This window comes from Neobacillus sp. PS3-12, from assembly GCF_030915385.1.
GTDB lineage: Bacteria > Bacillota > Bacilli > Bacillales > Cytobacillaceae > JAEVLT01.
Window position 1 is genome coordinate 4831516 of the sequence record NZ_CP133268.1, and the last position, 230686, is coordinate 5062201.

Genomic DNA, 230686 nt, shown 5'->3' on the forward strand with positions numbered 1-230686 from the left:
ATTAACAAATTAGTGGGTATCATTTCTGGATGGAAGGTAGTAATTGCAATATAAAAAGAAGGTAAAAATAGGGACGCTAATAAAAAGATATACCGAATACAGCGGATCCAAGTCGCTGAAATATAACGTTGATAATAATCTTCTGCCGATTGAAGAAACATATAAAAATTCCCAGGAATGAGAAGTGGGATTGGTGTTCCGTCTACAAAAACAACGACACGTCCTTCTAGCAAGGAAGCAGAAACAACATCAGGACGCTCTGTTTTTTCCATTTGTGGAAAGGGAGAATATGGATAGTCGTCCATATATTCTTCCAAATAACTACTGCCTATTACACCGTCCATTTGAATTTCACTAAGGCGATTTCGAACTTCTTCAACTAGTTCTGGTTTACAAATCCCTTCTAAATAGCCAATGACTACTCTCGTTTTTGTAATTTTTCCTATCTCTTTTTGCTCCATTTTTAAAGAAGAAGACTTTATTCTTCTTCGGATTAATGTAATATTTGTAGAGATGTCTTCGACAAATGATTCCTTTGGTCCTCTGATTACATTCTCGGTCGTAGGTTCATTAATAGAACGTTTGTCAAATTTTGTGAAGGGAAAAGCAAGCATTCTGTTTTCACCTTCTATTACCAACAAAACCTCTCCTTCAAGAACACTTTCTGCGGCCACATGCATATCGGTAATAAGCTTACTCGACATTGCACTAATTTGTTTTAAGTCAAGTAATTTGTGAAAAAAATCGCTTTTTGGAATTGTAAAATCAGTTGATAAAATAGGTTTTAGGACGTTTTCATCGAATAATGATTGATCGACCATTCCTTGTAGATAAACAACTGCACATTGAGTTTCGTTAACAATAAAAGTGTGAAAAATGACATCTGAGCTTTGATGAAAGCAATTTTTCAACCATTTCTCTCTATCTTCAAAACCTTTCCCCAAATAAATAGGTTCTGTGCTATTTTTTTTTTCTTTAGATGGCTGCTCTTTTTTAGTACTTGAAAAAATTGACATTGGATTAACTCCATTAATTTTTTATTATTTTGTTCAACAAATTCAAAAAAATGATACTAAATATTGAGTGCCTGGAATTTTTTCTCCTACTTGTTTTTTGCGTCAACAAGTTCTATTAATGATTTCTTTTGTTTTACTTAAATAGTAAGAGTAGAATAAGAACAGAGTAAAACTCAGGTTTGAGGTGATATTTGTGGAGATAAAGATGTTTTATCGTACACAAAGGGAGATGGCTGCCGCAATCAATCAACTTGTTGATGCTTATTGGCAGGATGAAATTAAGGAGCAAGGGCTGATCCAGGGTGTTAAAAATATTTATAAAAATAATCAGGATAAGCTTATAAAAAATAATCAATTTACAAAAGTCGTTCAGCAGCAATGCGGAAAAAGAAGATTGGCTATAATCGAACGGGTTCTAGAAATAGAATAGAAGTTTTTCACGATGAGAGGTAGGATTGGATGGTAAAGGATTTAGAGTATTCTTCAAGTTTGAATGGGGCATCATTCTTGTTATTTGAGCTGAAACAAGTGGTTAAACTCAAGCAATTGGGCTTGTCAAACCAAGAAATAAGAAGAAAAGTCATCGAAGAAAATATTTTTCAATTTGCCAATAAAGGAAGAATTAATCGAGCGTTACCATCAATTATGAAAAGAGTGGATGTTATTGATGATACACTAGCTCAACTGATGACAAAAGGTTCTTTAGAGATGACCAAAGTGATTAATTTATATTCCATAATGAAAACGGACCTTTTGTTTTTTGAATTTATGAGAGAGTTAATTAGCGAGAAGCTCCAGAATAATGATTTTACAATCGAAAAAAAGGATCTTAATGTTTTTTTTGCTTCTAAATCAGAACAAAGTGAAAAGATCGCTAGTTGGAGCGATATAAATGCTGAAAAGTTAAAACGTGCTTTTATGCAAGTACTTTTTGAAAGCGGGATGCTGCGGAATCGACGTGGCAATGAACTAAACCGACTAATGATCGATGAACAGATAAAACATCATCTCACATTCATTGGTGATACAAAATATCTTCGAGCAATGGGTGAGTGAAAGGAATAGTAGGATGGCTAATATAAATCGTAGATTGGATAAGATTATTCCAAAAATCAAAGAGGATAAGTTTATTCAAGGTCGTGGCTTGGGAAATGAGATTAGTTTTTATATTTTTGACTACAATCCACAGGAAGAATTAATCGTTCGTGATTATGTAAAACATATAAAAAAAGAGTTTAATTATGAAGGTTCTGATCGGAAGATTATTGAATTTGACCTTTATAAAATGCTGCTTGAAATTGCAAAGGAGAAACGAATTTTTGACCGGGTTTTTCAAGTAGAAGAAAAACAGGGTAAAGAGGCCTTGTTTAAAGCCTTGATTACCTTTGCGAAGCCTGAAGTTTTTTTGAGAAAAATAAAAGAACAATTAGCCGATCATAATGTAGTGTTTATTTCGGGGGTAGGTAAGGTATACCCTTTTGTTCGCTCACACACCATTTTAAATAATCTTCAAGAAGTGATTGATAAAATACCAGTCATTATGTTTTTCCCGGGAAGATATGATGGTCAGTCACTTCAATTATTCAATCAATTTAAGGATGATAACTATTACCGAGCATTTCCATTAGTGGATTGAAGAAAAGGGGATACACGATGATCATTAAAGACATGTTTCAGAAAGATATCGAACGTGATATAAGAGGCGTTATTAAGGTTGCCCAGACAGATGAAGATAATATTTATCAAGAACTTGATGAATATGTTGTCACAAGAGAGTTAAATAAACACCTATCAAAATTCTATGAAAATTATCAAAAAAGTATAGACGGTTTAACGGACAAAATGGGTGTTTGGATATCGGGCTTCTTTGGAAGTGGTAAATCACACTTCTTAAAAATTCTTGCTTACTTGCTTGAAAATAAGAAGGTGAAAAATAAAAAGGCAGTAGAATTTTTCCAAAATAAAATTCAAGATCCTTTAATTCTGGCCAATATGAATCGTACGGCTGATGTCGAAACAGAAGTCATTCTTTTTAATATTGATTCTAAAGCATCTTTAGATAGTAAATCGAAAGAAGATGCTATTTTACGTGTGTTTATGAAGGTTTTCTATGAGCATCGAGGTTATTTCGGGGATATACCTGGTGTCGCCGAAATGGAAAAATACTTGGATCAAAAAGGGGTCTACGAACAATTTAAAGCTGAGTTTAAATCCCTTTCAGACGAAGAGTGGGTTGACCGTCGCAACACCTTCTACTTTGATGCTGACTATGTGATTGGTGCATTAACGAAAGTTACCGACATGAGTGAAGAGTCAGCCCGTAATTGGTTTGAAAATGGTGTCAATAATTTTGAAATCAGTATTGAGAAGTTCGCCAAAGATGTGAAGGAATATATCGATCAGAAGGGCAAAAACTTTCATCTTGTCTTTTTAGTGGATGAAATTGGACAGTTCATTGGTGATAGCCGTAGTCTTATGCTTAACCTTCAAACGGTTGCCGAGGACTTAGGAACATACTGTCAAGGGAAGGTATGGATTATGGTGACTTCCCAAGAGAGCATCGATAGTATCGTTAAGGTAAAGGGAGATGACTTCTCACGGATTCAAGGCCGCTTTGACACAAGGCTGTCGCTATCTTCTATTTCTGTTGATGAAGTCATCAAAAAACGGATCCTTCTAAAGAAAGATTTTGCTAATGATAAACTCAAATTGATTTTTCCAGAGAAAAGTGCGATCTTGAAAAACTTGATTAGCTTCAAGGAAAGTACCTCAGATTTAAGAGGATATGATCATGAACAGGATTTTGCAGATGTTTACCCGTTTATTCCTTATCAATTTAAACTTTTGCAAAATGTTTTTGAACAAGTTAGACGGCATGGTTCATCTGGTAAACATTTATCAGAAGGTGAACGTTCCATGCTTTCTGCATTTAAAGAGGCGGGATCGCGTTATAAAGATGCTGAGGAAGGAATTTTAATCCCATTCTATGCGTTTTACGATACGATCAAGGAATTTCTAAACCCTTCGATTTCAAGGGTTATTGAGGGTGCATACGAAAACCCTGCCCTTAAAGATGATGAATTTAATGTGAACCTTTTAAAAGTGCTGTTCATGATTAAATACATTAAAGAGCTTCCTGCCAATATTGAAAATGTCGCTACGCTCATGGTTTCAAGTATTGATGAAGATAAATTAGAGCTGAAAGAAAAAATCAAAGTGTCTTTAAGAAAGCTCATTTCACAAACGCTTGTCCAAAAAAATGGAGATTATTTTATCTTTCTTACCGATGACGAGCAGGATGTCAACCGGGAAATAAAAGCGATACATATTGATGAAGATTTAACAAAAAGGGAACTTGCAAATTATATCTTCCAAGACCTGTATGATGAAAAGAAATATCGTTATACCAATGTATATACATTCTCCTATAATCAGAAAATGGATGAGAAAAACTATGGAAATCAAACGGCAAGTATTGGAATCAATATTCTTTCCCCATTATCTGATCACTACGGTAGATCTGAACAAGAATTAATGATGATGTCCTCTGGCAGTGGAGAACTTATCATTAAACTCGGTGGGAATGAATCCTATATCGAGGAAATGGAAGAAGTCCTTAAAATCGAAGAGTACCGTAAGAAAAAGAATATTACCCAGCTTCCAGAAAGTATTCAAAATATCCTAAATAATAAGCAAGCAGAAGTACGTGAAAGAAGAAGAAGAGTCCGGGAATTGTTAGAGGATGCGATTAAAAGCGGGAAGTTCTTCATAAATGGAGACGATGCAAATATTAAAGGCTCCACTGTTAAAGAGAAAATCAATACAGCCTTGCATTCGTTGGTTGATAATGTCTATACGAAGTTGGGCTATGTAAAGGAATTCTTAGATAGTGAGAGAGAGCTTCTTTCTGTTTTGAGTATAAAAGACGAACAATTGACTTTAAGCCCTGAAATTAAACATGACCCTAATGAATCAGCTACGAAAGAGATGTTTGACTTTATTACCATGCAAGATTCCATTCAGAAGCAAATTCGGGTGAAAATCCTCTTAGATCGCTATAGTGATAAACCTTATGGATGGAGATTGCTTGATATTCAGCGTTTAATTGCGGAATTATTAAGGGAACAAAGGATTCGCCTCCGTTACAATTCCGAGTATTTGGAGCCAGAGGAAAGTGCGAGTAAGATTGTAACGGTTTTAACGAAAACGTCCGAAGCCGATAAAGGGATCATTTTAAAAAGAGTTAAAGTAGATGAAGCCTTAATTAAAACGGCTAAAAAGCTTTGTAAGGATGTCTTCAATACAACAGATTTACCAGATGATGAAGATGGCTTAGTGAAGGAAATTCGCACTCTTATGGAGAAACAAGTTGGCGAAATAAATGCATTTAAAGCACGCTACGAGGGTAGGAAATATCCTGGCATGAGCTTACTTGATAAAGGATTGGAGTATTTTGGCGAGTTCCATAAGGGATTAGACAATGCTTCATTTTTTGCCAAAATGAAAGAGTTACAAAAGGATCTTAGTTATTGGGAAGAGGACATGACTTATGTCAAGGGCTTCTTTGGTTCCGATCAGAAAGATATTTTTGACAAAGGTCTTTCGGCAATCAGCAAATATGAAGAAAATAAGGCCTATCTCATGGGTGAAGAAGCTGCTCAATTTGCCAAACAACTAATGGGTATTTTAAATGATCCGCTTCCATATCGAAAAATCAAAATGATTCCAGAAATCATTAAGAAGATGGATGATCAAATTCAAAATGTCCTAACAGAGAAAAGGAACAATGCTAAGGAAAAAATTAAGGTCGACTATGATTACCTTTCCCTTAAAGCAAAACAATATGGTGTTTCCAATGAAACGAAAGAACGCATTGAGCAATACTACAGCGAGTTAATGGAGCAAGTTGAAGTATTTGCTGATATTTATAAGGTAGATGCGACCATTTCTCAAAGTGCAAGTTTCAAGGAGAATTATGAACGGAAAATCAATCAAGAAATTGAGGAATGGCAGAGAAGAAATACAGAAAAACCTCCTGTCATTGTAGATGGAGGGGTTGATGGAAGTACTGGCGGACAGGTTGTAACGGTGCAAAAACAAAAAATAAAAGCCTCGGAACTGATCGTAGTGAAAGAATTACGATCAGAAGATGATGTGGACAAGTATATTAACACCCTCTCGAATAAATTAAAGCAAATCATTAAATCGAATAAAGAAATTGAGTTTATTGATTAAAGCGGGAGATGTTGGAATGAACAAAACAGCCTTGAAAACTTTTGCGACAAGTGCAAGAAAAGAACTTTTGAAAAAAGTGGAAGCAAGGGCAATGAAAATTGGAATTACGGAAGACAACATCAAAAAAGCAGATATTGAAAGCTCGGATGCCATCTTTATAGATGGCAGACAGCTTTCAAAAGAAGAAAAAGGTCAAAGAGACAAACTAATTGACCGTATTAACCAACTAGGCCTTAAACAGGTATTGGAGGAAGTCTCCTATACTTGGTTTAATCGTTTTACAGCCTTACGATATATGGAAGTAAACGACTATCTCCCCTCAGGAGTTAGGGTATTATCCTCTTCAAATCCAAATAGTGCCGATCCAGATATGTTAAATGAAGCATTAGAGTTAGATTTCGAGATTGAAATGGCTAAAGAATATATATACGAATTGAAATTGAACAATAAAACGGAAGAGTTGTTTAAGTATTTAATTATTAAGCATTGTAACGATTTGAATCGGTTCTTACCATTTATATTTGAAACCATTGATGATTATACTGAAATTCTCTTTCCAGAAGGATTGTTAGCAAAAGACTCCTTTATTCGGCAAATGACCGATCCGAGTTTTATTCCAGAGGAAGATTGGACGAAGGTTGAAATTATTGGTTGGCTCTATCAATATTACATAGCAGAAGAAAAAGATTGGGTCATAAAAGCAAAGAAAAAATATAAAACAGAGGAAATCCCTTTTGCTACACAGCTTTTTACGCCCGACTGGATCGTACGTTATATGGTGCAAAACTCATTAGGCCGTTATTGGGTAGAATCACATTCAGAACATCGAGATTTATTAGAAAACTGGGAGTTTTATCTTGAAAATCCGAATCCAGAAACAGATTTTGAAGAAAGATTAGCTCCATATATCAATAAAGAACTAAAAGTTGAGGATATTAAGTGTTTCGATCCTGCAATGGGCAGTGGGCATATTCTTGTCTATATGTTTGATGTGCTGTATGAAATCTATATCAAGTGCGGATATATGGATAGAGAAATCCCAAGGTTAATTATAGAAAATAATCTTTATGGATTAGATATAGATGATCGGGCCTACCAGCTTGCTTGTTTCTCAGTTGTAATGAAAGCATTGGAGTACAACAGCCGTTTCTTTCGAAGTATTGAAAGAGAGGGGCTGACATTAAATTTAGCCTCTATCCAAGAAACTTCTTTTTGGGGCGAAGAAGAAATTAGTTATATTTCAGGTGAACTTGAAGGTACACAATATAAAGGAGTCAAACAATTTGTAGAGAATTTCAAGAATGCCAAAACGTTAGGTTCCTTAATTAAAGTGATGGATTATGATAAGGAGTTTTTGGAGCAAAGATTCTTGTCCATTCAAAATAATCCGGCTAAAGATCTTTTTAATGAAGAAGTAAGAAGTCGTGTATTAGCGTTGTTATCAGATTTGTTAAAACAAGCAGAGATCATGCATAGGCAATATGATATTTTAGTGACAAATCCCCCGTATATGAGTTCTGCAACAATGAGTACTGTACTGTATGATTTCCTCAAAAAGAATTATCCGGATTCGAAACAAGATTTATTTGCTTGTTTTATGGAAATAAGTCATTATCAAAAAGATAATGGGTATTTTGCTTGTATAAATCAGCATTCCTGGATGTTTTTATCTAGTTTTGAAGAGTTAAGAGAAAAGATCATCGATACCAAAACCATTTGCACAATGCTGCATTTAGGCCCACATGCATTTGAGGAATTTGGGGGAGAAGTTGTTCAAACAACAGCTTTTGTTCTAAGGAATATAAAAATCGCGGGTAGCAGCGGATTATATCTCAGATTGGTAGATGAAAAAAACTCAAACGATAAAAAACAAATGACCTTACATTTAATATCAGATATCGATACCAAATTACAGTTTTGCTATTCCTTTAGACAAGAATTCTTCAAGGAGATTCCAGGGCATCCAATAGCCTATTGGGTAAGTAACAAAGAAATAGAGTTATTCAAAAATGAGGCTAAAATTGGAGATTATTATGATGCTAAAGGTGGAATGACAAGCGGGAACAATAATTTGTTTTTGAGATATTGGTATGAAGTTGATTACAGAAAAATAGGAAGAAATTTATCGAAACAAGAGGCATTAGAAAGTGACTTTGTCTGGTTTCCATATAACAAGGGAGGAATCTTCCGAAAGTGGTATGGAAACATGGAGTATGTGATTAATTGGTATAAGGATGGAAAATACATTAAAGAATATAAGCTAAAACAAAGGGAAAAAGACCCTAATTATAATATAGCGATTGCGGCCTTACCGAGTATGTTTAAACCTCAAGTATCATGGTCAAGAACTGCAAGTACATTGAGCATTAGATATTATCCAACGGGGTTCTTATTTGATGTTGCAGGTTCTTCGATCATTCTTGAAAATAATGAGGGTGGGCATTATTTATTAGGTTTATTAAATACGGTTATTACCAAAAGGCATTTGGAAATTCTAAATCCTACCATCAACCGCCAACCAGGAAATATAAAAGATCTCATTTTTATAAAAAATGAAAATGAAAGAATAGATCAGATTGTCGAAAAAAACGTAACGATATCACGTACAGATTGGGACTCCTTTGAAACTTCTTGGGATTTTAAAGTTCATCCTCTATTGAAATATGAAAGTGTAGCAAAAACAGGTAAGATTGAGAAGGCTTTTGAAGAAAGAGTTCTTTTTACAAAAGAGCAATTTAGAAAAATAAAAAGTAACGAAGAGGAACTCAATCAGATTTTCCTTGAAATTTACGGTCTACAAGAGGAAATGTCTCCAGAATTATCAGATGAGGAAATATCGATATACATTGCAGATCAAACGATTGAAATGAAATCTTTCATTTCTTATGCTATTGGTTGCATATTTGGTCGTTACTCTCTTGAAGAAGAGGGAATTGTTTATGCAGGTGGAAATTTTAATCCAGATACTTATAAGTCCTTAAAAGTTGACGAAGATAATATCCTTCCGATTCTTTCAGGATCTTATATTGAAAATGATATTGTTTCAAGATTTATCGAGTTTGTTCAGATTGTATTTGGAAAAGAAACATTATCCGAAAACCTTGAATTTCTTGCTATTTCTCTTGGGAAGAAAAAGAGTGAAACAGCAAAAGAAACCATTAGAAGATATTTCTTAAATAATTTCTTCAAGGATCATCTACAAACATATAAAAAGAGACCGATTTACTGGTTGTTTACTTCTGGAAAACAAAAGGCATTTAACTGTTTGATCTATATTCATCGTTATGATAAGACCACTTTATCTCGTATCCGCACTGATTATTTACACGAATATCAAATCCGCCTTGATGCTGAGAAGAAGGACTTATGGGGTATTATCGAGGGCGATTACACAGCGAAAGAAATCAGTAATGCCAAGAAGGAATTAAAGATATTGGACAAGAAGATTGAAGAGCTAAAAGAGTACGACGAATTGTTGCACCATATGGCGGATAGGCAGATTGAAATTGATTTAGATGATGGTGTTGCAGTTAATTATGAAAAATTTAAAGGACTTGTAGCAAATATATAAGCAGTCATGAGGATATACCAGTGATGACTGGTGTATCCTTGTTTTATGAAGTTTAATGTAAAGGGTTGAGTGAGCTTGAATATAGATCAGGTGGTTTCCACTTTAACGGCCACATTTAATGAACCACTAAATGATGGCGAACAAAGAAAAATTGTATTTTGGGTGGATAAGGATCGAGAGTTTATTGAAGAGATACATAATATTTCAATTGAAAACGTGAAAGTTCATCAATTGACAGTAAATAATAATTTCTATTCAAAGTACTTACTAGAAGAAGAAGATTCGACCTCCCATTATCTTGTTTATACAAATGATGATTTAAGCGTAGAAGATAACTGGCTTATTGATACCGTTTACTATTCGAAAACATTCTATGCGGATAAAATTTCTTTATTGTTGGATGATTTAGGAATTGATTCATCATTACGTGCAATAGTGAAGCAGTACGAGAAATTTTTCAATAAAAAGCACTCACAAAAATTTAAGTCCTATGGGGTTCAAACCTATACGGAAGAGTCAATCGAAATAGGAATGATGAGTGTTTTATGTAACTTGAAAACACCTGATTTTGAAGAAGTGCTTAAAACCGTCTTAATAGAAGGTCTTTCAGAAGAAGATAACAAATATATGAGTCTTATGGACAAGTATTTTGATCTCAGTGTGTTCTGGAAGTACGTTTCGAATGTCTATGGATATGACAGAGAAGATCCATCTTTAAAAACTTTATTCATCCATTTAACGGTCACTTCTCTTAGTCACTCGATTGAAAGCTCCCTGCTTTCAAATATCCAAGGTTTTATTGCGGAAAGAAATAAATCAAACTCTTTGGTTTTCATTGATCATTGGATGCACCATAAAACTGACTATGTTTTTTACGATGAGTTAGCCGAGTCTGTTGAACCAGAAATAAAATTAGCGGATATCGTTCATAGGCTGCAAATTGAGGACTTTACAAATGCGGATACGTTTCCATACTTCGATAAAGCCATCATTATCTATATTGCCAATAGTCTTGAAGCAACGCATGAAGACTATGACGAGTATATCAAGTTGATCAATTTGAGAAGAGTGAAACATTTTTATGAAAGATTTCAATTCATTTATGAGGCATTATTCTATACGGTAAAAATGTATGAATTCTATAAAAAGTATAGTTCTGGCATACCAAAGGTGTCAGCCATAGACATGTGGAAAGCTTATATCAATGAATATCACGCCATGGATACATATTATCGGAAGTTTTATGTTGCTTTCGATCAAGAGCCAAACAGTGAAATTTTGAAAAAGCTAAAAGTAATGGTAGAAAACCTGTATGCAAACTGGTATATGGGAGATTTAAGCGCTCATTGGTCTCAGGCTGTTGAATCCGATATGAAAGATAACTGGATGCTTCCTGGCATTACAAATCAGCAACATTTTTATCGACAATATGTTGCTCCAAAGGTTTATAAAGGTGAACGTATTTTTGTGATTATTTCAGATGCTCTCCGCTATGAGGTTGGAGTAGAAATTGCCGAAAAATTAAATGCTGAGACGATGGGAGCTTGCGAAATTGAACCGATCCTTAGTGTCATCCCTTCTGTTACAAAACTCGGCATGGCTTCCTTGTTGCCACATAAAGTCATTGATTTTGATGAAAATGGTAGAGTTTTTATTGATGGTAAGTCATCAAGCGGACTGGAAAATCGCAAGGATATTATCGAGTCCAGTGTTCAAGATAGTGTAGCCGTTCATGCCCAAGAAGTGTTTGCGATGAACAAAGCTGGCAGGAGAGAATTGTTTAAGGGTAAGAAGTTGATATACCTCTATCATGACACAATTGATGCGATGGGAGATAAAGCATCCACTGAAATCTATACGTTTGATGCAGTTGAAAGAGCGATTGAAGAAATAACGACTCTTGTAAAAATCATACGGGATGATTTATCTGGAACCAATATTTTGATTACGGCTGACCATGGCTTTGTCTATCAAAGAGAGGCTTTGATGGAAAGTGATAAAATTGAAAAAGAGGATATCGAGATCATCGAAGTGAAAAGAAGATATATGCTGTCAAAAGAGAAGCGTCAGATGGATGGCATTCTCAATATTCATTTGGATTCGATCATAAAAAATGAGTATCAACTAAATGTCTATGTTCCAAAAGCAACGATTCGCTTTAAAATTCAAGGTTCTGGTGTAAACTTCGTTCATGGCGGGGGAAGTCTTCAAGAAGTAGTTGTCCCTTTAATTACATATAAAAATATCCGAAGAGGGCAAGCCAATAGTCGTGAAATCGTTAAGGTGGATATCAAACTTACGAATACAACGAGAAAAATTACCAACAGTCTATTCCAATTATCTTTCTTCCAAACAGAAAAGGTAGAGGAAAAGATTGTTCCAAGAACGGTATTGATTTATATGGCGGATGAAAATGGGGTTGTCATCTCTAATGAAGAGACGATCATTGGTGATCGAACATCAGAAAACCCAGAAGAGCGGACGTTTAAGCTCCGATTTGCCTTAAAGACCATTACTTATAATAAAAATATGGATTATTATTTAATCATGAAAGATGTAGAGACCGGAGTAGTTCTTGAAAAAGTCCCTTTTACGATTAATTTGGGTATTATCAGTGATTTTGATTTTTAACTGAGGAGGGGTGGACATGGAGGAAAAGGTGACCGAAGTATCCGCATTGGAACTTGATAAAAAGCTAAATAACGAATTTGCAGGACGTGTGGTAAGAAAAGATTTAACCAACCTGATAAAAGCCGGAGCAAACGTACCTGTTTATGTTTTGGAATATTTACTTGGTATGTATGCAGCTACGGATGATGAAACTAGCATTCAAGAAGGGGTGGAACGAGTTAAAAAGATTCTTTCTGATAACTTTGTTCGTCCCGATGAGGCAGAGAAAATAAAATCACGAATTCGAGAACTTGGACAGTATTCGATTATTGATAAGGTAACAGTTTCATTAAATCCTAAAATAGATACGTATGAAGCAGAATTTTCAAATCTTGGGTTAAAGGGAGTACCAACCCCATCCAATTTCGTAAAAGAATATGACAAGCTTCTTGTTGGCGGCATTTGGTGTATGGTCAAAGTGGACTATTACTTTGATGAAGAAGTAAAAAATAAGAACCCATTTAGTGTTGTAAGTCTGCAGCCAATTCAGATGCCAAATATGGATATGAATGAAGTATTTGAGGGTCGAAAGAAATTTACAAAAGACGAATGGATTGATGTATTAATTCGTTCTACGGGTATGGAGCCAACCCAATTGGATCAACGGGTTAAGTGGCATCTCCTGTTGCGCCTTGTACCACTCGTGGAAAATAACTATAACATGTGTGAACTAGGACCTCGTGGAACAGGTAAATCACACGTTTATAAAGAACTTTCGCCCAATTCAATTTTAGTATCTGGTGGCCAAACAACGGTTGCCAACCTATTTTATAATATGTCTTCTAGGAAAATAGGACTTGTTGGCCTTTGGGACTGTGTGGCATTTGATGAGGTTGCCGGTATACGGTTTAAAGATAAAGATGGCATTCAAATTATGAAAGATTACATGGCATCAGGTTCATTTGCAAGAGGAAAGGAAGAAAAAAATGCAAATGCCTCCATGGTCTTTGTAGGAAACATTAATCAAAGTGTAGATACACTAGTTAAAACCTCACATCTGTTTGCTCCGTTCCCAGAAGAAATGGCAAATGACAGTGCATTTTTCGATCGGATGCATTACTATTTACCCGGTTGGGAAATCCCTAAAATGAGGCCCAATTTAATTACCGAAAATTACGGATTTATTGTCGACTATCTTGCTGAATTTTTCAGAGAAATGCGAAAGCGTATGTTCAGTGACGCTATTGATCGGTTTTTTAATCTGGGAAATAATTTAAACCAGCGTGATACGAATGCAGTTAGAAGAACTGTGTCAGGAATGATGAAACTTCTTTATCCAAATGGTGAATTCACGAAGGAAAACGTTCGAGAGGTATTAGAATATGCCCTTGAAGGCCGACGACGTGTAAAAGAGCAGCTTAAGAAAATCGGCGGTATGGAATTTTATGATGTCATGTTCTCCTATATCGATAAAGAAACCCTTGAAGAACATTATGTATCTGTTCCGGAACAAGGGGGCGGAAAACTTATCCCAGAAGGAATGGGGAAACCTGGTCATGTTTATGTTGTTGGGCATGGAAATTCTGGGATGATCGGCGTGTATAAGCTGGAGAATCAGGTCGTAAGCGGAACTGGAAAATTTGATAAATCAGGTGTCGGTTCTCATCGTGAAGCAAAAGAAAGTCTGGATACAGCTTTCCGTTACTTTACCGCAAACAGTAAAAGTATCAGCAATACGATTAGTTCTAAGACAAAGGATTATCTCATGCATATTAGCGATATTCAAGGAATAGGCCTGACCGATGAATTGGCCGTTGCGGAGTTAATTGGACTTTGCTCTGGGGCATTGGATAAGCCTGTTCAAGAAAGCACGGTTGTGATTGGCAATATGACGGTAGGCGGCACGATTGCAAAGGTGGAGGAATTTGCAAATGTACTTCAAGTGAGCGTCGATGCGGGTGCCAAAAAAGTATTAATCCCTGCAGCGTCAGTCATGGATCTTCAGACTGTTCCGCCTGATTTGCTGGTAAAAGTACAGCCAGTGTTTTACTCTGACCCGATTGATGCCGTATTTAAAGCCTTGGGTGTAAGTTAATTGGAATTAATATGCTCTGTTAAAGGATATTGATGATTTTTTTACCTGTTGATTGGAGCGGAGGGCACTTGACTCCTGCGGGAGTACGGGTCAGGGGAGACCCCACAGGCGCCAAAGCGCCGAGGAGGCTCCCCGACACGCCCGCGGAAAGCAAGTGCCTGGAGCGGAAATCAACAGACAAATTTAACAGAGCCTACTAATAAAAGAATCGGTTACGTGCCGGTTCTTTTATTTAACCGGGAGATGTTCGAATGAATAAGTCAGCATTGAAGACCTTTGCAACCTGTGCCAGAAAAGAACTTTTAAAAAAAATTGAAGCAAAGGCTTTGAAAATCGGGATAACCGAAGTCAACATAAAAAAAGCCCATATTGAAAGTTCAGATGCAATCTTTATAGATGGCAGGCAGCTTTCAAAAGAAGAGAAAATTCAAAGGGATCAATTAATTTCCCGTATCAAACAAAATGGATACAGACAAGTGTTGGAAGAAGTGGCTTATACATGGTTTAACCGTTTTACCGCATTACGATTTATGGAAGTAAACGACTATCTGCCAACAGGTGTAAAGGTACTATCTTCTTCTAATCAGGATAGTGCCGATCCCGACATGATCAATGAGGCATTAGCGTTGGATTTGGAAATGAATAAAGAATATGTTTATGAAATGAAATTAAACAATCAAACTGAAGAGTTATTCAAGTATTTAATCATTAAACATTGTAATGATCTGAATAAATATCTTCCATTTATGTTTGAAACCATTGATGATTTTACAGAGATTCTCTTTCCAGAAGGGTTGCTAGCTAAAGATTCGTTTATTCGCCAAATGACGGATATTGAATTTATTCCAGAAGAAAATTGGCAGGATGTCGAAATCATTGGCTGGTTATACCAATTTTATATTTCAGAAGAAAAGGATCGAGTTTTTACAAATCTGAAGAAAAATATTAAGGTGACAAAAGAAACTCTTCCTGCAGCCACACAACTATTTACACCAAATTGGATTGTAAAATACTTGGTACAAAATTCACTAGGCCGAATTTGGCTGGAAAGTTATTCGGATAGTTCATTGAAGAAGGATATGAACTATTACTTGGATGAAGCAGGGCAAGATGAAGTGACCCTTGAAGAACTTGAAAGAATTCGTTATAAAAATGTGAATCCAGAGGAGATTACGCTCCTCGACCCGTGTTGCGGAAGTGGACATATCCTTGTTTATGCCTTTGATTTGTTCTATGAAATGTATTTCGAAAAGGGCTATCTTGATAGAGAGATTCCGAAATTAATTTTAGAAAAGAATTTATTTGGTTTAGATGTGGATGAAAGGGCAATTCAATTAGCTTCCTTTGCTGTTTTGATGAAAGCAAGGGGAAAATATAGAAGGGTTTTTGATCAAGATATCAATCTAAATATATGTTCTATTCAAGAAAGTAATTGGATTACTGACAATTTAATTGAAAAATTGTCCGATCGTAATAATCAGATAAAAGATATGATAGTACAAATCCGGAAATACCTTCATAGATGCTAAAGAATATGGATCATTGCTTCATTTAAACCATTTGAAATTCGATATTATTGAAGATCGTCTCCAAAACTTTTTGGAAGAGCAGACCGATTTAATAGGATTAATTGAAAAAGACATAATGAGGGAAAGGTTACCAAGCATTATTAAACAATCGAAAATGTTAAGTCTAAACTATGATGTTGTTTGTACAAATCCACCTTATATGGGGATAAGCAATATGAGCAACAAATTGAAGAAGTTTGTTCAAAACAACTTTGAGAATAGTAAAGCTGATCTTTATGCCACATTTATTGAATGGGCATTATTACATACTAAGCAAAATGGTTATTGTAGTCTTGTAACCATGCATTCATGGTTTTTCTTAAGTTCTTTTGAGACAATGCGAAGATCTCTGTTGGAGAAATCAACTTTTAAATCCATTCTCCATTTAGGTATGGAAGCATTTGAGGGCATCATTGGAAAAGTGGTTCAAACGGCGGCATTCATTATCCAAAATACACATATTGAGCAGTATACTCCTATAGGAATTCGTTTAGTAGATTTTTATGATGCGAGAAAATATGAAAAAGAAACCCAATTTTTTAATCCGGAAAACAAATTTAACACAATTAAACAGGATGATTTTGGGAAAATACCTGGTAGTCCAATTGCCTATTGGATTAGTAAAAAAGAGGTTGAGCTTTTTGAAAGTAGCCCTAAAATTGGAGACTTCTACGATGCAAAGGGTGGAATGACAAGTGGCAATAATGAATTATTTTTAAGATATTGGCATGAAGTCGATTACAACAAAATAGGAAAATATTTATCCAAAGAAGCAGCTGTACAAAGTGATTTTGTCTGGTTTCCATACAATAAGGGCGGGAATTTTCGTAAGTGGTATGGAAATATAAATCACGTAATAAATTGGTATAAAGATGGTAGTGTTATTAAAGATTACAAGCAAAAACAACGTCAAAATAATCCCAATTATAATGTCGCCATTGCAGCTTTATCAAGTATGTTCAAATCTCAAATATCATGGTCATTAGTCACTTCAAGTACTTTTAGTGCAAGGTATTACCAAGAGGGGTTCTTATTTGATGTTTCTGGATCTTCTTTAATTGTAGATAAAAAAGATGATGAATATTTTTTATTAGGTTTGTTAAACTCGAATATTTCAAAGCGGCATCTTAATATTTTAAATCCAACCATTAATTATCAGCCAGGCAACATAAAAGATCTTATTTTTATAAAAGCTCAAGAAGAAGAAATCAATGAACTTGTATCAAAAAGTATTTCAATTTCACGTGCCGACTGGGATTCTTTTGAAACGTCTTGGGACTTTAAAATCCACCCTTTGACAGCCTGTCAAGATAGAGCAATTCCCAGAAGGTTACAGGAGCTTTTTGAGCATAGAAGTACTTTTACCAAAGAAAAATTCAATCAAATTAAAGCCCAAGAAGAAGAAATGAATCGTCGCTTTCTTGACATATATGGTCTTCAAGGTGAGATAACACCAGATGTTTCTGATAAAGAAATTACTTTATATATAGCTGAACGAGAGACAGAGATAAAATCATTCATTTCTTATGCAATAGGATGTATGTTTGGCCGATACTCCCTTGACGAAGAAGGTCTTATATATGCTGGTGGAGAGTTTGATCCTAACAAGTATCAAAAGTATCAGGCGGTAGAGGATAACATCCTACCAATCGTTCAGGGATTATATTTTGAAGATGATATCGTTTCAAGGTTTATTGATTTTATTAGAGTGACCTTTGGTGAAGAAACTTTAGCGGAAAACCTTGATTTTATTGCGGATGCACTTGGAAAGAAAAAAGGAGAAGTAGCGAAAGAAACAATAAGACGCTATTTCTTAAATGATTTCTTCAAGGATCATATTCAAACCTATAAAAAGAGGCCAATCTATTGGCTGTTTACTTCTGGTAAGGAAAAGGCATTTAATTGTTTCATTTACTTGCATCGTTATGAAAAGACAACAATATCTCGGATTCGGACTGATTATTTGCACGAATGTCAACTCCGCCTTGATGCTGAGAAGAAGGATTTGCTGAGCATTATTGAAGGTGATTATTCAACTAAAGAAATGAGTAATGCTAAAAAAGAATTAAAGACATTAGAGAAGAAGATCGAAGAGTTAAAAGAGTATGATGAATTGTTGCACCACATGGCCGATATGAAAATTGAGCTTGATTTGGATGACGGTGTGGCAGTCAATTATGAAAAGTTTAAAGGACTTGTAGCAAAAATATAAGACAGTGATGAGGATTACCGGTATTGGCTGGTATATCCTTTTTTTTACCCACTAAAAAATCTAATCCGCTTGTATCCTATGAAACGTTAATAAAAATCTTTTCGTAAGCGGTTTCTGAGACGGTTTACTTTTTTTATTTTCAAAAAGAATTAATAAACTTATATAAACTATGAAAGTGGTTTTAATACGAATATGATAGTGATGTAACAAGGGAACACGAACATTGCAAGACTTGCAATAAAAATGGAATCGCTTTCTACGATGTTGGAGAAAGAGCTATGTGCATAAAAGGTCCCAAAGGAAAAAAGCTGAAAAAACTACACTTTCAAGTGCAGCGTGATAAAGTAAATTAATAATCACTAGGAGTTGAAGGTATAACAAAGCAGCCAGCTATTTTACTGTCTGCTTTGTTTTTGTCACAAAAAAAGGTCATTCATTAAGAAACTAGATTCATAAGGATCATGTTATCGACATTTAGATAGAAAGAAGGAAACACCATGAATGAGAATGTTATTATTACAACATTAAAAGGAAAAGATGTTCTTTCCAATCCTTTTTTGAATAAAGGAACGGCTTTTACGAAAGCAGAAAGGGAAGACCTTGGACTCGACGGTTTGTTACCGCCACAAGTGGTCACTCTTGAGGAGCAAGTAAAGAGGGTCTATGAACAATATTCGATGCGGACTACGGATCTGTTCAAAAACGGAGTGCTTTATGATTTATACAACCGTAATGTTGTTCTGTTTTACCGTCTTTTGAAAGATCACTTAGCAGAAATGCTGCCAATCATCTACACTCCTACTGTTGGTGAAGCGATCCAGTTATACTCCCATAGTTACCGCCGTCCAGGTGGCTTATATCTTTCTATTGATGATCCAGCGGGCATTGAAAAGGCATTTTCTAACCTTGGACAGCCAAAAAATGGCATCGATTTAATCGTCGTTACCGACTCTGAAAGTATTTTGGGGATTGGGGACCAAGGGGTAGGCGGTATTAATATTGCGATTGGTAAACTTGCCGTGTACACAGCGGCAGCTGGTATTGATCCAAGCCGTGTTCTGCCAGTCGTATTGGATGTTGGTACGAACAATCAGGCTTTAATTAACGATCCTATCTATATCGGCAACAAATTCCCGCGTGTCCGTGGTGAGCGCTATGATCAATTCATTGATTTATTTGTTCAGACTGCAAGAAGATTCTTTCCAGGGGTTCTTCTTCACTGGGAGGACCTTGGCAATGTGAATGCACGCATGATTTTGGACAAATACGGTGACGAAATCCTTACCTTCAACGATGACATCCAGGGAACAGGTGCTGTTACTCTTGCTGGAATTATGTCTGCTTTGAAAGTGACAGGAGAATCTCTGAAGGATCAGCGCATAGTTGTTTTTGGACCAGGGGCAGCTGGCCTCGGGAACGCAGACCAAATGGTAGATGCCATGGTTCTTGAAGGACTAACAAGAGAAGAAGCTTATGAACGTTTCTGGCCTATTGACTTTAGGGGATTACTTACAGATGAAACACCCGATGTTCTGAAATTCCAAATACCTTATGTAAGGAAAACAGATGAAGTTAAGGACTGGACTAGGAATGAGAATGGGATCCTTTCATTAATGGAAGTAGTTAAGAGGGTGAAGCCAACGATCCTGATTGGTACATCCGGACAAGCTGGTGCCTTTACTGAAGAAATTGTTAAAGAAATGGCAGAGAACGCCCCGCGTCCAATCATCATGCCTATGTCCAATCCTACTTCTCTTGCAGAGGCAGTGCCGGAAAATCTGATCAAATGGACAGATGGCAAGGCTCTCATTGCAACCGGAAGCCCGTTTGCCAATGTAGAATACAAAGGTGTTTCCTATGAAATAGGGCAGTCAAATAATGCATTTGTATTCCCTGGCCTGGGCCTTGGCGCCATTGTTACAAAAGCTAAAGTAATCTCAAAAGGGATGTTCGCAGCAGCTGCTTATGCAGTTGCAAGAATGACGGATACCAGTACACCTGGTGCATCTCTGCTGCCATCCATTGAAAAACTTCATGAAGTCTCAAAATACGTAGCCATTGAAGTAGCCAATGCTGCCATATTTGAAGGGATTGCAAGGACAGATATCCAAGATGTTGAGCAAGCGATTGAGGATGCTATGTGGATACCTGAGTATAAGGAAGTCAAGAGTATGGGTATTTGGACAAACTTGATGTATTATCAAGACAAAGAAACAGTAACAATAAGTGTTAGCTGTCAGGATTAAAAAATTTTTTGATCTTGTTTAGTAAGTCATATAAAAGCCTCAAAACCTTTGGTAGTTAAGGTTCTGAGGTTTTTTTATGCAGCTGCGGAACTTGTTAGAAATGTTGAACCTACGTAAAATAAACATAGAAATACTCATATTGAATAGAAATACACTAAGTTAAAAGTGGGGAAGTAGGATCAATTCGGAAAGGAATGAATGGGTGGATGCAACACATTTATTTAGACTACAATGCCAGTACTCCTCTGGCACCAGAAGTAATCGATGCCATGATGCCGTTGCTGCATGATTTTTATGGAAATCCGTCAGCGCTTCATTGGGCCGGGGTGCCAGTGAAAGAATTACTGCAGAATGCTAGGGAACAGGTTGCCGGCCAGATTGGCTGTACTCCAGGGGAAATCATCTTTACGAGTGGAGGAAGTGAAGCCAATAACCTGGCATTAAAAGGCTTTTATTTTAAAAATAAGAATAAAGGCAATCATATCATTACATCGAAAATCGAACATCCTGCTGTAATGAACCCTTGCAAATTCCTCGAGAGAATGGGAGCAAGAGTCACCTATGCTGGGGTTGATTCATTCGGACGAGTATCACTTGAAGAAATTGAAAGAGCCATCACAAAAGACACGATTCTAATTTCAATTATGCATTCCAATAATGAAACCGGCACCCTACAGCCCATTTACGAGATTGGAAAATTGGCTGAAAGGTACGGAATCGCCTTCCATACCGATGCCTCCCAATCAGTCGGGAAAGTGCCTGTCAATGTTAACGAGTTACATGTCGATATGCTGACTATTGCCTGCCATAAGCTATATGCCCCAAAAGGAATTGGTGCGCTATATAAGAAAGAAGGAATCCAACTTGAACCGTTAATCCATGGGGCGGGCCATGAATTTGGGCTGCGGGCGGGGACAGAAAACACCTTATTGGCAGTCGGCCTCGGGAAAGCATGTGAAATCGCCGGGAATCAGGTGAAAAATAGGGCACTTAAGGAACTGACCGACTACTTTTGGAGAAAGCTAAAAGAAGAGTTTGGTGAACTAGTTCAGTTAAACGGGCATCCGGAGGAGCGCCTGCCCAATACCTTGAATGTAAGCTTTGTCAACATGATAGGGCAGGATTTGCTCTCGGCCATTCCAATGCTTGCGGCCTCAACCGGTTCAGCCTGTCATGCCGGTAGTATCGAATTATCGCCAGTATTAAAAGAAATGGCTGTTCCCGAAGAGGTAGGGATGGGGGCCATCCGCTTTAGTTTGGGCAGGAATACAAATAAGGATGAAATTGATCAGGTATTGAAATGGTTAAAAGAAACGATTAAATAAAGATCATAAGGACAACAGCTGGAATGAAACTGTTGTCCTTTTCATTTAATAGAACTGCAAATGGGTTGCAAAAGGAGATGGTTATTTTAATAAAACCATACAAAAAACTTAATAAAATTCTTTTTGTAAGCGGTTTTTAAGACGGCTTACTTTTTTTATTTTCAAAAAGAATTAATAAACTTATATAAACTATGAAAACGGTTTTAATACGAATATGATAGACATGTAACAAAGGGGCACTAAAACATAGTAAGACTTGAAATAAAACTGAAATCGCTTTCTGCAAATATTGGAGAAATTGGTAAAAGTAAGATTTATTTACAAGACTTAAAAACTTTTTACAGGGGGATTCAATATGCAAATTCCAATTAAGAAAACGCTTGATAAAATTCCAGGCGGTCTAATGGTTGTTCCATTATTTTTAGGGGTATTAACGAATACATTTTTCCCACAATTTTTAAAGATTGGTAGTTTTACAACGGCATTATTCAGTAAAGACGCATCATCAACCATTTTGGCATGTTTTATGTTTTTAATTGGTTCACAAATTAACTTCAAATTAGCACCAAAGGCATTAAAAAAAGGTGCAATATTAATATCAGGAAAATTTATCGTAGGTGCTGGTATTGGTTTAGGTGTAGCGGCGATTTTTGGACCTGCCGGCGTACTAGGATTATCACCATTAGCCATCCTTGCAGGGTTATTAAATGCTAACGGTGGATTATATGCATCTCTTGCTTCATCATATGGTGATGAAACCGATGTAGGGGCGTATGCGTTATTTTCCTTAAAAGATGGTCCATTTTTCACATTAGTTGCATTAGGTGCATCAGGCCTTGCCTCTATTCCTTTTCAAACATTTTTAGGCGTAATCATTCCAATCGTAATCGGAATGATTTTAGGAAATATTGATCCTGAAATGAGAAAGTTCCTTGGAAGCAGTAAATTATTATTAATCCCATTCTTCTCCTTCCCATTAGGTGCAGGGATGAATCTTTCAACGATTATCCAAGCTGGAGGTCCTGGCATACTACTAGGAATAATCGCTTCAGTCACTGGAATTGGAGCTTACGTACTTTTGAAACTATTTAAAGAAAATCCAATACCTGGTTTAGGAACAGGGTCAACTGCAGGAAATGCTGTAGCTACACCGATTGTTGTTGCAGCAGCAGATCACTCCTTATCTTCAGTAGCACAAGCAGCTACTGCACAAGTTGCAGCAGCATGTGTAATTTCAGCAATCATTTGTCCGATTATTGTTAGCTATGTGCATAAAAGGTCCCTAAGGAAAAAAGCTGAAAAAACTACACTTTCAAGTGCAGCGTAATAAAAAGTAATTACAAGTGCAAGGTCCCATACTAAGACATTTTGTCTTTATATGGGACCTTGCACTTTTTTTAAAAAAGTTCACAAAAAAGACACATTTGTTGACCTAATCTTGATATATCACTATAATTCAAATATTAAGAAAATAATTTTAAATCGGTCTATTCAGAAAGAAAGGTGATTGATAGGAATAGTTTATGTGAGGTGCTATTTTGTGTCTGCACCCGATTTATTCTTTTACTATAATACAAAATGTAAGAGATTTTTTTGGGAACTGTGCGACAAATTCAAAAACTTATATTTAAACAACAGGGGGAATTCATAATGGCAGCATTGATCGGGGATCGGTTAAATCAGCTTCCGATTGGGTCAGCTCATAAAAAGGCAACCGCATTAATTGGTGTTGGCTTATTTTTTGAGTTTTTTGAGGTATTTCTAGCAGGTGTATTATCATCCGTTTTACAGGAAAAGTTCCATATCAAAACAAACTTAATGCCCCTCCTACTGGGTTCCAGTTTCTTGGGAATGTTTTTGGGGGCCATTTTTCTAAGTGGAATGGCTGACAAGTTTGGAAGAAAAAAAGTATTTATAACGAATCTTACAATTTATTCTATCGCTTCTTTATTAATAGCGGTTAGTCCTAGCGTAGCCCTTGTTATTCTTTTCCGATTTATAGCAGGACTAGGACTTGGATCACAACCAGCACTATGCGATACATTCCTAAGCGAAATTATCCCTGCCGCTAAACGCGGTAAGTATATTGCCTGGGCCTATACACTCTCGTTTTTGGCTGTTCCAATCGAAGGATTTCTGGCTCGTACCCTTGTTCCTCTTTCTCCATTTGGAATAGATGGCTGGAGATGGATTTTTATAATCGGCGCAGTTGGATCATTAATTGTTTTTATTGGAGCCCGAAATTTACCAGAGTCGCCACTTTGGTTGGCGTCAGTTGGCCGCATCGCCGAAGCAGAAGCCATTTTTAAAAAGTTTGCTGGAAATGCTAGCAATCATAAAGCGGAGTTCACACCTTCTGGCCAAAACGCAGCAGGACAGAATGGACAAGAAAAATTGCCTATTTCCGTTATTTTTAAAAAACCTTATGCAAAAGGTACACTCATGATTTATATTTTTCAAATATTCCAAACAATCGGATACTATGGATTCGGAACACTTGCACCAGTTGTACTTGCATCAAAGGGGTATACCATTACGCACTCACTTGAGTATGTGGCCTTATCCTTTATCGGATATCCGCTGGGATCGTTGCTTTCGGTTCCATTGATGGAACGAATGAATCGGAAATGGCTCGTCGTTCTTGCTGCGTTATGCATGGGTATATTCGGTCTAATGTTTGGTATGGCGAATACACCATCACTCATTATTGTTGCCGGCTTTCTGTATACGATTGTTAGTAATATTTTTTCGAATGCATATCATACGCTGCAAGTTGAAATTTTCCCAACAGCGGTTCGGGCCGCTGCCTCAGGAGGGGCTTATAGCATCAGCCGCTTAATGAGTGGATTAATGCCGTTTATCTTATTGCCAGTATTGCAACATAGTGGTGCTTCTATGATGTTTACGGTTGTTGCAGGAGCCATGTTCATTGTCATATTGGACGTGGCACTTCTTGCACCAAGGACAACTGGCAGGTCTTTAGAATATTTGGATGAAACAAGTCAACTATCAAGTTGACAGAAGATTGCCTGGCGATATGAACAATTTTTAAGAAGGATGAATCAATTATAAAAATGGTTATCGAACCTTGAGACCAAAATGTAAGTGAAAGAGAGCCAATGGCTCTCTTTCATTTTTTTCATTATGTACTTGAATCATAGCATGCGTAAAATTAACGCTCTAAAACCCCTAAATATCTACTTTGGTCCCATAGGTTTAATGGATCTATGTCGAGTGTTGATTCCATGAAATTGTTATACTTTATGCTGTATCTGCTGCCTTGGGTAATACATTCAATCCAATTATTTGCTGTATAATCTGGGACTTCATTTGGAATACCCAGGAGACGGATTGCTCGGAAAAGCTTTTCTTCTTTCCCTGCAATCAGTGTAACGATAAGGATTCGGCTGGCGATCCATTTGTCAATGACAGGCTGACTAAGAGGAACGACTGGATCAAGCGGAATCGTATAAATAAAAGGGTCCTCATTTGGACCAATCTTGGCCAATAGGAGCAGATTTTGATGATTTTCAAAAGCACCAATTTCAATCGGGTAGTTCATTAAAAGGTCCATTTCATAATCAGTAAACTTTTCTTCTATTATACTTAATAATGCAGAATCCAATCCTGGTAAAAAATGCAGATAAGCTCCATAAGGAATATTTGGCGGCAAATGCAATACAGGATAACCTTCTGCGAGATAATCGGTAACCCACTCTACCTTCATAAACTATTATTCTCCTCTCCGATTTACAAAATCTTCTTACTCGATTTGCCTCTAATAAGAAAATAACACAAGTAATAATCCAATTATTAGAAAACATATTTTACAAATTTGTGAACCTTGTGAATTAAAAAAAAGCTTATGTTATTTTTTTAAACAGATAGAAATAAAAACCAATCGTTGAATTTCCTATTTAAAAGGAGAATGATAATATGAGAGTGGAGCGGATTACTGATTACTTTGAAGTAGGTCTTCCAGTGTTACATATGCCATCAAAAAATATAAATGGGGCTTTCCTGCATGCGATGAGCGATACTGAATCTGTCGTTATTAGTATATCAAAAGAAAAATTCAACGATGCAGACAATGAACTTGATTATTTAATGAACGCCCCAATTGAAATGGGAGCATATGAGAAAAACAATCATTTATTGCTGCTCGTAAAAATAGGTTCAATTGAAAATTTATATATTTACCCTTTACCATTAAACCCCGTTCAGGGGGTAAATGAGGGAACTGTTAATGCATGGGTGGAAAGCCGATTTATTGTGATCTGTTTTATCGAGGGTAAAGAAGAACTTACATTTAAAGGAATCCGTGTTCAAGGGATCCCAGACGATATACGAGAACATGTCATGTATCACTGGAGATACTGTTTTGATCACGAAAGTGGGTATTCTTTAAAATACCTTAACTTCACTTTATCCGCACTTGAAATGGACCCTGCCGAATTGTGGAAGCGGGGTAGAACTTTAGGTGAGTTAGAGGATTAGCTTTATTAAATGGAAGTATATTATGCTGCGACAGCACCTAAAGCAAATAATTGTTTAATTGACTAAGATTAATATAATACAGGAGATAAGTATATGAATGAGTTACAGGTATTTAGTGAATTGCATAAATTTATAAATGGGTTAGGTCCAATGGAGTATTCAGTTGCTCCAAAGAGTTTAACGTTAGGATATAAACCAATTCGTTTTTGGGGAAATAGGTATAAGTTTGCCACTTTATACGGAGAAAAACGCTACACCTGTTTGATCATTCATGTTGATCCAGGTAATAAAGAATCTATTAACGGAAAAATAATTCAAAAAGAAATTCAACAAATCTTGCGTTTTGATATCCAAGATATGAGAAGTTTTGCTTTAAAGAAAAATGAGGTTTATATTCCAATTGAAGTAATTGATTCAAAAGAGAAAATCCAACTTTTAAAAGATATTGTTCGAAAGCAGTATGAGCAATTTATTAAGTAGACGAAAAACTACGATTTCAGTTTGAAAAGAAAGGAGATCGAATGAAAGTTGTCTGATATCGAATTAGTGGATGGCGGGATACACGAATTAAAGGATGTATATCAACAATATATAAACGACTTTGCAATTGATGAGCTAAAAAAATACGAACAGCTTGAATTTTTACTAAGTAGAAATAATTACAAATTGCTGTTAGCGAAAGACATAACTATTAATGAGATCGTTGGATATGCTTTTATATATGAATTAAAAAAATTTAACGCTATATGGCTTGATTATATTGCAGTTATTAAAAAGTATCGAAATCAAGGTTATGGAACCGTTTTTTTAAATAAAATTTTACATTATAACGAGGATGGACTCGGAGTATTTATTGAGGTCGAGATACCTGAAGAAAGCTATAATAAGAAAAATCAATTAAGAAGAATAAAATTTTACGAAAGATTAGGCGCCAAAAAGTTGCATCTTTCTTACTTATTCCCGACTTATAATGGTGGATTTCCGATGTTCCTCTATTTTAGACCCTCATCTAACATTCGGAAATTACCAAAGAAGTTGATTCAGGAAGCGATAGCTGAAGTTTTTGAAAATATACATACGGACGTAAAAAATAGGGAACACATATTAATAAAGTTCTTTTCAACAATTGAAGATGAAGATTTTGTTTAATATATTGATTAACTAAAGCTCTTCATGAAGAAAATTAAAATAATTGAAAATCGGTATTTAATCAATTATTGGAATCATGGAACAGATAAAGTAAACCTAGCGGTGATTGTGAGATTAAATTGGTTATAATTAAATATCTATTATTTTTAGGATTGAAAATCCTAAAGTACTTTTTATTTTTTAAATACTGGAAGTATATATTGATATTTTCATTTATCATTTTATTCATTGTTTTAATTGTTATTATGATAAGACGTATTTATAAAACATAAAACAGTCTTTCTTTTTAAAGAAGTCACATTTGATTATATTTAAATTTGCTCATAATTTATTTTAGTATCTTGATGCTATTCGGGCCATGAATCCATTGACGGCAATGTTGAAATGGAGAGTATAAAATGAAAAATTTTTTTAAGAAGGCTGGAGAAGTATTAAAGGAAGGAAGTATCGAAATTTCAATAATCTCCGGAATGTTTTCTGCTATATTGGATTGTCAAACTGAAAAAATTGAGGCGGAAGGCATTTATGATGTAAAAGTTGTATTTAAAGAAAATTATCTTGAAGTAACTGGATATGCCAAAAAGCTCTTATTAAAGATACCTTTTAAAATTGAGTTTACACCTTATGCTGCGGAACAAAGAGTGATGAAATTTGAAATTAGGAATATGACTCCTCTTAACCAAGATTGGATTAAAAGAAATTATTTAATAAGCCGCCTTTTGTAAATTATCAAAATGGATTGCTGCAAATTGATTTAAATGGCTTTGAGAAAGTAAAGGCAATTCCTGTAGGTGAGATTCGGGAATTTAAAATTGAAGTTAATAAAATGTTGGTAAGAATAGGGCTATAATATTTGTAATTGAATATGATTGTAAAAGCTTGGAGTGTTCCTCCAGCTTTTTTTATACCAAATTTGCAAACATATGTTCTATAATGAAGAGACAAGATAATTATAAGAAAGGTGATCTAATTGAGATTCAATTTGGAAGTCCATCTAATTATTGAAGGAACTGGGATGTTGTCTAGAGGAATTTTTACCGCAAGAAATAAAAATGAAATTGCTAATGTAGCTTATCAATACATTCAAAACATAAAAAGGGAGACCGGGTATCGTACCACTTTAATTCACAAGGTAATTATTGACGGCACAAAAGATATAACAGAGGAGGTAAAAGAAATAGACAACCGGCACATCCCAAAAATGGATGATATTTTTTAGTGATGCTCAAAAATATGATCCAATTTTGGGATGCCTAGGAATATGTTTATTATTTATGTGAAGAAAAGGATTGATGCTCGATTTTTGACGATAAGTTTTATTGACAAATGATACTATTTAGTAATACTATATACTGGTAGTAAGTAATAATGAATATCGGTAACACAAAATACCTGTGATACAGAGTACTGAAAAAATAAGTGAAATACAATGGAGGAAAGAATTTGGATAATATTACTGAAATGCTGAAAGGAGTGCTTGAGGGTTGTGTACTTGAGATCATCAGCCGTGGCGAAACTTATGGCTATGAAATCACGCAACAGCTGCGAGAACTAGGCTTCGCTGATGTGGTTGAAGGCACGGTTTATACGATTACGATGCGGCTTGAGAAAAACGATCTGGTGGACATCGAGAAAAAGCCCTCAACTAAGGGACCGCCGAGAAAATTTTACACACTCAATGCAGCAGGGCAAGAGCAACTTGGAATTTTTTGGAGAAAATGGGATTTCGTCTCAAGTAAAATTAACGAACTCAAAACTAAATAAAATCAAAAGGAGAGAGGTAAAATGAGTTTTTTTGAAAAAATTATCGGAAGTCTGGATGACAAACGGGAATGGAAGGTGATGGAGGCACGTGCGAAGGCACTTCCAAGTGAGTATCACAACGCTTACAAAGCTATCCAAAAATATATGTGGACTGCTGGTGGCGGTCCCACTGACTGGAAGGGCACCAGCCGTATCTTTGGCGGCATTATCGATCTATTCGAGGAAGGAGCAGCGGAAGGCAAGAAAGTAACTGATCTTACGGGCGAGGACGTGGCTGCTTTCTGCGACGAACTAGTGAAGGATGAGCAAACTTGGAAGGATAAGTATCGCAAGAAGTTGAACGATACGATTAATCGTGGATAACGGCGAAATTCTAGTGGATTTTCGCCTAGTACCGAAACTAACAAGCAAACCCGAAAAGATCGTTCGAGTTTGCTCCGTGTAGGAGGATTAGAAAGGAAGATGAAAATGACTGGAAATATGATTGAAATCAAAGGTCTAGTCAAATCCTTCAAGGATAAAGTAGTCCTGAAAGGTGTGGATTTAGAAATAAAACAAGGTGAAATCTTCGCTCTCCTTGGTGAAAATGGTGCAGGAAAAACTACCACGATCAAAATTCTTGCCACTCTATCAAAAATGACAGCAGGGACAGCAAGTGTCAATGGCTTTGATGTGATAAAAAATCCGAATGATGTGAGAAAATCAATCTCGCTTACAGGTCAATTTACTGCTATTGATGAAATATTGACCGGTCGAGAAAATCTCATCATGATGGCGAAGCTCCGTCATCTATCGCAGCCTAAAGTCATTGCGCAAGAAATGCTAGAGAAATTTGACTTGACTGAAGCAGCAGACCGTAAGACTTCAACTTATTCTGGTGGGATGAAGCGTCGCTTGGATTTAGCCATGAGCTTTATCGGGGAACCTGCTGTGATTTTTCTTGACGAGCCAAGCACAGGACTTGACCCGAAAGTCCGTCTTGAAGTTTGGGAATTGGTGCGGGATCTTAATGAAAATGGTGCGACTATTTTCCTAACAACACAATATTTGGAAGAAGCAGAAGCACTGGCAGATCGTATCGCTATACTTCACAAAGGTACTCTTATCGCTAACGCTCCTCTTGCTGAGCTGAAAGCTATGCTGCCTGAGGCAGAAGTCGAATACGTCAAAAAAGAACCAACACTCGAAGAAATCTACTTGCACTTGACCGGTGAGAAAGGAGAAGCTAACAATGACTAGTTATTTATTTCAAGATATTTCCACCATGGCGAGTCGCTCGATGAAGCATATTTTTCGGAGTGTAGATACGATTATCACGGTGACTGTGATGCCGATTGCCTTTATGCTCATGTTTGTCTATGTTTTTGGTGGAGCTATGCATGCAGGAACAAGTGCTTCCTACGTGAAATACCTCTTGCCAGGAATTTTGCTTCAGTCAATTGCGAGTGGGGTGGCTTACACCGCCTACCGTCTCTTCATTGATGTGTCCAAGGGAATCTTTGAACGATTCCACTCAATGCCGATATCACAAAGTGCTGTACTCTGGGGGCATATTTTGACTTCGCTATTGTCTAATGCTATCTCAAGTGTTGTGATTGTGCTGGTTGCTTTGGTGATGGGCTTTCGTTCGTCTGCTAGTATCCTTAATCTGCTAGCAGTTGTTGGAATTCTGCTATTCGTTGTTCTTGCATTGACTTGGTTGGCTGTCCTTGCAGGCCTTTCTGCAAAGACTGTGGATGGGGCGTCTGCCTTTTCTTATCCTCTGATTTTCTTGCCCTTTGTCAGCTCGGCATTTGTCCCAACTGTCTCTATGCCTACACCAGTCCGTATTTTTGCTGAAAATCAACCCGTGACAGCCATTGTCAACACGATTCGTGCTCTACTCAATAATCAAACTGTAGGAAACACTATCTGGATTGCTCTTGCATGGTGTTTGGGAATTACAATTGTTGCTTATCTCCTTGCAATACGTGCTTATAGAAAACGTATCTTGGGGAATTAAGATTTTTTTACAGTAAAAAGTAATGTTTGAGACAAATAGAGAGAGAGAATCATTAATGAGAAACAAAAAGCAATTTTAAAAAATAACAACAGATATTGAACTATCCTTACCGACATTTGAGTGGCAGCGTTTCTATGATAATTTTTTATATAGATGTGATTCTGTTCACCATTTATTGTTTCCGTGTATGGTAGATTATTACTGCGTACATTGTTTGATGGAGAGGGGAACTTTCCTTTTTTCCAATTTGAAATAATAGGTAGGTAATTTACGTGCTGATTAGTAAACGGAAATATTTGAATTTAGTACAAGAAAATGAGGATTTGAAGGAACAATTAGATGCACAGTTAAGAGAAAACAAACGAAAAGAAGAGATATCGAAAGCCTTTAAAGAATCATTTAATCGGGAGTTAGCAACTACGATTCATCAGCATGAAATGGTCAACGACCAGCACCATGTAATGGGAGAGCTAGTTAATAAAATTAAAAATCATTTTGATAAGGTGAATGATCTTAGTCAGCACTCCTCAAATAATTCAGAGGATCTTGCCATAAAAGGTGATATATTAATTAACTCTTCTATTGATATGGCCGCAAAGTCGGAAGAGGGGCGGTTATTGGTAAGTCAAGTTGAACAGTTAATTTTACAGTTAGGCAGACAGCTTAGTGAGACCTTTGAAAAAATGAACCACCTAAATGAGCGTTCAAAGGAAATAGAATTAATCGTTAAAGTCATTAAAGAAATTGCTGAGCAGACCAATCTTTTAGCGCTAAATGCCTCAATTGAAGCAGCGCGTGCTGGCGATCAGGGCAGGGGATTTGCTGTTGTTGCGGATGAGGTTAGAAAGTTAGCTGAAAATACCGCTGACAGCACTAACAGTATAAGTGAATTAACGAAAAATATACAAAAGGACATTCTGGATACTCTTACATCGACTACTTCCAGTAAAAAACTAATTAAAGATGGAATTCATCTAAGTTCCGATACTTCAAAAAAAATTGAATTTATTTCCAATGTTATTAATGGAGTGAAAATAGAGGTAAATGAAGTAATTGAAAAAATTAAAGAGCAAAAGGATTATTCACAAAATTCTATGGATGAAATTAGTAACACAACGTCCCTTTTTAATGAAATAAAGGATTTAATTCTCACACATATCAATGATGCCAGTGTAGTTGATTCAAAGTTGGATGAGGTTATGAAACAAGTAAAAATATTGGAATGAAAATAGAATTTTTGATAGTTAGAAAAAGAAGCTGACTCAAGAGTCAATATAATTGACTTTTGAATCAGCTTTTTTAATTGGTCTACTTTTTTATCAGAGTTGCCTTTTCTTGATATATGTCAAGGTTCTTGAACAATAAGTACCGCTAAAATAATGTTTGGGAACCAACTTAATTGTATATGTAAGTTCTAGTTGCAAAGGTTGTATTATTTCTGATCTATAAAAATAAAAAGGTGTGAAAAGTTTTGAAAATAGGGATAGATAAGATTGGTTTTTATACACCGCATCTCTATGTTGATATGAATAAATTGGCTGATGCAAGGAAAGTAGAACCTGAAAAATTCATCATTGGGATTGGACAGGAAAAAATGTCTGTTCCTCCAATTACACAGGATGCCGTCACGATGGCAGCTAACGCCGCATTGGAAATTTTGGAGGAATCCGATAGGGAAAAAATTGACTATGTCATTTTTGCAACGGAGTCTGGAATTGATCATTCAAAGGCCGCAGCGATTTATGTTCATCGTTTATTGGGTATAAATCCAAATGCACGGTCCATAGAAGTAAAAGAGGCCTGTTATGGAGCTACCGCTGCCATCCACATCGCCAAAGGGCATATAGCACTAAATCCTGAAAGTAAAGTTTTAGTTCTTGGATCAGACATATCGAGATATGGTTTAAATACGTCTGGAGAAGTTACCCAAGGAGCGGGTGCTGTTGCGATATTAATGAGTGCGAATCCAAGGATTATCGCTATAGAGGATCCAAGTGCGTATCATACAGAAGATGTCATGGACTTTTGGCGACCGTTATACTCTAATGTAGCTTTTGTCCAAGGCAAGTATTCTGTTGAACTATACATTTCCTTTTTCCAGAATGTTTGGGAACAGTATAAGAAAAAAACAGGCCTGGAATTAAAAGACTTTGAATCATTTTGTTTCCATTTACCCTATACGAGGTTAGGCTTAAAAGCGTTAAAAACAGTAATTGATGAGGGAGCGGAAGAAGAACAGGAAAGGCTGCTGGCCAACTTTGAATTAAGCAGGAGCTATAACAAGGTTGTTGGCAATATTTATACTGGTTCCTTGTATTTGAGTTTGCTATCCCTGCTTGAATTAAATACAGACATTAAAGCAGGGGCAAGAATTGGTCTATTCAGCTATGGTTCGGGGGCGGTTGGAGAGTTCTTTTCCGGCATTGTAGAGCCTGATTATCGGGATTTTTTATACGTTGAAAGACATGGAAAATTATTGTCGAGTCGCAGAGAAGTTTGTATTTCCGAATACGAAGAAATTTTTCAGGAAACTTCCCTCGCTGATATATCAGGTAAAAAGTTCCCAATTGAAAAAGATCCAGCGGTAATTTGTCTGGCTGGGGTAAAAGATCACATGCGAGAATATGTATATAAGTGTAATGAGATTTAAAAAGTGAGGCTGACTCAGGAAAATTGAGTCAGCCTTGTTGTTTTGTATAGTAGGAAGTATCCAACTATCACCTCAGCTATTTGGGTTAGATCAATTTAAAATGGTTGTTTTTGTATTTGCATTAAAATTTCCTTTGCATTGGCAAAATCCATGTTTTTTCTTTGCTTTAATTGATCAGCGACGTAGTTGATTTCCTTACCTTTGGCTCCGGCACTTATGGCAAGAGCTTTGGCTTGAAGACCCATATGACCCTTTTGGATTCCTTCTGTGACAAGTGCCTTAAGGGCTGAAAAGTTTTGTCCCAGTCCGACTGAAACGATAATGGATTCCAGTTCTTTAGCATTTTGACACCCTAAAAGAAGTTTACTAAATTGGGCAGCAGGATGGATATTAATAGAACCTCCGACGGTGCCAATTGGTAAAGGAACAGTCAGACTGCCGATTAAATCTCCGTTTTTCGCTTTACTCCATGTTGATAGCGAACGGTATTGACCGGAACGCGAAGCATATGCATGGGCTCCGGCTTCAATTGCCCGCCAATCGTTTCCAGTGGCTAAAACAACCGAGTCAATCCCATTCATAATTCCTTTGTTATGGGTGACGGCTCTGTACGGGTCTACAATAGCAAGTTGACCAGCCTCAACGATTCGGTCACGCACTTCTTCCCCGAGTAGTTCCCTTTTTTCAATAAGGAAATCGGAATTTGGCAACTTGCAGTGGCCAAGCACTCTGTTGCGTAGTTGGAAAGAATACCCATTAGAGCGGTTCCATTTGTTAATTCCTCCAGGTAGGGTTTAATGGCTTCAACCATCGTGTCGATGATGTTCGCTCCCATTGCTTCCAAAGTTTCAATATGGAGATGGATGACTAAAAACGAAGGCGTCTCTAGAGCTTGATCAGCAGCAATGGGTCGTACCACAATTTCTTTTGCTCCACCGCCCCGTTTTACAATAGAGGGGTGTGCCTCATTTGCTTTTTGTAATATGGCCAGTTGGTGTTTCATTACTGTTTCTTGTGCATAGGTGAGATCTGGAATATCCTTTAAAGCAACTTGCCCAATCATTCTGCGATTTTGAATCGTTGTTTGAAAACCACCCGCTTGCTTTATAATTTTTGCTGCGGAGCTGGCAGCTGCAATAACTGAAGGTTCTTCGATGGCCATTGGGACAACGTATTCCTTTTGATCAATGAAAAAATTTAAAGCCACACCAAGCGGCAGTTCATATGTGGCAATTTGATTTTCAATCATATGATCTGCAACCTCTGCCGGTAGTTGTAAACTATCTTTCAAGAGTACGGCATCCTCTTTGGTTATACATTTATTCAAAACTAATTCTTCAATTCTCTCAACCCGATTTTTTTCATAAAATTTTTTCAAATATTCTTTTGGCATTTTTTCTCCTCCCGTTTCGAACCATCGAAAATCCTGTAGATTAATCGTTATTTTAAGGGAAATAACTTTTAAAATATATGACCATGGTCAAGTAATGCCGTGAAATAATTTTTTATATAAAGAAGGGAATTACAAAGCTAAAAGTAGAGACCTTGTACTATGGTGATTAAAAGGAACCAAACGATTAAAAATAAGGTAATAAATAATAAACTATACAAAAAAGCCAGCTGTCCTTCAGAGCAAAAGTGAAAGCCAGCTGGCTCATGTTAATTAAAAATTGGCTATTTTATTGTTTTTGTGAATTTCTTCCGTACCGGCTTCCAATGCCGTCTGGTAATATAAGCATTTATGCTCGATGACTTCCATTGTTTTTTTTAGCTCTGCCATCTGCGCTTCTACACTAGCTTTTCGTTCCAAAAACATGTCATATCTTTGTTGCAACGTGGAATCCCCCTCAGAACACCAATCAATGAAGGTTTTAATTTCTTTAATATGCATTCCAGTGGATTTCAGGCATTCAATTAATTTTAAAGCACTAATATCCGATTCTTTAAACAATCGCGTTCCGTTTTGTGCCCGTTCTACAAAAGGCATAAGTCCTTCCTTGTCGTAGTAATGCAAGGTATATATGGTAAGATTCAATTCTTTTGCAACTTCGCTGATAGAATATGTCTTCATCACTTATCTCCTATTCTTACTGATATAGACTTCGAGTTAGCTCTAGGGCTCGAAGGGATTTTATCATGGTAGATACTGAATGTCAAAGTCAACTTTTAGGAAAAAGAATATTAACTAATCTCTTGACCTAGAGTTAACTATAGGGATTAACATAGGTTTTGCAAGAGAAAAAAGTAGGGATAGAAGTAAATGAAGGGGAGTTTTAACCTGAGGTCCTTATAAATACCCTGTACAAGCGTATTCTCTTGAAAAATATAAATTTTTGGAGGTTTCTTTATGATAACTGCAAAAGCACGAGCTGTTGATGGTCCAGATAAATCCTTTCGAGCAGCTGAAATTAAACGACGCGATCTTGATTCGAATGATGTTCTAATTGAAATTAAATATGCAGGCATATGCCATTCTGACATCCATACTGCTCACGGGGAATGGGGTCCCGTGAACTATCCACTCGTACCCGGACACGAAATTGCTGGTATTGTTACGGCTGTTGGTCCTCATGTTACCAAATACAAGATCGGTGACCGGGTTGGGGTCGGATGTATGGTTGACTCCTGTGGTGAATGTGAGAACTGCCGTAAAGGAGAAGAACAATACTGTCTAAACGGCAATATCCCTACCTACGCTGGCGTTGACAAATACGGCGAGCCTACTCAAGGTGGCTATTCTACACACATCGTCGTAACGGAGGGCTTTGTAGTCAGAATACCTGATAACATTGAGCTTGATGCTGCAGCACCATTACTTTGCGCAGGTATTACGACATATTCTCCACTAAACCATTGGGGAGCGGGTCCTGATAAGAAAGTAGCGGTGTTAGGTATGGGTGGTCTTGGTCATATGGCCGTTCAAATTGCACATGCCATGGGTGCAGATGTTACTGTCCTGTCACAAACATTGAAGAAAAAAGAAGATGGTTTGCAACTTGGCGCAGACCATTACTATGCCACAAGTGACCCAGAAACATTCGTACAACTTGCCGGAACCTTTGACTTAATTATTAACACGGTAAGTGCAAAGTTAGATCTTAATGCTTATTTGTCACTGCTTGCTTTGGATGGCACTCTGGTAAATGTTGGTGCGCCCGCAGAGCCGCTGTCACTAAATGTGTTCTCTCTCATCGGTCATCGCCGTTCGTATGCAGGTTCAATGATCGGAGGCATCCGCGAGACTCAAGAGATGTTGGAGTTTTGTGCAGAACATAACATTGCTCCTATGATTGAAGTCATTTCGGCCGACCAAATCGATGAAGCCTACAAACGCGTATTAGCTTCGGATGTGAAGTATCGATTTGTGATTGACATCAGCACGATGTGAGTTGCGAAAATAAAAACTTCTTATGCTAATTTCAAGGATGTCCCAAAGGCCTAGCTTTTGGGACATCCTTTTATCTTATATTATTATGAATGTGCTATTGTTTACCTAGCCATTTGGATTAAGCCATAGTCTAGCAATTCTTAATGAATTATTCATATACTGGATATGATAGGATTCTAATATGTGTGAAATAAATCACAATTTTGAAATCTCACCCTGTTAAAATAGAAGTAAATCCAAGGAAAAGATTTTTTTAATGGGGGAAAGATATATGAGCAGAAGGAAACTAGCGATCAGTCTAGCCGCTTGTTTAATCATATTAAGTTTGTTTTTCGTATTAAATTTAGCAGTAAACAAAACCAAAAATGTAAAAGCCAAATCAAATCTCACTTCTCAAGCAAATGAACCACAAAAAGGTGTTTACCAAAAACCTACCCCAATAAAAATTGCTCGTATTGGGGAACATGAATTGAATATAGAAATGACTGCTCAGATTACTAATATTGAAATTAATAAAGGTGAGAAATATCAAGCATGGACATTTAACGGACAAGCGCCGGGTCCTGCCATAGTCGTGAATCAAGGCGATACAATCCATTTCACTTTAAAAAATATAGACCCATCCATGCCGCACAGTATGGATATGCACGCTGTACATGCTACACCATCAAAAGATTTCGTTGATGTTATGCCAAATAAAAGCGGCAGTTTCACTTATACTGCTGACAATCCGGGAGTGTTCATGTACCATTGTGGTACAAATCCTGTTTTAATGCATATTGCAAATGGAATGCATGGGATGATTATTGTAAAACCAACAACTGGTTATCCAACTGATTCTCAAGTAGACCGTGAGTATGTGGTGATTCAAAATGAATGGTATAAACAAAATAACTTTAATGATATGAAAAATAACAAACCAAAATATGTAGTTTTCTCGACAAAAGCTTTAAAAGACGGGGATTTGAATACTAATGGAACAGTTGGTGCTTTAATTAACCACCCTCTTTTAGCCAAGGCAGGAGATCGAGTTAGATTTTATGTCTTAAATGTAGGTCCAAATGAAACAAGTAGTTTTCATGTCGTTGGTACACAATTTGATGATGTCTATTTAGATGGGAATCCTTTTAATCATTTAAAGGGAATGCAGACAGTTTTACTAGGCGCGAGCGGTAGTGCGGTTGTTGAATTTACTGTGAATGACAAGGGAAGCTACCCATTTGTAAACCACCAGTTTAATGATGCAACTAAAGGAGCAAGTGGTGTTCTTAAAGTAACAAAAGACGGAAATGATGATGGCAGTATGGTAATGACTCATTAATTTTGAATCATTGTAATAAAACAAATTGTGCAGTCACCATAAAAAGACATTCACACCTATTTGTCTTTTTATGGTGACTTGTACTTTCTACTGCCAAGCTGTTTTCGTACCTCTTATCTGCTAAAAGCAGTTTAACTATTCTTATCTTGTAATGTATCTTTATCCTTTATAGATTGATACATATTGATGGCTAAATGAATATTAAATAATTGTTGACTATCATTCAAGTCCGTTAAAAGAATTTCCTCAATTCGCTTTAAACGATAGGTTAAGGTATTTGTGTGAATATGCAGGGCATCTGCCGTTTTCTTTATGTTTTGATTATGGTCTAAATAACCAATTAGAGTGCTTAACAATTCACCTTTTCTAGATTGTTCGTATTCAATAAGAGAACCTAATACTTCCTGAATAAAATCGATCAATTCTTCCTTTGAATTTTGCAAAATAAACCGCTGCACGCCAAGATCTGTATAACTGAGGACTCGATGATCAAAAAGATAGTTTTTGAGAAACTGTATGCACTTTGTCGCTTCTACAAATGACTGATGGACAAAAGTAAGACCTTGCTTCATTCTTCCAATGCCAATCGATATGTCTATCTCTCTATATTTATTGTTAATCTGATGCTGTAAATTGTTTGCAAGTTCTTTTATTTCAGCAACATTATTGGATGAAGAAACTTTTGAATTCAGGGATAGAAGCGCAGCAATTTGATTATCAACCATTACTGCCATTCCTTGATAGTTCCTCCCCTGTAATGTCCTATTGGCCATATGGAGTAAATTCCTGATATCAGGAACGGCAAAAATCTTTTGCTCGTTTCCCTTCTTTTCTAAATTAATAATAATGGCAACATAATGTCGGTTAGGTTCAAAGTTTAAATTTTTTGCTTGCTGAATGAGGGCTTCATCCATCTGTCCTGAAAAAAGCTTCGTCACGAATTCTCCCCTCAAACGCTGCTGTGTTTCCAAAACGGCTTGCTCTTTTACCAATTCAAGTGAAATGACCGTACAAGCATGTTCAAGAGCAGCGATATCCACTTCACTCATTTTTTGTTTAGAAAGGATCATTAGTCCGCCTAGAGACTTGAGTTTCGAACCTAGTGATAATACAACCAATTGATAATTAATATCATTTAATGTTATCTCGGAAACGGTACGTGAATTTTCTAGTCTTAGGATAATTTGTTTGGCATATTGATTGATATACTCAGTCATCTCATCAGAAAATGAGGAGTGGCAGGCAAAAGCCTTAAGTTCTCCAATTTCATCAAAGAGAAACAAATTCTCTCCAATGGTTTTATTGATAAAATTCATAATCGATTGAATTCCTTCTCCATTTACAACAAGATTAGCTAAGTTCCTATGTATTTCCATTGATTGGGAAAGCTTTTGAACCATTCTTTCCTTTTCAAAATAAAGGCTGGATTTTTCTAACGCAATTGCTGCTTGGTGTCCAATTGCTTCCAATAGATGAATGTCCTCTTGTTTAAACTGCAAAGAATGTTCGAAGGAGTCCAATGTAATCATGCCAATACATTTTCCCTCTTGTAAAATAGGTGAACTAATGACAGATGTAAAATGAAAACTGCTCGGAATCGACCGTTCCAATAAATCTCTGTTAAATGGAGTTAATGTAGACAGTGCCTGTTTAATTTCTACCTCATTTTGAAACATGAGACATTTTTTTGCAGCAAAAGATAACCCAGTCATCGATTCACCGCTAGCTAGTTTAATTTGCCTAAAAATATGTGGATAAAATAATCCTTGGGCTGATTTTGCGATTAGTCGATTCTGGTCTTTGTCAAAAATCCATATAGATCCCCCACCTGCAGCTTCAACGACAGATATCGTTTCATTCATGATGGAATCAAAAATGGTATCAATATCTAATTTGGAATTGATCATGTTGGACACTTGGATTAAGGACTTTAGTTGCCGATGTGTTAATGTATCTTGCATATTCATCATCCTTTCTCTAAGATTTTGTATTTGAATCCGCTTACACAATTTGTGTAAAACACACAAATTTTTTATCAGAATATTCATAAAAATCAACATAGCCAAAAATAACCGATCGTTATATTCTTATTATATGAAAATTATGAAATTAAAGAAAGGAGGAGAGCACCTAAAGGTTTTGTTAAGGTTTCGCCATTATTCAGCAAAAAAAGTAAATGCAAGGCGGTTTTTTGTCGAAAACAGTCAGAATATTCAGAAAGGTGTTGCGGATAAATGAATTTTGATTTAACGAAAGAACAAGAAATGATCCGTAAGTTAATTAGAGACTTTGCGGAAGCAGAAGTTGCTCCTGGAGCAGATGATCGTGATCGAACGGGAGAATTTCCAACGGAAATTTTTTCGAAATTATCAGAGTTAGGAATTATGGGTTTACCTTTCCCTGAACAATATGGCGGAGGGGAAGCTGACACGATCAGCTTTGCCATTGTCGTTGAAGAACTTAGTCGTGTTTGTGCATCAACAGGAATTACATATTCAGCCCATATTTCATTAGGGGGGGCCCCAATTAATTTATTTGGCACCCATGAGCAAAAAGAGAAGTACTTAACACCAATTTGCACAGGAGAATCTTTTGGGGCATTTGGATTGACTGAACCCAATGCAGGCTCCGATGCAGGGGGAACGCAAACAACAGCCGTTCTTGATGGAGATGAGTGGGTGATTAACGGCTCAAAATGTTTTATTACCAATGCAAGCTACGCCAAACACTTGGCAGTAACAGCCGTAACAGACCGCTCCAAAGGAATCAACGGAATCAGCGCATTTATTGTTCCTACTGATGCTGAAGGATTCACTGTCATCAGCAACTACGAAAAAATGGGTTTGCATGCCTCAAATACGACAGAACTTATCTTAGAGAATGTAAGAGTTCCGAAAGAAAATCTGCTGGGTAAAGAAGGATATGGTTACAAGCAATTTCTAGCTACTCTTGATGGCGGAAGAATTGGAATCGGTGCCATGGCTGTAGGTATTGCTCAAGGAGCATATGAAAAAGCTCTTCAATATGCTAAAGAAAGAAAACAGTTTGGAAAGAGTTTATCTAACTTCCAGGCAATCCAATTTAAATTAGCCGACATGGCCATGAATATCGAATTAGCCCGAAATATGGTTTACAAGGCAGCATGGTTAAAGGATCAAGGACGAGCATTTAAAAAGGAAGCGGCATATGCGAAACTATTTGCTTCGGAAATATGTATGCGTACTTGTGATCAAGCGGTTCAAATTCATGGCGGATATGGATATATGAAAGAATATCAGGTTGAGAGATTTTTCCGTGATGCCAAACTCTTAGAAATTGGTGAAGGAACATCTGAAGTGCAACGAATGGTTATCGCCAAACAAATCGGATGTTAAAGAATTTTTTAGTAATTTAATAAAATTGTTAAAGGAGAAATTACATGGATGTCAGCGGAATTTTACAAGTAGTTTCAAATAGCAAACTCGTTTATCCGAATGAAGAAAAAGTGCGTGCAACTTCCATCGGGAGCAGCGAAGCTTTCCAAGAACTTCTTAAACAATCCCATGAAGATCCTGCTGCTTTTTGGGATCGTGCAGCCCGTGAATTAGTTTGGTATGAACCATGGAATGAAACCATGAGCGGGCAGCTCCCTGATTTTCGCTTTTTTGTCGATGGCATTAGTAACCCGAGTGTAAACCTGCTCGATCGGCATGTAGAAAATGGGGCAGGGAACCGCACCGCTCTTATTTGGGAGGGTGAAAATGGGGATACCAAATTTTACACCTATAATATGCTTCTTGCTGAAGTAAATCGATTCTCGAATGTTTTAAAATCATTTGGTGTAAAAAAAGGTGATTGTGTAGCGATCTATCTTCCAAATCTGGCCGAAGCCTTTATTGCCGTACTAGCATGTTTTCGAGTTGGTGCGATCTACAATACGATTTTCTCAGGTTATTCGGAAAAATCATTGACAGACCGACTCATCAGTTTTGAGCCAAAAGTATTGGTAACTGCAGATGCAACCGAACGACGGGGGAAAGTCATTCGTTTAAAAGAAAAGGTCGATCATGTTGTACCATCGATTCCATCTGTCAAAGCAGTTATTGTTGTGGACCGATTAGGCTCAGAGGTTCAAATGAAAGAAGGCCGTGATTACTGGTGGCATGAGCTGACCAAAGAAGCAAGCATTGTTTGTGAACCTGAGAGAATAGAAGCAAATGAAAGCGGTATTGTGTTCTATACAAGTGGTACGACAGGTAAGCCAAAAGGAGTCGTGCATTTCCGGAATGGCTTTTGTCACACAAAATTACACATATGCCAAGTATCATATGGATCACCATCATGACGATGTTTTCTGGTGTACTGCGGATATCGGCTGGTTAACCATGCATATTTGGGGTATTACAGGTGCCTTAGCGAATGGTGTTACAACCGTTGTCTTTGAGGGGGCCGTTGATTATCCAACAAAAGATCGTTTTTATCAGATCATTGAAAAATATAGGGTGAATAAACTGTTTACTGCCCCAACGGCATTAAGAATGCTAAAAAGTATGGGGGAAAAGGCATTAGAGAAATTTGATTTATCTTGCCTCGATGTCATTTCCCTTGTTGGAGAACCTTTCTATCCTGGAAACCTGGCATTGGACATATGAGGTTTTAGGAAAGAAGAAGGTATATATCAATAATACTTGGGGTCAAACCGAAACAGCGGGATCGCCGATAGCTGGAGCAGCTTGGCTGACGCCAATGAAACCGGGCTCCTCAGGCAATCCATTTTTAGGAGCGGTTATGGATATCGTTGATGAAGAAGGCAATCCAGTTGAACCTTTAAGGTTGGGAAATCTGGTTATTAGAAAACCATTTCCAATGCTATGTCGAACATTATGGAAAGAACCGGAGCGATATTATGCATCCTACTATAGCCAAGTGGATGGCTGCTATTATGCCAGCGACCTGGCATTAATCGATAATGATGGTTATTTATGGGTAGTTGGCCGTTCCGATGATGCCTTTAATGTAGCAGGGCACCGTTTAAGTACAATGGAAATGGAAAGCGCTGCACTAGAATGTGAGGGTGTTGCTGAATGCGCAATTATTGGGGTTCCTGATGAAATAAAAGGAGAAGTCCCGCTCGTATTTGTCCGTCTGGCAGATGGATATAAAGGTACAGAAGAATTTAAGCTACAAATAAATAATCAAATCATTCAACAAATTGGTAAGATTGCTGCTCCAAAAGCAATTATTTTTACTGAAACGTTGCCAAAAACCGTTTCGGGAAAAATCATGCGCCGCTTATTAAAGGAAATTGTTGTATCAGGTAAGGTAAACGGCGACATTACAGGTCTGGAAGATCCATCGACTGTTGCACAAATACAAAATATCATTGCAGACAAATCATCAGTTAAATAATTATGAATGACAGCCAGTCATTTGTTAGGTAAATGAACGGCAAATGACTGGCTCCATATAATAGATTAGGAGTTAACGATAAACGTACGAAAATAAACGATTCGAGTATTACATATCTCCTTAACAACAAAAGATGAAGCTCTGTATGGACTCAAATGAGTGTTGAACCTTCTTATTCGATAAAGAAAGGGTGGAAATACATGTTTAAAAAAGTTTTAATTGCTAACCGAGGTGAAATCGCTGTTCGTGTAATACGTACATGCAAAGCCTTAGGCATTACAGCAGTTGGAGTTTACTCAGAAGCAGATGCAGATGCTCCCCATGTAAAAATGGCAGATGAAGCCTATTTAATCGGCGGTTCGCGCGTAGCGGAGAGCTATCTAAATATCAATAAAATTCTTGAGGTTGCAAAGCTTTCAAAAGCGGAAGCAATCCACCCAGGTTATGGACTGCTTTCTGAAAATGCAGACTTTGCCAGACGTTGCGAGGAAGCAGGCCTTGTATTTATCGGACCTTCTCCAGAGGTTATTTCTAAAATGGGCAGTAAGATTGAATCACGAAAAGCAATGGAGGATGCAGGTGTTCCTGTCGTTCCAGGGATTACCTACCCATTGGCAGATGCTGAGGAAGCGGTAGAAGTGGCGGACCGCATCGGGTATCCCGTTATGCTAAAAGCCTCCGCTGGAGGTGGAGGAATTGGCATGCAGGTGGTCCAAAACGGGGATGAAATCCGCAAAGCATTTGAAGGAAATCAAAAGCGGGCTACCGACTTCTTTGGCGATGGTGCGATGTATATTGAAAAGTTTGTTGAAAATCCAAGACATATTGAGATTCAAATCTTGGCAGACGGTTTTGGAAATACAGTTTACCTTTGGGAACGTGAATGCTCGATACAGCGCCGACATCAAAAAGTCGTTGAGGAAGCCCCTTCGTCGTTTATTACGGAATCAACGCGGACCAAGATGGGGGAGGCAGCAGTCAAAGCGGCAAAATCAATTGGGTATAAAAATGCTGGAACAATCGAGTTTTTGGTTGATGACGAGCAAAATTTTTACTTTCTTGAAATGAATACCCGTTTACAAGTGGAGCATCCGATTACAGAAGAAATTACAGGCTTAGATTTAGTTGAAAAACAATTGCAAATTGCTGCAGGTGAAGCTCTGGAATTTTCTCAAGCAGAGGTAAAACGTGAGGGGCATGCCATTGAAGTTCGAATCTATGCAGAAGATCCGAAAACATTTTTCCCTTCACCAGGAAAAATAACAAAATTAGAGCTTCCGAATGGATCTGGAGTTCGACATGAATTAGCCATTCACGGTCAATCGGTAGTCACTCCTTTCTATGATCCGATGATTGCGAAGCTTGTTGTCAAAGGCAGCAATCGTGAAGAGGCAATAAATCGTCTGCAAGCTGCATTAGCCGATTATCATATTGAAGGCATTAAAACAAATATCCCAATGCTAGAAGAGGTCATTGCCCACTCGGCATTCCATTCAGGTGATACGACAACAGACTTTGTTAACAAGTATTTAAAAACTAAAAAAGCCAAAAAGGTAAAATAGGAGGAATAATCATGAGTGAAGTAGTTGCAAGCATGGCAGGAAATGTATGGAAGGTATTAGTGGAAGTTGGAGACCAGATCGAAGAGGACCAAGATGTCGTGATTTTAGAATCGATGAAAATGGAAATTCCGATTGCCGCTGAATTCGATGGAACGGTGAAAGAAGTAAAAGTGAATGAAGGCGACTTTGTCAATGAAGGCGACATCATTTTAGTAATTGAATAAAGCCTGGATCAAGGTGGAAAGGTGATGAAAAAATGAAGTGGCCGCAAAGTGTAACGATTAAAGAGGTTGGTCCACGTGATGGATTGCAAAATGAAAAGGCTTTTATCTCTACAGAAGATAAAATTGCTTGGATTAATCAATTGTCGGAAAGTGGATTAAAACATATTGAGATCACCTCTTTTGTTAACCCAAAATGGATTCCAGCACTTTCAGATGCAGCAGCCGTTGCTGCTGGCATTACAAAAGTGCCTGGTGTTACCTATACCGCACTCGTTCCAAACCTTCAAGGGCTGGAACGGGCATTAGAAGCGAACATTGATGAAGCAGCAGTGTTTATGTCTGCAAGCGAAACCCATAACCTAAAAAATATAAATAAAACGATTGGCGAGACTTTCCCTATATTAAGAGATTTGGTCAGAGAAACCATTTCAGCAGGAAAAGTAAGCAGAGGGTATGTATCAACCGTTTTTGGCTGTCCATATGAGGGAGATGTTCAAATCGATGCGGTTATAAGAGTTTCCGAAACATTATTTGAAATGGGTATTGAAGAGCTCTCTCTCGGGGATACAATCGGTGTGGCAAATCCAAAGCAAGTCCAAGAAGTGTTGGAAGTTTTATTAAAAAGATTTCCAGCGGAAAAATTAGCAATGCATTTCCATGATACACGAGGAACAGCTTTGGCCAATATCTTAGTATCGTTAGAAATGGGAATTACCATTTTTGATTCTGCCCTTGGCGGCTTAGGTGGATGCCCATATGCGCCTGGAGCATCGGGTAATGTGGCGACAAATGATTTACTCTATATGCTTCACGGCATGGGAATTCATACAGGAGCAGATCAGCAAAAGCTTAACATTGCATCCCAATTTATCCAGGAGAAGATTGGCAGACCTTTACCTAGTAAAAGTTTTCAAGCCGTCAGCTCTCAACTGAGTGGAAAGCTTGGAAAAACGGTGTGAGAAAGGTGAGATCATGAGTAAAACGATATTAGTAAACAAGATGGATAACGGAGTTGTGATGATTACGTTAAATAGACCGGAAGCTGCGAATGCCTTATCGGTACAGATGCTAGAGGAGCTTTACGATGCCATCCTAACATGTAAGTATGATCGATCAGTCCGTTGTATCGTCATTACAGGGGCTGGGAACAAAGCTTTTTGTGCGGGTGCTGATTTAAAAGAACGAGCTGGAATGGATCAGGTTCAGGTGAGAAAGACTGTTTCTTTGATTCGTGAAAATATTAACTCTTTAGAATCATTACCCCAACCGATTATAGCAGCCGTGAACGGCGTAGCTTATGGCGGGGGAACTGAACTGGCGCTCGCTTGTGATTTCCGTATTGCCTCTGAAACTGCGAAGCTAGGTTTGACAGAAACATCACTGGGAATTATTCCTGGTGCCGGCGGAACGCAACGTTTACCAAGATTAGTAGGAAAGGGACGAGCCAAAGAGCTGATTTTTACTGCGAGACGAATTGATGCAAAAGAAGCCCTTGAGATCGGATTAGTAGAGTATTCAGTGCCTTCAGAAAGCTTAATCGATAAAGCATTAGAAATTGCTGGACAAATTGTTCGGAATGGCCCGATTGCTGTTGCACAAGCAAAATTCGCAATCGATAAAGGTTATGATGTTGACTTAAACACCGGTCTTGCCATTGAGCAAAATGCCTATGAAGTGACGATTCCAACAAAAGATCGTTTAGAAGGATTACAGGCTTTTAAAGAGAAACGCAGCCCAATCTACATTGGAGAATAAGAAAACTAGATTAATAGGGAGGAAAAAGAATGACTGTGGATATGAAACCTCTAGAACTAACACTTCAGGATAGAGTCGAACAAATTAAAAAGGGCGGAGCAGCTAAATATCATGAAAAAAACCAAGAGCAGGGAAAAATGTTCGTCCGCGATCGTTTGGCATTATTATTCGATCCTGGCTTTGAACTAGAGGATGCTCAATTTGCAAACTGTATGGCAGGGGATCTTCCTGCAGACGGTGTTGTGACAGGGATGGGAAAAATTAATGGACAGCTCGTCTGTGTGATGGCGAATGATTCAACGATCAAAGCAGGATCTTGGGGAGCACGAACGGTTGAGAAAATCATTCGAATCCAAGAAACAGCAGAAAAACTTCGTGTTCCATTATTATACCTGGTAGATTCAGCTGGAGCGCGGATAACGGACCAGGTGGAAATGTTCCCGGGGCGTCGCGGCGCAGGAAGAATCTTTTACAATCAAGTGAAACTATCAGGTAAAATTCCGCAAGTATGTATTTTGTTTGGACCATCTGCAGCTGGTGGAGCCTATATTCCAGCTTTTTGTGACATTGTCATAATGGTTGATAAAAATGCATCGATGTATCTTGGTTCTCCAAGAATGGCCGAAATGGTTATTGGTGAAAAAGTAACCCTTGAAGAAATGGGCGGCGCTCGCATGCACTGTACTGTTTCAGGCTGCGGGGATGTTCTGGCGAAAAATGAAGAAGAGGCCATTTTAAAGGCTAGAGATTATCTTGCTTATTTTCCTGCTAATTTTTCACAGAAACCTCCAGTTCATGAGGCTGTAGCCCCTAAAGAATTGAAGAAACCATTAGAAGAACTGATTCCAGCAAATCAGAATTCTCCATTTAATATGCATGATTTAATTAATGGGATCATTGATGAAGGCTCCTTCTTCGAGATTAAAAAACTTTTTGCTGGCGAACTTATTACAGGTCTTGCGCGCATGGATGGGAAACCAGTCGGAATCATTGCTAATCAGCCGCGAGTCAAAGGCGGGGTATTATTCCACGATACAGCAGATAAGGCTGCAAAATTTATTAACCTTTGTGATGCCTACCATATTCCACTTCTATTCTTGGTTGATGTGCCGGGATTTATGATCGGAACAAAGGTAGAACGGGCAGGAATCATTCGCCATGGTGCGAAAATGGTTTCAGCGATGGCTGAAGCAAGTGTTCCAAAAATCTCTGTTATTGTACGTAAAGCATATGGTGCTGGTCTTTATGCAATGGCTGGCCCGGCATTTGAACCAGATGCATGTCTTGCCTTGCCTTCTGCTCAAATTGCAGTCATGGGACCAGAAGCAGCCGTTAATGCCGTTTATGCGAATAAAATTGCTGCGCTGCCTGAAGAGGAGCGTGCAGCTTTCATAGAAGAAAAACGGGAGGAATATAAAGAGGACATTAATATTTACCATTTAGCTTCCGAAATGGTGATCGACGGTATTATTCCAGCAAACTCATTGCGCAAGGAGCTTGTCAATCGTTTTGAGGCCTATTCATCAAAGTATCTCGTTTTCTCTGAACGAAAACACCCTGTATATCCTGTTTAATTTTTACCATCGATTTCAAATTTAACAGACGAATCTATTAAGGAGGCAGTTCGGCATGAAGAATGGAAAAATTGTCAATTCTTTCGCAGAAGCAATACAAGATATTTCAGATGGCGATACAATCATCGTTGGTGGTTTCGGCCTGTGTGGAATTCCAGAAAAAGCAATTCTTGCCTTAAGAGATCAAGGAACGAAGGATTTAACAGTTGTGAGCAATAACTGCGGCGTCGATGATTGGGGACTTGGTTTGCTCTTGGCAAATAAGCAAATTAAGAAAATGGTATCATCGTATGTCGGTGAAAATAAAATTTTTGAAAAGCAATTTTTGTCCGGTGAACTTGAGGTAGAGCTGGTCCCTCAAGGAACACTTGCGGAACGAATTCGTGCCGGCGGAGCTGGCATACCTGGTTTTTATACGGCTACTGGGGTGGGAACTCCGATTGCAGAAGGAAAAGAGCACAAGGAATTTAACGGAAAAACCTATTTATTAGAAGAGGCGATTGTCGGCGATTTCGCTCTGGTAAAAGCCTGGAAGGCCGATCCGCTTGGAAACCTTGTTTTTCGAAAAACATCACGTAACTTTAATCCAATGGCTGCAACAGCTGGGAAAATTACGATTGCAGAAGTCGAGGAAATTGTTGGGGTAGGAGAGCTAGCTCCGGACGAAATTCATACGCCTGGAATCTACGTTCAACGGGTTCTGCTCGGAACAAATTATGAAAAGCGGATTGAAAGACGTACAGTCGTACAGGCTTAATCTTTTTCAAGTAGTTCATTCTGTAGGACAAGCTTTTACAGTTTAATAGATAAAAATGAGTGAGGGACAGTTTTTTCAAAGGCAGTGTGAAAGGTCATTGTTAACACAGCCTTTTCAGAAGAAAAAGAGACAAGGAGTGAGCGGATTGAAGGACACAAGATCAACCATTGTTAAACGTGCAGTTCAAGAAATTCAGGACGGAATGAACGTAAATTTAGGGATTGGGATCCCAACCCTTATTGCCAATGAAATTCCAAGCGAATACAACGTCTTGCTTCAATCAGAAAATGGCTTATTGGGCATTGGCCCATATCCGGTTGAAGGTACAGAAGACTCCGACCTAATCAATGCGGGAAAAGAAACGGTAACGGCGGTACCTGGCGCTTCTTATTTTGACAGTGCTGAATCATTTGCCATGATTCGCGGTGGACATATCGACCTTGCCATCTTAGGAGGAATGGAAGTTTCTCAAACAGGAGATTTGGCTAATTGGATGATTCCAGGGAAGATGGTCAAAGGAATGGGCGGAGCCATGGACTTGGTGAACGGCGCAAAACGGGTTGTTGTCATTATGGAACATGTGAATAAGAACGGAGAATCAAAAGTCAAAAAAGAGTGTACGCTTCCTCTAACTGGCAAAGAAGTGGTGCACCGTTTAATCACTGATTTGGCTGTATTTGATTTTACTCCGGAAGGAATGGTTCTTGTCGAAACACAGGACGGAGTATCGGTTGAGGAAGTGCAAGAAAAAACAGAGGCTTCATTTAAGGTTAGCATAAAATCACCGACTAAGTAAGGTTATGGACAAGGTATAATACCCTCCTAAATCTGAGGAATTATACCTTCATTTCTTTCTAAGACATAGGTTGAACGAACCAAAGGTTTTCATTTGAGGAGGAAGATCAATGAATATTTATGTAATCATGAAGCGCACTTTTGATACAGAAGAAAAAATTTCAATTAAAAATGGAAAAGTGTCCGATGACGGCGCAACATTCATTATTAATCCTTATGATGAATATGCGGTCGAAGAGGCAATTAAATTGAAAGAAGAGCATGGCGGCGAAATAACAGTTGTTACAATTGGTGAAGAAGAAGCAGAAAAAGAACTTCGAACTGCTCTCGCCATGGGTGCTGACAAAGCTGTACATATTAGTGATGAAGATGTGGAAGATGGGGATGCATTCTCTACTGCAGCCATATTAGCCACTTTCCTTAAAGATAAAGAGGCAGACATCATTTTAGCAGGAAATGTAACTGTAGATAGCAGTTCAGGACAGGTTGGACCAAGACTTGCAGAAGAACTAGGAATTGGTGTGGTAACAACCATTACGAAGCTTACTGTTGATGGTGATAAAGCCATCATTGAACGTGATGTCGAGGGGGATATTGAAATTGTAGAAGCTCAGCTTCCGCTGGTTGTGACCTGCCAGCAAGGATTAAATGAGCCCCGTTATCCTTCATTGCCAGGCATAATGAAGGCGAAGAAAAAGCCTCTAGAAAGATTTGATTTAGATGATTTGGACATAGAAGAAGATGATGTTGAAGGAAAATCTAAAACAATAGAGGTTTCATTGCCTCCAGTTAAAGGCGCTGGAAAAATACTTAACGGCGACTTGAAAGTGCAAGCACAAGAACTTATTTCTTTATTAAAAACTGAAGCAAAAGTAATTTAAGGGGGCAAATAATATGGCAAAAAAAGTTTTAGTTTTTGGTGAGGTACGTCAAGGTGAATTGCGAAATGTATCCTTTGAAGCAATAGCTGCAGCAAAGCAAATTGCAAGTGGTGGAGAGGTGGTTGGTTTGCTGCTCGGCAAGGAAGCCGAGAGTCTTGCAAATACAATGATTCAGTATGGTGCCGATCGCATGGTAATCGCCGAGCATCATGATTTAGAGTCCTATACATCAGATGCTTATTCGCAGGCCATTATGCAAGTAATCCTGCAGGAAAAACCAGAAGGCTTTATCTTAGGTCATACTTCAATCGGAAAAGATATTTCTCCAAGAGTTGCGGCAAAGCTTAGAGCAGGACTTATATCTGACGCAATAAATATTGAAGTAAATGTAGATCAGGTTAGCTTTACCCGCCCAATATACGCTGGTAAAGCTTTTGAAAAGAAAGTGATTACGGATGGAATGGTTTTTGCCACTATTCGTCCAAATAATATCCAATCACTTGAAAAAGACGAGTCACGTTTTGGAGAAATAGCTTCAGTGAATGTGGAAATAAAAGATTTACGCACGATTGTGAAAGATGTTGTTCGTAAAGCGACAAGCGGGGTTGACCTTTCCGAAGCGAAAATAATTGTTTCCGGAGGACGTGGAGTTAAGAGTAAAGAAGGATTTAAACCTTTACAGGAATTGGCCGAATTGTTAGGTGGTGCCGTTGGGGCATCTCGTGGTGCATGTGATGCAGACTATTGTGACTACTCCCTTCAGATTGGTCAAACAGGTAAAGTGGTAACACCAGACCTTTACATTGCTTGCGGAATATCAGGTGCCATTCAGCACATTGCAGGTATGTCCAATGCGAAGGTGATTGTGGCCATTAACAAAGATCCAGAAGCAAACATTTTCAGCATCGCCGATTATGGGATAGTGGGAGACTTGTTTGAAGTTATACCATTATTAATAGAAGAGTTTAAAAGTGTAGCTGTTTACTAGCATTAAAAAAGTCGAATCTTTTAAAGGGATTCGACTTTTCATAAATTCTTAAAGGAGCGGTAGGATGAATATTTTACATATTTTCAATATTCTTCTATTCCTAATTGTTACAGGATATGCGATCTATTTATTTGCAGTATTAGTCAAAACTCGCTATCACTATATAAAGTTAGGGAAAAAAGCTGTATTCAACCGAACGACAAAAGAGAGAATTGATGAAATTCTCATCAATGTATTAGGACAAAAAAAGCTTTTGAAGGATAAAAAGAGCGGTATCATGCATGTTATGTATTTTTATGGCTTCCTACTTGTTCAATTTGGGGCCATTGATCTCATTTGGAGAGGACTTGCTCCTGGGTCCCATCTTCCACTTGGTCCAATTTATCCATTTTTTACTTTCTTTCAGGAAATTGTTGTCTTCATGATTTTATTCGCTACAGCATGGGGCTTCTACCGTCGCTACATTGAGAAACTTGTTCGTTTAAAACGAGGATTTAAAGCAGGACTTGTTTATTTTTTTCTTACAGGACTTATGCTATGTACGTTATTGGCTAACGGCATGAATATGATTTGGCTCGGGGATGAATCTAGCTGGGTGGAACCAATTGCTTCAGTAATTTCCATCGGATTTAACTGGCTACCGCAAAGTGCTGCCGCTGCCCTATTCTTTGTCTTTTGGTGGGGACATCTTTTATTTTTACTTGGATTTTTAGTATATGTTCCCCAAGGAAAGCATGCCCATTTAATTGCAGGGGTGGCAAATGTTTGGTTAGGCCGAACCCATAAAATCGGGCAACTATCGACAATTGATTTTGAAGACGAATCACAGGAAACATTTGGTGTTAGTAAAATTGAAGATTTTAACCAAAAGCAGTTATTAGATCTTTATGCCTGTGTCGAGTGTGGCCGATGTACCAATATGTGCCCTGCTTCAGGAACAGGTAAAATGCTCTCACCGAAGGATTTAATTTTAAAATTGAGGGATCATTTAACGGAAAAAGGTGCAGCAGTTACCTCGAGACAGCCATGGCTGCCTGCATTTGCTTTTCAACATACGAGAGGGAATCAATTAGCATTAGCCAGCAGAATGGATGGTGCTAAAGAGGCAGCAGTTTCATTGGAAAACGTTAGTTTAATTGGCGATGTAATTACAGAAGAAGAAATTTGGGCATGTACAACATGCCGAAACTGCGAGGACCAATGCCCTGTCATGAATGAGCATGTGGATAAAATCATCGATTTGCGCCGTTACCTTGTTCTGACAGAAGGGAAAATGAATCCCGATGCACAGCGAGCAATAACGAATATTGAACGACAAGGTAATCCATGGGGAATGAACCGAAAAGAACGGGCGAATTGGAGGGATCCGTTAGAGGATGTAAAGGTTCCAACTGTAAAAGAATTGAAAAAAGCTGGAGAAGAGTTTGACATCCTTTTCTTTGTAGGTTCAATGGGTTCCTATGATAACCGAAGTCAAAAGATTGCTCAATCCTTTGCCCGAGTGATGAACCAGGCAGGAGTGAAGCTTGCGATCCTTGGTAATGAAGAAAAGAACTCTGGGGATACACCGCGGCGGATTGGGAATGAGTTTTTATTCCAAGAGTTAGCAAATGCAAATATTGAAACCTTTAAAAAGTATAATGTTAAAAAGATCGTAACGATTGATCCACATGCTTTTAATACCCTAAAAAATGAATATCCCGAATTTGGTTTGGAAGCAGAAGTCTATCATCATACTGAATTGCTGGCAAAATTAATTAAAGAGAGAAGATTATCGCCAAAGAATCATGTGGATGAAACGATTACCTATCATGATTCCTGTTATTTAGGGCGCTACAACAATGTGTACGATGCCCCGCGTGACATATTAAAATCTATCCCTGGTGTCAAAGTGGTAGAACCTGAAAGGAAGCGTGAAACAGCAATGTGCTGCGGTGCCGGTGGTGGACTTATGTGGATGGAGGAACATACCGGAACAAGAATCAATGTAGCACGAACGGAGCAGCTTCTTGAAACCAATCCAACCGTCATTAGTACTGGATGTCCATACTGTTTAACGATGATCGGTGATGGAACGAAGGCAAAAGAAGTTGACGAAAAAGTCCAAACCTTAGATGTGGTAGAAATTCTTGAAAAATCGTTAATATAAAAATTAGGAGGGATGTCCCTGAAGAATTCACTTTTGGGACACCCTCTATTTTTATTTTTAAATTCATACTTTACAGATAGGAATTATATGTTTAAAATAAAATTAATCAGAAAACGATTTAAAAGCTGTTGTATTCAAGGGAAGCTTTTGCAAAACTAAAGGAGTGTTTCTCATGAGAAAAAATGAAGAAAAGAAGCGAACAAAACTTATTAATAAATTAATTTTTTTTAACGTCTATAATAAAGACGATCAACAGCTTTATGATTGGCCACTATGGAAATTAGAATATGAGTATAGAAGATATAAATTAGAAAACCATCCGCATGGTGAGTTTGGATCCATTCAGTGGGTTTAAATAAAAAGAACGAGTGAACCTTTTGGGACACTCGTTTTTGCTTATCACTCATTAATTCCTATATAAAAATTAGGAACTTTTAAATAAGCACTTCTATACACCCAACTTTGTTTCTTGTTTGATCAAAAATACTTAGTCTATGAGTATGTCAAATGAGAGTTTTCATCATTATTAAGTCTATTTGCTCTTCATCCCCCATATAAAAGGAGTGGGCTCCTGTTTGGACAAACCCCATTTTCTGATAAAAGGCAATTGCATTTTCATTTTTCTCCCAAACACCCAGCCAGATTTTCTTTTTATTACGCTTTATTGCTATTTCGATTGCTTTAGTGATCAAATATTTACCGAGTCCCTCTTTTTGGTATTTTTTCCTTATGTAGATCCTCTCAATTTCAAGTAATTCCTGACCCATTTGTTCAGACTGGGCATCATTGGTGTTAACCTTTAAATAACCAGCGATTTCATTCTTAAAATAAACAAAAAAGAAATCCGAAGAATTGTTGGACAATTCATTTTCTAATTGCTTTAAGTTATATGCCCTTTCCAAATAGGCTTTCATATTTTCGGGTGAATTTTGATGCCCAAATGTTTCGGTAAATGTTTCATAACTTATATCTTGAAGTATGAGTAAATCGTCAAGTGTGCACTTTGTAATATTGATAGTCAATTTTATATGTAGCTCCTTTTATATAATCAATATTTTCTTTTGTTTCCCTTTTTTACAAATTCCCAGTCTATTTCTATATTTTTTCTAACTCTTTGAAGATGATTAAAAAGGGTTTCTACTTCTGTTTCGGAAAGTCCAGCTAATGCCACGATATTGGAATGGTCATTTTCTCGTTTTATAAAAGGATAAACGTTTTTCCCTTTCACTGTTGGAAAGAGTTTTTTTATTTTTTTGTTATGTTGATCGTCTTTCTTTTCAATAAAACCATTCATTTCAAGCTTTTTTATGGCACGAGCTGCCGTTGTTCGGTCTACTTTTATCATCTCAGCTAACTTTTCTTGAATGATTCCTGGGTTTTCACATATTCGGACAAGGTACAAATACTGCCCTTTTGTCAAATCATATTCTTTAAATTCTATATTGCTTATCGAATCCAATGCCCTGGCAATCATTCCAATTTCACGTAGAATTTCCTTCATAAATGCAACTCCATCAATTTGTTATCCTCACAAATGCCTAAATCATAATATAATATTTTTGTTGTATTTACAACAAAAAAGAGAGTTTTTTTCTAACATTTAGAAATACACAAATCATGAAATTTAGACTGGGAATAGCTTCACATAAGATCAGGTTCACATACTAATACTTTATAGATTTATTTATGATTTGGTGGTGATTTTTAAATGTATTATCAGACAGGATACTCTCCATATATGAATTATGATCAGCAATTGGAGCGTCAATTTCCTCCTAGTTTACCAGAATCTCCGTTTCCAGGACCTTCAGGTTTACCGAGTCTACCAGGTTCTCAGTTTCCGGGATCTCCAGGTGTACCGAGTATACCAGGGCCACAGTTTCCGGGACCTCCAGGTTTACCAAGTTTACCAGGGCCGCAGTTTCCGGGATCTCCAGGTTTACCAGGATCACAAATTCCACAAGCTCCAACTGCTCCTCCTCCTCCATTTATCCCTCAGCAAGCAGTTGCTACACCATTTGCTGTTGATCCAGGAGCAATTAGGTTGTGTCTGTTTCGTAATACTTTTATATGGCTGAGTAATGGTGAAGGGTTTTGGTTTTATCCCATTTTCGTAGGTCCAAGGTCTGTTGCTGGTTTCAGGTGGAATGGAAGGTTCTGGACAATCTTTGGTATTGATACAAGACATATTATTTCATTTACGTGTTTTTAAAATTAAAGTATCGAGAAAACAGAGCATAGATTGAGATTAGAAATTAAAAGGCCGGATTTCCGATATCTTTGGAAATTCGGCCTTTTTTAGAGAATTACTTTATTGCTACATTCTTACACAAGGGCTTATTTAGTGTTATTAAAAAGCAGATTGTTACCAGTATTAATTTTGTTTATGCTTTTTAGTGGGGCAATTTTTACACGTATGTCTTTTTTATTTAAACTGGGGAAATTCGCCTCTTTTCGGTATTTCTTCCAATCTTCGTACATAAACCGATACATATAGTCCTCAAATTGATAGATATCTGCTCTGATTTCTTTGCTTTTTAAATAAACCCCATATACCTCATTTCTTATTTTATTCTCAATCTCTCTCTTAATTTTTGAGGAAAGAATGATCTCATGGTCGGATTCTCTAACAATGGCTGAAACCTTTATATCTAATCCGATGTGTACATCGTTTTGTTCTTTATTAAATACCCTTTTGACCTTTGGTCTTAATAATTCGATTTGAACAAGTTCCTCTTTTCCTGCTTTCCGCTCCCTTACTATTATTGGTGATCGAACTGATTGATTATTTATATGAATAAAACCTTCAAGATCGCTTCCCGTTAATTGGCTCGTCAGTTTTTCATCTTTTATAAGATAAGCTCCATTTAGAGTAGTAACTGGGAATTTATTTAAATTATTTCTCATGATTTTATCGTTGCTTTTTATACCTGGCAAAATGATGGTTTTTGTTTTTTCATTAAATTGATAAATAAGTTCTTGCAACGAAATAGCCGGAATAGATGAGTCTTGCTCCTGCATGTATTCAGGATGATTTATCCGAGAATTGGAGTAATCATAATTAAACGGAACTTTCGTTGTGAAAATTTTTTCTAGAGGCTCCTCTGTACCATAGGTCAATCCTGTTAAACGTATATTAAAATTCGTTTCTAAAGCTTTTAGTGCTCTGGATAATCTATTTTCTAATAAAGACTTTCCAAAAACGAATAAACTTATTTGGTCATAATTTACTGGGATTTGTATGCCATGATAGATCTTAGTTAGCGCTTCTTCAATCGTTTTCCCTCGCCCCGATCCGATCCAAATCGGACTAGGTTGCTCACTTTTCCCTTGCTCTGTTTTAGCTACATTTGAGAAATCCAAGAACTGTAGCACGACATGGTATTCATTATTTGTATAATCTATACCCATCCCCACCGCATATGCTTCGTATTGAATCTCATTTATTTTAGAACACCCCGTTAATAAAGACAGTAGAAAAACGATCAATATGCGCTTTCTCATTATTTATTCACCTGATCTTGTGCCATCTTTTATATGGAAAGAGGCAATTCGTTTTTTCATGAATGAATAAGGGATTCGGAAAAAGGCAAATAAGACATCTTTTCCCTCCGGTGTAGAGATGTCTGCTAATAAGGGGACTCCAAACGACTTTAACCTTGTTAAAAGAAGGAAAACGAACATCAGACTAATGAAAAAACCAAAAATACCCATAAAATAGCCTAAAATTAGAACAAATACTCTAATAAAAAAAATATTACCTGATAATGACTGATTGACCAGTGTAAAGCTGGAAATAGCAGTTACACCGATGACCACGAGTGTTGTCGGAGATGTAACGCCCCCTCGAATAGCCGCATCACCGATGATCAAACCACCAATAACTGCAACGATTTGTCCGATTCCTTTAGGAAGACGTGCGCCGCCTTCTTTAAATAACTCAAACATGACGAGCATAAGGAAGATCTCTATAAGCGGAGAGAATGGCAATCCTATTCTAGAAACTGTAATCGTTGCAATAAGTGGAAGCGGTAATTGACCCACATTATGTGTGATTAAGGCTGCATAAAAGCCTGGCAGAAAGATTGTCGTTAACAAACCTAAAAGGCGCAGGACTCTTTCTAATGAAGCAAAATAAAAACTAGTGTTATCATCTTCAGGTGTCTTAAATAGAAAAGAAAGATTTGTCGGTGCAATCAAAACGGTTGGGGCTCCATCTATTACAATGGCAAATCTCCCCTGATTGATCGATTCAGTAATGAAATCAGCCCGTCCTGAATAGTTGATTTCTGGAATAAGGGTGAATTTATTCTTCATTAAATGTTCTATCAGCATAGAAGTACTTGTTACGATATCAATGTCTAAAGCCATCAGCCGCCCCTTAATATCGCTCAGAATCTGTTCGTTAATGATATCTTTTATATATAGAAGGGAAATCCTTGTATTCGTTCGTTTTCCAATGGTGTAATCTTCTACTACCAAGGAGGAAGTTCGTAACCTTTTGCGAATTAAACCCAGATTGGTTGTGATATCCTCCACAAATCCATCTTTCGGTCCTCGAATCGAAACTTCTGCTACAGACTCGTCAGGCTGTCTCGCTGGAGACTTACTTATGTTATAAAAATAAACCTTTTCCCCAGGAGGTATTACCATAAGTTTTCCCGAAAAAATAGCTTCCTCTATTTTTTGTGTATTAATTTTCTCCTTGCTCATAACCTCCATTTGCAAAGATTGATAAATGGATCCTGAACTTTCAATATACGGCAATATAGCAGAGGAGAGCAGACTAGTATCTGTTAAGGGTTTACAATACACAAAAATGGAAGGAGTGTTCGTAGTTTTATCCACTTTTATTTCAATATCAGACGAATGGTTGAAAAATTGCTTCAATTTTTCAATAGAGAAGAGATGATCATTCATGGTGAATACTTCCCCCTAACCACTTCTGTTTATTTTTCACGATAAATAACGCTAAGATAAAAATTTGTATGGTTAATAAAAGAAAAGAGAAAGGTCTGAAATATCCGTAGATAAAGGAGGCCAAAGTGCTTTGATCAAATGGATAGATACAAGCAATAAAAAGGATCAAGTATGTCATTCTTACTATCTTATGATTATTATTGTCTTTTGTCAGAATTCTACATGAGATTAGGACAAATAAACTAATCCTTATCACTCCACCTGAAATCCACTGATAAATTGCAAAAAAATCGGTATGTGAAAAATATCTTCCAATCGAAATTAAGCGCCACTGTTCATAAGCAGGGTATCGATACATAGAGGCCTGCTCAGGTCCAAATTCTTCAATCGCCGCCATCGTAGGTCCAAGCATTAGCCCAATGATCACAAGCCCAACAATCAATATTTGCTTTCTTGAAACAGTTTTCCTTAAAAGTGGAGTTAAAAATATGATGATAAATAACTCTAAAATAGGTAAAGAAGAAAATATAAGACCCTTGGTGATTGGTACGTATCCATCCGTAAACAATGGGAATAGTAGTTCATAATGTTTTTTTTTAATATTTGCAAAAGAAATAAAAAAACCTAATAAAAGAACGAATGGGCAAAGAAGGCTGCTTAAGAGCCCAATAGAAAAAAAGCCAGACTCGGTACATAATAAACAGAAAATAAGCAATGCAACAGCTAGGATAAAACTGTTAAACCCTTGCATATAGCTCAGTTGTGACCAATAAATAATTTCCTTTGCCGTAAAAAAAGCATCAAGCAGCATATAGAGAGCTATTGGTAAAAGAAGGCTGTAATAACAGAGTAAGGTAGAATGATCGTTTAAAAGCTTAATAATGGAACGGTTTTTGACTATGTCCACAATCTTGAAAAGAAGATAAATCCATAAAGGTAGAATGATAACCGTTAACACGATACTAATCCATGCGTCTCTTTTTGCTGTGGTTAAGAGGAATGGAATAATTTCAACGTGTGCAAACAGGCCCACAGAAAGTAAAATTGTATAAATAATTGAAATAAACCTTAACTTATTCTCCATTTTTCAAGTCCTTTTTTCCATATTGTTCCTCTTGTTTCCTTATCCTATTCGTTGATTTTTTTCTCAGTAGCTGTATTTATCTTAATGTATACGAATATTAATGTACTGGGAAAGTAGAGGTTTTCGGAAACCGATCGTTAGGAGGGAATGACTTGAATGTAATTGGAAAAAGTGTCATTCGTAAAGAGGCGTGGGATAAAGTCACTGGTCGGGCGAAATACACGCATGATTACCAATCAATCGGCATGCTTTCTTGTAGAAAGGTTATTAGTTCATATGGGCACGCCAGAATTACGGCGATTGATACATCAGAAGCGCTTAATGTACAAGGAGTTAGAGCGATTGTTACAGGAGAACATTTGCCTCTTATCGGGGAAGCAATTCGTGACCGTCCTCCGATTGCTGTTGATAAAGTTCGCTATCACGGAGAACCAGTTGCATTAGTTGTCGCTGATACTCCAGGGCAGGCCATGAAAGCAGCTGCACTGGTTAAGGTGTCCTATGAATTATTGCCGGTTGTAAATTCACCCACTCAAGCTTTTCAAAAAGATGCTCCGCTCGTCCATGAAAAGTTAGGTGATTATAAAAAGGAAAAAGATTCAAGTCCGGTTCCGAGAACCAACATTGCGACCCTTATAAAAATTCGCAAAGGGAATATGGAAAAAGGATGGGCTGAAAGTGAGGTAACGGTAGAAGCGAGTTATTCCTTTGCCCCTTCGGACCATGCAGCATTGGAAACAAGATGTGCCACTTGCGAAATATTACCTGATGGAACAATCAATATTATGACCTCTTCTCAGGCACCTTTTATGGTTAAAACACTTATATCTACGTACTTTGGTGAGGATATGGGGAAAATTGTTGTTCAAACGCCGTTCGTAGGAGGCGCTTATGGAGGAAAGGCTCCTGTTCAGCTTGAAATTTGGGCCTACTTAGCCTCAAAGGCTGTTGGCGGCAGACCTGTAAAGGTTTGGAATACCCGTGAAGAGGATATCATTACATCGCCTTCACACATTGGACTGGATGCAACCGTTAAATTTGGGGCCGACCGTAACGGGAAAATTAAAGCGATGGAAATCCAATATTTATGGGATGGGGGTGCCTATTCCGATAAAGCTATTGATGTAACGAGATCGGGGGCAGTCGATTGCACAGGCCCCTACGATGTTGAGAATGTTTGGTGTGATTCGTACTGTATGTATACCAACCATCCGTATGCGGCGCCTTTCAGAGGATTTTCCCATTCCGAGCTTACCTTTGTGATTGAAAGGACAATGGATATACTTGCGCAAAAACTGCAGATGGACCCGCTTGAACTTCGTTATATGAATGCCATTAGGCCAGGAGATACGACACCGACCAGGGTTCTTTTGAATAAAAGCAATCTGGGAAACTTACCACAATGTATTGAGAGAATAAGAGAACTGATCAAGTGGGACGAAGGCCAGATTAAAGAGATTGATGAACGTTTCGTCCGAGTAAAAGCCGTAAGCTGCAGCTGGAAAACTTCTACGATTGATGCCAACGCTCCCTCTGGTGTGATTTTAACGTTTAATCGGGATGGAAGCATCAATTTAATGTCAGGCGTTATTGAAATTGGAACTGGAACGAAGACCGTTCTCGCTCAAATCCTTGCGGAGAAACTGAAAATGGATGTCGATAAAGTTCATGTTCGTATGGAAGTCGATACCCAGACAACGCCGGAACATTTTAAGACTGTTGCCAGCAGGGGAACGTTTATGGCCGGCAGGGCTACCTTAAATGCGGCTGAAGATGTGATAAAGCAATTAAAAGAAGTCGCTTCATGTGTGTTAAGAGCACCAAAGGAAGATCTGGAAGTTGCGAATAGTCGGGTGTTTTTAAGAGATGATCCATCAATTGGACTTCATTTCAAAGATATCGGCTACGGTTATAAATATCCAAATGGTAATGCGATTGGCGGTCAAATCATTGGCAGAGGAAAATATATATTACGCCACATAACGAGTTTAGATCCGGAAACGGGTGCTGGGAAACCCGGCCCGGAATGGTCTGCGGCGGCATATGGTGTAGAGGTAGAATTCGATCGCATAGATTATACGTACAGACTTGTTCATGCTGCGGCAGTCGTGGATGCTGGAAAAGTGCTTAATGAAAAAGCAGCATTAGGTCAGGTTATGGGTGCAATGAGTATGGGGCTCGCATTCGCGGCGAGAGAAACTTTTTATTTTGATCAATATGGGAGGGTCTTAAATCCGCAGCTTAGAACCTATCGCCCGATCCGCTATGGAGAGAATCCAGATTACTCGGTTGATTTTGTTGAAAACCCGCAGATTGATGCACCATTTGGAGCACGTGGAATCGGTGAACTAGGCTTAATGGGAATGCCTGGGGCTCTCGGGAATGCATTGTCGTTGGCTGCTGGTGTACCACTTAACAATCTTCCCTTAATACCAGAGTTGATTTGGAAAGCAAAGACAGTTTGATTTTAAAAAGATTAGTCTGTAAACAATTATTAAATTTAGGACCTATTTGATTTTAGCGTCAGGCACCATAAAAAGACATTTTTCATTTTTGTCTTTCTATGCTGTCTGACTCTTTTTATATCACAGCTATTATTTTGAGGATAGGTTAATGGTTACATGTAATTCCATCTCTACATTCCCCTGGATCGCACGGCTAATCATACAAGAGCCTTCAGCTTTTTCAGCAAGTTCCTTTGCTAATTGAACGTCCTTTTCGATTGCGTTTGCTTTTAGTACAATTTTCGGGCGATGGATGATCTTTTTATAAGTAAACACACCTTTCGTTACATCAACAATTCCTTCTGATTCCATGGATAACTGTTCTTTCTCTAAATGGCTGCGCTCTAACATGGCAGCCAAAGTGATGATATAGCAGGTGGCCGCTGCGCCAAGCAGCATTTCGTCCGGGTTGGTTCCAACACCAGGTCCGTCCATTTCTGGTGGAATGGAAATCTTAGTGACTAAATTTCCCGCTTCAATAGTGCCTATATCATTTCTCAATCCGGGCCAGTTAGCTTTTAAATGAAAATGATGTTCTGCCATTTATGTTTCCTCCAAGTGTTCTTCTACTAAGGTACAACTCATTATATCGAAAACAGTTAACTTTCTAAAAAGCTATGCTTTAGGGGCGTTAATAATCCTTATACCTATTGAATATTGGGTCATTGGGAAGGATCTGAAAGAAGGCCATCTCCATGCAATTTTTCATGAAGGTACTTGCATAGGTGTCGTGGTTGTGAACCTTTTTTATCACTACTAATTCTTAAACAATTTACAATTGTATATTTTATCAATGGCTAGATACAGAACAAAATAGCTGATAAATGAATACCAATACTTCCACTTTAAAGGTTCATAAATACTTAACCAAGAAAAAAACGGTTCAACTATAAATGAAATGATGAAGGAAAAACCTAACGATTTTATATATCTGTTTACTTTTTGTTTATATTGCATTAATAACATAAATGAAACTGGGACCAATGTTAAATCCCAAGGAATATAAACAGGAGTGAAAGGTAAAACTTTCCAGTCATAATACCATAATCCATAACACAGACCTATAATATCTAATGTATTTGCTATTAACATTATAATAAATCCGATAAATAATAACCTTACTGTATTATTCTTATCCCTGATTTTTATCCAGATGATCCAAGGCATGATTGCTAGTGCTAACTGAAGCCACCAACGCCAAGAAAAAACGATATGTTGAAGCCATAAATCTAACATATTTGAATTATTAGCGACTACAACTTTGTATATGTTAGTTGTTATATGCACTTTTTCCAAACAAATCACCTTTATTAGTGTTACCTATAGCACTTGAATCATGTAAATATATATTGAATTCTCCATTTATCAACTTATTGGCTAAAAGCAAATTTTTTAAAAGTATTCCATAAATCCTTTTGAGGGATAGAATAGTGTGCTATTATATATTTAGATAATTAACTAAATAACAAAAGGAAAGAGGTTATCACAATGGCTGATGAAAAAATAGTGATTGGTGCAGGCACAAAATATCCTCTTAATGGAATTCTAACCATTCCCGATCAAACGAATGGACCAACTCCTGCGGTTGTTTTGGTTCATGGCTCAGGTCCAAGTGACATGGATCAAAAAATTGGAGAAAATGCTCCTTTTAAAGACCTTGCTGAAGGTTTGTCGGAAAAAGGAATTGCAGTGATCCGTTATGATAAGAGAACATTTGTATATGGTAAGGAAATGAGAAATGATCCTGGAGTATCGGTTAAAGTAGAGACAATTGAAGATGCCATTCGTGCTGCTGATTTCTTACGGAAAGATGAGCGAATTGATGCAACGAAAATATTTATAATTGGGCACAGCATGGGCGGGATGTTAGCTCCAAGAATTGATGCGGAAGGTGGGGATTTTGTCGGCATCATTATCATGGCGGGATCACCAAGGAAGTTAGAAGAACTTATCATGGATCAAAATGACCAAGTTTTAAACTCGTTGAATCGACTTTTGAAAATGATAGCAAAGAAACAAATTGCTTCCTTATCATCTAAGTTTGACAACATTTATCGTTTAAGTGATGAAGAAGCAAAATCAACCCCAGTATTGGGGAAATACATCAGGGCCTACTATCTTAAAGAAATGGGTGAACATCCATCTGTTGATTATCTCAATGGATTGGATAAACCAGTTTTCATTTTACAAGGAGAAAAAGATTTCCAAGTTTCAATTGAAAAAGATTTTAATGGTTACAAAAAGTTGTTGGGTGATCGGCCAAATGTAACCTTTAAACTCTATCCGAACTTGAATCATTTACTTATGCCTTCTGTTTATGGAGATATCCTTAAAGCGAAAAAAGAGTATAAGGTTGCCCAACATATTGATCGACAAGTTATTTATGACATTGCTGACTGGATTCTTTCCGTTTAAGAAGAAGGGGAAATTCTATAAATGCTGAAGAAGGGGATATAATGAATGAAGTTTTTAAGGCTTTGGCCGACCCGACCCGAAGAAAGATTCTGGATTTGTTAAAAGAGCACGATTTAACTGCTGGGGATATTGCAGAGCAATTTGACATGAGCAAACCATCGATTAGCAATCATTTGAAAATTTTAAAATCAGCTGGATTGGTTATTGATGAAAAAAAAGGGCAATTTATTATATACTCCTTAAACTCCACTGTCCTGGAGGATGTCATCAAATGGTTACTAGACAAGAAGGGAGAGGGGCTTCATGAAAAAAAATAAACTATTTTATCTAACGCTGATTATTACCTTCATTCCATTGATTGTGAATCTTACTGTCTATCCACATATGCCTGATAAAGTTCCGGTTCATTGGGGAATTACTGGAGATCCAAATCGGTATGGATCAAAAATGGAACAACTGACAATGAGTGCGTTACCACTTGTTTTGTTCTTGTTTTTAAACTTTTTACCATCGATTGACCCAAAGAAGGAATCCTATAAAAAGCATGATAGCGCCTTTTCAATCATCAATTTTGTCATTATCTTATTTCTCATCATTCTGAATATAACAGGACTGTTTAGTGCGCTTGGATATAATATACAGTTTCAAAAAGTCGTACCGATTCTAATAGGAATTCTCTTCATCGTTCTCGGAAATTTTATGACCCAGCTTCGGCATAACTATTTTTTCGGCATTCGGACACCTTGGACGCTTGCATCAGAATATGTTTGGAAAAAAACACATAGATTCGGCGGGTATGTTTTTGTCGTAATCGGTCTTGTACCATTATCTTCTCTCTATATAGGCCCAATTGGAATGTATCTTTTCCTCGGGGCAATGGCGATTGGAATTGCATTGATCCTGATTTATTCCTATTTGATTTTCAAAAGGGAAAAACACAATCAGTAATTTTAAAAATGATAAAACACTCGTAAATGTTGTTCAATCAGCAGTTGTGAGTGTTTTTTTGGGGGGAAATTAAATAGCATATGAATCATATGATTCAAGGAGATACCGTTCTATAAACTCAGCTAATCCATCACTTTCGTGGTGTCCTGTAACAAAGTCGGCTGCTGCTTTAACTGTTTCGCTCGCATTCCCCATTGCCACTCCAGTACCGACTTGACGAAGCATTTCTATATCATTGGGTCCGTCTCCAATGGCTACGGCTTCACTTGGATTAATTCGAAATTCGGTAAGTAAGCTTTTTATAGCTGACCATTTGGAAACATTAGGAGCAACCAACTCAAACCCGTCATTCCAATCTATGACTTCAGTTTCTTTTTTAAACAATGCGGAAATTTTCGGACTTGGTACTCCTGTTCGAACACTGTATTTAAGAACATCTTGATAATTTGCCTGTCTTAAATCTCCAATATACAGTGGCGGAATTTGCCCAACTTTTGTCCAATAATCAATTTCTTCATTTGTTTCCTTACAAAAAAGCCCATCTGCAGTGTGGATCATAACATTATGAGAACTTTCAGCAGTCAGATTGTGAAATCGTTCATCGTTCAATTTGATGGTTTTCATTTCGATTATTCTTCCTGTCTCTGCATCGTGAATAGCGGCACCATTCAAACAGATCATCGGAGTTTGTAATCCAATTTCTTTATGGTAGGGAGCGGTTACTTCATAATGTCGACCAGTGGCTAGAAAAACCTGGACTCCCTGATTAATGAGTCTGTAGATAGCTCTCTTATTTCGGTTGGAAATGTGGTTTGTGGTTTTCAGTAGTGTACCATCCATATCAATAAATATTGCACGCACATTCATTTATCCTGCCTCCTCATTCGTTGTTAAACCAATCATATCATTTGAATATGAATCTCTAGTAAACTTAGTGTATAGATTAAATGAAGTTTAATGGAAATGAGGGTTTCTTTCTTTTAATTTTGAGGACCTGAATAAAATGAAGCCCCACGCAATCCCGTGGAGCTACATACTATTCTCTATAGGAGTTGGCCATGAATTATATAAGTAATTTATAGATTAAGGAGTATGATTCCATTTTTGAAAATGCCCATGGTTGAAGTGATGTTCGTTGTGTGTAGCCATACCGCCGCCAAACCCGATCACCAATCCAAGAGCAAAGATACATATAGAATAGATCACACGTTTTTTTCTTTTTCGGCGGAATTGGCTAAATTCTTTCTTTAACTCGCTTTTGATTTCATTTTTGAGTGATTCATTATTATCTGGAAGTGGTTCTTGTGTTTCTTCTGAAGTTAGTTTATTTGATTCTTTAGCCATCTTTATACCTCCTTTTTCCTTATATATATTGCTCTTAGAACCCAAAATTTCTTAAAAAACTGTTAAAATTTTATGAAAAGTAATGGTGGCTAAAGTGAAAAGCCTTTTTACAATAAAAAAAGAGCTGACAATTGGTCAGCTACCTTTTTATGTCAGGCATTAGTGAAATCGTAGACTACTCCGGTTAACTTTTCAGAAACTTCCCATAGTTTTTTCATGGTTTCCTCATTATAAACACCTGATGCTGGGGTTTCAATCGTAGGGTTACCTTTTCGGTTTCCTCTTCCATCGGGACCTATGTATTCCCCGCCATTCAAGCTTGTTTCTGTTGCAGCGTAGATTGTCGGCAGTGCTCCCATTTCAGCCGACTGTAAAAATAGATTCATTAACACTTTTAAATACCCGGGAGCGTCTTTTTTACCTACTTTGAACAGGTTTGTGGAAGAAATGCCCGGGTGGCAAGCTATACTTTTTGCCAGAATACCGTGTTCTTTTAATCGATTGTCAAATTCTTTGGCAAATAATAAATTGGCAAGCTTGCTTTGACCGTAGAATTTCATCGCTTTGTAGCCATTGGAGCCATCTAAGTTGTCAAAAAAGATCGTTGCTCCTCTGTGGGCAAGACTACTAAGTGTTACAATACGAGAATTGGGTGTTGTCTTTAGTAACGGAAGCAATAACCCCGTTAAAGCAAAATGGCCTAGATGGTTGGTGCCAAATTGCATTTCAAAGCCATCTTTAGTAGTTTGGTAGGGTGGAATCATGACACCAGCGTTATTGATTAATATATCTAATGAATGAAAACGGCTGCTATAATTTTGTGCAAATTCTCCTACGCTTTTTAAATCAGCCAAATTAAGTCCCATTACCACAACGGAACCTTTTGGACTTCCCTTTAAAATTGTTTCTTTGGCAGCCAGCGCTTTTTGCTCGTTTCGGACAGCTAAAATGACCTCAGCCCCTTTTTCAACGAGAGTCTTAGCGGCCTCATAGCCAACCCCACTATTTGCTCCGGTAATCACGACTCTTTTACCTGTCAAATTCTGTTCCAGCATAATATAGTAACCCTCCAACAAATTTTGTAGATTAATTATACATGAAATGAAATCTAATTTACTTATTAATCTATGAACATTTCCAAAAAGACAGAGCAAACAATAGCAATAAACGATGTTTTTGGATAAATGTCCGAAATGTTTTTGGTTAAAGTGACTTGAATATACAGATGGATTATAATGGTATTTATCTTCAACAGGACTGAAAAATGAGGAGTTTAAAATAATGAAGTCTGAAAAAGAAAAAATGTTAAAGGGTGAACTTTATAATGCTGCCGATCCAGAATTAAGAAAAGAAAGATTGAATGCGAGAAGGCTGACAAGATTATTTAATGAGTCACTCGAAACGGAGGATAACAAAAGAACTGAGTTGTTAAAGGAACTGTTTGGTTCCACTGGGGAAAATTTATACATAGAGCCGACATTTCATTGTGACTATGGCTACAACATACATGTTGGCAAAAATTTCTATGCGAATTTTGATTGTATCTTTCTAGATGTTTGTGAGATCCGAATAGGTGATAACTGCTTGATCGCACCAGGAGTTCACATTTATACAGCGACACATCCGCTAAATACAAATACAAGAGTATCGGGTGCAGAATATGGAAAGCCAGTAAAAATTGGTGATCATGTCTGGATTGGTGGGAGAGCCATTATTAATCCTGGGGTTAATATAGGCAATAAAGTTGTCATCGCTTCGGGTTCGGTGGTTACAAAAGATGTACCAGATCATGTTGTAGTGGGTGGAAATCCTGCGAAAATAATCAAACGAATCGAAGAATAGGTGAAAGCCTAATTAATTGCCCATTCTCATACGTTAAGGGAAGTTCTTCCCTTAACAAGGCTTTTCCCCTTTCTTTGGAGAATTAATAAGAAGAAAGTATAATTAATAAAAAGAAATATGAAAAATGGCGGTGTTATTGATGTTAATGAAAAATCAAAAAATCGTTCCACATTTATGGTATGACAAGGAAGCAAAAGAAGCGGCCGAGTTTTACACTTCCATATTCCCGGACTCAAAAATTTTAGGTGTAACTACAATCCACAACACACCCTCAGGTGACTCCGATATCGTCTCTTTTGAGCTTTGGGGGCAGCAGTTTCAGGCAATTAGCGCAGGCCCTTTTTTCAAAATCAATCCGTCGATTTCTTTCACGGTTAATTTTGATCCATCAAGAGAAAAAGACGCAAGAGAAAAAATAGATGATGTTTGGAACAAATTGTCTGAAGGCGGCATAGCGTTAATGCCACTAGATAAATATCCGTTTAGTGAAAGGTTTGGCTGGATACAGGACAAGTATGGTTTGACATGGCAGTTAATCCTTACCAATCCAGAAGGTGAAGAGCGACCTTCCATATTGCCGTCACTTTTGTTTGTTGGTGATCAATGTGGTAACGCTGAAGAGGCAAATAACTTTTATACATCCGTATTTAAGAACGCCAAGCAAGGAATGATCGCCCGCTACCCTAAAGGCATGGAACCTGATAAAGAAGGAACAATCATGTTCTCTGATTTTATGCTTGAAAACCAGTGGTTTACGGCAATGGATAGTGCACACGAGCATAAATTCAGTTTTAACGAGGCAATCTCATTTATGGTGTACTGCGACACACAAGAAGAAATTGATTATTTTTGGGAGAATCTTTCTGCTGTTCCTGAAGCAGAGCAATGTGGATGGCTGAAAGATAAGTTCGGTATATCCTGGCAGATTGTGCCAAGAGAAATGGATAAGATGATGAGTAGGGGCACACCTGAGCAACTTGCCCGCGTCACGAAAGCATTTATGAAAATGAAGAAATTTGATCTTGCGAAATTACAGAATGCCTATAAAGGATAAGTAAGGTCAAGTATAGTGAGAATGAGTGCTAGGCATCAAAAGAAGACATTTTTTCAAATTTGTCTTTTTGAGGTGCCTGGCACTTTTTCTTTCATAAAAATTACAGAGCCATAAACAAAAAATTTGGTTTACTTTTTTTAACAATCGCCTTATGATGATATTGTAGTGATATCACTTTTATATCATGGAGGGATTACCATGAAGGAAAAATCAATTTTTAAAATGAATGGTTTTGCAGCACTTGTCATTGCGCTTGGGTGTATTGTAGGTGGAGCTCTCTTAGTCATCAACTCCCTATCGGTTGGAGGAAAAGTTGGAGGGATTGTCGTATTCATTCTAGGTCTAATTATTGCCACAAGTTTAACCATTGTGCAGCCAAACCAAGCAAAAGTATTAACATTCTTTGGTACGTATATGGGTGTCATTCGTGACCAGGGATTGTGGGCAACGATTCCTTTCACCTTCAAACGAAGTATATCGTTGCGTGTGACGAATTTTACGAGCGAACGGCTAAAGGTAAATGATTCAGAAGGAAATCCAATTGAAATCGCCGCAGTAGTGGTTTATAAAGTAAATGATTCAGCTAAAGCATTATTTGATGTAGAAAACTATGAAAAATTCATTCAAATCCAAAGTGAAACTGGGATTCGTCATATTGCAAGCAGATATGCCTATGATTCGTACGAAAATGGGGGTGAAAACACCCTAACCCTTAGGCAAAATAGTGATGAAATTGCAGATGTTCTGGTTCATGATTTACAAAAGAGACTAGGTGTTGCAGGTGTCGATGTGATTGAAGCACGGATTATGCATCTTGCCTATTCTTCAGAAATTGCCGCAGCCATGCTTCAAAGGCAGCAAGCAAATGCCGTTTTATCTGCTCGTAAAGTGATTGTCGACGGGGCAGTGGGGCTTGTAAAAGCAGCGATCGATCAACTTCAAGAACAAGAAATTGTCGAGCTGGATGAAGAGAAAAAGGCACAGATGGTGAATAACTTAATGGTTGCCATTGTTTCCGAGAAAGGAACACAGCCAATTATCAATACCGGAAGTATCTATTAAGGTTGTGTTATAAATGAATAAGCGAAAAGCATTTCCGTTGCGGATCGATCCAAAACTATACGAAGTTCTGGAAAAATGGGCGCAAGATGAACTACGAAGTGTGAATGCCCAAATCGAGGTCATCTTAAAAGAGGCAGCAAAAAAAGCGGGAAGACTAAAAAAAGAATAAACATCTGAAATTAGGCACCTGCTTACGAAGTAGGTGCCTAATTCATTATCAAAAATTCTTCCATAAATAAGGAAAGTTTCTCGAAAATAATTAAAAACCCCCATTTAATCATAAAATGAATCATAAAATATCATTCTCATTTATAGAATTTTAGGAAGAGGTTTTCTCCATTTAAAAAAATGAGTCGAAGGGTGTTGTTGCAATGAATCTACGAGACATAAGCACTGCAGTGCCCAAAAAAGACCATAGTGGTAAAGTATCGGGCCAGTTGCCCTATATTAGTGATGTGAAAGTGGAAAATATGATTTATGGTGTTTTGGTTCGATCGTCCATTGCCTATGGAAAAATCATTTCCATTCAATTGCCGAACCTTCCAGAAGGCTATGAAGCAGTTGGAGCAGAGCATATCCCCGGCCCCAATTATGTCAAAATTATCAAAGAAGATCAGCCCATTTTTGCCAATGAATGGGTCAATTATATTGGTGAGCCGATTCTTATGCTCGTTGGGAAAAACCTCGATGTTCTTTACGGTTTGCTGAATGAAGTGAAGGTAGAATTTGAGGAACATCAGGCAATCTATACATTGGACGAAGCCATTAAACAAACATCATCCTCCGAAGTAGTTATGGCAAACTATGAATTTGGAGAAAACTTAGAAAATATTTCAGCGATCGAGCAGGAAGCCTATCGAATTATTGAAGAAGAATATGACACTGGTTATCAGGAGCATGTCTATCTTGAGCCACAAGGAATGCTCGCCATTTATAAGGATGATGAAATTGTTGTCCAGGGGTCGATGCAATGTCTTTATTATATAAAAAATGCATTGTTAAGTGCTTTAGCCTGTGGTGACGATGAAGTCAGAGTGGTGCAAAGCCCTACAGGCGGAGGTTTTGGCGGTAAAGAGGATTACCCTTCGATGATGGCTTGTCATGTTGCCGTTGCTGCAAGAGCAGTTAAAAAATCGGTGATGCTCGTATTTGACCGTTCTGAAGATATAGTGGTTACGACGAAAAGGCATCCGGCGAAACTCAAATATCGAACGGCCCTAGATCAGGCAGGAAATATTTTAAGCATGTGTGTTGATATCTTTCTCGATGGCGGAGCGAATTTAGGATTGAGCAATGTCGTGCTGCAGCGTGCCTTAATAAACTGTGCTGGTGTTTATAAAATTCCTCATTTCCATGCAAAAGGCTTTTGTCTAAAAACCAATACTGTTCCGAACGGTGCTTTCAGAGGTTTTGGTGCTCCACAAAGCTTTGCCGGAATCGAAAGTCATATGGGGCATCTTAGTAAACTGTCAAAACTAGACCCGCTTGAATATAAACGAAAATACCTCGTCAAACAAGGAGACCCCACAATTACTAAAGGTAAATTCCGAGACCCCATATTAGTGGAAGATATGATTGAAGATTTACTCAACACGACACGATATTCAAAGAAAAAAGAGGAGTTTCAGCGTTTAAATCAACAAAATCAGCGCTATAAAAAAGGAATCGGGACTTCACTGTTTCTGCATGGCTGTGGATTTACAGGCAGTGGTGAAAGAGATCATATTAAGGCAACGGTAAAGCTTGTCAAATCAAAGGATGACAAGGTTATGCTAAAAATCTCCAATTCTGATATGGGACAAGGCATTTATACCACTCTAAGTAAAATTGTCGCCAAAGAACTAGACCTTCCGTACGAAAAAGTTTTGTACCCAAATCCCGATACAAAAGAGGTTCCTGACTCCGGTCCTACAGTAGCGTCGAGGACAACAATGATTGTCGGAAAATTGCTTCAACGTGCCGCAAAAAAACTGAAGGTTCAGTGGCAACCAGGGGTGGAACAGGAAGTAGTAGAGAATTATGTTCATCGTGAAATGATTCCTTGGAATGAGTTGACCTTTACTGGAGACGCCTACCCGGCATATTCATGGGGCGTTAATTTCGTTGAAGTAGAAGTTGATACGTTAACTGGAAATGTAAAGTTGGAAAAAGTATACGGTAATTATGAAGTTGGCAAAGTCATCGATGAAAGGATCATGAAAGGTCAAATAGACGGTGGTTTGGCGCAAGGCCTTGCGTACGGTTATCTAGAAAAGATGACGTCAAAGCAAGGCAGAATCCAACAAAAAAGCATATCGGATTATGGACCGCCGACTTCATTAGACGTAGTCCAAATCGAAAGCAAGGTCTTTGATAACCCCTATGCTGACGGCCCATACGGGGCAAAGGGTGCAGGTGAGTTGACGTTAATCGGCGGCGCACCGGCCGTCCAAGCTGCAATTGAGGATGCACTACAAACCTCTTTTCAGCAAATTCCGATTACACCGGAAGTCATTATTGAACGTCTTTGGATGAAAGATGGTGAAGAAGGTTGATTAAATTCACACTAAATGGAAGAACGGTAGAAACGGACGCCTCTGCCACAGCAAGATTACTAGATTTATTAAGAGATGAATTTGCGTTAATCGGAACAAAGGAAGGCTGTGGTGAAGGGGAGTGCGGAGCCTGCAGTGTTTTTGTGAATAATCTCCTGCAAAACAGCTGTTTGATTCCCATTGGTTCAATTGAGGGCGCAGAAATTCAAACGATAGAAGGTTTAATGGAAACGGAACAATTTAAGATTTTAGATGAGAGCTATTCGATTGCCGGTGGAGTGCAATGCGGTTACTGCATTCCAGGAATGGTCATGGCAAGTGCGGCCTTGTTATCTAAAAATCCTCATCCTTCAGAGGCTGAAATTCGCGAAGGCATTTCCGGAAATCTGTGTCGGTGTACGGGCTACAACATGATTGTAGATGCGATCAATTTGGCAGCTAAAAAAGGTGACGGCTTATGGCTGAGAAAATAACCGCATATCGTTTCGACCGTTTAGAACAAACCCTAAGCCAATTGAATAAAGAAGATTGTGCAATCATAGCTGGTGGTACTGATGTTATGGTTCTTCACAAAAGTCGAAGGGGGGTACCTCCCAAAATACTTAAACCAATTGTGTTTATTGATCACCTTTTCGAATTAAAGCAGGTATATCAAAATCAAAAAGATCTCCACATCGGGGCCTGCTGTACCTATAGTGAATTACTTGATAATCCGTTAATTCCTATAGCTTTAAAAAAGGCAATTAAAACAATCGCTGCCCCAGCTATTAGAAATCGGGGAACATTAGGTGGAAATATTTGCAATGCGTCTCCAGCCGGTGACACACTTCCGTTGTTATACGTATACAATGCAAAGCTTCTGCTGCGCTCCGTGGTTGGCGATCGTGTCGTTGCCATTAACGATTTTATCCAAGGTCCACGACGGGTCGGGCGTTTTCAAAATGAAATACTGGTTGAGATTATTTTACCATCAGTGTTTGAAGGTGGTGCACATATCGTTTTTGAAAAAGTAGGGAACAGGAATGCGGATGCCATTGCCAAAGTATCGTTTGCGGGATACATCCGTATTAGCAAAGAAAGAATCGATGACATTCGAGTTGCTTTCGGGGCAGTAGGTCCTACTATGGTTCGTTCGATCGATATTGAGAAGAAGTTGATTGGAAAACCAATCCCATTATCCGATGCAGATATCACTTCAATTGTCTCAGACTATGAAAAAATCATTAAACCGATCGACGACCAGCGTTCCACAGCAGGATATAGAAAAACAGTTGCTTTAAATCTATTACGTTATTTTCTATGTTTGAAGCAATATCAATCACATTAATTTTTCGAAAAAAGGGGAGAGCTATTCATGCTGCTGATGGAAAGAGTGGCCATGCTGATGCGTCAAAACGAAACCTTTGCCTTAGCTATGATTATTGAATCAAAGGGCTCGACTCCCAGTCATGTCGGAAAAATGATTGTCTACCATGATGGTACGATTGAAGGGACGGTGGGAGGGGGCTTGGCGGAATACTATATCATCGAAGAAAGTGTAAAGGCCATCCAAAATGGACAATCGAAAATTGTTGAATATAAATTGAATAAACATGCAAAAGACGGAATTCAGATGAATTGTGGCGGCACGTTACGAGTCTTTATTGAGGTTTATAAAAGCAGGCCTGAACTTGTTTTAGTTGGTGCCGGTCATTTGAGCTATGCGATGGCAAAGCTCGCTGATTTTCTTGAATATCCATATTGTATTGTCGATGACCGCATTGGTTATTGTACAAAGGAACGCTTCCCGAATGCGACCAATCTTTTTGTGAACGAGGAAATCGATAAGGCTTTGCTTGCAGCAAACCTAAATGAAAAGTCTTATGTGGCCATTGCCACAAAAGATCGAGACGATATTGCCTTAAAAACAATCCTGCAATTTCCGTGTCCATACGTGGGGATGGTAGCCAGCAAACGCAAGGTGATTAGCATTTTTGAAACATTAAAAAGGGAAGGGGTCATTGAAGAACAATTGGAGCAGGTTCATTCTCCGATTGGATTGGAGATTGGCTCGGAAACAACGGAAGAAATTGCAATCAGTATTATCGGAGAAATCATCAAAGTAAGCAGAGAAAAAAGGCCAATAAAAGTGAAACAAATAAATAGGTCCTTATAAATAAAGGTAGAAGTCTTCACATCAAGAAGACTTCTACCTTTATTATGTTTTTTAATAGTTTTGTCCAATCAAACAAAACCCTCATTACATGTAATATAGTAAAAAAATAAAGAGAGGGTTGCCATGTTTGCTCAGCAAATTATTTCAACTGGTTTACAATATTTAGGAACCCCGTATTTGTTTAACTCACTAACATATCAAACTGATACATTCGATTGCAGTTCATTTATCCAGTATATTTTTAGAGTTAACGGAATTCTTCTTCCTAGAAACTCTCGGCAGCAATTTATAGTAGGGGTTCCGATTTCTTTTAAGAAGATCAAGAAAGGCGATTTACTATTTTTTACTACAAAATCCCGAAAAATTAGGCTAGGGCTATCAAGAATTGGACATGTTGCCATTTATATTGGACAAGGTCGGATCCTCCATACCTACAGACAGGGAAAAAAAGTGATGATTTCAGAATTAAACTCGCATTGGAAGCAATCCTTCATTGGTGCTAAAAGAGTGGTTGGTAAGCCCTAACATGGGTGTATGCAATAGGGATTCATTGAACAATTTCAAAAACACTACCTTGGTTCAAATCAGCCACTTTCATCGAACCATAAACCCCTAAATATAGTCTGGTTTGATCCAGATTCGTGCCCAAGTTAACATAATAAGCTGATTGAGAACCAAAGATATCATCGGTTTCAATCACACTAGAATCACTTAGTTTACCATCTGTTCTTACCCTGGTATAAGCTAAAACACCTCTAATCGGAGAACCTGATTCATCAGCTCGGGCAAGATCGGTAAACACCACACTTCCCGTTAAATTCGGGATTGACTTCCCCATATAGGCTTGCACTCCTGTTAGTGCTGTTCCCCCAAACTTATAGGGACGGGGATCTTTATGAAAATAACTAGTTAGAGGATGAAGACGCTTTACTGAAATGTTAATTGCTTCATCGTAATAAGCCATTGTTTTCTCTTCTAAACTCGAGTTATTAGTGCAGCCCCCTATAGTCGAAGTAGGGAAAATACCTTCCCATCCTCGCCAGCCAAAGTTAATATTTCCTTCTTGGGCATGTTCAGATTTCATGTTAAAAGCTTGAATAAGCTGTGTTACCTGTATTGGTTTATAATGAACAAATGAAAAAATCGACTCTACCAAATCCTGTCCGACGTTTCCAACATATTTCATATACTGATTATAAAATCTTTGAAATGCAATTCCTGGCATGTTTCGAACTCCTTTGGCCATAACCGAAAGTGTTTCTTGAATAGCTGCGGGAAGTTCATTAAAACGTGTGACTACAGGTGGATGAGAGATAAATGTATTCTTAGTAATGTCAATTTCAATGATTTTACCTGCAATTTCCATATCATCCTGGCTTAAATTAAAGGGATCATAGCCTGCCCCGCCATCACCGGTTGTTAAAACAAGTTTTCCTGTTTCAGGTGAAAAATTTAAGCTATTGACACCATTATGATTTAAAAAAGGCCTTCTTATGTTAAGTAATGTCCGTCTTTTTTGAGGCTGACCAGTTGATTGTAAAATCCATTCTTCCACTGTATCAATATGATCGTATTTCGTTTCTCTATTGATCCACCTCTGATTTAAGGTTTTGGGATCACAAGGATTAGGTTTGAAATGTTCAGATAGAGCACCTGGACCTTGTGTTCCGGCTACTGAATAATGAAGATAAAATCGACCGTTATAATAAAATTCAGGGTGAAACGCAAGCCCGAGCAATCCCCGTTCATCATATCCACCACTAGTAACACCAAGTTTTAAGATTTGCGGGCGAATATCTAAAAAAGTCCTCAAGCCTCCGTTTTTTATGTAGAAGACCTCTCCAACCTGTGTTGCAATAAATAGTGTTTCAATTTTGTCACCAGGAAGTATAGTTGTTTTTAAAACAGTTGGTAGATTTATCGTACTTACAATAGGTCGTAAACGTACTTTAACTTTTTTCAACTAACTTTACACTCCCTCTTATTGTTTTCTTTTAAAAGAATATGATTAGAGCGGTTCTATTAGTACCAAATAGGGCGGGAGAAATGTTAAGGTAAAGCACTAAAAGAAGGTACCTTGTGCCCTGTATCGTTTTTGGCCACACTGTTTTTGCCTTTACGCTCATTCCGTTTAAGTGAAAATATTGTTATAATGTAAATAGAATTATAGTTTTCAAAAACGAAAATGTTGGGGGGGGGATAGGTATATGGACAAGAAGAAAAACATGCTTGATGAATATGCACTTCCAAACATCATTAAACAAAGAATAATAGATGAAATCATGAGAGGTGAGATTAAGGTTGGTGATAAATTAGTAGAAACAAAATACTCCGAACAATTTGGAACCAGTCGGGCACCTGTCCGTGAAGCCTTTTACTTATTAAACATTGAAGGGTATGTGCAAAAAATACCAAGGAAAGGAACAGTTGTCAAAGATTTTACTGCAGAGGAAATGCGAGATGTATTGGAAATTCGGAATTTCCTCGAACAACTAGCTATAGAGCGGATTGACCAAAGTGATATGGAATTGTGTTTACAGAAAATGAGGGAATTCATTAACGAGATGGATAACAAGGATATTGATTTAAACCAATATGCCAAATTAAATTATGAATTTCATTTGCAATTGATTTTAGCCAGCCGCAGTGAGGTTATTCAAAATGCCTATTACAGGTTAGCCAGCCCATTAATGTCTTTACAAACCATTTCATTTATGAAACAAGATGCTATTGAAAAATCACTGGTTGAACACAAACAGATCGTAAATTATTTAGCACAAGGCCAGATGAGTCAAGCAAAAACTTTATTGGATTTACATAATAAAGATGTTTTCCCCCGTGTCAAAGAATCTATGTAGCTATTCGCTCATTTTTTCATTGGATACACTTTCGTCTTGAAGAATACTAATCTTTACACGAAAATGGAGCTATTCCACAATGCTATTCGGAGCAGTATGCAAAATTGGAACGTAAACCTTAGAGGACAAAGTATATCTTTTGTGGTAAAAATACTTGTAAAACTTTGGTCCATCTATTTATCGTATTAATAGACAACTTGTTAAAACACCTCACAATAATTCGTACCTAATAAACTTTCCACACCAAACGTAATTTATCATAGTGAAAACTTTCCAATGGCAAGGAACTTTCTTAAAAGAAGGTTCCTATTGGTTTAAATAAGTGTAGAAAAATAAAAAAGCCACCTAAAATAAGGTGGCTTTTTGTCGATTGTCGACCTTTTATACATGCTGTTTAACAACTTCTCCGACGGTTACTCCTTTTTCATAAAGTTCATGGATCTCATCATCATTGTATCCTAAGTCTTGTAAAATTTCATAAGTATGCTGCCCCAACAATGGAGGAGGGGAAACTAACTCACCTGGTGTTTCAGAGAGTTTAATAGGGATACCAACTTGTTTAATTTCACCAAAGGATGGATGCTCCATTGTCGTTATCATTTCCCGTTCGATAATATGGGGATCAACAAATAAGTCAGATAACTCATAAACAGGGCCGGCAGGAATACCAGCTTGATCCAGTAGGTCTACCCAATGCTTAAAGGACTCGGTTTTAAAGATGCTCTCCAGGATTGGAATCAATTCATCTCTGTTTTCTACTCGAAGTGGATTGGTTGCAAACTTTGGATCATTCGCTATATCTAGGTTAAGGACTTGACAGAACTTTTTCCATAGAGAGTCATTCCCAACAGCGATGTTGAAGTATCCGTCATTTGCTTCAAATACTTGATATGGGCAAATGTTTGGATGGGCCCCTCCTAATGGCTTTGGATTTTTCCCTGTGGCAAAGTAGTTTCCGGCGAAGTAGGTCTGCCAAGAGACCATTGTATCTAATAGATTGGCATCTACCCATTGTCCCTTATTGGTCAGGTTTCTTGCCTGGAGAGCCAAGAGAATACCGGTAAGAGCCCACATACCAGTACCAACATCTGCGAGTGAAAAGCCTCCTTTAACGGGAGGGCGGCCAGGTTCACCTGTAACGGACATTAATCCGCCCATTCCTTGAGCAATAACATCATATCCAGGTCGCATCGCATATGGACCGCTTTGACCGAAGCCGAAAATAGAGGCAAGAATAATACGTTCGTTAACCTCTTTTAATACTTCATAGTCAATTCCTAATTTTTTCATGGTACCAGGACGGAAGTTTTCGACTACAATGTCGGCAGATTTTACAAGATCTAAGAGGATCTTTTTACCTTCGTCCGTTTTTAAGTTCAGGACAAAGCTCTTTTTATTTCGATTCACACTAAGAAAATATGCACTTTCCGTCTCGATGAAAGGAGGTCCCCATGTGCGTGTATCATCTCCCTGAGGCGGTTCAATCTTTACTACATCTGCTCCCATATCAGCTAAAAGCATGGTGCAGTATGGTCCACTTAATATACGAGTTAAATCAATTACTTTTACACCTTGAAGCGGTTTCATAAAAAAATCCTCCTTATAGTTACAAAAAAGTCGATTGTCGACAATTTATAATCTTAAAATTTATCTGAATTATAAAATGATTATCTTTTATCTGTCAATTATTTTTCGAAATATTTATTAATTTTAAAAATATCGATATGATAGAAACCTGGTTTATGTAGGCCTGGCATCGTTTATGAACATTTTAAATTAAATAAAAAAATAAATAATTTAAAAATATTGTACTTTTCTAAAAATTATGATAATCTGTTTTTGTCGACAATCCACAAAGGTGCCGAATAGTTATCATTCAATAATTAATTAACTGAAGTAAGTCTCCTTTAGCTATCACTATCATATCCAAATTAGTTTCTTGGAAAAAAACAATTGTCGAATTGAATCTTAAAGAGAAAACAAAAATCTACTATTAGGGGGGAATGTAGTAATGCTGGTTTTAGTAAAGAGAGTGGAGGATGGGAAGATCACCTTTCAACAGACCTCAAAAATTGGAATTGTAACCATGAATAGACCTGGTTCCAGGAATGCGTTGACCGCATCAATGTGGAAGGAATTAACCGTAATTTTTAATAAGGTGAAAGAGTCGAGTAAAATAAAGGTTCTTGTCTTAAGAGGGACAGCGAATCAATTTACAGCTGGTTCTGACATTAAAGAATTTAGCCAAATGTCTCTTACCGAGGCACAAAATGCTTTCTTGAATATGGAAGAAGCGATATCTACATTAGAGAGCCTTCCTATTCCAGTATTAGCAGCAATTGATGGGCCCGCAATGGGAGCTGGATTTATCTTATCACTTGCCTGTGACCTAAGAATAGGAACGTATAATGCTAAAATGGGAATCCCAGTAGGCCGCCTTGGCATTACTGTAGGACCATCCTTTATGCGCAGAATTGTAAGATTAATTGGGCCAAGCCGTGGTAAAGAACTTGTTTTTACAGGAAAAATATTTACAGCTGGAGAGTCTTACCAATTAGGGTTGCTTAATGAGCTAGTTGACCCATCTGAATTAGATCAAGTGGTCATTAAGAAAGCAGGCGTGATTATGAATCAATCGAAAGCTTCGCTGTTGGCTGTAAAAGAGGCAGTGGATCTTTGCGAATGGAGAGAAGATATTCCTTGGCATTTCGTAGACCCAATTGATTTTCCAGAGGGAACAAGGGCTTTTGCGGAGAAAAGGAAACCTTTATTCCAATGAACCGAAAAGGAAAATTCAAGTTTTCAAAGGAAATGGATTAGAGCATAAAACAAATGGCAATAGTAAGATCAATTTTTTTCCAGAAATTAGAATGCGCTTACAATTTAGAATTTCTAGCAATGCTAATATTTATTATTAAATAAGAAAGATATTTTAAGAGGAGGAATGATTTCTTGGTCATTTACGGTGTAGGGTTATTATCTTTTGCCTTTTTAGTAGGTCAAATATTGGGAGATATGTTAGGAAAGGTAATAGGGGTTAAGGCGAATGTCGGTGGTGTAGGGATTTCTATTTTCCTGTTGCTTATACTTATTGAATACTTAACGAAGAAAGGAAAGTTAGAGATCAAGACACAGGAGGGCTTGAAATTCTGGGGGGCTATGTATATCCCAATTGTTGTCGCAATGGCTGCACAGCAAAACGTAATGGCAGCGATAAAAGGCGGGCCAATCGCCTTGCTTGCGGGAGTTATTACGGTAATCGTTATGTTTTTAATTATTCCACTTTTAGCTAAGGTAGGGAATAAGGATGCTAATGATGAATTTGAAGAAATGGAAACAGAACCTAAAATAAGTTAAAAGCAGAATAATAGGGGGAAATTTAATGATTGAAGTCATTCTTAATTCGATAAAGAATAACGGTCTTATTACAGCATTTGCAGTTATTGGTATTACCATGTATATTTCTCATTTTGTCTCAGTCAAATTTACGAAAGGTAGAGTACATGGATCGGCTATTGCGATTTTAATCGGCTTAATTCTTGCATATTTTGGCGGGTTACATACTGGTGGACAAAAGGGTCTTGCCGATATTCAAATGTTCTCGGGAATTGGCCTAATGGGTGGAGGCATGTTGCGTGACTTTGCCATTGTTGCCACTGTTTTTGGAGCAAAATTTGAAGAATTAAAAAAAGTTGGCTTAATTGGTGTCGTTTCTATTTTAGTCGGGACTGTGGTTCCTTTTGTTATTGGCGTGGTAGTAGCTTATTCCTTCGGTTACAGGGATCCAGTTAGTTTAACAACTATTGGAGCGGGTGCAATCACTTATATCGTTGGGCCAGTAACAGGTGCGGCAATCGGTGCAAATTCAACGGTGATGGCTCTGAGTATTGCTGCGGGGGTAATCAAATCCATTTGTGTAATGATTTCGACACCGTATGTGGCTAAGGCAGTGGGCCTTACCAATCCTAGAACTGCCGTAATTTTTGGCGGAGCTATGGGAACTGCAAGCGGAGTTGCTGGTGGATTGGCTGCAACAAATCCTAGATTGGTGCCATATGGTGCAATGGGAGCTACTTTTCATACAGGTGTAGGATGTTTATTATGTCCATCAATATTGTTCATTGCAACAAAGCTGATATTTGGATGATTAGACAAACTCAACAACAGTTTTCGTTTTACGTTGCAAAAGGGAATCAAAAACAAAGAAAGCAGCCGAATTAAACCGGTTGCTCTTTTTTGTTTTTGATTCTTTTGGGCATCGTGTTTTGCTGTGATTTCCTCAAAATGACCATTCGGAGTAGTTGCGAAGATTGAAAGAAAGCTGTACATTTTGATATAGTATGTTTTTTAAATAGGAGGCCTTTGGATGGACAATAACGATATATTAATTCGATTGCGATATGCTTTGGAAATAAAAAACAAAGAAATGGCAGAGATCTTTAAACTTGGCGGCGAGGAAGTAACTGTGCCAGAAGTGATAAAGATCCTGACAAAATCAGATGACGATGATGAAAATGATGATCAGATTAAATGTAATAACAGGATGTTCGATTCATTTTTAAATGGATTTATTATCTTTAAAAGAGGAAAACAAGAGCCCAAACCAGGACAGCCACAAACACCAGAACAGGTTACACAGAAAAGCGCAAACGTGAATAATCTCTTGTTAAAGAAAGTTAAAATTGCGCTAGCATTAACAACGGAGGATATGCTGGAGATATTTGAAATGGCAGGAATCAGGGTTTCTAAAGGAGAACTCGGAGCTATCTTAAGAAAAGAAGGGCAGAAGAATTATAAAGAATGTGGAGATAAATTCGCCAGGAATTTTTTAAAGGGACTTGCTATAAAATACAGGGGATAATGCATGATGATACATACTTACTTAGGTGAGACAATTCGTTTTGAAATCAAGTACAAGAACCGAACCTCTGTAGGAATGACAATAGATAGCTATGGAAATCTGGAAGTTCAGGCTCCGAAAGGGACACCTGATGAAAAAGTGCTTCATTTACTAGAGGAAAAATGGGATCTGATTCAGCAAAAATTAAAAGAAATGAAGGATAGGCTGCATGGGCCGCAGAAAAAGCTCTATGGGGATGGGGAAAACTTTCTATATTTGGGAAAAACCTATCCCATCCAGATTTTTCAAGATAAAACCATTGGGCAGGACTATGTGGTGTTTGAGGGAGATACGTTACAAATTTATGTGAAAAAGCTTGAGGATGAAAAGATAAGACAAGCTCTGAAACGTTTTTATTATCAGCAGTGCAAAGCGCTAGTAGTGAAGAGTATTGATACCTATAAAAGCTATTTTAAAACAAAACCACGTTCTATTCTCATCTCGGATAGTAAAACTACTTGGGGAACTTGTGATTCAAGGCAGCAGTTAACATTTAATTGGAGGCTGGCCATGGCACCACGTGAAGTTGTCGACTATGTCGTTGTTCATGAAATGTGTCATATGGTCCATCTGAACCATGACCGCTCCTTTTGGAGGCTTGTTGGAAAAATAATGCCCGATTATAAGGAAAAGGAAAACTGGCTGGCTTTATCAAATTGGAAAATGACAGTTTAGTAGAACATTAATCATCACTAGGGAACCTACCCTCTCTTTCAAAAAAAAGAAAGAGAGGTTTTTTGTCATTCAAGATTAAATTATCACAAAAAAATGGGACTACGATGTTATGCACATTTCTCGATGTTGTTTTTAGGAAAACAACATCATGAAAAGATTATCTTTTCAATATCTTAAATTTGAATAATAATGATGTAAGGCAAATAAGCCTGATAAAAATAAGTTTTATAGAGAGTGGAGAGAGAAAGTTGGAAAATAATTCGAAATTTCGTGTTGCCATAATTGGATCTGGTGTGTCCGGTTCTGCAGCAGCCTATTTTTTACATAAATCCCTAGGGGATCAAGTCGAGATCGTTGTATTCGAAAAGGAAGACAGAATAGGGGGACGTATTCGCAGCATCAAAGTTGGGGATGAAGAATGGGAGACTGGCGGAAGCATTATCCATTCGGAAAATCAATATCTTTCCACGATCGTTGATGAACTTGGGCTGGAAAAAAAGAAACATGTTTATAACGATATTGGTATTTGGAGTGGAGAATCTTTCCCCTTTAGAACGGGAAAAACGAAAGTGGGCACCCTTTTCAATGTGTTGGTTCGGTATGGCACCAGCCTCGTTAAAGCTCAACCGCTAGTCAAGGATATGATAAAAAAATTAGCGCAAATCTATTTCCTTCAGGAAAAAGGTGAAGGCTATACGGATCCCGAATCATTATTCAAAAAGCTGGGACTTTACTCATTGTCACAGGAAAAAAGCTATGATTATTTTCGTAGGAATGGGATTTCAGATCGATTTATCGATGAATTTATGAATGGAGTTTCCAGACTAAATTATGGACAGGATGCAAGTATGCATGGATTGGTCAATTTGGTCTCATTGGCCGGAGCTTCCTTTGGTGGATATTTATTTGCCATCAAAGGTAGAAATTCACAAATATGTGAAGCCATGCTGCAAAATTCTTCTGCAAAAGTATTGAAAAACAATCGTGTAACCTCCATCCAGAAAATTGAAGACAAAAATAATACAAAGAATAAATATATCGTTACTGTAGAAGATGGAACGAAAGAGGAATTTGATTATATAGTGATTGCAACACCATTAGAAAAGGCAAAAATCGATTTTACAAATCTGGAACTTGAAGAAAACAATAGGCTTTCTCGGCCTTACCAAGTCACGAACGTTACCTATGTTTCTGGCAAACTGAACCCAAACTATTTTGGATTAATGAAAACAGAACAAATTCCAGCCAATATTTTAACCCAAGAAAATGAGAACATTCCGTTTTCTTCCATTGAACTTTGTAAAAAGGACAAGGTGCCCGGTCAGAATATCTATCGTATTTTTTCTAGACAAAAGCTGACGGAGGATTTGTTAAATAAACTTTTTAGAGAAAGAGCGGAAACAAAATCATTGGTATGGGATGCATACCCCGTCCTTACCCCTGCAGCAGCATGGCCGTCTTTTGTTCTGGAACAAGGAATTTATTATGTAAACGCAATGGAGTCTGCCATTTCCACAATGGAAACAGAGGTTATGGGCAGTAAAAACGTTGTAAATTTACTTTTGAAGGACATAGCTAGTGCGATTAGCTAGTAAGAATAGGTGCCTGGCACTTTTTTTGATAATAGGAAAAAAATGAAATATAAGTAACCTAAAAAATTGCATTAGTAAAACTTTGATATGTATAGTAAATATGAAGGATATTAGGGTAATCACATATTTCAGTATTGCAAGAAAAGGGGAGAAAGTATGCTGCACGAAAAAATAGAAATCAACTATGAGCAGGAAACCGCTACACTATACACGTATATCTTGGATAATTCACCACAAATTGATCCTGAACGTAAAAGACCGTTGATTGTTATATGCCCTGGTGGAGGGTATGAGCGGACATCCGATCGCGAGGCTGAGCCGATTGCGATTCAGATGAATGGTATGGGACTCCATGCATGTATCTTAAGATATAGTGTTAAGCCCGCTGTATTTCCAACTGCGCTTTGTCAATTGGCAAAAACGATAGGATTGGTCCGTGAACATGCTGCAGAATGGAATGTAGATACTAATAAAATTATTGTATTAGGTTTTTCCGCAGGAGGTCATTTAGCAGCAAGCCTTGGGGTATTTTGGAACAGGCAGTTTTTAGCTGAAAAAATTACATATACAAACGAACAAGTTAAACCGAACGGAATGATTCTTTGCTATCCGGTGATTACGTCTGGGCCTTATGCACACAAAGGCAGTTTTGCTGCGCTTTTAGGAGAACGGTATGAAGATGAAAATCTAATGGATTTTGTATCGTTAGAACAGCAAGTTTCCGAGGATACACCGCCAACCTTTCTATGGCATACAGCAACAGATGACGCTGTTCCCGTTGAAAATAGTTTCTTGTTTGCCAATGCCATTTTGAAAAATAGGGGATCATTAGAAATGCATATTTACCCAAATGGTGTACATGGCTTGGCCCTTGGAACGGAGGAGACGAAAAGTATCATGAATGAATTGCGCGTACAGCCTGAAGTGGCCAATTGGATTGAGATGGCGGGGCGCTGGGTGAAAGGACTTTAAGCTACATATCGAAGATACTAATAATAAGAAAATGACTAAATTAATAGTCATTTTTTTATTGGCTACCATCAATAATAATTTTTCTGGTAAAGGGCCATCAATAAGCGTTATAGGCGACCGAGCCTCATTATTTTGAAGGTGAATGGTCGTCAATGAACTTTACATACCATTTTATCCTTTCCGGCAAGAAGACTCCATCTGATTTGTGTTACGGGCGAAGCTCAACAATTCAGGTGGAGATGAATTGCCATCACCGATAGGCTGAATTCTTTTTAATTTAAGAAACTTCTTTTTTGAGATCAAATGTTCGCATTTTCCTTTCTGTCTATACTATAATTAGGTATAGAATACAGTCTCATAAGATTCAATCAGAAAGGTGGTGTACAAAATGACAAGGAAAAAAGCAGTCAAAGTATTGCGTAAACAAAAGAAAACCGAAAACATTCAACGGTTCACACAGAAACAAAATATCGGACGAGCTAGTCTTACGGCTAAAGAATTTCGTTTGCTACAGCGTATGTCGCATAGTTCAAAGGCATTGCGTAATGTTGGCTTGTATACCATTAAACAAAGTTTTTTGAACAACCGCAAGACTGCAACTGTAAAAGAAGTTGACACAGCTATGCAGGCTGATATTAATTATTGGGGCGTTCAATCGAACTCTGTTCAAGCGATTCGGAGAACATTATTTTCTGATGTGAAGAGCTTTTTTAAAGCATTTGAACAGTGGAAGAAAAATCCTGAAAATTTCACTGGTCGTCCTAAGTTTCCGAAATATTCTCGTTCCACAGAAAAACGTGTGCTTGAAATCTATCAAGTTCCGAAAGTGGATAGCGATGGATATTGGACTGTTCCCATGAATGTTGAATTCAGAAAACGGTTTGGTTCTATCAAAATTCGTATGCCAAAAAATTTGTTAAACAAAAAAATCTCCTATATTGAAATTGTACCTAAGCAGAAAGGTCGGTTCTTTGAGGTGCATTATACGTATGAAATGCACATTTCTCAAATGAAGAAAATACCAACGACCACAGTTAACGCTTTGAGTTGCGATTTAGGTGTAGACCGATTATTAAGTTGTGCAACAAATAAGGGCGATACATTCTTAATTGATGGTAAAAAGTTAAAATCCATCAATCAATATTTCAATAAAATGATAAGGAACTTCCAACAGAAAAATAGTGAGAATGGAATTTCAAAACGTATCGTTACGAATTCTATAGCCAAGCTTTGGAGCAAACGTGAAGCTCAAATTAATGGATATATCTCACAAGCCGTCGGCTTGTTATTTAAAAAAGTAAAAGAATTCAACATTGATACAATTGTTGTCGGCTATAATGCTGGTTGGAAACAAGAAAGCGATATGGGAAAGAAGAATAATCAACAATTTGTTCAAATTCCATTTCGTAAGCTGATTTCTGCTATCGAAAACAAATGTTTGAAAGAGGGCATTCGTTTTAAAAAACAGGAAGAAAGCTATACTTCAATAGCTAGTTTCCTAGATAGAGATCCCCTTCCTGTTTGGTTGAAAGATGATAAAATAAATGATCATTTTAGCGGCAAACGGATAACTCGTGGTTTGTACCGAAGTAAAACAGGAATATGTATTCATGCTGACATTAATGGTGCATTGAATACTTTGCGAAAATCAGAAGTTGTAGAATTAGTTGAAAAACTTAAAGTGAATAATCCAATTCTATTGAAAGTGCAAAAACGTAAGGCTGTTGCCTAGGGCATAGCTTAGTGGGTGCGTCATCCATCCATGTGTACTCGACTTGTCGGGGCTTGTAGCACACGCCGGAGCAATCTGAGTGGTGGCTTCTTTCGCAAGGAAGAACTGCTCTTTTTTCGAAAGGGTGGTGCAAGTGGGAAAACGATAGTTCGTCACCAGTACCGACCAAAAACTTACTTGGGGTGTCACCGTAAGCTGGCATGAATTCTAGAGCGTCAAACTGTCTAGCAATAGCGAGAAGACCTAGATTTCTAACTCAAGCCCCCACTGAAACAGTCTACCTCAGTGGGGGTAGTTGACTAGCCTTATGTCTACACTAATGTAACCGTTCTCATTTTCCATTCCGCATCCTTGTATGCTTTAGCAATTCCCCACCTAATGATATTTGTTTTCTTTACTTCTTTTATTTGAATCGAAACTTCTGCTGGAAAGGCGAGAGGAGAAGGCTTTAAGGATACCTGTTTCGAGTCAAGCCAATTTGCCAAGATATTTTTTCCATTTGTGAAGGGAAAGATTTGCCGAAATCCATCCTTAAACCATAGGAATTCTTCTTCCTTTGGTGTTCCTGGTTCTTGCAGGCATAGATATAAAGAGAGATCATCACAAAATTGAAGCATGAGAAAGTGAATTTTTAATAGGTCTTCTTTATCGGCTTCATAGAGGTTTAATTGTTCCATCAAACGGTCCTGCCTGGCTTTTTCGTATCTAGTGAATTCAATGGCAGCAGGTTCTTTGGCCCCGTTCAAAAAGGTCCGAAAGTGGAGACTGCACAGCAATCCGGCATAAAGGGACTGAACTTCAACCTCATCGATTCCTTTTTTATAAAAAGTAAGCTTTGGCATTAGAGGAAAGTCGATAAAGGAATATGGACATTTGTATCGATCATTCCAAAAAGGTGTTTCGTCAAGATCTATCCAGGCATGATCATGTTGAGCAATGGCAAAAATGACTTCACTCCAGTGATCAGTTCCATTGATATAAGCGGAATTCCAATGACGAGCAATATCCCCCGAAAGCAGGCCGTGATGGTGCTGTGGAATCATTACCCAATCGTGTTCTCTCTCATAAATGACCAAGTCATTCTCTCCTTTTTATATTTTGTTTCTTCTAATATATTCATATATTTACAACGTGGCAAGATAAATAAACGATTAGACAGATATTCTTTTTTCTCACGTTTGTTTGCTAGGTGAATGATGTTTTTTGAGCATATCTTTAGAAAAAACTGTTAAAAAGATAGTAAACTTGTTAGTAGTACCAAAAAAAGGAATTTTATCATTTGTATCCATCGTAAGAATATGAAAAAAAGGAGTTTTTTCATGGAGCATCAATCATTAGTCCGAACGAGATTTTGTGAATCGGATGCCTTGGGTCATATCAATAATGTCAGTTTTTTCATTTACTTGGAGCAAGCAAGAGTTGACTTTTTTATCGATACCCAAATCCTTGAAGATATAGAGGATTGGTCATTTGTTGCAGCATCTGTACATTGTGATTTTAAAAAACAAGCATTTGTTAATCAAAGTCTTGTAATCAAAACCTGGGTCAGTCATATCGGCCGAACCAGTGTGAAATTAAAACATCAAATCTTTGAGCAAAATAATGAAGAATTAATTGCTGAAGGGGAAGATGTGTTAGTTTCTTATAATGTAATGGAGCAGAAAGCTGATCCACTGAGTGAGCAAATCAAAGAAAAGTTAAAATTATATACAATTTGATTAAAATTGAAAACGCTATCAGCAGTATCGGATAATATTTTTATAGGGGGGAATTCTAATGGCATTTTTTGAAACAAGTGACGGGGTAAAACTATTTTATCAGCAAAAAGGGGAAGGGAATCCAATCGTCCTTATTCATGGTTGGTCAAGCGACCATACTGCATTTGATCCAACATTCAATGATCTAAGCAGTAAGTTTAAAGTGATATCTTATGATCTAAGAGGGCATGGAAGATCTGATCGACCCGAACATGGTCTATCCTTAAAAAGGTTTGCAACAGACCTTGAGGAATTAATGGCAAGTTTAGAGCTTAAAGATGTAACTCTAGTTGGGCATTCAATGGGTGCTTCCACTATTTTTGAATATGTCAGAAACTATGGTGTATCAAGATTAAAATCAGTATCTATTTTTGACATGACTCCAAAACTAGTGAATGATGGCGAATGGAATTTAGGACTCTACCACGGTAAATATAAAAGTGAAGATTTGCACCAGGATTTAACCCAAATGAATGAAGATTTCTTAAAATTCGCAGGACCATTTGCTAAAACTGTCATTCCCTACTTAACAGACGAAATGCTAGAAGAATATCTCAAAGTGGTTAAAGGAAATACTCCCCACGTTATGGCTGCGATGTGGCATGCAATGGCAGTAAGTGATTTTAGAGATGTGCTTCCTAAAATTACAGTTCCAACGCAAATTATCTTCGGAGAAAAAAGCACGCTGTATTCAAAACAAACAGCAGAATATGTACATTCGCAAATCCCTAATTCTGAAATAATCCCTTTTGAAAATTGTACACACATACTAGTAGCAGAAAATCCAGTCAAAACGACTCAGGTAATTGAAGAAATGGCTAATATGAAATGATTAATGGCCAGGTTTCTCTACTTGGACACGATAAATTGCGTAATTCATTTAATGTTCAAACCTTTTTGAATAGTATGTTAACATTTGGAAAAGCTGCTCAATTTCCAAACTGGATAAACTATAATAATAGTGTAAAGAAGTTAATAATACTTTTTCAAAAGGGGTCCTTTATATGTTTAACAAATTTCTAAGAGAGAACAAAGTTGCCGCCTACATTCTTACGGTGTTGCGCTTGTATCTTGGATATGAATGGTTAATGGCAGGATTCCACAAAATTACTGGTGGATTCGATGCAACCGGGTTCTTGAAAGGAGCAATCGCTAATCCAGTGAAAGGTCCTGATGGGGGCATGGTTTACGCCACTTTCGTTGGATTTTTAAAACACTTTGCTTTGCCAAATGCACATATATTTAATGTTCTGGTTCCTTGGGGAGAATTTCTAGTTGGTTTAGGGTTAATTCTCGGATGCTTAACAACTGCTGCTATATTCTTTGGCTTAGTGATGAACTTCGCATATGTGATGGCCGGAACTGTTTCTACCAATCCATTAGATATTTTACTAGGCGTATTCATTCTTGCTGCAGGACTTAATGCAGGAAGGGTGGGTCTTGACCGCTGGTTAATCCCTGATATTCGCAAATATGCAGCAATGGGAAAGAAAGAAAATCACGCTGATAAACATACCATTTAATGTTTATGGAAAGTTCAATAAACAGGAAATACAGTCAATCATTATGCATTTTACCGCTGACCCAATGATCCAAAAACAATTAAATGACCGCAACAAGGAAATGTCTTCCCCAACTTCTTAACAGAAGAGCGAAATCATTTAATAGAGCATAAAGAAGAAAATATGACAGGGAATTTATGAATGAGTCAGAAAAAATAATCATGAACATGTATGAAGAGGAAGGAAGATCGTGGAAACGAAAACTCTATTTAATAAGTTTGTTTATCCAGAACATGAAAAAGGAATTAGATAATAGTTAAAAGTAAAAAGGTACAACCAACTATTGGCTGGTTGCACCTTTTTTTAAACTGATTTTATCCTTTTATAAAAACAGTTTTAGTAGTTGTAAAGAATTCTTTAGCTGCTTCACCTTGTTCACGTGAGTGAGAGCTTGAAGCCTTCATTCCACCGAATGGAGCTTGTAATTCAACACCGGCTGTTTCGTAGTTCACACGCACAAGCCCTGCTTCGATATCATCGATAAAAGTAAGAATAGAAGTGATATCTTTTGTAAAGATCGAAGCACTTAACCCGAACTCAACATCATTCGCAACTGCAATTGCTTCTTCAATCGTTTCTACCTTCATAAGGGCAATGACTGGTCCAAAAATCTCTTCCTGGGCAATCGTCATGCTTGAAGTCACTTCGTCAAATACGGTTGGGTTCACATAGAAGCCGTTATTTAGCTCCTCGGACTCAGGAGAATCCCCGCCAACTAAAATTTTCGCACCATCTTCAATCCCTTTTTGAATATAGTATTTCACTGTATTATATTGGCCCTCAGATGCACATGGTCCCATCCATGTATCTGAATCCAAACCATTTCCTACTTTAATTTTTCTCACTTCAGCAACTAATTTATTCTTAAATTCTTCGTAGACACCGCTTTGAACGATAACACGGCTGCTGCAGGTGCATTTTTGTCCGGTAGATTTTAATCCGCCACTCATAACAGCCGCAACAGCTAGATCAACATCAGCGTCATTGGCAACGATAAGGGGATTTTTGCCTCCCATTTCAAGTTGGTATTTAGCACCGCGGGCTGCCGCCGCCATTTCGATCTGCTTTCCAATTGTATTGGAACCGGTAAATGACACAGCAGCGATATCTTCATGCTCAGCAAGTCCTTGTCCAATAACCGACCCTTTACCTGTAACAAGGTTAATAACTCCATTTGGGAAACCAGCCTGATCGAAGCACTCCACTATCTTAGCTGCTGTTACGGCCGTTTCAGTTGCAGGCTTCAAAACAACAGTATTTCCGTAAATAAGGGCAGGGGCTGTTTTCCAAATCGGGATTGCAACCGGGAAGTTCCATGGCGTAATTAAACCAACAACACCTAACGGAACGCGTTTGCTAAATTGCAGCGCAGTACCATCTGAGGCTGGAATGATATCGCCCATTTTTCTCATACCTTCACCAGCGTAAAATCTTAAAATGGCAACCCCGCGGGCAGTTTCACCTTTTGCCTCAGGGAAGGTTTTTCCCATTTCTCTTGTCATCGTCTTGGCAATATCATCGATGTTTTTCTCAATCATATCTGCTGCTTTAAATAATAAGTTGCCCCGTTCTACTCCCGAAAGCTTTTTCCAAAGTTTCTGAGCAACTTTTGCCGCTTGTACTGCTTCATTTAAGTCTTCTCTTGTCGAGCTTTGTACATATCCAACTATTTCCTTATTGGCAGGATTAATACTCGCAATAACATCCTCAGATGTAGCTGCTTGCCAGTTCCCATTAATATAATTCAAATATGTTGTTGCTTGCACAGTTGTTTCCATGATGATTCCTCCTTTTTAATTTACAAGTGATACGCTTTTCGGGACTTGAACAGGATTACGCAATATACCAATTCCGGTAATCTCGATTTCAATAACATCGCCATCTGCAAGCGTAAAATCTCCGTCCGGCACAATGCATGTACCTGTCAGTAACACAGTCCCATCAAATACCACATTATCCCTTATTAAATAAGAAACTAACTCGTCATATTTTCTTTTTAATTGCGATGTATTCGCTTCTCCGGTAAAGACCAATTCAGCATTTCGGTAGATACGGCAGGAAATGTCGAGATTGTATGGTTCTTCAACCGTCTCCGCTAAACGAATACTCGGGCCAATTGAACAGGAATTTTTCCATATTTTAGCCTGGGGAAGATATAATGGATTTTCACCTTCGATATCCCGGCTGCTCATGTCATTTCCAATCGTATATCCGACAATATCCCCTTTACTGCTCAAAACCAGTCCAAGTTCCGGTTCAGGAATCTGCCAACTGGAGTCAGTCCTGATATAAACAGGATCATTTGGTCCAACGGTTCTATGTAAGGTTGATTTCATAAATAATTCCGGCCGTTTAGCATCATAAACCTTGTCATAAAAAGAATCGCCATTCGTTACGTTTGATTCAATATTTCTGGCGTCCCGACTTTTTAAGTAGGTTACACCTGATGCCCAGACTTCTTCGGGCTTGACCGGTAAAGTCAATGCAAGTTCTTCAAGGTTTGCTTGGAGTGGCGAAGCTGCTTGAACAGCCTGTTGAACAAGCGATAAACAGGTCTCATTCTTCAATTCTGCTTCCCGCATAATTTCTAAAAAATTATTATATTGTAATGGATAGATTTGACCGTGATCAGTTAAAGCAGCCAGCTGGTTCGATTTTTCCCCTTGTTTGATACAAATAATTCTCATGAACGGTTCCCCTTTGTTTTATATTATAAAACCACGTTCTCATCTTAGTTTATAAAAAAGAATCATTTGAAGTGTTAAGACATGATGATGCGCGATTCCCCCTTTCAATTTCTCTGTTTAAGCGTTTTCAATAAGGTGAAGAGTGTTAGTTAGGCTCCTTCACATTCATTGCTTACTATTAAACTTATAACCGTTTAGCTTTATTGTCAATGATGGATTTTTTATATTTTGTAAATTCAGATTTGGAGGCAGGGTAACTGATATCGATTTTTCATTCATGTTTGTGCGAATTTCTTTACCACTATCTCCTGTATATAAGCGAAGGAAAAATCATAAGTAAAAAATAGGTGAAAGGTTCAATAAATATTTAACTATATTCCATGGTGAAAAATATTTTTTTCATGTTATAATCAAATTGGTTTTAAATAATATACCAAGTTTAAAATATCAAACCAAAAGGGTGAAGATGATGGAAACTGGAAAGCAATTTTATGGTATTATCCCTCCTGTACCGACGATTTTATTTAAAGAGGGTAAACTGGATCGAAAAGGTATGGGGAATCTTATCGATTACCTTATTGAATCAAACGTGAATGGGCTTTTCTTCCTGGGATCCGGAGGCGAGTTTTCACAAATGTCCGCTGAATTGCGAAAAGAAGTGGCTGAATTTGCAACATCGTATGTAAATGGACGTGTTCCCGTCTTAATTGGCACCGGAACGCCAGGCACAAATGAAACGATTGCATTAAGCCTGCATGCAAAAAAAGTTGGTGCAGATGGTGTTGTGATCGTTAATCCTTATTACTTTAAGCTTACAGAGGAGAGCATTTTCCAACATTACTGTGAAATTGCCGAAAATGTTGACCTGCCAATACTCTTTTATAACTACCCTGAATTAACCGGTGTCGATTTATCTCCGGAGCTGGTTCTTTCATTAGCGGAAAGATATCCCAATATTGTCGGTATTAAAGACACAGTTGTGTCAGTAGGACACACGAGGGAAATGATAACAACAGTGAAGTCCAAGTTTCCTGATTTTATGGTGTTCTCAGGTTATGATGACCATCTTTTGAATAATCTGGCGCTTGGCGGAGCTGGTTCGATCCCACTAACTTCAACATTTGCTCCGGAACTATCAGTGGGGATTTATCAGGCATTCAAGCAAGGGAACTACGGCAAAGCGATTGAACTTCATCAAAAATTGGCTTCGATCATCCGGGTCTATAAACTGGACTCGCCGTTCATGAATGTTGTAAAAGCAGCGATACATCTAAAAGGGGTTGACATTTCTACTGAATGTTTAGCTCCTGTTCGCTCTGCTACAAATGCACAAATCGAGGAATTAAAAAAGATTTTATTTGAAACAACAGAAGTCAAGTATGGTTTCAATTACTCGAATAAGGAGGATCTGAATGACTGAACGATATTGGGTTCCGGCAATTGAACGTGCTCATCAAGTGATTGGTTTAATTGCAGGAGATCCCGGTAAATACAGATTGATTGATATTTCTAAACTGTTAAATATCAACAAAAGCACAATGTTTTCCTTGTTAAATACACTCGAAACATTAGGGTGGGTTAATAAGGAGAAAGGCGATACCTACACACTGGGACCAACATTGGGCGGGTACAGTGCAGCTTATTTTCGCAAATTCAATCTATTGCAGTTATTTTATAAAGAAGCACCGAGATCTGTTGAAAAAATTAATGAAACCATCCAAATGGGGACTTTACACGGGACTAATGTTGTCTATTTAGCAAAAGAAGAAAGTGATTCGCTTGTACAGCTCGTAACCGACCCAGGAATGCAATTTCCCGCACATGCAACTGCAATCGGAAAAATTCAATTAATTCAATACAGTTATCAGGAGCTTCAGGAACTGTTTACAGAAAAAAAACTTGAGCAGAGAACACCTTATACAATAAAAAATCTTGATGAACTTTGGACGCAATTAGAGACTGCGAAACAAATGGGATACATTTGTGAAGAGCAGGAAAGTTCGCTTGGATTCTACTGTGTTTCAGCCCCAGTGTACAATTATGAAAATAAAGTAACACATGGGATTAGCTTTACGATGTTAAAAAATAGCTGGACAACGAAGAAAGAAATGGCCGCAAGGGAAATAGTTGATTTGGCTAAACGTCTATCTGCCCATGCGGGATATGATCAAAAGCTGAAATAGTTTATTTGCGACATTGATATGATTGATTTAGCTCATTTTTTTGTTAAAACGAAGCAATCGGAAGGATCATCCAATTTGCTATATCGGTGTCATAAAGGTGACCTGGATTTTTTTCAGGTTGCCTTTGGTCATCACTTTTCTGACTATTGATTTTTCTCGTTTACCGACATTTGTCTTCTGGTAACTAATTATATTTAAAAACCTTTACAACAAGAATTGGAAAGCGGTTACATCATTGTCAACTCTACTGTCGTGAATTATTTAAATTTTTCAAAAAGATATTGACACTGCTGCTTAACCTCATATATCATTTATTTAAGATATAATATAAAACCTAGTTTTACATTATAGAACAACAAAAAGGGATGGGATAGCATTGGAAAGAACGAGGGAGCTTATTGAAAAACTGGGGTTTGTTACAAAGGAAAATTATGAATTGCCAACATCCACAAAAACGTTTGCTGATGGAGCACAATATCGGATTGAAATTCCGAGTTGTGAAGGGGTAAAATCACTGGAAGCTGTTCTTGAAACAGCACAACAACTGGATGTACCGATCCACAGAGTTTCCCAAGGCAGCGGAATTATGCTTTATACGGATGCTGAACTACAAGCAATGGTGGATCTGGCAAGAAAGGAAAACAGGGAACTTAGTCTATTTGTAGGACCACGGGGAAACTGGGATATTAACCCAATGCCATTTTCAAGTGCCGGTAAAATTTTTGGACAACGAATTGAAAGCATGGAACAAATGGTTCATGCCCTTGAAGATATTAAAAGGGGCTGTGATGCGGGTTTGCGCAGTATTCTTGTAGCAGATGAAGGACTTTTATGGCTTGTCAACGAGTTCAAAAAGCAGGGCGAACTTCCAGAAGATTTGGTTGTCAAGATTTCGGTACAAATGGGTCAATCGAATCCTGTTTCAATCAAATTAATGGAGGGAATTGGTGCGGATACTTTTAATGTTCCGACGGACTTAACGTTGGCGCAACTTTCTGCAATCCGGCAAGCTGTCGATTTGCCGCTCGATGTTTATGTGGAAGTACCTGATGATTTGGGTGGGTTTATCCGCCATTATGACATTATGGAAATTATCAGAGTGGCTGCTCCTGTTTACATAAAATTTGGTTTAAGAAATGCACCAAATATTTATCCTTCAGGTACACATCTTGAAGAAGTTTCAATTAAACTTTCAAGAGAACGCGTCCGCCGCGCAAGAATTGGCTATGAAATGATTCAAAGGTATGCGCCGCACTTAAAAACATCGGATTTAATTACAAAACGTGACGGTGTACCCACAGAAAAAAAGCTTCCAGCAAGAATTTAATCTAATAAATAATTGTCTGCTATTCCTCAAAATAGTAAAATGTAGATATCACCTATGGAGGAATGATTGACATGCCAATAATTCAATCGGTAGAAAGAGCTCTACAAATAATGGAATTATTTGATGAGTACTCAACTGAGTTGAAAATTACCGAAATTAGTTCCAGAATGAATCTTAATAAAAGTACGGTCCATTCTTTGTTGAAAACGCTTCAAAAACACGGATATATACAACAGGATAGTGAAAGCGGAAAATACATGCTTGGCTTAAAGTTATTTGAAAGAGGAAATCTTGTTGTTGAAAAAACGGATATAAGGAAAGTCAGCCATAAATACTTACAAGAACTCTCAATGAAAACGGGTCACACACTTCATCTGGTCATCATGGATGGAAAGGATGCCGTCTATATTGACAAAATTGAGGGTACCTCTGCAAATGTACTGTACTCACGTGTTGGACGAAGAGCACCGATTCATAGTACAGGTGCGGGGAAGGCATTGGTTGCTTTTAAACCCCAGGAAGAAATTGATCAAATTTTTGATGGGTATGTTTTTGAACAACGTACTCCAAACACGATTACTGATAAACAAGAGTTGCTTGAGGAATTAAAACATATTCGCAAACAAGGATTTTCTTTAGATAAAGAAGAAAACGAGCTTGGAATATCCTGTATTGCTGTACCAGTCCGAAACCATACAGACCAGGTAATCGCAGCTTTCAGCCTCTCGATGCCAACACCGCAGTTAGATCACGATCAAACAAGGGCAATTATTCCGATGATGATGGAAGCTGGAAAGCAAATATCTAAAGCATTGGGCCACCGTTTATAAAAATTATACAATGAAATAGAAACTTGGTTTTATATTATAAAACGTATTTACTTAACCTATTGTACTTTTAGGAGGTGATTGGACCGGCATCTAGTTCTTAGCTTAATCCTTATCATTTATGGTTGAATGATCTTCACGCAAGATAATCAACTTATGCGAAATAAACATAGGTTGGACGCTATTACTTTTTAATACTATTTTCATTGACTTAGGCCATCTAAACCTGTTAGATGTTGAAGAGATTAAGAGGGAAGAATATAAGAGTATTAAAGTTTGGTAGGCTAATCGTTATAGGAGGAAGCATAAATGAAAAAACCGAGAATTAATAATCCAATTAATCCATATCGCGATAATGTTCAAGGGAAGGCAAACGAACCGATTACTGTTGCCGGCTTACTGGACCGTGCAAAACAAGTCTTAGGTGCTGAAGCACCAAAAGGTGATTGGACCTTAGGGGAAATTTACAATCGTCTTGAAGAAAATGCACCTCGGATTGCCATCATTGGCGGTTCAGCCGATCATCCTGCCCATATTTTAGATATGCAAACCGTCTCGCGGGCCGCGATTAAGATCTGGGAGGAAGGCGGTGTTCCATTCTATTTTAGTACACCAGTCCTCTGTGATGGGACAGCACAAAGTAATATGGGAATGTCTTATTCGCTGCAAAGCAGAAATGCGATCGCCGAGATGGTAGTAAATCAAATGGAGGCACACTCTTATCATGGTGCATTTGTCATCCAGGGATGCGATAAGCACCCGATGGCCGTGTTAAGTGGATTGGCACATCTTGATAGGGTCCGCCGCCACCGCGGTGAAGCGCCAGTATTTGCTACTTTTGCGCCTTCCCATGTGTTAAAAGGTGGAGAAGTGCCAAAGGCTTTGCAAGAAGAATTACATACTGTCGCTGATAAAGCTGTTGCCATGGGTCATCAGAATATCGCCGACGATTTGTATGATGCTTTAAGCTATATTTTACAATGCAGCTCCAATACGCAATTCCAAGGCGTTTTAGAAAGAGCAGTTAAAGTTGGCGTTATTACACACGAACAACATAAAGAATTTGAAAAACAATTAGCCATCCATACATGTGATGCTGCTGGAGGAATCTGTGCCTTCCATGGAACGGGTAACAGTTCTCGTGATGCAATGGCTGGATTTGGTATGGTTCATCCTAATCTTGAATTATTGACTTCACCTCCAACGAAAGATCAATTAGCTCCTGCAATTGAATCTTTATTCTCGCTTATCAACCGCGAAGAGTGCGGTGTAGCAGATATCGTTGGCGCTAATATTGCCAACGCCATCCGTATCCACAGCGCAGCCGGCGGTTCTTCAAATCTAATGATGCATATCGTTGGTGCGATGATTTATGCAGGATATAACTTTAGTCTATTTGATTTAGAGAAAATTCAACAAGAGCATCCAATTCCAGACTTATTCAGCTACAGCCTGACTGAAGGAAGAGATATCTTTGTGCTTGCACAGCAAACATGCTCCGGCTTAATTCGTGGAATGGAAACTTTATTCTATGAGTTAATCAATAACGGTGTGCCAATGGACGTTGATGCCATGACTGTAACAGGGCAAGCTTGGAGAGAAAGACTTAGCAATACAGAAAATCTAAGTGCAGATGGCGTTAAGGAAAATCAAATGATCCTAAGTAAGCCTCGTCGTGCATTTAGTGGTGTAGACGTATTGCGCGGTAACTTCTTTGAAAGTGCTGTTGTAAAAATCAGCGGAATGTCTACAAAACTATTAGATCAATTTGATGAAAAAGCTTCCTTTATTCTCTATTTTGAAAATGAAAGTTCAGCTAATGAACAATTGCTGAACGAAAATTTATTAGATGAATTAAGAGAACGCCAAGAATTCCGCATTGAGCATCTATTACAAATGTGGAAACTTAACCTGTCGGAAACTTTCAATGAAAGTGAAGGTTTAGATTACAATGCATTGTTTAATCGAATGGTTAAGGATAGAACATTAAAGCTATCCATCATCATTGCTGGTCAGGGACCTGAAGCATTTGGTATGCCTGAAATGTTTACGCCAATGCAGCATATTAATGCAAACCGTCAAGTTCAAGCGATTGCTACACTGATCAGTGATGGACGTTATTCAGGCGTTTCCTATGGTGCCGCTATCGGCCACATGACACCGGAATCATACCGTGGAGGAGGTCTTCTTTACTTGCAACAAGGTGATCTAATCCTTCTTCGTTTCCGTTCAAAACGGCTCGAATTACTTGATCCAACTGAATTTGCCAATGGCAACATTGTGCTTTACCGAGGTGATTTAGCAGCCGACAGAGCTGATCTTGGCTCAGAAAGAAAGGCTGTCATGAAGAAAAGACAACGTCTTATTGCAGCTTCAAACCGTTTTGTTGGATGTACGGATGCATCCGAAGGAGTTGTTCCGCTTGCAGTCAAAGAGGATGCGGAAATCCCTTTTGTTCGTACTAAACAAAATTTAGTAACATTGTAAACCTTGGGCAGGTTGGTGCAGATGATAGATTTGCACTAACCGGATTATTACCAAGATTTATTTTGTAAGGGCATACAATTAGTAACCATCTTAGAATAACTCCATTTAAGTTTATTGAAACACTTTGTTAAAAAAGCAATTATATCTTGTTATCCTCTTGTAAATATGCCATTAGGTTTGCAAACTGTTAGATTAATAGATGGCACATTTACAAGCCGAAATTTTAACATTACTCATTAACAAAGCTTCAAAAATAATTTATCCAATAATGGAGGTAAATTTATGACGAATATTGCAACGAAGGTTCCAAACGGGCGTTGGCTGCACATCATCCCTGCCACAATCATTGTTTACATCGTAGCTTTCCTTGACCGTGCGAACATTAGCTTTGCGATCGCCGGTGGTATGAGTAAAGAGCTTGGGATGGCAGCCAGTGTATCTGGTTTAGCCGCCGGTATTTTCTTTGTTGGTTATTTATGTTTGCAAATCCCTGGTGGGCATGCCGCTGAAAAGGGGAATGCCAAAAAGTTTATTGCCTGGACGATTATTTTCTGGGGAGCTATGGCGACTTTAACAGGTTTTGTTCACTCTACAGGGCAGTTATTAGGAATCCGTTTCTTATTGGGAGTTGCCGAAGGCGGGGTATATCCTGCGATTCTTACCATCATCAGCCACTGGTTTCCTGAGAAAGAGCGTGCACGTGCAAATGCAGCCTTCGCCATGAACGTAGCGATCGCTAATATTATCAATGGACCTGTATCCGGTTTGATTATTCAAAATATGGGCTGGCGCCAATTATTTATCATTGAAGGAATCATTTCGATCGCGTTGCTTGCAGTTTGGCTGCCATTAATCAGCAACCGTCCACGCGAAGCAAAATGGATCACAAAAGAAGAATTGGATTATATTGAAACTAACTTAGCTGAAGAGCAGGCAGCAGTTAAATCCCTTGGCGAAGTTAAAAAAGCAAGCATGAAAGAAGTTTTTGCAAGCGTCAATGTTTGGAAATTAGTTGCGATTTATTTCATGATGCAAGTAGGCTTCTACGGTTTCTCCCTATGGCTGCCAACATTGCTGAAAAACCTTAATACCGGCGGCGGCATGGGAATGATTGGTTTCTTAAGTATCGCTCCGTATATTATGTGTATTATTGGGCAGTTCATCTTTGCAACCCTTTGCGATAAAACAGGGAACCGCAGACTTTTCACATCCCTGCCAATCCTTGGATTAGCCGTGTTCCTTTCATTAGCGATTCTTACCAGAAGCAATGTTTGGGTTTCATACGCAATGATGGTACTTGTAGGAACATTCTTGCAAGCGCCTACAGGACCGTTCTGGACATTGGCTCCATCTCTATTACCAGCAGAAGTTGCCGGTACAGGACGCGGTTTAATTAACGCGATTGGTAACCTGGGTGGATTCGTTGGACCCTATATGGTTGGCTGGCTTGTCCAATACGTCAATCAGGATGCAGGTTCATGGTCATTGGTTCTGTTCTCAGTCGCTGGTGCCTTAATGGTGTTTACAATCCCAGCTTCTGTTAACGGTGCACATGCGAAAAAGAAAACAGCTTAATTCTATCGAATATAGTCAGTTAGTGTAACAGGCTACTTTTGTTAAAATGAATAATAATAGAATATAATATGTCGATGTTACGGTGTGAAGCTTATTAATCTTTGCACCGTATTTTTCTCTATTATTATACTCTAATAAATTATCCTTTACAAAAAACAGCTTAGGAGGGCAAAAGGCGAAAGATAAGATGGAATGTCTCAATAGTGATCCAAAAGATTCATTGGCTATTACTTTCGTACTAATTCTCTGATATTGGCTGTTTTGTAACAAAATAAACAAAAAATAACAATTTAACTCTAAAACCATGTGATATAATCAAATCATCGAAGGGCTATATTATACAACATAGTTTTATAATATAAAACAAATGGCAAACCTTTTGATATTTTCACACTGACATCCAAAAGAAGGTGGTGAAAGATTTTAGACTTTATTGTTTAAAGCAGTGTGAACTGAATTTAATTCTAAAATGAAGCTAAGGTGATACATATTATGAAAACAATTCGATTTAAAGGAGTTATCCCACCAGTATCCACCCTTTTTCATCCGGATGGTACGATCGATCAAAAGTCGATGGAAATTCTTATTGATTCTTTGATTGCTGCAGAAGTGGATGGGTTGTTTTTCCTGGGAACAGGCGGGGAGTTTTCCCAAATGTCAGTGGAAGAAAGAATGCAATTAGCGGAATTTGCAGTTCGTTATGTGAATCATGAGGTGCCGGTATTAATTGGAACAGGCGGTACAAATACAAGAGAGGTAATCGCATTAAGTCAACACGCCTACAGCATTGGCGCAGATGCCGTGGTTGTTATTAATCCTTATTATTGGGGACTAACAGAGGAAAATTTATTTAAACATTACAGTGAAATAGCTGAATCGGTTGATCTTCCTATTTTATTGTATAACTTTCCAAATCTTACGGGACAGGACTTAACTCCTGATTTTGTTCTTAAGCTTGTAGATAGCCATTCAAATGTTGTTGGTATTAAAGAAACGATTGATTCGATCGGTCATATTTCGGAAATGATCTTAAAGGTCAAAGGGAAGCATCCGGATTTTTCCGTGTTATGTGGCTTTGATAATCATCTTTTGAATACGCTTCAAATGGGGGGACGGAACCATTTCAGCTTCCGGGAATTTTGCTCCGGAACTATCCGTTGGAATTTATAAGACATTTATGAATGGAGATTATGAGGAAGCAAAGAGGCTTAACAAGCAATTGACAGTACTGCCGCTTCTTTATCAAATTGACAGCCCTTTCGTAAACGTTGTCAAAGAAGCAATAAAATTAAGCGGATTAGATATTTCGACGTATGTTTTACCGCCTGCCAGGCCGTTGAGTCAGGAAAAAATAAAACGGGTTGAAGAAATTATGGGGCTGGCAAAGCTGCTTCCAACAACTGTTTGTTAGTGAAATATTTCACAAATTAATAGATAAAAAAGGTATTAGAAAAGGACTTAATAAACAGTCTTTATTCTAATACACAGAAAAAATAGATTACTTTTATTATAACATTATACTAATTCTCTTTGTCAATAAAATTAAATTTGACTCAATCCAGTGATAGTAAGAAATAGATATAAGATTCCTGTTTGTTCTATTAATCTTAACAACTTGGGAAAAGAGAGTGATTTTTATGTTAACACCTAGAAAAATTTATTGGCCACCTATTAATCTTGTCGGACCTGGCAGTGTGAAGATGGTTGGAGAAGAGGTACAAAAATTAGATTTAACAAAAGCATTGCTTGTTACAGATAAAGTGTTAAATTCCAATGGTGTTGTAAAGGCAATTATTGAAGTTCTTGATCAAGCTGGTGTTGCTTACGCTATTTTCGATGATGTTAAACCAAATCCAACAACAACAAATGTACATGATGGATTCTCTAAGTTCCAACAGGAAGGATGCGATTTTATTATTACAGTTGGCGGAGGTTCACCTCAGGATACTGGATCTGGTATTGGTATCTTATCAACAAATGGCGGGTCCATTGCTGAATATGAAGGTATGCACAAATCTAAAAACAAATCAGTGCCTATCGTAGCAATCAGTACCACTGCAGGTACGGCAGCTGAAGTAACAATCAATTACGTTATCACTGACGAAGCTCGTAAACTTAAAATGATTATGATTGACCCTAATGCGCTACCAACCATTGCTGTCAATGATCCGGAATTAATGCTAGGGAAGCCAAAAGGGTTGACAGCTGCTACTGGATTAGATGCTCTTACACATGCAATTGAAGGATACACAGCCAAAGGTGCTTTCGAATTATCAGATGCTATTGCCTATAAATCAATTGAATTAATTGGACGATACATTGAAAGAGCAGTAGAAAATGGACAAGATTTAGAAGCACGCTCCGGAATGGGATGGGGGTCATTTATTGCGGGCCTTTCATACTCAAATGCTGGATTGGGTATTGTTCACAGCATGGCGCACCAATTGGGCGGAGAATATGATTTACCGCATGGTGTTGCAAACGCAATGTTGCTCCCTTATGTTATGGAATTCAATATAGATGCCTGCCCAGAGAAATTTGCTGATATTGCCCGTGCACTAGGTGTTGATACAAGTAAATGTGCGACAGTGGAAGAAGCAGCAAAGCTGGCGGTAGAGAAAGTTCATCAAATTTCAAGAGCAGTTGGCATTCCTTCGTTAAGAGAGTCTGCTTTCAGAGTCGAAGATGTAGAAAAATTAGCTGAGCAAGCATTAAAAGATGCATGTACAGGAGCAAATCCTAAACCGGTTACAAAAGAAGACCTTGTGGGAATTTATATGACTGCATACAATGATGCACCTGTTTTGGCTGTGTAATAACAAGAAAAGAAAGGGGAAAACATCATTATGTCTAACTCAACTAAGCAACGGAGTGCAGAAGCACGAAAAATTTGGTCACAGTTTGATGCCTTACAATTAGGAATGAACTGGTCTGAGGAAGATCTTACTAAACCGCAGATTCTCGTAGAAGATGTTTACGGAGACAGTCATCCTGGAAGCTATCATTTAAATACTCTGACTGAACAGGCAAGAATCGGGATATATGAAACAGGCGGACGTCCGGCCCAATTTCATGTGACAGATGTTTGTGATGGTTGCGGACAAGCACATGATGGCATGAATTACATCCTGATCTCTCGTGAAACGATTTCAGATATGATTGAAGTTCACGCAATGCACCAGCCATTTGACGGACTAATTCTAAGTTCTTCTTGTGATAAATCGATTCCGGCGCATTTAAAAGTTGCAGCACGGTTGGATTTGCCAACTATCTTCATTCCAGGCGGGAGCATGAGACCAGGTCCAGCCTGGCAAGATTCCGTACATGGTGCAGAAATCGACCTTCGTATTAAAAGAGGAGAAGATGCCCATAAGGAGCTGCGGAATTACAAGTTAACCGGATGCCCATCTGTTGGTGCATGTCAATTCCTTGGAACAGCTAGTACGATGCAGACAATGGCTGAAGCATTAGGTTTAACCTTGCCAGGTGCTGCCTTAATGCCTGCAACCATGCGTGACATTATAGGCATGGCCAGAAAAGCTGGCAAGAAGATTTCGGAACTGGTTGAAAAAGGGATTACTGCCAAGCAAATCCTTACTGAAGCTGCCTTTAAAAACGCTATTATCGTTCATGCAGCCATTGGAGGATCGACAAATGCCATGATTCACCTTCCTGCAATTGCTCGCGAAGCAGGAATTACAATTAAACCTGAATTATTTGATGAAATAAACCATCAAATCCCGCATATTGGAAATATCACTCCGAGCGGACAATGGCATACTGAATGCTTCTGGTTTGCCGGCGGTATTCCAATGGTACAATGGATTCTTCGTGATTATCTGGATTTAACTGTTATGACAGCTACCGGAAAAACTCTGGGAGAGAATCTTCAGGATTTATGGGAAGATGGATTTTTCGAAAGAAATATCGGCTATCTGCATAACTATGGCTTAAAACGTGAAGATCTGATTAAACCAATTGAAACTGTTGAAGAAATCGGTTCGTTGGCCGTATTAAAAGGAAACTTGGCACCTGAAGGGGCGGTTATCAAGTATGCGGCGGCATCCCCGGACATGCACGAACATATCGGTCCTGCAAGAGTATTTGACTCTGAAGAAGATTGCTATGCTGCTGTTGTTGAGAAAGTGGTACAGCCTGGAGAGGTATTGTTTATCCGTTATGAAGGACCAAGAGGCTCCGGTATGCCGGAAATGCTGATGACAACGGAAGCGATTGTTGTTGATGAAAGGCTAAACGGCTCTGTAGCTCTTGTTACTGATGGCCGTTTCTCTGGAGCTACCCGTGGGCCTGCTGTTGGTCACGTTTCACCTGAAGCAGCTGTGGGAGGTCCAATTGCACTGGTACAAGATGGAGATTTAGTCGAGTTAAGCGTTAGCAAACGTGTAATTCAAATTGTAGGGATTGCCGGTGAACGATGCAGTGAGGAAGAAGTAGAGCGTGTGTTGGCTGAAAGACGCACGAAGTGGCAGGCACCGGATCATTCAGAGCGAAAAGGAATCTTCAAACGCTATACAGCTCAGGCAACATCAGCCATGCAAGGAGCTTATTTAGAATAAAACGATTAAAGTATTGAAATGTTTTTTTAAAAGGAAGGCTTTGTTAACGTTTATATATTGTAAGACATTGGTGAATGCTTCCATTCGGTTGTTCATTTTGAATGAAAAAGAAGAAGCGTTCACCAATCAAAATCATAATTGTAAACGCTAACAGAGCCGTTGGAAATAACTTTTAATGGAGGTAGAATTATGCCGAATCTTGAAACAAAAGTTCCTAATGGGCGTTGGCTGCACATTATCCCTGCCACGATCATTGTTTATATCGTAGCTTTCCTTGACCGTGCGAATATCAGCTTTGCGATTGCTGGCGGTATGAGTAAAGAGCTAGGAATGGCAGCCAGTGTATCTGGTTTAGCCGCCGGTATTTTCTTTGTTGGTTATTTATGTTTGCAAATCCCTGGTGGGCATGCCGCTGAAAAAGGGAATGCAAAAAAGTTTATCGCCTTTACAATCATCTTCTGGGGAGTTGCGGCAACATTAACTGGGTTTGTTCACTCTACAGGGCAGTTATTAGGAATCCGTTTCTTATTGGGAGTTGCCGAAGGCGGGGTATATCCTGCGATTCTTACCATCATCAGCCACTGGTTTCCTGAGAAAGAGCGTGCACGTGCAAATGCAGCCTTTGCCATGAACGTAGCGATCGCAAATATTATCAATGGACCTGTATCCGGTTTGATTATACAAAATATGGGTTGGCGCCAATTATTTATCATTGAAGGAATCATTTCGATCGCATTGCTTGCAGTTTGGCTGCCATTAATCAGCAACCGTCCACGTGAAGCAAAATGGATCACGAAAGAAGAATTGGATTATATTGAAACTAACTTAGCTGAAGAGCAGGCAGCAGTTAAATCCCTTGGCGAAGTTAAAAAAGCAAGCATGAAAGAAGTTTTTGCAAGCGTCAATGTTTGGAAATTAGTTGCGATTTATTTCATGATGCAAGTAGGCTTCTACGGTTTCTCCCTATGGCTGCCAACTTTGTTGAAAAATCTCAACACTGGCGGCGGCATGGGCATGATTGGTTTCCTTAGTATCGCCCCATATATCATGTGTATTATTGGTCAGTTCATCTTTGCAACCCTTTGCGATAAAACAGGGAACCGCAGACTTTTCACATCCCTGCCAATCCTGGGATTAGCTGTGTTCCTTTCTTTAGCGATTCTTACCAGAAGCAATGTTTGGGTTTCATACGCAATGATGGTACTTGTAGGAACATTCTTGCAAGCGCCTACAGGACCGTTCTGGACATTGGCTCCATCTCTATTACCAGCAGAAGTTGCCGGTACAGGACGCGGTTTAATTAACGCGATTGGTAACCTGGGTGGATTCGTTGGACCCTATATGGTTGGCTGGCTTGTCCAATACGTCAATCAGGATGCAGGTTCATGGTCACTGGTTCTTTTCTCAGTCGCTGGAGCCTTGATGGTATTTACAATCCCAGCTTCTGTCAACGGTGCACATGCGCAAAAGAAAACAGCTTAAGCCTTTTGTTATCCACTATAGAAATAAGAATGATATAAACCAATAAAAAGTAAAGGTGCAAATGTTTATTAACTTTGCACCTATACTTTTAATAAATTTAAAAATTAATAATCAATCTTTTTCAAAAACTGATTAGCAGAAGAGGCGGGATAAAGTAAGGTAAATGCATGCGTTATAGATCCCGAAGATTCAGTTGACGTTACAGTGGAAGCCCTAAATGAAGGGGATACTTTAGAAAAAATAAAAAATGGAGATGAATAAGTCGTGCCAGTAGAACCATTTGATATTAGCCAATTTCCAAAAGTTGAGTTACCCCGTTTCCTAAAGATCAAACAAAACTTTAAGTCGCAAAAGATTAAGGACATTCCTGGAGAAGTTCAAGCTAAAATGGAACCTCATATGGAAAACTTGGAAGGAAAACGTATAGCAATTGGAGTAGGCAGCCGTGGAATAGCTAATATTGCTACTATTACAAAAGTAGTGGTAGATCGATTAAAAGAAGCAGGTGCAATACCTTTTATTATTCCTGTAATGGGCAGTCATGGAGGAGCAACTCCTGAAGGCCAGGCAGAAATGCTGGCCGGATTTGGCATTACTGAAGAAACAATGGGCTGTCCGCTTGATCCTTCGATGGATGTGGAGTCAATTGGAGAAATCGAACCTGGATTTCCTATTTCCGTTGCTAAAAGTGCTCATGATGCTGATGGGTATATCATTATTCCAAGAGTCAAACCGCACACAAATTTCCGCGGTCCAATTGAAAGCGGCGTTCTCAAAATGCTTTGTATTGGACTAGGCAAACAAGCGGGTACTGAACAGATCCATACGAAAGGATTCCATCTATTTCACGAGGTTATTCCTCAAGTGGGGGTTTATATCGCTCAACATACAAATCTATTGTTCTCGCTAACCATAGTGGAAAATGCATATGATGAAACATATAAAATAGAAACTTTAACAAAAGAAGATGTCATTGCAATGGATAAGGAAAAGGCTTTATTAGAAGAATCTAAAGCGCTTTTGGCAAGCCTTCCATTCCAGGAATTTGATGTGCTGGTTATTGAGGAAGTAGGTAAAAATATTAGCGGTGACGGACAGGACCCGAACATCACCGGTCTTTATATCGGAGAGCATATGAAAGAGTTCCCAAAACCGCGGTTTCAGAAAAGTGTAGTATTTGACGTTACTGAAGAATCCCATGGAAACGCACTGGGTGTCGGTATGGTTGATTTAACAACCTGGAAGCTTTATGAAAAAGCCAACTTCAATTTCATGTATATGAACACTTGGACAAACACTGTTGTTGCACCTGTAAAATTGCCAATGGTACTCAAAACATCTGAAGATGCTTTGCGTACGGCCGTTAAATTCTGTAACAACGTTAACCCGTTTGAACATCGAATTGTCTGGATAAAAAATACGTTAGAAGTATCTGAAGTTATTATCAGCGAACCACTGATGGCTGCGGCAAAAGAATTATCACATGTTGAAATAGTAACGGAACCAACAGAATTAGTATTTGCAGATGGCGAACCACAAACCGATCTTATCGGATCCCCTCAGGTTCAAGCTTAAAAAGGAAATATTATTTTAGTATCATAAGGGAGGTGAAAGGATGAACGCAGTCAGTCTTGTTTCAATTTTTTTCCTGGCTCTTGCACTGGGGATGAAACACGCAACCGAACCGGATCATGTGATTGCCGTTTCAACAGTAGCAAGCCATTCAAAGAGGATAACAAGCGCAACCTTAGCCGGTGTATTTTGGGGAATCGGGCACACAGTCACTCTATTTGCTATGGGCATGGTGTTCATTCTGCTGAAAAGTCATTTTACTAATGCCTGGGCGATGTCATTGGAATTTGTTGTCGGGATTATGCTTGTCTATTTAGGTGTATCGAATCTGAGAAATGATAAGAAAAGGAAAGACCATCATCATCCATTGAAAGGAACCCACTTTACCTATCTGTTGAGATCCATGTTCATAGGTGTGGTTCATGGGCTGGCCGGAAGTGGGGCCGTGGTTTTACTTACGATGTCAACCGTCAATACTTTCTTGCAGGGTGCTTTATATATCCTGATCTTTGGTTTGGGAACGATTATTGGAATGCTCATCCTTTCCACTCTTATAGGTCTTCCATTTGTACTGGGTTCCAGGAGAACCGCCTTCCATTCACAACTTACAAAGTTAACGTCCGCAATCAGTGTTGTTTTTGGATTGTATTATATGTATTCTCTGGGAATTGGAGAGGGGCTTTTTCAAATATGGTTCTAAATTTGGCTGAAAAAAATAAAAAATTCAACAGAAGTTATTGAGATATTAAGCAAGTATCCAATTAAAAAAGGTAAAACAAATAAAGAAAGAACTGAGTTAATCCCTTTTTAGAGCTCAGTTCCTTCTTTTTTAGAATATAAAGAATGTTAATTGTAGACATGTAAATTTAAAAACTTTAACTTAAATTTTCAATAGGGTAGTTTTTTTAATGGAATTATCCGACCTTACGCACCTATTACAACGTAACGCCCAGCAATCCGCGGGTAATTTGAAAATCAACGTTTCCCTGCTCAAGCTGACGTGGAATATAGTTATGCTCAATCACTTGCTTGCAACGCTCAAGAATTTGCTCTACCCAGGCAGCCGGAACGCCGCTGAGACACAGATCCAAATCACTTTCGTATGTCTGTTGGATGTTCTCCTCTGTTGATACTTGCAGCATCGGTACGAATGGATGCGCCTGCATTGGCTGACGATTTAAGAGGGCAATAATTAATTCCACACCTGTAGCTGCCAGGCCTGTGATGGTCTCAACCCAATGCTCTGTTGGTGTCTCCATGATGTGGAAGCCGTTGTTGAGGGCCTGTTCGCCAAAGGCCAAGGACGGCTGGATATTAGAATCTGCCCCTAGATGATCTCTGTATGAAGGTTTTAAAAGCAATCCGTTGTTTCCAGGGACTACAACCGTTCCACCGGCGCCGACAATCATTTTTGTCAATATTGCAAGTTGATTGCCAGCTTCTTCTGTAACAGACCCGTCACTTAGGATTCCAATACGCAATGACTCCAATCCAACGGTTTTCTTTGCCACTGGTTCGCTTTGCAACACTTGCTCAGTAAACCAAGATTCCGCCTTCTCCGTTGCTTTTTCAATCCCGCCGTCAAGCTGAATACTGGCATACCCATAACGGCCAGGGTCTACACCCATCTCCTCCATCTGGTGACGCATAAAGTCATTGTGTGTTTTTTCACAGCCATGTTCCAATAATAAACAATGCTTGACCAGCGGATGTGTGATATAGCTAACCATTGTACGTGCAAACATCTGTTCAGATGGGCCGGCATTATTACCGCATCCTTCAGTGTGTGCCAGGGCGATAAAGCGCGATAACTTGTCGGGTTGATCAAGCTTTAGTTGATTGAAACGCTTCTCCATTTTCTTTGCAACCTGAGCGGAACAAAGACTTGTCGGCAGGATCAAGCTAATGCCTTCATTAAGCCGAGTGAAGTTAATAGGGTAAGCTTCTGCATCCGTTTGAATGGCAATTGGTTCTCCCTTCGGCAGTGGTGCATGGAGCAATGCATCCAGCTGGCTTGCATCGGTTTGCGGCCAATTGCGCCAGATCTGCACCTGTGAATGGCCAGCCTTCTCACCAATGCTTAGTTGACCAGAGGCAGTCTGTAACAACAATTGTAAGGATTGGTTGCCCAGTTCATCCATGGACATGCCTTCTTGATACTGGCCGGCATTGATATCCATGTCATGTGCGAGTAATTGATAGCGTTGGGTAGTCGTTACCACTTTTAAAGTCGGCACAAAAGGAAAGTTAGTGACTGAGCCGTTACCTGTTGTAAAGATAATCATGTTACAGCCGGCGGCGACTTGCCCGGCAATCCCTTCAAGGTCATTTCCAGGGCTATCCATAAAATAGTATCCAGGGTCTTTCATCAGTTCAGCATAGTTAATTGCGTAATCGAGACGGCAAGACGGGTCTTTCTTGCGGGCAGCGCCAATTGACTTGAGGTAGATATTATAAAGGCCGCGATATTTGTTGCCTCCGGAAGGGTTTCCTTCAGCACTGGCGCCATGCCAGGCAGCTCGCTCCTTGAATTCGTTTACAAGGTTTACAAATTTGTGAGCGGTTTCCAAGTTGCGTACTTTTTGCAGCACATAGGATTCAGCGCCAATTAACTCGTCGGTTTCAGCCAGATTGGCAGCAGCTCCGTAACGAACCAATTCCCGTGAGATCCAACCTAACAGCGGATTGGCTGAAATGCCTGAAAAGGCGTCTGAGCCGCCGCATTGCAGAGCAAGCTTAATGTTGCTAATGGATTCAGGAGTCCGTTCCATCGCATTGACCATTGGCAGCCAATTGCGAACAATCGATTCCCCCATGCTCAGGTTGTTTTTAAAGCTGCCTTTGATTGACAGGAACTGATACGTAACATCATCCAATGGATAGTTGTGTTCGCGTAAATAGGCCTCTAGCATCTTGTTTGTCACAGTTTCGTTACCATAATCCACGACTAAGACAGCACCTACGTTAGGATGGACGACAAACCCAGCTAAAGTGCGCAGTAATAGCTCCAGGTTATTCGGTTGTTTAATTCCGCCCTCAGTATGAGCAACAGGGACAATCCCATCAATTTGGGGATAGTTTGTTAATTCACTTTGAAGATTGGCAGCGAGTTGTGTAACATAACTTCCTGTAAGTGAAGTTGTACCCAACAGGACAATGTTGTTGCGGGTTCCGACACCGCGGGCCTGGCTGCGCCGATAACCCATAAAAGTGCGCGTTTCCGAGTAGGCAGGCAATGCAGGAGCAGGTTGAAAGTTCTTTTCGTCAAGAACAATTGGTTGAGAATAATCCTCAAAGTTAGGCGCTGCCGGTAACGAAAAGTCTAGCGAACGTACACTAAGTGCGTCCAGCGCACCCTTGTTAATCACATAATTTCCAGGTTGAATTTCCTGCAAAGCCAATCCAAAGGGTAATTCCCAGGAGAGTAAAGCTTCGCCTGGAGAAATTGCTTTCACAGCGAAGCGATGTCCTTCCATTACGGTGAAATCCAAGGTAAGGGCTTTTCCTTGATAGTTAATGATTGTACCAACTTCCAGTTGGCGAGTAGCAACAGCAACATTATCTCCTGGTAAGGGAAGTCTGGCTACCTCATCAAAGTTGTAAGATATGTTCATAAATTTAAGGCTCCTTTTTTAGGATTTAACTTGAGGTATGTATGGACGATCTTTACTGGTCACCGATAGAAGAGATGTGGTGGCAACCCTAATGTCCATGCATGATTGATTTATAGATTGATCGTATTATTTTAGTGAAATTTTTTAAAAATTTTCTAAAGCTTATGGATCAGCGGTCAAAATTCCTGAGTAAACAGTAAATGCAGCCAGTAGGGGTGGTTCCCCTGGATCAAAGCAATCATTCTCTTGAATCTATCCTTTTGTTTTATAATATAAAACTACGTTCTTGTTTTAGCTTAAGGAAATCTGTGTGAAGTGTTAAAACAGGCAGGTGAAAATGACTTAAAACTTTCCTCCTTCCGGTCATCTAATTATAAGCACTTTCGAAAAGTGAAAGAGTTATAGAAATACTCTTTTACAATTATCTGCTTACTATTAAAGTTAGTATCGTTCACCATCATTGTCAATGAAATATATTTTAAATTTTGCATTTTCAGATAAGGCATCCAGCATCGGTATAAACTAGGGTCAGTATCTCAGGTTAGGAAAAACCAAATTTTAAAAAATGTTATTTTTGAACAAACAAACAAAAAAATCTTGACTTAAATGTTATTATGTAACAATATATACTTGTAGATATGTTAAAAGATAACAAGTTGATTAAAAGCTGCCAATTAATCTTATTTTAGAGAAGCTAGTTGAAAATGAAAAAGTTAGCTTCGAACAAACCTTTCAGTAACCCTTGCAATAGCTCATAAAGAAAGGTTTATATTGCCAATATATGAAAGGGCTTTCACTATGAAACGAATGATTAAAGCAGTAAATCAACGTGGATTGTAACGAATTCAAGTAAATTTAACATTACCTAAAGGAGGTGGTTAAAAAGTAGTAAATCTATTAGTTAACAACTGGATGGGCTAATAAAGCGAATCTAGAATGAAGAAGAGACGATACATATTTTTAAACTAGTAGACAGCTATCAAAAAAACAATTAATTCTAAAATTATCTTATAGAAATGATCAAAACGGTTAAAGGGAAACACCCAAATTTCTGTGTTGTGACGTTATGACAAGCCATTTGAAAGCGCTTCGATTGAGGGAATGAAATCAATTCAACAAGCTTTAAAATGAACATATCTATTTTTTGTCAATAATAGATTACTAGTTAAATGTTTTAACTCCATTTAAGTTTAATGAAACACTTTGTTAAAAAACAGCAGTTATATTGTTTATCATCCTGAATGAAATAAACATAAGCACATTTTCTAATCGCAATTTTAACAGTACTCATTAATAAAGCTTAAAAAATAAATTTATTCAATAATGGAGGTAAATTTATGACGAATATTGCAACGAAGGTTCCAAACGGGCGTTGGCTGCACATCATCCCTGCCACAATCATTGTTTACATCGTAGCTTTCCTTGACCGTGCGAACATTAGCTTTGCGATCGCCGGTGGTATGAGTAAAGAGCTTGGGATGGCAGCCAGTGTATCTGGTTTAGCCGCCGGTATTTTCTTTGTTGGTTATTTATGTTTGCAAATCCCTGGTGGGCATGCCGCTGAAAAGGGGAATGCCAAAAAGTTTATTGCCTGGACGATTATTTTCTGGGGAGCTATGGCGACTTTAACAGGTTTTGTTCACTCTACAGGGCAGTTATTAGGAATCCGTTTCTTATTGGGAGTTGCCGAAGGCGGGGTATATCCTGCGATTCTTACCATCATCAGCCACTGGTTTCCTGAGAAAGAGCGTGCACGTGCAAATGCAGCCTTCGCCATGAACGTAGCGATCGCTAATATTATCAATGGACCTGTATCCGGTTTGATTATTCAAAATATGGGCTGGCGCCAATTATTTATCATTGAAGGAATCATTTCGATCGCGTTGCTTGCAGTTTGGCTGCCATTAATCAGCAACCGTCCACGCGAAGCAAAATGGATCACAAAAGAAGAATTGGATTATATTGAAACTAACTTAGCTGAAGAGCAGGCAGCAGTTAAATCCCTTGGCGAAGTTAAAAAAGCAAGCATGAAAGAAGTTTTTGCAAGCGTCAATGTTTGGAAATTAGTTGCGATTTATTTCATGATGCAAGTAGGCTTCTACGGTTTCTCCCTATGGCTGCCAACATTGCTGAAAAACCTTAATACCGGCGGCGGCATGGGAATGATTGGTTTCTTAAGTATCGCTCCGTATATTATGTGTATTATTGGGCAGTTCATCTTTGCAACCCTTTGCGATAAAACAGGGAACCGCAGACTTTTCACATCCCTGCCAATCCTTGGATTAGCCGTGTTCCTTTCATTAGCGATTCTTACCAGAAGCAATGTTTGGGTTTCATACGCAATGATGGTACTTGTAGGAACATTCTTGCAAGCGCCTACAGGACCGTTCTGGACATTGGCTCCATCTCTATTACCAGCAGAAGTTGCCGGTACAGGACGCGGTTTAATTAACGCGATTGGTAACCTGGGTGGATTCGTTGGACCCTATATGGTTGGCTGGCTTGTCCAATACGTCAATCAGGATGCAGGTTCATGGTCATTGGTTCTGTTCTCAGTCGCTGGTGCCTTAATGGTGTTTACAATCCCAGCTTCTGTCAACGGTGCACATGCGAAAAAGAAAACAGCTTAGTTTTTGATTTAAAGGTATGGGTCCTGGACCACTTTTGTTAAGCACAAATAGAATTAAATAAAAAGTTGATGTAATGGTGCAATGGTTAATTGACTTTTGCACCTCTACTTATATTTACTTTTAAAAATGTCTACATGGGATCGAATCGGCTTTGGCTTTAATTGGGTTACTAATCCATTTAGGATTACGATCAAGATAAAATGGAGATGAGTGAGAGAATGGAATCATTAGATTTAAGCAAATTTCCAAAAATTGAGTTGCCACGTTTTCTAAAGATCAAACAATATTTTGAACCCAAAAAGGTAGAAAACATTCCCGTAGAAGTTCGGGCCAGGATGGAACCCCATTTACAAAACTTGGCTGGGAAACGAATTGCTGTTGGCGTAGGAAGCCGGGGTGTAGCCAATATAGCTCTCATTACCAAAACAGTAGTAGATACATTAAAGGATGCAGGCGCATTGCCGTTCATTATCCCTGTGATGGGAAGCCATGGAGGGGCAACCCCTGAAGGGCAGGCAGAAATGCTGGCTGGATTCGGCATTTCTGAAGAAATAATGGGTGTTCCTCTTGATGCTTCCATGGATGTTGAGCCAATAGGGGAACTGGAGCCGGGACTTCCTATCTATGTGTGCAAAAGCGCACTTGCGGCAGATGGAATTGTGATCATTCCAAGAATTAAGCCACATACTGCTTTCCGTGGCTCGATCGAAAGCGGGGCTCTTAAAATGCTTTGTATTGGCCTAGGAAAACAAATCGGTGCTGATTCCCTCCATATGCATGGATTTGCCCGTTTTCATGAATTAATTCCCAAAGCCGGGTGTATGATTGCTGAAAAAACAAACGTACTGTTTGCCGTTTCTGTGATCGAAAATGCCTTTGATGAAACGTATAAAGTGGAAGTGCTCACAAAAGATGATATGATCGCCATGGACAAGGAAAAGGCCTTGCTGCAAGAAGCAAAGAAGATTATGGCCAGCATTCCATTTCCAAAATTCGATGTGCTGGTTATTGAAGAAGTCGGTAAAAACATTAGTGGTGACGGTCAAGACCCGAACGTAACCGGTCTCTTTTCGGAAAGCATATGAGCGGCGGCCCCGAGTTTAAGAAATGTGCGATATTTGATGTTACGGAAGAATCTCACGGGAATTCACTGGGCGTCGGGATGGCTGACGTAACCACACGGAAGCTGTTTGATAAAACGAACTTTGTTTACATGTATATGAATGCCTTCACAAGTACAGAGCCGGCAACTGTTAAAATGCCAATGGTTGCGGCAACATCTGAAGATGCATTAAGGATGGCTGTAAAAATGGCCAATGGTGTCAAGTCATATGAACATAAAATTGTTTGGATCAAAAACACCTTGGAATTATCAGAAATAATTATTAGTGAACCATTGCTTGCCGAAGCGCAATCCCGCTCAAATATTGAGGTAATATCGGATCCGGTTGAATTGACTTTTATCGATGGAGAACCGCAGACTGATCTGTTGGCATCAGTAAGCCAAGTTTTATAATTAACCATCTGTTCACAACTTACAAAGCTGATTTCCGTAATTAGTATTGTTTTTGGATTGAATGTCCTGTTAGCATTGGGAATTGGATTGTGGCTCTATCCAGTATCGTACGAAATGACAAGAATAGAATTTGTGGCAAAACATGATTACGGGGCCCTTTATTAAAATGAAATGATAGAATTAACATGCAGCTATGGGGGGAATACAAATGAAAGAGAAATATGAACAGCTCAAACAAATCATCAAACAAATGGGAAATGTTGTTGTTGCCTTTTCTGGAGGTGTCGATAGTACGTTTCTTTTAAAAGCAGCGGTAGATGTTTTGGGGACAGAAAATGTTTTGGCAGTGACAGCTGATTCAGAATCATACCCTTCCAGTGAATTAGAAGAGGCGAAAAAGCTTGCCAGACTGATAGGAGCAAAACACCAAATCATTGAAATCTCTGAGTTAGCTATTCCCGGTTATGCCGAAAATGACCAAAATCGCTGTTATTTCTGTAAAAATGGATTATTTGAAGAAATTGCCCCAATTATGGAGCAAAAAGGTTTCAACAACCTCGTTTATGGTTTGATTGCTGATGATGCGAGTGAACATCGCCCCGGTGTCCGTGCTGCCAATGAACATGGTGTCCGCGGGCCGCTGAAAGAAGCTAATCTTTTTAAAAGTGAAATTCGTGAATTGTCTAAGCTGCTAAACCTGCCGACGTGGGAAAAACCTTCGTTAGCTTGTTTATCATCGCGAATTCAGTATGGCGAAAAAATTACCCAAGAAAAACTATCAAGAGTTGATCGATCAGAATCTTATCTGAAAAGTTTGGGAATTAGACAAGTACGTGTTCGAACACATCAAGAGATTGCCAGAATTGAAGTAGAACCTCAAGATATGCAGCTAGTGTTAATGCATCATCATCAAATCATCGAAAACCTTCAAGCTTTTGGCTATAAATATATTACCCTCGATTTACAAGGCTATATGAGCGGCAGCATGAACAAAGTGTTACAGCAAGTCTGAACGAAAGGGTGAGAACATAATGGAAAGTACGAATATTGAAACACTCTTAAAGCAAGTGAGTGAAGGAACGATAGATATTGAAAAGGCGAAAGAAATGCTTGTCCAATATCAGGATATGGGCTTTGCTAAATTGGATCATCATAGACACAAACGAACCGGGTTTCACGAAGTGGTATATGGAGAAGGGAAAAGTGCAGAACAACTTATTTCAATCATTTCCAGCTTAAAGCAAAATATTAATCGAGTATTAGCGACAAGGATCGATGAGAAAAAAGCAGCAGAAGTCATGAATGCCGTACCGGATCTTACCTACAATCCGGTATCAAGAACACTGTGCTGGATCCACGAAGATGAACCTGTTGTTTTATATAATGGCTATATAGCAATTGTCTGTGCCGGAACCTCTGATTTGTCAGTTGCAGAAGAAGCTGCAGTTACCGCTGAGGTATTTGGGGCAGAAGTAAAACGAATATATGATGTTGGAGTTGCCGGGATTCATCGGCTCTTTCATCATCTTGATGATATAGAGAACGCAACAGTGACCGTTGCCGTTGCCGGAATGGAAGGGGCACTTCCAAGCGTAGTCGGCGGTTTAATAAGTAACCCGATCGTAGCTGTGCCGACAAGTATCGGTTATGGGGCGAATTTCAATGGTCTTTCCGCATTATTATCGATGCTCAATGCTTGTGCACCTGGGATTAGCGTAATGAATATTGATAATGGCTTTGGTGCCGGTTATTACGCCACATTGATCCATAAAAATCATTATAAAAATTCAAGAGTTTAAGAGGACAAAAGAATGAAAACACTTTATTTTGATTGCTTTTCTGGAATTAGCGGAGATATGACCATCGGGGCGCTTATCGATTTAGGGGCCGACATTCAGCTTCTTGAAAGTGAATTAAAAAAGCTGAATATACAAGAAGAATATCAACTAAAATGGGAAAAAGTTGTGAAAAATGGGATTTCTGCAACAAAATTTGATGTGATACTAACCGAAAATGAAAATGGAGTTGAACAAATTCATCATCATGAGGAACATCATCACGAACATGAGCATCAGCATGGACATCAACAGGAGGAATATCATCACCAGCATCTGCATCAACATGCACAACATCACCATCACCATCACCATCGGCATTATTCAGATATTGTTGCATTGATTAAAAATGCTGCATTTAATGAAAACGTTCAGTCAATGGCACTGGCAGTATTTGAAAAAATCGGCCGAGCGGAGGCGAAAATACATCATATTCCATTTGAGAAGGTCCATTTCCATGAGGTAGGGGCCGTTGATTCGATCGTTGATATTGTTGGAACATGTATTCTTCTAGATCAATTACAAATAACCAAAATTGTTTCTTCTGCTGTCCCAGTTGGAAATGGTTATATTAAGATTGCGCATGGAATATACCCTGTACCGGCACTGGCTGACCTTAGAAATTTTGAAAGGTTTGCCAATTAAGGCTACGGCCATTGAAGGGGAATTAACAACCCCGACCGGCGCTGGGATTCTATCTGCTTTATCTGAAGAATTTGGGCCCATTCCATCCTTTCATGTTGATTCCATAGGGTATGGAGCAGGAACGAAAGATTTTCCTGAACATCCGAATGTTTTACGGGTTATATTGAGCAGTTTTTGATACAGAAGGTGGGAGTATAAATGCCGCATCAATTTTCGCACACTGAGGAACATGTTGATAAAGATATGGTAAAGATGGAGGTCAACTTGGATGATATATCGGGAGAATGGCTTGGGTATGTAATGGATCAATTATTTGAAGCCGGTGCTAATGATGTATTTTATACTCCTATTTATATGAAAAAAAACCGTCCGGGAGTCATGTTGCAGGTTTTATGTGATCAGAAGATGATCATCAGAATGAAAGAAATATTATTTGCTGAAACGACTACATTGGGCATCCGCTACTATCCTTTATCCGTTCACCGCCTGGCACGTACATTTTATCATGTCCAGACTGAATGGGGAGATGTGACGGTAAAACAAGGATTACATAATGGGGAAATTGTTCAATCTGCCCCGGAATACGAGGATTGCCGTAAAATAGCTAAAGATCATAATATCCCGTTAAAAGAGGTTTACCAACGAGTATGGGAACTATATAGTAAAAAATAGTCATTTACACTGTTTTTCATTTTAATATTTTAGGAGGAATGAATGATGAAAGTAGGGTTTATTGGTTTAGGAACCATGGGGCATCCAATGGCACAGAATTTGCTTAAAGAGGGATTTGAATTAACTGTTTATAATCGTACAAAAGAAAAAACTGAAACTCTCAAACAACAGGGAGCAGCCGTTGCCAATTCCCCAAAAGAAGTTGCATTGCAATGCGATGTTGTTTTTACGGTGCTGACTGCTGATGCAGCAGTAGAGGATGTTGTGCTTGGTGAAAACGGGATTGTAAATGGGGTTCATCCGGGATTAATCGTGGTTGATTCAAGTACTATTTCTCCTTCAACTAGTATAAGAGTAGCTGCGGCACTTTCTCGGCATGGGGCAGATATGCTGGATGCACCGGTTACAGGAAGCGAACCGCAAGCTATTGAAGGTACCTTAACGTTTATGGCTGGCGGAAAAAAAGACTTATTTGAAAAATGCATGCCACTGTTTTTAGCAATGGGAAAAGGCGCTTATTATATGGGCGAAAATGGAAAAGGTTCTTATACAAAATTGGCAAACAACACGATGTCAGCGATCAATCTCTTATCCTTTGTAGAAGGACTCACCATTGCGGCAAAAGCTGGAATTGATCCGGACGTTTTTGTAAAGGTCGTCAGTGGCGGCGGTGGAAAGAATGCAATGGTTGAGAATAAATCTTCAAAAATATTCAGCCGTGATTTCGCGCCACAATTTATGACGCAACTGATCCATAAAGATCTTGGGCTTGCATCAAATGTCGCAAAAGAATTAGAAATATCAACTCCGATCATGGCACTTGCAAAAGAAATCTTCCAAATGGCAAAAGCAAAAGGCTATGGTTCAGAAGATATGAGTGCGGTTATCAAATGCTACGAAGAATGGGCCGGGGTAACCGTCGAAAAAGCAAAAGAAACTATATAAATTATGAAAACAAGAAAAGTGCTCTAAAAATTGTTTAGGGCACTTTTTTTGGCATAACAATGAAAATTTGGGCCAGGGAATCTAATTATTCATATAGTGCAGAAAAAAGGCCAGGTCTGTTTCTAAATGCTTTTTCATAAGCGATTCAGCTGCTTCACTATTTCTTGCTTTTATGGCTTCATATATTTTTTCATGTTCATCGATTAGATGCGGGCGATCATAATACACAACGGCTTTTCTAAATAAATAAATGATTGACTGCATCCGATCAATAACGTCAATCATGACTTGATTATTGCTGGTTTGAACAATATCATTATGGAAACATTCATTTGCGTACATGATTTCATTTTTATTACCTGTTTTGCCAATCTGGACATATTCATAAAGCTTTTGAATATCCTTTTCATTTGCAAAGGTTGCAGCACATTTAGCGGAATAGCCCTCTAGCAAAATCCGAACCTGGAATATATTTCGCAAATCTTTCTCCGTTGGTTTTACTACCCTTTTTTCTACAATCAGTCCTTCATATTCCAACTTCCTAATCGAGTCCCGTATTGGCGTTCTGCTAAACCCCAATTCAGCTGCCAATTTTTCTTCCACAACTTTTGCACCGCCCGGAAGTTCGCCAGTTAAGATCTTATCACGTAGAATTTCATAACATTGATGATAAGCAGGGCGAAAGCTTTTACTAGAAAGCATATATATATCACCTCAATTTTTACTATGAGCCTAAATTATATACATTATATCCAATTTTGCATACATTATGTGAAAAATGTATACATTTTTTAAAGAATATTATACAATGGGATTGTTTAAGTGTATGCGTTTACATAGAAAAATTGATTAATGAATGGAGCCGTCACCAAATCTTACAATGATCAGTTGAGGGAGGAAAAATCATGACAAGAAAGATTGGCTTTATCGGATTAGGTATTATGGGAAAACCTATGTCATTAAACCTTATGAAAGCGGGGCATACGCTAACGGTCAATGACATCAATGAAGCAGCAGTAGAAGCTTTGGCAGAAGCAGGGGCAAAAGTTGCACGTACACCAAAAGAAGTAGCTGAAAATAGTGAAATCATTATCACGATGTTACCGGCATCTAAACATGTCCAATCCGTTGTCCAAGGTGAAAATGGCGTTTTGGCAGGTGCAAAAGAAGGGTCGATTATTATTGACATGAGCTCTATTACACCTGCGGTTTCAAAGGCACTTGCAGAAGAAGCAGCAAAAATTGGCGTTGGCTTTTTAGATGCTCCTGTAAGCGGCGGAGAGCCAGGAGCAATCAATGGCACAATGGCCATCATGGCCGGCGGCAAAGAGGATGTCTTTGAAGAGGCTAAATCGGTTCTTTATGATATGGGGAAAACAGTTACATTAGTTGGTGATAGCGGCAGCGGGGTCACAGCTAAATTAGCGAACCAAATTATGGTAAACCTTAACATTGCAGGGATGTCAGAGGCTCTTGTCTTGGCAGCAAAAGCTGGAATTGATATTGAAAAAATGTACCATGCCATTAGAGGCGGACTTGCTGGAAGTGCTGTGCTTGATGCTAAAGTTCCACTTATTCTTGAAAGAAACTTTGTACCAGGCGGAACGATGACGATCAATATGAAAGATATTACAAATGTGATGGATACAGCCCATGACCTTGATGTTTCGCTTCCTTTATCAAGCCAGCTGCTCGAAATCTTCCATGCTTTAAAGGCAGATGGGAAAATCATGGATGATCATGGCGGCATTGTTCAATATTATGAAAAACTTGCAAAAGTTGAAGTAAGGAAGGCATAAAATATGAATGAGAATAAAAGATTAGCTGAAGAAGTATTTAGCCTCATAAAGCCTGTGGATACTTATGCTGTAGATGAAATACTCCAAAAAGAGCTTCAGAATCTTAATAAAAAAATTATTGTCCTTGACGATGATCCAACTGGCGTTCAAACTGTTCACGATATCTCAGTCTATACCGATTGGACAGAGGATCGTATTGAAAAAGGATTTTCCGAAAATAAATCTATGTTTTTTATCTTGACCAACTCACGTGGATTTACGTTCTCTGAAACAGAAAAAGCACATAAAGAAATCGCAGAAACGATCGTAAATGTTGCAAAGAAAAAAAATCAAGATTTTATCATCATCAGTCGCAGTGATTCGACCTTGAGAGGTCATTATCCACTTGAAACAAAAGTTTTGAAGGAAACAGTTGAAGCGAACTTAAATGTTAGGTTTGACGGAGAGGTTATCATGCCGTTCTTTAAAGAAGGCGGCCGCTTCACAGTTGATAATGTACACTATGTAAAAATGGATGAATATTTAGTTCCAGCAGGAGAAACTGAATTTGCCAAAGATCGGACTTTTGGATATACAAAATCCCATCTAGGTGAGTATGTTGAAGAAAAAACACACGGAGTATATAAAGCGGAGAATACGCTATATATTACCCTTGAAAGCTTACGCAACTTGGAAATAGACCGGATTGAACAGCAATTACTTTCAGTCGAAAATTTCAATAAGATCATTGTGAATGCAGTTGATTATGTAGATGTAAAGATTTTTGTGATTGCTTTGATTAAGGCAATGAATAAAGGCAAGAATTTTATGTTTAGAAGCGCTGCGGCCCTTACAAAAGTAATCGGTGGTGTAAGTGATAAGGCTTTATTAACCAGAGAAGAGCTTGTAAAAGAGGAATCCAATCATGGCGGATTAGTCATTATCGGATCACATGTTAAAAAGACCACGGAACAACTGGAAGAATTGAAACAGTCGGATGCGGTTGAGTTCATTGAATTTGATGTTCACCTTGTACTGGAACTTGAAAAATTCGAGAAAGAAACGGACAGAGTCGTGCAATTAACAAATCAACTGATCCGCGAAGGAAAAAATGCCGTTGTTTATACGAGACGTGAAAGACTTGACCTCGGTGAAGGGAAAAAAGAAGAAGAACTAAAACTTTCAGTCAAAATTTCCGATGCCGTGACAAGCATTGTGAAACGGTTAGAAGTAAGACCAGCCTTTATTATTGCCAAAGGCGGCATTACATCAAGTGATATTGGAACAAAAGGTCTTGAAGTTCAAAGAGCAACAGTAGCCGGACAAGTAAGACCGGGAATTCCTGCTTGGAAAACAGGCAGTGAAAGTAAGTTTCCAGGGATTGCTTATGTGATTTTCCCAGGAAATGTAGGAACAAAAACAGATTTAAAAGAAGTAGTTGAGATGTTAAGCGGGAAACCAATTTTAAATAGGTAAATTGAAGAAAGAACTGTGTTCATAACTTTTTGAAACGCAGTTCTTTCTTTACTTTACAAAAGATATAAAATAAATGTTAAAATCGAACAAAAATTTTAAAAATATCTTGACTAAAATGTTAATTTGTAACAAACTATAGGTAGTAAAATGTTAAAAAACAACAAGGTGATGAGATGCTACCACAAGAAAGAAGAAAATTGATTTTAGAAAAGCTGGTTGAAAATGAACGAATAAACATCGAACAACTAGGTGAGCAGTTAAATGTTTCAACGATGACCATTCGCAGGGATTTGGCTTATTTAGAAGAAGAAGAAAAAATAATTCGAACCCATGGCGGGGCGGTCCTCAAAAAACGATTAGTCGCAGAAACCTCCTTTCAATCAAAAAAGGCGCAAAATAGTGATCAAAAAAAGAAAATTGCTCAAACTGCCTTGAATTATATTCAAGATCAATCAACCATTCTATTAGATGCAGGAACTACAACCTTGGAAATCGCCAAGTTACTTAAGCATGAAACCAATTTAACAGTCATTACGAATGATATAAAAATAGCATCGGAACTTTTGGACAGTAAATTAAAAGTGATTGTTCTCGGTGGTGAGCTGCAAAATACTACTGGTACTTTATTTGGACCATTGACCGAACAGGTATTAGAAAAATTGTATGTGGATATCTTCTTTTTGGGAGCGCATGCAATAGATCTAAAAGCTGGAGTTACTGCCCCTACACATGAAAAGGCAGCTATTAAACAGCTAATGGTTAAAGCGGCTGAATCAACGTGGATTGTAGCCGATTCAAGTAAATTTAACCAAAAGTCCTTTACCAAAGTATGCGACCTTTCATGTGTTGAAGGGATTATTACGGATGATCGGATTACAGATGAATATATGCGTGAGCTGCAGGACTATTTAAAAGTGACCGTTGCTGATGGGAGAGAACTTGTATGAAAGTAGGAATTATTGCAGATGATTTGACTGGTGGAAATGGGACAGGTGTCCGGTTGGCAAAGCAGGGTTTTGATGTCGCAACAATGGTTTACTATAATAAGCCCATTCTGTCAGGAGCGTTTAATGCTGTAGTGGTTGATACAGACAGTCGATATGTTAGAAAAGATGTTGCCGAAATGAGAGTCCAGACCGTTTTGGAAAATTTAAAACAATGGGATGTAGATATTGTTTGTAAACGGATTGACAGTACGGTTAGAGGAAATATTGGAATCGAAATTGATACAATGCTGACATTCCTTGGAGAAAAGTCAATTGCAGTTGTAGTGGCCTCCTTTCCTGATTCAGGCCGTACGACTGCCGGCGGTTATTTATTGGTTAATGGCGCACCTGTACAGACAACAGATGTGGCAAAGGATCCAGTGACTCCACTGACAAAATCGTATATTCCATCCATTATTAAAAAGCAAAGTCAATATCCTGTGTCCAATATTGGACTGGAAACAGTCTTAGATGGGGAAAAAGCGATTTTACAGGCACTCAGGGATCAAATTAACAATGGAAACCGAATCATCGTTTTCGATGCAATCACCGATGAAGAGATTGAAGAAATCGCAGGTGCGATGGCGAAAATTAAAGACTATATTATGATTCCGGCAGACCCTGGACCACTGACAGCTTTTTATGCAAAAGCCTATGCCAAACAATTTGAGAGTCATAAAAAAGTTATTGTTACGGTTGGCAGCGTGACATCGAATACGGGAAAACAATTAGAGTATCTAATGAATAAAACGATTTCTAAGGCTGTATACGTTGATCCTGAAAAACTAACAGGTTCAGGAAATGAGTGGGAAAAAGAAGTAGAGAGAGCCACATCAGCTGCTTTGGAGGTCATCGATCATCAGAATATCTTAATCATAACCACTCACTTTCCATCGGCTGAAAAAATGGATTTAGCAAATCTTGCTTTAGAGCAGAATGTCAGCAAAGATTTTTTGGCTAAACGTATTGCTGATGGTCTGGGTAAAATTACTCGTCAGGTGATCCAAGAAACGACATATGAAATTGGGGGCTGTTTTTCAAGCGGAGGGGATGTAACAGCATCACTGTGTTCTATCGGCTTAGTGGATGGAATAAAGCTGGAGGACGAGGTACTTCCCATTGTTGCATATGGCAGGTTTATTGGCGGGTATTTTGACGGTATTCCCGTTGTAACGAAGGGTGGCTTAATTGGGGATCACAAAGCAATTTATACCTGTGTCAAATATTTAATGACCAAAAGCTCCAGTATCGTTAACGAACCATCTCATGCTTAAATGAAAAAATGACAATCATAATCTGAAAAATTGGATGATATCCATTCTTCAGAACGTCTGATTTTTCTTATATAAAAAAATAACAAGATTAATAGATTCTTAAGGAGGAAAACATGATGACAAATAATAAAGCAATTATCGCTATTCCAATGGGTGACGCAGCAGGAATTGGACCGGAAATTATTCTAAAATCATTATTAAATAAGGGAATTTATGATATCTGTAAGCCATTGGTGGTCGGCGATTTAGGGATCCTTCAAAAAGCAAAGTCGATTATTGGTGCTGAATTGAACCTTCATGAAGTAAATTCTCCTACAGAAGGAAAATATGAATTTGGAACTGTTGATGTCATCAACCTGAATAATATTGATCTTCAACATTTTGCCTACGGACAAGTTTCTGCTCAATGCGGTCAAGGAGCTTTTGAGTATATCAAGAAATCTGTTGAATTAGCCATGGCTGGAGAAGTCCAGGCACTTGCTACAACGCCTATTAATAAAGAGTCTTTAAAGGCTGCTGGTGTTCCATTCATTGGTCATACTGAAATACTCGAATCCCTTTCAGGTTCAGATGACCCATTGACTATGTTTCAAGTAAACGGAATGAGAGTTTTCTTTTTAACTAGGCATTTATCGTTAAAGGACGCCTGTGATGCGATAACAAAAGACAGAGTCCATGACTATTTAATTCGTTGTGACCGAGCTTTACAACGGTTAGGTGTAGAGAAAAGACATATAGCAGTTGCCGGATTAAATCCGCATAGTGGAGAACATGGATTATTTGGATGGGAAGAAGTGAAGGAAATTGAACCTGGTATTAAGGCTGCTGTGAAGGATGGAATTGATGCAGTTGGTCCCGTTCCTGCCGATTCTGTTTTCTTCCAGGCACTTAATGGAAAATATGATGCAGTTTTGTCCCTTTATCATGATCAAGGACATATTGCCACAAAAACAGTTGACTTCTATCGGACTATTTCTATTACTAACGGCCTCCCGTTCTTAAGGACATCTGTTGATCATGGAACTGCCTTTGATATTGCGGGGAAAAACATCGCCGATAGTATCAGTATGGAAGAATGCATTAAAATTGCTGCTGATTATGCACCAAAATTTACTGCTGAAACAAATATAGAGAATAAAATAATATTATAATAAAATAGGAAGCAAATAAGAGGATCGCTCCACTTATTTGCTTTCTTTTATAGAAAAAGAATTTGAAAACATGATCAGAAAATGGCCGCATTATTCACGTATATCTTGGATAATTCGCCGCAAATTGATCCTGAACGTAAAAGACCGTTGGTTGTCATATGGCCCTGGCGGAGGGGATGAACTTCACCTATGTGATGGCTGGAACCGTTTCTACCAAACCTCTAGATATTTTACTAGGCGTTTTCATTCTAGCTGCAGGACTTAATGCAGGCAGAGTTGGTATTGACCGCTGGTTAATCCCTGATATTCGCAAATATGCTGCAATGGGAAAGAAATAATATCACGCAGATAAACACTCCGTTTAACTTAAATAAGTGCCACACTCTTTAATAATAGAGTGTGGCATTTTTATAATTAGAGAACCAAATGGACGAGAATATTTAAAAAAACAGCTACATATACTGGCTCATCATGAAAGAATTCAATGAATCTGCACTTGCTTCCATGTCTGCAAAAAAATAACGACGTAATCGCAACACAACCCTAAAAAAGCCCGTTTTCCACTGGGGGATTTTCCCCTTTATCTGATTATCTCACTTCTTTCGCCATTTGGATAAAGGCGTTCACCAAGGCCGATTTATCATTTTGACGCCAAGAAATCCCCATGGAAGCAGTAGGTAATTGATGATCAAGATTCAAGTAGACAACATCTTGTGTATGTAAATTTATCGCTGATTGGGGAACAACGGCAATTCCTAAACCTGCAGCAACTAAACCGATGACAGTTTGGAACTCAAGGGCTTCCTGCTGGATGATCGGGTTACATAACGCCAGAATTTCGTTATAAAGACCTGCCCACGTTTTCCGGGATAACATAACAAAAGGGTAACCACTTAGATCGGACAGAGAAAGATTTTTCTTTCCTACCAATGGATGCTGTTTTGGAACGGCCAATACACAAGGCATGGTAGACACAATTTCCGTGCATAAAGAATCGCTGTTCACTGGCGGTCGTAAAACCCCTATATCGATTTCCTCCTCCAATAATGCTTGAATTTGCACAGGTGTGGACATTTCAAAAAGATGTACCTGGACATGTGGATACAAACTGTGAAATTCCCTTAGTACAGAGGGAAGGATATCGTAGGTAGCCGACCCGACAAAACCCACATTGAGTGTTCCGATTTCACCGTGGTGAGTACGCTTTGCATTTTCCACCGCTCGTTCAAGATGAGTGAAAATTTTGCGAACCTCTTCCAAAAACAATTTTCCGGCATCGGTTAATTCAACTTGCCTGTTATTTCGATAAAAAAGCGGAAAGCCTATTTCCTCTCTAAATGTTGGATTTGTAAGCTCAATGGAGGCTGGGTAATTCGCAGACGTCCTGCCGCACGGCTGAAATTCAATTCCTCCGCTACAGCCACAAAATAGTGCAGTTGTCGAAGTTCCATTTTTTTCACCACCTGTAATTCAGTTATTTATAAAATATATCATTGTGATATAAATTATATATTTAACATTTATCCTCAATCAAGTTATGATATTAACATCATGTTGATAGGGGGAATTCGCATGTCAAACAAAGTTCAATCAGGAAAATTAATCGTGGGAGAAATAAATGAAAACTGGACAGGGGATGCACGTTTTTATGAATATACTACCGCAGCAGATCCAATTGGTAGTGGCATTATCAGCCAAGTCCCTGCAAAAGAGTTTTCACCAGAATTATATAACTCAGGGGAAACTCGTATTGTAACACTAGACCTTTCAAAAGAATTAAGAACAGAATATCCGGCAACAAGCCCATCACTTCTTGCCAACTTTATCCGAATTAATGCTGGAGATTCGATTCAAACACAACCAAATGCAACAAGCGAACTTTATTTTATTATTTCTGGAGCAGGCAGCACAGAAGTAAATGGTGAAACCATCAACTGGAATAAAGGTGACTTCTTAACCCTTCCATCTGGTTCAGTTAGCCGTCACACTGCTAATGAAGATACAACCATCTATTATATCTTAGACACACCATTGCTTGATTACCTTGGTGCTAAAGCAACAGAAGCACGATTCGCACCAACCCTTTTTACTGCTGAAGCAGCAATGGCAAAATTAAATGAGGTAGCTAATGCACCTGATGCCCATACGAAGAATCGCATCTCTATTTTATTAAACAACCAAAAGTTTGATCAAACACTCACCATTACACATGTACTATGGGCAATGTTTGGGATCGTTCCAGTAGGATCTAACCAAGCTCCGCATAGCCATAAATCAGTGGCGCTTGACTTTGTCGCATATGCCGCACCTGGCACGTATACATTAGTTGGAGATAAAATTGATCCAGCTACCCAGCAAATCATTGATCCTATCCGCGTGGATTGGGTAACAGGAAAAGCTTTCGTTACACCGCCTGGACTATGGCACTCTCACCATAATGAATCGGGGGAAGCAGCATTTATTATCCCAATTCAAGATGCTGGTCTTCAAACATATCTTCGCACATTGGATATTCAATTTGCGAATTACACACAAGAATAGAATGAGAGCTGTGCTTTCTTTAGTCTAATTTAAGAAATGGACCATCATCGAAACAATGGGTTTCTTTGATGGTCCATTTTATATTTTTTATCCAGAAAGGAATAAAAGATAATGAGAGTGGCTAAGTTTTGTGAGCGAAATATTCAATTCACTGATGCTGATAAAGCCATTGAGATCCTTCGGCAAAATCATAAAGATGCTGTGGACGTTTGTGTCACGGATTGCTTCAGACGGTGTTTGAAATGCAGAGTACAGCCATTTTGCCGTATTCAGCTTACAACTATTGAAGCAAATGATGCTGAAGATTTAGTCAAAAAAATTCTTCAGACCGTTCAAAGTGGACACGCCAAATAAATTAAATAAAGACTTTTCATCAAGTTGTTTTAGTTCACAAAAAGTTCACAAATATGATATATTGATAGTGTAAATAGTGTAAATAAAAAGTGAAGGATGCATTGATGTCAGGTAATAGATTTTGCTTTGATATCCTGCTACTGACACATAATATGGCGGGAATGATCGCTAGTATATAAAATGCTTAGATATTCTCCCCCATGAAACGGTTTGTACCAATTTTGGTATGCACCTGTTTTATGGGGGGTTTTTGTTTTTAGGGGGGAATTAGATTGCCGAAAAAAGTGAATGTTCTTATTAATGGAACAACACATATGGTCGAACAAGGAACACGGATTTTAGATTATCTTCTTTCACAGGAGATCCAGCATCCACATATTTGTTATTCAGAAATTCTTGGGCCCGTCCAAAGCTGTGATACATGTATGTGTGAAGTAAATGGCAGCATTATGCGTGCCTGTTCAACAGTGGTCGAAGACGGGATGAATATTTTAACAGCTTCTGAGCTAGCTAAAAAGGCGCAAGATGAGGCAATGGACCGAATTTTAGAAAACCATTTATTATATTGTACGGTTTGTGATAATAACAACGGTAATTGCCGGGTCCATAATACAGCTGAAATAATGGGGGTAGAACATCAAACCCGTCCGCACCGCTCAAAGGGTTACGAAGTGGATCTGTCTCATCCATTTTATCGCTACGATCCCGATCAATGTATCCTATGCGGTCGCTGTGTGGAAACATGTCAGGACCTGCAGGTAAATGAAACATTAACCATTAACTGGGAAAGCCAGCAGCCACGTGTGTTGTGGGATGGCGGAAAAAGTATTAATGAATCCTCCTGTGTTTCATGTGGCCAGTGTGTCACTGTTTGCCCGTGTAATGCCTTAATGGAAAAATCCATGCTTGGAAATGCCGGGTATATGACAAGGATGAAAGATGATTTACTTACACCGATGATTGATCTTGTTAAAGCGGTAGAACCTGATTACAAAACCATCTTTGCGGTTTCCGAAGTCGAAGCAGCCATGCGTGATACACGAACGAAAAAGACAAAAACGGTTTGTACATTCTGCGGTGTAGGCTGTACCTTTGAGGTTTGGACAAAAGATCATGAAATCTTAAAAATTGAACCATCTGAAAATGCACCAGTCAACAGTGTATCTACATGTGTAAAAGGGAAATTCGGCTGGGATTTCGTCAATTCATCAGAACGGATTACATCCCCATTAATTCGCAGGGGCGATGCATTCGTTGAAGCAACTTGGGATGAAGCGCTAGAGCTTGTTGCAGAAAAATTAGGTGGAATAAAAGATACGTATGGAAGCGATACCATTGGCTTTATATCCTCTTCGAAAGTAACAAATGAAGAGAACTACTTAGTTCAAAAGCTGTCTCGTCAAGTATTCGGCACAAACAATGTGGACAACTGCTCACGTTATTGCCAATCTCCAGCATCTTGGGGCTTACAGCAAACAGGCGGCATCGGCGGCGACTCAGGATCCATTAAAGACATCGCTGGTGCAGGACTTGTGATTCTTGTTGGATGTGCTCCTGCAGAAGGACATCCTGTCCTTGCAACAAGAATTAAGCGTGCACACAAGCTTCATGGCCAGAAATTAATTACTGTGGACGTCCGAAAACATGAAATGGCTGAACGGGCTGATCTTTTTGTTCGTCCAAAGCAAGGAACGGACTATGTGTGGCTTTCTGCTGTTACAAAATATCTAATTAACCAAGGTTGGCACGATGAAATGTTCATCCGAAATCATGTGAACCAATATGATGAGTTCTTAAATATGATCGCCCCATATACGCTTGAAGAAGCAGAGAAGATTACTGGCATTACAAAAGAGAACTTGGTACAAATAGCTGAAATGATTCGTGATGCTGATGGCACTGCCATTTGCTGGGGGATGGGAGTGACGCAAAACATTGCTGGTTCATATACATCTGTTGCAATTGCCAATCTTCTTCTTGCAACAGGTAATATGATGCGCCGAAATGCCGGTGCTTATCCTCTTCGCGGCCATAACAACGTACAAGGTGCGAGTGACATGGGAACAATGCCGAATATCTTTCCTGGTTACCAGCCGATAACAGATTCTGATGCCCGTGCGAAGTTTGAGAAGGCTTATGGTGTAGCGGTTCCGGCTGCGCCTGGTCTTGATAATATTCAAATGCTTGAAGCCATTGATCAAGGCAAATTGAAAGCAATGTATATCGTTGGCGAGGATATGGCATGGGTAGATGCAGATTCTAATCACACACAAGCTATGCTTGCCAAACTCGATTTCCTTGTTGTTCAGGAGATCTTCTTAACGACAACTGCACAATTTGCAGACGTCATTTTACCGGGAGTGCCTTCCCTAGAAAAAGATGGGACATTTACCAATACGGAGCGCCGTGTGCAGCGTTTATACCAAGCGCTTGAACCAACAGGCAACAGCAAGCCCGATTGGTGGATTCTTCAGCAAGTGGCAAAACGGATGGGCTTTAACTGGAATTATGCGCATCCAAGTGAAATCTTTGCTGAAATGGCCAGTTTAAACCCATTCTTTACCCATTGTAGCTATGATGTGCTTGAGGGATGGAACAGCTTCAGTTGGGGTTCTCCAGATGGTACTGATACACCAGTTTTATACTTGAACGGCTTTAACTTCCCTGACAAGAAAGCTCGCTTTGGTTTATTTGACTATGTTCCGCCAGTAGAATTTCCGGATGAGTTCGACCTTTCGCTTGATAACGGACGTTTGCTTGAGCACTTTCATGAAGGAAACTTGACGCATAAGTCAGAGGGACTTCAATACAAGTTCCCGAAAGTGTTTGTTGAAGTATCACCTGAGCTTGCAAAAGAACGCAGTGTAAAAAATGGAACGCTTGTCCGGCTAGTATCGCAATATGGTGCCATCCGTCTTCCGGTTCTTGTAACGGACCGTGTTGAAGGTAAAACTGTCTATGTACCAATGCACTCCTCGAGCCACGAGAATGCTGTGAACTTGTTGACAGGCGGTGCAGTGGATGTTGTGACACATACACCTGCATATAAGCAGGTAAAGGTGCGAATGGAAGTACTTGGGATAAATGGAGAAAATCCGCTTCCTAAATTCAATCCGCGTAATGCAACACGAACACCGCAAATGGGTCTTGAAATTTACCGCAAATGGGAACGCGGCGACTATGTGCCAATTGCCAGTGTGAATGAACATGTAACACCTGGTTTGTATGATAGGAGGAACTCATAAATGGCAAAGCCAATTCAGCTAATTAAAAAAATCGAACTAACAGAAGAGCAAAAAAAATCACAATCCTTGGAAAGTCTTCTCTCAGAGGTTGCACAAAATAAAGAATCCTTGTTTGATACGCTTCATCTTTTGCAGGAGTTGCACAACAGCGGTATTTTAGAGGCTGTTAACAGCCTTGTGCAAGCAAAAGAGGAAGTAGCAAAAATCGCTGTTGGCCAAATGATGCGAAAACCGGTAACCAATCTCCTTAACAACGCAATGGCTGCAGGCGGTGCATTGACTGCTTTGGATCCTGAAATGACAAAAAAGCTAATGGGAAGTGTTGCAAAAGGATTGGAAAAAGCGGAACAAGGACTCGGGTCCAATTCAAAAGTTGGCATACTGGACTTGTTAAAGGTTTTGAACGACCCGGATATTAATCGGGCAATTGGATTTGGTTTGAATCTCCTAAAGGGGATCGGTGAAGGGCTAAAGGAATAAAGCCATCGAAAATCCATTTGTTCATTGCAGGACGAATGGATTTCCCTGTTTTAAAAGAAACTATTCTAAAACTGCGAATAAGGGGAAACAGACAATGGGAAGGAATTTGGAACATGAATTTAGTATGCTTGTTCGGGAAATAAGAAAGGAATATGTTGGGAATGGGCCGAAGGAAATCAGTACCCGCTTTATTGGAAATTGGGCCGTAAGTGAAATGAAGGGTAACCTTACCAATGTAGAGAAGTTTATGATTAGCTCTGAACAGGGGAAGCATATGGTACATGAGGCTCGGACCAAGATGGTAAAAGAAATTTATGAAAAGCCGGAAGTGGTTGCGAAGTTTGAATCTTTAATTGGAGCCAAGGTATTGCGGCTTTTTTCAGATATAAATATTGATGAAGATATTGCGATGACTGTTTTTGTCTTTGATCAATCTGTTGATTTAAGAGCAAAATGAAATAATTTGGGGGGGACTGGGTCGATGGATCAGCAAATGCAGGTAACAAATCAAGTGCTGCGTTATGAAAATGGAGTGGTTCAACTAGTTGAGGATGTAATTGTAACAGAGTATCCAATTACAATTATTTTAAATGACCAAGAATTTGCTACCCTTGTATGCAGTCCGGAGGATATTGAGGAACTTGTAGTCGGATTTTTGGCGTCAGAGGGGATTATCAACCGCTTTAAGGATATTAAAGAACTTGATGTTGTTGAAACGACAGGAAAGGCCATAGTTAAGACCCATAGAGTGAATAAACTGAACGAAATGTTCCACTCCAAGCGCTATGTGACATCATGTTGCGGTAAGAGCCGTCAGAGTTTTTATTTTTATAATGACGCCAGAACGGTCAAGCCAATTGAAACGAAGAAAAAAGTGCTTTCCATTGACGATTGCTTTCGTCTTATGGAAATGATGCAGGAATCATCGACCATTTTTCAGGAAACGGGCGGTGTACATAATGCAGCATTATGTGATGAAAATGGAATTGTTGTTGCCAGAACAGACATAGGCAGACATAATGCATTGGATAAAATATACGGCTATTGCCTTAAAAACTCGATTGCATTAGAGGATAAAGTGATTGTTTTCAGTGGAAGGATTTCTTCAGAGGTATTATTAAAGGTAGCCAAAATTAAATGCGGTGTGGTTCTATCCAAGTCTGCACCAACTGAACTTGCGTTGCGCTTGGCACAAGAACTTGGAATCACTGCTGTTGGCTTTATCCGTAAAAAAGCCTTAAATATCTATACAAATCCTGAGCGTATTATTCAGCCTGGGGTTAGCTAAAAAATTGAAACAAAAACGGGAGTCGAGGTCGACTCCCGTTTTTTTATCGTTAATTTAATATCGTTACCTTCAATTGTTTTACTCCAAAATTAATAGCAGCTTGTTCAGATGGAATAAAGACATCGATGCGATTTCCTTTAATTGCGCCGCCCGTATCGGCAGCAGTTGCCTCACCAAAGCCTTCAACATAAACTTTACTGCCAAGTGGTATGACAGATGGATCAACAGCAATTACTTTTTCATTCGGGTTTGCCTTAATGTTAATACCAGTAGCCGTAACACCAGAACATCCTTCACAAGAAGCGGTATAAGCGGTCGCTTTTACTGTTATTTGTTTTGGACTTTCACTGGCTGCAGCAGGTGCACTAGGTGCTGGTGTCGGTGCTGCAGGTGGTGCTGGTTGTGCTTGAGCTGGTTGATCTTGTACAGCAGGCTGTGGTGCCGCTTCTGTTTTTGCAGGTGCTGGGCTTGTCACAGATGCTACAGGTTCTGCTGGCTGTACTTTATTTTCAGTGCTATTAATATCTTCACCATCAAAGATTACTAGATTTAATCCAGGGTGAATGAGGTCTGAAATTAGATTATTCCAATCTTTAATTTGTGAAACGCTTACGTGATGCTCTTTGGCAATGTCCCATAAGTTATCGCCTGATACAACCGTATAATGTTTTTCAGGGGCAATTGTTAGGACATCCCCAGGGTGAATCAGGTCAGTTGTAAGATGGTTCAACTTTTGGATATTTTCTACGGAAGAATTATGTACGCGTGATAGTCCCCAAAGAGTATCTCCTCTTTTTACTGTTACAGTTGCAGCTTGTACATTAGCACTTACAGTTCCTGAGAGTACAGCAACTGCTACTAAAGTTTTCATTTTGTTAAGCATTCTTTTACCCTCCATGTTCCTTGGTTGCTAATTTTTCCTAATAGTAACATTGAATTCTCTGAAACAAAGAACAGGGAGATGTTAAATCGTTTACATAAGTGGCATTTATATTACGATAATATTTCTGGATTTTTGAATAATCAGAAAAATTACTCTATCAAAAGGACTTTAATGGTAAAAATCCCAGTACTTTAAAGGCTTATGCATACCCCTTTTTTATTACATTCATGTTACTTAAACTGTCGCTAAATTGTGAATATTTCTATTAATTACCAATACTACCATTATTTTTTTTACTAGATAGGGTCTTTAATATAAAAAATAACTTGCATATTTATAGAAATGATCATGTCAATGTAAATTTATAATAATCTTAATTGTTAACATATTTAGACAAATGGAGAAGAAAAATATATAATTGTCAGGTAATCAACGTGAAAAGAGGAGAATAAATGGATATAAAGCGTCAGAATGTCGATTTTGGTAATTCAATCTTTCAAACTCTTGTGGATGGATATTATTTTGAGATTCCTACCAATGTAGTAGAAATAACGAAAGAAAAGGCAGAAGGTCATTTTCCGACTACGTTTGAGGACCCCCAATCCCTTCTACATAGTTTGCTTATTTCGACTACGATAAACGGTGAAGAGAAATTTTATCTAGTGGGTGATTCAGCTGAAAACCAGGTATTAGGTAACATTCATATCAATAAGCTTCATGATAAAACGGAATCTGAGATTCCTTATGTCATGTTCCTGGCTTCAGTTGCTTATTACAATGTATTAAAAGGAAACGATAAAGAAGATAACCAAGTGAATATTGATTATTTCTCTACAATGCTTCCAATCTGGCTACTGAAGAAAACGAACAAGTTCAGCGAAATGCAAAATAAAATGGCAGGCCGATTTAAGGGGGAGCACCAAGTAAAAATTTTAACTCCAGGATTAGAAAGAGTTGTCACTATTCACGTCGAAACAAGCAAATGCCGAATTGAAAGTGAAGTTGCTCGTTGGGCAATCAAAAAGGATTTTGACCTGCAAGACCGTGCAGAAGCAAATGCCTTTCAAAACAATGAAACCCTTATAGTGGATTTAGGAGGGGGAACCGTTGATCTTGCATTGCTTCAAACAGGATTGCAAGCACCTAAAAGCAGGGATTCATTTAATTGTTTCACTGACATTTCCTACTTGAAACATATTGAAAAACTAAGAAGTGAAAAGTTACTTGAGTATTTCGATGAAGTCCGTTCACTGGAAGAATTCATTATCAATAATATTGAGAAAACAAAAATGGAACAATTAGATGGAAATAGCGGTAAAAAGGTGGATCTTACGGAGCAAATTCACGAGTCCTTAAGGGAGTACACTCAAACTTTGTTAACGAAAATTGAAAATACATTTCCATCACCTAAAGATAAGGTCTACAAATATGTCTACATCGGTGGGATAGCCAGCATCTTAAAACGGTTCATCCAAGAATCGATTGATACAAGGTATGGAGCCGAAATTAGAGAGCAAAATCATCTGTTCCTTCCAGAGACTAGAAAGTTAAATTTATACGGCTTGGAAATTATCAGCAGGCATGAAACTAATGCAGTTTTGGTGTAAGAAAAGGAGGGGAACATATGAACAATAAAGAGTATCTCCTTAATGATAAAGTTGATGGTGGATTCAATAATATGTATTCACAGATGATGGCACCATTTTATGCCCTATCGAATCTTTTTCTAAGCTCTGGTAATGTAAATGTGATGAAGGAATCTGAAAATAAAAACGAACCTGCAGTGTACACTCTTGATCCTTCAAAAGTTTCACCAAAGGTGCATTCAATACTTGAACAAAAAATACAGGCTAATGAGTTAGAGGACTATATATCGAAGCTCGTTGAACAGGATTTAGATCAAGTGGAAAAAGAAGCGGACAAATCCTTAATTGATACACTTCGCAAAGAATTCTTAACTGAGTTCAGCATACTTAAACAAGAATTCGCCGCCATTCCAGTTGAGAAGGAATCCGACAAAGCCAACGATCTACAAGATACATTAACCAAACTCGCAGACCAAAAACTAGACAAGAAAGAATTCGAAAGGTTGTTTGACTCTTTTCGCAGCGAGATTATATCTCAGATTTCCTTACTTAAAAATGAACTTGCATTTCGTCCAGATGTTTCAGCCAAACCTTGTACAGTTTTGGAAAATGCGGAAGAAGTGAATGATTTGAAAGAAGGACAACTACTCGAAAGTAATCGAGTAACTGGGACGATTAAAGAAGTGATCGATGTGGATTTTTAAGTATAACATAAACCAGAATGTGAGAGGCCTTTTTAAAAGGTCTTTTTCTTTTATCCAAAATAAATGTGAACCCTCCTGTGTAGGAAGTATGGAAAACCATATTCCTGCATCGGAGGGTTTTTTGGATGAAAAAGGGAAATTTACGTAAACTATACACTTGTACTGCGTATTAAGTATTTGCCAATTATATCGGAGTGAAGACACGAATCAGAATTCTGTATTAAAACTAGGTTCTTCTGGAAGCATAAAAATATTGCTTACAAAATTAGTAAAATTAATGATTTATGTGGAAATTAAACAAAAGGTAGGGTGGAATCTTTTACTATGCAACAATTGTTAATGTTAAAGAACGCAAATTAACATAAGGGAGATTTTAAAAGTGGAAAAATGCATGCGATATAGTAGATTTTCTATCTTGTATTTATTAGGCACTGTGTTGTTGGCTGGTTGTGATAGAAGTAGATACATCGTCCTTGATCCAAAAGGGCCTGTTGGTCAACAAGAATTAGATCTAATTTTGATCTCTGTCATTTTATGTGCAGTGATCATTATTCCTGTGTTAATTATTTTTGTTTATCTGTTAATGCGTTATAGAGATAAGCCTGGAAACCAAGCACCCTATCAACCTGAATGGGATGACAGCAAATTGCTGGAAATAGTTTGGTGGGGAATTCCAATTATTATTGTTGCAATTCTTGGAGTGTATACTGCTAAAACAACCATTAATTTAACAAAGCCTCCTGTAAAGGATGTTAAGCCAGTGGTGGTCCAAGTAACCTCACTGGATTGGAAATGGTTGTTCACGTATCCAGGCCAAAGAGTTGCCACTGTTAACTATGCGGTTATTCCTGCAGGAGTTCCGATTCAATTTGTTCTAACCGCTGATGCGCCAATGAATTCGTTCTGGGTTCCGCAGCTTGGAGGGCAGGAATATTCCATGCCTGGAATGTCAATGGGATTATGGCTGCAGGCAGATAAGCCAGGAAATTATTTTGGTTCCGGGGCTAACTTTACGGGAAAAGGATTTGCCCATATGCAGTTTAAAGTAAAAGCAGTCAATCAAGCAGATTTCAACAAATGGGCTGTAAAACTAAAGAAGGGAGGCTCTCCTGCACTAACAAAAGCGGGATATGCCGAATTATCTAAACCAAATAATATAGGAGAACTAAGCTTTTCTTCATATCCTAAAAACCTATTCGAAGGTATCGTAAACAAAAACGGAGGAACGTACTACCATCATATGCACGGGTATGGTGATGACATGTCCAAAATGTCCATGCCTACGATGAATACAAAGTAATTAAAAAGGAGGAATTTTTCCCATGAACACATCGGGTTTTTTTGTAACAGGCGATCCTATGATTTATGGTGCGGATGTATCCATTGTCCTCGCAACTGTGGGTATTATCTTTGCCCTTACTTATTTAAAAAGATGGGGTTGGCTTTGGAGAGAATGGCTTACAACGGTCGACCATAAAAAAATTGGGATTATGTATCTCCTCTCGGCGCTCTTAATGTTATTTCGCGGGGGAGTAGACGCAATGCTCATGCGTATACAGCTTGCCGTTCCCAATAATCACTTTTTAGCTTCAGAACACTATAATGAGATCTTCACGACTCACGGAACCATCATGATCCTGTTTATGGCAATGCCGTTCATGTTTGCATTATTTAACATGGTTGTTCCTCTGCAAATAGGTGCCCGAGATGTTGCCTATCCAATGTTAAATGCTGTCAGCTTTTGGTTGTTTTTTATAGGAGCTATGCTCTTTAATCTTTCCTTCGTTATTGGTGGTTCTGCTGATGCGGGATGGCTCTCCTATCCGCCTTTATCGGAAGATGCGTTTAGTCCGGGTCCTGGAGAAAACTTCTGGATTTGGGGCATCCAAATTTCCGGTATTGGAAGTCTGGCAACAGGGATTAACTTTTTGGTTACCATATTAAAAATGCGCGCGCCATCTATGCGTTTAAGGGATATGCCTTTATTTACATGGTCTGTTTTATCAGCTTCCATCACCATTTTAGGTGCGTTCCCGATACTTACTGTTGCCTTGATTATGCTTACAATTGACCGCTTGCTTGGCGGACACTTCTTTACCATGGATGCCGGCGGTAATCCAATGATGTGGGTTAACTTGATTTGGATGTGGGGTCACCCAGAAGTATACATTGTTGTATTACCTGCCTTCGGTGTTTACTCAGAGGTAGTGGCGACGTTCTCTAGAAAACGGATTTTTGGGTATGCTTCCATGGTATTTTCAATGCTGGCGATTAGCGTTGTGTCTTACTATACGTGGGTACACCATTTCTTTACGATGGGTGCCGGTGCAGATGTCAATATTGTTTTTGCTATATGTACAATGATTATTGCGATTCCTACGGGTGTTAAAGTTTTTAACTGGCTGTTCACGATGTACCGAGGGCGTGTTCGTATAACACAACCATTATTATGGTTCTTAGGGTTTGTTCCTTGTTTTCTGGTTGGTGGGGCTACTGGTGTTATGCTTGCTGCTGCACCTGCAGACTATCAATATCACAACAGTTATTTCTTAATCGCCCACTTCCACCAAGTTCTAATCGGTGGTGTTGTATTCGGATATCTCGCTGGCCTGTATTATTGGTGGCCAAAACTTTTTGGATTTAAATTAAATGAGCGTTTAGGACAATGGGGATTCTGGTTTTGGCAAATAGGCTTCTATGTATGCTTTATGCCGCAATACGCCCTTGGTTTCATGGGAATGACTCGAAGAATTTATATTTATAATCAATCGATGGGCTGGGATATGGGCTGGGCCCCGCTAAATTTCATTTCTTCTATTGGTGCGTTCTTAATGGGGATCGGCTTTCTCTTTCAGGTATGGCAAATTCTTTATAGCATTCAACACGGTGAACGTGATGTAACTGGTGATGCCTGGGATGGACGTACGTTAGAGTGGTCCATACCATCGCCTCCACCAGAATATAACTTTGCTGTGATCCCTACTGTCCATGGGCGCGACGCTTGGTGGTATAAAAAAGAAGAAATGAAAAAAGAAGGGTATAAGCCGGAGCCGATTAAATATGAACCTATTCATATGCCTAAAAATACGGGTATTCCCATTATCATGGCAGTCTTCTTCTTTATCGCTGGATTTGGATTTACTTTTGAATGGTTCGGGGTGGGAATTATCGGGTTAATCGGTGTCGCCATCACATTATTTGCCCGTTCTTTCCAGTACGACACAGATTATTGGATTCCTGTGGAAGAGATCGAACGAACGGAAAAAGCTTTAAGGAATCACGGTTCAACACATCACACTGCAACCTAGGAGGGTGGATCTATGCAACAAAGTATGACAGCTCATACTGATCATGATCATGGTCATGTTGACCAAGAAGAGCTAAAAATACTGGGCTTTTGGATTTTTCTTGTAACAGACTGTCTTTTATTTGCAACTTTTTTTTCAGCTTATGCCGTTTTACATAATCATACAAATGGCGGGTTTACTTCTAAAGAGTTTGATATCCCTGGTTTCATTATTGAAACTTTTGTACTCTTAGTTAGTTCATTTACGAGTGGCTTAGCTGTTTTACAAATGCATAAAGGTAATAAAAAAGGTCTTATTGGCTGGCTGCTTGTAACTGCTGCATTAGGGGCTGTTTTCGTAGGATTTGAAATAAACGAATTCACAAATATGGCCCAAGAAGGGGCTACCCTTACGAAAAGTGCATTTCTTACTTCCTTTTTTTCACTTGTTGGGGCACATGGATGCCATGTTACTTTTGGTATCTTTTGGATGATTGGACTCATCATTCAACTTTCGAGTAAAGGAATCACAAACGTCACAAAACGAAAAATTTCAATTATAAGCTTATACTGGCACTTTTTAGATGCTGTATGGATTTTCATCTTTACTGTTGTTTATTTAATGGGGGTGATGTAACATGTCAAATCATGCGCATGAACATACGGGTTCCATTAAGGCATACGTGACTGGGTTCATCCTTTCGATCATTTTAACTTTAATCCCACTTGCAATGGTTTTAAATCATATGATGGCAAAATCAGCGCTTACCTTTAGTATATTGCTCTTTGCAGTTCTGCAATTTGTCATTCAATTATTTTTCTTCATGCACATCCGTGATGGAGAAGGACCGAGATACAATGTTGCCGCTTTAGTTTTAGGGATTATTTTTGTATTAACAATTGTTATTGGGTCCATTTGGATTATGGAATTTAATTCTGTGGTTCAATAATATTGATGCATTGTATTGGTAAAAACATGCCAAGAATAAAGTGCGGATAAAAAGGAAAACTATAAAAAGTTCATTGTATTACACAAAGTTAGTGAAGGGTGAAAAAATGAACTTAGAAAGCGTAGTTTATACCGTTACCTATAGTGCATTGTTTTTGCTGGCTAACATTACTATTTCATTTCTGTATGCAAAAGCCATGAAAGAAGAATAAAAACGTTTAAATAAAACAATACCCAAAGGCATCCGAATTAGAATAATCGGATGTCTTTGTTTTTTATAAGGGAGCAAAAGTTTTTGGTGTAAAAGCGAATAAATCAATGGGAGTGTGGAAATCTAATAAAAAAATACATTGGATAAGAGGGATTAGATATGGCAAGCTTCAGCGTAAAATTGATGTTCGTGGAATTGGCATTAGGTGTTATTTTTCTGATTTATGAATTTTTTACTGGTCAACCTTGGTCTCAAAATGGCATGGCATGGACAATGGATCAAAATTTTCATTTTAATATCGCACTTGGATTTTTTACGGCTGCTGGATTCACCTTTATTTTGGGTGCCGTTATTGGTTCAATTGGAAAAGAACGCGGTTCGAAGGAATAATCAGAAATTTGCCTTGTTATAAAGGGTCCGAGGGGTGAAAATTATGGATTACGGAATTTATGTTATTTGTGGATTTATGGGTTTGACAATGGTTATAACCGCAGTCTATTTTAAAAATGCCATGAAAGAATAAAAAAATGCATGAAATCACCTGGCAGGAACTTTTTTAATGCATACATAAAATCATTTTATTGAAAGATTTTGATTTCAAACCATTTCTTCTTTATAAGAGGGGTAATAAATGTGAGGGAAAAAATATTTATGGTCTTTTTGGGGACACTTCTGACATTAAGTCTTGCAGGTTGTGGAGACTCAATGAACAGTTTACAAGTTCATAATAAAAACTCTGTTCAGCATTCTTTGACTAGACCATTTTCGGATATGCTTTATGGATTCTCCAAAATGGAGAAATTTGTGGCAAATGGGGATTATGCGGATGCACAAACACTTTCCCGGAATCTTTCAGATGAATTTCATGAGACCATTCTGCCTCCGCTTGTCGTGAAAAAGGGGAAAAAATATGCAGATCATATTCATCTAAAATATGACGAGCTTGAACAAGCGATTGAAAGTAAAAATAAACCAAAAATTACAAAGCTCATTAAAGAAAATCGCGAAAACTTTAAAAGAATTGCACCAATGTTAGGTGTTTCAGTCTTCTAAGTGGAATATTAGTTCTTCAATTTTAATTTTTTCATAGAACTATTTAAAAAAGTAATGGGTGAAGTCAATCAGAGGTAAATTGACTTCACCCATTACTTTTTTGCTTCCAATTTTTGCGAGAAAAAGAAAAAATTCTGAATTTTATGTGTCCTTGTTAAATCATTTCTTGAACTATTTAAATTGCAAGTTAAAATAAGATAGATAGAACAATTTTCCTAGGGGAGAGTTGGTTAAAAATGCCCATACGCATAAAGCTCGTTATTATGTCCTTACTTTTTTTGGCGGTACCGAGTCTATTAATTGGAATCATTGGCTATCAATCTTCTGCAAATAGTTTAAATTCACTTGGAGCTGAAGGTCTTCAAACCGATGTTCGAATGACTATTGCAATGATTGGAGCGTTGCAAAAACAAGTACAAGCGGGAAAGGTTTCTCTGGCGGACGCACAGGAAGAAGTAAAAGTTGCGATATTGGGGAAAAGGGATAAAAACGGTAAACGCCCCATAAATCCCCGCCTTAATTTGGGTCAACACGGCTTTTTATTTATTATCAATTCTGATGGACTTGAAATCGCACACCCGAACTTCGAAGGGAAAAATGTATGGAATATAAAGACTGTCGACGGTGTTTATTCAACTAAAGAAGTCGTGAAAGCTGCCAACCGTGGTGGAGGGTATGTCACCTATGCTTGGCCTTTACCAGATCAACCAAATGTACAAGAACCCAAAATTACTTATGCGGAAAAAGACCCTAATTGGGATTGGATTGTATGTGCCGGTGCCTATTTATCTGACTTCAACGCAGGAGCGCATCGTTTACTTTACATCTTGTTAATTACCCTTGGAATCTCGCTGCTCATTGGTGTGATCGTCATTCTATGGTTTTCAAAAAAACTAACGAAGCCGATTCTGAAAGTAGCCGAGCAGGCAAAGGTGATCGCCCGCGGTGACTATACACAAGACCCGATTGAAACAACAAGCAAGGACGAAATCGGCGAACTGGTTTTAAATTTCAATATTATGAAAGAGAATCAAAAAAAAGCAGAAGAACAAATTCGGCAGCACGAAGAGTTTCTTCAGTCGGTTACTACCCATATGGGGGAAGGGCTTGTTGTCATGGATGCTGAGGGCAGATTGTCCTTTATGAATCCAGAGGCAGAAAAGATACTTGGGTGGTCAAAAGAAGAGTGCGGCAATCAAAGACTTCATGATATGATTCATCGCAGGAAAGATGGGACATCCTTTGCATATGACGAATGCCCGAGTACGAAATCCACTCTAAATGGGGAAGTGTACCGAATTTCAGAAGATTGGTTTATTCGAAAAAACGGCTCTATGTCTCCAGTATCCTATGTTACAAGCCCTTTATTTGAAAATGGGAAATTGACTGGTTCGATCATTGTATTTCGCGATATTTCAAAACAGAAAGAGGATCAAGAGAAAATTGAATACATGGCATTCCACGATGATTTAACAAAACTTCCTAATCTTCGTTACATAAAAGGGAAACTGATACATGACATGCATTTCAAAAAACCATTTGCCCTTTTGATCCTGGATATCGATCGGTTTAAACATATAAATGAAGCACTTGGTTATGCCTTTGGAGATTTAATTCTTCAATCGGTTGCAAGCAGGTTGAAAGAACATTTGCCATCCCATGTGTTTGTAGGACGTCTAACGGGAGATGAATTTGCAATCATTTATCCTTTATTGAATCAAGAAGACGAGTGGACGTTGATGTGCAGGCGGATTCAGAATCTAATCAACCAGCCTATGCAAGTAAAGCATCTTCTCCTGAACGTGTCGGTAACGATTGGCGGCGTTTTGTATCCCAACCACGGAAATGAAGGGGATGAACTTCTAAAACGCGCGAACATGGCGCTTATGGAAGCCCAACAGCAACATGTTCCATTTCAAATGTATCAGCCATCGATGGATGGCAAAGCATTTGATTGTCTCGTTTTGGAGAATCATTTACACTATGCTCTGCAAAAGAACGAACTTTGTCTCGTCTATCAGCCACAGGTTGATACTGAAACAGGTAAGATTCAAGGAGTGGAAGCGTTGATTCGCTGGCATCATCCAAATTATGGACCCATTTCTCCGACCCAATTTATCCCGATTGCTGAAAATACAGGACTTATTATACCAATAGGTGAATGGGTGCTCCTGGACTGCATGCAGACAATTAAAACAGTGGCACGATCAGGGGCTAACATCTCTTTGTATGGCTGTAAACCTATCCACTCGCCAATTTTACTCGCAAGATTTACTTGAAACGGTACGAGGAATCTTGCTTGAAACAGGATTACCACCAGAGTATTTGGAACTTGAGATTACTGAAAGTATGATGATGAATATGGATCATGCTTCAAAAACGATGAAGGACCTCAAACAATTAGGCTGTAAAATCGCCATTGATGATTTTGGTACCGGGTATTCTTCTCTTAATTACTTAAAACATCTTCCAATTGACCGTCTAAAAATTGATCAATCCTTTATTCGGGATCTTGCTGAAGATGAACAGGATGATACAATCGTATCCACCATCATTTCAATGGCAAAGCACTTGCAGCTTGATGTGATTGCAGAAGGAGTAGAAACGCCAGAACAAAGGAATGTATTGCAAAAGAAACAGTGTACACATGTACAAGGCTATCTCTATAGCCCTCCTTTAGCACCGAATCATTTCCTTGAACAATGGGATCAACTCCAGCAAAAGGTGAAAACATTATCGATGATCTAAAGTTTCGTAACTATTTAAAGTTACGTAGCAAAAAAAGCCGGCTCAGTCCTAAAAATTAGGAAAAGAGAGTCGGCTTTTATCAATCTTAAATAACTTCTTCCTCTAAATTTGAATTTTCCTTTTTCTTGGAAAATAAATTTGCTAGAGCCTCCGGCAGGGCGATCATTGCTGGTACAAAGATAGGAAGCAGGATAAAGCAAAGTACGATCAGACCTGTAATGACAGCGATGGCCAATTCAGCCAAAAGCAGTATTCCCGAAGGCATTAGTGTTGCAAAAGTACCTCCGAGTATAATGACTGCCGATGTTATGACACCACCAATATTTCTTGAAGCTTTTACGATTGCCTCCTTTGGTGACAAATGAGGATATTCCTTAAAGCGCATCATTAAGAAGATGCTGTAATCTACTCCCAAAGCGACAATGATAATGAAGGAGAAGAACGGAACAAAGGAAGAAATTCCCTCAAGCTTTTGCCAATCTAAGAAAATAAAGTTAATGATGAACATGGCTGCATAATAAGCACCTACAAGGGATGCCGTAATGAAAACAGGTGTCCAGAAAGACCTTATGACAAAGAACAAGACAAGCAATACCCCGATAATGACGATGACCGTTGTTTTATTTAAATCTCGGGTCAATATATTATTCATATCATTTGTGGTGGCACTTGGTCCGGACACTCCAGATTTAGCATGAGAAAGATTTGTCCCTTTAAGTCCATCAGAAACGGTTTGATTTATTTTATTAATCGTAGTTAAAGCTTCCTTCGAATAAGGATCTGCATTTAAAACGACCGTCATCTTTGTAATTTTTCTATCATCAGACATGAAGACGTCAAATGATTTTTGATAGTTTTTGTCAGTCAATGCTTCTTTTGGAATGAAGAACGTTTTATTCGTATTAAGCTGCGATAAGAAAGCATTCGTCTGTCCCAATCCGTCAGAAATTTGTTTCAGTCCGCCATTTACATCTGATAGCTTTTGACCAAAAGTGCTGAAACCATTGAGACCGTCTGCAAGCTGTTGCTGACCCGATTTCATCTGACCCAGTCCATCCGTTACGCTATTCATATTCGTTATGATGGTACCGATTCCTGAAGATGCTTGACTAAGGCCGTCTTCAAGTTTTTTCAATCCATCCGCCATTTGCGATAACCCGCCGCTCATGATTTTAAGATTTTGGTTTGCTGTGCCAAAACCAGCCGTTACGGCATTGTAATTCGCATTTAGGGTTTGAATCCCTTCGGGTGTGATCTGATTTAGCGAAGAGGATAACTGTTCGATCGTTCCCTTTAATCCTAGATAGTTAGGATCACTTTGCGAATTTGAGTAACTGTTGCCTAATGCAGTGATCATACCTTGCATTTGAGACAATGCACTTTTCACACCAAGAAGAGCCTGGGCAGCCTGCTGGTAGCTGGTACCCATCTGTGAATATCCAGCTTGCATTTTTCCATAATTATCAGCTAAGAGGGCGACTCCACTGCTCATTTTTGAGAGATTAGTTTGTAAGGCAGCCAGTCCGCTGCTTATTGTTTGTGGATTGTTTGAACCATTGCCGATTCCAGCTTCGATTTGCTGTAATCCATTGGTTAAAGCAGCCATACCATCTTGGAGCTTCGCAGTACCATCAACCATTTGACCTACCTTGGAAAAGTCTGCTGAACCAAGCTTATCTTGTGCAAGCTGCAATCCATCGTGGATTTGATCCACACCATTTTGTGTTTTCGATATACCACCTGTAACGGGAGCCATTTGGCCCTTAATGTAAAAACCATCAATAGGTTTACCCTGTGGCTGTGTTACAGAAGAGACAAGTTTAACTTCCTTCATACTCTTAAGTCTTTGCGTTATGTTATCAATAACTGCAAGTGAGTCATTATTATCAAGGGCTTTATTATTTTCAATCACGATAGTCGCAGGCATTGCCTGACCCTTTCCAAAATGGTCTGCAACGATATTAATCCCTTTCGAAGAAGGATAGGCGTTACCAAGCTCTTTAATCGTATCAAAGTTAAGTTTTTCCTGATGCAAATACGCCATTGGCCCTATAATTATAAGGATTACTAGAATTGATATAATAGGATGCTTTGTTGCAAAGGAAGAAGTAGCACCCCAGAATTTGTTTTCCTTATGCCCAAATACATTCTTGGATGGCCAGAAAAGTTTTTTACCCAGCACCTTCATCACAAAAGGAGTCAAGGTCAAAATTTCCAGCAAGAGAATGGCGGAACCAATTACGACAACAACACCGGATTTGTAAATTGGTGATTCAGCAAAAACGAGAGCTAGGAAAGCAATAAATACAGTGAGTATGCTATAGGCTATCGTCTTACCAGCTGTTTTATAGGTGTTGACGATTGATTCGTCGATAGAGTGACCATGGGATAGTTCTTCCTTAAATCGATTGAACAAAAGGATATTATAATCAGTCCCGATCCCAAAGAGAATCAGTATCAATAGCATCTGGGTAAGACTGGTGATTGGAAATCCTGCTTTATCAATTAATTGAGCTGCAATTCCCATCGAACAAAGATAGGAAAACGCAACTGCCACTAAGGATATCAATGGTGTGACAATAGATCTGAACGCAATGACTAATACCACCAAAATAAAGATCACTGTCAATGCAGCACTCTTTTCCACTCCGGTTTGAGATGCTTTCAGGTAATCATTATTGATGAAGTCTTCACCACTAAGATAATAGCTAACTGGTACTTTACTAAGATTGCTATCTAGCTCTTTTTTGATCACATCGATTTCCCGTGATTTCTTATCAAGCTTATAGCTCACCATTAGAGTCGTACCATCTTTGGATACTAATGAGCTTTTTGCATCAGGCATGCTGAATGGGTCAATCATGTCAGAAATACCAAGCTTCTTGCTGCTATCGCTTATTGCTTTAACAGCTTTCCCGATTTTTGTCATTTCATTATCAGAGATTTTATTTTTATCGTAAAAAACGATAATGTCATTGGTACCTTTCGTCGCATCCATCTTTTTTAATATTTTGTCGGCAATTGCCGAGGGGCTGTTACTGCTTAGCTGCTGCTGCCCTTTTGCCCTTAGGATGGCATTTATATCCGGCTGAAATACGGTAAGCAATATGGTTGCAATCAGCCATATTGAAAAAATAGCCCAGCGGCCTTTAATGATCTTTTTCAACTTGTATTCCTCCGTAAATTACATAGTTTTTAAAAAAGTTGATCATAACTGTCTTATGAATCCTTATAAAAACCTTTTTTTAGCAATTCAAGCTCTAATGAGAAAGTTCTCAAAGCCTCATGAATAGGTAATTCTTTTGCAAACACATAAACGAGATTTTGAAACGTCACGACCATCATGATTTTTAAGATGTGGTAAAGATCTTCTTCATCCTTTATATTGATATTTTCGGAATATAAGAGGCCTTGTAATTCAAAAAGTCGACTTTTTACAGTTTCATCGTAAAAATTCTTCGTAAAGGTTGTTTGGATATCGTGATTCATATTTAAAAATGCATTTTTAAAATATTGGCGGTTTTCGGGTTCTTCAAAATTGATGAGTATAAATTTAAACCAATCTATAAAGGATTCAAACAAATCTCCATTGTTTAGTTTTATGATTGAAATAAATTGATCGTAAAAGTGTGTAGAATAGTTCTCCAGTAAAAAAAAGAAAATATCTTCTTTATCATGAAAGTATTGATAAAAACTTCCTCTTGGTATTTCGGCATCTTTGATAATATTTGAGATCGAGGCCTCGTATAGAGGAACCCTCGAAAATTCTTTCTTAGCCGCATTTATTAATAATTCTTGTTTTTCTGTTGATAAGTTAAAAAAAGTAGGTTTTGGCAACAACATCACATCCTTTAAACAAATGACAAATTGTCATAATTGAACATAAGGCTATGATAACGGTCCCATGGAACCATGTCAATCAAATATGAATCGATTTATGACAATATGTCATAATCAGCTTCTTGACTATGTTTTGGGGATTTTGAAATCTTAAGAGCTTGTCACAGTTTAAACGCTTTCATTTTGAATGGTTTGTGAACCTTGTGAAAACGTGAGCATTATGGTAAATAAAGGACTATAATAAGGGCGAAATCAAATATTGGTGATCATAATTGAGGTCAGAAAATGACCCATTCAAAGGAGATAAATACTATGAAAAAAATTACCGCAGTTGCTCTAGTTCTTGGTGTTCTTGTACTCGCAGGGTTTTCCGTGGATAATCAATCACCAAAAAAAGCACCTCAGACAGTTTCAGTTGCGAATGATTACGGCAGCTTTACTCAATATATGCAATAAGAATGTTTGCTAAAAGGATAGGAGAGCAGATAACAGTATATCTGCTCTCCTATCCTTTTTTAATTTGTAAAAACAATCATTCTATTAATTCTAATAATTTATTTAAAACAAATTCAACACTTGAATCTCTTACATCATTACGTGATTTGTTCATAAAATACTCTGTATATGTATAGCTCTTGTCATGAATTCGGATTCCAAAACAAACCATCCCTACCGGCTTTTTTCTGTTCCTCCCATAGGCCCGGCAATGCCAGTTATGCCAACACCAATTTCTGTTTTCGCTGCCTTGAGAGCACCACTAGCCATTTCTAGTGCAACTTCTTCACTGACAGCACCATATTCCTCTATTGTTTTTGGATTTACATGAAGAAATTGTATCTTTGATTCATTGGAATAGGTGATAAAACTGCAATTTAATACTTTTGAGGCGTTCGGCACATTTATGATTTGTGCACATGCTTTTCCGCCAGTACATGATTCGGCAAATGATATATGATAGCCTTTATTCATTAATAGGGTTACAAGATTTTCTTCCATATTCATAGTTAAGATCTCCTAATCGTTATTAGTTCACAGAATTGTATCATATTTCAATCGTACCATAGAGTATAATTTATATACTGCCAGAGAGTTCTAAATTTAGTGGGCTCTTTTTATCAAAGGAGTGATGCTCATCATGCCAACCATCATTCAAGTTAATAATAAAAGTTTCAAGTACCATGATCTGCCGCTTGTTTCCTTTTTAGAGGAGCCTTCTGAGAATATGTATTTTGTAAGAAATCCCGAACAGTCCAGTAGTAAACGTTCTCCTAAAATGATACAAATTGAGAAAAAGGCTGTGGATTTTGCCATAAAAATGAAAATTCTTCCAAATTGTAAACAGTGCGGCAGAATCTTGCAAGTGACAAAAGTAGAGCCCTACATTCATGAGAACTATCGGATTACGTTCCAATGTCAGCATCATCAGTGTGGCAAAGATGTACAAAACATTTATTATCAAAATATCCTCTAAAAACAAACCGTTGAAAATAAAGTAATACATAGTTTTTTTATTTGTTCTATTTATAATAAATTTTAAAATGAAGACTTGTGGCTGATGTCACGGTCTTTTTTTCATTTCGTATTGTTGTCGGGTATTGCATTGATTTTTCGGTGGATGGGATCTATGGTTTATTGTCTAAAAAGGATATAGAATAAATTGGAAATTTTATTAATTCGCTTTCATAGGTAAAAAAACTTGAAAAAGATAGTTTAGAGGTTTAATATTTTAATATCGGAAAACAACATTAAAATAGTGTTTAAATTATTTAAAGGATTTCTTCGGAAATCAGAAAATGTATAAAAGCACCAAATCAGGGAATGTAATGATTTCCAAAGTATTCTTGTCGTCAATCGAAAGGGGAAAAAAATATGTTAACAGTGATGGAAAAACCAAAGTCCGCAGAAACAAAACTAGATCAACTCGATGTTCTTGAACAGCTATTAAAACCAGAGATTCAGGAATCATTATCTACTTTAGTTGAACAGCTTCCACGTCTGACTGAGATTGTGAATTTATTAACAAAATCTTATGATTTTGCCAAATTGGTGGCAACCGATGATGTGCTAAAAAAAGATACAGTTGGAGCCATAACAGAAATGGTAGAACCTATTAAAGAAACGGTAAAAAGTATTGCTGTAACTGCTATTGAAGCTAAAGATCGTGCTGAAGAAAGTAATGAAACAATTGGTCTTTTCGGGCTCATGAGAATGCTCAAAGATCCACAAGCGCAGAAGCTTTTCCGCTTCATCAACGCTTACCTCGAAGTTTCCGCAGAACATTCAACTAAGTAATTATATATATCATTACATCCATAAGGACGGGGGAAGATACGATGTCAAAAAATATTGTTATTCTAGGTGCCGGATATGGTGGACTCTTAGCAGCCATAAATATCCGCAAACATTTAAATAAAGATCAAGCACAAGTTACCGTTGTTAATCAATATCCTACACACCAAATCATTACTGAACTTCATCGCTTAGCAGCAGGAAGTGTTGCTGAACAGGCCGTTTCAATGCCATTAAAAAAGATTTTTAAAGGAAAAGATATTGATCTTAAAATAGCAAAAGTTGAGTCATTCTCAGTAGAGCAAAAAGAAGTGAAACTTTCAGATGGATCTTCTTTATCCTATGATGCCCTTGTTGTGGCTTTGGGAAGCAAAACGGCTTACTTTGGTATTCCAGGTTTAGAAGAAAATAGCATGGTCTTAAAATCAGTGGATGATGCGAATAGGGTCAATCAACATATTGAAGATCGCATTCGTGAATTCGCAAAAACGAAAAACGAAGCTGATGCAACGATTGTAATTGGCGGCGGTGGACTGACTGGAGTTGAGTTAGTTGGTGAAATTGCAGACAAAATTCCAAAACTTGCCAGAGACTATGGAGTGGATCCTAATGAAGTAAAACTGCTTTTAGTAGAAGCTGGACCTAAAATTTTACCAGTTTTACCGGATCCATTAATCGAACGTGCAACTGCAAGTTTGGAATCTCGCGGTGTTCAATTCTTAACAGGCCTTCCTGTAACTAAAGTTGAGGGAAATGTTATTGAATTAAAAGATGGGCAAAAAATTGCTGCTAATACATTCGTTTGGACTGGAGGAGTACAAGGTAATCCTTTAGTAGCTGAATCAGGACTTGAAGTGAATCGCGGCAGAGCAACAGTAAATGAATATCTTCAATCCACTTCTCATAATGACGTATTTATCGTAGGTGATAGTGCCGTAGTCTTTGGTTCGGATGGACGTCCATTCCCGCCAACTGCACAAATCGCATGGCAAATGGGAGAACAAACAGGATATAATGTTTATGCATCCTTGGAAAACAAAGCATTAAAAGAGTTTACTCAAGTAAACTCAGGAACTCTTGCAAGCTTAGGACGTAAAGATGCTGTTGCCAAGATAGGCGCTAATGATATTCCACTTAAAGGAATGCCAGCGTCTTTAATGAAAGAAGCAAGCAATGTTAGATACTTATCACACATTAAAGCATTGTATAGTTTGGCTTACTAGATATTTGTAAAAGAAGCTCCATTTCGCTAAACGAAATGGAGCTTTTTGTATTTATGAAAATCCGTGTTAATGGATATCTTTTTTCTTAAAGCGCCCGCCATGGACTGTGGAAACATCAGTGGCAATGATAAATGCTTGCGGGTCTAATTCTTTAATAATATCTTTCAGCTTTGTTTCCTCCAGCCTTGTAAAGACACATAAAATAACACGTTTATCTTCACCGCTATACGAACCCTCTCCATGTAAAAAGGTTACGCCACGGCCTAATCGCTCTGTAATAGCATCTGCAATCTCGTCAGTATTATCGCTTATGATATACACTGATTTCATATCATCTAATCCTTTTACAACAACGTCTATAGTCCTAAAGGCAATGTAATAAGTAAGCATCGAAAATAAGGCATTTTCTAAAGAGAAAGCAAAAGCTGCTAATGAAAAGATAATTACATTGGCAAACATAATAATTTCGCCGACTGAAAATGGCACTCTTTTTTCTACTAAAATGGATAATGTTTCTGTGCCGTCTAAAACCCCTCCATTTCTAATGGTTAAGCCTACTCCTGCTCCTAAAATGACTCCGCCAAAAGCAACAGCAAGCAATTTATCACTCACAATCGGGTGTAAATGATGCATGAAAGAAGTCGCTATAGATAGAGCTACTATGCCATATAACATACTAAATGCAAAGGTTTTCCCAATTTGTTTATATCCTAGGAAAAAGAAAGGTAAGTTTAAAATAACTAAAAATATACTTAGATTGAATCCTGTTATATGACTGATAATCATCGATAAACCTGTGACTCCACCGTCAATCATATTGTTCGGAATTAAGACCGCTTCCAATCCGTAGGCCATAATAATGGCACCAATTGTGATAAATAAGCCTCTTTTAACAATATTTCTAGCTTTTAATTTTTTGTGGTTTATTTTCTTTTTTTCTTCTAATGTATTCATTAAACTCCCCCTCATTTTTCATATAACAAAAGGAGCATGCTACCAAATGGGCATTGATATCCCTATGGTGACAGACTCCTCCAAAACATCGCATAATTATGTTAAATATAATTATATCATATTACAGAGATAAACTCACCTTTTCCTCGGATAGTATAAAAAATAGAACTAAATATCTTTTTATTTTTTCTCTACTTTTACTAATCCTTTACCTAAATTATTTTTTTCAAAGTAGCATATAACATGATCGTTAACTTGTATTTTATCGCCAGATACGATGTTCTTTGCAGAAAATTGGATTCCTGTCCCGTCATCAGCTTTTCCATAGTATTGTTTACCTGAAATTTTGGTAATCGTGTATTCCATGGTTGTGTAGGCAGTGGGACTGCTGCTTTTCGTACTTGTATGATTAGCTGGAGATGTTGTATGAGTTTTCATTAGCATAAGGGCTATTAATATCAATGATAGTATCGCAAGGATGGTCATTCTTTTGAACATTTTTACATTACCTCCCTCTAAGTATTTTAAGAGATGGGTGGGGAAAGTAAATCCTCCTATATTCCTTTAGTCTTTATACCTATTTAATCATAATTTTCAGTCTAATTTCAACGTATGTAGATTAGACTCTAAAGGCTATTTTCAACAAAAGTGTAATATGCTACATAAAACCTAGGATTCATAGAAATAATTGTACAAAGATATTTCTTAGAAAATTCGAATGTTAGGACAGCTCTCTTAATATAGTTAATATAAATAAACAAAAAATCCTTGTTACTTAATAGTACAAGTTTTGTAGTTAAAAAAGAAAGGAAAAGACACCTTGTGTTTTCTAATCAAAAGGAGGTATTAAATGCTGCATATAGTAGCCTGTATTAAGCAAGTACCTGACACCAAAATTATAAAGATGAATCCAAAAACAAACACAATGGATCGGAGGACGGCACCTGCCATCTTAAACCCTTATGATACTCATGCAGTTGAAGAGGCAGTGCGCCTCAAGAATAGGTATGGGGGGACTGTGTCCGTTTTGACAATGGGCCCGCCTCCAGCTGTTAAAGCCATTAAAAAGTGCATTGAAATCGGTGCCGATGAAGGTTATCTAATCACCGACCGGCGCTTTGCAGGAGCTGATACATTGGCCACCAGTTATGCCCTAACAAAAGCATTGGAAAAAATTTCGAAAGAGAAACCTGTTGATTTGATCATCTGTGGAAAAATGTCCATCGATGGTGATACAGGTCAAGTTGGACCAGGAATTGCACGACGACTCGATATTCCGCCTCTGACTTCGGTTAATAAAGTAGTAGAAATAAATAAAGACGAGGGGCATGCCATCGTCCACCGCAAACTTGAGGATGGGTATGAAGTCATTAAATCGTCTTTACCTTGTTTATTTTCAGTAGAAAAAACCATCAATGAAGTGCCATATTCAACATTTCCCAATATGTTAAAAGCATCTAAATATAATCCAATAATTTGGTCTGTGGATGACTTGGAGGATATCGACATAAAACAACTTGGATTGAAGGGATCACCGACAATTGTTTCCAAAGTTTGGGCACCGCCTGCTCCAGAAGGTGGAACGATCATTGAAGGCAGTCCATTAGCGCAAGTGGAACAATTACTTTCCGTCATTCTGGAAAAGAAAGAATTGTTTACGGTAAAGGAGGGGAAATGATGGATTTTAAAGATTATAAGGGTGTTTGGATCTTTATCGAAGAGAAGGACGGGGAAATAGCTCCCGTTTCATTAGAGCTATTAGGTGCCGGGAGGAAATTGGCTGATAAACGGGGAGTAGAATTGGCAGGTGTTTTAATCGGGGAAAATATTAAGCATTTGACCAAAACTATTTTTGAGTACGGAGCAGATACCGCTTATGTATACGATCAGCCGATTTTTAAACATTATCGGACTGAGTCCTATATGAAAGCGCTTCTTGCTTGCTCGAATAAATATAAACCTGAAATTATTCTTTACGGTGCTACCTCCACCGGGAAAGACCTAGCCAGTGCTGTAGCCACCGATTTACCTACAGGATTAACAGCAGATACAACCGAACTGGATGTTGAAGAGGAAACCGGACTGCTGCTGGCAAGCCGCCCGGCATTTGGGGGAAATATTATGGCAACGATTCTTTGTAAAAAATACCGGCCGCAAATGGCAACGGTACGTGCAAAGGTCATGAAGGCCTTGACACCTCAGCCAGGCAGAAATGGAAAGGTCATCAATGAAACGATTTCCTTAAAAGAAGAGGATATTCGGACAAAAGTATTGGAAATTGTGAAAGAAACCACAAAAAAAGTTCGGATTGACGAAGCAGATATTATTGTTGCCGAAGGTAAAGGGTTAGGGAGTGCCGAGGGTTTTCAATTAGTTCATCAATTAGCTGAAGCGCTTGGTGGTGCAGTAGGTGCAAGCCGTGATGTGGTGGAAGCAGGGTGGATTGCTCATCCGCATCAAGTTGGCCAAACCGGGGTGACGGTGACGCCCAAAATATATTTTGCAATTGGCATTTCCGGAGCCATTCAACATGTAGTCGGAATGAAAAATTCCGGTTTAATCATTGCCATTAATAAAGATGCTAGCGCCCCAATCTTCCAGACTTGCCATTATGGAATTATTGGTGATGCATTTGAGATTGTACCTTTATTAATTGAAAACTTTAAAAAGGCGTTAACGACAAAGGAGGTTAGTTATGCCAGAGAAGTTTGATGCAATCGTAGTCGGGGCAGGTCCAGCCGGGATTTCCTGTGCCTATGATCTAGCAAAAGGCGGCGCAAACGTTTTGCTTCTTGAAAGAGGAGAATATCCAGGTTCAAAAAATGTTATGGGAGGTGTCCTTTATCGGAAAATGATGGAGGACATTATACCTGGTTTTTATAAGGAAGCTCCTGTTGAGCGTCCAATCGTTGAACAACGATTTATGATGATGGATAAAGAGTCCGCTGTCACCTTTAGTTATAAGGGATTGGAATGGGCGAAGGAGCCTTACAATAACTTCACCGTCTTAAGAGGAAATTTTGATCAGTGGTATGCAGAAAAAGCGGTCGAACAAGGTGCAATTTTAGTCAATGAAACAGTCGTATTAGAATGTATTGTTGAGAATAACAAGGTTGTCGGCGTCAGAACAGACCGTCCAGATGGCGATATCTATGCAGATGTCGTCGTGTTAGCAGATGGTGTGAACTCTCTGTTGGCACAAAAACTAGGGTTTCACAAAGAATATAAACCAGAAGAAGTGGCCTTAGCAACAATGGAAATTTTGAAGCTTGATAAAAAGGTAATTGAAGACCGCTTCAATCTTGAAGAGAATCAAGGCTGCACGATTGAATTATTTGGCGATGCAACTAAAGGGATTCTTGGTACAGGGTTCCTTTATACAAACAAAGATACGTTAAGCATTGGTGTGGGTACACTCTTGTCCGGATTGATCAAACATAAAATTAAACCTTATGAATTATTGGAATATGTGAAAAATCATCCGATGATTCGCCCCTATATTCAGGGAAGTGAGCCGCAGGAGTATTTAGCCCACTTGATCCCAGAAGGCGGATATAAATCGATGGGAAAAATTGTCGGGGACGGAGTTATCGTGATTGGCGATGCTTCCCAATTGGTTAATGCGATTCATCGAGAAGGTTCCAATTTAGCAATGACTTCCGGAAGATTAGCAGCGGAAACCGTTCTATTTGCAAAGAAAATGGGAGACTTCTCAGAAAGTACGTTAAACTTATATCGTGAAAAATTAATGGACTGTTTTGTTGGTCAGGATATGAAAAAGTATCAGGACTCGACTCACCACTTTAATAAATTCCCGCAATATTTTGATGAATATATTCCAATGGTGAACAAGGCTGCCAGTCAAATGTTTACCGTTGATGGAGCCTCCAAATGGGAGAAACAAAAGAAAATCTGGAGCGGTCTGGGATCACCAAAAGAAAAAATGAAACTCGCTCGAGATGTATTTCGGGTATGGAAGGTGATGAAATAATGAGTGAACAGAAGAAATATTCGACAATCGAAGAAAAGCAATACCTTGTTCGCTTTAATGCCGATACCAAATCACATCTTCATGTAAAAGATGAGGATATTTGTTTAAACCATTGTCCCGATAAAATCTGTACGATCTTCTGTCCGGCAGAGATTTATAAATGGGAAGATATTCGGATGCACGTAGGCTACGAAGGCTGCCATGAATGCGGAAGTTGCCGCATTGGCTGTCCTCATCAGAATATAAAATGGGAGTACCCAAAGGGCGGTCATGGGATTGTATTTAGGTTAGGTTAATGTAAGATTAGTATTTTTGGAGGCTACTATTACTGGTAGTCTTTTTATTTTAATAAAGAAAACGTTTTCCTTTAGGAACACTTTACTCTAGGACAGCTGAGATTGATTTTAAAAAGGAAATTCCTGATAGTTTTAGTTTAAGTCTACTTTTATTAAATAAAGATTTTTGAACATATATGATGAGACCGTCAGCTATTATTTGATTGTATTGCTCAAATGTTTTTGGTTTTCCAGGTATTGCAACAATTTCTTTCAAATTTGGAGCACAGCATACATTTATATCTAACGTTTTTACAGTTAATTCCTGACCTTTGGATTCTATCCAGTTTTTTGCTTCTGTATCGATGTCAATATACATAACTTGATTACCTCTCTTGCCAAGATGGTTGATTTATTTCATTATACTAAAGAAATGTATGGTAATCCTGCTGAAATTTTTCTTGCCTATAAATCTATAAGTTTAGTGCGAATTATTGTATAGTAGGAATACAGCTATTATTTTGAAAAAATAAAATTTCGAGATAGAAGAAAAGCTTTTTTCATTAATAAAAATTGGAGTTGGGTACGATGTCAAAAATTTATATCATCCATGAAAATGATGATTGGACAAGACATTTAATAAAGCGATTGGATGAATTAAGTCTCCCTTTTGAGGCTTGGCATTTGGATAAAGGAATTGTCGATTTGACAACAGAACCGCCTGAGGGAGTTTTCTATAACCGTATGAGTGCTTCTTCCCATACAAGGGACCATCGATATGCACCAGAGTTAACTTCAGGGATTCTTGCCTGGCTTGAATTTCATGAACGTACTGTTTTTAATGGCAGCAGGGCCCTAAGTCTTGAATTGAGTAAGATCATCACTCTTATTCAGGAGTACATTCAGTCACCTGAATCATTTATCACAAGAGTAGAATTTATCGGTGGAAAATATTTTTACGCTGTTCGGGTTGATACTTCAGAAGGTTTCCAGCTATGTCCTGCTGATTCATGCCAAATTGGGGACCTTTTCTGCCCTGTTGGTGAGGAATCCGAAGCCAAACCAAAGTTTGAGATCATTGAAGATGTAGATCCATCTTTAATCGAACGATATGAAGCATTTCTTCAAGCAAACAAAATTGATGTTGCAGGAATCGAGTTCATTCGTGATCAAAATGATAAAATATACACATACGATGTAAACACAAATACAAATTATAACTCCGAAGCCGAAGAAAAAGCTGGAAAGTATGGTATGCTTGAACTTGCGAAATTACTAGGCAAGGCATTGGCAGATATTCACAAGTGCTAATCTAGTTAGGGCATTTGCCTGTAATACTTAATGACATTATTGTTCCCGCACCTCGATTTTTCGATCGTGCGGGTTTTTTATTTTACAAAGGAAAGGTCTAATAGAACATTCGGCTTTTCTGTAAGCAATTACCGCCTTTAATTTTGTCTTCATTTTTAGAAAAGTTTAAAATGGAATTATGAAAAGGAGTGATTTAATTGAAATATACTGATACTTGGGATTTAGATGCCATTTTTCCAGGAGGAACGAAATCACCAGAGCTGCAAACAAAATTACATAATATCAAAGAAGAAATCGTAGAATATCAAAAATTAATTCAAGAATGGACCTTTGCTGAAGACAAAACTGCCGATCCATTAAAAGCTATTTTAAAAAAGCGAGAAAGCATTGGGAAAGGTATAGGACAAACTGGCACTTTTGTACATATGTGGCATGATGCCTACACGAAGGATGAACATGCAAATGTTGTGATGGGACAAGTGATGGACCTATCGAGTGAAGTTGAAAATCTTTCTACGGCATTTACGAAAAAGCTAGTCGCCATTTCTGATGAAGACTGGAAGACTCTTTTAAAGGATAAAGTTTTAAACGAGGTGTCCTTTGCTCTTAATGAGATTCGCGATCAAGGGAAACGTTTATTATCAGAGGAAGAAGAAAAGATTATTACCGATTTAAATAAAGACGGTCTCTCTGCTTGGAATCGACTATACGCTACCGCAGTTTCGGTTATAACCATCCCTTATACCGATAAAGAGGGAAAAACAACGGAATTTTCAGTAGGCCAGGCGATGAATCGGATGTATGCAGACCCAGATCCTGAGGTACGAAAACAGTTATTTGAGAATTGGGAAGCTGGATGGACAAAATTTGCGCCTATTTTTGCCGATACATTGAATCATTTAGACGGCTATCGAATTACTCTTCAAAAAGCTCACAGTCGTGAAAACTACCTTGAGGAGCCATTAGAATATAACCGCATGTCCAAGGATACACTCGATGCAATGTGGACAGCTGTCTCTAAACATAAACAGCCTTTTGTTGAATTTTTAAATCAAAAAGCAAAAATACTGGAAATGGAAAAATTGGGCTGGCAGGATGTAGATGCTCCTGTTGCTTTAGGCGATGTGAAACCACCAAGCTTTACTTATGATGAAGCCTGTGATTTTATCATCGAAAACTTTGCCACCTTTGGTTCCAAGTTATCTGATTTTGCCAAACAGGCCCTTGAAAACCGCTGGGTTGAGGCGGAAGATCGTCCGAATAAACGGCCGGGCGGTTATTGTACGGGACTTCCTGAATTTGAAGAATCGCGGATTTTCATGACTTTTACTGGTTCTCCAAATGATGCTAGTACTTTAGCACATGAACTCGGTCATGCCTTTCATAGCTTTGTCATGAGGGATCTGCCAGCGTTGAACCGTAATTACGCAATGAACGTTGCAGAGACGGCAAGCACTTTTGCAGAAAATATTATTGGCAATGCTACTGTAGCCAATGTGAAAACAAAAGAAGAAAAAATCACCTTGTTAAACGCAAAGCTCGGAAATGCCATTGCCATGTTTATGAACATACATGCCCGTTTTCTATTTGAAGACCGATTCTATGCTGAGCGTTCAAAAGGGATTGTGTCTGAACAACAATTAAATGAATTAATGGTTAATGCACAAAAAGAAGCGTATTGTGATAGCTTATCAGGTTACCACCCGCATTTCTGGTGCAGCAAATTACACTTCTTTATTGATGATGTGCCATTCTATAATTTCCCGTATACCTTTGGTTTCTTATTCAGCCTAGGCATTTATGCTGAATTTTTAAAGAATCCGCATGGATTTGAGGACAAATATATTGCTCTATTGCGAGACACGGCTTCAATGAAAGTGGAAGAACTTGCGAAGAAACATTTAGGAGTTGATCTGACAAAACCGACGTTCTGGGAGGACGGTATACAAATAATGGAAAGTGATGTAAAAGAATTTATCAGGTTAACGGATGAACTTATCAAATAAATCTACATAAAAAACCTTGGTAACGTGTAGTTATCAAGGTTTTTTTTATGTAGATTAATAACCAACTTCGACTGATGCGACAACGATGTACATCATATCATTTTGATCTCCTTTTTCCTCCAAGACGATCCCGCTTGTTGTCAACATTCCGCCATCCATAACCTCTACAGTTTTGATTCCAAATGGCAAAACTTCTTTAACAGCCTCAATATCGAGTTTCTCTTTGTCACATGGAACGGCCAGTTTTACATTCACTCTCATATTATCTCTATTGTTTTCTGGCAATACCGAACGAATACCAGGCATAGAATTAAAGTGAATTGCATTTTGTACAGCACGAATGGCAGCTTTCGTAATATTTTGACCGTGAACATCAATCCCCATACCGGTTTCAATAAACATGATTTTTTCCATCATTGATTCACTCTCCTTTCTTTTCCTTTCTTCATTTTATCACCGATGGCTCCTGCATCAAAGCATGTCAATAGCATATGATTTGTAATCTGCAATGAAGCTTTTTAAATTTCATTCGTCCATATTGGACATTTGTACAATCATAACAAGTGTCTGAACATTAAAATGTAGTAATAACTTTAAAAGACGGTGGTTTTTAGTGGCGGTTATTTCAGGAAAGGAATATATCGATAGGATTAATCAAATGAAGGCAGAAGTTTGGATAGAAGGGGGGCAGGTTGATGGCAATATTTCGGATCATCCAGCTTTTTCAGGGGTTATGAAAAGCCAAGCGAAATTATATGATCTTCAGCTTGAAAAGAAAGATATAATGACTGATCAATCTCCTCAAACAGGTGAGAGAATTGGCCTATCCTTTCTTCAGCCTAAAACAAAAGAAGATCTGGAAAGACGGCGGCTCATGATTCAGGAATGGGCAAAAACGAGTGCAGGAATGTTAGGCCGTTCCCCGGATTATATGAATACGGCTCTTATGGCATTTGCGGCAGCCTCTGACATATTTGCTGATGATCATAAAGCATTTGGAGATAATCTGTTAAATCTTTACGAAAAAGCAAAGCAAAACGATTTGTCTTTTACCCATACATTTATAAATCCACAAGTAAATCGATCTTCTTTGTACCTCGAAAATACTTCGGAAATCATCTCAGCCCAGACCATTCAAAAAAATGAAGATGGATTTGTCGTTAAAGGGGCACGTTTATTAGCAACACAAGGCGGGATAACGGATGAGGTTCTCGTTTTTCCAACGGCATCTTCATCTTTTGATAAAAATTTTGCATACGCTTTTTCTATCCCAAGTAATACACCAGGATTAAAGTTTATTTGTCGGGAGTCATTCCGATATAAGGAATCAGCCTTTGACCACCCGCTTGGATCAAGGTTTGATGAAATCGATACAATTGTTGTATTTGACAATGTAAAGGTTCCATGGGACCGTGTATTTTGTTATCAAAATCCCGAGGCTTCTCGTAAAATTTTTTCAGAAAGCAGCTTTTATCCGCTAACGGCACATCAAATTTTATCGAGAAGAATTGTTAAAACAGAATTTATCCTTGGAGTTGCACAATTGCTTATCAAAACAATTAATGTCGGAGAATATCAGCATATTCATGAAAAGATAGCTGAAGTGATAGCAGGACTGGAAACTCTAAAGTCCCTATTGTTAGCCTCAGAATTGAATGCAAAATTGGATAAATGGGGGACAATGGTTCCCGATTTTAACCCATTAAGTATTGCCATTTTCCTTTATCCGCGCCTTTATCCACGTTTTTGTGAGATCTTGCAGCAAATTGGAGCAAGTGGACTTGTATCCATTCCAAGTGAAGCTGACTTTGCTTCAGATATAAGTAACGACCTTGGAACATACCTGCAAGCTGCTAATGCTAATGCCCATGATCGGGTAAGACTTTTTCGGCTGGCATGGGATATAAGCATGAGTGCATTTGGCACCAGGCAGTCGTTATATGAACGATACTTTTTCGGCGACCCTATCAAAATCGCCAGCAACATCTACCATAGCTATGACAAAGAACCATGCACCAACTATGTTGAGGAATTCTTAAAAGGCACGGCCAGTAATTTGTTGGATGTTGGAGGAGAATGATGGATAAAGAAATCAATTTAGCTGATTCAGGAATTGAAATAGGTATTTATACTTTTGGGGAGCTGCTCAGCGATCCTCATACCGGTCAATTTATTCCGATGAAACAACGATTAGACGAAATAATCGAAGCAGCCAAGCTGGCAGATGAAGCAGGTCTTGATGTGTTTGGAATTGGTGAACATCATCGTCCGGATTTTGTGGTATCCTCTCCACAGGTAATTTTAGCTGCTATCGCCCAAAATACTAGCAGAATTAAGTTGATTAGCGCAACCACCGTTTTAAGCACAGTGGATCCTGTTCGATTATTTGAGGACTTTGCAACCTTAGATATTGTTTCAAAGGGCCGAGCGGAAATCGTAGCTGGAAGGGGTGCTTTTTTAGAATCATTTCAACTGTTCGGATATAACTTAAATGACTATGATCGATTATTTTCAGAGAATATCGATCTCTTGTTAAAATTAAACGAAAATGAATGTATCTCCTGGAAAGGACATTTCCGATCAGAGCTTATGGATATGGCCATTTCCCCTCGTCCAATTCAGCCAAGACTTCCCATTTGGATCGGTGTAGGAGGATCAAAAGAAAGCGCAGAACGTGCAGGGCGGCTGGGGACAGGATTGATGCTCGCAGCACTTGGAGGGGAATCCGCACAATTTAAACCAATCGTGGAGTCCTATCGGCAAGAAGGTCTAAAAGCTGGACACCATTCCAACAAACTTAAGGTAGCTATAGGGTCGCATGGGTATCTTGATAAAATTTCTCAAAAGGCTAAGGAAGAATTCTATCCATACTATATAAACTATTTCAAATCGTTTATGAGAAATGGAAGGCTAATGAATATTCCCCGAACTGATTTTGAAAAAATGTCTGGCCCAAATAACAGTTTGTTTGTTGGAAGCCCGCAGGAAATTATCGAAAAGATTCTTCGTCAGCATGAATTATTTGGACATCAACGTTTTCTTGCGCAAATTGATATTGGCGGTCTTCCTTTCAAAAAAGTTGCTCAATGTATCGAGCTATTAGCAACAGAAGTGGCACCGATTATCCGCCGTGAAACGAAAAAAGGCTGCTAAAAATGTGATTTAGCAGCCGTAATTTTTTGTCCAACTATGTTTTAAAAAAACTATTTAAAAAATAGTTTCACGATGGAGACAATTATTCCAGCGATAACTGCTGAAATAGGTAAGGTGATGACCCAAGTAATAATCATCCTTCCAGCAACGCCCCAGTTCACACCACGTAACCGTTTAGCAGAACCCACACCTAAAATCGAACATGAAGCAACATGGGTGGTAGATACTGGAACCCCTAAAAAGGTTGCCCCCTGCATAATGGCAAAAGATGATAAATCTGCTGCAAACCCATTTATAGGTTCGACTTTGAATAATTTTTTGGCCACTGTTTTAATAATCCGCATGCCGCCGATCATAGTTCCCGTACCCATTGCTGCTGCACAAAGGACCTGCACCCAAAATGGGACATTTAAATTAGATTGAAATCCGCCAGCCACCAAGGCAAAAACAATAATTCCCATTGTTTTTTGACCATCATTGCCACCATGGGAAAAAGCAGCAAGTCCTCCTGATAAAACCTGAAACGTTCTAAAACCACGGGTTACACGGTGTGGATTTGCACTGGCAAAAATAATTCTTAATAATTTCATGAGGATAAAGCCGACACCAAAGGCTAAAAAGGGAGAAATAATTAACCCTTTAATAATGTCAGCAAATCCTGACCAGTTAATCGAATGCCATCCTGCTCCAAAAATAACAGCACCAGCAACGGAGCCGATTAATGTATGTGATGATGAAGAAGGAATACCAAAATACCAGGTAATAAGATTCCAAAAAATAGCAGATATTAACGCCGCAATGACAATTGCTAGGCCATTTTGAATCTGTGAGGGGTCAGCAATTTTTCCGCCAATGGATTTGGCAACAGCTTGTGAAGTGATTGCTCCAATAAAATTTAAACACCCTGCATAAATAACAGCAAATCGAGGTGATAGGGCTCTCGTCGAAACGGACATTGCTATTGCATTGGCAGTATCATGAAACCCATTAATGAAGTCAAAAACTAAGCCAAGAATAATGATCAAAATGATAATAGTCATTAGAGCCTCCACATTTCGTAAATGATATTTTGCTTGTTAGAGGAGTTCAGGAATTTTTCATGATGATGGTTTCTAAAGTATTTGCCACCGATTGGCAATAATCCGATATTTTTTCAAGTTCTTCATAGATTTCTTTATATTGAATAATCCGAATTGGATCCTTTTCCGTTTCAAATAGGTGTTTGATAGCTTCACGTTCAATTGCATCGCATTTGGATTCAAAATCTTTAATTTTAATGGCATGTTCCCTGATTGGCAGTAACTTTTTATCGGATAGTAATGCAATCGCTTCAACAATTTCGTCTGTGCTTTTGCGGATCGCTTCAACGGATTTTAGCATGTATTCATCCGCTTGTGTGATGGAATACATTTCAAAGAGTGCTGCTGTGTTCTCTAAACCATCCAGAACATCATCCAAACTCATGGTTAATGACAGAATATCTTCTCGTTCAATTTGTGTGATAAAAGCATTATTTAATTCCATAATTACTTCATGAACAAAGGTGTCGCCCTTCGATTCATATTCCTTCATCTTTTCAGAAAAAATTTTAAGATCACTAACGTTGTTAAGTTTATAATCAGCAAAGTAATAGGCACTTTCTTTTATATTTGCAGCAATTTCAGTTAAAAAAATCGAAAATTTATCTTTCTTTTTTAACGCCATACTCGTACCTCCACTGTGTTTTTTATAGGTAATCTGATTGTATTTTAGTTTTTTATTCTTTAATAATTTTTCCCATTTACTTGATTGCATACATATGTAATTAAACATCATCAATGAAAAAGACCCTAGCAAACGGTGCTAGGGTCTTTTTCTAACAAAGGGGATGGGAGATAGTTTCTCACTTTCAAACAAAGGGGTATATGTTTGTTGTGATTCACTTCATGTGTTTAATTTACCACCTGACATAAAAGCTGACAATAATTTTGTGTATTTATTCACAAATATGTCGAATTTTGCTGATATTTTTCATTTCCATGAAAATGAAAACATACTCTATAGGCAGACGAAAGTGTCTGCGCTATAGAGTATGAATGACTTAACGGCACTATACTGATAGATTATTTTCAGCTTGTCTCTTTAGTCTTTGCTTCTTGGACTTTTTGAAATGGAATAGTTCATATACGACAGGTATTACAACTAATGTTAACAAGGTTGCAACTGCTAATCCGCCAATAACGACGATGGCCAAGCTTTGAGAGACTAAGTTTCCTGTTTCCGCTTTTTTAAACAAAAGTGGCAGCATGGCAGATATCGTAGCGATCGCAGTCATCAGGATCGGCCTCATCCTAATAGATGCAGCTTCAACGACGGCATCCCGAATAATCATGCTTTTTTCGTTGTGTTTCACCCGATCTAAAAGAACAATGGCGTTTGTGACAACAATTCCAATTAACATTAATGCACCAAGAAGGGCAGTAAGATCAACAGTAATTCTGCTTATGAGCAGCCCCAAAATCGCACCAACAGCGGCAAGCGGAAGAGAGAACAAAATGGAAATTGGAGCACGTATGGTTTTAAAAGTTATAACCATAATGAGAAATACAATCCCAATGGACATAGCCATTGTTGTAAATAAATCAGTAAAATCACTTGACTGCTGTGCACTAGCGCCACCAATCACAACATTTACGCCACTAGGGAGTTTGATAGGTTTTATCTTTTGTTTGTCACCAAAGATTTTTTTGTTTATTTTAGTGGTAACCTCGGAAAGATTCTTTGCATCAACCGAAGCGACAATTTCCACATATGGATTTCCATCTTTATGATATTGAGTGGTAGGTTGTTCTTGCTGTGATAATGTTGCAATCGTCGATACAGGAGCCATCCCTGTTGGTGTCATAACCAGAATGTTTTTCAAGTCATCAGGTGATTTCGGATCCAGCATAGGATCTAGAAAAACAGTTGTTTTTTGGTTATTTATATTAATGGTCCCAAGGGGTGTTTTGTTGAGCATCACACTAAGCTGTTGTGCGAGCTGCTGCGGATTTCCCTTTGCAGGATCAATTTCAAACGAATAAACAGTTTTCTTCTTTTCTTCATTTGTTGAAATTTTTTCGATTCCGCTAATATTTTTTATCGCATTTGTTATTTTACCTGATGTTGCTGTAAGCTGATCTAATTGGTCACCAACAATGTCGATTTTAATCTGTGGTGAACCGCTGCCCATTAAGGACGAGGCTCCTGCTGTTAAGTCTGCATCTGGATAACTGTCTTTTTGATCAGTTATTTTTTTAACAATAAGGTCAGTATCTTTTTTATCTTTCAATACAACACTAATGGAACTTTTTGTGGGTGAGTCTACAGCACCGTATTGAATTGCATCAGCGCTATTTCCAAGAGTTGTACCGACATCTTTTACTTCTTTTTGCGCCAGGATAAACTCTTCTAGCTTGAGTGTACCCGCTGTTACAGTTTTAAGAGGTGTTTTATTTGGGTAATCAAGGTAAACTTGAACAAAGTCAGCTGAAGAATTGTCAACTGCTCCTTTTGGCATGGCAGAATATACACCGATTGATCCTGCAAATAGCAAGAACGATAATAACAGGACAACCCATTTATGGTTCAATGACCAAGTTAAAAGCTTTTTAAATTTGACCGATGGCGTATGTTTGTGAAGCTTTGCATGTCGCAATAAAGCGGAACTCATCAAAGGTACTACCGTCAAAGCAACCATCAATGAGGCGAGTAAAGAGTAAGTAATGGTTAAGGCAAATGGCAGCACGAAGTCTTGAAGACTTCCATTAACAAAACCAATTGGTAAAAAGACGGCAACAGTTGTTAATGTTGATGCTGTAATGGCTCTTGAAACTTCCTTGGTTGCATCAATCACTAGCTGCATGGAAAACTTCTCATTTTGCATTTTTCGGAAAATGTTCTCAATAACAACGATACTGTCATCCACTAAACGTCCGACCGCTACTGCTACTCCGCCTAATGTTAGGATATTTAATGTGACACCTGAGCGGGATAATAAGAAAAGGGTAAGTGCCAATGAAAGCGGTATAGAAATGATTGTGATAAAGGTAGAACGAATGTTACGTAAAAACAGCATGATGATAATGGTAGCAAAGAAGGCTCCAAGAAGTACTTCTTTCATCATTGATTGTACAGAGTTTTCAACCATATCAGCTGTGGCAATCACAATGGATGAATGGGATTGTTTATACTTTTTGTTCATCTCACTAACGGTATTTCTAATTTTTTTAGTGACGGATACGGCATTGGAATTGCCGTCTTTAGCAATGACTAAAATTAACCCTTCTTTTCCGTTAATGCGTGTTAATGTATCCTTTGGTTTTTCAATCGAAACAGCTGCAATATCTTTTAAGGCTACGCCAGGAGCTACCGTTACATTCTCTACTTTGCTAATGCTGTCAATGTTCCCAACCACGTTGATATTGCTTGTTTTTCCATCGATTGTCTTTTCCCCTACAGCAACAGCGTTATTCTGTCCTTGCAGGCTTTCAAGGATCGATTGCAGTGGTACTTGCTTCTCTGCCATTAAGGAATTGTTTACTTTTACGGAAACATATGATGCAGGAGGTCCAATTGTTTGTAACGAACCAATGCCTTTAATGTCTTTGTAGGATGGGATAATTTTTTTCTGTGCAAGGTCTAAATTTTGGGGTGTCAGACCATCTTTGAAGGTAAGGGCAATTTCAGCAATGGAGATCATAGAGGTATTTAGCTGCACAACAGTTGGTTTTGACACATTTTGCGGCAGCTGTACTTTGCTTAAAGCATCTTGTACTTCTTGTTTTGCTGCTTTCATGTCTGTCTTTGAATCATAAGAAATATCAATCTTCGAGTAGCCATCACCAGTTGTTGAAAAAATATTGGTTTTTCCTTTTACCCCAGAAAGCAAGCTTTCAATTGGTGAGGTAACGTCACTTTCCATTGTTTTTGAATCCGTTCCTTGCCCCATGACAACGACAGTTACCAATGGCTGGTCAGCAGAAGGCAAAAATTCCATAGGCAGAGTCAAATAGCTAATCACACCCATAATTAGGATCAGAATCGACATAATACTGACAGCTGCATTGTTTTTAAATGCCCATTTTGTAAACCAAGACATTTTAAAAATTCCTCCTATTATGTATATTTTTTCACATAGTGAATAACAAAGGTAACCTGTCAATTGATAGAAAAGATCTATTAGTTACCCATTAGTAGTAACATCCTCCTTAGTTTATTTATCCTAATCTTTCAGAACAACCTAAATATAAAATATCTTGTTCAAAGTGTAAAGAATAATTTACCAGTTTTTGTGTAATTTGGATTTTTAGAGAGTTATTTGTAAGAATATGAAGGACCAGAAAAATGAAATGTAAATTAAAAGGGAATTTAAAATTTTGGATTCCCTTTTGTGTTTCTTTGTAAGAAATTAATTTGAAATCTGTAAGATTCCTGTAAGCTTACTTTCTTGTAGTTAAGTTAAAAAAATATCCTTTAGTTGAATGAAAAGGCCCTAAGTAAACGGTGCTTAGGGTCTAAATGCAATCTAATAATTGATCTATATCAATGGAAAATATTCTGCAATCAAGTAACCTCAGACTATAGTAAAGAAAGGTTTCGTTCATTGAAAACCTTTGGTGAAATAACTTGATGCAGGATGTGAAAGTGATGACCCCCGCAATAAAAAAGAAACTAAGAATCCTTCCTGATCAGCCTGGATGCTACCTCATGAAAGACTTTAATGGAACGATTATTTATATTGGAAAAGCAAAGGTATTAAAAAATCGCGTTCGCTCCTATTTTATTGGTTCACATGAAGGAAAAACACAGCAGCTCATAAATGAAATTGCAGACTTTGACTATATTATTACTTCCTCCAATACGGAAGCACTCATTCTTGAAATGAATTTGATTAAACAAAACAATCCTAAATTTAATATCATGCTTAAGGATGACAAAACGTATCCCTATCTGAAAATTACAGATGAACGTCACCCGCACCTGATTATTACTCGAAACGTGGAAAATGATAAAGGAAGGTATTTTGGACCTTATCCCAATGTACAATCAGCAAATGAGATAAAGAAACTGCTTGAACATCTTTATCCATTAAGACGATGTCCAAAATCAGCTAATCGGCCTTGCTTGTATTATCACCTTGGCCAATGCATAGGCCCATGTGCTAGGGATGTTAGTGAAGAAGAATACAAAGCTACAATTGATAGGATCATTCGTTTCTTTCATAGGGGACATAAAGTGATTCAAAACGAATTGACAAAGAAGATGAAAAATGCCGCTGAAAACTTGGACTTTGAAAAAGCAAAGGAACTTTACAAGCAAATTACCAGTATCCAAACAATTATGGAAAAACAAAAAGTAACAACGGCAGATCACAAAGACAGGGATGTATTTGGATATGCCGTAGAAAATAATTGGATGTGTGTTCAAGTATTTCATATTCGCCAGGGGAAAATGATTGAACGGGATGTTTCAATGTTTCCAATCGAGAATGACCCAGAAATAGAGTTCCTCGCATATCTTGACCAGTTTTATTCAGCGACTGAGAATATGAAACCGAAAGAAATCGTGATACCAATAGTAATAAAATTAGATTTTGCAAAGCAGGCTCTCCATGTTAATATAATTCACTCTAAACGAGGCTATAAAAAGGAATTGGTCAACTTAGCGTGTGAAAATGCAAGTTTCGCACTATCGGAAAAGTTTGCTTTGTTGGAGATGAAGTGTGATGAATAGTAAGCAAAACGCAGCCGAACTTATGGAGACATTTATTGAAACCGGCTCATATAAGCATTTGAAGGAACTAACCGCAGAAAGGGATGCACTTAAAAAAAATATCTATCAAAATCTAATTGATCATGAAGCAAAAAGGGTTGAAATTGGTTATAACTTGGTTGCAAAATTCATACCAAAAAAAGTGTATCAATATAATTATCATGGTTTAAATGAATATTTGTATGATCGCGGCTTATTGCAAAAGGTAGCGAGGCTTACAACCGCCAATTTAAAGCAGGATCCGAACCTTCTTAAGATATTTGAGACCTATTCATTAACATCAGAATTCTATATTAAACCTACCTTAAATAAGCAGGGTAGGGACTTCGTGAAAATAGGAGAATCCAAAGAGTTACAAATCTCATTGAATGAAGCCGCTGAAAAAAAACGCCAGAATATGGATCAATTAAAAGTTGCACAATCGGAGTATGATCTTTTAAAAAAACAAATGAAAAAATGTCAACGACTTCAAATGGAAAAAAAGCTTTCCCATAAATATGGTTCTGTCTCCCTCCTCCAAAAGCGGTTATTTATGATTGCAACCATATAAGTAACAACCTGATCCTCAAACATCTAATCGAAATGTCAACACCAGATATGGTTCGTGTCATGCATTACGTTTCAAGAGGCTTTGGCTCTTTAAATGAAATTGAATCCTTTCGAAAGCTTATCGATATTCAATTAAATTTGGTCATTTTGGATTTGGATGATGAAGCAAAAATATTGAGTAATTTTTAAAAAACTTGACCGAGATCAAGTGATAATCATTCTCAATGGAGTAAAGTGAGCTTGTAAAAAACTTCTGATGTTCTATCTAATCTTCAAAAAGGATGGCTCAAAATGAATACAATATCTACAAAAATAGCTATTGGATATGCACATAGCAAATTAATTTTAATAGGAGAACATGCAGTTGTTTATGGGCAGCCCGCGATTGCCATACCATTCCCACTTACTGTAAGGTCGGTAATTGAACAGTCAACGGGAACCATCAAGATTAAGAGTCCACATTATACCGGGCCGATTGACAAAATGCCAATAAAACTGGAAGGAATCAAGGCTTGTATAAAAGCAACGCTAGATTATCTAGATAGGCCTTTGAAGGATATACTCATTCGACTCGATTCAACGATACCGCTGGGACGTGGATTAGGTTCAAGTGCGGCAATCGCGATCGCACTTGTACGAAGCCTTTTTTCTTATTATGGACAAAGCCCTTCACAAAAGGAATTGTCTTCCCTGGTTCAAATTGCAGAAATCTATGCCCATGGAAATCCGAGTGGAATTGATATGGCTGCAATAGCATCTGATTCTCCAATCTGGTTTCAAAAAGGAAAAGAAGCGAAACCACTTACTGCGGGAGCTCCCTTATACATTGTAGTTGCAGATACAGGGCGAATTTCTGATACACATTCGGCAGTTGAACAAGTTCGGGAAAAAGTACTTTTAGATCCAATTAATATGCAAAAATCGATGAAATTGATTGGTAATATTGCTCATGAGGCAAAGAATGTTCTTTCGCATGGGAATTCCTATTTGCTGGGTAAATTACTAGACAAGAATCAGGAAATGCTTACGAATCTTGGTGTTACGGATGATGGCCTTAATCGTTTAATTGAGACTGCACGGAATACTGGAGCATTAGGTGCAAAATTAACAGGAAGCGGCAGGGGAGGATGTATGATCGCTCTTGCTCAAAACCTTGAACATGGCAAACTGATAGCTGATCACTTAATGAAGTCAGGTGCAGATAAAACCTGGTATTTTTCTACAGAAAAATATGAATCTAGGATATATACACGCCAAAGATCCTACAGAATCGATAACACTAAGCATAAATAAAATTAACAACACCTCTAGATTTTTGGTGAAAGGAGGAGTGGCGATGAAAGCAACAGCAAGAGCAAATACCAATATTGCACTCATTAAATATTGGGGAAAACGGGATGAGACTTTATTTTTACCAATGAATAGCAGTCTATCGATTACATTAGATAAGTTTTACACAACCACAACCGTTCAATTTTGCAAAGATTTGCCGAGTGATATTTTTCTACTGAATGGCTGTCTTGCAGGCGAAACCGATACGTTGAAGATATCCATTTTTCTTGATCGGTTCAGAAAAATGGTAGGAGAAAACCTGAAAGCCATTGTTACATCAATCAACAAAGTACCTACAGCAGCTGGTTTAGCCTCGTCTGCATCAGGCTTTGCAGCTTTAGCAGCAGCTGCAGCAAAAGCACTCCGATTGAACTTGGATAAGCAGGAATTATCTGTGCTGGCCCGTCAAGGTTCCGGCTCTGCCAGCCGTTCTATTTATGGAGGATTTGTTGAATGGCAAAAGGGAATCAAAGAAGATGGAACAGATTCCTTTGCGAAACCAATTCTTTCGGAGCAGGAATGGCCCTTAAGTGTTCTCTCAGTTTTAGTGGAATCTGACCAGAAAATCATATCTAGCCGAGAGGGAATGAAACGTACGGTTGAGACATCACCTTTTTATCCTGGATGGCTAGATACAGTGGATCAGGACTTGACTATTGCAAAAGAAGCTATTAAGTTAAGAAACTTCGAAATGCTGGGCAAAATAGTGGAAGCAAATGCCCTCAAGATGCATGCCACAATGTTTGGGGCTACCCCACCCATTATCTATTGGAAAAGTGGAACCCTGGAAGTGATGCAGCGGATACAAAAGCTAAGATTAGAGGGAATTCAAGTTTATTTTACAATTGATGCAGGCCCGAATGTGAAGGTACTATGTTTACCCGAAGACGAACAACGGGTCTATGAAACCCTAACGATCCTGCCTGGGGTGCAACATGTTTTTGTTTGTCACCCAGGTTCGGGAATCATTTATTTTCCTGACACTCGTGAAAGTAAATGCTAGGTTTGGATTCATTTTGATAATTGTTATTGAGAATAATTCTCATAAAAATTCCACATTAATTTTCAGAATGATTCTTGCAGCTGGTGTTGCGGCTCTCATCTATACCATTATGGGAGCCAATCCCATAAAACCATTCTCAGTTCGGATTGTTGGCTGCAACTCGCCTACATGAAGCCGAAATTTTTTCTTAAATATTTTGAGAAGAGATGAATAATTAATGACTTACTCAAGCTATCGTGTAAAAGTACCAGGAAAATTGATGATTGCTGGAGAATATGCTGTCCTCGAACCGAATCAGCCCGCTGTTGTCCTTGCAGTTGATCGTTATGTATCCGCCTATATCGAGCCAGACAACCAAAACGAGCTTTCGCTGCCACAGTTAGGCTTGAAAACTATTACATGGGAAACGTGTGATGAACAAGTTCAATTTAGCTCATCTGATTCACGTTTACGATTTATCCAAAATTCAATCCTGGTTGTAAACCAATGGTTACAAGAAAATTCAATCGCTATTCGGCCTTTTCGCTTAACAATTAAAAGTGAGCTCGATGATCCAGTAACAGGTCAAAAATATGGACTTGGATCAAGTGCCGCTGTGGTGGTAGCAGTAATTTCAGCCATGTTAAGTTTGTATGGTGATGAGGAAAAAGCTCCTGCATTGGATCATATTTTTAAACTTTCTGCCATTGCGCATTTAAGAACGCAAACAAACGGTTCTGGAGCAGATATTGCAGCCGCCGTTTATGGCGGCTGGCTTGGTTATACTTCCTATAAGCCAGATTGGGTATTGAAAAATATCGAACAGGGTGAAAAACTGACAACCCTCCTTGAGAAGCAATGGCCTCTTTTATCGATCAGGCCATTAGTGGCACCATCTCTGCTTCAATTAGCAGTTGGCTGGACAAAAGAAGCGGTGTCAACTGGACCTATGATTAAGAGAGTCCAAGATTATCGTATATGCCACGAGGAAGGATACAGTGAATTTCTAAAAGATAGTTCACGCTCTGTTATCGGTATAATCAACAGTTTTGAGAGCAATGATTGCAGCTCAGCTATTTCATTTTTGAAACAAAATAGGGCTGCACTAATGAATCTAGGTGAAAGTGCAGGCTTACCGATTGAAACGGCCAAGCTTAAAGCGTTGTGCACCTTCGCTGAAGAATATGGCAGTGGTAAATCATCAGGTGCAGGAGGAGGGGACTGTGGAATTGCCTTTCTAAAAGAAGAGGCCCACATTCGAGAACTGCTTGAAGCATGGAAGGCTGCTGATATTAGTCCATTAAAAGTAAATATATCGAAAAAAGGTGTTTCAGTAACAGAATACAATTGCGAACCTTCGTTAAAAGAATGGCCAGCTTGCCTTCATCAAGAACAAATTCGGGAAACATGGAATCATAAAGAAAATATTTCTGTATAAAAAATATGAAAGTGCCGTTTATATTAAGCTATTTCACAAAACATAACAAGTGTGCATTCAAAAATAAAATCAAATTGAACTAGGAGGAGCAGAAATGGAATTACGCATTCAATATTATGATGTAGCCCCTGAAGCCCTAAAAATTATGATGGATATGGAAAAATACCTTGGAGCAACAAAAATAGACCTTAAGCTCCGCGAATTAGTGAAGATTCGAGTATCACAAATAAATGGCTGTGCCTTTTGTCTTAATATGCATACTGCTGATGCCCGAAAACTGGGCGAGACGGAACAACGATTGTATTGTGTAAGTGCATGGGAAGATTGTGATTTCTATACCGATGCAGAAAAAGCGGCCCTAAAATTAAGTGAATATATCACGTTAATTCCAACAAAGCGCATACCAGATGAACTTTACAATCAGGTTCGAGAATATTTTGATGAAAAGGATTATGTCGATCTTGTCTTCATGATCAATCAAATTAACAGCTGGAATCGCTTATCCATTTCAATGGGGAACTTTGCCAAAGGAAACAGCTAAAATGGTCCTAGCGCAATTATTCGTGTTCAATGCTTACGTGTGAAAGTCTTGTTCCTTCAGGAAAAGCAAAGTCACAAATGGGTATCCAGTTTTGGATACCTTTTTCTTTGGAAAGAAACTAGAAAGCGTTACAACGAAGATTCTTAATAAGATAGATCTTGTTGTACTATAGAAATAAGAGAGGTATGTTATTATTTAGATACAGGGAAAATCCTTGTGACAATGCATTTCCTGATGAAAGAATCAGGCTGGACATAAAATAGACCCCAGCAAACGGTGCTTAGGGTCTTTTTATATAATAACAAAGGGGATGGGAGAAAGTTTCACGATCAAACAAAGGGGTATATGTTTGTTGTGATTCACTTCACATGCTTAATATAACACGAACCTAGACTATCTACAATATTATTGTGTATGATTTCACAGAGTTGTCAAAATTATAACTTTGGAAAAACTTGTGGAGAATAATTGTTGGAGATTCTGACACATTGTAGGACCAAACATAAAGGTTTTCGGTGAAATAATGGAGGTAAAAACGATGACAAACAAGAAAGTGCATGCTATACAAAAGTTAGGTTTTCAATGGGTGGCAGAAGACCCGTTTCTCGTGACTATGCATCATGAAGATGCTTATCCCCAAGGAAATGAGCAGCAAGGGCCGAATACATCATTGGATGGAAGAAGCCTTGGTGAGGATTTTACATTAAAGGACGGCTTTCGGATGTATCACGGGACAACGGTACCTGGATTTCCTGCACATCCACACAGAGGATTCGAGACCGTAACCGTCGTTCTTGAAGGATTTGTGGATCATTTTGATTCATTGGGTGCCAAAGGGCGTTATGGGAATGGAGATGTACAGTGGCTTACAACGGGAAGGGGATGCCAGCACACGGAAATGTTCCCGCTGGTCTATCAGGATAAAGGAAATCCGCTTCACCTTTTCCAAATTTGGCTGAATCTTGCGGCAAAGGATAAATATGCTGAACCAGAGTATAAAATGCTTTGGGCTGAAGATATCCCAATATTAAAGTCCAATAATTCAAATGGGAAGCAAACGACAGTAAGACTAATAGCAGGAAGATTGAATGGGGAAGTCAGCTTGGAGCCAACTGCTGCCTCATGGGCAAAAGACAGAAACCATCATGTGGGTATTTATCTGATTCATATGGAACCAGAAGCAACTTTCACCCTCCCAAGTATTTCCGAAACATTGAATCGGAATTTATATTTCTATGGGGGTGAGCAAATCATTGTTGATGGAACCACGATTAAGACTTCCCATCGGGTAAAGCTTGCTGGGGATCAAGAAATTATGATTACAAATGGAGCAAAGGATAGTTATATGCTGGTTCTTGAAGGTGAGCCGATACAAGAACCTATCGCTCAGTATGGTCCGTTTGTCATGAATACCGAGCAACAAATTCATGATGCTTTTAACGAATATCGAAGGACACAATTCGGCGGCTGGCCATGGGGACGTCTCGACCCTGTGAATGAGCAAAACGCAGGAAGATTTGCCCAGCATGCGGACGGAACAATCGAAAAAAAATCATAGTAAACAAAGAGGCTACCCAAATTGAGGTAGCTGTTTGCATTCTTGTAATATTTTTATAAAAAACATTTTGCAAAAGATTTACCATAGATTCATATAACATTTACATTCCTCTTGTAAAGTATGAAAGGAGCAAAGGAAGAACATCTTAGGAGGCGTTTTTATGGATGGTAAAAAAACAGCAAAAGTTATTAATGTTTTGAGTGTAGCTGCACTAGGTACACTATTAGCGGTAACTCCTGTCATTAACTCCCAAGCTAATGCGCAGGTTACTGCAAAAGCGAGTGTGAATGTTGAAAAATCAAAGGTACAAACAAAGACACCAATCAAACATGTGGTAGTTATTTTTGGGGAAAATGTTTCATTCGATCATTACTTCGGTACATATCCATATGCCTTAAACATTAAAGGCGAGCCTAAATTTACGGCGAAAGAAAATACCCCAGTGGTAAATAATTTATTAACTCCAAAAGATTACAACAATACACAATCAGGTATTGAAAAAAGTAATCTAATAACGAATAATCCAAATGCCGCAAATCCTGTCCGCCTGGATCGTTCCCAAGCCATGACAGCCGATATGGACCACAGTTACCATGATGAAATTGCTGCGGTCGATGGAGGAAAAATGGATAAGTTTGTTGAGACAGTCGGACGAGGCAGTGATCCCAAAATCGTGATGAATTATTATGATGGAAATACTGTAACTGCTCTTTGGAACTATGCACAAAACTTTGCGATGAGCGATAATTCCTATGGAACTGTTTTTGGTCCGTCCACACCAGGTGCCTTAAATTTGATTTCTGGTGAAACTCATGGGGCAACATTGTATGATAAGAACGGTCAAAAAGAAACTAACGATGTCTTGAATGAGTATGAAAATAGGACCGTTACAGGTGATCCAAACCCATATTATGATAAGGCTTCTACAGGAGCTACTGTTGCGATGGATGACTCAAATAAAAACGTCGGTGATCTTCTAAATGCTAAAGGTATTACTTGGGGCTGGTTCCAAGGTGGTTTTGCAGATCCTACTCATAAGACTGCCAATATTAGCGGAGCACAAGTAACAGATTATAGCCCGCACCATCAGCCATTCGAATATTATAAGTCAACAGCAAATCCAAACCATAAGGCTCCAAGTTCTGCAGATATGATTGGTAGTCAGGACCAAGCCAATCACCAGTATGATATGAACAATTTCTGGACAGCTGTAGACAATGGAAATATGCCAAGTGTTAGCTATCTTAAAGCACCGATGGCTCAAGATGGCCATGCAGGCTACTCAGATCCAATCGACGAACAAAAATTTATTGTTGACACGATTAATAAGCTTCAAAAAACGCCTGAGTGGAAAGATACAGCAGTCATTATTTCTTATGATGATTCTGATGGCTGGTATGACCATGCTCTAGCAACAAACAACGGTCAACCGATTGAGTCAGGAAAGGCTGGTTATGGCCCAAGATTGCCGCTATTAGTCATCTCTCCATATGCTAAGAGTAATTTTGTTGACCACAAGCTAACGGACCAAACATCCATCCTTAAGTTTATTGAAGATAACTGGAATTTGGGGCGTATTGGCGGTACTTCTCTTGATGCGCAGGCAGGCAGCATTGAAAATATGTTTGATTTTACAAAGGGACCGCACACGCAAAAGCTTTTCCTTGATGGAAATACAGGAGAACCCATTAAAGATAAGACAGAATCTAAGTAAGGCCGTTTTTACCCTCAAACGAATCGTTTGGGGGATTTTTTGTTCCGAAGAATAGGAAAATTCCAGAGGAAGACACTAGTAAAGCCTGGGAAGATGTTTAAATTATGATTCCTATTAAAAAAGTGATTATAATGTTTACAAAAGATAAAACTCATTTCATTCACACTATGTGTTAATTATGCCTGTGCTTGGCAAAAAATAGAGAGTTGGGGGAGAAAAAATAGATAATTCTGACCATGGTCAACAAAAAGCAGGGAGCAATGGAAAAAATAAGTGATTTTTATGCCTGAACTCAGTGAAAAACAGGGTGCAGTGGTAGAAAAATTAAATTGTTTTTTTACCATTGGCAGCATTGAAGAACAGCTAGAAAAGAGTTGAAAGGAGACCAAATGACAACAAAAAATGAAACAGGCTGGAATTTTAATAACAGCTATGCCCATTTGCCAAAAACCTTTTTTACAAGGCAAAACCCGAACCCAGTAGATACGCCGACATTAATCAAGCTTAATGTCCCGTTTGCTGAATCCCTAGGGTTGAATGTCGATATGCTGAAAAGTGAGAATGGCATTGCGATTCTTGCCGGCAACCTAATACCTGAAGGTGCTGAACCTCTTGCTCAAGCATATGCAGCGCATCAGTTTGGGCACTTTACCATGTTAGGGGATGGCCGCGCTATTTTGCTTGGAGAACAGATTACCCCTCAAGGGGAACGAGTAGATATTCAGCTCAAAGGTTCAGGCAGAACTCCATACTCCCGAGGTGGCGATGGCCGCGCGGCACTTGGACCAATGCTACGTGAGTACATCATTAGCGAGGCAATAAATGCGCTTGGGATTCCAACCACCCGCAGCTTAGCAGTTGTGTCAACAGGCGAATCTGTCTTCCGTGAAACAGAACTGGCTGGTGCCATTCTCACCCGTGTGGCTGCTAGTCATATTCGTGTTGGGACCTTTCAATACGTGGCCAATTGGTGCACGGTTGAGGAGCTGCGCATCCTCGCTGACTATACAATCAATCGCCATTATCCGAAGGTTGAAGGAAGTGAAAATCGATACCTTGCACTCCTCATGGAAGTAATTAAGCGTCAGGCCTCCCTAGTTTCGAAATGGCAATTAGTTGGATTTATTCATGGTGTTATGAATACCGACAACATGGCCATTAGCGGAGAAACGATTGATTATGGTCCATGTGCATTTATGGACACCTATGATCCGGCAACAGTATTTAGTTCAATTGATAGGCAAGGCCGCTATGCTTATGGCAATCAGCCCTATATCGCAGGATGGAATCTGGCACGGTTTGCAGAAACGCTGCTGCCGCTGCTTGATGAAAATGAAGAGACCGCCGTCAAATTAGCTCAAGATGCTATTTCAGGCTATTCGGATTTGTATCAAAGCTATTGGCTGGCAGGTATGAGAGCAAAGCTCGGAATTTTTAACGAAGAGGAAGAGGACCGATCTCTTATCGAAGAACTCCTCAATTTGATGCAGAAGTATCAGGCCGACTATACCAATACTTTTCGGGCCTTAACTTTAGATAAATTTGAGGAAACGATCTTGGCGGGAACCCCAGGATTAATAAAGTGGCATGAAAAATGGCACGCAAGGCTGGGGAGACAGCAAGAAACGAAAGAATCATCAAAGCAGTTGATGCAAAAAAGCAACCCTGCGGTTATTCCTCGCAACCATCGGGTTGAAGCTGCACTGGAGGCAGCAGTGGAAAGAGATGACTTTAGCGTGATAGAAAAACTGCTTGAAATCCTTTCTGCACCGTACGCCTATGCTCCTGAACAGGATGAATACACTTCACTGCCTGAGCCATCATCCCGCCCTTACCGTACTTTTTGCGGAACATAATATGGAAAAAATGAAAAACTTGAAGAATTGTTCTTCAAGTTTTTCGCCTTTTTTAATTAGACTGGCGTAGTGTATTTTGATTTGTTCCTGCCAGTAATAAAGATAATTGAAAAGACTATTATAGTAATAAACAAAGAAAGAAAAGCTGCTGTCTCGGCAGTTAATTGGTCGTCTATCTGTGCCTCAAAAGACTTTTTACTTTCACCTATTGAATTCTTTGCGGTTACGATATATGCATATTTTACGCCATTTTGGTGTGTAGCTGTTTTATCCACAAAAAATGGGTTCATTAAATTTGAAGCAATGGGTGTGTAACTGCCATTTGAGACAAAAATATTAACCTTTTTGCGGTAAACGGTATAAGAAGCTGATCCTAGTGTAGGGTTCCAGGTAAGTGATACGGAATCTTTGTCTTTCCTTTCTGTCAAAACCCAGTCAGGAGCCGCTGGAGTAGTGCTCATTTTTGTATGAAAGGAATAGATCCCGATCAATTTCTCGCTTCTAGAAGATATGGAAGCTACTTTCCAATAGTAGCGAGTATCCGTGTTTAAGTTTTTGACAACGATTTTCGGTGTAGAAACTATTTGATTAAAGATGATCTTTTTAAAGCTTGGATCTGCAGCGATCATAACATGATAGCCCTCCACAGTGGAGTAGGAACTCCAGTTAAACGAAACCTGAGAAGGATTAACATCAGTTGCGCCGCTTATTGGCGAAATTGAAAGGGATGATGTCGGAATCACATGAACCATTCGGGAATCATGTGTGGAGAGACTGGTCTTGAATCCTGAATCAAAACTTCCTAGATCTTGATGGTTCCACATATCATGCACCATGGCAGAACCGTTAATGGCCAATGCAGTCCATTTGATGCTTACCGTTTCTTTGGACGGGCCGGTATTGAAGAGACCAATATTGTAAGATCCATCCGAAAGATGTTGATAGAAAATCTGTGATGTGGATGTGCGTGATAACCGTTTGCCTACAACACCACTTTGGTCTGCGGCAATAATTTCATCATTTGTAAGAAGGCTGACTCCGTAATTGTCCAGATTTGTCAGGCTGCTTCCAATTACAAAATGAGATGCGGCGATCGCCCATAAAGACACATATGAGCGTTTTTCCTCATCTGTTAAACCATCCAGGTTTCCGTTTGCCACATTAAGTGAGTCAAAGTCATTCCAACCGCCTGGTCCTGCATAGCGCTGCCAGTTTGCTGCTTGTGCGAACCTTTTAGAAACATGGTCCCAATCAGTGATTGTTTCCTTTCCATAGCTTTCAACGTCGCGGCTTGTCCGCCAGCCGTTGGATAGATCCTTCCAGGTAGAAACAGATTTAATATCCAGGTTATTGGATAACTCCAAATGGATCGGTCTTCTTGTATTCTTTAATGCCTTTGCCCATGCCTTGATATCGGGAATATCCCATGTCCCAACCCCATCAATTTTTAGATAATCCACCCCATAGGAAGCAAGCAGCTTTGCCCAAGAATCGATAAATTCTTGTGCCCCAGGCTTCGAATAATCAATGTAATACATATTTTGAAAGTTATAACTTCTTTCTTGTCCTTTACTTAGGTCCGCTATATCCTTTGTATGATACGTTGTGCCTTCAATCGGCGTATTGCGATCAACAGCCGCTTTAGGAATTCCCGGAGTGACGTAAAGACCAAATTTCAATCCCTTTTTATGGATGTAATCTCCTAAGGATTTCATACCGTGTGGGAATTTCTTGGGATCAACAACCCATCTGCCATAATGGTCTACAGTTGTTGTCCAATCAAGCTGATAAAAATCATCCAAATTGACATATTGATACCCATGGGACTTAAATTTTTCGGCAAGAATATCTGCAGCCTTTTTGAGGCTTTCCTCCGTTGGGTTTTTTCGAATCGAACTCCAACTGCTCCAGCCCATAAATGGGAGCTGTGTTAAATTATTGTATTTAGATGCGTTTGCTTTTTGGGGAGCAAAGAAAGATACTGAAAAAATTCCAGATAGCACGATTGAGCAAGTTAACAATGATGATATGAATTTCTTGGACATAAAAAACCCCCAAAAAAAGATGGATTTTCACTTTTTTCCCTTGAGGAAAACACTTACATAAAAATGATCTACATAATCAAAATGTTGATCTTTATCAATCTTATTTTTTATTTATAAATTTATAATAATATAGAACTCTTAATAATTTAATTACCAAAAATGTTCCAATTTAATATTTAAGAAGATATAAGGAATCATAAAGGTTCAATTAATTGTAATAACTCTAGTGATTAAAGCGTTTACACTTTAGTTATAATAAAAATATGGAAAGGTGGAGAACCAAATGAAAAAACGAATCCCAAGCTTTAAGGAATTGGTTATAAATAATAAACTGCAAATTCAAGAAGATCTTAGAGAACTAGAAAAGATCGAGGTAAAAATAGAAGATAAACATTCGAAAAAATTACAATTATCTTAAATGGTTTAACAAAGAGAGCTACTTGCAAGCTGCTCTTTTTCTATTTGACGACAGATAGAAATAAAAAAAACGATTCTTCCCGAGGAAAGAATCGTTTTTTATTTAAAGAATAAGCATTCCAACAAGACCGCTTATAATTCCTAAGACCACTACAGATCCTGCGACAAAGAACAATACCTTTTTAGGGAAAGATCTTGCCACAATGATTAAGGATGGAAGGCTTACCGATGGCAGTGTAATTAATAATGCTGCAGCTGGACCTCCACCAAGTCCAAAGGACATGAACGTTTGGATGATTGGAATTTCTGCAGCTGTTGGAATAACGAATAGCATCCCAGCGATGGCAAAACCGATTACAGCTATTAAACTATTAGCTGCCGTCTCACCGATGTGCGGGAATAGCCAAACACGAACGGCTCCCATAAGCAGGACAGAAAGAACATAAGCAGGGACAATATACAAGATCATGCTTCCCATGGATTTCATCCATCTTGAAGCGAATGAGCCGGAGGCCTCTGACTCTGCTTTTTCAATTATTTTATCGATATCAACCGGCTTTACCTCAGGTGCAAAACGATTAGCAAGGTAACTTACCCCAAAAGTTAAAATAATACCAAAGATCAAACGGAGAAGCGTAAACTTCCATGATAAAACGAAAGTCATAAAAATCAATGTTGCAGGATTAATGGTTGGATTTCCTAACCAAAATGCAAGGGTAGCACCAACAGATACATTCTTTTTACGTAAACCAACTGCCATTGGAGCAGCACAGCAGGTGCACATCATACCAGGAATAGCAGCGAGCCCGGCAACGGCAGTACTGCCAAACGAAGTTTTTCCTAAAGCTTTTAACAACCAATTGGTTGGCAGCAATACTTGCAGCAATGAACCAAGTAGAATTCCGAGTACAGCTGCTTTCCAAACAGCAGTAAAGTAGGTGAGGGCATAGGCCCATGCACTTGACCAGGAAGCAGATGGCAAATTATTTTTGCTCCCTAAGATGGATGCTCCAATCGAATGGGTAGTTGATGCAAGAATAGATTTATTGTAATAGGGAAACCATTTAACATACCATAATCCAGCTGCAGCAATGATTAAAAACAGAGCGGCAAACAATGCTGTTTTTTTCGAATTAGACTGTGTTGCTGGTAAAGAATTATGAAGTTGAGCCACTTTGTTAAACCTCCTAAAATTCATTTTTTTAATGTAGTGGTTCTAAATATAAATAAGTAAAAAACAAATTGTTGGCTTTTATATTGACATTTGTCCTTTTGCTAGAAAATTAGTAAATTCCCGAATGATTGGACGGTTTTCTGACTCGGAAAGTGTGGAAAAGTAAAAGTTTCGTTGATAAGGTTTTAATGTTTCAATCATCTTGACCCGATTTGCTTTCACTGCAGGCACAGCAGCAAGTTTTGAAATAAAACTAATTCCCAGGCCAGCCTCTACCGCAGAAATGACAGCCTCGCTGCTGCCGATGGATATAGAAGAATTGAAATCGGCAAGCGAAGATCCGTTTATTTCCAGATATTCCTCCATTTCCTTTCTAGTACCTGAACCTTCTTCTCTTAAAACCAAATCATATTTTTTTAAAAGGTTAAAATCCAAATGACTTGATTGAGGGATCTCATGCTCGACTGGAACAATCAAGACCAGAGAATCGGAGGCAACCACCTTTGTGATCATTTTGGCTGATTGTTGATGTAATCCGACAATACCGACGTCAATTTGGTGATCAATTAAGTTATTTAAAACTTTTCTAGAATCATTAATTTCAATTTTGACGTCCACTTTAGGATAAAGGGTTCGAAATTTCTTTATCCAGCCTGGTATTAGGTATGTACCTGGAATTGTGCTGGCACCAATGGTTAAAGTTCCAGTTAATGTATCCTGGAAACCAAGCAAATCATCTTCCAGCTGTCCCCATCGCCCCATGATTTCTTTAGCAGTCTGATAAACTAGGATCCCTGCCCTTGTGGGATGTACTCCTGAACGACCTCTGTCTAGAAGTTCGATCCCAAGTTCTTCTTCCAGGCTTTTAATCTTTATGCTGATGGCAGGCTGGGAACTTTTTAAGGCTGCCGCTGCTTCTGAGAAACTTCTCTTTTCCAAAACTGAAATAAATGCCTCTAATTTTTTAAAATTCATGACATTGATTTCTCCAACTGTATTTATTTTTTTTATATTTTACATTTAAATATCTTATACCAATAATTTTACGTTGGGAAGAAATTTTTTTAAAGCAGCCTATTGTGACAGTTTTGTATTCATTAAAAAAAGAGGAAGAAATCCTTCACAATTTAATCGTTAAACCCTTTCTCCTTCTCTTCACAATCCTTTACAATGTTAGTGAAGTAAAAATAAAATAAGACTAGATAAAATTTAATTTAAAATAATAGCGAATATAGAATTGAATTATAGCGTAAGCAGGAGATGTTGGGATGAATAGATCAGCTTTGAAAAACTTCGCAACAAGTGCAAGAAAAGAATTATTGAAAAAAATTGAATCCAGAGCTTTAAAACTTGGAATTGTTGAACATAACATTCAGAAAGCGGAAATTGAAAGTTCGTACGCCATCTTTATCGATGGCAAACCGCTTTCAAAAGAAGAAAAAAATCAAAGGGACAATTTGATCGCACGTATCCATCAATTGGGTTTTAACCAAGTGTTGGAGGAAGTTGCCTATACATGGTTTAACCGCTTTACTGCCTTACGGTATATGGAGGTGAATGATTTTCTTCCAACAGGAATGCGGGTACTATCTTCATCAAATCCAAATAGTGCTGAGCCAGACATGTTAAACAAGGTATTTGAATTGGATTTAGAGATCGACCAGGAATATGTGTACGATCTGAAATTAAACAATAAAACGGAAGAGTTATTCAAATATCTATTGATCAAACATTGTAACGATTTGAATCGTTTTCTTCCGTTTATGTTTGAAACCATTGACGATTATACCGAAATTCTTTTTCCAGAAGGAATGTTGGCAAAAGAATCCTTCCTGCACCAAATGGTTGATACCGAATTGATTCCAGAAGATAATTGGCAGAAGGTTGAAGTGATCGGCTGGCTTTACCAATATTACATAGCTGAAGAGAAAGATCGGGTTATTAAGGCAAAAAAGAAATATAAAACCGAAGAAATTCCGTTTGCCACACAGCTTTTCACACCAGACTGGATTGTCCGATACATGGTCCAAAATTCCTTGGGACGTTATTGGATCGAATCACATCCTGAACATCGGGAGCTTTTAAAAGATTGGGAATTTTATCTCGAAAATCAGGAAGAAGATTTTGCGGAAAAACTGGCTCCGTATATAAACAAAGAACTTAAGGCAGAGGACATAAAATGTTTTGATCCGGCCATGGGCAGTGGGCATATCTTAGTATATATGTTCGATATCCTTTATGAAATATACAGCAAGTGCGGATACATGGAAAGGGAGATTCCAAGGCTTATTTTAGAAAATAATCTTTATGGATTAGATATTGATGATCGGGCCTATCAATTGGCTTGTTTTTCAGTAGTTATGAAAGCATTGGAATACAACGGCCGTTTCTTTAGGAGTATTGAAAGGGAAGGCTTAGAACTGAACCTGGTTTCGATTCAGCAATCGAATGAGATTGGGGAAGAGGACATTTCGTATATAGCTGGGGACCATAGCGACGAAAATTATGATAAAGTAAAAGGTTTTATCAATCAATTTCGTGATGCAAAAACAATCGGTTCTTTGATAAAAGTGGATATAACCGACTATGATTTTATTGAAAATCGAATCAAACACCTTAAAAATATTCCTTCAACTGATTTATTTGACTTTGAGAAGAAAGAGAGATTAGTTCAATTGATGGATTGTCTTTTAAAGCAGGCATCCATCATGGCTAAAAAATATGACATTTTCGTATCCAATCCCCCATATGTCGGAAATAACTATTTGAACAAAGAAGCAGCTGATTTTTTAAGCAAGCATTATTCGGATGTAAAGTCTGATTTGTTTTCAGCGTTTATGGAATACAGTTTTAGTGCCACAAAAGAATATGGTCTAATTGGTTTTATGACACCATTTGTGTGGATGTTTATATCCTCTTACGAAAAATTAAGACAAAAAGTGATTGACCAACGAACGATTAGCAGTTTTATTCAATTAGAGTATTCTGCATTTGAGGAAGCAACAGTCCCAATCTGCACGTTTACGTTACGCAATTATACTTGCTCCTTAAACGGAGAATATATAAGGCTTTCAAATTTTAAAGGGGCGCAGAGCCAGCCAATCAAAACATTGGAGGCAGTTCAAAACCCTCATGTACCTTATCGATACTCCTACCGTCAGGACAATTTTAAAAAAATACTAGGGAATCCAATTGCCTTTTGGGTCAGTGAGAATGTAAGCAATATATTTATGGAAAATAAATCATTAGAACATTATGCGACAGCTTGTTTTGGCATGAGGACGGGTGATAATAAAAGATTTCTTCGCTATTGGCATGAAATAGAGTGGAATAAAATGGGAGTCTCTCTCAAATCGGCCGAAGGAACGATCAACTCGAATATAAAATGGATTCCTTATTGCAAGGGCGGGGAATTCAGAAAATGGTACGGCAATAATGAGTATGTTGTCAATTGGGGGAATAATGGGTACGAAATCAAAGAAAACACAAGATTGGTTTATCCCCAATTAGGAGATAATTTAGGCTGGAAAATAAGTAATGAGCAGTACTATTTCAAAAGTGGTATCACATGGTCCAGGATTAGCAGTTCCCACTTTGGTGTCCGCTATCTTCCGAAAGGATTTATCTTTGATTCAAATGGATCCATGCTTTTTGCTGATGATGATAAACAATTATACCTATTAGGTTTCTTATGCAGTAAACTTGCCGATTATTTTGTAAGGATTATTAACTCGACATTAGCCATTCAAATCAGTTCCGTCTCTAAAATTCCAATCATCTTTGATGAAACAAAAACAAGTCAGATCAATAAAATTGTGAAAGAATTGATTGCTGCTTCGGAAGAGGAATGGAACCAATATGAAATTTCATGGGATTTTAAAAAACATCCTTTTTTAAGGTATAAAAAAGATGCAAGTACACTAAAAGAGTCTTATGACAATTGGGGGAAATTTTCAAATGATACCTTTGCTGAAATAAAAACGAAAGAAGAAGAATTGAACAGGATTTTTATTGACATCTATGGGTTGCAGTCAGATTTGGCGTATGAGCTGGATGAAAATGATGTAACTGTCCGCAAGGCTGATGTAGTGCGGGATGTGAAAAGCTTCTTATCTTATGCTTTGGGGTGCTCGTTTGGAAGATATTCATTAGATGAAGAAGGTCTTATGTTTGCTGGCGGTAAATTTGATCCCTATCCATCTCAATCCTTTAAAGCTGATGAGGACAATATTATTCCGATCCTGACAAATGCTTATTTTGAGGATGATCTCCTATCTAAATTGATCATGTTTATAGAGGTAACGTTTGGTGAAGATACATTAGCTGAAAACCTTGACTTTATTGCAGACACCCTTGGTAAGAAAAAGGGGGAAACGGCAAAAGAAACGATCTTACGGTATTTCTTAAATGATTTCTATAAGGATCATCTTCAAATCTACAAAAAAAGGCCGATCTATTGGCTGTTTACTTCTGGTAAACAAAAGGCGTTCAACTGTTTGGTTTATATGCACCGCTATGATAAAACAACCTTATCCCGTATAAGAATGGACTACTTACACCAATATCAGGTTCGCCTTGATGCTGAGAAAAAGGATTTGCTGCATATTATTGAAGGAGATTATTCAGCCAAGGAAATTAGCAGTGCCAAAAAGGAATTAAAGCTGCTAGATAAGAAAATTGAAGAATGTAAAGTTTATGATGAGCTCCTCCATCATATGGCAGACCAGCAAATAGTGATTGATTTAGATGACGGCGCTGCGGTCAATTATGAAAAATTTGCAGGTTTAGTTGCAAAAATATAGAGGTAATCAGGTGGTCAAATGAATGAATAAATCCTCACTAAAAACCTTTGCGGCAAGTGCAAGGAATGAACTTTTGAAAAAAGTGGAAGCAAAGGCTTTAAAAATTGGAATTACCGAAGACAACATAAAAAAGGCAGATATTGAAAGCGCCGATGCCATTTTTATTGATGGCAGGCAGCTTTCAAAAGCAGAAAAAAGTCAAAGGGACTTACTTATCGCCCGTATTCAGCAAATTGGTTTTAAACAAGTGATGGAGGAAGTAGCTTATACTTGGTTTAACCGTTTTACGGCATTACGTTATATGGAAGTAAATGATTTTCTTCCAACAGATGTGCGTGTGTTATCGTCCTCCAATCCAAATAGTGCAGAGCCTGATATGTTAAATGAGGTTTTAAGTTTATATCTGGAGATTGATAAGGAATATGTATATGACTTGAAATTACACAATAAAACGGAAGAGTTATTCAAGTACCTTATCATTAAGTATTGTAATGATTTAAATCGTTATCTCCCACTTATGTTTGAAACGATTGATGATTATACAGAAATTCTTTTTCCCGAAGGTTTGTTGACAAAAGATTCATTTATTCGGCAAATTACTGACGTTGAAGTTATTCCAGAGGAAAATTGGCGGGAAGTTGAAGTGATCGGTTGGCTTTATCAATATTACATAGCAGACGAAAAAGATCGGGTGATTAAGGCAAAGAAAAAATATAAAACGGAAGAAATTCCATATGCGACTCAGCTTTTTACACCTGACTGGATCGTAAGGTACATGGTTCAAAATTCATTAGGCCGTTATTGGATTGAATCACATCCTGAACATAGAGATTTAGTAACCAATTGGGAATTCTATCTCGAAAACCCAATGCCTGAAGCTGATTTCGAGGCAAAGCTGGCTCCTTATCTTAACAAAGAACTTAAAGTAGAGGATATCAAAATCTTTGATCCTGCAATGGGCAGCGGGCATATCCTCGTTTATGTTTTTGATCTTTTATATGAAATCTATAGTAAATGTGGCTATACGGAGAGGGAAATCCCTCGTTTGATCATTGAAAATAATTTATATGGTTTAGATATCGATGACCGTGCCTTTCAGCTGGCTTGTTTTTCAGTCGTTATGAAAGCTATGGAGTACCATCCTCGTTTTATAAGAAATATTGAAAGAGATGGGCTAACACTAAATTTAACATCGATTCAAGCAGCGAACTCTCTAACCGAAGCGGACATTGCCTATATTGCCGGGACTGATCATGGAGAAGCCTTTGAAAACACAAAAGCCTTTATCAGCCAATTTTTACATGCAAAAACATTCGGTTCCTTGATTAAGGCTCTTCCATATAATGTGGAGCAGATAGAAAGAAGATTGCAGCAAATAAAAGAACATCCGGCTTCAGATATACTTGAAGAAACGGCAAGAGAAAAGGTTCTTGATATTCTTCCGCAGTTGATTAAACAATTCCATATCATGAATAATGTCTATGATGTGTTAGTATCCAATCCTCCCTATATGGGAAATCGGTATATGAGCATCGAGTTAGCCGACTTTGTTAAAGCCAATTATAGCGAAACAAAGATGGATTTATTCTCCGCTTTTATTGATTACAGTTTTCACAAAGTGCACAAAAATGGGCACTTAGGCTTTATGTCTCCATTTGTCTGGATGTTTATTGGAATTTATGAGCCGCTTAGAGAAATGATAGTGAAAGAAAAATCGATTAGCAGCTTGGTCCAGCTAGAATATTCCGCCTTTGAAGATGCAACGGTTCCCATTTGTACATACACGATTAGAAATTCTTCGCTTGATGTACAAGGGGAATATATCAAATTATCAGAGTTTAAAGGTTCAAAAATCCAACCTGAAAAATTGAGAGAAGCCATTCAATATCCGAATGTGGATTATCGATATCGAATAAAAACAAAACAATTTAGTGAAATCCCTGGGTTACCAATCGCGTATTGGACTAGTAATGATTTACGGGCAATCTTTAAAAATAAAACTTTGTATGAATATTCAATTTCAGATGGCCAAAACGTAACAGGAAACAACGAAAAATATGTTCGTTTCTTTTGGGAAGTCAACAAAGATCAAATTGGAAGAGATAAAAAATGGGTTTTTTATGCAAAAGGTGGCGGTTTTCGAAAGTGGGCCGGAAACTTGGATCACGTCGTGGATTGGTCAAGCGAAGCAAGAGAGCATTATCGGAAAGACCCAATATGCAGAATCATTCCAGAATATTTGTGGTATAAAAAAGGGATAACATGGGGATTGATTACCTCCAATTTACCAAGCTTTCGCGTCTTGCCAGAAGGAACAACCTTTGACAAAGGAGGTTCATCGATTTTTTTCGAGGATTATTCCTACTATCATTTCTTTTTGGCATTGCTCAATAGTAAGATTTTTACATATATTGCCAATATCTTAAACCCGACGTTAAATTTCCAGGTGAAAGATGTTAGAGCGATTCCGATAATTTTTCCGAATGATGATACAAAACAAAAGCTTGATCGATTAGTGGTTGAAAATATTCAACTTTCTGAGGATGATTGGGATTCATTTGAAACATCCTATCATTTTGCCAATCATCCATTTTTCCGATTTAAAAATCACTCTGGATTGATAAGTGAAGCGTTTTCATCCTGGAATCTTGATTGTACAGCAAGATTCAATAGGTTGAAGGCTAACGAGCAGAAAATCAATGAATTGATTCTTGATTTATACAGTGTTACCGACATAGACCCTGTGGTAGAAGATTGGGATGTGACAGTATCAAAGGCAAATACGGAAAGAAATGTCATTTCCTTCATTTCATATGCTGTGGGCTGTATGTTTGGGAGATATTCGATTGACTTTGAAGGACTGATTAATGCAGGGGATAAATTGGATGTGGAGTATTATAAGACTTATATTCCTGATAGCGATCATATTCTTCCGATCCTCTCAGGTGCTTATTTTGAAGATGATATCGTACAGAGATTTAGTGAGTTTGTGGAAGTTTCCTTTGGGGAACAGAACTTGGTAGAAAATCTTGAATGGATTGCAGATGCACTTGGCAAGAAAAAGGGGAAACACCCAAAGAAACGATTAGACGTTATTTCGTAAATGATTTTTTTAAAGACCATGTGCAAACATATAAAAAACGGCCGATTTATTGGTTATTTACATCTGGTAAGCAAAAGGCCTTTACCTGTTTAGTGTATATGCCCCGTTACGATAAAACAACATTATCTCGTCTAAGAACGGACTATCTCCATGAATATCAAATTCTTCTCGATATAGAGAAGAAAGACTTACTCAACCTAATTGATGGGGAATATTCAACAAAGGAAATCAGCCATACCAAAAAGGAATTAAAATTGTTAGACAAGAAAATGGCAGAATTGAGAGATTATGATGAATGGCTGCACCATATGGCCGATAAGCAATTTGAAATTGAATTGGATGATGGGATACTGGTTAATTATGGAAAATTTAATAAACTAGTGGAAAAGATATAGAGGAAAATTAATTTTTGGTCGATTCTTGTTTCACAAAAAGGAAAACCCTCGTTCAAATTGAGTGAACGAGGATTTTCTTTGTTACTGGAATTAGTTCAAAATTACCTCTTTAAAAGAAATTTGCAGTTCGTCAGCATTGTCAATCGTTAAATATGTCTCGGTGTCATCGAAAAACCATGCATCATTTTCTTCGTAATAAAAGGTAATTCCATTCATTTCTTGTTTATATTCCGCATTTGTAGGCGTTTCTGCGGAAAATCCTAAGCAAAATTCTTTATTCTTTTGTCCAAAGCCAGCGTATTGAGGAAACATGCGAATGCTGATTGGCTCATTATTATCAAATTCTTTGATAAACCATGCAAGTGCTCTTTCGTCGATTGAAATTAACATATATAACACCAACCTTTTTAAATTGTCATCAAAAGTGATCAAATCGTTTTTCATATTGCTTTTATTTTCCGGAAGTTTTTCAAAAGCGTTTTAATAACTTGTTTACATTGCTATTATAATTTGTTTTTCAAGGATTGAGGTAAGTTTGTTCATCATTTCACATGTTTGTAAAAAAGTTGTGGATGAAATAGGAACAATGAGAATTCATCCTTCTATGTATTCAGTTGGTGCTGCCAATTTTAGTCTTTTTTATCCATTCACTTAATCTCTTTACTCATATAATATAAGTGCATATAAAAGAATTGTTCTTCTTTGTCGCAATTAGGAGAAATAAGAGGTTATAAAAGAATGTATGATACCCCAGAGGAAAAGGGGGAGGAAGAGTGTGAACACAGATCAAGCTTTTACCTTGTTAAAAAGTGCAGGGGTCTCAGAAGAGATTAGTATTCAAACGGTTAGACGCTGGCTTCGTGAAAGAAAGATTAACTATGAAGGAAGAGGTAATCAAAAATCAGGTTACATCTTGGACGATACAGATCAAGCTTATCATCTGTTAAAAGACGCAGGTGTTGCTGCTAGTATTGGTATTCCAATTGTTCGACGTTGGCTGCGCGAAGGAAAGATTCAAGACGTTGGCTCCGAGAGTAGCAAGACAGAATATATAACAAATGAAATAACTTCGAAGCAGTTATTAAATAACACCACAGAACAGGAAAAGATGATTCGCCAATTAAAGGTAAAAATAAAAGCACAGGAAGAGCATATAAAAGGGATTGAAGAGCTTCATCAGAATTCGATAAAAACGTTAGTTCAGCAAAGAGAGAAACTGAATAAAGAAATCGCCAGCCTTCAAAATGAGAATAGTAAACTACAAAGTGAAGCTCAGGTGTTACTAAAAGAGAATATTGATTTACGAAATCAATTATTAAAATTAAAAGAAGAACTTTATAAAGGAACGAAACGTGAACCTGAAAAGCAGGATATTCCTCCTATTCCTCAAAATTTTCATCAAAAACTAGGACTATCGAAATCGGCAAGCCATAAGGAAATTTTAGCTGGCTACAAGAAGTTATTAAAAATAACACACCCTGATCATGGCGGTAATGCAAGGGCTTTTCATTACATAAAAACTGACTTTGATAATTATAGAAAAAGTTTAAAAGGATAATGGGATACAAACCATATCAAAAACTTGCCCCTTCTCTAAGAGATAGGGGTTTTTTCGATTATTAAAAAATATGTTGTATAGCTAAATAATATTGTTTGCAATTGTATGTTGGACCGTTATATAATGTTGATTGCAAAAAAAATATGTTGTATAGCTATATAATTTAACTGATGGTGATAAAAAATGGAAAATAAAGATTTACTACACTCATTTGTCATGAATATGCAAACCATTAATCGTTATTTGCGCAGCATGGGGACCAATCAGTTAGAAAATCCGGTAACACGTGTCCAATGGCTCTTGCTGCGACATTTACAACGAAACGGTAGCTGTACGATCGGTGAATTAGCCGAGCACCTAGACGTTCGCTCCAGTACCATGAGCCAGATGGTTGATCGCTTAGAGAAAAATGGGATTGTTTACCGATCGGCAGGTCAAAAAGATGCACGGGTTAAAACAGTGGCCCTCAGTGAAAAAGGGAAAGAAATCATCCAAGACCGTGAAATGCTATGGGTGGATTCCTTAGCCCAGCCGTTTCAAAATTTTTCAACGGAAGAAAAAGAGACCCTGTTAAACCTGATGGATAAATTGGTGTCCCATATTCCCAAGAAAAGGGATAACCAATAACACCTAGGATTTTTTGCATCGCATGAAAGGAGAGTACAGGCTTTGAATTGGAAAAGAACATTAATGATATTATGGATTGCTGATTTCTTTGGAGCAATGGGTATGAGTTTAATATTGCCCTTTCTTCCCTTATATATTGAACAATTAGGTGTTCATTCAACACAAGCTGTGGAGAGATGGACGGGTTGGATTTTTGCCTCTCAATTTATTGTTTCCGTCATTTTTCAACCCATTTGGGGATCGATGGCAGACAAGTACGGTCGTAAGGTAATGCTACTTAGAGCTGGATTTGGTATGGGGGTTGTTACGGCTTTAATGGGGCTTGTTTCCCATCCTTGGCAATTACTTGTACTCCGTATTATTAACGGGGTATTCTCTGGATTTATTTCCATGTCTATTTCGCTTCTTGCCTCCGTTACTCCTAATGAACAGTCCGGCCGTGCATTAGGTACATTACAAACAGGCCTGATAGCCGGTAATTTGTTGGGTCCCTTGGCAGGAGGATTTATGGCGGAAAAGATGGGGTATCATCATATCTTTTTCATTACAGGTGCTTTTCTATGTGTAGCCGGTCTGTTGATCCTATTTTTTGTCCATGAAGAACACAAACCTAGGTCTCAAGTTAAACAGAAAAATAAGGTACATTGGTTCATGGTAAAGCCATTGGTTCCTGTTTTTGTCGCTTCTTTCGTTACAAATCTGGGAATGATGAGCATCGAACCATTGGCAACCGTTTATGCCAAAACCTTGTATCACGGAATGCATTTAGAGTTTTTTGCTGGCCTTGTAGTTTCGATTACAGGGATGGCGAATCTGATCGGGTCACCTACTTTAGGAAGAATTGGTGATAAAATTGGGCAAAAGAAAGTCTTAGCCTTTGCCTTGTTCATGGCTGCACTTGCCTTTATCCCGCAAGCATTAGCTGGAAATATAACCACCCTATTAGTTGGACGTTTCCTTCTTGGATTATTTGTTGGGGGTATGGTCCCGTCGCTTAATGTTCTTGTAAAAAAATTGGCACCGACCGAAATTCAGGCTACAGTATTCGGTTTTAATAGTTCCTCGCTCTTTTTAGGAAACTTTGTAGGACCTTTAATTGGGAGCCATGTGGCGGCAACGTGGGGCATTCGGTCTGTCTTTTATGTTACGATGACTGTGCTTCTTATTAATTCGATTGTTATCTTTTTTAATCGCTCTCTGGAAACAAATTTAAAACTGAAGAGAGTTGCTTCATAAACCTCTATAAAGCCCCCTAAAATGAAGATAGTCCTAATCTTCATTTTAGGGGGCTTTTCATGATTATAGGCATATTTCTCCACAGATAGTGCTAAATGAGTTAAAATATAAATATTAAGAAAATTCATAATATTAACTCATGTCAATCTAGAGTCCGAAAAGAGGATGGATGGTATGGATCATAAGGAATTGCTTATCACTATTTTCGAAAAGGAAGTTGGCGTCTTAAGAGGTATTCGGGAAGTGAATGATGGATACAGCAGTTTGTATGAATTAGAGTTTGATTACAAAGGTAAAATTGATGTGAAGATCGTGCTCATTAAAAGAAATTCTAATCATTGGTTCATTCATCATGATCTATCATATGAAAACCCTTTTCTCTTAAAAAGAATTGCGTACATTTGCGAACGTCTTCAGCGTATAAAAGAAAACAAAACCACAGCCATTTCTCTTTCAGATGATTTGCTGGAAATTTCGCAAGAAACGTTTATAAAAACTGCAGTTAGATGTACACTGCAAAATTTATTAAATCAAACCGTTCCTTTATTTGGGGAAGCTAGAGAGAAAACAATAAAAATACATAGTCAAAGTGTAAAACTTGAATCGTAGATCATGTTAGAAATTTTAAGCTCGTTTCCTTGATGCTACTATTCTACGCATGATGGTCACGAGATTTCGATTCTCAGTAAAGTGAATAAAAAGGGGAGGGAGCCTCTCGCAAAAAAGGGCTCCCCAAATCTTTAAATCTATTCCATTCTATACCGCTTTGTTAGTTCAACAGGATTCTGACAAGTCATTGCCTCAGACATGATACATACGCCTATTGCCCCTGTTTCCAGAACATCTTTCACACGATTCTTGGTTATGCCGCCAATGGCAAAGACTGGAATCGAAACAGAATCGCATATTTCTTTTAAGAATAGGAGCCCTCTTGGCGGAACTCCTTTTTTGCAATCCGTTGAAAAGATATGTCCGACGATCAGATAGGTGGCCCCTAATTCTTGTGCTTCTACCGCTTCGGAAAGAGAATGAACAGAAGTACCAATATTCATGAATGACAATAAATCGTTTTGATGTTTTCTTAAATCACTGATGGAAAAATGGATGTTTAGCAGTTTCAGCTTAACCGCAGCAGTGCTGTTTTGATTAATAATAAGTGGAACCTGTACCTCTTCACAGATTCCTTTTACTTTTTTTGCTAAATCCTCGAATTCTCCCTGATTTAAATCCTTTTCTCTTAGCATAATTGCATGTGGTTTACCCGTTGCCAATTGTTGAATTCTCTGCAAAAAGTCATCCTTACACAGTTTTCGATTGGTTACCAGAATGAGCATAGGTGACACCTAAACTCTTATATAATCAGCATAAACAGGTTGTAATCCTTTGCTGACAATCACTTGATGAACTTCATTTACAGTTCGTTCATCTGAGATTTCAAACTGCTCATCACCTTTTTGTTCCTCATTGTGTCCACCGACACCAACATTCACACCAGCTGACATTTTTGTAGCAGCCAAGCCGATGACATTATCGCGAACAGGCTCTTTCCCTTGTGGAAATGGTTATTCCGGCATATGGCATCAAAAGGCGATATGCAAGCATGACCTGTAAAAGCTGTTTTTCATGAACGTCTTTTGGTCCATTTTCAGCATTATTTTTATATGGCCGCAGGCGGGGAACAGAAAAACCGATCTCGGCATGCGGATATTTTTGCTGGATCAGATGGGCATGTAAGCCTGCTGCAAAGGCATCCTTGCGGAAATCATCCAATCCAAGCAGAGCGCCAAATGAAACTCCGCGCATTCCCCCAAGTAAAGCCCGCTCTTGAGCATGAAAACGGTAAGGGAAGATCCGTTTTGACCCCCATAAATGAACTTTTTCATACGTGTCGGTATTATAGGTTTCTTGGTAAACAGACACAAAATCAGCACCGCAGCTCTGTAAAAACCGATATTCATCGGAGTTTAAGGGATAAATTTCAATTCCAACTGTCGAAAAATATTTCGCTGCTAATTTAACTGTTTTTCCGATATACTCCACATCGGATTTTTGCCGTGATTCCCCGGTCAAGAGTAAAATCTCTTTTAAACCTGTTGCTGCAATAGCTTTTAATTCATCTTCGCCTTCATCAAAAGAAAGGGTTGCCCGATTAATTTTATTTGTTGCTTTAAATCCGCAATAAACGCATTCGTTCTCACAATAATTCGCAATATATAAAGGAGTAAATAGACTAATCGAATTTCCAAAATGTTTCCTTGTTTCTGCCATTGCTTTTTTTGCCATCTCTTCTAAAAAGGGGAGAGCAGCAGGGGAAAGAATGACCCGATAGTCTTCAAGAGAAAGCTGCTCTTTATTTAAGACCTTCTCAACATCCCGACTTGTATATTGCTCATAGTTATATTGTTCTCTTGCGGCTAAAACTTTTTCCATAATGTCTGAATCTATGGCTTCCATTCCATCCATATACTGCATATGATCGACTCGTTTTCGCTGCATGACTAATCCTCCAAAAACCCGGTCAAAGGACTTGATGCCTCTGCCTTAAAGTCTAATATTCTGCCTAAACCTGCAAGATAGGCCGCACGCCCAGCTTCAATTGCTTGTTTGAAGGCTTTTGCCATTAAGGCAACATTATTGGCGGTAGCAACGGCAGTGTTACACATAACCGCATCCAAGCCCATTTCCATTGCTTCACATGCCTGTGAAGGGCGGCCAATTCCTGCATCTACAATAATTGGCAAATCGATTTCATCCACTAAGATTTGAATAAAATCCTTTGTACTAAGGCCTTTGTTGCTGCCGATGGGAGCTCCTAACGGCATGACGGCCGCAGCACCTGAATCTACCAATGCTCTGGCTGCATATAGATCCGGGTACATATAGGGCATGACAATAAACCCTTCTTTGGCCAGTACTTCTGTCGCTTTGATTGTTTCAGCGTTATCTGGGAGCAAATATTTAGAATCGGAAATGACTTCAAGCTTTACAAAATCACCACAGCCAAGTTCCCGTGAAAGACGGGCAATTCTCACTGCTTCTTCGGCATTTCTTGCTCCAGAAGTGTTTGGCAGCAAGGTAATGTTTTTTGGAATATAGTCTAAAATATTTTCTTCCCCGCCAGTGTTTGCCCTCCTTAGAGCAAGTGTGACGATTTCTGCTTCGCCTTGTTCAATTACTGCTTTCACTAATTCTAATGAAAACTTTCCAGATCCTAAAATAAATCTTGATTGAAACTTATGTCCGCCAATTGTTAATAAATCACCCATTTTCAAAATCCTCTCCTATATATTTTCGATTCCGATCAATAATCGTAGAATCATATTTGCTTGATGACCGGCGCAAATATTGACTCTAGGGGCCATTAAACCTCTGCCGACCTTTGCTGCATTTTCCAAATCTCCACAGAGGTACAATCGTTTCATCGGATTTGTGGTTTTTATTAAATTGGAACTTTCATACCCAGCCATACCTGAACCAGAGACAATTTTACTATTCGGAAGCAGCTCCAAAGCTGTATTGATCAACATCGACTTTTGATCGGGCTTGTCAAAAGCTTCACAAATAATGTCATAGCCGTTAAAGAGTTGTTTGACATTTTCTTCGGTTATCTTTACGGTTTCGGTTTCAATTTTAATAAATGGGTTAATTTCTTCCAGTTGTTTCTTTAGTGCGATTGTTTTTGGCAATCCTAAGTGGCTTATGTAAAAGCTTTGCCGATTCAGATTACTTGGTTCAACAATATCAAAGTCTACCAAAAGCAGCTGTCCCACTCCGATTCTTGCCAGCATAACAGCAATATTGGAGCCAAGACCGCCTAATCCGGCAATCGCTACTTTACTTTGTTTCAACCTTTTATGAACATTTGGCGTATGTCTTGCCATCATCATACTTTCGAGTTCTTCTTCGTTTGGCATGATTCCTTTACGGATGATGGACAAACAATCATTCTCAGAAATAGGGGAATCTTGATCAATCTGAAAACCATTTAAAATCACAATATCTGTTGGGTCACCAATTTGTTCACGGACTTCAAAAGCGGTTTGCCAGTTTAAATCCATTTCTTTTCCATTAACTGTTATTTTCATTGATCATCCACCTCCTACAAATCTAACAATCTCCAAACTGTCTTCATTTTCAAGAAGGACCTCTTTATAGGTTGCTTTTGGAACAATTTCACCATTTCGTTCGACTGCGATGGTAGCCAAATCAAATTTTTGCAAGATGATAAAATCATAAAGAGTTTGCCCTTTTTCTAATTCAACAAATGTACCATTGACTTTCACTAGTTTCACTTCCTTCCAGAAATTTCCACAAAAAAAGCACAAAATGATAGTAACACCCTTTCGGTGGTGTTCCCCATTTTGTGCTTTCAGTATTTGTGTTGTCTATTCTAGAAGAATTATATAAAAAGTTGGAAATATAGTCAATATTTTATCAGTTTATATGTTTTATTCATTGATTTTTTTCCAGAGGGTAGTACGGAATTGATTTCATCTAAAAATTAAGAAAATTTTAAGATTCTGTCCAGTTTCTACACATTTGTTTGTTACACTGTCTCAAAATAGAATAAACCTTCAGACCTAGTCAGAAACGTTCATTTTTCCTATTATCTGAGAATAGTTCTCAGGGGGTGATATTTTTTACAAAACTTAAAATCAAATAGAACATTCATTTTTTACATTTTACAACTGCAATGGAGGGGTGAACATTGCTTAAGAATCATGGTTCAGTATCAACAAAGGGGATATTTGTTTCGATTATTATTGCCATTTTACTTATTGTCAGCAGTGTCTATGGAATTGGAGGTGACGATGCCGGCCAAAAAAATTCCACTCATTTTGTCATTGATATGACGGATTATGGTTTTACACCATCTGCAATGACTTGGCATGTTGGCGACACTGTGACGTTAACCGTTAGAAACGCCTCAGAGCAGGGCGTCATGCACGAATTTATGGTTGGCCGCGACCCAAACGAGGAAGATGTGGGCTTTGGGAAGACCATCACCGATGGATTTGAAACCGATTTCTTTAAAAAAATGAATGTCAAACTTATTACCGGCAGCCGCATATTAATGGTACAGCCAGGAACCGCTCATTTCACAGGGATTAACCCTAAAAAGGTTCTGGCTAAAGAACCGCCGGGATTAGTTCAGCAGGGTGACCAATTTCAAATCGTATTTGCCTGGCCTGAACGTGGAAAAAAATCCGAACCAGGAGGTACGATAACGTTTCAATTTAAAGTGCCCAATGAACAGGGGAAATGGGAGATGGCCTGCTACCAGGGGGATGGACAGCATATCAAAAACGGGATGAGAGGTACAATTAATATCGTCAAATAAAAGCATAGAGAGGAGGGAATCATAGTGAACTTCATCATATTTGCTATATTATGGGTCATCTTTTCCTTATTTGGTGAATGGGGTGCTAATTGGCTTATTGCCCATTATCCAATGGTTGGTTCTGTCCAGGGGAAAATATCGGATGACGCCATTTTCTTTCTCCTAAAATGGAGTGTTCCGATATTTGTCTTTGTAACTTTATGGATTGTCTACAGCGTTATTCGTTTTCGCGCAAGATCGGGGAAGAAGGCCCTGCCCCGAATCAGGAAAAGGATAATTGGCGTTTTTCATGGACTTGGTTTATCCTTTCAGCGATTATCAATATCATTTTTATTATTAATCCTGGAGTTACCGGTTTAGATGAATTATGGGCACATGAAAAAACGACTGACCCGCTGGAGGTCGATGTCACTGCAGCCCAGTGGAACTGGACATTTTCGTATCCACAGTACGGTATCAAAAATTATGATCAATTAATCCTTCCTGTTGACCAGGAAGATAAGTTTGTCTTGCAAACAGACGATGTCATGCATTCCTTTTGGGTTCCTGCTTTTCGAATAAAGAAAGATGTCATGCCAGGTGAAACGAGGACCCTATTTATGAAGCCAACCACGATTTCTTCAACGGAGAAAAATCCGTTAATGCGTGTTCAATGTTCGCAAATGTGCGGCGTCGGCCATGCGGAAATGAGAGCTCTGGTTAAAGTGGTTAGCCAGGAAGAGTTCAATAAATGGGCAGAAAAAAATAGAGGTAAAGATTTTACACCGCCTGGATATTAACATCACTTTAAATAAAAGGAGGAATCAATGTGACGGACGATGCAAAGAACGTATCAGGTTTTGATCATATAAAGCCAACTTTACGAGCTTTTTTGTGGGGAGTAATTGGGGTTTTTGCCGGAATGGCGCTCACGGCACTTTTGCTGAGAACACCATTAGTGACAGAACAATCCGGAATTTATGGATTCTTGTTAGGTTTAGTCGGCTGGCTGCTTGGTTCCGGGATGTGGGAAGCTGTTGTACTGCCATGGTTTGGCAGAGAGAACACCTGGGATCAAGGTCAAGGAATCGGCCGCTATTTCCGTTTCAATACTGACCATAAAGTCATCGGATTACAATATTTTTTTACCTCAGTGATCGCCTTTTTGCTTGCAGGTCTTATGGCAATGGCCTTACGGTATAATCTGATGACACCAGGATTAAATTTGTTTCCTAGTGCCCAAGCATACAACACATTTATGGGGATACATGGCTCTTTAATGATATTTGCAGTTGCGGTTGTGGCGATTGTTGGCGGGTTTGGAAATTACTTTGTTCCTCTCCTTGTCGGTGCTGACGATATGGTTTTACCAAAACTAAATGGAGCAAGTTACTGGTTTGTTCCTGCTGGTGTGATTGCGATTTTAATTAGCCCATTATGGGGAGGATTTCAAACAGGCTGGACAGGGTACGCTCCGCTTGCAAGTACAGATGGTTCCGGACAAACATTATATTATCTTGGTGTTTATGCGTTAGGGTTATCATCCGTTTTTACCGGGATTAACGTCATTGCAACGATCATCTATTTAAGGGCTCCGGGTTTAACCTGGAAACGGCTTCCCATGTTTGCCTGGGCCATGCTGGTAACCTCTTTGTTAAATATTATTTGGGTGCCGGTTATAGGGGTCGATATGATCATGGGTTTATTAGACCGTGCTGTTCCTACACAATTTTTCAATGCAAACGGTATTCCGATGCTGTGGCAGGACCTTTTCTGGCTGTTTGGTCACCCTGAAGTATATATTATTATGCTGCCGGCCTGGGGTTTGTGGCTGGAAATCCTGCCTGTCATGGGGCAAAAAACGTTATTTGGTAGGAAGTGGGTCTTGGCAGGGTTAATTGGAATCACCGCCTTAAGCTCTGTCGTATGGACCCACCATATGTATACCTCTACAGACGATACAAGATTAATCCCATTTATGACCACAACTGAGCTGATTTCAATTCCTACAGGATTTATGTATATTGCCGCCCTTGGAACAATGTGGGGTGCCAGATTACGATTAAAGACACCACTGGTTTTTGTCTTAATGAGTATCTTCAACTTTTTAATTGGTGGTTTAACGGGGGTCTTTCTTTCCGACGTTCCCGGTGACTGGCAGCTTCACAATTCGTATTTTGTTGTTTCGCACTTTCATTACACGATCCTCGGCGGAATGGTTTTCACCTGGCTTGCAGGAATGTATTACTGGTTTCCTAAAGTATCGGGCAGGATGTACAACGAGTTATGGGGGAAAATCAGTGCCTGGGCGATTTTTATCTTTTTTAATTTAACCTTTACAGGGATGCAGGTAGCCGGAGTCGATGGGATGAATCGAAGGGTGGCGTCATATCTCCCATACTTGCAAAATATTAATATTTGGATTTCCATTTGTGCTTTTCTTTTGGGGTTAAGCTTTGTGATTCCGTTTATTAACTTTGCTTATAGCTGGGCTAGGGGAAAAAGGCAGCAGCAAATGTTTGGGGAGGCAAAACCTTGGAATGGCAAACACCTTCGCCTCCTCCGCATGAAAATTTCTATGAAATTCCATTAGTCACAGGCGATTTTTATGATTACGGAGAAGGGGCTCCCAAATACCAAGTTACGATAAAGCCTTCAACTGGAGCAGATGCTTAAAAATTTGAGAATTTTGAGGTGAGGAAAATGAGTGATCATACATTTTCTCCAATTGAAATGAGTCAGGATGAAAAACTAAGGATGTATGTAGGATCATTTTGGATCTTTATTATCGCCGAAGCGATCATGTTTGTAACCTTGTTTTCTACTCGCTTTTTACTCGCTGGAACAATGAGATCTAATGAGTTAAGTCAAGGACTTGGCATTACATCTACCATCCTTATGCTGTTAGGTGCATTCACTGTTCAACGGGGATTAAAAATGATTAAATCTGGCAGATTCAAAAACACTGGGTTTTATCTTAACATAACGGCCTTGCTAGGATTGATTGTCATGCTGGTGAATGGATTTGAATGGCTGACGAGTTCAATGGATTGGGGCAGCCGATTTGGTGAGGTCTACTATATTACTACTCTATTCCATGAGCTTCATCTTTTAGGCGGGCTCATTGCTTTGGTTGCCATTGCCATTCAAGCTAATAAGAATCGTTTTACAAGCGAAAACTATTGGCCTGTAAAAGCCATTCAAGTTTACTGGATATTTGTGACGGTTGTCTGGTTATGTGTTTATATCAGTTTATATTTAATTTAACCTTTTTAGGGTGGTGTGGATCATGGATATGAACATGAATGGAATGAATACTGATCCTACTATTTTTTGGGTATTTTGGTGGCTTTTCACTTTAGCGGCTTATATTGGTTTTGCAATCTGGTGGAGCAAGGTAATTAAAGCAGTTGATAAGAAGAACGCGGAGAGGTTCGAATTGCTAAAAAAATACAGAGAGGAACAAGTAGCAAATTCAAAAAAGTAATACCCAAAAATAAGTACAGTATAACCAGACTCAAGGTTCGTCATGAGTCTGGTTTACTTTTAGTCTTTTTGTCTGTTTTTATATTCATACATACGACCTTTGTAGTATATCATTATACAAAGATGAATATGATTTATATCCTTTAGGGGGGGTTATGTCAATAAAGACCATTTTAATTGTTGATGATGAACAGCATATGCGGAACTTAATTCGTGTGTATCTTACTGAAGCGGGCTACAACTTAATAGAATCAGAGGATGGCGTACAGGCATTAAGAATTCTAAAAACATCAGATATCGATTTAATTTTGCTTGATATTATGATGCCGCATATGGATGGCTGGACGTTTTGTCAAGAAGTACGCAGACTTAGTGATGTCCCTATTATCATTTTAACAGCGAAAGAAGAAACACTTGATAAGGTAAAGGGCTTGAAATTAGGGGCAGATGATTACCTTGCAAAGCCTTTCGAAGAAATAGAATTGTTAGCTAGAATGGAAGCTCTTTTTCGTAGGGTGACTCCAAACCAATCGGCTGATATTTTTGTCTACAAAGATTTGAAAATAAATAAAGCTGAACGCCAGGTTTTTTGTCAAAATAAAATTGTGCATTGTACACCAAAGGAGTACGATCTCCTCGAAGTCCTTATTTCCAATATCGGTCATGTGTTAACGCGCGAACAATTATTGGAGAGAGTTTGGGGGTTTGATCTGGATCGTGATACTCGTACGGTCGATTCCCATATGAAAAATCTACGTGTAAAACTGCGGCATGACTGTAATAAGGCAGATGATCTTATCCATACAATTTGGGGTATTGGTTATAAATTAGGATCGTAAATAGAGCGAGTGAGTGGTTTTAGATGAGGAAAATATCATACAAATTAGGGCTTATGCTGATTAGTTTATTTATTATCCTAATGGTAACAATTGGACATGTTTTTGATACGATCTATGTACATTTTTATGTTGAACACATTGAAGATGAATTATATTTTCGAGGTCTAAGCCATGCAAATGTTCTTGCTGAATACTTAGATCAGCAAACACTGCATCATGTTGCGATGATGGAAGAAGGAGCTGAGACAGCAGTTGTTGTTGTAAATTCAAAAGGGGATATTTTAATTTCTTCTAATTGCGTGGTAGCCGATCAAAAAAAATATTTACAGCCAATTACCACGATCCACTCAACCAAAAAATTCGAAGAATCTGATTGGAAAACCCATCCTTATATTGTGACAAAATCGCCGATCATTAAGAACGATGAAATATTAGGTACAGTTATTATGTTCTCACCTACGACCCCCATCCGACAAGAAGTAAACGAAATTCATTTGGCGGTAACCATCTTTGCGATTAGTGCCATTATGATCTCCTCGTTTATTATTTTACTTTTTTCAAAACAAATTACCCAACCATTAATAAGAATCAAAAGGATGTCACAACAGATTGCCAAAGGGAATTATTGTGTTCAATTGCCTGTAAAAGGAAATGACGAAATTACTGATTTAACGAATGCGATTAATTCGATGGCAAGTGAATTGCTACGATATGAGACAACTCGAAACGAATTTTTAAGCAATATATCACATGAATTGAAAACACCCCTTATGTATATAAAGGGGTATGCTGATTTGCTTCTTCAAGATCGGATTCGCAATCCTGAAGAAAGAAATAATTATTTAACGATTATCTCTGATGAAACTTTGAGGGTCCAACATCTTGTAAAGGATTTATTGGATCTAACAAAATACAGAGAAGGTAAGATATTTCTTAATAAGAAGAAAATCAATATTGTAACTTTTATAAAAGAAATTGTTTATCGCACCCAATATGAAATGGAAAAGAAGGGAATTACTTGTCAGTATAACAGTAATTTGCAAGAAGTCAGCTGCATGATTGATCCTGAGCGAATGGAACAAGTATTAATGAATTTGCTAGAAAATGCAAAAACATATACTCCTGAAAATGGAGAAATTTCCGTTAGAGTTTATGAAGGAAGTACTTCTATTATTATTGAAATTGAAGATAATGGCATCGGTATACCCGGAAGACGAGCTCCTCCGAATCTGGGAAAGATTTTATCGGGTTGAAAAATCTCGCTCCCGTAATTATGGGGGGACTGGCTTAGGCCTGCCCATTGCTAAAGAAATTATCGAGCTTCATGGCGGTCATATCGACGTATCTAGCGTGGAAAATCAAGGGACCGTATTTAGAATCCATTTGCCAATCTAGCGGCGAGCAAAACAGAGCAACCATCACTAGTTGCTCTGTTAACTAACTTGAGATAAAAGTTCTTTGATTTTTATAACCACAGCATTTGGACTAAATGGTTTTGAAATAAACTCATTTGCTCCTAAATCAAATCCTCGTTTTAAGTCCTCAGATTCACACTTGGCTGAAAGCATAATCACAGGTGTGTTTTTCACCGTTCTTAGATCTTCAAGAACCTGGTAACCATCTTTTCCAGGCATTAACACATCTAAAATAATCAGATCATAATCTTCTTTTAGGGCTCTATCTAATCCTTCATTCCCATTTTCAGCAACGATGACCTGAAACGATTCCCGTTCTAAATATATACGTAGTAAATTACCAATCCTAATCTCATCATCCACAATTAGAATCTTCAAATCTAGCCATACCCCCGTATTCATAGATGTTCTATGTCTAATTTTAACATATCTGAGGGGTTATCACTATGAAGATGGTGAAAATATATTTATAGAAAATGAGAGGACTTTAAAAGAATTATTTATATTTCAGATTGTTTACACTGTTTAAACCCATTATCTGTAACATAATCAGCTTTGGACCAAATATTCAATTGGTTGTTTTTAGCGATCGTCTGGGCACTGATGAATGGAATGGTGTATTTATAGCGTTGTTGGTCATTAGCGGAAACTCGCGCCAGTCCTTCTTTTAATAATGTTTCTTGAATAGAAGTACCATTAACAAAAACATATGCTAATAAGCGGCCATCTTTATCGGTATTGCTTTTACCAAATTCAAATTCAATAGTCACGTTTCCAGAGTGCACGAGCTGTTTGTTCCTCTTAGTAGCATCCATCGCATAGGGCTGCCCACAGCCTTTTGATTTTTTCTCCTTCGGTGTGTCAACCATTAAATACCTAACAGTTTCTTCTTTGCCATTATAAATCACTTTAATGGTATTCCCGTCCAATGTTTCCGTGACAATGACAGGATATTGTTGAGCATTTGCTGATGCACCAGGGATATTACAAATAGTTCCCGGTTGTGTTGTTTGTTGAGTAGTTTCCACTTGTTTAGGAATCGTTTGTTCTTTCGCATTTTTAGGTGCATTTGAAGTTGCAGAGATAACTGTGACTTCGGATTTATTCGTTGTTTTGGTTTCACTTTTTTGGTTACATGCTGCCAGTACAAATAGAAGAATAGCAGCTGAAAAAAACTTTATAAAACGCACCATTTCAATTCTCCTTCTTTATTTCAGTTGATGATTTCTTAAAGAATAATTAATAATATTATAGAGGAAAAAATTGAAAAATAGGGATAAATTTTTGAAATTATAGAAAATTTAGTCTATTAAAGCTGATTGGATGATTAAGCGGCAATCCAATTGGATGATTACAATCGAAGTTTTTTGATTTATCATATAAGTATCATCTAAAAAAGGGAGTGGTAAGTAAAATGAGAGTTGGTTTCATTGGTTTAGGTACCATGGGATTAGATGCAGAGGATATGAGTGCTGTTATTAAGTGCTATGAAGAATGGGCAGGAATTACGGTCGAAAAAATAGAAAGATAAACAAATAAAAAAATCCCCTCATTATATCTTGCGCCTAAAATGAGGGGGTTTTTTTATGATATATATTCATGGAGGTTTGAATGAACAAATTTAAATTTGCCGTTAATCTATCAACCATCTTTACAGAAGTTCCTTTTTTGGAACGCTTCAAGAAAGCCCGAGAATTTGGCTTTTCTTTTGTTGAATGTCAATTTCCCTATGATTATTCGATTGAAGAGATACAGCAGGAACTGAAGCAGCATCAATTAGAAATGGTGTTAATCAATTTGCCACCCGGGAATTGGGCAAAAGGAGATCGGGGAATTGCTGCAGATCTAACTAGAATAGAAGAATTTAAAGAATCGGTTATGCAAGGAATCCACTATGCGAGAGCATTAAATGTTTCAAAAATTCATTGTATGGCGGGGATTGTTTCGGGAGCAGATCCAAAAGCAGTATATATTGAAAATCTTCAATTTGCTGGAACTGAATTGGCAAAACATGGGCTGACTCTTTTGATAGAACCAATAAATCCATTGGACATGCCTGGTTATTATTTAACCAATATCTATCAAGCATCCGAGATTCTAAAGGCTGTCAATTTACCAAATGTAAAGCTGCAATTTGATTTTTATCATATAGAGAAGGTGCATGGACAATCTCTTTCTATCTATCAAGAATATGCTGATATTGTTGGACATGTTCAAATTGCGGACCATCCGGGACGTCACCAGCCGGGAACCGAGGAGATGGACTACCAACAAATTCTCCAAAACTTAAATTATAAATACGAAGGTTATATCGGATTGGAATATATTCCACAGGGAAAAAGCGAAGAAAGTTTTGAATGGTTTTCCCCGGATGAAAGGAGAATGTAGAGTGAACATTGGATTTATCGGAACTGGTGTGATGGGTTCTCGTATGGTAAAAAGATTACTTGAGCAGGGGTATCAAGTTCGACTATTTAATCGCACCAAGGAAAAAGCAAAAGCGCTAGAAGGGGATGGAGCGTTATTTTCAGATTCTGTTTCTTTGCTCGCTGCTAGTTGCGACATTATTTTTACCTGTTTATCCATGCCAGACGATGTAATGAAAGTATATCTGGGCAGCTCAGGGATTCTCGAGCATGCCCGTCAAGGAACAATTTGTATTGATTTAACATCGGTAAGTGCCGAAACAAGCAAATCCATTTTTCAACAGGCAAGAATAAAAGAAATTCATTATTTAGATTCACCAGTTAGTGGGGGTCCTGAAGGAGCAGAAGCAGGGTCTTTAACCATTATGGTTGGCGGGGAGAAAGATATATTCGAAAAAATAGTACCTATATTAAACGTTCTTGGAAAAACGATTGAATATCTCGGCCCGTCCGGCTCAGGAAGCATTGCTAAACTCATTAATCAATATCTTGTTGCTGTTCATTCACTTGCCGCTTCAGAGGCAATGGTTACAGGGGCTAGGTTCGGGCTCGATCCAGAACAGCTTTTTACTATTTTAAAAGTTAGTTATGGAGACAGCCGAATTTTAAGAAGGCATATGGAGCAATATGTGTTTGATCGGGAATTCACGCCTGGCGGAGCCGTGAAATATGTACATAAAGACGTTCGATTGGCGAATCAGCTATTACAAGAGGCAGGTCTTACACATTTCTTGGGGCAAATGGCAGAACAAGCTTTCCAAAATGCTGCAGATAAAGATTTAAATGATTTAGATATGTCCGCAGTCATTATTCCATTAGAAGAAGAATGCAAAGTGATAGTTAGGAAAAAAGATTAAACAAATATATTGAAAAATTTTTTAGTTATTGTACAATAGTGTATGAGGACAATGAACAAATGTCTTTCTAACATGTAAATTCAATTGAATAATGTGCGATGATTGCTGTGGGTCAAACTATAGCAGGAGCAGTTTCTGGAGAGACCGCAAATAATTGCGGCGCCGAAGGGTTCACAATCTCAGGCAAAAGGACAGAAGAGTAACAAAAAGCTTTTTTTGCTATTCTGTCATTTTGAGATTGGAGATAATCCAATCTCTTTTTATTTGGATTTAGTTTTTGTTCAACGTTTCACAAATATCGTATCACAATCAAAACAAAAAATTATGGGGGGATTTAAAATGGCAGAACAAGAGTTAAAGAGAGATCTGAAAAATAGGCATGTACAATTGATCGCAATTGGCGGCACAATTGGTACTGGTTTATTTTTAGGATCGGGTAGAGCGATCCAACAAGCTGGGCCATCTATTATTTTCGCCTACTTAATAGTAGGGATTGCCGTGTTTTTCGTCATGAGGGCATTAGGTGAGTTGCTGTTATCAAATGCGGGTTATCAATCGTTTACAGACTTTGCTGTCGATTATATCGGACCATGGGCAGGGTATGTAACAGGATGGACGTATTGGTTTTGCTGGATCATGACTGCGATGGCGGATATTATTGCAGTTGGTGTCTATGTTCGCTATTGGTTTAACATTCCGCAGTGGGTACCTGCTATTGTTTGTTTAGTATTATTATTGGGCTTAAATTTATTGACAGTTAAGTTATTCGGAGAGTTAGAGTTTTGGTTTGCTTTAATTAAAGTTATTACAATTCTTGCTTTAATCGCAATTGGAATTATTTTATTAATCATGGGATTTAAAACAAATTCAGGAACCGTTTCTGTCAAAAATCTGTGGCAACATGGCGGCCTTTTTCCGCATGGGATTTCCGGCTTTTTCTTATCATTTCAAATGGTCGTCTTTGCATTTGTCGGTGTTGAACTAGTGGGTGTTTCAGCAGCGGAAACTTCTAATCCACAAAAAAATATTCCTTCTGCCATTAATAAAATTCCTTTGAGAATTCTCTTTTTCTATGTAGGAGCACTCATCGCTCTCTTATGCATCAATCCATGGAATCAGTTGAATGCATCGGCAAGTCCGTTTGTAAAGACTTTTAGTTTAGTAGGTATTCCGATCGCTGCTGGCATTATCAATTTTGTCGTGTTAACCTCTGCCGCTTCAGCTTGTAATAGCGGTCTGTTTTCAACAAGCAGAATTCTTTATAATTTAAGCAGTCATAACGAGGGACATGCGAGCCTAGCTAAGTTAAATAAAAACCATGTACCTGGCAATGCCTTAGTCACTTCAGCGATCGTCCTTACTGGGGGGGCATTGTTAAGCAAAATTATTCCAGGACAAGCATTTGGGATTGTTACAACGATTAGTGCGATTTGTTTTATCTGGGTTTGGAGCATTATCCTAATTTCACATATCCGTTATAAGAAATCTCGGCCAGATTTGCATAAAAAATCGATTTTTAAAGCGCCATTAACACCCTTTGTGAATTATGCAGTGCTATTCCTGTTTGCCGTTATTCTTGTCATTATGTTAATTGCACAAGAAACGCGTACAGCGTTATTAATGACACCATTGTGGTTTATCCTTCTGTTTGTCTTGTATTCATTTAGAAAGAAGAGAGAAGAAGTCAAGCAAATATCAGCTTAAATAAAAAATAGCCTCAAAACTGAGGCTATTTTTTATTGACTTGACGACCGCTTTTTTTCTGACTTTGAGATTTGGTATTTCCGATCTGAAATTCATTTCCTAACTCAACATCATTTCTTTTATCCTGCTTTTCAATTTGTTCCCTCGTTTGATCTTTATTTTGTCTTCCCTGCTTAGACATTTTCCCATCTCGCTTTCGTCTTTTATCGTTTTTTAATATACCCAAATAAAGAGAAAAAACGTATGTAGGAGATCAAGTTTTTGAAGAAAGATTCCTCCATTTTTTGTGCAAAAAATGGCGAAAATTGAGAAAAGATGCGAAATCAAAACTTTATCTTGTTAAAACATATGAAAATCTATATATTTGAATTATTGAATATTGGAAAATAAAGATATATAGGGGAGATTGTATGGAAGGGTTAGCAAAGCAACTGTTTGAGTTATCATTATGGCTTTTCCTAATTGGTGCACTTGGCGGCATTAGTTTAAGCGGTAAAGCTAAATGGGCAAACTACATCTCACATGGCAGTTCTTTCTTTGGAGGATTACTAGGTGCGATTTCTGCCATATTCATTTTATTAACAAACCAACCGATCTCAATTACAGCTTGGACTATTATTTCTGACATAGTGTTGAGGTTTCGGGTTGATTCGCTGTCAGCATTCTTTTTACTTGTCATCTCAATTGGAGCAGTCACAGTATCCATTTATTCAATTGGGTATGTCACAGAATATTACGAAAAAAAACCTGTTGGACTTTTAGGCGGGGGCTTAAATATTTTTTTATTATCAATGGTCGCTGTTGTGACAGTTGACAATAGCCTTACCTTCCTCATTTCTTGGGAACTAATGTCAATCGTTTCCTTTTTTTAGTGATGTTTGAACATGAAAAACAAGAAATCAGAAGTGCAGGATATGTTTATGTAGTCATGACACACTTTGGGACCTTGTTTATTATTCTTTCCTTTTTGACACTTTTTTTCTTTACAAAAAGCATAGATTTTCATGGGTTCGCACAAGCAGGGCATCGCTTGCCAGATTCAGTCAAGAATATCATCTTTCTTATGTCCTTAATTGGTTTTGGAACAAAGGCAGGTATGGTCCCGCTTCATGTGTGGCTGCCGAGGGCGCATCCGGCGGCACCAAGCCATGTGTCCGCACTCATGTCTGCTGTCATGATAAAAACGGCTGTCTATGGATTGCTTCGCATCATTTATGACTTTTTAGGGGCAGGCAACTCATGGTGGGGAGCAGTACTTGTCGCTTTTGGGGTAATATCTGCATTACTGGGCATTTTATTTGGTTTGGCAGAAAATGATATAAAACGATTCCTAGCCTATAGCAGCGCCGAAAATATGGGAATTATTTTTATCGGCTTAGGATGTTCGCTATTATTTTATTCTTATCATCAGCCGCTCTTAGGTGCATTAGCGTTAACAGCCCTTTTGTATCATGTATTGAACCATGCTGTATTTAAAGGGCTGTTATTTATGGGTGCAGGATCGATTTTATATTCGACACATACAAAAAATATCAATCAACTTGGCGGCTTAATACGAAAAATGCCTTGGACGGCTGCTTTCTTTTTAATTGGCGGTATGGCTTTGGCATCACTTCCGCCATTAAATGGGTTTATCAGTGAGTGGGCTACCATCCAATCTCTTTTACATCTGTCTTTTTCGATTGAGAATCCTGTCTGGAAGGTTTTAGGCGGTTTGGCTGCGGCCTTACTTGGATTGGCGGGTGCGTTTGTCGCTGGTGGCGTTGTTAAGAATTTTGGGACAGCGTTTCTTGGAATGGCAAGGACTTCACATGCTGAACTGGTAAAAGAAGTACCAGTTTCAATGCGGATCGGAATGATGATTTTGAGCATTGGTACGTTTGTCTTAGGTGTATGGCCGGGTGCCGTATTGCGTATTACAAAAGGAATTACTGAAGGATATTTTCATCAATCCTTAACAGGAAGTGCCATTCTGTATGTTCCATATAAAAAATCTGTTGAATCAATATCCCTCTTTGGTGTAGTCATTATTTTCGCCTTTATATTAGGATTCTTAATTCTCGGTTTACGGTTATGGGTTGGGCGCAGCAGAAATCATTATGACGAAACATGGAATTGTGGAACACCGCTGCAACCAACGATGGGATATACGGGTACGTCCTTTTCTCATCCGGTATTAATGATTTTCAAAAAGCTGTACAAAAACAACCGCACTGTTGATGTTTATGGTGAATATCGTTATTTTCCCAAAAAGATTCGTCACAGTTTACAAAACAGTTCATTGATTGAATCCAATTTATATCGCCCGATTATTGGAATCACTGTGTTTCTTTCAAAACGGTTTAGAGCTATTCAAAATGGAAATCTACAAAGCTATTTAGCTTATATGGTTATTACGTTAATCTTGTTATTACTTTTGATAAGGTAGGTGAGGCAAATGGGATGGACAATCGCTAGGGTGTTATTACAAACGGTTATCATCGTCTGTATTGCCCCTTTTATTCAAGGGATTATCAAAAAGACAAAAGCTCGGTTGCAAAATCGGATCGGTCCGAGTATTTTTCAGCCTTATTATGATTTGGTCAAGTATATGAAGAAAGATGCTGTCCTATCGAGTAATTCTTCATGGCTGACTATCATTACGCCTTATATCGTGTTTACTTCTATTGTAACTGCGGGAATTTTTATCCCAACGTATATGGCTTCTGCTGGTTTTTCCTTTATGGGTGATATTATCCTGATCATTTATTTATTTGGAGTTGCCCGTTTTTTCACCGCACTTACTGCACTAGATGCAGGTGGAGCTTTCGGGGGCATGGGTTCGAGCAGGGAAATGGCCATTTCAGCGATAACAGAACCTGCTTTGTTGTTGGCCATGTTTGCTGTCCTGTTATCAAGTGGGACGACAAAATTGCAGACACTCATTTTATCTTTTCTTAATCACGGAACAATTTGGTTTCATCCATCATATGGCATTGCCTTTTTAGCGATGATCATCGTTTTGATTTCAGAAACAGGCAGGATTCCTGTTGATAACCCCGATACGCATTTGGAACTAACGATGATTCATGAAGGCATGCTATTGGAGTATTCAGGACGATATTTAGGGTTGATGTTATGGGCTTCACAAATCAAGCAAGTATTACTTTTCAGCCTGTTTATCAATTTGTTTTTTCCATGGGGAATAGCAGTCGATGGAAACATCGCCGCTTTATTCGTTTCGTTCCTTTGTTATGTATTAAAGTTGGCTCTTCTTGGAATCCTGCTTGCTTTTATCGAAACAATGTATGCAAAAATCCGTCTATTTAAGGTTCCAAGATTACTAGGGGCGTCTATGTTTCTATCATTAATTGCCATTTTGATTAGGGTTTTTGAATAAAAGGAGTGTTTGAAAAATGGATCAATGGATTGCCATGTTACTCTTGCTAAGTGCCTTTTGGCTGTTACTGATTCGAAAAATAAGCGACACTGTGCCGATATTAGTCTTTCAATCATTCATTCTTGCTTTAACAGCAGGTTTTTTGTGGTATGAAACAGGACTTTCCCATCTTTTGGTGGCGGCATTACTAACGTTGATCGTCAAAGCTGCGATTATTCCATATGTTTTGCATTATACGTTAAAAAAAATTGATGCTACTCGGGAGATAGAACGAATTACACCAAAATATACATCCCTTTTAATTGCAATCCTTCTTTCGGTGGCAGGGTTTTACATTACGTCACGTCTACATCTGCCAAGTACTGAATTTGGGGAACCGTATCTTCCGATTTCCATCGTGCTCGTTTTTCTCGGAACATTTATTATGATTGATCATAAAAAAGCACTCATGCAGGGTGTAGGTTTAATAACAATTGAAAACGGATTGTTTTTAGTGGCACTATCGATTAGCTATGGAATGCCGATGATGGTCGAATTTGGGATTTTCTTTGACATGCTGGTTACGGTGATCATTATTGGTATTCTTTCCTATCGGATTCACTTGGCATTTGAAAGTTTAAATATAGAAAATATGCGGAAATTGAAGGGATGATTTTTCTTGGGAGAGGTTTTGTTGCTGTTAATTATTCCTCTGATTACAGCGGTACTATCTTGGAGAATAAAGAGCCATCACCTAGGTGAGAAACTCCAAGTATTTGGTTCATTACTGAATGTTTTTGTTTGTCTAGCCATTATAAAACAAGTATTTTTTCATGGACCTATGATCGGCTGGAACGATTTTGTCTATATTGATGCGCTTAGTGCCTTTAATGTCATGATTATTGTATTAGTTAGCTTTACTGCCTCTTTGTATTCAATTGGCTATATCGGCAACGAAGCAAAAGAAGGGATTATTTCAGAAAGAAAGGTCCGTCATTATTACTTGTGGTTTCATCTTTTCATCGCTACGATGCTGGCTGTCAGCATCACTAACAACTTTGGCTTTTTGTGGGTAGGGATCGAGTTAACGACATTAATATCAGCGCTTTTGGTCGCTTTTTATAAAAACGGCACATCATTGGAAGCAGCATGGAAATATTTAATTATGGGAAGTGTTGGGATTGCTTTTGCCTTATTAGGAATTATTTTTCTCAATTTGTCTGGAGCCGAAGTGCTTGGAGAAAGTGCCAAGTCGTTGAATTGGAGCGAGTTAATTCATTCTGCTGCAAAGCTAAACCCAGAGTGGACACTAACTGCCTTTATTTTTGTGTTAGTTGGTTTTGGCACGAAAGCAGGACTCGCTCCGATGCATTTTTGGCTGCCGGATGCCCACAGTCAAGCACCATCACCTGTTAGTGCAGTATTGTCAGGAGTTCTGTTGAATACTGCACTCTATGGAATCTTGCGAATCTATACCATTGTCAATATAACTCTTGATGGAAAAGCGGCAGCCTATCTGATTTTTTTCGGTTTGTTTTCAATCGCAGTTTCGGTGCCGTTTATGTTAGTTCAGCATGACGTCAAACGGATGCTGGCATACTCGAGTGTTGAACATATTGGGATTATTACCCTTGGTGTAGGAATTGGGGGACCACTTGGTCTTTATGGAGCGGTACTTCATATGTTCAATCATTCCATGGCAAAATCGTTATTGTTTTTTTCGGCAGGAAATATCAATCAAAAATACCATTCTAAACGGATGGACCGTATTTCCGGTTGTTAAAAGTTATGCCGGTTACAGGGATTATTTTTTTACTTGCTAGTTTTGCGATCACAGGCGCACCGCCATTAAATGTATTTATTAGCGAGTTTACGATTATGATGGCCGGTTTTCGCAGCGGGCATATCATTGTAACAGTGTTATTCCTCTTGTTCGTTGTCCTTATTTTTTCAGGGATCATGTTTTATGTCGTTCGTATGGTGTTTGGCGAGGCACCGGCAAAGTTAGAAAAAAAAGAAATCAGCATCTATTCAACGGCCGCCCTTTTTATTCCGCTTATCGTCGTTGTGGTTTTTGGATTATACGTCCCGCCATTTTTTAAAGAAATGATTCAGCAAGTTTCGATTGTGCTGCAAGGGGTGAAATGATTATGGAAAAAACAAAGAAACAATGGTTAGCAAGACTAAAACAGCAATTAGGCAACAAAATCATTTTTTCGGAAGAAAACGGTGCTCAAGAGACAATCCTTCACATTGAAAAAAATAATCTTTCGGAGGTATGTCTATTCCTTCACGATGAAAAACAAGGGCGTTTGTTTACAATGGTTGGCAGTGATGAGCGCGAGATGAATGGCAACTTTGCTTTGTATTATGTCTTTACCTTTGATTCATTAAACCATCTTGTCACAGTAAAAGCTCTAGTTGATCCTTTTGATTTGACCTTTCCTTCGGTGACGCTGGTTTTACCGGCGGCGAATTGGTATGAAAGGGAAGTAAGGGATTTATTAGGGCTAAGACCTCAGGGACATCCAGACCCTCGTCCGCTCGTTTTGCACGGAGATTGGCCAGAAGATCTTCATCCCTTACAAAAAGATTTTCCGCTTGAACAGCAGGTGCCGCGTGTAAAGAGCAGAGAGGTGTTTATGCCATACGATAGTGAAGATGTAACAGTGGTGCCGGTTGGTCCGATTCATGCCGGGATCATTGAGCCTGGACATTTCCGCTTTGGAACGGTAGGGGACACCATTTTACACTTAGATGCGCGGTTATTTTTTACTCATCGAGGTTTAGAAAAAGCAAGTGAAGGCATGCCCCTAAGAAAGGCATTATTCTTAGCTGAGCGGATATGCGGGGTATGTGCCCTATCACATAGTGTTTCCTTTGCCCAAGCGGTTGAACGGGCAGGGGATGTGAAGATTCCTCCACGGGCTAAATATTTACGAACACTATTTTTAGAATTAGAACGATTATATAACCATATTGGTGATGTTGGAAATATTTGCGCAGGGTTTGGATTCCAAGTTGGTGTTAGCCAAGGGGCACGTTTAAAAGAAGAATTGCAGCAATTAAATGAAAGAATCACAGGTCACCGTTATTTACGGGGAGTGGTAAGTCTTGGCGGTATGAGGATTGATATCACACCTCAAGACTGTGAAGAGATTGCAAAAAAACTACAATATATAAAGAAAGAGTTTTCGGAAGTGGTCAATCTTTTGTTGACCCATGATATTGCGATTAATCGAATGACAAATTCAGGGATTCTTCGATTGCAGCATGCAAACGATTTAGAAGTTGTAGGTGTGGCAGCAAGAGCATCAGGAAGACAAATCGATATCCGAAAGAATCAGCCTTATGCTGCTTATGATCAAGTTCAGTTCCAAGTTTCGGTTTTTCCAGAAGGCGATGTACTTTCGAGAATTCGCATTAGGATCGAAGAAGTATACCAATCACTTTCCATAATCGAACAAGTGTTAAATCAATTGCCGGATGGAGATATTCAAGTGGGGATTCCAAAACTGACTCCTTATCGTTATGCAATGGGATGGTGTGAATCACCCCGTGGGGAAACGGTCCATTGGGTCATGATAGGACCCAATAATACAGTCTATCGGTATCGTGTCCGTTCGGCAACTTATAGCAACTGGCCGGCAGTGCCATTAACAATGGAAGGAAATATTGTACCTGACTTTCCATTAATCAATAAAAGTTTTGAATTATGTTATGCGTGCTGTGATCGATAGGAGGGAAAACAGTGTTTGATCTGATTAGAAAAATTTTGCAGACAAAGACCGTCACCAAAACACATTTATTCGACGAGGCACCGCAACGCTATCAAGGAAAGCCAATTTTCACTACGAATGAATGTACTGGCTGTGAATCCTGTGTTACTGAGTGTCCCGCAAATGCAATCGAGATTCATAAAACTGGAAGTTCAATCACTCTTTCGTTATCCAATGCAAATTGTATTTTTTGCGGTATATGTGCGGAGCAGTGTGAAACAAAAATGATTCAAGTAACAAATGAATACAGACTAGCAACAAGAGATAAGGAAACTTTAACTAGCACGATCACAATCCCAATCAAAACAACAGAACTGTTAACAACAGGTAAGGGGGGATGAAGAAATGAAAACCGATTTAGAGGAAAAAAATTTAGGCTGGAAATTGCAAAAAAGAATAAAATCAGTCTTGGGACATTCACTTCATATTCGCCATGTTGATTCTGGTTCATGCAATGGCTGTGATTTTGAAATGAATGCCTTAAGCAATCCGTACTATGATATTCAGCGCTTTGGGGTCGATTTCGTTGCCTCCCCCCGCCATGCAGATATGCTGATGGTAACAGGTGGTGTAACAAGACATTTAGAACAAGCGTTGCTTAAAACATATCATGCTGCTTCATATCCTAAAATGGTTGTAGCAATTGGAGCTTGTGCAATTGGTGGTGGAATGATCGGCAGCACTTACGCCAATTATGGCGGGGTCGACAAGATTGTCCCTGTTTATGTCTATGTCCCAGGCTGTCCGCCAAGACCAGAAGCAATCATTGAAGGTATTTTGCTTTCCCTGGACCGTTATGAAGAATTAGTAAGAAAAGGAGAGTAGATACGTTTGAATTTAGAATTGGCACAGTTTAAAGCTGATTTTTTTAAGGCATTAAGTCACCCTTTACGAATTCGTATTTTAGAATTATTGTGTGACGGAGATAAAAACGTCAATGAATTACAAATATTGATTGGGAGTGAAGGGTCGGCAGTTTCCCAACAATTGGCAATTTTACGGAGTAAAAATATTGTATACGGAACAAAAGACGGAAACCGAGTGGTGTATTCGCTAAGTGATCCAATGATAAAAGAGCTCCTGTCCATTACGCGGCAAATTTTTAACAATCACTTAATTGATACAATCTCCATGTTAGATAAGATTCATAATGAAATAGAGTAAAAGTTCCCGCTTTGGGGACTTTTATTAAGGATAATCTTGACAGAATCTTTTTTAATTAGTAACATAAGAACAGTAAATAAATATTTAATTAATTTCTATTCTAAATAGATTGCTTTAGCACATAGTTAATAATTTGTTATTGGTTATATGAAAAAGTAAATCTATGGGTATAGGAATCTGAAATTCTAAAGAGAAGAATATATTTCCTTATTCTTAAGGTAAATCCAATAAGGTAGACTATTTAAATAACCATAAAAGGTTCGTTAAAAGTAAACCGACAATTTTTTAAAGTTTAATGGCATTAAAAATGCCCATTGAGCTTAAAAATTGTCGGTTTTTTGTTTTATAAAAAGATTTGCTAGAGAGGGTCGTTATGTAATGAAGGGAAGCGTTAAGAGCCAAAAAAACTTCGGATTTGTCCATATTTGTCAGCGGGGTGAAGCTAGATGCTAGATTTCTTATCAATTATATATTTTATTCTCTTAACTGCATCTGTACTAAGTGGTTTCATCTTGTTATCTAGAAGAATCCCGTTAAGTTTTGTTCGGATTCATATCGGTATCATTTCGTTACCGCCGATCGCCGCCTTGTTGTCACTTGTTTTGCACAAGGGGAGTTTGATTATTGGACCTTTGCGTCTAGATTCATTATCGTGGCTGGTATCAATTTTTGTCCTTTTAATTGGTTTAATCGTGCAAAAATATTCTGTTCGATACCTTTACGGGGATCGTTCTTATCGAAAATATTTTACGTTGCTAACCATCACGACTGTTGCGGATGCATTAACTTGGCTATGCGATGATGTAAGATGGTTAATCGTTTGCTGGGGTGTAACACTCTTTGGACTGACATTACTAATAAGAGTAAAAAAGGAGTGGCAGGTTGCTTTAAACGCATCAAAGTTTTCTGGCAGATTGTTTTTGCTAAGCTGGCTGCTTTTATTGGCAGCGTTCATCTTAGTTTCGCAAGCGACAGGACACTGGCAGTTGTCACATTCCATGGCCCAAAACAGTCTAAGTCAAATTGATTCAAGGAACAAAACTTTTTTCAATCTTTTGCTAATTGTTGCTGTCATGATTCCCGCAGCGCAATGGCCGTTTCAACGGTGGTTATTAGACTCGGCTGTCACACCGACCCCTGTTTCTGCAGTCATGCATGCGGGGATCGTAAACGCAGGAGCTATGATGTTGACTCGTTTTGCTCCACTTTTTAACGGCGACAAAGCACAGATTGTTCTCCTTGTTGTATCTGGTATTTCAGTATTGCTCGGGACTGGAATCATGTTAGTGCACGTTGATTATAAACGGCAGCTTGTAGGATCTACGATTGCACAGATGGGGTTTATGTTGATCCAGTGTGCCTTAGGAGCCTACTCAGCAGCGATTATTCATGCTGTATTACATGGGTTTTTCAAATCAAGTCTTTTTCTACAAGCTGGATCGGCGATCCATCATAAAGAGGTAAGTGCTCGGCCAGCCAATACATCGACTTTATTATGGAAGGCTGCCGGTGGAGTTTTAGGGCTTGTAGTCGGAATTTGTTATTGGCTGACATCTCCTGGTATGGGTTATTCATTGATCAGCACAATAACCCTTGGGTGGTCTGTTTCATTAGCATGGACACAACTTGTGGCTTTTGGAAGTGGAAGAATGGGAAAAGTTGTAGGATTTTTCCTTTTAGCAGGTGGTGCTGTCGTTTATCAGATGATCCATTCTGCCTTTTCTGGAATGTTGGAAGAAGCTGTTCATGTGGGAGTACAACCATATGCACCGGCTGCAACTTTGTTTTTGTTTGTTTTGCTGTTAGGAAGTACTTTCGTTATTTGGTTAGCACATCATCGTACGTCAAGATTCATCACAATTATTTATCTTTGGTTTGTACGTTTGGGTGAACCAAAAGACAAGTCATTTGAAAGCCATCCCAGGTATCTTACCAAAAACCTATCTCAAGGAGGTCATTTAAGATGAATACATTAGCGAAAACGTTAAATTGGGAGAAGAAGCATGATGAACTTGAACTTAATATTCATGATCTGGTGAAAACGGCAAGCAAAGTTATTGCACCACTTGGTCCGATCAACACGTTCGCTGCACGTAACCCTTGGGCAGGTTTGGAAGGGCAGCCATTTGAGAGTGTTGCCCGAAGATTAAAAGATACATGTGATCTAGATATTTATCCTAATGATGTTATCTTAAAAGCTGCTTGGAAGCATGGAGAGATTGACCAGTCCTTTTTGGAAAAAGGACTTCATAACTGGCTCAGTTCACAGAATATCGATTTACCTTTTGATGTTGCTGAAAGGTTCTGCAAGAATGCTCTTTTAAAGGGAGAGCCACACCAAAACCAGGAATCAGAAGTAAAAAGTTTGGCAAAAAAATTAAGCCGATTTACAATGATGACTGTAAAAAAACATTCTGTACAAACTTATAGTCAACGGTTATCGTTAAACAACGAACTTGATCGTCATATTATCAAGTGGTGTAAATTATTTTTAGATGAATCACAAGCAGTATGGTCAATGCCAAATCGTGATAAAGGTTTTTATCATGCATGGAGGGATCTTGTGTCATCTGATCCTGCTCTTAACAAAAAAGTAAGGAAGCAACTTAAAGATTTGCCGAAAGAATCGGAGCATGCTTTAAAAACAGCATTATTGGCATTAGAAGTTCCATATTCAGAGATTCAGGGATATCTAGAAGCACATTTGCTCTCCTTGCCGGGATGGGCAGGAACAATGCTTTGGCGCTCAGAGAGATCAACGCTAGAAGACTCATATGTCCTTGACTATTTGGCAGTACGAATAACAATGGAATATGCCTTAATCCAATCTTATCCTCCCATAACTGATGATAAAAATGATAAAGTACCTTTAGAACAATTGATTCTAATGTGGGCCAATTTTGGGGAGCTACCAATTACTCAATGGTCACAATTAACCAGCTCTGAGCAAAAAGCTCGATTGACCCTTGCCTACCGCTTTGATCAGATTCTCCGTAATCAACTATGGCTTGAGGCCTGGGAAAAAACATATGAAGATCAACTAAAAGGGAGAATCCTGTCAAAGCAGCAGCCAAGAGTGGCAATTTCCCCCAAAAAGTATTTGGCACAATTTGTTTTTTGTATTGATGTTCGCTCAGAACCGTTCCGTCGCCAACTTGAAAATGCGGGACCGTTTGAAACATATGGTGCAGCTGGCTTTTTTGGACTGCCAATTGAAACTTGTGAGCTGGGGAGCATGCATTCACATGATTCTTTGCCTGTTATGTTTAAACCAAAACATATCGTAAAAGAAACATCAACAGTACAAGAATATAGACAATATCAACAGCGAAAGCAAACAGCGAATTCATTGGGATCGACGTTTCACACAATGAAACATAATTTGCTGTCAAGTCTTGTACTGCCGGAGATAAGTGGTCCTTGGCTCAGTATTCAGACATTGGCTCGCAGTTTTGTTCCAAGAAGTTTTGGAACCTCATTTCGGAAACTCAGCGAAACATGGCTCCAAAAACCATTAACGAAACTATCGCTCGACCATAATCTCCCATCAGACACAGAATTAGCTGTCGGTTTTACTGAGAAAGAGAAAATCGAATATGTTCGCCAATCTCTAACAACAATGGGACTAACTGATCGTTTTAGTCCATTAGTGGTGTTTTGCGGGCATGGAAGCCACAGCACCAATAATCCATATAAGTCAGCGCTTGACTGCGGGGCTTGTGGAGGGGCTTCAGGTGCCTATAATGCGCGGGTACTCGCATCATTGTGTAATCTTCCTAAAGTGAGGAAGGGACTTTCAGAAGAGGGAATTTTCATTCCAGAGGAAACAGTCTTCGCTGCTGCCGAACATGTTACGACACTTGATGAATTACATTGGGTTTATGTGCCTGAACTTTCAAAAGACGCAAAAGAAGCATTCGATATGGTCAAAGATGCAATGCCAAATGTTAGTCGAAAGACAAATTCTGAAAGAGTGAAGCAATTACCAAACCCCCGCCCGTTTTCACAAGATCCAAAAAGGACGGCGCAACTTTTGGCAGAAGATTGGAGTGAAATTCGGCCTGAATGGGGGTTGGCTCGAAATGCAGCTTTTATCATTGGAGAACGCAGGCTTAGTCAAGAATGTAATTTAGAGGGGAGAGTTTTTCTCCAAAATTATAGCTGGAGGAAGGATAAGAACGGGATTTTATTATCAAACATCATTAATGGACCTGCCACTGTTGCCCAATGGATTAACTTGCAATATTATGCATCGACTGTTGCCCCTCATTACTATGGCAGCGGAAATAAAGCAACACAAACTGTATCAGCAGGAATCGGAGTTATGCAGGGAAACGCCAGTGATTTACTGCCTGGACTTCCTTGGCAGTCAGTGATGCAATCAGATCAAGAAGCCTATCACGCCCCATTACGGCTGTTGGTTGTGATCCAGGCACCAAAGGAACATGTTAAACGCTTGTTGGATACTGTACCTGCATTCCAGCAAAAAGTAAAAAATGGCTGGATTCGGCTGGCTTCGATTGGCCCGGAAGGAAACTGGGAAAACTGGTCATAACTATTTATAAAGGAGAAGAATAAAAATATTATGTTGGTTAAATCAAAAGGAACGCTTGAAGCTGAACTCAGTAAGGCTTTAACACATTGGGAGAAAAATTATCTTGGACGCGGCTCCGTGTCTGTAAAATCAGATATTTTGCGTGATATGATTATTGTTATTTTGCAAGGGATCTTAACTCAGGCTGAATATGCATTATGCCAAGATAAAGAAGGATTACTATCAGTCAAAGAAGTCCGTAACAGCCTGGTGGAATCGGGCTTAGAGGACTTAAAGGAAATTGTCTTAACAATAACTGGCCAAGAGGTTGTCAACTTTCACACTGATATTAGTACTCAAACAGGGGAACGAGTAATGGTTTTTAAGCTTTCCAATGATTTGCAGAGTCAATTTTCGTAATCTGGCCTTAGTTAAATCAAAATCATTAATGGAGGAGTGAATGTGATGAATATTGAAAAAAAGAAGAAAATATTATTTTTAATTGGAATCGAACAAAATCAAGCAGCATTCAATAATAAGTTTAATAATGAAAATATTGTATTCCTACAATGCTACCAACCACTTATTACTCAGCCTTTTGATGATTTAATGCGAGATATCTTAATTGCAGTTTATCAGGAAAATGTTGAAAAAATTGTAGTAGTTGCCTCAAAAAAGGATCAAAAGATGAAAAGGGCTACCCTTGACAAAGTGCTTGGAAATAAAGGATTGCAAGAGAAAATTCAAACATTGGATTATCTTTTTAAAAATACAATGACAGAATTTACTGCTGGTAATATAAAAGAATGGTTAGAAGCTGATGGATCTCTAATGGAACGTGTTAAAAATACAGTCAATCTTATACAACATCATCCATTAATGCCATCGAATGTTAAGGTTAAAGAATTATGGGTTGACCAGGAGTTAGAGAACCAGCTTGAAATTGAAGTTAGCTGAAGTGTTATGCATTCATTGAATGATATTTTGCATAAATTCCCAATATTTTAAACGTTGTAAAATAAATGGAATAAAAAAAATCCCTCAAAAATTTTTTGAAAGGGACTTTTTTTTTGATTTTTAGCCAAATTATTCAGAGTCTCTTGGGGGACAACAGGATTCCCGAATGACCAATTCTGATTCTAGTGGGGGGATAGAGGTAGCTCCATCGTTCGTTTTGTCAATCTGTTCTAATAAATATTGAACAATACTTTTGGCAATCTTTTCAATCGGTGCACCTACTGTTGTCATAGCAACTTCTAAATCAGCCATTTGCGGAATGTTATCATAACTAATTAAGGAGATATCCTTTGGGACCGAAAGGCGGGCCTCTTTAATAGCGCGAAGAGCCCCGATCGTTAGCTCATAACTAGCACATACAATCGCTGTTGGTAGAAACGAAGATGCCAATAGCTTTTTTGTTGCAATATATCCATTTTGCCATCCC

General features: G+C 38.3%; 207 protein-coding genes, 5 pseudogenes and 1 riboswitch (2 of these 213 running past the window's edge). Of the genes and pseudogenes, 163 read left to right on the plus strand and 49 right to left on the minus strand.

Going from position 1 to position 230686, the window contains the following annotated elements; all coding sequences use genetic code 11:
• A protein-coding gene (locus RCG17_RS24345) for a spore germination protein (protein WP_308172596.1) crosses the window boundary here: on the minus strand, positions 1-1016 show its 5' portion. It extends 541 nt beyond the left edge of the window; the window shows 1016 of its 1557 coding nt (coding positions 1-1016); the start codon lies at positions 1014-1016; its stop codon lies off the left edge, out of view.
• A 205-nt stretch (positions 1017-1221) separates the two neighbouring features.
• Between RCG17_RS24345 and RCG17_RS24350 the strand changes: the two genes are divergently transcribed.
• From RCG17_RS24350 to RCG17_RS24410, 13 genes are all read left to right on the plus strand, one after another.
• A complete protein-coding gene (locus RCG17_RS24350) occupies positions 1222-1446 on the plus strand; it encodes a TIGR04540 family protein (RefSeq protein ID WP_308172597.1) in 225 nt (74 codons plus the stop codon).
• Between the two features lie 29 nt (positions 1447-1475).
• Positions 1476-2072 (plus strand): DUF1819 family protein, encoded by a 597-nt coding sequence (locus tag RCG17_RS24355; RefSeq protein ID WP_308172598.1) that lies wholly within the window; start codon positions 1476-1478, stop codon positions 2070-2072.
• Positions 2073-2085: 13 nt separating this feature from the next.
• Positions 2086-2652 (plus strand): DUF1788 domain-containing protein, encoded by a 567-nt coding sequence (locus tag RCG17_RS24360; RefSeq protein ID WP_308172599.1) that lies wholly within the window; start codon positions 2086-2088, stop codon positions 2650-2652.
• A 17-nt stretch (positions 2653-2669) separates the two neighbouring features.
• On the plus strand, positions 2670-6251 hold the full coding sequence (gene brxC / locus RCG17_RS24365; RefSeq protein ID WP_308172600.1) for a BREX system P-loop protein BrxC: 3582 nt from the start codon (positions 2670-2672) through the stop codon (positions 6249-6251).
• Between the two features lie 16 nt (positions 6252-6267).
• A complete protein-coding gene (gene pglX / locus RCG17_RS24370) occupies positions 6268-9822 on the plus strand; it encodes a BREX-1 system adenine-specific DNA-methyltransferase PglX (protein ID WP_308172601.1) in 3555 nt (1184 codons plus the stop codon).
• Positions 9823-9891: 69 nt separating this feature from the next.
• Complete coding sequence (gene pglZ / locus RCG17_RS24375; protein WP_308172602.1) at positions 9892-12453, plus strand: BREX-1 system phosphatase PglZ type A; 2562 nt, start codon at positions 9892-9894, stop codon at positions 12451-12453.
• Positions 12454-12469: 16 nt separating this feature from the next.
• Complete coding sequence (gene brxL, locus RCG17_RS24380; protein ID WP_308172603.1) at positions 12470-14527, plus strand: protease Lon-related BREX system protein BrxL; 2058 nt, start codon at positions 12470-12472, stop codon at positions 14525-14527.
• A gap of 251 nt (positions 14528-14778) precedes the next feature.
• Entirely contained in the window at positions 14779-16056 is a 1278-nt protein-coding gene (pglX, locus tag RCG17_RS24385) for a BREX-1 system adenine-specific DNA-methyltransferase PglX (protein WP_308172604.1), read from the plus strand.
• Positions 16057-16069: 13 nt separating this feature from the next.
• A complete protein-coding gene (gene pglX / locus RCG17_RS24390; RefSeq protein WP_308172605.1) occupies positions 16070-18307 on the plus strand; it encodes a BREX-1 system adenine-specific DNA-methyltransferase PglX in 2238 nt (745 codons plus the stop codon).
• Between the two features lie 497 nt (positions 18308-18804).
• Complete coding sequence (locus RCG17_RS24395) at positions 18805-20553, plus strand: NAD-dependent malic enzyme (protein ID WP_308172606.1); 1749 nt, start codon at positions 18805-18807, stop codon at positions 20551-20553.
• A 206-nt stretch (positions 20554-20759) separates the two neighbouring features.
• Entirely contained in the window at positions 20760-21878 is a 1119-nt protein-coding gene (locus RCG17_RS24400; protein WP_308172607.1) for a cysteine desulfurase family protein, read from the plus strand.
• A 355-nt stretch (positions 21879-22233) separates the two neighbouring features.
• Positions 22234-23205 carry a 2-keto-3-deoxygluconate permease gene (locus RCG17_RS24405; RefSeq protein WP_308172608.1) on the plus strand — a complete coding sequence of 324 codons (972 nt, stop codon included), beginning with the start codon at positions 22234-22236 and terminating at the stop codon, positions 23203-23205.
• Between the two features lie 323 nt (positions 23206-23528).
• Positions 23529-24896, plus strand: a complete 1368-nt coding sequence (locus RCG17_RS24410) for an MFS transporter (protein WP_308172609.1) — start codon at positions 23529-23531, stop codon at positions 24894-24896.
• A gap of 154 nt (positions 24897-25050) precedes the next feature.
• On the opposite strand, the gene RCG17_RS24415 is transcribed toward RCG17_RS24410, so the two are convergent.
• On the minus strand, positions 25051-25605 hold the full coding sequence (locus tag RCG17_RS24415) for a hypothetical protein (protein ID WP_308172610.1): 555 nt from the start codon (positions 25603-25605) through the stop codon (positions 25051-25053).
• Positions 25606-25814: 209 nt separating this feature from the next.
• Between RCG17_RS24415 and RCG17_RS24420 the strand changes: the two genes are divergently transcribed.
• The 11 genes from RCG17_RS24420 (at position 25815) to RCG17_RS24470 (ending at position 33940) form a co-directional block, all read left to right on the plus strand.
• Positions 25815-26375, plus strand: coding sequence for a hypothetical protein (locus RCG17_RS24420; RefSeq protein WP_308172611.1), 561 nt, complete (start codon positions 25815-25817; stop codon positions 26373-26375).
• A gap of 93 nt (positions 26376-26468) precedes the next feature.
• Entirely contained in the window at positions 26469-26855 is a 387-nt protein-coding gene (locus RCG17_RS24425) for a hypothetical protein (RefSeq protein ID WP_308172612.1), read from the plus strand.
• A gap of 48 nt (positions 26856-26903) precedes the next feature.
• On the plus strand, positions 26904-27524 hold the full coding sequence (locus RCG17_RS24430; RefSeq protein ID WP_308172613.1) for a GNAT family N-acetyltransferase: 621 nt from the start codon (positions 26904-26906) through the stop codon (positions 27522-27524).
• A gap of 398 nt (positions 27525-27922) precedes the next feature.
• Positions 27923-28249 carry a hypothetical protein gene (locus tag RCG17_RS24435; protein ID WP_308172614.1) on the plus strand — a complete coding sequence of 109 codons (327 nt, stop codon included), beginning with the start codon at positions 27923-27925 and terminating at the stop codon, positions 28247-28249.
• Positions 28250-28494: 245 nt separating this feature from the next.
• Positions 28495-28743, plus strand: coding sequence for a hypothetical protein (locus RCG17_RS24440; RefSeq protein WP_308172615.1), 249 nt, complete (start codon positions 28495-28497; stop codon positions 28741-28743).
• 224 nt (positions 28744-28967) lie between these two features.
• Positions 28968-29288, plus strand: a complete 321-nt coding sequence (locus RCG17_RS24445; RefSeq protein WP_308172616.1) for a PadR family transcriptional regulator — start codon at positions 28968-28970, stop codon at positions 29286-29288.
• A gap of 21 nt (positions 29289-29309) precedes the next feature.
• Positions 29310-29651: a DUF1048 domain-containing protein gene (locus RCG17_RS24450; protein WP_308172617.1), complete on the plus strand. Its 342-nt coding sequence runs from the start codon at positions 29310-29312 to the stop codon at positions 29649-29651.
• 105 nt (positions 29652-29756) lie between these two features.
• Positions 29757-30527, plus strand: coding sequence for an ABC transporter ATP-binding protein (locus tag RCG17_RS24455; RefSeq protein WP_374120983.1), 771 nt, complete (start codon positions 29757-29759; stop codon positions 30525-30527).
• A 25-nt stretch (positions 30528-30552) separates the two neighbouring features.
• Positions 30553-31290, plus strand: a complete 738-nt coding sequence (locus tag RCG17_RS24460; RefSeq protein ID WP_308172619.1) for an ABC transporter permease — start codon at positions 30553-30555, stop codon at positions 31288-31290.
• A 272-nt stretch (positions 31291-31562) separates the two neighbouring features.
• Positions 31563-32516 carry a methyl-accepting chemotaxis protein gene (locus RCG17_RS24465; protein WP_308172620.1) on the plus strand — a complete coding sequence of 318 codons (954 nt, stop codon included), beginning with the start codon at positions 31563-31565 and terminating at the stop codon, positions 32514-32516.
• A gap of 245 nt (positions 32517-32761) precedes the next feature.
• Complete coding sequence (locus tag RCG17_RS24470) at positions 32762-33940, plus strand: hydroxymethylglutaryl-CoA synthase (protein ID WP_308172621.1); 1179 nt, start codon at positions 32762-32764, stop codon at positions 33938-33940.
• 95 nt (positions 33941-34035) lie between these two features.
• On the opposite strand, the gene RCG17_RS24475 is transcribed toward RCG17_RS24470, so the two are convergent.
• The 3 genes from RCG17_RS24475 to RCG17_RS24485 form a co-directional block, all read right to left on the minus strand.
• On the minus strand, positions 34036-34599 hold the full coding sequence (locus RCG17_RS24475) for a hypothetical protein (RefSeq protein ID WP_308172622.1): 564 nt from the start codon (positions 34597-34599) through the stop codon (positions 34036-34038).
• Entirely contained in the window at positions 34557-35333 is a 777-nt protein-coding gene (locus RCG17_RS24480; RefSeq protein WP_308172623.1) for a hypothetical protein, read from the minus strand. The genes RCG17_RS24475 and RCG17_RS24480 overlap by 43 nt, the downstream gene beginning before the upstream one ends.
• 270 nt (positions 35334-35603) lie before the next feature.
• A complete protein-coding gene (locus RCG17_RS24485; protein WP_308172624.1) occupies positions 35604-36011 on the minus strand; it encodes a MerR family transcriptional regulator in 408 nt (135 codons plus the stop codon).
• A 276-nt stretch (positions 36012-36287) separates the two neighbouring features.
• Here RCG17_RS24485 and RCG17_RS24490 point away from each other — a divergent pair, with 276 nt between their 5' ends.
• Both RCG17_RS24490 and RCG17_RS24495 read left to right on the plus strand, forming a co-directional pair.
• On the plus strand, positions 36288-37328 hold the full coding sequence (locus tag RCG17_RS24490; RefSeq protein ID WP_308172625.1) for an NAD(P)-dependent alcohol dehydrogenase: 1041 nt from the start codon (positions 36288-36290) through the stop codon (positions 37326-37328).
• Between the two features lie 271 nt (positions 37329-37599).
• Positions 37600-38649 carry a multicopper oxidase domain-containing protein gene (locus RCG17_RS24495; RefSeq protein WP_308172626.1) on the plus strand — a complete coding sequence of 350 codons (1050 nt, stop codon included), beginning with the start codon at positions 37600-37602 and terminating at the stop codon, positions 38647-38649.
• A 131-nt stretch (positions 38650-38780) separates the two neighbouring features.
• Here RCG17_RS24495 and RCG17_RS24500 read toward each other — a convergent pair whose 3' ends face one another.
• Entirely contained in the window at positions 38781-40610 is a 1830-nt protein-coding gene (locus RCG17_RS24500; RefSeq protein WP_308172627.1) for a helix-turn-helix domain-containing protein, read from the minus strand.
• A 273-nt stretch (positions 40611-40883) separates the two neighbouring features.
• On the opposite strand from RCG17_RS24500, the gene RCG17_RS24505 reads away from it, so the two are divergent.
• The 15 genes from RCG17_RS24505 to RCG17_RS24575 all read left to right on the plus strand — a co-directional run bounded on the left by RCG17_RS24505 (position 40884) and on the right by RCG17_RS24575 (position 55077).
• Positions 40884-42023, plus strand: a complete 1140-nt coding sequence (locus RCG17_RS24505) for an acyl-CoA dehydrogenase (protein ID WP_308172628.1) — start codon at positions 40884-40886, stop codon at positions 42021-42023.
• A 44-nt stretch (positions 42024-42067) separates the two neighbouring features.
• Entirely contained in the window at positions 42068-42973 is a 906-nt protein-coding gene (locus RCG17_RS24510) for an AMP-binding protein (RefSeq protein WP_308172629.1), read from the plus strand.
• Complete coding sequence (locus RCG17_RS24515; RefSeq protein WP_308172630.1) at positions 42915-43280, plus strand: AMP-binding protein; 366 nt, start codon at positions 42915-42917, stop codon at positions 43278-43280. The genes RCG17_RS24510 and RCG17_RS24515 overlap by 59 nt, the downstream gene beginning before the upstream one ends.
• Entirely contained in the window at positions 43222-44037 is an 816-nt protein-coding gene (locus RCG17_RS24520) for an AMP-binding enzyme (protein ID WP_308175943.1), read from the plus strand. The genes RCG17_RS24515 and RCG17_RS24520 overlap by 59 nt, the downstream gene beginning before the upstream one ends.
• 200 nt (positions 44038-44237) lie before the next feature.
• A complete protein-coding gene (locus tag RCG17_RS24525) occupies positions 44238-45599 on the plus strand; it encodes an acetyl-CoA carboxylase biotin carboxylase subunit (RefSeq protein ID WP_308172631.1) in 1362 nt (453 codons plus the stop codon).
• Positions 45600-45610: 11 nt separating this feature from the next.
• Positions 45611-45823: an acetyl-CoA carboxylase biotin carboxyl carrier protein subunit gene (locus tag RCG17_RS24530; RefSeq protein WP_308172632.1), complete on the plus strand. Its 213-nt coding sequence runs from the start codon at positions 45611-45613 to the stop codon at positions 45821-45823.
• 32 nt (positions 45824-45855) lie between these two features.
• Positions 45856-46782: a hydroxymethylglutaryl-CoA lyase gene (locus tag RCG17_RS24535; protein WP_308172633.1), complete on the plus strand. Its 927-nt coding sequence runs from the start codon at positions 45856-45858 to the stop codon at positions 46780-46782.
• A 13-nt stretch (positions 46783-46795) separates the two neighbouring features.
• Positions 46796-47578: an enoyl-CoA hydratase gene (locus tag RCG17_RS24540; RefSeq protein ID WP_308172634.1), complete on the plus strand. Its 783-nt coding sequence runs from the start codon at positions 46796-46798 to the stop codon at positions 47576-47578.
• Between the two features lie 29 nt (positions 47579-47607).
• Positions 47608-49152 (plus strand): acyl-CoA carboxylase subunit beta, encoded by a 1545-nt coding sequence (locus RCG17_RS24545; RefSeq protein ID WP_308172635.1) that lies wholly within the window; start codon positions 47608-47610, stop codon positions 49150-49152.
• A gap of 55 nt (positions 49153-49207) precedes the next feature.
• Positions 49208-49909 (plus strand): CoA transferase subunit A, encoded by a 702-nt coding sequence (locus RCG17_RS24550; protein WP_308172636.1) that lies wholly within the window; start codon positions 49208-49210, stop codon positions 49907-49909.
• 145 nt (positions 49910-50054) lie between these two features.
• The gene (locus RCG17_RS24555) at positions 50055-50705 is read left to right on the plus strand and encodes a CoA transferase subunit B (RefSeq protein WP_308172637.1); all 651 of its coding nucleotides are present in this window, start codon (positions 50055-50057) and stop codon (positions 50703-50705) included.
• A gap of 109 nt (positions 50706-50814) precedes the next feature.
• Positions 50815-51585, plus strand: a complete 771-nt coding sequence (locus RCG17_RS24560) for an electron transfer flavoprotein subunit beta/FixA family protein (RefSeq protein ID WP_308172638.1) — start codon at positions 50815-50817, stop codon at positions 51583-51585.
• A 13-nt stretch (positions 51586-51598) separates the two neighbouring features.
• The gene (locus tag RCG17_RS24565) at positions 51599-52573 is read left to right on the plus strand and encodes an electron transfer flavoprotein subunit alpha/FixB family protein (protein WP_308172639.1); all 975 of its coding nucleotides are present in this window, start codon (positions 51599-51601) and stop codon (positions 52571-52573) included.
• A gap of 64 nt (positions 52574-52637) precedes the next feature.
• Complete coding sequence (locus RCG17_RS24570; RefSeq protein WP_308172640.1) at positions 52638-54722, plus strand: (Fe-S)-binding protein; 2085 nt, start codon at positions 52638-52640, stop codon at positions 54720-54722.
• Between the two features lie 172 nt (positions 54723-54894).
• Entirely contained in the window at positions 54895-55077 is a 183-nt protein-coding gene (locus RCG17_RS24575; RefSeq protein ID WP_308172641.1) for a Fur-regulated basic protein FbpA, read from the plus strand.
• 148 nt (positions 55078-55225) lie between these two features.
• Here the strand turns inward: RCG17_RS24575 and RCG17_RS24580 are convergent, their stop codons facing one another.
• Both RCG17_RS24580 and RCG17_RS24585 read right to left on the minus strand, forming a co-directional pair.
• Entirely contained in the window at positions 55226-55744 is a 519-nt protein-coding gene (locus tag RCG17_RS24580; protein ID WP_308172642.1) for a spermidine/spermine N(1)-acetyltransferase, read from the minus strand.
• A 26-nt stretch (positions 55745-55770) separates the two neighbouring features.
• The gene (locus RCG17_RS24585) at positions 55771-56223 is read right to left on the minus strand and encodes a MarR family winged helix-turn-helix transcriptional regulator (protein ID WP_308172643.1); all 453 of its coding nucleotides are present in this window, start codon (positions 56221-56223) and stop codon (positions 55771-55773) included.
• A gap of 207 nt (positions 56224-56430) precedes the next feature.
• Here RCG17_RS24585 and RCG17_RS24590 point away from each other — a divergent pair, with 207 nt between their 5' ends.
• Positions 56431-56934, plus strand: a complete 504-nt coding sequence (locus tag RCG17_RS24590) for a collagen-like protein (protein WP_374120868.1) — start codon at positions 56431-56433, stop codon at positions 56932-56934.
• Between the two features lie 125 nt (positions 56935-57059).
• On the opposite strand, the gene RCG17_RS24595 is transcribed toward RCG17_RS24590, so the two are convergent.
• From RCG17_RS24595 to RCG17_RS24605, 3 genes are read right to left on the minus strand one after another with little or no spacing between them, the layout of a single operon-like run.
• On the minus strand, positions 57060-58226 hold the full coding sequence (locus RCG17_RS24595) for a Ger(x)C family spore germination protein (RefSeq protein WP_308172644.1): 1167 nt from the start codon (positions 58224-58226) through the stop codon (positions 57060-57062).
• A 3-nt stretch (positions 58227-58229) separates the two neighbouring features.
• A complete protein-coding gene (locus RCG17_RS24600; RefSeq protein ID WP_308172645.1) occupies positions 58230-59642 on the minus strand; it encodes a spore germination protein in 1413 nt (470 codons plus the stop codon).
• Positions 59635-60726: a GerAB/ArcD/ProY family transporter gene (locus RCG17_RS24605; RefSeq protein WP_308172646.1), complete on the minus strand. Its 1092-nt coding sequence runs from the start codon at positions 60724-60726 to the stop codon at positions 59635-59637. The genes RCG17_RS24600 and RCG17_RS24605 overlap by 8 nt, the downstream gene beginning before the upstream one ends.
• A gap of 152 nt (positions 60727-60878) precedes the next feature.
• Here RCG17_RS24605 and RCG17_RS24610 point away from each other — a divergent pair, with 152 nt between their 5' ends.
• Positions 60879-63191, plus strand: coding sequence for a xanthine dehydrogenase family protein molybdopterin-binding subunit (locus RCG17_RS24610; protein ID WP_308172647.1), 2313 nt, complete (start codon positions 60879-60881; stop codon positions 63189-63191).
• 129 nt (positions 63192-63320) lie between these two features.
• Here RCG17_RS24610 and RCG17_RS24615 read toward each other — a convergent pair whose 3' ends face one another.
• Positions 63321-63773 carry an OsmC family protein gene (locus RCG17_RS24615; protein WP_308172648.1) on the minus strand — a complete coding sequence of 151 codons (453 nt, stop codon included), beginning with the start codon at positions 63771-63773 and terminating at the stop codon, positions 63321-63323.
• A gap of 213 nt (positions 63774-63986) precedes the next feature.
• Positions 63987-64517 carry a CBO0543 family protein gene (locus RCG17_RS24620; RefSeq protein WP_308175945.1) on the minus strand — a complete coding sequence of 177 codons (531 nt, stop codon included), beginning with the start codon at positions 64515-64517 and terminating at the stop codon, positions 63987-63989.
• A 201-nt stretch (positions 64518-64718) separates the two neighbouring features.
• Here RCG17_RS24620 and RCG17_RS24625 point away from each other — a divergent pair, with 201 nt between their 5' ends.
• Genes RCG17_RS24625 through RCG17_RS24635 form a run of 3 tightly spaced genes read left to right on the plus strand, consistent with a single transcriptional unit; the run spans position 64719 to position 66593 of the window.
• Positions 64719-65645 carry an alpha/beta hydrolase family protein gene (locus tag RCG17_RS24625; RefSeq protein WP_308172649.1) on the plus strand — a complete coding sequence of 309 codons (927 nt, stop codon included), beginning with the start codon at positions 64719-64721 and terminating at the stop codon, positions 65643-65645.
• 41 nt (positions 65646-65686) lie between these two features.
• Positions 65687-65962 (plus strand): autorepressor SdpR family transcription factor, encoded by a 276-nt coding sequence (locus tag RCG17_RS24630; protein WP_308172650.1) that lies wholly within the window; start codon positions 65687-65689, stop codon positions 65960-65962.
• On the plus strand, positions 65949-66593 hold the full coding sequence (locus RCG17_RS24635) for an SdpI family protein (protein ID WP_308172651.1): 645 nt from the start codon (positions 65949-65951) through the stop codon (positions 66591-66593). The genes RCG17_RS24630 and RCG17_RS24635 overlap by 14 nt, the downstream gene beginning before the upstream one ends.
• A 69-nt stretch (positions 66594-66662) precedes the next feature.
• On the opposite strand, the gene RCG17_RS24640 is transcribed toward RCG17_RS24635, so the two are convergent.
• The 3 genes from RCG17_RS24640 to RCG17_RS24650 form a co-directional block, all read right to left on the minus strand.
• Positions 66663-67460 carry an HAD family hydrolase gene (locus RCG17_RS24640; RefSeq protein ID WP_308172652.1) on the minus strand — a complete coding sequence of 266 codons (798 nt, stop codon included), beginning with the start codon at positions 67458-67460 and terminating at the stop codon, positions 66663-66665.
• Positions 67461-67676: 216 nt separating this feature from the next.
• The gene (locus tag RCG17_RS24645; RefSeq protein ID WP_308172653.1) at positions 67677-67937 is read right to left on the minus strand and encodes a hypothetical protein; all 261 of its coding nucleotides are present in this window, start codon (positions 67935-67937) and stop codon (positions 67677-67679) included.
• Positions 67938-68089: 152 nt separating this feature from the next.
• Entirely contained in the window at positions 68090-68992 is a 903-nt protein-coding gene (locus RCG17_RS24650; protein WP_308172654.1) for an oxidoreductase, read from the minus strand.
• A 226-nt stretch (positions 68993-69218) separates the two neighbouring features.
• On the opposite strand from RCG17_RS24650, the gene RCG17_RS24655 reads away from it, so the two are divergent.
• From RCG17_RS24655 to RCG17_RS24695, 9 genes are all read left to right on the plus strand, one after another.
• Positions 69219-69779 (plus strand): maltose acetyltransferase domain-containing protein, encoded by a 561-nt coding sequence (locus RCG17_RS24655; RefSeq protein WP_308172655.1) that lies wholly within the window; start codon positions 69219-69221, stop codon positions 69777-69779.
• A 139-nt stretch (positions 69780-69918) separates the two neighbouring features.
• Complete coding sequence (locus tag RCG17_RS24660; RefSeq protein ID WP_308172656.1) at positions 69919-70833, plus strand: VOC family protein; 915 nt, start codon at positions 69919-69921, stop codon at positions 70831-70833.
• 198 nt (positions 70834-71031) lie between these two features.
• Positions 71032-71895, plus strand: coding sequence for an SPFH domain-containing protein (locus tag RCG17_RS24665; protein WP_308172657.1), 864 nt, complete (start codon positions 71032-71034; stop codon positions 71893-71895).
• 13 nt (positions 71896-71908) lie between these two features.
• The gene (locus RCG17_RS24670) at positions 71909-72064 is read left to right on the plus strand and encodes a type II toxin-antitoxin system antitoxin (RefSeq protein ID WP_308172658.1); all 156 of its coding nucleotides are present in this window, start codon (positions 71909-71911) and stop codon (positions 72062-72064) included.
• Positions 72065-72266: 202 nt separating this feature from the next.
• Entirely contained in the window at positions 72267-74429 is a 2163-nt protein-coding gene (locus tag RCG17_RS24675) for a xanthine dehydrogenase family protein molybdopterin-binding subunit (protein WP_308172659.1), read from the plus strand.
• Complete coding sequence (locus tag RCG17_RS24680) at positions 74426-74902, plus strand: (2Fe-2S)-binding protein (RefSeq protein ID WP_308172660.1); 477 nt, start codon at positions 74426-74428, stop codon at positions 74900-74902. The genes RCG17_RS24675 and RCG17_RS24680 overlap by 4 nt, the downstream gene beginning before the upstream one ends.
• Positions 74887-75756, plus strand: a complete 870-nt coding sequence (locus tag RCG17_RS24685; RefSeq protein ID WP_308172661.1) for an FAD binding domain-containing protein — start codon at positions 74887-74889, stop codon at positions 75754-75756. Before RCG17_RS24680 ends, RCG17_RS24685 begins: the two co-directional genes overlap by 16 nt.
• Positions 75757-75783: 27 nt before the next feature.
• The gene (locus RCG17_RS24690) at positions 75784-76584 is read left to right on the plus strand and encodes an XdhC family protein (RefSeq protein ID WP_308172662.1); all 801 of its coding nucleotides are present in this window, start codon (positions 75784-75786) and stop codon (positions 76582-76584) included.
• A gap of 123 nt (positions 76585-76707) precedes the next feature.
• Positions 76708-77109, plus strand: a complete 402-nt coding sequence (locus tag RCG17_RS24695; RefSeq protein WP_308172663.1) for a C40 family peptidase — start codon at positions 76708-76710, stop codon at positions 77107-77109.
• Positions 77110-77131: 22 nt separating this feature from the next.
• Here RCG17_RS24695 and RCG17_RS24700 read toward each other — a convergent pair whose 3' ends face one another.
• A complete protein-coding gene (locus tag RCG17_RS24700) occupies positions 77132-78547 on the minus strand; it encodes a PQQ-dependent sugar dehydrogenase (protein WP_308172664.1) in 1416 nt (471 codons plus the stop codon).
• A 244-nt stretch (positions 78548-78791) separates the two neighbouring features.
• On the opposite strand from RCG17_RS24700, the gene RCG17_RS24705 reads away from it, so the two are divergent.
• Entirely contained in the window at positions 78792-79442 is a 651-nt protein-coding gene (locus RCG17_RS24705; protein ID WP_308172665.1) for a GntR family transcriptional regulator, read from the plus strand.
• Between the two features lie 381 nt (positions 79443-79823).
• Here RCG17_RS24705 and RCG17_RS24710 read toward each other — a convergent pair whose 3' ends face one another.
• On the minus strand, positions 79824-81029 hold the full coding sequence (locus tag RCG17_RS24710) for a CaiB/BaiF CoA transferase family protein (RefSeq protein ID WP_308172666.1): 1206 nt from the start codon (positions 81027-81029) through the stop codon (positions 79824-79826).
• Positions 81030-81453: 424 nt separating this feature from the next.
• On the opposite strand from RCG17_RS24710, the gene RCG17_RS24715 reads away from it, so the two are divergent.
• The 8 genes from RCG17_RS24715 (at position 81454) to RCG17_RS24750 (ending at position 89313) form a co-directional block, all read left to right on the plus strand.
• The gene (locus tag RCG17_RS24715) at positions 81454-82221 is read left to right on the plus strand and encodes an enoyl-CoA hydratase/isomerase family protein (RefSeq protein ID WP_308172667.1); all 768 of its coding nucleotides are present in this window, start codon (positions 81454-81456) and stop codon (positions 82219-82221) included.
• Positions 82222-82394: 173 nt separating this feature from the next.
• Positions 82395-82799, plus strand: a complete 405-nt coding sequence (gene madL, locus RCG17_RS24720) for a malonate transporter subunit MadL (RefSeq protein WP_308172668.1) — start codon at positions 82395-82397, stop codon at positions 82797-82799.
• A 25-nt stretch (positions 82800-82824) separates the two neighbouring features.
• Positions 82825-83589, plus strand: a complete 765-nt coding sequence (madM, locus tag RCG17_RS24725; RefSeq protein ID WP_308172669.1) for a malonate transporter subunit MadM — start codon at positions 82825-82827, stop codon at positions 83587-83589.
• A gap of 219 nt (positions 83590-83808) precedes the next feature.
• Entirely contained in the window at positions 83809-84303 is a 495-nt protein-coding gene (locus tag RCG17_RS24730) for a YehS family protein (protein WP_308172670.1), read from the plus strand.
• A gap of 6 nt (positions 84304-84309) precedes the next feature.
• Positions 84310-85017 (plus strand): M48 family metallopeptidase, encoded by a 708-nt coding sequence (locus RCG17_RS24735; RefSeq protein WP_308175946.1) that lies wholly within the window; start codon positions 84310-84312, stop codon positions 85015-85017.
• Positions 85018-85265: 248 nt separating this feature from the next.
• Complete coding sequence (locus tag RCG17_RS24740; RefSeq protein ID WP_308172671.1) at positions 85266-86609, plus strand: prenylcysteine lyase family protein; 1344 nt, start codon at positions 85266-85268, stop codon at positions 86607-86609.
• A gap of 156 nt (positions 86610-86765) precedes the next feature.
• Positions 86766-87581 (plus strand): alpha/beta hydrolase, encoded by an 816-nt coding sequence (locus RCG17_RS24745; protein WP_308172672.1) that lies wholly within the window; start codon positions 86766-86768, stop codon positions 87579-87581.
• Positions 87582-87969: 388 nt separating this feature from the next.
• Positions 87970-89313, plus strand: a complete 1344-nt coding sequence (locus tag RCG17_RS24750) for a transposase (protein WP_308172673.1) — start codon at positions 87970-87972, stop codon at positions 89311-89313.
• Between the two features lie 311 nt (positions 89314-89624).
• On the opposite strand, the gene RCG17_RS24755 is transcribed toward RCG17_RS24750, so the two are convergent.
• A complete protein-coding gene (locus RCG17_RS24755) occupies positions 89625-90389 on the minus strand; it encodes a DUF3891 family protein (protein WP_308172674.1) in 765 nt (254 codons plus the stop codon).
• A 243-nt stretch (positions 90390-90632) separates the two neighbouring features.
• On the opposite strand from RCG17_RS24755, the gene RCG17_RS24760 reads away from it, so the two are divergent.
• From RCG17_RS24760 to RCG17_RS24770, 3 genes are all read left to right on the plus strand, one after another.
• On the plus strand, positions 90633-91031 hold the full coding sequence (locus RCG17_RS24760) for an acyl-CoA thioesterase (RefSeq protein WP_308172675.1): 399 nt from the start codon (positions 90633-90635) through the stop codon (positions 91029-91031).
• A gap of 58 nt (positions 91032-91089) precedes the next feature.
• Complete coding sequence (locus RCG17_RS24765; RefSeq protein WP_308172676.1) at positions 91090-91902, plus strand: alpha/beta fold hydrolase; 813 nt, start codon at positions 91090-91092, stop codon at positions 91900-91902.
• Between the two features lie 172 nt (positions 91903-92074).
• Complete coding sequence (locus RCG17_RS24770) at positions 92075-92593, plus strand: DoxX family protein (RefSeq protein WP_308172677.1); 519 nt, start codon at positions 92075-92077, stop codon at positions 92591-92593.
• 353 nt (positions 92594-92946) lie between these two features.
• Here the strand turns inward: RCG17_RS24770 and gucD are convergent, their stop codons facing one another.
• Complete coding sequence (gene gucD, locus RCG17_RS24775) at positions 92947-94410, minus strand: alpha-ketoglutaric semialdehyde dehydrogenase GucD (protein WP_308172678.1); 1464 nt, start codon at positions 94408-94410, stop codon at positions 92947-92949.
• Positions 94411-94425: 15 nt separating this feature from the next.
• Positions 94426-95319, minus strand: a complete 894-nt coding sequence (locus tag RCG17_RS24780; RefSeq protein WP_308172679.1) for a fumarylacetoacetate hydrolase family protein — start codon at positions 95317-95319, stop codon at positions 94426-94428.
• Positions 95320-95785: 466 nt separating this feature from the next.
• Here RCG17_RS24780 and RCG17_RS24785 point away from each other — a divergent pair, with 466 nt between their 5' ends.
• From RCG17_RS24785 to RCG17_RS24840, 12 genes and pseudogenes are all read left to right on the plus strand, one after another.
• Positions 95786-96739 (plus strand): dihydrodipicolinate synthase family protein, encoded by a 954-nt coding sequence (locus RCG17_RS24785; RefSeq protein WP_308172680.1) that lies wholly within the window; start codon positions 95786-95788, stop codon positions 96737-96739.
• Positions 96732-97502 carry an IclR family transcriptional regulator gene (locus RCG17_RS24790; protein WP_308172681.1) on the plus strand — a complete coding sequence of 257 codons (771 nt, stop codon included), beginning with the start codon at positions 96732-96734 and terminating at the stop codon, positions 97500-97502. The genes RCG17_RS24785 and RCG17_RS24790 overlap by 8 nt, the downstream gene beginning before the upstream one ends.
• Before the next feature lie 376 nt (positions 97503-97878).
• Positions 97879-98829 (plus strand): U32 family peptidase, encoded by a 951-nt coding sequence (locus tag RCG17_RS24795; RefSeq protein ID WP_374120869.1) that lies wholly within the window; start codon positions 97879-97881, stop codon positions 98827-98829.
• Between the two features lie 71 nt (positions 98830-98900).
• Positions 98901-99659, plus strand: coding sequence for an IclR family transcriptional regulator (locus RCG17_RS24800; protein WP_308172682.1), 759 nt, complete (start codon positions 98901-98903; stop codon positions 99657-99659).
• A 306-nt stretch (positions 99660-99965) separates the two neighbouring features.
• Positions 99966-102143: a dihydroxy-acid dehydratase domain-containing protein gene (locus RCG17_RS24805; protein ID WP_308172683.1), complete on the plus strand. Its 2178-nt coding sequence runs from the start codon at positions 99966-99968 to the stop codon at positions 102141-102143.
• Positions 102144-102425: 282 nt separating this feature from the next.
• On the plus strand, positions 102426-103718 hold the full coding sequence (locus RCG17_RS24810; RefSeq protein WP_308172684.1) for an MFS transporter: 1293 nt from the start codon (positions 102426-102428) through the stop codon (positions 103716-103718).
• A 492-nt stretch (positions 103719-104210) separates the two neighbouring features.
• A pseudogene (locus RCG17_RS24815) lies at positions 104211-105129 on the plus strand (dihydrodipicolinate synthase family protein).
• Positions 105130-105355: 226 nt separating this feature from the next.
• On the plus strand, positions 105356-106534 hold the full coding sequence (locus RCG17_RS24820) for an iron-containing alcohol dehydrogenase (RefSeq protein ID WP_308172685.1): 1179 nt from the start codon (positions 105356-105358) through the stop codon (positions 106532-106534).
• Positions 106535-106564: 30 nt separating this feature from the next.
• Positions 106565-108295, plus strand: a complete 1731-nt coding sequence (gene ilvD, locus RCG17_RS24825) for a dihydroxy-acid dehydratase (protein WP_308172686.1) — start codon at positions 106565-106567, stop codon at positions 108293-108295.
• A gap of 189 nt (positions 108296-108484) precedes the next feature.
• Complete coding sequence (locus RCG17_RS24830) at positions 108485-109777, plus strand: MFS transporter (protein WP_308172687.1); 1293 nt, start codon at positions 108485-108487, stop codon at positions 109775-109777.
• 264 nt (positions 109778-110041) lie between these two features.
• Entirely contained in the window at positions 110042-111352 is a 1311-nt protein-coding gene (locus RCG17_RS24835; RefSeq protein WP_308172688.1) for a nickel pincer cofactor-dependent isomerase, group 22, read from the plus strand.
• A 40-nt stretch (positions 111353-111392) separates the two neighbouring features.
• Positions 111393-112049 carry a sulfite exporter TauE/SafE family protein gene (locus RCG17_RS24840; protein WP_308172689.1) on the plus strand — a complete coding sequence of 219 codons (657 nt, stop codon included), beginning with the start codon at positions 111393-111395 and terminating at the stop codon, positions 112047-112049.
• Between the two features lie 235 nt (positions 112050-112284).
• Here the strand turns inward: RCG17_RS24840 and RCG17_RS24845 are convergent, their stop codons facing one another.
• Complete coding sequence (locus RCG17_RS24845; RefSeq protein ID WP_308172690.1) at positions 112285-114963, minus strand: UxaA family hydrolase; 2679 nt, start codon at positions 114961-114963, stop codon at positions 112285-112287.
• 1337 nt (positions 114964-116300) lie between these two features.
• Here RCG17_RS24845 and RCG17_RS24850 point away from each other — a divergent pair.
• The 9 genes from RCG17_RS24850 to RCG17_RS24890 all read left to right on the plus strand — a co-directional run bounded on the left by RCG17_RS24850 (position 116301) and on the right by RCG17_RS24890 (position 123206).
• Positions 116301-117593: an MFS transporter gene (locus tag RCG17_RS24850; RefSeq protein WP_308172684.1), complete on the plus strand. Its 1293-nt coding sequence runs from the start codon at positions 116301-116303 to the stop codon at positions 117591-117593.
• A 218-nt stretch (positions 117594-117811) separates the two neighbouring features.
• Positions 117812-118678 (plus strand): DUF362 domain-containing protein, encoded by an 867-nt coding sequence (locus RCG17_RS24855; RefSeq protein ID WP_308172691.1) that lies wholly within the window; start codon positions 117812-117814, stop codon positions 118676-118678.
• 77 nt (positions 118679-118755) lie between these two features.
• Positions 118756-119109, plus strand: a complete 354-nt coding sequence (locus RCG17_RS24860; protein WP_308172692.1) for a hypothetical protein — start codon at positions 118756-118758, stop codon at positions 119107-119109.
• A gap of 208 nt (positions 119110-119317) precedes the next feature.
• A complete protein-coding gene (gene larE, locus RCG17_RS24865) occupies positions 119318-120121 on the plus strand; it encodes an ATP-dependent sacrificial sulfur transferase LarE (protein ID WP_308172693.1) in 804 nt (267 codons plus the stop codon).
• Between the two features lie 19 nt (positions 120122-120140).
• Positions 120141-120908 (plus strand): nickel pincer cofactor biosynthesis protein LarB, encoded by a 768-nt coding sequence (gene larB / locus RCG17_RS24870; RefSeq protein WP_308172694.1) that lies wholly within the window; start codon positions 120141-120143, stop codon positions 120906-120908.
• A gap of 12 nt (positions 120909-120920) precedes the next feature.
• A complete protein-coding gene (locus RCG17_RS24875; protein WP_308172695.1) occupies positions 120921-121589 on the plus strand; it encodes a nickel pincer cofactor biosynthesis protein LarC in 669 nt (222 codons plus the stop codon).
• Positions 121579-121767 (plus strand): nickel insertion protein, encoded by a 189-nt coding sequence (gene larC, locus RCG17_RS24880; protein ID WP_308172696.1) that lies wholly within the window; start codon positions 121579-121581, stop codon positions 121765-121767. The genes RCG17_RS24875 and larC (RCG17_RS24880) overlap by 11 nt, the downstream gene beginning before the upstream one ends.
• A 20-nt stretch (positions 121768-121787) precedes the next feature.
• Positions 121788-122261, plus strand: coding sequence for a nickel pincer cofactor biosynthesis protein LarC2 (gene larC, locus RCG17_RS24885; RefSeq protein ID WP_308172697.1), 474 nt, complete (start codon positions 121788-121790; stop codon positions 122259-122261).
• A gap of 42 nt (positions 122262-122303) precedes the next feature.
• Positions 122304-123206, plus strand: a complete 903-nt coding sequence (locus RCG17_RS24890) for an NAD(P)-dependent oxidoreductase (protein ID WP_308172698.1) — start codon at positions 122304-122306, stop codon at positions 123204-123206.
• 81 nt (positions 123207-123287) lie between these two features.
• Here RCG17_RS24890 and RCG17_RS24895 read toward each other — a convergent pair whose 3' ends face one another.
• Entirely contained in the window at positions 123288-123908 is a 621-nt protein-coding gene (locus RCG17_RS24895) for a GntR family transcriptional regulator (RefSeq protein ID WP_308172699.1), read from the minus strand.
• Positions 123909-124111: 203 nt separating this feature from the next.
• Here RCG17_RS24895 and garR point away from each other — a divergent pair, with 203 nt between their 5' ends.
• The 6 genes from garR to RCG17_RS24925 all read left to right on the plus strand — a co-directional run bounded on the left by garR (position 124112) and on the right by RCG17_RS24925 (position 130209).
• Positions 124112-125005, plus strand: a complete 894-nt coding sequence (gene garR, locus RCG17_RS24900; protein WP_308172700.1) for a 2-hydroxy-3-oxopropionate reductase — start codon at positions 124112-124114, stop codon at positions 125003-125005.
• 3 nt (positions 125006-125008) lie between these two features.
• On the plus strand, positions 125009-126460 hold the full coding sequence (locus RCG17_RS24905) for a four-carbon acid sugar kinase family protein (protein WP_308172701.1): 1452 nt from the start codon (positions 125009-125011) through the stop codon (positions 126458-126460).
• 173 nt (positions 126461-126633) lie between these two features.
• Entirely contained in the window at positions 126634-127407 is a 774-nt protein-coding gene (locus tag RCG17_RS24910; protein WP_308172702.1) for a DeoR/GlpR family DNA-binding transcription regulator, read from the plus strand.
• Positions 127404-128720, plus strand: a complete 1317-nt coding sequence (locus tag RCG17_RS24915) for a four-carbon acid sugar kinase family protein (protein ID WP_308172703.1) — start codon at positions 127404-127406, stop codon at positions 128718-128720. Before RCG17_RS24910 ends, RCG17_RS24915 begins: the two co-directional genes overlap by 4 nt.
• 116 nt (positions 128721-128836) lie before the next feature.
• A complete protein-coding gene (gene pdxA / locus RCG17_RS24920) occupies positions 128837-129871 on the plus strand; it encodes a 4-hydroxythreonine-4-phosphate dehydrogenase PdxA (protein WP_308175948.1) in 1035 nt (344 codons plus the stop codon).
• A 176-nt stretch (positions 129872-130047) separates the two neighbouring features.
• On the plus strand, positions 130048-130209 hold the full coding sequence (locus RCG17_RS24925; RefSeq protein ID WP_308172704.1) for a hypothetical protein: 162 nt from the start codon (positions 130048-130050) through the stop codon (positions 130207-130209).
• Positions 130210-130459: 250 nt separating this feature from the next.
• Here RCG17_RS24925 and RCG17_RS24930 read toward each other — a convergent pair.
• A pseudogene (locus RCG17_RS24930) lies at positions 130460-131322 on the minus strand (LysR family transcriptional regulator).
• 121 nt (positions 131323-131443) lie between these two features.
• Here RCG17_RS24930 and RCG17_RS24940 point away from each other — a divergent pair.
• The 6 genes from RCG17_RS24940 to fdhD all read left to right on the plus strand — a co-directional run bounded on the left by RCG17_RS24940 (position 131444) and on the right by fdhD (position 137779).
• Positions 131444-132412 carry a cupin domain-containing protein gene (locus tag RCG17_RS24940; protein WP_308172707.1) on the plus strand — a complete coding sequence of 323 codons (969 nt, stop codon included), beginning with the start codon at positions 131444-131446 and terminating at the stop codon, positions 132410-132412.
• A 111-nt stretch (positions 132413-132523) separates the two neighbouring features.
• A complete protein-coding gene (locus RCG17_RS24945; protein ID WP_308172708.1) occupies positions 132524-132766 on the plus strand; it encodes a DUF1450 domain-containing protein in 243 nt (80 codons plus the stop codon).
• Between the two features lie 272 nt (positions 132767-133038).
• A complete protein-coding gene (gene fdhF / locus RCG17_RS24950; protein WP_308172709.1) occupies positions 133039-136011 on the plus strand; it encodes a formate dehydrogenase subunit alpha in 2973 nt (990 codons plus the stop codon).
• Complete coding sequence (locus RCG17_RS24955; protein WP_308172710.1) at positions 136012-136491, plus strand: helical membrane plugin domain-containing protein; 480 nt, start codon at positions 136012-136014, stop codon at positions 136489-136491.
• A 94-nt stretch (positions 136492-136585) separates the two neighbouring features.
• Positions 136586-136948 carry a Na-translocating system protein MpsC family protein gene (locus RCG17_RS24960; protein ID WP_308172711.1) on the plus strand — a complete coding sequence of 121 codons (363 nt, stop codon included), beginning with the start codon at positions 136586-136588 and terminating at the stop codon, positions 136946-136948.
• A 24-nt stretch (positions 136949-136972) separates the two neighbouring features.
• Entirely contained in the window at positions 136973-137779 is an 807-nt protein-coding gene (fdhD, locus tag RCG17_RS24965) for a formate dehydrogenase accessory sulfurtransferase FdhD (protein WP_308172712.1), read from the plus strand.
• 49 nt (positions 137780-137828) lie between these two features.
• Here fdhD and RCG17_RS24970 read toward each other — a convergent pair whose 3' ends face one another.
• Positions 137829-138662, minus strand: coding sequence for a 3D domain-containing protein (locus tag RCG17_RS24970; RefSeq protein ID WP_308172713.1), 834 nt, complete (start codon positions 138660-138662; stop codon positions 137829-137831).
• Positions 138663-139114: 452 nt separating this feature from the next.
• Here RCG17_RS24970 and RCG17_RS24975 point away from each other — a divergent pair, with 452 nt between their 5' ends.
• The 10 genes from RCG17_RS24975 (at position 139115) to RCG17_RS25020 (ending at position 149199) form a co-directional block, all read left to right on the plus strand.
• A complete protein-coding gene (locus tag RCG17_RS24975; protein WP_308172714.1) occupies positions 139115-140269 on the plus strand; it encodes a ParM/StbA family protein in 1155 nt (384 codons plus the stop codon).
• A 17-nt stretch (positions 140270-140286) separates the two neighbouring features.
• Positions 140287-140952 (plus strand): hypothetical protein, encoded by a 666-nt coding sequence (locus tag RCG17_RS24980; protein WP_308172715.1) that lies wholly within the window; start codon positions 140287-140289, stop codon positions 140950-140952.
• Positions 140953-141331: 379 nt separating this feature from the next.
• On the plus strand, positions 141332-142252 hold the full coding sequence (locus tag RCG17_RS24985) for a ubiquinol oxidase subunit II (RefSeq protein ID WP_308172716.1): 921 nt from the start codon (positions 141332-141334) through the stop codon (positions 142250-142252).
• A 22-nt stretch (positions 142253-142274) separates the two neighbouring features.
• Entirely contained in the window at positions 142275-144260 is a 1986-nt protein-coding gene (locus RCG17_RS24990) for a cbb3-type cytochrome c oxidase subunit I (protein ID WP_308172717.1), read from the plus strand.
• A 12-nt stretch (positions 144261-144272) separates the two neighbouring features.
• Entirely contained in the window at positions 144273-144875 is a 603-nt protein-coding gene (locus RCG17_RS24995; protein WP_308172718.1) for a cytochrome (ubi)quinol oxidase subunit III, read from the plus strand.
• A 1-nt stretch (position 144876) separates the two neighbouring features.
• Positions 144877-145188: a cytochrome o ubiquinol oxidase subunit IV gene (locus tag RCG17_RS25000; protein WP_308172719.1), complete on the plus strand. Its 312-nt coding sequence runs from the start codon at positions 144877-144879 to the stop codon at positions 145186-145188.
• Positions 145189-145557: 369 nt separating this feature from the next.
• Complete coding sequence (locus RCG17_RS25005; protein ID WP_308172720.1) at positions 145558-145788, plus strand: hypothetical protein; 231 nt, start codon at positions 145558-145560, stop codon at positions 145786-145788.
• Positions 145789-146031: 243 nt separating this feature from the next.
• A complete protein-coding gene (locus RCG17_RS25010; RefSeq protein WP_308172721.1) occupies positions 146032-146451 on the plus strand; it encodes a hypothetical protein in 420 nt (139 codons plus the stop codon).
• A 236-nt stretch (positions 146452-146687) separates the two neighbouring features.
• The gene (locus RCG17_RS25015; RefSeq protein ID WP_308172722.1) at positions 146688-148730 is read left to right on the plus strand and encodes a cache domain-containing protein; all 2043 of its coding nucleotides are present in this window, start codon (positions 146688-146690) and stop codon (positions 148728-148730) included.
• On the plus strand, positions 148681-149199 hold the full coding sequence (locus tag RCG17_RS25020) for an EAL domain-containing protein (protein ID WP_308172723.1): 519 nt from the start codon (positions 148681-148683) through the stop codon (positions 149197-149199). Before RCG17_RS25015 ends, RCG17_RS25020 begins: the two co-directional genes overlap by 50 nt.
• Positions 149200-149284: 85 nt before the next feature.
• Here RCG17_RS25020 and RCG17_RS25025 read toward each other — a convergent pair whose 3' ends face one another.
• Together RCG17_RS25025 and RCG17_RS25030 are read right to left on the minus strand one after the other, a co-directional pair.
• Complete coding sequence (locus RCG17_RS25025) at positions 149285-152365, minus strand: MMPL family transporter (protein WP_308172724.1); 3081 nt, start codon at positions 152363-152365, stop codon at positions 149285-149287.
• A gap of 53 nt (positions 152366-152418) precedes the next feature.
• The gene (locus tag RCG17_RS25030; protein ID WP_308172725.1) at positions 152419-153042 is read right to left on the minus strand and encodes a TetR/AcrR family transcriptional regulator; all 624 of its coding nucleotides are present in this window, start codon (positions 153040-153042) and stop codon (positions 152419-152421) included.
• Between the two features lie 309 nt (positions 153043-153351).
• Here RCG17_RS25030 and RCG17_RS25035 point away from each other — a divergent pair, with 309 nt between their 5' ends.
• Positions 153352-153495, plus strand: coding sequence for a hypothetical protein (locus tag RCG17_RS25035; RefSeq protein WP_308172726.1), 144 nt, complete (start codon positions 153352-153354; stop codon positions 153493-153495).
• Between the two features lie 76 nt (positions 153496-153571).
• Here the strand turns inward: RCG17_RS25035 and RCG17_RS25040 are convergent.
• Positions 153572-154041: pseudogene (locus tag RCG17_RS25040) on the minus strand (CinA family protein).
• Positions 154042-154174: 133 nt separating this feature from the next.
• On the opposite strand from RCG17_RS25040, the gene RCG17_RS25045 reads away from it, so the two are divergent.
• The 3 genes from RCG17_RS25045 (at position 154175) to RCG17_RS25055 (ending at position 156551) form a co-directional block, all read left to right on the plus strand.
• Entirely contained in the window at positions 154175-154510 is a 336-nt protein-coding gene (locus RCG17_RS25045; protein WP_308172728.1) for a hypothetical protein, read from the plus strand.
• Between the two features lie 398 nt (positions 154511-154908).
• The gene (locus RCG17_RS25050) at positions 154909-155331 is read left to right on the plus strand and encodes a DUF1641 domain-containing protein (RefSeq protein WP_374120870.1); all 423 of its coding nucleotides are present in this window, start codon (positions 154909-154911) and stop codon (positions 155329-155331) included.
• A gap of 41 nt (positions 155332-155372) precedes the next feature.
• Positions 155373-156551, plus strand: coding sequence for an NAD(P)/FAD-dependent oxidoreductase (locus RCG17_RS25055; RefSeq protein ID WP_308172730.1), 1179 nt, complete (start codon positions 155373-155375; stop codon positions 156549-156551).
• Between the two features lie 66 nt (positions 156552-156617).
• Here RCG17_RS25055 and RCG17_RS25060 read toward each other — a convergent pair whose 3' ends face one another.
• Positions 156618-157505 (minus strand): YitT family protein, encoded by an 888-nt coding sequence (locus RCG17_RS25060; protein ID WP_308172731.1) that lies wholly within the window; start codon positions 157503-157505, stop codon positions 156618-156620.
• Positions 157506-157685: 180 nt separating this feature from the next.
• Positions 157686-158003, minus strand: a complete 318-nt coding sequence (locus RCG17_RS25065) for a hypothetical protein (RefSeq protein WP_308172732.1) — start codon at positions 158001-158003, stop codon at positions 157686-157688.
• A gap of 352 nt (positions 158004-158355) precedes the next feature.
• On the opposite strand from RCG17_RS25065, the gene RCG17_RS25070 reads away from it, so the two are divergent.
• From RCG17_RS25070 to RCG17_RS25085, 4 genes are read left to right on the plus strand one after another with little or no spacing between them, the layout of a single operon-like run.
• Positions 158356-159183, plus strand: coding sequence for an electron transfer flavoprotein subunit beta/FixA family protein (locus RCG17_RS25070; RefSeq protein ID WP_308172733.1), 828 nt, complete (start codon positions 158356-158358; stop codon positions 159181-159183).
• A complete protein-coding gene (locus tag RCG17_RS25075; protein WP_308175950.1) occupies positions 159183-160217 on the plus strand; it encodes an electron transfer flavoprotein subunit alpha/FixB family protein in 1035 nt (344 codons plus the stop codon). The genes RCG17_RS25070 and RCG17_RS25075 overlap by 1 nt, the downstream gene beginning before the upstream one ends.
• Complete coding sequence (locus tag RCG17_RS25080; RefSeq protein WP_308172734.1) at positions 160201-161496, plus strand: FAD-dependent oxidoreductase; 1296 nt, start codon at positions 160201-160203, stop codon at positions 161494-161496. The genes RCG17_RS25075 and RCG17_RS25080 overlap by 17 nt, the downstream gene beginning before the upstream one ends.
• Complete coding sequence (locus tag RCG17_RS25085; protein WP_308172735.1) at positions 161478-161792, plus strand: ferredoxin family protein; 315 nt, start codon at positions 161478-161480, stop codon at positions 161790-161792. Before RCG17_RS25080 ends, RCG17_RS25085 begins: the two co-directional genes overlap by 19 nt.
• An 82-nt stretch (positions 161793-161874) precedes the next feature.
• Here the strand turns inward: RCG17_RS25085 and RCG17_RS25090 are convergent, their stop codons facing one another.
• Positions 161875-162150: a CC/Se motif family (seleno)protein gene (locus RCG17_RS25090; RefSeq protein ID WP_308172736.1), complete on the minus strand. Its 276-nt coding sequence runs from the start codon at positions 162148-162150 to the stop codon at positions 161875-161877.
• 209 nt (positions 162151-162359) lie between these two features.
• Here RCG17_RS25090 and RCG17_RS25095 point away from each other — a divergent pair, with 209 nt between their 5' ends.
• Entirely contained in the window at positions 162360-163082 is a 723-nt protein-coding gene (locus RCG17_RS25095; RefSeq protein ID WP_308172737.1) for an ATP-grasp domain-containing protein, read from the plus strand.
• Between the two features lie 197 nt (positions 163083-163279).
• Positions 163280-165088, plus strand: coding sequence for a M3 family oligoendopeptidase (locus RCG17_RS25100; protein ID WP_308172738.1), 1809 nt, complete (start codon positions 163280-163282; stop codon positions 165086-165088).
• A gap of 54 nt (positions 165089-165142) precedes the next feature.
• On the opposite strand, the gene RCG17_RS25105 is transcribed toward RCG17_RS25100, so the two are convergent.
• Positions 165143-165502 carry a Lin0512 family protein gene (locus tag RCG17_RS25105; RefSeq protein ID WP_308175951.1) on the minus strand — a complete coding sequence of 120 codons (360 nt, stop codon included), beginning with the start codon at positions 165500-165502 and terminating at the stop codon, positions 165143-165145.
• A gap of 199 nt (positions 165503-165701) precedes the next feature.
• On the opposite strand from RCG17_RS25105, the gene hpaB reads away from it, so the two are divergent.
• Both hpaB and RCG17_RS25115 read left to right on the plus strand, forming a co-directional pair.
• Positions 165702-167168: a 4-hydroxyphenylacetate 3-monooxygenase, oxygenase component gene (gene hpaB, locus RCG17_RS25110; RefSeq protein ID WP_308172739.1), complete on the plus strand. Its 1467-nt coding sequence runs from the start codon at positions 165702-165704 to the stop codon at positions 167166-167168.
• Positions 167168-168241 carry an LLM class flavin-dependent oxidoreductase gene (locus RCG17_RS25115; protein WP_308175952.1) on the plus strand — a complete coding sequence of 358 codons (1074 nt, stop codon included), beginning with the start codon at positions 167168-167170 and terminating at the stop codon, positions 168239-168241. The genes hpaB and RCG17_RS25115 overlap by 1 nt, the downstream gene beginning before the upstream one ends.
• 50 nt (positions 168242-168291) lie before the next feature.
• On the opposite strand, the gene RCG17_RS25120 is transcribed toward RCG17_RS25115, so the two are convergent.
• From RCG17_RS25120 to RCG17_RS25130, 3 genes are all read right to left on the minus strand, one after another.
• Positions 168292-169281 (minus strand): inorganic phosphate transporter, encoded by a 990-nt coding sequence (locus tag RCG17_RS25120; RefSeq protein ID WP_308172740.1) that lies wholly within the window; start codon positions 169279-169281, stop codon positions 168292-168294.
• Positions 169282-169327: 46 nt separating this feature from the next.
• Entirely contained in the window at positions 169328-169945 is a 618-nt protein-coding gene (locus RCG17_RS25125; protein WP_308172741.1) for a DUF47 domain-containing protein, read from the minus strand.
• Between the two features lie 385 nt (positions 169946-170330).
• A complete protein-coding gene (locus RCG17_RS25130) occupies positions 170331-173360 on the minus strand; it encodes an efflux RND transporter permease subunit (protein ID WP_308172742.1) in 3030 nt (1009 codons plus the stop codon).
• A gap of 548 nt (positions 173361-173908) precedes the next feature.
• Here RCG17_RS25130 and uvrC point away from each other — a divergent pair.
• The 9 genes and pseudogenes from uvrC to RCG17_RS25175 all read left to right on the plus strand — a co-directional run.
• Positions 173909-174976: pseudogene (uvrC, locus tag RCG17_RS25135) on the plus strand (excinuclease ABC subunit UvrC); the annotation flags it as partial.
• A gap of 10 nt (positions 174977-174986) precedes the next feature.
• Positions 174987-175583, plus strand: a complete 597-nt coding sequence (locus RCG17_RS25140; protein ID WP_308172743.1) for a hypothetical protein — start codon at positions 174987-174989, stop codon at positions 175581-175583.
• A 290-nt stretch (positions 175584-175873) separates the two neighbouring features.
• Positions 175874-176875: a mevalonate kinase gene (gene mvk / locus RCG17_RS25145; RefSeq protein WP_308172744.1), complete on the plus strand. Its 1002-nt coding sequence runs from the start codon at positions 175874-175876 to the stop codon at positions 176873-176875.
• Positions 176876-176918: 43 nt separating this feature from the next.
• A complete protein-coding gene (mvaD, locus tag RCG17_RS25150) occupies positions 176919-177917 on the plus strand; it encodes a diphosphomevalonate decarboxylase (protein ID WP_308172745.1) in 999 nt (332 codons plus the stop codon).
• A gap of 217 nt (positions 177918-178134) precedes the next feature.
• The gene (locus RCG17_RS25155) at positions 178135-179334 is read left to right on the plus strand and encodes a phosphomevalonate kinase (protein WP_308172746.1); all 1200 of its coding nucleotides are present in this window, start codon (positions 178135-178137) and stop codon (positions 179332-179334) included.
• Between the two features lie 94 nt (positions 179335-179428).
• On the plus strand, positions 179429-179875 hold the full coding sequence (locus tag RCG17_RS25160; protein ID WP_308172747.1) for a carboxymuconolactone decarboxylase family protein: 447 nt from the start codon (positions 179429-179431) through the stop codon (positions 179873-179875).
• Positions 179876-180413: 538 nt separating this feature from the next.
• A complete protein-coding gene (locus tag RCG17_RS25165; protein ID WP_308172748.1) occupies positions 180414-181433 on the plus strand; it encodes a pirin family protein in 1020 nt (339 codons plus the stop codon).
• Positions 181434-181593: 160 nt separating this feature from the next.
• Positions 181594-183147: a phospholipase C gene (locus RCG17_RS25170; RefSeq protein WP_308172749.1), complete on the plus strand. Its 1554-nt coding sequence runs from the start codon at positions 181594-181596 to the stop codon at positions 183145-183147.
• Positions 183148-183536: 389 nt separating this feature from the next.
• The gene (locus RCG17_RS25175) at positions 183537-185003 is read left to right on the plus strand and encodes a protein adenylyltransferase SelO (RefSeq protein WP_308172750.1); all 1467 of its coding nucleotides are present in this window, start codon (positions 183537-183539) and stop codon (positions 185001-185003) included.
• A gap of 56 nt (positions 185004-185059) precedes the next feature.
• Here the strand turns inward: RCG17_RS25175 and RCG17_RS25180 are convergent, their stop codons facing one another.
• The gene (locus RCG17_RS25180) at positions 185060-187048 is read right to left on the minus strand and encodes an alpha-galactosidase (RefSeq protein ID WP_308172751.1); all 1989 of its coding nucleotides are present in this window, start codon (positions 187046-187048) and stop codon (positions 185060-185062) included.
• A 283-nt stretch (positions 187049-187331) separates the two neighbouring features.
• Here RCG17_RS25180 and RCG17_RS25185 point away from each other — a divergent pair, with 283 nt between their 5' ends.
• Positions 187332-187466, plus strand: coding sequence for an FbpB family small basic protein (locus RCG17_RS25185; RefSeq protein ID WP_308172752.1), 135 nt, complete (start codon positions 187332-187334; stop codon positions 187464-187466).
• A 102-nt stretch (positions 187467-187568) separates the two neighbouring features.
• Here the strand turns inward: RCG17_RS25185 and RCG17_RS25190 are convergent, their stop codons facing one another.
• Positions 187569-188639, minus strand: a complete 1071-nt coding sequence (locus RCG17_RS25190) for a permease (RefSeq protein WP_308172753.1) — start codon at positions 188637-188639, stop codon at positions 187569-187571.
• A 78-nt stretch (positions 188640-188717) separates the two neighbouring features.
• Complete coding sequence (locus tag RCG17_RS25195) at positions 188718-189614, minus strand: selenium metabolism-associated LysR family transcriptional regulator (protein WP_308172754.1); 897 nt, start codon at positions 189612-189614, stop codon at positions 188718-188720.
• 293 nt (positions 189615-189907) lie between these two features.
• On the opposite strand from RCG17_RS25195, the gene pglX (RCG17_RS25200) reads away from it, so the two are divergent.
• Genes pglX (RCG17_RS25200) through RCG17_RS25210 form a run of 3 tightly spaced genes read left to right on the plus strand, consistent with a single transcriptional unit; the run spans position 189908 to position 196939 of the window.
• Positions 189908-193441: a BREX-1 system adenine-specific DNA-methyltransferase PglX gene (pglX, locus tag RCG17_RS25200; RefSeq protein ID WP_308172755.1), complete on the plus strand. Its 3534-nt coding sequence runs from the start codon at positions 189908-189910 to the stop codon at positions 193439-193441.
• A 22-nt stretch (positions 193442-193463) separates the two neighbouring features.
• A complete protein-coding gene (gene pglX / locus RCG17_RS25205) occupies positions 193464-196544 on the plus strand; it encodes a BREX-1 system adenine-specific DNA-methyltransferase PglX (protein WP_308172756.1) in 3081 nt (1026 codons plus the stop codon).
• A gap of 20 nt (positions 196545-196564) precedes the next feature.
• Positions 196565-196939, plus strand: coding sequence for a hypothetical protein (locus tag RCG17_RS25210; protein WP_308172757.1), 375 nt, complete (start codon positions 196565-196567; stop codon positions 196937-196939).
• Between the two features lie 90 nt (positions 196940-197029).
• Here the strand turns inward: RCG17_RS25210 and RCG17_RS25215 are convergent, their stop codons facing one another.
• Entirely contained in the window at positions 197030-197329 is a 300-nt protein-coding gene (locus RCG17_RS25215; RefSeq protein ID WP_308172758.1) for a HesB/YadR/YfhF family protein, read from the minus strand.
• A 385-nt stretch (positions 197330-197714) separates the two neighbouring features.
• On the opposite strand from RCG17_RS25215, the gene RCG17_RS25220 reads away from it, so the two are divergent.
• The 4 genes from RCG17_RS25220 to RCG17_RS25235 all read left to right on the plus strand — a co-directional run bounded on the left by RCG17_RS25220 (position 197715) and on the right by RCG17_RS25235 (position 200969).
• Positions 197715-198497, plus strand: a complete 783-nt coding sequence (locus RCG17_RS25220; RefSeq protein ID WP_308172759.1) for a hypothetical protein — start codon at positions 197715-197717, stop codon at positions 198495-198497.
• A gap of 183 nt (positions 198498-198680) precedes the next feature.
• Positions 198681-199124 carry a MarR family winged helix-turn-helix transcriptional regulator gene (locus tag RCG17_RS25225; RefSeq protein WP_308172760.1) on the plus strand — a complete coding sequence of 148 codons (444 nt, stop codon included), beginning with the start codon at positions 198681-198683 and terminating at the stop codon, positions 199122-199124.
• A gap of 42 nt (positions 199125-199166) precedes the next feature.
• A complete protein-coding gene (locus tag RCG17_RS25230) occupies positions 199167-200360 on the plus strand; it encodes an MFS transporter (protein WP_308172761.1) in 1194 nt (397 codons plus the stop codon).
• Between the two features lie 174 nt (positions 200361-200534).
• Positions 200535-200969 (plus strand): hypothetical protein, encoded by a 435-nt coding sequence (locus tag RCG17_RS25235; RefSeq protein WP_308172762.1) that lies wholly within the window; start codon positions 200535-200537, stop codon positions 200967-200969.
• A 137-nt stretch (positions 200970-201106) separates the two neighbouring features.
• Here RCG17_RS25235 and RCG17_RS25240 read toward each other — a convergent pair whose 3' ends face one another.
• The 6 genes from RCG17_RS25240 to thiS are packed head-to-tail and all read right to left on the minus strand — an operon-like array spanning position 201107 to position 204643.
• Positions 201107-201694: a thiamine phosphate synthase gene (locus RCG17_RS25240; RefSeq protein ID WP_308172763.1), complete on the minus strand. Its 588-nt coding sequence runs from the start codon at positions 201692-201694 to the stop codon at positions 201107-201109.
• 9 nt (positions 201695-201703) lie between these two features.
• Positions 201704-201862 (minus strand): hypothetical protein, encoded by a 159-nt coding sequence (locus tag RCG17_RS25245; protein WP_308172764.1) that lies wholly within the window; start codon positions 201860-201862, stop codon positions 201704-201706.
• A gap of 25 nt (positions 201863-201887) precedes the next feature.
• On the minus strand, positions 201888-202856 hold the full coding sequence (thiH, locus tag RCG17_RS25250) for a 2-iminoacetate synthase ThiH (RefSeq protein ID WP_308172765.1): 969 nt from the start codon (positions 202854-202856) through the stop codon (positions 201888-201890).
• 2 nt (positions 202857-202858) lie between these two features.
• A complete protein-coding gene (locus RCG17_RS25255) occupies positions 202859-203626 on the minus strand; it encodes a thiazole synthase (protein WP_308172766.1) in 768 nt (255 codons plus the stop codon).
• 15 nt (positions 203627-203641) lie between these two features.
• Positions 203642-204445 carry a sulfur carrier protein ThiS adenylyltransferase ThiF gene (thiF, locus tag RCG17_RS25260; RefSeq protein ID WP_308172767.1) on the minus strand — a complete coding sequence of 268 codons (804 nt, stop codon included), beginning with the start codon at positions 204443-204445 and terminating at the stop codon, positions 203642-203644.
• 3 nt (positions 204446-204448) lie between these two features.
• A complete protein-coding gene (gene thiS, locus RCG17_RS25265; protein WP_308172768.1) occupies positions 204449-204643 on the minus strand; it encodes a sulfur carrier protein ThiS in 195 nt (64 codons plus the stop codon).
• 425 nt (positions 204644-205068) lie between these two features.
• Here thiS and RCG17_RS25270 point away from each other — a divergent pair, with 425 nt between their 5' ends.
• The 8 genes from RCG17_RS25270 to RCG17_RS28410 all read left to right on the plus strand — a co-directional run bounded on the left by RCG17_RS25270 (position 205069) and on the right by RCG17_RS28410 (position 211400).
• A complete protein-coding gene (locus tag RCG17_RS25270; RefSeq protein WP_308172769.1) occupies positions 205069-205701 on the plus strand; it encodes a hypothetical protein in 633 nt (210 codons plus the stop codon).
• A gap of 200 nt (positions 205702-205901) precedes the next feature.
• Positions 205902-206480 carry a cytochrome c oxidase subunit II gene (locus RCG17_RS25275; protein ID WP_308172770.1) on the plus strand — a complete coding sequence of 193 codons (579 nt, stop codon included), beginning with the start codon at positions 205902-205904 and terminating at the stop codon, positions 206478-206480.
• A 29-nt stretch (positions 206481-206509) separates the two neighbouring features.
• A complete protein-coding gene (locus RCG17_RS25280; protein ID WP_308172771.1) occupies positions 206510-208273 on the plus strand; it encodes a cytochrome c oxidase subunit I in 1764 nt (587 codons plus the stop codon).
• A 110-nt stretch (positions 208274-208383) separates the two neighbouring features.
• A complete protein-coding gene (locus RCG17_RS25285; RefSeq protein ID WP_308172772.1) occupies positions 208384-208947 on the plus strand; it encodes a cytochrome c oxidase subunit 3 in 564 nt (187 codons plus the stop codon).
• Positions 208948-208969: 22 nt separating this feature from the next.
• Entirely contained in the window at positions 208970-209167 is a 198-nt protein-coding gene (locus RCG17_RS25290; protein ID WP_308172773.1) for a hypothetical protein, read from the plus strand.
• A gap of 154 nt (positions 209168-209321) precedes the next feature.
• A complete protein-coding gene (locus tag RCG17_RS25295; protein ID WP_308172774.1) occupies positions 209322-210005 on the plus strand; it encodes a response regulator transcription factor in 684 nt (227 codons plus the stop codon).
• Between the two features lie 23 nt (positions 210006-210028).
• Entirely contained in the window at positions 210029-211258 is a 1230-nt protein-coding gene (locus RCG17_RS25300; RefSeq protein ID WP_308172775.1) for a sensor histidine kinase, read from the plus strand.
• Entirely contained in the window at positions 211197-211400 is a 204-nt protein-coding gene (locus RCG17_RS28410) for an ATP-binding protein (protein ID WP_374120871.1), read from the plus strand. Before RCG17_RS25300 ends, RCG17_RS28410 begins: the two co-directional genes overlap by 62 nt.
• 38 nt (positions 211401-211438) lie before the next feature.
• Here RCG17_RS28410 and RCG17_RS25305 read toward each other — a convergent pair whose 3' ends face one another.
• Both RCG17_RS25305 and RCG17_RS25310 read right to left on the minus strand, forming a co-directional pair.
• The gene (locus RCG17_RS25305; protein ID WP_308172776.1) at positions 211439-211798 is read right to left on the minus strand and encodes a response regulator transcription factor; all 360 of its coding nucleotides are present in this window, start codon (positions 211796-211798) and stop codon (positions 211439-211441) included.
• 122 nt (positions 211799-211920) lie between these two features.
• Entirely contained in the window at positions 211921-212613 is a 693-nt protein-coding gene (locus RCG17_RS25310) for a thermonuclease family protein (protein ID WP_308172777.1), read from the minus strand.
• 418 nt (positions 212614-213031) lie between these two features.
• Between RCG17_RS25310 and RCG17_RS25315 the strand changes: the two genes are divergently transcribed.
• The 3 genes from RCG17_RS25315 (at position 213032) to RCG17_RS25325 (ending at position 216407) form a co-directional block, all read left to right on the plus strand.
• Positions 213032-213808 (plus strand): hydroxypyruvate isomerase family protein, encoded by a 777-nt coding sequence (locus RCG17_RS25315; protein WP_308172778.1) that lies wholly within the window; start codon positions 213032-213034, stop codon positions 213806-213808.
• 1 nt (position 213809) lies between these two features.
• Positions 213810-214703, plus strand: coding sequence for an NAD(P)-dependent oxidoreductase (locus RCG17_RS25320; protein WP_308172779.1), 894 nt, complete (start codon positions 213810-213812; stop codon positions 214701-214703).
• A 125-nt stretch (positions 214704-214828) separates the two neighbouring features.
• A riboswitch (glycine riboswitch) is annotated at positions 214829-214908 on the plus strand.
• Between the two features lie 134 nt (positions 214909-215042).
• A complete protein-coding gene (locus RCG17_RS25325; RefSeq protein WP_308172780.1) occupies positions 215043-216407 on the plus strand; it encodes an amino acid permease in 1365 nt (454 codons plus the stop codon).
• A gap of 25 nt (positions 216408-216432) precedes the next feature.
• Here RCG17_RS25325 and RCG17_RS25330 read toward each other — a convergent pair whose 3' ends face one another.
• On the minus strand, positions 216433-216588 hold the full coding sequence (locus RCG17_RS25330; RefSeq protein ID WP_308172781.1) for a hypothetical protein: 156 nt from the start codon (positions 216586-216588) through the stop codon (positions 216433-216435).
• A gap of 229 nt (positions 216589-216817) precedes the next feature.
• Here RCG17_RS25330 and RCG17_RS25335 point away from each other — a divergent pair, with 229 nt between their 5' ends.
• The 13 genes and pseudogenes from RCG17_RS25335 to RCG17_RS25395 all read left to right on the plus strand — a co-directional run bounded on the left by RCG17_RS25335 (position 216818) and on the right by RCG17_RS25395 (position 230199).
• Positions 216818-217279 (plus strand): hypothetical protein, encoded by a 462-nt coding sequence (locus tag RCG17_RS25335; protein ID WP_308172782.1) that lies wholly within the window; start codon positions 216818-216820, stop codon positions 217277-217279.
• Between the two features lie 2 nt (positions 217280-217281).
• Positions 217282-218835 carry a proton-conducting transporter transmembrane domain-containing protein gene (locus RCG17_RS25340; protein WP_308172783.1) on the plus strand — a complete coding sequence of 518 codons (1554 nt, stop codon included), beginning with the start codon at positions 217282-217284 and terminating at the stop codon, positions 218833-218835.
• A 9-nt stretch (positions 218836-218844) separates the two neighbouring features.
• Positions 218845-219786 carry a respiratory chain complex I subunit 1 family protein gene (locus RCG17_RS25345; protein WP_308172784.1) on the plus strand — a complete coding sequence of 314 codons (942 nt, stop codon included), beginning with the start codon at positions 218845-218847 and terminating at the stop codon, positions 219784-219786.
• Between the two features lie 16 nt (positions 219787-219802).
• Positions 219803-220438, plus strand: coding sequence for a hydrogenase (locus tag RCG17_RS25350; RefSeq protein ID WP_308172785.1), 636 nt, complete (start codon positions 219803-219805; stop codon positions 220436-220438).
• Between the two features lie 357 nt (positions 220439-220795).
• Positions 220796-221913 (plus strand): annotated as a pseudogene (locus tag RCG17_RS25355) (proton-conducting transporter membrane subunit).
• 2 nt (positions 221914-221915) lie between these two features.
• Positions 221916-223505 carry a hydrogenase large subunit gene (locus RCG17_RS25360; RefSeq protein WP_308172786.1) on the plus strand — a complete coding sequence of 530 codons (1590 nt, stop codon included), beginning with the start codon at positions 221916-221918 and terminating at the stop codon, positions 223503-223505.
• Positions 223506-223516: 11 nt separating this feature from the next.
• Positions 223517-223885, plus strand: coding sequence for a 4Fe-4S binding protein (locus RCG17_RS25365; RefSeq protein WP_308172787.1), 369 nt, complete (start codon positions 223517-223519; stop codon positions 223883-223885).
• Positions 223886-223889: 4 nt separating this feature from the next.
• Positions 223890-224369 carry an NADH-quinone oxidoreductase subunit B family protein gene (locus RCG17_RS25370; protein WP_308172788.1) on the plus strand — a complete coding sequence of 160 codons (480 nt, stop codon included), beginning with the start codon at positions 223890-223892 and terminating at the stop codon, positions 224367-224369.
• Between the two features lie 6 nt (positions 224370-224375).
• Entirely contained in the window at positions 224376-224708 is a 333-nt protein-coding gene (locus tag RCG17_RS25375) for an ArsR/SmtB family transcription factor (protein WP_308172789.1), read from the plus strand.
• Between the two features lie 446 nt (positions 224709-225154).
• Positions 225155-226675, plus strand: coding sequence for an NADH dehydrogenase subunit 5 (locus tag RCG17_RS25380; protein ID WP_308172791.1), 1521 nt, complete (start codon positions 225155-225157; stop codon positions 226673-226675).
• Positions 226672-229263 carry a DUF2309 domain-containing protein gene (locus tag RCG17_RS25385; protein WP_308172792.1) on the plus strand — a complete coding sequence of 864 codons (2592 nt, stop codon included), beginning with the start codon at positions 226672-226674 and terminating at the stop codon, positions 229261-229263. Before RCG17_RS25380 ends, RCG17_RS25385 begins: the two co-directional genes overlap by 4 nt.
• A 33-nt stretch (positions 229264-229296) precedes the next feature.
• Positions 229297-229662, plus strand: a complete 366-nt coding sequence (locus RCG17_RS25390) for a Na-translocating system protein MpsC family protein (RefSeq protein ID WP_308175953.1) — start codon at positions 229297-229299, stop codon at positions 229660-229662.
• Between the two features lie 45 nt (positions 229663-229707).
• Positions 229708-230199 carry a carbonic anhydrase gene (locus tag RCG17_RS25395; protein WP_308172793.1) on the plus strand — a complete coding sequence of 164 codons (492 nt, stop codon included), beginning with the start codon at positions 229708-229710 and terminating at the stop codon, positions 230197-230199.
• A 129-nt stretch (positions 230200-230328) separates the two neighbouring features.
• On the opposite strand, the gene RCG17_RS25400 is transcribed toward RCG17_RS25395, so the two are convergent.
• Positions 230329-230686: the 3' portion of a LacI family DNA-binding transcriptional regulator gene (locus RCG17_RS25400; protein ID WP_308172794.1), read on the minus strand. It continues 263 nt past the right edge of the window; 358 of the gene's 621 nt are visible here — the last part of the coding sequence; its start codon lies beyond the right edge, outside the window; it ends in the stop codon at positions 230329-230331.

What these genes read in the sequence shown, in the direction of transcription:
- RCG17_RS25215 (WP_308172758.1), bottom strand. Translation starts at nt 197,329, where the DNA reads ATGTTAATTTCAATCGACGAAAGAGCACTTGCATGGTTTATCAAAGAA.
- RCG17_RS24615 (WP_308172648.1), bottom strand. Translation starts at nt 63,773, where the DNA reads ATGGCAGAACATCATTTTCATTTAAAAGCTAACTGGCCCGGATTGAGA.
- RCG17_RS25075 (WP_308175950.1), top strand. Translation starts at nt 159,183, where the DNA reads ATGGATTTTAAAGATTATAAGGGTGTTTGGATCTTTATCGAAGAGAAG.
- mvk (WP_308172744.1), top strand. Translation starts at nt 175,874, where the DNA reads ATGAATACAATATCTACAAAAATAGCTATTGGATATGCACATAGCAAA.
- RCG17_RS24960 (WP_308172711.1), top strand. Translation starts at nt 136,586, where the DNA reads ATGGGAAGGAATTTGGAACATGAATTTAGTATGCTTGTTCGGGAAATA.
- RCG17_RS24480 (WP_308172623.1), bottom strand. Translation starts at nt 35,333, where the DNA reads ATGCCAAAAGAATATTTGAAAAAATTTTATGAAAAAAATCGGGTTGAG.
- RCG17_RS24995 (WP_308172718.1), top strand. Translation starts at nt 144,273, where the DNA reads ATGCAACAAAGTATGACAGCTCATACTGATCATGATCATGGTCATGTT.
- RCG17_RS24650 (WP_308172654.1), bottom strand. Translation starts at nt 68,992, where the DNA reads ATGCTGGAACAGAATTTGACAGGTAAAAGAGTCGTGATTACCGGAGCA.
- RCG17_RS25140 (WP_308172743.1), top strand. Translation starts at nt 174,987, where the DNA reads ATGAATAGTAAGCAAAACGCAGCCGAACTTATGGAGACATTTATTGAA.
- RCG17_RS24560 (WP_308172638.1), top strand. Translation starts at nt 50,815, where the DNA reads ATGAATATTTATGTAATCATGAAGCGCACTTTTGATACAGAAGAAAAA.
- RCG17_RS24770 (WP_308172677.1), top strand. Translation starts at nt 92,075, where the DNA reads ATGTTTAACAAATTTCTAAGAGAGAACAAAGTTGCCGCCTACATTCTT.
- RCG17_RS24765 (WP_308172676.1), top strand. Translation starts at nt 91,090, where the DNA reads ATGGCATTTTTTGAAACAAGTGACGGGGTAAAACTATTTTATCAGCAA.
- RCG17_RS24485 (WP_308172624.1), bottom strand. Translation starts at nt 36,011, where the DNA reads ATGAAGACATATTCTATCAGCGAAGTTGCAAAAGAATTGAATCTTACC.
- RCG17_RS24575 (WP_308172641.1), top strand. Translation starts at nt 54,895, where the DNA reads ATGAGAAAAAATGAAGAAAAGAAGCGAACAAAACTTATTAATAAATTA.
- RCG17_RS24530 (WP_308172632.1), top strand. Translation starts at nt 45,611, where the DNA reads ATGAGTGAAGTAGTTGCAAGCATGGCAGGAAATGTATGGAAGGTATTA.
- RCG17_RS24455 (WP_374120983.1), top strand. Translation starts at nt 29,757, where the DNA reads ATGACTGGAAATATGATTGAAATCAAAGGTCTAGTCAAATCCTTCAAG.
- RCG17_RS25185 (WP_308172752.1), top strand. Translation starts at nt 187,332, where the DNA reads ATGAAAAAACGAATCCCAAGCTTTAAGGAATTGGTTATAAATAATAAA.
- RCG17_RS25235 (WP_308172762.1), top strand. Translation starts at nt 200,535, where the DNA reads ATGGATCATAAGGAATTGCTTATCACTATTTTCGAAAAGGAAGTTGGC.
- mvaD (WP_308172745.1), top strand. Translation starts at nt 176,919, where the DNA reads ATGAAAGCAACAGCAAGAGCAAATACCAATATTGCACTCATTAAATAT.
- RCG17_RS24565 (WP_308172639.1), top strand. Translation starts at nt 51,599, where the DNA reads ATGGCAAAAAAAGTTTTAGTTTTTGGTGAGGTACGTCAAGGTGAATTG.
- larC (WP_308172697.1), top strand. Translation starts at nt 121,788, where the DNA reads ATGCCGCATCAATTTTCGCACACTGAGGAACATGTTGATAAAGATATG.
- RCG17_RS24945 (WP_308172708.1), top strand. Translation starts at nt 132,524, where the DNA reads ATGAGAGTGGCTAAGTTTTGTGAGCGAAATATTCAATTCACTGATGCT.
- RCG17_RS25330 (WP_308172781.1), bottom strand. Translation starts at nt 216,588, where the DNA reads ATGTCTAAGCAGGGAAGACAAAATAAAGATCAAACGAGGGAACAAATT.
- RCG17_RS25360 (WP_308172786.1), top strand. Translation starts at nt 221,916, where the DNA reads ATGGAAAAAACAAAGAAACAATGGTTAGCAAGACTAAAACAGCAATTA.
- RCG17_RS25295 (WP_308172774.1), top strand. Translation starts at nt 209,322, where the DNA reads ATGTCAATAAAGACCATTTTAATTGTTGATGATGAACAGCATATGCGG.
- RCG17_RS24800 (WP_308172682.1), top strand. Translation starts at nt 98,901, where the DNA reads ATGCCAATAATTCAATCGGTAGAAAGAGCTCTACAAATAATGGAATTA.
- RCG17_RS25275 (WP_308172770.1), top strand. Translation starts at nt 205,902, where the DNA reads ATGGATTGTCTACAGCGTTATTCGTTTTCGCGCAAGATCGGGGAAGAA.
- RCG17_RS25045 (WP_308172728.1), top strand. Translation starts at nt 154,175, where the DNA reads ATGCCAACCATCATTCAAGTTAATAATAAAAGTTTCAAGTACCATGAT.
- RCG17_RS24570 (WP_308172640.1), top strand. Translation starts at nt 52,638, where the DNA reads ATGAATATTTTACATATTTTCAATATTCTTCTATTCCTAATTGTTACA.
- thiF (WP_308172767.1), bottom strand. Translation starts at nt 204,445, where the DNA reads ATGAAAATAACAGTTAATGGAAAAGAAATGGATTTAAACTGGCAAACC.
- RCG17_RS25005 (WP_308172720.1), top strand. Translation starts at nt 145,558, where the DNA reads ATGGCAAGCTTCAGCGTAAAATTGATGTTCGTGGAATTGGCATTAGGT.
- RCG17_RS28410 (WP_374120871.1), top strand. Translation starts at nt 211,197, where the DNA reads ATGGCATCGGTATACCCGGAAGACGAGCTCCTCCGAATCTGGGAAAGA.
- RCG17_RS25300 (WP_308172775.1), top strand. Translation starts at nt 210,029, where the DNA reads ATGAGGAAAATATCATACAAATTAGGGCTTATGCTGATTAGTTTATTT.
- RCG17_RS24400 (WP_308172607.1), top strand. Translation starts at nt 20,760, where the DNA reads ATGCAACACATTTATTTAGACTACAATGCCAGTACTCCTCTGGCACCA.
- RCG17_RS24790 (WP_308172681.1), top strand. Translation starts at nt 96,732, where the DNA reads ATGACTGAACGATATTGGGTTCCGGCAATTGAACGTGCTCATCAAGTG.
- ilvD (WP_308172686.1), top strand. Translation starts at nt 106,565, where the DNA reads ATGTCTAACTCAACTAAGCAACGGAGTGCAGAAGCACGAAAAATTTGG.
- RCG17_RS24505 (WP_308172628.1), top strand. Translation starts at nt 40,884, where the DNA reads ATGAATTTTGATTTAACGAAAGAACAAGAAATGATCCGTAAGTTAATT.
- larE (WP_308172693.1), top strand. Translation starts at nt 119,318, where the DNA reads ATGAAAGAGAAATATGAACAGCTCAAACAAATCATCAAACAAATGGGA.
- RCG17_RS24595 (WP_308172644.1), bottom strand. Translation starts at nt 58,226, where the DNA reads ATGAGAAAGCGCATATTGATCGTTTTTCTACTGTCTTTATTAACGGGG.
- RCG17_RS25160 (WP_308172747.1), top strand. Translation starts at nt 179,429, where the DNA reads ATGGAATTACGCATTCAATATTATGATGTAGCCCCTGAAGCCCTAAAA.
- RCG17_RS25340 (WP_308172783.1), top strand. Translation starts at nt 217,282, where the DNA reads ATGTTTGAACATGAAAAACAAGAAATCAGAAGTGCAGGATATGTTTAT.
- RCG17_RS24535 (WP_308172633.1), top strand. Translation starts at nt 45,856, where the DNA reads ATGAAGTGGCCGCAAAGTGTAACGATTAAAGAGGTTGGTCCACGTGAT.
- RCG17_RS24460 (WP_308172619.1), top strand. Translation starts at nt 30,553, where the DNA reads ATGGCGAGTCGCTCGATGAAGCATATTTTTCGGAGTGTAGATACGATT.
- RCG17_RS25195 (WP_308172754.1), bottom strand. Translation starts at nt 189,614, where the DNA reads ATGAATTTTAAAAAATTAGAGGCATTTATTTCAGTTTTGGAAAAGAGA.
- RCG17_RS24685 (WP_308172661.1), top strand. Translation starts at nt 74,887, where the DNA reads ATGGCTGAGAAAATAACCGCATATCGTTTCGACCGTTTAGAACAAACC.
- RCG17_RS25335 (WP_308172782.1), top strand. Translation starts at nt 216,818, where the DNA reads ATGGAAGGGTTAGCAAAGCAACTGTTTGAGTTATCATTATGGCTTTTC.
- RCG17_RS24970 (WP_308172713.1), bottom strand. Translation starts at nt 138,662, where the DNA reads ATGCTTAACAAAATGAAAACTTTAGTAGCAGTTGCTGTACTCTCAGGA.
- RCG17_RS24640 (WP_308172652.1), bottom strand. Translation starts at nt 67,460, where the DNA reads ATGAATGTGCGTGCAATATTTATTGATATGGATGGTACACTACTGAAA.
- RCG17_RS25285 (WP_308172772.1), top strand. Translation starts at nt 208,384, where the DNA reads ATGAGTGATCATACATTTTCTCCAATTGAAATGAGTCAGGATGAAAAA.
- RCG17_RS24780 (WP_308172679.1), bottom strand. Translation starts at nt 95,319, where the DNA reads ATGAGAATTATTTGTATCAAACAAGGGGAAAAATCGAACCAGCTGGCT.
- RCG17_RS25065 (WP_308172732.1), bottom strand. Translation starts at nt 158,003, where the DNA reads ATGTTCAAAAGAATGACCATCCTTGCGATACTATCATTGATATTAATA.
- RCG17_RS24425 (WP_308172612.1), top strand. Translation starts at nt 26,469, where the DNA reads ATGAATGAGTTACAGGTATTTAGTGAATTGCATAAATTTATAAATGGG.
- RCG17_RS25225 (WP_308172760.1), top strand. Translation starts at nt 198,681, where the DNA reads ATGGAAAATAAAGATTTACTACACTCATTTGTCATGAATATGCAAACC.
- RCG17_RS25170 (WP_308172749.1), top strand. Translation starts at nt 181,594, where the DNA reads ATGGATGGTAAAAAAACAGCAAAAGTTATTAATGTTTTGAGTGTAGCT.
- RCG17_RS25050 (WP_374120870.1), top strand. Translation starts at nt 154,909, where the DNA reads ATGTTAACAGTGATGGAAAAACCAAAGTCCGCAGAAACAAAACTAGAT.
- RCG17_RS25115 (WP_308175952.1), top strand. Translation starts at nt 167,168, where the DNA reads ATGGATAAAGAAATCAATTTAGCTGATTCAGGAATTGAAATAGGTATT.
- RCG17_RS24955 (WP_308172710.1), top strand. Translation starts at nt 136,012, where the DNA reads ATGGCAAAGCCAATTCAGCTAATTAAAAAAATCGAACTAACAGAAGAG.
- RCG17_RS24360 (WP_308172599.1), top strand. Translation starts at nt 2,086, where the DNA reads ATGGCTAATATAAATCGTAGATTGGATAAGATTATTCCAAAAATCAAA.
- RCG17_RS24605 (WP_308172646.1), bottom strand. Translation starts at nt 60,726, where the DNA reads ATGGAGAATAAGTTAAGGTTTATTTCAATTATTTATACAATTTTACTT.
- RCG17_RS24990 (WP_308172717.1), top strand. Translation starts at nt 142,275, where the DNA reads ATGAACACATCGGGTTTTTTTGTAACAGGCGATCCTATGATTTATGGT.
- RCG17_RS24735 (WP_308175946.1), top strand. Translation starts at nt 84,310, where the DNA reads ATGATACATACTTACTTAGGTGAGACAATTCGTTTTGAAATCAAGTAC.
- RCG17_RS24490 (WP_308172625.1), top strand. Translation starts at nt 36,288, where the DNA reads ATGATAACTGCAAAAGCACGAGCTGTTGATGGTCCAGATAAATCCTTT.
- RCG17_RS24850 (WP_308172684.1), top strand. Translation starts at nt 116,301, where the DNA reads ATGACGAATATTGCAACGAAGGTTCCAAACGGGCGTTGGCTGCACATC.
- RCG17_RS24435 (WP_308172614.1), top strand. Translation starts at nt 27,923, where the DNA reads ATGAAAAATTTTTTTAAGAAGGCTGGAGAAGTATTAAAGGAAGGAAGT.
- RCG17_RS24910 (WP_308172702.1), top strand. Translation starts at nt 126,634, where the DNA reads ATGCTACCACAAGAAAGAAGAAAATTGATTTTAGAAAAGCTGGTTGAA.
- RCG17_RS24520 (WP_308175943.1), top strand. Translation starts at nt 43,222, where the DNA reads ATGTCATTTCCCTTGTTGGAGAACCTTTCTATCCTGGAAACCTGGCAT.
- RCG17_RS24675 (WP_308172659.1), top strand. Translation starts at nt 72,267, where the DNA reads ATGAATCTACGAGACATAAGCACTGCAGTGCCCAAAAAAGACCATAGT.
- RCG17_RS24600 (WP_308172645.1), bottom strand. Translation starts at nt 59,642, where the DNA reads ATGAATGATCATCTCTTCTCTATTGAAAAATTGAAGCAATTTTTCAAC.
- RCG17_RS24845 (WP_308172690.1), bottom strand. Translation starts at nt 114,963, where the DNA reads ATGAACATATCTTACAACTTTGATGAGGTAGCCAGACTTCCCTTACCA.
- RCG17_RS24350 (WP_308172597.1), top strand. Translation starts at nt 1,222, where the DNA reads ATGTTTTATCGTACACAAAGGGAGATGGCTGCCGCAATCAATCAACTT.
- RCG17_RS25035 (WP_308172726.1), top strand. Translation starts at nt 153,352, where the DNA reads ATGAAAAAAATTACCGCAGTTGCTCTAGTTCTTGGTGTTCTTGTACTC.
- RCG17_RS25370 (WP_308172788.1), top strand. Translation starts at nt 223,890, where the DNA reads ATGAAAACCGATTTAGAGGAAAAAAATTTAGGCTGGAAATTGCAAAAA.
- RCG17_RS24500 (WP_308172627.1), bottom strand. Translation starts at nt 40,610, where the DNA reads ATGCAAGATACATTAACACATCGGCAACTAAAGTCCTTAATCCAAGTG.
- RCG17_RS24630 (WP_308172650.1), top strand. Translation starts at nt 65,687, where the DNA reads ATGAATGAAGTTTTTAAGGCTTTGGCCGACCCGACCCGAAGAAAGATT.
- RCG17_RS25020 (WP_308172723.1), top strand. Translation starts at nt 148,681, where the DNA reads ATGGCTGTAAACCTATCCACTCGCCAATTTTACTCGCAAGATTTACTT.
- brxC (WP_308172600.1), top strand. Translation starts at nt 2,670, where the DNA reads ATGATCATTAAAGACATGTTTCAGAAAGATATCGAACGTGATATAAGA.
- RCG17_RS24710 (WP_308172666.1), bottom strand. Translation starts at nt 81,029, where the DNA reads ATGAAACCGCTTCAAGGTGTAAAAGTAATTGATTTAACTCGTATATTA.
- RCG17_RS25130 (WP_308172742.1), bottom strand. Translation starts at nt 173,360, where the DNA reads ATGTCTTGGTTTACAAAATGGGCATTTAAAAACAATGCAGCTGTCAGT.
- RCG17_RS25015 (WP_308172722.1), top strand. Translation starts at nt 146,688, where the DNA reads ATGCCCATACGCATAAAGCTCGTTATTATGTCCTTACTTTTTTTGGCG.
- RCG17_RS25315 (WP_308172778.1), top strand. Translation starts at nt 213,032, where the DNA reads ATGAACAAATTTAAATTTGCCGTTAATCTATCAACCATCTTTACAGAA.
- RCG17_RS25180 (WP_308172751.1), bottom strand. Translation starts at nt 187,048, where the DNA reads ATGTCCAAGAAATTCATATCATCATTGTTAACTTGCTCAATCGTGCTA.
- RCG17_RS24805 (WP_308172683.1), top strand. Translation starts at nt 99,966, where the DNA reads ATGAAAAAACCGAGAATTAATAATCCAATTAATCCATATCGCGATAAT.
- RCG17_RS25385 (WP_308172792.1), top strand. Translation starts at nt 226,672, where the DNA reads ATGAATACATTAGCGAAAACGTTAAATTGGGAGAAGAAGCATGATGAA.
- RCG17_RS24525 (WP_308172631.1), top strand. Translation starts at nt 44,238, where the DNA reads ATGTTTAAAAAAGTTTTAATTGCTAACCGAGGTGAAATCGCTGTTCGT.
- RCG17_RS25310 (WP_308172777.1), bottom strand. Translation starts at nt 212,613, where the DNA reads ATGGTGCGTTTTATAAAGTTTTTTTCAGCTGCTATTCTTCTATTTGTA.
- RCG17_RS24940 (WP_308172707.1), top strand. Translation starts at nt 131,444, where the DNA reads ATGTCAAACAAAGTTCAATCAGGAAAATTAATCGTGGGAGAAATAAAT.
- thiH (WP_308172765.1), bottom strand. Translation starts at nt 202,856, where the DNA reads ATGCAGCGAAAACGAGTCGATCATATGCAGTATATGGATGGAATGGAA.
- RCG17_RS24875 (WP_308172695.1), top strand. Translation starts at nt 120,921, where the DNA reads ATGAAAACACTTTATTTTGATTGCTTTTCTGGAATTAGCGGAGATATG.
- RCG17_RS24745 (WP_308172672.1), top strand. Translation starts at nt 86,766, where the DNA reads ATGCTGCACGAAAAAATAGAAATCAACTATGAGCAGGAAACCGCTACA.
- RCG17_RS25290 (WP_308172773.1), top strand. Translation starts at nt 208,970, where the DNA reads ATGGATATGAACATGAATGGAATGAATACTGATCCTACTATTTTTTGG.
- RCG17_RS24590 (WP_374120868.1), top strand. Translation starts at nt 56,431, where the DNA reads ATGTATTATCAGACAGGATACTCTCCATATATGAATTATGATCAGCAA.
- RCG17_RS24980 (WP_308172715.1), top strand. Translation starts at nt 140,287, where the DNA reads ATGAACAATAAAGAGTATCTCCTTAATGATAAAGTTGATGGTGGATTC.
- brxL (WP_308172603.1), top strand. Translation starts at nt 12,470, where the DNA reads ATGGAGGAAAAGGTGACCGAAGTATCCGCATTGGAACTTGATAAAAAG.
- RCG17_RS24890 (WP_308172698.1), top strand. Translation starts at nt 122,304, where the DNA reads ATGATGAAAGTAGGGTTTATTGGTTTAGGAACCATGGGGCATCCAATG.
- RCG17_RS24855 (WP_308172691.1), top strand. Translation starts at nt 117,812, where the DNA reads ATGGAATCATTAGATTTAAGCAAATTTCCAAAAATTGAGTTGCCACGT.
- RCG17_RS24545 (WP_308172635.1), top strand. Translation starts at nt 47,608, where the DNA reads ATGACTGTGGATATGAAACCTCTAGAACTAACACTTCAGGATAGAGTC.
- RCG17_RS25030 (WP_308172725.1), bottom strand. Translation starts at nt 153,042, where the DNA reads ATGTTGTTGCCAAAACCTACTTTTTTTAACTTATCAACAGAAAAACAA.
- RCG17_RS24860 (WP_308172692.1), top strand. Translation starts at nt 118,756, where the DNA reads ATGGCTGACGTAACCACACGGAAGCTGTTTGATAAAACGAACTTTGTT.
- RCG17_RS24830 (WP_308172687.1), top strand. Translation starts at nt 108,485, where the DNA reads ATGCCGAATCTTGAAACAAAAGTTCCTAATGGGCGTTGGCTGCACATT.
- RCG17_RS24925 (WP_308172704.1), top strand. Translation starts at nt 130,048, where the DNA reads ATGAACTTCACCTATGTGATGGCTGGAACCGTTTCTACCAAACCTCTA.
- RCG17_RS24975 (WP_308172714.1), top strand. Translation starts at nt 139,115, where the DNA reads ATGGATATAAAGCGTCAGAATGTCGATTTTGGTAATTCAATCTTTCAA.
- RCG17_RS25060 (WP_308172731.1), bottom strand. Translation starts at nt 157,505, where the DNA reads ATGAATACATTAGAAGAAAAAAAGAAAATAAACCACAAAAAATTAAAA.
- madM (WP_308172669.1), top strand. Translation starts at nt 82,825, where the DNA reads ATGATTGAAGTCATTCTTAATTCGATAAAGAATAACGGTCTTATTACA.
- RCG17_RS25380 (WP_308172791.1), top strand. Translation starts at nt 225,155, where the DNA reads ATGCTAGATTTCTTATCAATTATATATTTTATTCTCTTAACTGCATCT.
- RCG17_RS24625 (WP_308172649.1), top strand. Translation starts at nt 64,719, where the DNA reads ATGGCTGATGAAAAAATAGTGATTGGTGCAGGCACAAAATATCCTCTT.
- RCG17_RS24895 (WP_308172699.1), bottom strand. Translation starts at nt 123,908, where the DNA reads ATGCTTTCTAGTAAAAGCTTTCGCCCTGCTTATCATCAATGTTATGAA.
- RCG17_RS24655 (WP_308172655.1), top strand. Translation starts at nt 69,219, where the DNA reads ATGAAGTCTGAAAAAGAAAAAATGTTAAAGGGTGAACTTTATAATGCT.
- pdxA (WP_308175948.1), top strand. Translation starts at nt 128,837, where the DNA reads ATGACAAATAATAAAGCAATTATCGCTATTCCAATGGGTGACGCAGCA.
- RCG17_RS25345 (WP_308172784.1), top strand. Translation starts at nt 218,845, where the DNA reads ATGGGATGGACAATCGCTAGGGTGTTATTACAAACGGTTATCATCGTC.
- RCG17_RS24810 (WP_308172684.1), top strand. Translation starts at nt 102,426, where the DNA reads ATGACGAATATTGCAACGAAGGTTCCAAACGGGCGTTGGCTGCACATC.
- RCG17_RS25165 (WP_308172748.1), top strand. Translation starts at nt 180,414, where the DNA reads ATGACAAACAAGAAAGTGCATGCTATACAAAAGTTAGGTTTTCAATGG.
- pglX (WP_308172756.1), top strand. Translation starts at nt 193,464, where the DNA reads ATGAATAAATCCTCACTAAAAACCTTTGCGGCAAGTGCAAGGAATGAA.
- RCG17_RS25105 (WP_308175951.1), bottom strand. Translation starts at nt 165,502, where the DNA reads ATGGAAAAAATCATGTTTATTGAAACCGGTATGGGGATTGATGTTCAC.
- RCG17_RS24395 (WP_308172606.1), top strand. Translation starts at nt 18,805, where the DNA reads ATGAATGAGAATGTTATTATTACAACATTAAAAGGAAAAGATGTTCTT.
- RCG17_RS25000 (WP_308172719.1), top strand. Translation starts at nt 144,877, where the DNA reads ATGTCAAATCATGCGCATGAACATACGGGTTCCATTAAGGCATACGTG.
- RCG17_RS24410 (WP_308172609.1), top strand. Translation starts at nt 23,529, where the DNA reads ATGGCAGCATTGATCGGGGATCGGTTAAATCAGCTTCCGATTGGGTCA.
- RCG17_RS24405 (WP_308172608.1), top strand. Translation starts at nt 22,234, where the DNA reads ATGCAAATTCCAATTAAGAAAACGCTTGATAAAATTCCAGGCGGTCTA.
- fdhD (WP_308172712.1), top strand. Translation starts at nt 136,973, where the DNA reads ATGGATCAGCAAATGCAGGTAACAAATCAAGTGCTGCGTTATGAAAAT.
- RCG17_RS25125 (WP_308172741.1), bottom strand. Translation starts at nt 169,945, where the DNA reads ATGGCGTTAAAAAAGAAAGATAAATTTTCGATTTTTTTAACTGAAATT.
- RCG17_RS25175 (WP_308172750.1), top strand. Translation starts at nt 183,537, where the DNA reads ATGACAACAAAAAATGAAACAGGCTGGAATTTTAATAACAGCTATGCC.
- RCG17_RS24540 (WP_308172634.1), top strand. Translation starts at nt 46,796, where the DNA reads ATGAGTAAAACGATATTAGTAAACAAGATGGATAACGGAGTTGTGATG.
- pglX (WP_308172601.1), top strand. Translation starts at nt 6,268, where the DNA reads ATGAACAAAACAGCCTTGAAAACTTTTGCGACAAGTGCAAGAAAAGAA.
- garR (WP_308172700.1), top strand. Translation starts at nt 124,112, where the DNA reads ATGACAAGAAAGATTGGCTTTATCGGATTAGGTATTATGGGAAAACCT.
- RCG17_RS24415 (WP_308172610.1), bottom strand. Translation starts at nt 25,605, where the DNA reads ATGAAGGTAGAGTGGGTTACCGATTATCTCGCAGAAGGTTATCCTGTA.
- RCG17_RS25255 (WP_308172766.1), bottom strand. Translation starts at nt 203,626, where the DNA reads ATGGGTGATTTATTAACAATTGGCGGACATAAGTTTCAATCAAGATTT.
- RCG17_RS25080 (WP_308172734.1), top strand. Translation starts at nt 160,201, where the DNA reads ATGCCAGAGAAGTTTGATGCAATCGTAGTCGGGGCAGGTCCAGCCGGG.
- RCG17_RS24840 (WP_308172689.1), top strand. Translation starts at nt 111,393, where the DNA reads ATGAACGCAGTCAGTCTTGTTTCAATTTTTTTCCTGGCTCTTGCACTG.
- RCG17_RS24695 (WP_308172663.1), top strand. Translation starts at nt 76,708, where the DNA reads ATGTTTGCTCAGCAAATTATTTCAACTGGTTTACAATATTTAGGAACC.
- RCG17_RS24420 (WP_308172611.1), top strand. Translation starts at nt 25,815, where the DNA reads ATGAGAGTGGAGCGGATTACTGATTACTTTGAAGTAGGTCTTCCAGTG.
- RCG17_RS24510 (WP_308172629.1), top strand. Translation starts at nt 42,068, where the DNA reads ATGGATGTCAGCGGAATTTTACAAGTAGTTTCAAATAGCAAACTCGTT.
- RCG17_RS24820 (WP_308172685.1), top strand. Translation starts at nt 105,356, where the DNA reads ATGTTAACACCTAGAAAAATTTATTGGCCACCTATTAATCTTGTCGGA.
- RCG17_RS25155 (WP_308172746.1), top strand. Translation starts at nt 178,135, where the DNA reads ATGACTTACTCAAGCTATCGTGTAAAAGTACCAGGAAAATTGATGATT.
- RCG17_RS24355 (WP_308172598.1), top strand. Translation starts at nt 1,476, where the DNA reads ATGGTAAAGGATTTAGAGTATTCTTCAAGTTTGAATGGGGCATCATTC.
- RCG17_RS25325 (WP_308172780.1), top strand. Translation starts at nt 215,043, where the DNA reads ATGGCAGAACAAGAGTTAAAGAGAGATCTGAAAAATAGGCATGTACAA.
- pglX (WP_308172604.1), top strand. Translation starts at nt 14,779, where the DNA reads ATGAATAAGTCAGCATTGAAGACCTTTGCAACCTGTGCCAGAAAAGAA.
- RCG17_RS25240 (WP_308172763.1), bottom strand. Translation starts at nt 201,694, where the DNA reads ATGCTCATTCTGGTAACCAATCGAAAACTGTGTAAGGATGACTTTTTG.
- RCG17_RS24665 (WP_308172657.1), top strand. Translation starts at nt 71,032, where the DNA reads ATGAAGGAAAAATCAATTTTTAAAATGAATGGTTTTGCAGCACTTGTC.
- RCG17_RS25120 (WP_308172740.1), bottom strand. Translation starts at nt 169,281, where the DNA reads ATGACTATTATCATTTTGATCATTATTCTTGGCTTAGTTTTTGACTTC.
- RCG17_RS25055 (WP_308172730.1), top strand. Translation starts at nt 155,373, where the DNA reads ATGTCAAAAAATATTGTTATTCTAGGTGCCGGATATGGTGGACTCTTA.
- RCG17_RS24635 (WP_308172651.1), top strand. Translation starts at nt 65,949, where the DNA reads ATGAAAAAAAATAAACTATTTTATCTAACGCTGATTATTACCTTCATT.
- RCG17_RS25085 (WP_308172735.1), top strand. Translation starts at nt 161,478, where the DNA reads ATGGAAGGTGATGAAATAATGAGTGAACAGAAGAAATATTCGACAATC.
- RCG17_RS24515 (WP_308172630.1), top strand. Translation starts at nt 42,915, where the DNA reads ATGGCTTTTGTCACACAAAATTACACATATGCCAAGTATCATATGGAT.
- RCG17_RS24660 (WP_308172656.1), top strand. Translation starts at nt 69,919, where the DNA reads ATGTTAATGAAAAATCAAAAAATCGTTCCACATTTATGGTATGACAAG.
- RCG17_RS24495 (WP_308172626.1), top strand. Translation starts at nt 37,600, where the DNA reads ATGAGCAGAAGGAAACTAGCGATCAGTCTAGCCGCTTGTTTAATCATA.
- RCG17_RS24730 (WP_308172670.1), top strand. Translation starts at nt 83,809, where the DNA reads ATGGACAATAACGATATATTAATTCGATTGCGATATGCTTTGGAAATA.
- RCG17_RS25095 (WP_308172737.1), top strand. Translation starts at nt 162,360, where the DNA reads ATGTCAAAAATTTATATCATCCATGAAAATGATGATTGGACAAGACAT.
- RCG17_RS24450 (WP_308172617.1), top strand. Translation starts at nt 29,310, where the DNA reads ATGAGTTTTTTTGAAAAAATTATCGGAAGTCTGGATGACAAACGGGAA.
- RCG17_RS24715 (WP_308172667.1), top strand. Translation starts at nt 81,454, where the DNA reads ATGCTGGTTTTAGTAAAGAGAGTGGAGGATGGGAAGATCACCTTTCAA.
- RCG17_RS24905 (WP_308172701.1), top strand. Translation starts at nt 125,009, where the DNA reads ATGAATGAGAATAAAAGATTAGCTGAAGAAGTATTTAGCCTCATAAAG.
- larB (WP_308172694.1), top strand. Translation starts at nt 120,141, where the DNA reads ATGGAAAGTACGAATATTGAAACACTCTTAAAGCAAGTGAGTGAAGGA.
- RCG17_RS25350 (WP_308172785.1), top strand. Translation starts at nt 219,803, where the DNA reads ATGGATCAATGGATTGCCATGTTACTCTTGCTAAGTGCCTTTTGGCTG.
- gucD (WP_308172678.1), bottom strand. Translation starts at nt 94,410, where the DNA reads ATGGAAACAACTGTGCAAGCAACAACATATTTGAATTATATTAATGGG.
- RCG17_RS24760 (WP_308172675.1), top strand. Translation starts at nt 90,633, where the DNA reads ATGGAGCATCAATCATTAGTCCGAACGAGATTTTGTGAATCGGATGCC.
- RCG17_RS25245 (WP_308172764.1), bottom strand. Translation starts at nt 201,862, where the DNA reads ATGTCAGCTGGTGTGAATGTTGGTGTCGGTGGACACAATGAGGAACAA.
- RCG17_RS24750 (WP_308172673.1), top strand. Translation starts at nt 87,970, where the DNA reads ATGACAAGGAAAAAAGCAGTCAAAGTATTGCGTAAACAAAAGAAAACC.
- RCG17_RS24705 (WP_308172665.1), top strand. Translation starts at nt 78,792, where the DNA reads ATGGACAAGAAGAAAAACATGCTTGATGAATATGCACTTCCAAACATC.
- RCG17_RS25395 (WP_308172793.1), top strand. Translation starts at nt 229,708, where the DNA reads ATGAATATTGAAAAAAAGAAGAAAATATTATTTTTAATTGGAATCGAA.
- RCG17_RS24785 (WP_308172680.1), top strand. Translation starts at nt 95,786, where the DNA reads ATGATGGAAACTGGAAAGCAATTTTATGGTATTATCCCTCCTGTACCG.
- RCG17_RS24690 (WP_308172662.1), top strand. Translation starts at nt 75,784, where the DNA reads ATGCTGCTGATGGAAAGAGTGGCCATGCTGATGCGTCAAAACGAAACC.
- RCG17_RS24915 (WP_308172703.1), top strand. Translation starts at nt 127,404, where the DNA reads ATGAAAGTAGGAATTATTGCAGATGATTTGACTGGTGGAAATGGGACA.
- RCG17_RS25070 (WP_308172733.1), top strand. Translation starts at nt 158,356, where the DNA reads ATGCTGCATATAGTAGCCTGTATTAAGCAAGTACCTGACACCAAAATT.
- RCG17_RS24670 (WP_308172658.1), top strand. Translation starts at nt 71,909, where the DNA reads ATGAATAAGCGAAAAGCATTTCCGTTGCGGATCGATCCAAAACTATAC.
- RCG17_RS24645 (WP_308172653.1), bottom strand. Translation starts at nt 67,937, where the DNA reads ATGGCTAAAGAATCAAATAAACTAACTTCAGAAGAAACACAAGAACCA.
- RCG17_RS24550 (WP_308172636.1), top strand. Translation starts at nt 49,208, where the DNA reads ATGAAGAATGGAAAAATTGTCAATTCTTTCGCAGAAGCAATACAAGAT.
- pglX (WP_308172755.1), top strand. Translation starts at nt 189,908, where the DNA reads ATGAATAGATCAGCTTTGAAAAACTTCGCAACAAGTGCAAGAAAAGAA.
- RCG17_RS25090 (WP_308172736.1), bottom strand. Translation starts at nt 162,150, where the DNA reads ATGTATATTGACATCGATACAGAAGCAAAAAACTGGATAGAATCCAAA.
- RCG17_RS24585 (WP_308172643.1), bottom strand. Translation starts at nt 56,223, where the DNA reads ATGAAGGAAATTCTACGTGAAATTGGAATGATTGCCAGGGCATTGGAT.